Source organism: Paraferrimonas sp. SM1919 (assembly GCF_010993985.1).
Lineage (GTDB): Bacteria > Pseudomonadota > Gammaproteobacteria > Enterobacterales > Shewanellaceae > SM1919.
This window is the reverse complement of record NZ_WINH01000003.1, coordinates 1-204,485: the sequence shown is the minus strand read 5'-3', so window position 1 is coordinate 204,485 and position 204,485 is coordinate 1. Positions and strand designations below refer to the sequence as shown.

Genomic DNA, 204,485 nt, shown 5'->3' with positions numbered 1-204,485 from the left:
CAAGTAAACGCTCTAACAAGCGCAGGCACATGGACAAAATTTCCGCTGCGCTCCAATTTTTCCTGTGCTGCGAGCGTTATACGCATTTGATAGGTCGAGAGTATTAAACATATGGAAGTTTTAGAGAGTATATTTTGCTTGATTCGTGATACATGGATTCCATTGATATTATCAATATTTCTTGCATATATCGCATTTCAACAAATGGCTACCAACCGAAATAAATTGAGGCTAGATCTTTATACTAAAAGATTCGAGGTTTATCTCTCGGTTCTAAAATTCTATCAAGAATTGATTGAAAACGGTTCAAGTAAAGAAACTCATTTAGACTTTATAGCTAAAAAAGAGTCCGCAAAATTTCTCTTTTCCAAAGTGTAGTGACAAAGTTAATTTGGCCACCTGATTAGAGGTGTTAGTAAATACCTCATAGTAAGACATCTGGATCAATGTTGTATTAGAAGGCAGTCTTATTTCCAAGTAGCGCTGAGTAATACTTTTATGAAATATCACCTTTAGCTGCCACCAAGAAGAAGCCAGCAACACAGTTGCTGGCTTTAATTTCAACATTACCTTCAATGTTTATTCAGTAGAGTCATAGTTTTGGCCATCGTCAACCGCAGGTTTTTTCTTATTGTGACGGACACAGACTTCTACAGTACCAGAATCACTGCCTTCATAGTCTGAGGCTGTGAAGTTGATAAAGTATACTCGTCCATTACTGTTCCCCGAGCGTTCAGCTCTGAGTTGTACCGTACCATCAGCATTAATGACTGCATCAACTGGTGTATCACCATCTCCAGTGCCGTTGGTAGGCTCATCTTGGGTAACACTGTCAATAGTAATCACAGCATTGTCTTCAGGGTCGCTTACTCCAGTAATGCCTACTGTAACCATGTTGTGATTAGGTGGCCAAATACAATCTACAGTCGGTATAGCCGCAGAGGCGAGAGGTGGATCATTTTCATTTTGAACGTTAATAAGAACTTGATCATAGCCAATGCCCCCAAATGGATCTTCTACTGTGAGTTCAAGCTCTATTACTTCACCGCCTGGGCTAACAAACGGAGCAGTGAGTGACGGTGTTGCGGTATTGGCATCGACCAGCACGATACTTGGCCCACTGATTTGTGCCCAACTGTAACTGAGTGAATCGCCATCTGGATCGGAACTGGCGTTACCATTGAGCTGTAATGGGTTATTCTCGTTAACGGTTTTATCCGCGCCGGCATCAGCAACAGGTGGCGTGTTGATGTTAGTCACAGTCACCATTACAGAATCTTGATAATCACTGATTTGATAACCGGGTACTGGCGCATCCATAGGTAAACCATCATCAACCGTTAAGGTAAATACCAATGTTATTTCAGCTAGGGGATCACCGCCATCGATAATTGGGGCAGTAAAGCTTAAAGATGCACTAGTATCGTTACTAAGGCTGACAATGGGGCCAGCGGTTTGCAGCCATGAATAAGTGATTACATCACCATCACTATCGAAACTCGATGTGCCATCTAGATTCACTAGGGAGCCTTCGGATATCGAGACATCTTCTCCAGCATCTGCGACAGGAACATGGTTAATATTCACAATAGATACATTTACGGTGTCCGAAGCAGATAAAGGCTCGCTATCACTCACGGTTAAGCTAAATGATAGAGTTTCCCCGCCTAAAGCTACTTCTGGTGCAACAAAGCTGGCTTGTGCTGAGGTATCATTGCTAATAGTGACATTAGTACCTGCGGTTTGTAGCCATTGGTAGCTGAGTTGATCACCATCTGGGTCTGAACTTGCACTCCCATCTAATATGACCGTTATCCCTTCATTAACTGAGCTATCTAGGCCAGCATCTGCAACGGGCGCTGAATTTAAAGTTTCTAAGGTACAAATTGCAGAACAGCCATCACCACCGGCGATATTACCATCATCACACTGCTCGTTGCCTTGTAATAGGCCATTACCACAAACGTGCCCCTCACAGGCATCGCCTTGACCATTAAAGTTATCATCAAGTTGATCTGGATTAGCATCAAGTGGACAGTTATCAACATTGCCACAAATACCATCACCATCGCCATCATTAGCGGCGTCTAAGGGGCAAGGATCATCATTATTACAAATACCGTCAAAGTCAGCGTCGTTACAGGCTGCACCACCAAAGGTTAAATTAGGGTATTGAGCCCATGGCCACTCAATTACGGTTGAACGACTAAAATCAAGGCTATGTTGGCCTGCTTCAAAGCCTGAGGTAAAGGTTTGAAAGTGATTTACGCCAGGGTGGGGGACACCGTCTAAATTGGCAAAATTACTGTCATAGTTAGGATGGGTATAACATTGAGCGGTTGCAGGAAGGATAGATGGCTGAATCCACCCAGAGAAAGGGTTATATTGACCATCAATAATAATGCCTCCAATAGGCGAAGGCCCTTCACTAGATGAGTGGTAGGTACCAGCATAAAAGGTGGTAACCCCTCCCTGATCTAACCAACAAATTTGTACTGTGTGCGCTTGTGCTTTGGCAATAAAAAATAGGGTTAAAGCTAAAGCTGCTAAAGCTTTATTAGTAAAACTAAGCATGAGCTACTCCATATTTAATAATGTTTTAATTTGGTTTGAAATGTAGCTAACAGATTCTTCGTTAGAACCGAATTGACAATCTTGTTCAAGAACTTTAATCAAGTTTGCAACTTTTTGGGCATCTTCTTGAGTAAGATTATCTGACTGTTGTGCAAATGCAGTTTGATACTCTTGTAGACTGGTTTCACATATCGGGTTAGCTAAAGCGGGTACAAGCAACAAGGGAAGAAATAGACCCCCCAATGCTGTTATCCTTTGTGTGTGTTTCATGATTTTTCCTATATCTATTTTGTAGCTTCCTTGGACCGCAGTTGTTGGTATCGTGTATCACGATAAAGGTATGAGTCTTGTAAAGTCCATTTATCTTGTCCAAGTAAATTCCTTTGCTAGTTTTGACTATTAAATTGGTAAACAATGGCTAGATATTCCATTTAAGTGCTTTTCAGCGTAATGAAAGGTAGTCTATGAACGGGGGGATATCCCCCCCCAAATTGGGGGTAGAAAGGTATGAGATGAAATAAATTTGGTGATTTCGCTATTTTCATTTTTTGCATAAAAGATGAATTGCAACCTTTAACCGTGACACCCATTGGTAAGGCTAATCATGTCTGCCGGTGTTATAGCGCCTAATGCAAGGTTGCTCGATCTTAAGAAATTACAGCGGTGACCACTTGCCTGAGGATTTTGTTATACTGACGGTTTCTTGTCGCGTTTGTCACACTCTCGCCTCGCAACTAAATGAGCTTAAGCCATGTCTATCCAATCATTATTAGCTGATGCATTAACAAAGCGCAGCGATTTACTCTCTGCAACTCAATTACAAAAAACCAATTGTTTTAGGGTTTTCCATGGCACAGTTGAAGGGGTAAATGGTCTTAATATTGACCGTTATGGCGCTGCTTGGCTAATTCAGTCTTTTCATCACACGCTAACCGTTAAAGAGTTAGATGACATCAAAGCACAACTATTGAGCGTAGAGGCATTACCCGTGGTGTATAACGACCGCTCGAATAAAAACTCTAGAGTCCTCAATGACCTCGATAGCGAAACCCAAATTGTGGCCACTACCGAGCAAATCACCCTTGAAAATGGCATTCAATTTAGCTCTAAGCTGCGCCATGAAGGCCAAGACCCCTTGTTATTTTTAGACATGAGGGTGGGTAGAGAGTATGTGCATGCGAATAGCCATAACAAAACCGTGTTGAATTTGTTTTCTTATACCTGTGGCATTGGCACCGCGGCTGCGGTTGGAGGGGCTTCAAAGGTAACGAATGTCGATTTTTCTTCGTTTGCGCTAGCGGCGGGATTACGAAATGCGCAATTAAACGGCGTTGAATCGGTATGCGAATTTGTTCAGAGTGACGCTTTCCCGGCACTTAGGCAGCTTGCTGGTTTGAAAGTGGGCGGTCGTCGTAACCAAAAACTGCCTAAATACCCTAAATTACAGCCACAACAGTTCGATTTAGTTTTCCTTGATCCTCCGCGTTTTGCCAAAAGTCCGTTCGGCATTGTGGATTTGATTAATGACTACCAAGGCTTGTTTAAACCGGCAATGCTGACTACTAAAAGTGGCGGCACCATTGTATGTTGCAACAACGTTGCTAAAGTCGAACGTGAAGCTTGGTTTAACAGCTTGGTTCGTTGTGTTGAAAAACAAGGGCGCAAAGTCAGTAAGCATACCTGGTTAGACTGTCATGACGACTTCCCATCATTCGATGGCAATCACCCCCTAAAAATAGTCGCATTGCAAATTAATTAAGTGGGTATTTATGCTAAATGCACGGTTATTGCTGTGCAAGTATCCTCAGGAAGCTGCTGAGTGATGGCTGTCTGCTATGAATTTCTAATCCATTGAAAGTCATAGCAGCGCTTGCTTGTGGTTATTTAAAGATATCTAACCACTTTGGAAAGGTCTTTATTTGGTTTGATTTTGATTTCACAGCTTGGGGTGCCTAGGTACAGAAAACCTACGATCTCGTCATCGCCTGTAGCGCCTAACGCCTGTTTTACATTATTGTCAAAGGCTGGGGTGCCGGTGCGCCAAATGCCATTGAGGCCTTGAGCTTGGGCTGCCATTTGCATGGCCATAACGGCACAGCCGGCACTGAGATGTTGCTCGATTATCGGCACTTTTGGGTGCTCGCTAACCTTTGCAATAACGACGATGATCATCGGAGCGCGATAGGCCATAACTTTGGCTTTATCAATACTGGCTTGGGGTTCAGCTCGCTTGTGGGCGGCATCCACTAAGATATCAGTGAGTTTCGCTAAGCCTTCATCTTGAACGACAATGAATTCCCAAGGGGATAAATTGGCATGATCTGGGGCGCGACTGCCAGCCTGCAAGATAGTTTGAAGTTGTTCAGCATTTGGAGCTGGAGCGGTCAGTTTCGGGCACGATTGTCGTTGTAATAATAGTTCTAGGGCTTGCATGATTTCTCCTTAGCAATCAGCTTATGAGTTTATCATTTAACCTAATAGCGCTAAAACCTAAAATCCCAATTTTTTAAAATTTAACCGGCACTGACAAGGATTATTATGTTTACCAGTTTCAAAACATGTTGGTACAGGCTGAAGGTTGTTATGGTTAACCATGGGTTATCACAATAATCGTTTTCTATCGTTGAACTATCTGGCTAAACTTATGTCATAAAAGCATTAAAATTTTATGACTTAATCACACTACAATATTGTTTGCTAACCTGCCCAGATAAATTCAGCTAGAGTTAAGGGGGGCTTGGGTATAGTGTTAACTTATTGTAAATCTTAAATTGGGGGCCCAATGCGCATTCTAATCGTTGAAGATGATCCATTGCTATCACATCACTTAAAAGTGCAATTATCTGAATTAGGTAATATGGTACAAGTGGCACATAATGCCGAAGAGGGGCTGTATCAAGCAACCAACTACCCGATCGAGGTAGCGGTGGTGGATCTGGGGTTACCAGATGAGGATGGTTTAACGCTTATTAATAAAATCCGGGCGGCAGGAGTTAAAGCCCCAATTTTGATTTTAACGGCGCGTGTTAATTGGCAAGATAAAGTGGCAGGGTTAAATGCCGGTGCAGATGACTATCTTGTTAAACCTTTTCAGAAAGAAGAGTTGGTGGCCCGCTTAAATGCTTTAGTAAGACGCAGTGCAGGTTTTGTTAAAACGGTCATTAGTTGTGAATCATTAGAAATGGATCTCGCGGCTAAGCAGGTTAGCCTTAATGGTGAGCCAATGGAGATCACTGCCTTTGAATACCATATCCTTGAATATCTAATGCGTCACAACCAGGAAGTGGTGTCTAAGCAAAGATTGCTGGATGTACTTTATGGTGACAAAGAGGGAGATCCCAATACCATTGAGGTTATGGTTAGCCGTCTGCGTAAGAAATTATCAAACGGCGGAATTGAAAATCCAATTGCTACCATTCGTGGTCAGGGTTACAAATTCAACCTCACTTGCAGTTAAGGTTGAGGGCACAAACTTCTTTTATGCTTGCCAATAAAGCCCTAATACATAAACTGAAACCCAAGCCAAGAATGCTGGCAAGGGTTTTTGCTGTTTCGATTTCCATTATTTCTTTAGTGGGATTTGGCTTAGCTTACTTTATGATCAGTCAATATGAGCAAAAAGCTTATAATCAGCAAACGGCTGAGCTCATTGCCGATATCCCCAGTATTGTCGCGCTGTTACAGCACAATCAGTTATTGCCCAAAGATGGTAATTGGTTACAAGAGAATTTAGCCGATACAGATTATATTATTGCGACTTGCTCTAGTGATTATCAGCAAGTATGGACATCGAAGATTGCCACCCAGCGAGGATTAACGGATGCCTGTAGACGGTTTAAGAGTTTAGCCCACCAACCTCCATATTTTACTCAGCTAAATGATGGCTTAAATTATTTTATATTTTTGTTACCAGTAGAGCTACGGGACACCAGTTATCGGGTGCTGATCCTAAAAGACACTCATGTTTTAGAACAACAGTACGATGATTATGTTAAAGCAACATTAGTTCAGCTGTTGGTTATTTTAGCTATCACTATTGGCTTTTTAGCGGCAGCAGCATATTGGGGAACCAAGCCAATTGGACGAATGCAAAGGCAATTACAGTCAATAACCCATGGCAAACGAAGTCAATTGTCTCAAGATTACCCAGCTGAGCTAGAAGGGGTAACTCAAGCTCTAAACCAATTATTACAGCAATCAAGTTCGCAAACCGAGCGCTATCAAAATGCCATTAATGACTTGGCCCATAGCCTTAAAACCCGTTTAGCGGCAGTGCACGCTTTAATGAGTGATGAACAGCTTACAAGAAAAGATCTTTACGATAGGGTAATGGACCAAGTTGGACAGATGGATTTATTGGTCAAATATCAACTAAAGCGAGCGATGTTGGGGCGTCAAGGTTTACAACAAGAAACAACTTTGATTAAAGAAGTTGCCGTTCAGATCACCAATATGTTGGATAAAGTTTATCAAGAGAAGCGGGTACAGTTAAGTTTGCATATTGATGAGAACTGTACCTTTCCGGGTGATAAAGGTGATTTAATGGAGCTGATCGGTAATATGCTTGAGAATGCTTATAGGCTGAGTATTTCCCAAGTAAGGTTGACCGCTTATGTCCGTGAACAATTGTTGCATATTTTAATTGAAGATGATGGCCCAGGTGTTGACCCGGCAATGCGCTCTAAAATTCTGCAGCGTGGGGTTAGGGCGGATACTAAAACCCCAGGGCAAGGCATTGGCTTGGCAGTTTGCGCTGAAATTATTAATAGTTATGGTGGTCAACTCACTATTGATGATTCCGATCTTGAAGGGGCTAAGTTTGAAATCAAACTCCCTCTGAACTAAGCGCCGTAGGCGCGAAGTATAGGGCGCTTTGCTCCGAGAGCGCCTTCGGCTTCGAGATCGTGCTTCGCACTCCGAGGGCGTCACTTCGTGACTGCGAGGAAAAGCAGTTGTTAGTACGGAAATTTTCTTTGGTGTGAACTCTAATAAATTCAGCCTCTACGACACCCACTAAAGCGAAGCGTACTGAAGCAGCGTAGCTGCGTGCCAAAGGGCTTGGCCCGTGCTAAAGGCGAAGCCGTACTCTTACCTCGAGCTGCGTAGCAGCGTTCTCGAAGGCGCAGCCGCTCTCGATTCTCGCTTCTATAAGCTGGTGCTAAATTAAAGCCATCCTTTACGCTTAAAGAACAAGTAGGTGGCGCCAGCGCTGGCAAACATCATGGCGACAGCCATTGGATAGCCAAACATCCAATCGAGTTCTGGCATATTTTTGAAGTTCATGCCGTAAGCACTGGCAATAACGGTTGGTGGTAAGAACACCACTGCGGCAACCGAGAAGATTTTAATGATTTTGTTCTGTTGCAGACCACTAATACCGACAGCGGCTTGGAGCATGAAGTTTAGTTTGTCAAAAATAAACTGGCTGTGTGGCATCAACGAATCAATATCCGAAAGCATCTCTTTGAGGTCTTTGACATCTTCAGAATCTAGACGGCGACGGACATAACGGTTGATGTACCTTAGAGCGCGTTGGGTATCGAGCAGTGAAAGCCTGATTTTACCATTGGCATCTTCTTGTTGGGTAATGAGCTTGACTACATCATCTAACTCTTCTTGTTTGAAAACGTCTTCACTTAGTCCTTCCAGAACCGTATAAACGTCTTCAATTAAGTCACTTAAATATTCAACTTTTAGGTTAAACATTTCTAATAACAGCTCGATTGGGGTGATAACTTCAATACGACCTAAGCGCAGGTAGTTACGTAATAAACGCACCAAGCCGACATCTTCTTCACGAATGGTGATTAATAGATCATCACGCAGGTTAAAAGACACGTTAATGGCTTTGAGTTCGTGGCCGACGCGCTGCGGGAAAAGAGAGTTAATATGCACACCATCACCATCGCGATAAAAACGCGCTGATGCTTCAATTTCTTTTATGTCTTCTTCTTCGGGTGCTTCTTCCACAAAATAGCTGTTAAGCCATTGGCGCTCGTCTTCTTCTGGTTTGAAAACATCAAGCCAAAGGGTGCCTTCAGGCAAAGTATCGCTAGTGGTTAATTCTTGTTGAATTAGTCTTTGGTTATCGAATAAATAAGCTGTGATCATGCCCCCTCCACATTGACTGATGCCAATTAATCACAATGGGCTAGAGTCTACAGAAAAATAATCAGAATGATAAGTAAATAAAACGAAATATGAATGACTTACAGCTAAAAACTAACAGTTTTAAGGCATTAACCACTTAAGCGCTTTGACGGCTCATATCCGCTGGCTCTTTAAAGCCGTTGCTCGCCCCTTACGGTGGTTAAATTTTGAACTTAACTCGGTTGTTCGTATCTCGGCTGGACTTAATCAGCTCATCCGAAGCGCTAAATTGATGGGTTTTAACGCTGCGATCATATAAAACCACATTGGCACTAGCGGCTAGATTCAAGCAGCCTTCGGTTGCAATGTAGATAGCTTGGTGACATTGGTCGATAACATCCTGACCAATGGTGCCGTCTTCTGGGCCAAAAATGTAATAAGCATTTTCGGGGTGCTCAAACATATGCAAAGGGATAGCGCCTTCGATCAAATCAACGCAAATGATAGTAGCCCCCTGTGGTGCGGCCGCGATGATATCGGTGACTTGCTCAATATTAATTTTATTTTCCATGCCTTTAGTGTCAGGCTGATATTGAGCCGCTCTGTGGTAGCGCTCACCGGTATAGTAAACATTGTCAACATTGAAGCAGCCACAGGCGCGTAAAATGGTACCGACATTAGTTGGTGTTTTGGGATTAATGAGTCCTAAGGTGGCTTGTTTGCCCATGTGCTTAAACTTATGATAAAAATTTGGCGGCAATTTTAGCAGGATTATCCAGTTTTAGGTAAGATACCACTGATAAAGAATGTAAGCAGGTTATAAGAAATGTTCACAGGCATCGTGGCTGGCATGGCCAAAGTAGAAAAAATCATCAAAAAGCAAGATTTTCAAACCCATGTATTGAAAATGCAGCCGCAGTGGTTACAAGGGCTGGAGGAGGGCGCATCGGTTGCCCATAATGGTTGTTGCTTAACCGTGACCCAGATTGATGGTGACTTGGTGAGTTTTGATGTGATCAAACAAACCCTCGCCGTCACCAATTTGGCCAGTTTGCAGCCTGGAGACTGGGTTAATATTGAACGAGCAGCCCGATTTGGTGATGAAATTGGTGGCCATAGTATGTCAGGGCATATTTTCTGCCTAGGCACCGTAACCCAAGTGATTGATACTGACAACAACCGTAAGGTATGGATAGACTTACCAGAAGCGGCTCGTAAATATGCATTATTACGAGGCTACATTGGTATTGATGGTTGCAGTTTAACCATTAGCGATACCAGTGCTAGCGGCTTTTGCGTGGATTTAATTCCCGAAACCCTAACTAGAACCTTGATGGGTAAGGTACAAATAGGCAATAAGCTTAATATAGAGGTAGACCCTCAAACCCAAGCGATTGTCGATACGGTGGAACGGGTATTAGCGTCAAGGGCTCAATAATACTCGTTGTCCGAATCGATGGTTAACTCTACATTCATGTTTTGCTCATTAATGTGCATGTGGCAATGCACTGGGTTGCAGCAGGTTGGGCAGTCTTCAATGTAATCTTGATCCCCCGCGGTGGCGTCAAGGGTTAAGGTAAAAGGCTGTCCGCAAAAAGGACAGCTGACATTTTTATGGTTAACTAATAGCATGATCAGGCTCCCTGATAGCCAACTGCTGTGCGCCCCCCATCAACACTAATAGTTTGTCCACTAATATACGGTGCGTCACAGGCTAAAAAGGCAACGGTTTTCGCAATATCATTAGGGTGCCCAGCTTTGTTCAGCGGGATTTGATTAATGATGTCTTGCTGATTTATTTCGTCACCAGCCGAAGGCCACAATATCGCACCAGGCGATACCCCATTGACTCTGATCTCAGGCCCAAGCTCCACAGCTAATGACAGAGTCGCACTATGTAAAGCAGCCTTTGACATACAGTATAGTACATGGTGCTTAAGAGGTTTATGGTGATGGATATCAATCAGATTGATAATACAGCCTTGTTGTTGTTTTAATGGCTTTGCCAGTGCCTGACTAAGTAGTACAGGCGTTGTGGCGTTAACGGCCATAATCGCAGCGGCATCAGTCGCTTCTATGGTGCCAATTGGCGTTTTCGGAAATACTGAAGCGTTATTAACTAACAAGTCGATATGGCCAAAACAGTCTAAACATTGCTGTGCAAATTCAGCCACAGCGGCCGTTTGGCTCAAGTCAAAGGCAATGGTTTTGGCACTGTTTTCGCGCCATTGATTAAGCTCAGTTGCTAATTGTTGGGCTTGTTGATGTGAGTGTTGATAATGAATGATCAGATTATAACCACGCTGATGTAATTCAAGGGCGATGGCTTTGCCAATTCTTTTGGCGGCGCCGGTAATTAATGCAACAGGGGCCATTGCTGATTCCTTTGGTGAATGGGTTTAATTAATCATAACAGAATGATTTGAAATAAAATCATCAATTATTTACGTTCGTCTCAAATATCAGGCTCAAGCTGGTAGCAATAAATTTTACCATTAGGTATCATTAGCACCTTCTGTTGGACTATGCTTTTTTTGCCGTCTGTAGGGCGAAAGGTCAGTCCACAAAGTTTTATTTTATTTATAAATCTACGTGGCCTTTGGTAGAGGTCACCACTGGAGTAATTTTATATGCCAATTATTACACTTCCTGATGGCTCAACTCGTGAATTCGAACAAGCCGTTTCAGTTTTAGACGTTGCCGCTTCGATTGGTCCTGGCTTGGCCAAAGCAACCATTGCGGGCCGTGTTAACGGTGAACGTGTTGATGCATGCGATCTTATCGAACAAGATGCTTCCCTAGAAATCATTACTAACAAGGATAACGAAGACGGTCTAGAGATCGTACGTCACTCTTGTGCTCATCTTCTAGGCCATGCAATTAAGCAGCTTTTCCCAGATGTTAAAATGGCGATTGGTCCTACCATCGACAATGGTTTTTACTATGACATCGACTTAGAGCACTCTATTACTCAGGAAGATCTTGATGCGCTAGAAAAGCGTATGAAGGAACTTGCTAAAACTAAATACCAAGTGGTTAAGAAGAAAGTAAGCTGGCAACAAGCTCGTGATACTTTTGAAGCCCGTGGTGAAACATACAAGATGGAAATCTTGGATGAAAACGTCAGCCGTGACGACCGACCAGGTCTATACCACCATGAAGAATACGTAGACATGTGTCGTGGTCCACACGTACCTAACATGGGTTTTTGTCAGCACTTTACCCTACTTAACGTAGCGGGTGCCTACTGGCGTGGTAACTCAGACAATAAGATGTTACAGCGTATTTATGGAACGGCATTCCACGACAAGAAAGCCCTGAAAGCGCACTTAACACGTCTTGAAGAAGCGGCTAAGCGTGACCACCGTAAAATTGGTAAGCAACTTGACCTGTTTCATATGCAGCAAGAAGCACCAGGAATGGTGTTCTGGCATCATAATGGCTGGTCTATTTTCCGCGATTTAGAAGTATTTGTTCGTGAAAAGTTGACTGAGTACGACTACCAAGAAGTAAAAGGCCCACTGATGATGGACCGTGTACTTTGGGAGCGTTCTGGTCATTGGGATAAATACAGCGATGCGATGTTTACAACCCATTCTGAGAACCGTGACTACGCCATTAAGCCAATGAACTGCCCAGGACATGTGCAGATTTTCAATCAAGGTCTAAAATCGTACCGTGATCTGCCTTTGCGTATGGCCGAATTTGGTTCATGTCATCGTAACGAGCCTTCTGGTGCATTACATGGTATCATGCGCGTTCGTGGCTTTACTCAAGATGATGCGCATATCTTCTGTACTGAAGATCAGATACAAGAAGAAGTCAGCGGCTGTATTAAAATGGTCTATGACACATACAATACTTTCGGTTTTGAAAATATTGTGGTTAAGTTGTCAACTCGTCCAGAACAGCGTGTTGGTTCTGACGAAATTTGGGATCGTTCTGAGCAAGCTCTGATTGAGGCCCTAGAAGCCATGGAGATCAAATATGAGATCCAAGAAGGTGAAGGTGCATTCTATGGTCCTAAAATTGAGTTCACTTTGTACGATTGTTTAGATCGAGCGTGGCAGTGTGGTACAGTTCAGCTAGACTTTAACTTACCAACCCGTCTTGATGCGACTTACGTAGGTGAAAGCAACGAGCGTAAGATCCCTGTAATGATCCATCGTGCGATTTTAGGTTCATTAGAGCGCTTTATCGGTATTTTGATAGAAGAATATGCAGGCCGTTTCCCAACTTGGTTGTCGCCAGTGCAGGTAATGGTGATGAATATTACCGATAAACAAAGCGATTATGTGAACGAAGTCGTACAAAAACTAAGCAAAAGTGGTATTAGAGCTAAATCGGACTTGAGAAATGAGAAGATTGGCTTTAAAATTCGCGAGCACACTCTAAAGCGCGTCCCATATCTTCTAGTGGTCGGTGATCAAGAAATGGAAAATGGTGAAGTTGCTGTGCGTACCCGTGACGGTGTCGATTTGGGTAAATTTAAAGTTGAAGACTTTGCAAAAGTGCTCAACAAAGAAATATCGAGCCGTAGTCTAAAACTCTTGGAGGAATAAGTCATAAAAGGCAATAACAAAAGAGCCCCTAAACAGGCTGAAAATAGAATCAATGGCGACATTCGTGGTATTACTGAAGTTCGTCTTGTTGGTATTGAAGGTGAAGCACTAGGTGTGGTCCCTTTAAACCAGGCTCAGCAATTAGCCGATGAATACGGCGTAGATTTGGTAGAAATTAGTCCAAACGCTGAGCCACCAGTCTGTAAGGTGATGGACTACGGCAAATTCTTGTTCGAGAAAGCGAAAGCTCAAAAAGAACAGAAGAAGAAGCAAAAGCAGATTCAGGTTAAAGAAGTAAAATTCCGTCCTGGAACTGACGAAGGCGATTATCAGGTAAAACTGCGCAACCTGATTCGCTTCCTAGAAGGCGGTGACAAAGCGAAAGTAACGCTACGTTTCCGTGGGCGTGAAATGGCCCACCAATCTCTTGGGTTCGATTTATTAAATCGTATCAAAGACGATTTGGCTGAAATTGCATCGGTAGAAGCGTTTCCAAAAATGGAAGGCCGCCAAGCCGTAATGGTGCTTGCACCAAAGAAAAAATAGTATAGGCCCCATTAAAAAGTAGCGTGCAAGTTACCTTGTGCGCTCGCCTTGCTGTTGTCATTAACTACTTAACAATGCGGAGTTATGCATGCCTAAGTTAAAAACAAACCGTGGTGCTGCTAAGCGCTTCAAAAAAACCGCTAATGGTTTTAAGCGTAAGCAAGCTCACTTGCGTCATATTTTGACCAAGAAGTCTACCAAGCGTAAACGTCATCTACGTAACAAGTGTCTTGTTGCTAAAGTAGATGTTGCATCAGTTAGCCGTATGCTACCTTTCGCTTAATCACAGGAGATATAGAAGATGCCTAGAGTTAAGCGCGGTGTAACCGCACGTGCACGTCACAAGAAGATTCTTAAACAAGCTAAAGGTTACTACGGAGCTCGTTCACGCGTTTATCGCGTAGCTGCTCAAGCGGTAACTAAAGCTGGTCAATACGCATACCGTGACCGTCGTCAGAAGAAACGTCAATTCCGTCAACTATGGATTGCTCGTATCAATGCTGCGTCACGTCAAAACGGTTTATCTTACAGCCGTCTAATTAACGGCCTTAAGAAAGCTTCTATCGAAATCGATCGTAAGATCCTAGCTGACATTGCTGTATTCGACCAGGTAGCATTTGCTGCACTAGTTGCTAAAGCAAAAGAAGCTCAAGCTTAATCGCTGAATTCGATATGCATTATAAAAGGGAGCCCTCGGGCTCCCTTTTTGTGTTTTAGACGGGTATTGCGACTAAGGGGCAAGGTTGCTTTGCTGCTGGTAGGCTTGCCACTTTACCAGCCGTCAGGGGTAATAAACACTTCATGTTGAGATTGGGCGTCAAAGGCCATTTGGGCTTTTTCTGTTGCCATGTAGGGTTGCTGTGGAGCTAGCTGGGGCAGGGGCCAATAGTGCTTTTCAACCAAATTAAGTTGCTGTTGATGAAGCTGCTGTTGATGCAACCATATCCCTTGTTTATGGCCCTGTTGTAGCATAGGCTCAAATTCTGCTGTGCTGCCCTTTGGCCAGTAAATTGCCCCTCTGGAAAAACCATAGGCATGATCTATGCAGATCCCTTGTTTAAGCAAAACCTCTTTGGCCGTTTCGGTTTCTCTTAAGCGCAATTGTTTAGTGTGCATGTGTTGCCACTTTTTATCGAGGGAATCGTTCTTATTGGGCCCTAAGAAGCACCAGCCATTGTCACTGGTATTGCTTGGTTTTGCCAGATAGTACTTGATGGTTGCTTCTATATGTTGTACTTCATTATTAGGTAAGTAATGTACAATAAAGTCAAAAGCTCCAAGAGTTTTGCCTTGATGATGGATTTGCAAATTGTGGGCAAGTAACTGGTAATCTGGATGATAACTGAAAAAATGGAGCAATAAGTCCTCAAACACAAAGCCAAGCCTTTTATTACTAGGCTGAAACCTTGGTACATTATTTAGGCCAACATGCATAGTGTTAGCTTGGGAGCGAGGGAAATGGAATGGTTCTGGAAAGGCCATTAATTCAGGGCTAGAGCAAAGCCAGTGTAACCAAGGGCACATAGAAAGCTATGATTAAGTTATAAAAAAGCCCACTTAAAAGTGGGCTAATTCAAAATCAAAAACCGCGAGGCAGAGTACTGTTTTTGTCAGCAGATAACTTTTCTGCCCAAACTTGTTTCCAAGTTTTACCGCCATTGCTGCCAGTGGCTTTAACTGCTTTTTTGGCTTTGGGCGCAGCTTTTTTAGCTGGAGCCGCTTTTTTCGGTGTCGCGTTTGCAACGGGTGCCGCTGCTTCTGCAGCTGGAGCGTCACCGACTAAAGATTCAGCGTATTGTTGAAGATCAGCTAGACGTAAACCCTTGCCACCATCAACCTTATACCAGCCACCTTTGGCTTCAACTTCTGGAGTACGGCCAAATTTAGCTTCAAAGTTTTTAGTCACTAGTGCAATTACTTCATCTTTGTTTAGTGTCGTCATGGAAAACCTAACTGTTTATTTAGTGAATTAAATAAAGGTGTATTTATACTTTATGTTAATGAAAAAGTCCAATTTTTAACGGCTTAGACTTTCACACCCAAGAAAAAGGCTATCATTTATCAAAAGCTTTGCTGACGTATCAGGCTTAGATACAATAAAGAAAAAGATAAATGGTAAACCCACATGACAATTAAAACGACCGACTTAGTTAACTACCTAAGTAAATACTTACAAGTTGATAAATTTAAAGATTACGCACCTAATGGCCTACAGGTAGAAGGTAAGCAAACCATTAGAACGCTCGTTACTGGGGTTACTGCATGCCAAGCTTTAATAGATAAAGCCATCGAATTGGATGCTGATGCCATCCTGGTCCATCACGGTTTTTTTTGGAAAGGGGAAAACCCAGTACTGACTGGCATGAAAGCAAAACGTATCAAAGCGTTAATGCAAAACGATATCAATTTATTGGGTTATCACTTGCCTATTGATGCTCATAATGAGTTAGGTAATAACGCCTTGCTTGGTCAAAAACTTGGCTTAATTGATGTGGCGATTGATGCCAACACTCCTCAAGATTTACTTTGGACTGGAAAGTTATCTAAGCCTATGACGCCAGATGAACTTGCTCAGCATATTGAGCAAGTTCTTGATAGAGCGCCATTACATTTAGCGGCTGAGTCATCATTGATCGAAACTATTGCCTGGTGCACCGGTGGCGCTCAAGATTACATCGACGCGGCCGCGGCTCTGCAAGTTGATGCTTTTATTAGTGGTGAAGCTTCTGAACGAACCTTTCACCAAGCTGCAGAATTAGGCGTTCATTATTTTGGAGCAGGTCATCATGCTACCGAACGCTATGGAATTGAAGCTTTGGGTGCCCATCTAGCGCAAGAATTTAATCTAGATTGGCACCATGTTGATATTAATAATCCAGTTTAGAGGCACTTTTTGGGTTTAGGCAGGCCAGCGATCTTGGTGGCTTGCTTTGCAGGGCCTTTAGGGAAGAGTTTAAATAGGTAGATGGAATTGCCTTTCTCTGGCCCTAATGATTGCGCCATGGCTTTGACTAGGGCGCGAATGGCTGGGCTGGTTTTGTACTCTAAGTAAAAATCGCGCACAAAATTGACCACTTCCCAATGGGCATCGGTGAGTTCGATGCCTTCTTCTTGGGCTAATAGCGGCGCGAGTGATTCTTGCCAGTCGCTTACATTAGCGAGGTAGCCAAGTTTATCTCTTTGTATTGTATCTAATGCAGACATCTAGTGACTCCAACTGATCACTTTTTCGTGGGAAAGGGTTAATTGAACCAGTTGTTCTAGGTCAATCAATTGAACTTGCTCGCAAACCTTGGTTTGCAAGCTGCGGCTTACAATATCTTGCGCCATTGCCACCACTTTGGTTTGCTTAAATTGCGCTAGTAGCTGCGGTTGACAGGCCAGTAACACTCCAGTCTCACTCAGCACTAGGGTATCATCGGGGCCTAAAAGTTTGGCACAGGCATTGAGGGCATTGTTGTCACTTGGGGTAACGCTAAATTTATGTAATATCATTAAAATACCACCACTTGGTCGGCAGCCCTAAGGCATTGCTGCATTTGCATATTATCAACAAATTCGACATCTAGCTGAGTATCGTCAACCGTGATGCTCCTTGCATTGGCGCTTTGCTGGCAAACATAGATATCTTCAATATCGTAAAATGGTAATGCCTTTAATGAAGCTAAGTAGTCTTTTTGACCAATGCTCTCAGGGGTTTGCGCTGGCAAAATGTGGTAAACGCCATCTTCAATAAAGATAAGTGTTACTTGCTGTTCATAGCTGGCACATAACATTGCAGCTTCTAAGCCTTCACGACCTTTACTATTTGCAAAAGGGCTTGAGGTAAAGATATAGACCACCGATTTCATTAAAATTGCACCAATTTATCTGACGATTCTATAGCAGTGACTAAATCGCCTAAGCCTGCCGCTAAATAAGGTTTCGCTAAGTTATGACTAGATAAGTCGTTGGTTTCGGCATCTTCTTTAGAGACCACCCCACGACGTAGGGCTGCAGAGGCACATACAACGAGTTCAAAATTGTTATCGGTTGCCAATTGTTGCCATTGCTGGCCCATATTTAACTCATCAGTTTGATGGGTAGTTAACGCATTACCATGATCCACCCCTTGCTGATAGAAAAATACCTTAGTAATAGGGTGACCTTGCTTTAACACTGCAGTGGCAAATTGATAGGCCGAATGGCTCGATTGATTCGAGTATTGGCTTTGATTTATTAAAAGGGCGAATTTTTGCATAAAAAAATGGCTCCTGAAATTCAGCAGCCATTTTAGCATTTCTTTTTAGCTTAAGTCACTTAAGGACTTAATCATCACTGCTAAAGCCCAGCAGGTGCAGTAATGAAAGGAACAAGTTTAAGAAGTTTAAGTACAATGAAATAGTGGCACGAATGTAGTTGGTTTCTCCACCATTGACGATACGGCTAGTATCATAAAGAATTAGGCCGGTCATGATCATGGCGACGCCCGCATTGAGAGCCATAAACATTGCAGAGGATTGCACGAAGATGTTTACGATCCCCAGTACAATCGCCACAATTAGGCCAGCAAACAAAAAACCACCCATAAATGAGAAATCTTTCTTAGTGGTGACCGCGTAAGCCGATAAACTCAAGAAAATTACGGAGGTTAAACCGAGGGCCTGCATAATGAGCTCTGGGCCGTGAGCCATACCTGCATAATAGTTAAGTATCCAACCTAATGATGCGCCTTCTACGCCAGTAAAAGCAAAAATCCAAAACAGACCTGATGCACCTTCAGCTTTTCGAAGAGTGACAAACAGTAGGATTAAACCGCCAATGGATAAACCTAATCCCATCATTGGGCTGATGCCAATGCTCATAGAAATCGCTGCAGTGATAGCGGAAAACAGTAAAGTCATAGACAATAATAAATAGGTATTTTTTAACACCTTATTCATGCCTTCGACTTTGCCATAAGTAGCAGAGTATTGATTATTCATATTCATTCCTTATGAAGTAACGATTATACCGGTTAGATTGAAAACTTCCTTTAAAGTTCATTCTGTCTACAATGGACGTTTTGTTCAAGTGTATTTTTGTATAAAAATCATTATTTTTTATTTATTTTTAAACAATACGTTTAAAAACCATGCAGTTGATCAGTTTTTTTATAAGAAACACTTTACTCATTCTTAGGATGCCACTATTATTCATCCCGCTTCGGAGAGATGGCTGAGTGGTTGAAAGCACCGGTCTTGAAAACCGGCATAGGTTAATAGCCTATCTAGGGTTCAAATCCCTATCTCTCCGCCACATAAGAAAAACCCGCTACTTGTTAGCGGGTTTTTTCGTATTAAGCTCAGGTTAATAGCAGCTCTTTATCTTGAGGGTTCAAATTCCTATCACTTTGCCACATTAAAGCCCGCTCAAGTGAGCGGTTTTTTTGCTATTAACTTTGATGGTATGGCTTATTTCGTTGAATTGATAAGTTTAAAACTTAAACCGGCATTTTTTTCTAACCTTTGTAGCAGTGTGTTACCGTATAAGGCTGCTGGTGTCCAGAATCCGCCTTTTGTTTCTGGCGAGGTGTGCAGCAGACAAATAGCGGATTCAAGGATCATCCTAGAGGTGCTGCCGTAGCCGGGATCTTTATCGCCACAGACTTGAGCTTCGATAATATTTCCTGATTGGGTTTTACCGAGCAAATGCATTTCGAACATGCCTTTATGTTGTTGTTCAGCTGTGGGCCCTTGACCTGGTTTAGGAAGAAACTTTTTAAGGAGCCACCTTGTGGGAGCGACAGCCGCTAAAATCATAAACCACTTCAACCCAAAGCCCATTTTATTGGCGGCTTTTTTTGCTTTTTCACCCTTGCCCATTTTTGAGGCTTCTAAGTATTTGAAATCATCTCCGTAGGCGTTGTTAAGTAATGCGTTAGAGCGATGCACCACTTTAGTATTAGCTAAGGCCATCACAAATGGGCCAAGGTAGGCATTAAAGTCTTTGTCGTACTTGGCTTTGCTGACAGAATCTTGTTTAGCGCTAAATCCATGATTTTTTGGACAGAAACTAAAAGGGTTTAACAGTACTTTGCGAATGGATTTGTCTTTAGCGGCCTCTTTGGCAATATTAAAGGCACTGGCAATAGTACCACCACTGGCGCCACCCTTAATTTTGGCGACCACGTTTTTCACTTCTTTACAGGGTTCACCGTATTGAGACTTGGCCTGTTGCTGGACAAAGTAGGTCCCTAAATCCGAAGGGATAGAATCAAAGCCACTGCTTGGTACTATGCGGGCACCGGTCTCGACGGCTTTATCATGGTATTTATCTAGCATGGCCTTATACCAGTGGCTTTCACCGGTAAGATCGCAGTAATCTGTGCCGGTATAGGCGCAAACCTTAACTAAGGTTTCACCGTACAGGGCATAAGGGCCAACAGTTGATAAAATCACCTTGGCAGAGTTAGCCATTTGGGTAAGGGCTTGTTCATCAAAGCTGTCTGCCACCATATGATCAACATCTTGGGCTTTATGTTTCTGTTTTAGCTCAAGTAATTTAGCTTCATTTCTGGCCGCGAGGGCAAAAGTAAATTCACTCTGGTCGCGGTAGCGCTCCATTAAGTAACCGGTGATAATGTCACCTACAAAGCTGGTGGCACCGTAAATGACGATGTCGTATTTTTTATCCATTGTGATGTATTCCTAGTTATTCCACATAATGTATTCGTCGTCTTGTTCAAACCATTTCTCGCCACTTTTATCAATAGAAACAGGGGCCAATAAAATAGACTGGGCAACGGGTTCCACTGCATTGGCAAAATGTTCATCAATCAAGCTTCTTAGGCTGGCCAGTTTGTCGGTTTCTGTGGCGATTAAATTGTTTTTTTCTGTTGGGTCGACATTGAGGTTGTAGAGAAATTCCTGCCCAGATGCTGGGTTAAGCTGGAGTTTCCAGCCTGACTGTTGTACCGCACGGTAGCTGCCTGTCGACCAAAACATGGCATCATTGTTACGGGTAAAGGCCTTGTCATCTTGTGACCAAAGTGGGGCAAGATCGACACCGTCATAGTCTCTGTCACTTGGTAAATCGACGCCAGCTGCGGCTGCCAGAGTCGGCATTAAATCATAATGGATAACCGGCTCATCAATGGTGGTACCTGGGGCAATTTTACCCGGCCACCTAATCGTGTATGGCACGCGAATGCCCCCCTCAAAGAAGGTGTTCTTCCACCCGCGGTAGGGCTTATTCAGATCGTCAATGGCGACATAATCAGCACCGCCGTTATCACTGGTGAGCACCACTATAGTGTTTTCACTCAAGCCCTGTTGTTCGAGTTTGGCCATAATGTTGCCGACCGAGCGATCCAAAGAATACAGCATGGCAGCATAAACCCGTTTATGGTGTGGGGTAATATCCCCTACGGCTTGATAATCACTGCGTGTTGCTTGAATAGGATTATGCGGTCCCCAATGGGCTAAATACAAAAAGAAAGGGCGATTGCTGTTGGCTTCAATCGCACGCTCAGCTTGATTGGAAAAGTAGTCGGTTAAATAACCTTTTGGTTCAAACCAGGGGCCGTTATTCCAAACCACGGCATAATTCATGCCCGCCCATAAAAATCGGTCAATGGCTGAGCTATCAACAAACCCATTTACCGCTTCAGGATGTTCGATAGGCAGGTATAGCCCTGAACCCATCATTAGGCTCTCGTCAAAACCCTGAGCATTGGGGTTCATGGTTTGGTTGCGGCCAAGGTGCCATTTACCTATATGTAAAGTACGGTAGCCAGCTTTTTTCAAAACTTCTGCGATGGTCAGCTCTTGACCGGGTAAACCACGATTTTCGAAGTCTGGGTTGGCTTTATCAGCTTCAGGGTAATAAATAGCTTTAGGTCTATCCCGCAGGTCAGAATTAGCAATAGTGACAATCATTCGGCCCATATTTTTTGGGGTAGGGGTGACATCATAACCGGTACGGGTGGAATCTCGCCCGGTCATCATCGCTGCCCGTGCCGGAGCACAGTTTGCGTGGGCAGAATAACCATTAGTAAAGATGGCGCCCTGGGCAGCAAGTTTGTCAATGTTAGGGGTTGGGATCATGCCGCCGCCATAGGTGGACACGTCATTAATACCCATATCATCCATCACAATCATGACGATGTTAGGCTGGTCTGACTGGATCGCATCGCCACTTTGCCAGCGAATATCTTGGTTGCCAGCAATTTGTCTTTGCTGGCTTCTTTCAGTGGCAAGGTGTAATAAGATTTCGATGCGATTAAACCATACTAGGGTAGAGGCAATCACAATAAAACCAACAAATACAAAGAGTATCTTTTTCCACATAGTTATTCCCTAATAATGTTGCTTTCTATACAGTGAGAAACTTTTTAATTTGAACGGCCAATTCATGCGGTGCTTCTTCAGGTGAGAAATGTCCTACCCCTATGAGTTTGCTATGGGCTTGACCACGACAACCTGGAATATGTTTTTGCAGTACTTGAGACATTCCTCGAGTGACAGGATCATGGGTGCCAAAAACAGTCACAAAAGGTTTATCAAAGTCAGCCAGCTTTGCCCAGGCGGCTTTATTGGCGGCGGTGCCAGGGTTATCCGGGCTAATGGCAATCAATTGCGGAAAAGCTAATATTCCTGCTTGGTATTTTATGGACGGAAAGGGGGCTTTAATGGCGGCGAATTCTGCCTTAGATAACCCCTTAGAGACCATGGCCCTTTTCAGCCCTAAAGTCCAAGGGAAGCTTGGCATAAAGCGCATAATTCGTAGCCACCAAATCAACCATTTGTTGCCTTTGCCAATAGGCAGTCCGGTGTTAGTGGCAAACACTTTTTCAAAGCGTTCTGGGAAGTCTGCCACCAGTTTTAACCCTAGGGTGCCGCCCCAGTCCTGGCAGACTAAGGTGATGTCATTAAGGTCGTTGGCTATCAGCCATTTGGATAGCCATTGATGGTGGCGGGCTAGGGTATAGTAGTTACGCTTCGCCGGCTTATCAGAGCGGCCGCAGCCAACCAAATCTACCGCAATAATGCGTCGACCTGAATCTTTTAATGCGTTGATTACATGACGATAAATATAGGACCAAGTCGGATTGCCATGCATTAATAAAATGGGTTTAGCATCTTTAGGGCCAATATCAATACTGTGAATACGAATTGGGGTACCGTCATCGTCGTTAATGGTGGTGTAGCTAGGCTCGAAGTCGTAATCGGCAAGATTTTGAAAGCACTCATCGGGAGTGCGCAGTATGTTCATGACCATTATTTGAACTCCTTTCGGGGAGTCAATGACAGCAGCAGCATAATGCAAAGTATGATAAACAATGGCCAAGCGGTGGCGCCAGCAGGAGCTGTGCCCTCAACAGGGATGGGTTTATTGCTCATGCTAAATAATCGAAATAGCTGCCCCACTAAAGTAAGTAAAATAAGCAGCGGAATCATGGCGCGGTACTTAATAATGGCGATTACATGCAAGATAGCGGTAACCAGTTGCACAAAACCCCATAGGGCAAATATACCAATGACAGCATTGGCTCCATCGTGACTAAAGCTGTCTAAGGGAATAGTCGCAATTGACTGGGCCCCACCATCTGGGGCAAGGGCATGGATTAATGCGCGGCCAATAAAGACCACAGTAAGCAGACAAAACAACCAAAGTGCCAACTTATGGCCTCGGTATTGATTGTCGATGATTTTGGGAAATAATAACGCCATGTTCATGTTAGTTGGCTTCCTTATCGAACAGTGACACCATAATGCCACGCTTGCCTGATACTTGGTTGTTTAGTAGCGCTTGCCAGATGGCCTCAACCTCGGCAGTGCCTTGGTGATACTCATAATCAATTAAGCCTCTTAATTGCATAGCTAAACCTGCCCCAGCAGTGAAGATTTTTTGATTAAACGCTTTCGGGCCCCAATCACTAATGCGTTTAGCCATATGCTTAGGGGTAAAGAAAAATTCAGGCTTAGCCCCTGGTAATGCTTGGGCTTTAGCGCCACTTTGCCAATGGGTTGCCCCCACCATTTGACTGCTTTTCATATGATCGCCAAGGTGTTGATGTAATGACTTTTGTAACCGGGCATTACCCGACATATCCACATAGACGCTTGCTTGCTGGGTAATTTGTTGAATGTTGTCATAGGTAATGGTTTGGTCAATAAAACCTAGGCTCTCCACAAACTGGGTATTGTCGTTAGAGGTCAGGCCTATGACTCGGCCCTGATAGCCCATTTGCTTTAAGAAAGCCGCAAGGGCATAGCCAGTTTTGGAAGAGGCGCTGCTGATAATAATTTGCTCGGCGTTAAACCACTCATTTTGCTGCAAAAAGTCGCTAATAATAAAACCAGTAAAATAAAGCGGGAATAAAATACAGCGCTCGTTTTCAAGTTGAGCCATGATTTCAGGCTCACCTTGGCAACGGTTATATTGATTATAAAAGGGCGGTAAAGACTGCCTATGCTCGCTGGCATCCACAAAGTAATTGGCTTTGTTTTTACCAGGTGATAATACTAGGTGACTGGCCATAGGGAAGAAGCCATTAATGCGTTCGCTCACTTGAATATCTGGGTGTTTAGATTCAATCACATCCGCCATGCCCCAAACGGTGACTTTGCCCCAATCGCTATCACCGGTTGGAAAGTAGTCCCAATAACCAATCATATTGCCAGAGACGGCATAACTGACGTTGTTGGCAGTAAGGGCGAATTTATCAATGGCGACTCGTATTTGCCCATCTGTGAGCTCGCTGAGTTCAGATGTCACCACCTTAGTATTGCTAAAGTCTTGTTTATTTGTCCAAATTTCCGTTTGCTGCATGGGGTTTCCTTATAATTTTATCAGTAGCTTGCCATGGTTTTTACCGCTATAAATCATGGCTAAACCCTCTTCAAAGCTTTCTATACCCTGTAAAATGTGTTCCCTAAAAATCATTTCGCCGCTGTGTTTCGCTTTAAGTAAATAGTTAAATGCCTCAGGAATGCGGTGCATGTAATCTTTCATGGTAAAGCCTTGGATTTTAAGGCTTTGTGTGATCACTGCGATAAAGTTGTTTGGTCCTTTGGCATTGGCAAAGTCGCTATATTGGGAAATGGAGCCACACACAACAATGCGGCCTTGGTAACGCATTCGCGCAATCACTTGTTCGAGAATGTCACCGCCGACATTATCAAAATAAACATCAATGCCCTTGGGGCAGTGCTGTTTTAGGGCGCTTTTGATGTCGTCATTTTTATAATCAATCACGCCATCGAGTTTTAACGTGTCTAATAGGTATTGGCATTTTTGTGGGCCGCCCGCAATGCCAATCACTCTGGCACCGGCAAGTTTCGCCACCTGTGCCGCAATGGAACCAACCGCGCCACTGGCGGCGGATACCACCACGGTTTCCTCCGCTTTGGGCTGACCAATATCGCTCATGCCAAAATAACCGGTAAAGCCGGTCATCCCTAGGCCGCTTAAATAATCTTGGGGGCTGGCAAGGGATAAATCTACTGGACGTAAAAGGGCGTCACTGACGACACCTTGGGTTTGCACCCCCATAAAGCCCGTCACAAATTGACCGGCTTTAAATTTATCCGATTTAGATTCGAGTACCTCGGCAATACCAAAGCAGCGCATCACTTCACCGGGTTGCACTGGAGGCATATAACTACGCTTATTGGTGATCCAGCCGCGCATTCCTGGGTCAATGGATATCCAGTCAGTTCGAACTAACACCTCTCCGCTTTGCAGAGGTTTAGGGGTATCATGGGTAAGTTTAAAAACTTTATCAGTCGTACCATCGAAAAAAGCGGTAGTACGAATTTGGGTCACCATAGCAACTGTCCTTGTCATTTTGTCAGCAAGCTGTGAGTTTTTAATAAGGCTTAGCGACTGTTTAATTTAAAAATGCGCCGGGCCGGCAAACACAGCGTAAATGCAGAGCTGTGGTTGTCTGGGTATGGTATTTCGCCCCAGCTAAAAAACTTGTGTCATTTACTGTGTCATAATATTTTTTTGTGTGCAACAACTAAACAAAATTCATCTGTTATCAATGGTTCAAATCCTAGTATGAATGGTGCATAAGCAATCACGAGCTTGGGTATAATAGGTGGTTTGTAGAATGAACGGGACAAAGTGTGAATAATAAAGTCACCCGCTTAGATTGGTTTGTATTTTTAGGTTGGCCTCTGATCAATATCGGCTTCTTTTTAATGGTGCTGATATATCTAGATGTTATAGAAGTAAGGTTTGGGTCTTTCCCGACATTTGCCGGCTTAATTATTACTTTTTGCTGGTTTTTTGGTTTAGTGAGTAAGTTAATTGAGCTTAAATTTAAGTCTCAATTGCAAAATAACTTATCGTTAAACCTTGGCATAAATTTTTTGTTAGGAGTCGCGGCTGCCGAAGTGGCGGTAGGCTTTTTCCCGCCCCAGTTTGATCCTATGCCTAGATTCCAAATTTTAGGTTTTATTAACTTGCAGCTACAGGTCGCCATTTATACCATTTTTAGGCATCTGTGGCGGGCACGGGAGCGGGCATTAAACTTAGAGCTAAGCCTGAAGCAATCTGAGCTTAACCTTTTGCGGTTACAGACTAATCCACACTTCTTGTTTAACACCTTAAATTTGATTGCCGGTGAAATCCATTCGAGGCCAAATATTGCACAAAGTGTGCTGTATGACTTAAGTGATTTACTCAGAAAAGGAGTAGAAATATCCTCAAAAAATCAGATTGAATTAACGGATGAGTTACAACTCATCATGCACTATCTCGCCATCCAGAAGGTGCGCTTTGAAGAGCGTTTAAGTTATCAAATAGATGTTGATGCCTCGCTGTCGAAAGTTAGAATTCCACCCATGTTGATTGTACCTCTTGTTGAGAACGCAATTAAGCATGTGTTGAGTAAAACCCGCCAGTCTGTATTTATTAGGGTAGAAGCAACTTTAGATGACAAGCAATTAACCATTATTGTTAGTAATTCTTGGCCATTTGATGAGTCAATAGAATTTAGACCAGGTAGTGGTCATCAAAATATTCATGACACTCTGCACCTATTAATGCCAGATGCTGTTTTTCATATAGAGCAACAGAACAAAACGGTTGTTGCTCAAATCACTATACCAAAAGAAAAATAAAATGAAGCCATTGAATGTAATTGTCATTGATGATGAGGCAGCCGCTCGCAAAGCTTTAATTTATGCTCTAGAACAACAGAGTCTAGTTACTATTGTGGGAACTTTTAGCGACCCTAAACGAGGCATTGAAGCTATTTATTCCCTTAAACCTGATGTGGTGTTTTTAGACATTGAAATGCCAGAGCTTAATGGCTTTGATATAGCCAAGGCGACCGCTAATGTGGACTATTCATTAGTGTTTGTTACCGCCTACAGCGAGTATGCCCTTGATGCCTTTGATACCAAGGCCAGTGATTATTTAATGAAGCCGGTTCGACCTGAGCGTTTGGCAAGGTGTTTAGATAAAATTCGTCAGCAAGCCCCGAAAAGTAGTGATGAAAATGATGCTAAAATCAGTATTTATGACGGTAAAAACCGTCATTTAGTGAAAGTCAAAAATATCGTTTACATTGAATCACTTGGGCGATATCAAAAGGTCAATCTAACCCAGGCTGGTTTCGAGCAAATAGGGGTGAATTCAATCATTACCGAAGAAAGCTTAAATGACTTTGAATCGCAACTAGAAAGCCATGGTTTTATGCGCGTGCATAGAAGTCACTTAGTGCAACTTGATAAGATAATGCAAATATCGAAAGAGGGCAGAAACATGCTGGTGAAATTGGAGCAGGTAGAGGATTACTTACCTGTGGCCAGGGCCAAAGCGCCGATTATTAAAGAGATGTTTAGCTAGGTTTTAGTTTGAAAAGAGCCCAATTTATGGGCTCTTTTTATAGGTAGTGTTTATGGATTATTGGGCTTTAGGGCAGTTGCGAATTTTGCCATTAAGTGCTGATGCCGTTTCAGCACAATCCCATAATAGCTCCATTGCTGGGAAGGTAGCTTGCTTTAAAGTCACTGAGTATCGAACAGGATCTTGCTCAAGGTAAACGGTTCTTAGGTTGTAATTAGTTTCGGTACCGACTTGCATGGTTAATCCATCTTCAAGTACAAAACCTTTTACCATACCGCAATGATAATGTTCTGAGACCCCAAGGTTACACATTTTGAATTCAGTTGTTTGATCATTTAAATTCCACTCATGTTTCACCCACCAGCTTCCAGTACCTTCTGCCTGTTGTAATTCTTGTCCTTGTTCATTTAGGTAAACCGCATCAGGGTGTGAGCAGGCCTTGGAATTATCGGCTAAGGTGATGCATTGTTCTAAACCAATTTGAATAGGGGCAAGAATTTGTTCCCCATTCTTTTGTTGGGCGTAAACCACGACACTGCCAGTGGCGGCATCAATGTGTAAATCATTGATGGTGTCAATCATAATACCATCGGGGGTTATGGTTTGAGATACCCAGTAACCCTCATGAATAGCAATCTTAGAGCACACCCTAAGTTCGGTATCTTCAATGATTTTTGACAGCTCGTTTGAACTGGATTGCAGCTTCTGATATCCCAAAATCCCAAAGTCTGTGTCGCTGTCACAGGCAAGTTCAGGTGTTTGGGCGGCTAACAATAAATCGGCATTGATGTCTGATTTCTGCTGCTCACTGATATCCGTCAACAGGTTAACCTGTTCAACCGCATCACAAATCCAAGTGGTGGATTTTAAATGTGGATCGGACTGGGCTAAGCAATCTTGTTTGCTGTAATGGATAGGATCAGAGTCATTATCATCACAGCCGCTTAATGTAGTTACTAGGGCTAGGGAAAGTGCCGAAAGTGTTAACTTATTCATTGTTACTCCTTATTAATAATTCGGTATAAGTCTATATTTATCAATTGCTTATTTGTAATTTTAATGTGTGAGTTGGGCGCTTAAACGATTGAATGGGTAGCCAATAAAGACAGTGGATTTGAGTGAGTTCGAGCGAATAAAAAAGCCGTTATCTTTGCTTGATAACGGCATGAATAGAACATTTATTTTTTGTGTATTGAGAGTAACAACATGGTCGTAAAAATAACGACTAAGGGCAGGTTAATAATTGCCCCAGGGGCGTCCCCCATGGTGGGAATGGGCTTGAAATTAGAAATGTAGAACGCTCTAACCGAGTATTCAAAAATACCTAATATATACATCATCGGAATGAGTGATTTATAAAAGAGACTGGTTATTAAGTACAAAAAACCAATGATTAATTGTGATAAACCCCATAGGGCAAAAGTACCGACGATTGCTGCCGTCGCTTCACTGCTAAATGTATGTAATGGAATAGTAGCAATGGATTGGGCGCCACCGTCTTGTGCAAACAAGTGGTGTTGACTGCGCCAAAGGGTAACGGCGGTGATGATGTAGAAGAACCATAGTGCAACTTTATGACCTTGGTAATGGTTATTCATCGCCTTTGGCAGAACTAATTTAAAATCAAACACTTACTTTTTACTCCAAGTCATTGTTTTGCTGAAAAAGCCATGACGAGCTGTGATTTGTAATTGTTGACCATTTAACTTTAAATTTGCTTCAAGCCATTTGCCCGCTTTAATCGCGTTGATTTTGGCTGTGTAACCATTGTTGTTGGGTTTAATATCGTTGACCAATAACACTTGCTGCTGTGACTCATCCTCAGCTTGAGTAATGGTCCCACGCCATATCCCATCAGCAGATTGGCTAATTGTGACAATATTGTTTTGGTTTTCAGTTAACCATTGACCTTGTAATTTTTCATCAGCATGCACAGGCGTGAAACATGTCGTACAAACTAAACCTAATACTGTACCGATTGTAAGGGTGGTATTTTTCAACATAGTTTTACTTCTCACTATCTATTGTTTTTATTAAGGAAAGGATCCAGTTATCAATAATTTTGATGATTTGCTTGTCGGGATCGCTGATGTTATCCCAGCCTTTTTCACCTGTTCTGATATCGATGGCTGAAAATATTTGCTCGCCAGTTTGGCTGTCGCTAATCATCACTTCAATTTGCGCTTTTACAACATTGGTGTGCTCACCGGTAATGGCTTTAGAAACCGCTGATATACCTAGACCTATGGGTAAAATAGTGCTGGTGGTGGCAAGCACAGAGTTCGGACGCTCAAAATTACTGATAGCAAATTGGATAGCTAAAGTGCGCTCACCAGGCTCAGCTTGAAAGGATTTGTATTGGCTTAGTTTTAGCTGCGTTTGCTGCTCTAAATGTTTGATAAAGCGCTGTTTTGTCTCTTCATCAATATCACTGTTTTTACTTACTGTAATCGTGGGTTTGATAGTAAAGTTGTTATATCCACTAAATTTTTTTTGAAGTGCTTCCGCTGCTTGGTATTGAGAGGCTACCCATGAATATTGCCACAGGGCATCATCAGTATTTTGGGTGTAATTATGTTGATTGATGTCAGATTTAATAGGCGTACTTTGGCAACCTAGTAATGAAAATGTCAGTAAAATAATTGAATAGGCTTTCATAACTGTATCCATTGCTAATTAGGCTGCCATTACAATTTAAAAGGGCAAGGACTACCAGTTGGAAAGTTTGTTTGGTTAATTTGAGGGAATGAGAGGTAAAGGGTGAGCTTAATTTTTTATGAGCAGTTTAAATGGAGTTGGTGCCCTTAGATGATGCGGGTAAGGTTGGAAAACAGGATGGGAACGGATTGAGTTTGCCACTACAAATGGAACATTTTTAATAGTTTCAACGGAAGATACCTTTATCTTCCGTTGATCAGTAATTTAGCTTTAAGGCAGCTTAGTCCAAGTCAGGGTTCTTAAAAAGAAACCGCTTTTGATGGTGATGTTAAGTTGGTTGCCTATCAGTTGCATATCCGCATCGAAGAAGCGTTTTTTATCAAGGCCATTAAGCTTTGCCCTGTAGCCAGAAGAGAGTTGTTCAATGCCATATAAAATAAGTACTTTCTCATCTTGTTGCTCGTTATTGAGTGTCCCTAACCAACTACCAGTAGCATCTTTACTTACTTCGATAGTTGTCGATTGATCCTCCGCTAACCATTTGCCAGCCAGTTGCTCAGCAGCAGGCGCATGAGAGCTGACAAGAAAAGTAAATATAATGGCAATCAATGAGTTATAAATGAGTTTCAGCATAACTTTAATCCTATTGTGCATGCTTAAAATATTGGATGCATACCAATACGTACGATAAATGCAATTGTATCTCAATATTTGTTCTATTAATTGAAACAATGAATTCCATCACCTTAGCACTAGCTGATCCGATTAAGTCGATAAAATAAAGCCACCGCAAGGGTGGCTTTAAAGATTAGGGTTTGATGAGCTCTGTGGGTTTACTGTTATTGGGGAATAACGCGCAGTAGAGCACAGGGATAAAGATTAATGTGAGTAGGGTTGAGAATATCAAGCCTGCAATAATGGCAATGGCCATAGTTTGCCACATGCTACCGCCGCTGATCAGTAATGGCATTAATCCTAGCACGGTAGTGGCGGTAGTGAGTAGGATAGGGCGCATGCGTTGCTTAGCGGCTTCAATTACCGCGTCAACAGTATCAGATCCTTTATCCTGCTCTATTTGTACTTGTTCAAGCAGTACAATGGCGTTGTTGATTACGATTCCCGCGAGTGAGATCACGCCTAGGAAGGTCATAAAGCCGAAGAAACTGTTACCAATCACTAAGCCCCATATTACCCCAATAAACGCTACAGGAATGGTGCTTAGAATGATGACTGGTTTTCTAAACGAGTTAAACTGCGCCAGTAATAGGGCTAGAACAATGAACCCTGCCAGCGGGAAGTTTACGGCAATGGTAGCGGTGGATTTTTGCGATGATTCTATCTCGCCACCAATTTCGTAAAAGTAACCATTTGGCCAGCTTTTACTTTGCTCATCAAGCCATGGGGTGAGAGCGGCCACGCCCTCTACGGCGGTGTATTCGCCCTCTAATTGGGCCCCTACGGTTACGGTTTTAAAGCGATTTCTGTGGTAAATATTGGCGTTTTGCCATTGCACATCAATAGTGGCCAGTTGCTCCAGCGGTATCGTCTTAGATGCTCCGTAAATAGGCAGCGCCTTAAGCTTACCAATATCAAGCTGAGTTTGCTCTTTTGAGCTCAGTACAACAGGAATACTTAACACACCATCACGGTAGCTGGTCAGTTTTTTGCCTACCGATGCCGACTGAATACTAAGGGCAATATCTTGGTGACTTAAGCCAGCACGATTAAGCTTTTGTTCATCAATGACAATATTAATTTTTTTAATCTTTTCACCCCAATTATCAGTGATGTTTTTAAGACCATTGATCTGTGCCATTTGTTGTTTAATGTCTTTTGAGATAGCTAGGGTCTTTTCTGAATCTAAACCACTTATTCTGATCTCAACAGGGTTTAAAACTGACTTACCGTTTTCAATTAATCGAGGGGTCGCCACCGCATCTGGATGATTGTTATTAATGTAATTCTCAATTTTAGCCATAAGTTCAGGGTTTTCATGGTAATCAAAGGTATTGATCACCCAAAATGAATATTCAGGGCTACTGGTTCTTGGGCTGTGGGGCAGAATGTACCTTGGACCACCGCTGCCTAAGTAGGCGACCCAGTTTTTAATACCGGTATCATCTGCTTTTAGGGTGTCTAAGTAGCGCTCAATATCCGCCACAACTTCCTGATTATATTCAATGGAAGTACCGGTTGGCATTATCACTTCCATTTTAAAGAAATTACGCTCTGCTGGTGGGAAGAATATACTGGGCAATAACTTCATTCCCTGAAAACTGCCGATTAGTACCACAAAGGTAGCGCCGATAAATAGCCATTTCTTATTAATTAAGGCTGTTAATAAGTTATCAAACCATACTAACTTGTTTATTTTCTTAGCTTTAGGTTGCTTATTAACCTTAAGCAATAGCACACACAATAATGGGATCAGCGTTAGGCTAAGCACCCATGATGCCAGCAGGGTAATGGTCACTACCGTGAATAGGGAACCCGTGTATTCGCCCATGGTCGACTTAGCCAAGAAAATGGGTAAGAAGGCAGCTGAGGTGGTTAAAGATGACGTAAGTAACGGCAGTTTAAGTTCATTGGCGGTGATAATGGCAGCCTCAACCTTATCCATGCCATTTTCAAGGCGCTTGAGAATGCTTTCCGACATCACAATACCGTTATCGACCAACATACCAAGGGCAATAATTAACGCCGCCAGCGAAATTTGGTCAAGACCCACACCAATTTCAATCATAAATATGATGGTGATCAGCATACTCATAGGGATGAGTGCAGAAACAATAATACCAGTGCGCCAGCCTAAAAAGGCAAACATCACAATGGCCACTACCACAATAGCTTGCACCAGTGATGAGGTGAAATCCTCTACTTTTTGCTTCACTTCTGCTGGCGAGTCATTCACTTTTGTAATGGTTAAGCCTAATGGCAACCCTTGTTCAAATTGCGCTATGTAGGCATCGACATCTTCACCCAAACGAATATTGTTACCGCCTTCTTTCATGGCTATGGCCACGCTTAAGGCTGGATCACCGCTGAATGACACTGGCTTGTCTGCTGGGGTTTGGTAGCTGTTGACGACTTTCACAATATCGCCAAGTCGAATCGATTGGTTACTTTGCGGCAGGATAATCTGAGTGTTAGTAATTTCTTCAATATTGTTAAAATTACCAGTAGGCTCTAAGGTAATACGTTCATTACCAAATTTGATTGAGCCACCACTGATCACGATATTATGTTCAGATAAGCTATTGGCAATATAGTTTGGGGTTAAGCCGTATTTGGTTAGGGTTTGGTTGTCATAAACCAGCTTGATTTGTTCTTCTTGAATACCAAAAATATCAATCTTGGCAACATCTTCAAGCAGTAATAAACCACTGCGGATATCTTCAGCAGTTTGTTTTAGGTCACGATAACTAAAATCATTGCCACTGATAGCGATTACCGTGCCAAACACGTCTCCAAATTCATCATTGACTATGGGTTGGGATACCCCATCGGGCAAGGTGGTGGCAGCACTTTCTACTTTCCGTCTTAAGCTGTCCCAAATAGGGCGCATGACTTGGTAACTTTCTTTGACATTAACCGTAATGATAGAAACGCCGTTTTTAGACTGGCTTTTTACAAAGTCGATTTCTGCCATTTGTAAAATGGCCTTTTCTAAATGGTCGGTGACCAGCTCTTCTACCCTTTGCGGACTGGCTCCAGGGAATTGAGTGATCACTTGCGCCGCTCGAATAGTAAAACCAGGATCATAAGCTCGCGGAATCGTTTCAAAGGCTTTATAGCCTAAAAAGGCGATACACAGCATAAAAAATAAGGTGACTTTGGCATTTTTTAATACAAGTTGAGTAAGTCCTTTCATTACTGGCTCAGCCTCACTTTTTGACCGTCAAATAGCTGGCTGCTGCCTGCAACAATAACTTGCTCTCCATGGCTAAGACCTTGGGAGATGTTAATGCCCATTTTATTCACACCGTTAACGGTTACTGTTCGCTTAGTGGCCATTAAGCTGCCATCTTCATGGGCATTAATGACATAAACGTAATGCCCCTCGTTTTCACTGAGTACACTGTGGCTAGGCAGAATAATATTCTTGGTTTCCATTAACTTACGACCATTCACCTTGACAGACATCCCTGGCCAAACTCGAACATTTTTAGGCGGGATCATACTTAGGGCAATTTGATATTGCTGGCTGCCATCTTCCATCATAGTAATTTCACTGATGGTTAATGGTTGCTCTTGTTTCAGTGCTGGTAATTTGGCGGTAAAGGTCACATCTCCTCGACTGCCTCTGCTCTGGAGAATGCTTTCCGGAATATCGACAATCACCTTTAGGGGGTTGATATTTTGTAGGGTTACAATTTTGCTAGATGTACTGACTTTAGAAAAATTATCAATATAACGTTTAGATACCACGCCGGCGAAAGGAGCGTGCAGTTCAGTGTACTCTAAGTTTTGTTGGCTTTTTTCATAGGCAGCCTTGGCAGAGATATATTTAGCATTAAGGCTGTCTAATTCAGATTGGCTGATGGCGCCAGAGGTAATCAAGCTTTGAGCTCGATTATAATCGGCTTTAGCGGTTTTTAAGCTGGCCTCTTGGGCCTTTAAGTCCGTTTGCTGAGGACGGGGGTCAAGCTTAGCGATCAACTGCCCCTTAGTTACAGTTTCTCCCGCTTTAACAGGCAGTTCAATCAACTCACCTGTAATACGAAAGCTCATATCAATACTTTGGCTCGCTTCAATTTTGCCATTAAATTGTTTAGTCATGTAATCTTCTGAGCTTACTGTCATGGTTTTGACGACTTTGGGTAACTGAACTTCAGTCACTTCGATGGTATCACTGCAGGCGCTTAGCAATAGTGGTAAACAAGCATAAAAGCAAATAAGAGGATTTTTTATGGCTTTTTGTAGCATGGTAATCTCTAATGAAGTTTAAAACGTTAAATTAAATTTAGCTGCATTAGAAATAAAAGTGACATACCAATGAATGCTTGGGTTAAATTCATTGATTAATGGCGCGATGACAGTGACTTCGGCCCCAATAATGCAGGCCGAACCATGATTAGTTGCAGTGATAAACACAGTGGCCCATGTTAATGAGTTTATCTAGGATATGTTCTCCATCAGCGCGTATGCCATTGTGTTCATATTCGTTGGTGATCCAAGCTTGCGAGTTCGGAATAAGCGCTAGAGTTTCTCGGCTGAGGTCCATTTCCACAAACATATCATCGGCGTATACCGCACAGCTGAGCGGTACTTGGTTTTGCTTCAGTACCTCTAGGTTATATAAGTTGCCCCAGTCTGACTTTTTAGCCAAAATCTCGGCGGCCTGTTGCAGCGGCTGTAGATTTTTGTACTGCTCAAACATCCATGGAAATACCATTTCACCGGTAAAGTAGAATTCACGCTTCGGTTGCTGTGGATCATAGTTAAATTGTGGGTATTGCTGGCGCACCCTATGGGCTGACCAATCTGATGCAAACCCTTGACAGTAGATAGATTCATGCAAAATGGCATAAATTGGATTGGTTTGAAACGATTGCTGCATTAGCATTTCATTCAAAAATTCATACCTAAGCTGTGGCTTACCATTCACAACAATCAGGGCGCTTTCTAGCAAGTAATAAGTCGGCAAAAAAGTGTCACTGACGCCAAAGTTAATGCCAATCTGTTGAAATTGTTCAACGGTGAACCTTTGACCATTGGGCAGGTATTCTTCATTGGTGCTTAGGTGGGCGGCAATCTGCTGGCATAAGCCTTGAGCATTTGGGAATTGTTTAAAAAACGCTTGGTTTTTATCCAAAGTGCGCTTAAAGGTCGCCTGATAAACATCATCGCTATGGCGCGTTAATGAAGGCACACCACCGGTAATAAAGCTGCGTTCTAAAGAGTCTGGAAACAGTGATAAATAGCTTAAGGAACAAAAGCCGCCAAAGCTTTGCCCCAGGATTGACCACTTATCAACACCAAAGCACTGCCGAATATACTCGGCGTCCTTTACTATGCTGTCAGCCCTGAAATAACTTAAATACTGAGCCTGTTGCTCTGGGGTTAAGTGCGCCAAGGTTTGATGGTTAATGACCGAGCTATTGCCCGTGCCACGCTGATCAAGTAGTAAGACTCGATAGTCCTGTAGGGCTCGTTTTAACCAACCGTTATTGCCATTGGGTCTTGGCGATGGGAAACCTGGCCCCCCTTGGAAAAAGACTAGCCAAGGTTTGTTGTCGTTACCTGCCTGTGTCACTTCTCGGGCAAACACGCTAATGGTGTCTCCTTGGGGCTCGTCATGGTCTAGGGGCACAGTAAATGAGTGGTCGATGTGGTATAGACCATCGTGGTAAAAAGTTGTCTTTATTTTCATCTGTGGCGAGTCTTATTTTTTAATAATGCCAATGATTGTAACGGCAGTTACTGGAACTGCATAATATTAGATTAGCCGTTGTACTTGTTTAGAGCTAGGCTTGGGGGCATAATCCAAACATGTTTTGTCTGGTTTTTTTAAAATGGAAAAATACGAAGAACTTTTAGTATCAATTCGTAAAGTGATAAGAGCAATTGATTTACACTCTAAGCATTTGAATAAATCTTCCGGTTTAACTGGCCCACAGTTGTTGATTATGCAAGAAATCGGTCGGGTAAAAGGGGTAATGGCCAGTCAGATTGCGAAACAAATTAATCTCAGTGCGGCAACCGTTACTAATATTGTCGATAGGCTAGAAAGTAGAGGATTAGTTAATAGGGTACGCAGTACTGAAGATAAAAGGCGTGTCAGTCTGTTTCTGTCTGAACAAGGGCAAGCAATATTAATTGGAGCGCCACAACCTCTGCAAGATCACTTTATTCAAAATTTTTGTGCTTTAGAGGATTGGGAGCAATCTTTATTGCTTTCTTCTATGCAGCGCATAGCGACCATGATGGATGCTACTGAGTTAGATGCTGCACCAGTACTTGATCTTGAGCCGATGCAAAATAGTGCTGAAAAGCGTTAGCAATTGCATGCTTCTAGAGAATAAAAGGCCTGTATATACAGGCCTTTTTTATGTTGTTGAATTTTTAGTCTCTGATCAGGTGCAAATAATGCAGATGTTTTTGGTATTGATCAACAATATCATTGATGATGGCTTCTTCAGACCAGCCCATAATGTCATAGTCTTGACCTCCTTCACCTAAGTGCACTTCTGCACGATAATAACTGTCTAAGTTATCATCTGAATTAAACTCCGGCTGGGAGTGTTCTGATTGTCTGATCAGATACAAGAAATCTTGCTCATCGCCATGGGCAACTTTTAAAGATAACCCTTTATCGCTTGAAAGAATTTGAGCGTCGATATCGTTTGTCTGAAAGTAATTTTTTACTTTGACAAGAGCCTTATTTACTCGGCCATGGATAAAACTTTCAACATTTTTTTTATTTGGAGTTGAAAGAATATTATCAAGTCTTTGTTGCCAATTGTGTTCACTTGAGTGAATAGCTTGAGCAGAAGGATTTAATGTTAATGTATCTCGTTTGACGGAATCTAAGTTAAGGGACCTTAGGAGACCAAAGCACGCAATTAACAGAACGATGCTGAACGGTAGAGCACTGGCGATAGTCATCGTTTGTAATGCCTGCAGACCACCGGCTATCGTTAAGGTTGCAGCAACGACACCAACAGCAATGGCCCAAAAAAGTCTTTGCCATAACGGGGTTTCACTGAGGCCATTAGAGCACAACATATCAATAACCATGGCCCCTGAATCACAAGATGTCACAAAGAAAACCACGATCATTAAAATGGAAATACCTATTAAGGTTGTTGCCCAAGGTAAGGTTTCAATAAAGGCAAATAAGCCATATGCAGAGTTTTCATTGACCATCTCACCGATACTGAGCACACCATTGTCGACCATCTGGAAAATGGCGGAATTACCAAAGATGGTCATCCATAGGAGGGTAAATGCAGTAGGGACAATCAGTACACCAAGCACAAACTCACGAATAGTTCGGCCACGAGATATTCGGGCGATAAACAAGCCTACAAATGGTGCCCAGGCCAGCCACCATCCCCAATAAAAAATAGTCCAGCCACCAATCCAGCTTTTCTTTTCATAAGCGAACAAGTTGAAGGTGTTAGCCACAATGTCTGATAAGTAAGCCCCAATATTTTGCATATAGGCTTGTAATAAAAATACCGTTGGGCCTAATAAAAATATGAGCAGCAATAACATGATGGCCATCAACATATTAAGTTCAGATAAGATTTTAATGCCTTTATCTAAGCCTGTTGCCACTGAAACAGAAGCCATAGTAATAATGCCAATCATAATAAATAGCTGATTGCTTGTGCTAATTTCTATTTGTAACAGGTAATTTAAACCGGCATTGACCTGAGATGCCCCCAATCCTAAAGAGGTGGCAACCCCAAAAACAGTGCCTACTACTGCAAAAATGTCGACAAGATGTCCCGGCCAACCGTAAATTTTATCGCCAATAATGGGGTACAGTGCTGAACGCAGAGTTAATGGTAACCCTTTACGATAGCTAAAATACGCCAGAATTAACGCCACAATGGCGTAAATCGCCCACGCGTGAAAGCCCCAGTGGAAGAAGGTGATTTTCATGGCTTCTTTAATGGCCTCTAAAGAGCCAGCTTCAGCCGTTGGTGGTGATAAATAATGCATAACGGGCTCTGCTACACCAAAAAACATTAAGCCAATGCCCATTCCAGCTGCAAATAACATAGAAATCCAAGTGCTTAGTTTGTATTTCGGGCTGGCATGATCAGGGCCAAGCTTGATATCACCATATCGGGATACACTTAAATAGATCACAAAGCTCAAAATAACCGCAACGCTCAGTACATAAAACCAACTGCCATTTTCGATAATAAGACCTTGCACCTTATTAAAAATATTGGCGGCATATTCTGGTGCCGAAAGTGTCCACACTAATAAAGTAAAAATAATTAAAGTCGAAGGGTAGAAAACCTTGGGATTAATCTTTTTTGAAATTGTTGTCATCATTAAGTTTCACATCTAATTATTCGAGTTGTTCCTAGGTCTGGTTGTTAGGTTAACATAAATAACGCTGAAATGAATGATTTGAAGGGTTATTTTAATGTTGTTGCTATGTTACCATTAATTAGAATACAAACTAAGTGACGGGTTTATTTGGGATGATCACCTAATAATTTGCTTAGAGTTGTAACTATTATAATAAAGAGATAAAGGAAGATATATGTTTCAACGCAAGATCTTAACTTGTGCAGTAATGTCGGCTTTAGGACTTTCAAGCTATGCGGCTGCAGAAGAAGAGAAAAAAGATAAAAGTCTTGAAATTATCGAGGTCACTGCGACTAAACGTACCCAAAATATTCAAGATACTCCAGTTGCGGTGCAAGCAATGGGCGCAGAAACTCTAAAAGATAACAATGTTGGTAACTTTGACGATTTTGTTCGTTATATGCCAAATATTAGCTTGGGGGGACGTGGCCCTGGTCAATCAGATGTGTTTATTCGTGGTATGGCCATTCAGCCAATCACAGTAATGTTGTCAGGCGCCCAGGGCACCAACCCTAACGTGGCGCTGTACCTAGATGAACAACCTGTGACTGCACCTGGTCGTAATCTAGACGTTTATGCGACCGACCTTGAACGTATCGAGGTGCTACCTGGACCACAGGGCACATTATTTGGTGCCAGTTCGCAGGCAGGAACCATTCGCTACATCACCAAAAAGCCCGATACTTCAGGTTTTGAAGCGGGCTTTAGCACTGGTCTTGAAACTACCAAGAATGGTGAGATGAGTAATAAGGTGGAGGCTTACGTTAATATCCCACTGACTGAAGATCTTGCATTTCGTGGTGCCTTTTATAACGTCCATAAGGGTGGTTATATCGACAACGTTTACGGTGAGTTTTCAATTGATCCTAACGTTAATCCAGATGTTGCTGATAGTGTTAAAAATGCAGTGGATGAATCAACCACTTATGTCACTGCCCGCAATACCCACCTAGTGGAAAAAGATTTTAACGACAGTTTTTATAAAGGCGCTCGTTTAGGCCTTAAATACGACATCAACGATGATTGGGATCTGTTGCTGCAGCACACCACTCAAGAATTAGGCGCGGATGGTGTGTTTGATTACGATCCTGAAGTGGGCGATCTCGAGGTTCAACGCTTCTTCCCAGATAAACTGCGTGATAAGTTCAGCCAAACGGCTTGGACGGCAACCGGTATGGTTGATGAACTAGAAATTGTTTACACCGGTGCCTTTTTAGACCGCGAAGTAGAGCAGTCGATTGATTATACCGGTTATAACAACGGTGGTGGTTATATTCCTTGGTACACTTGTTCTTATGCCTCGGACGAAGTACCGCACCGTGAATGTTTAGATCCGACCAAAGGCTTTAAAGGCCAACAAGAGCAAACTCGCCAAACCCATGAGTTCCGCGTAGCGACCGATGCGTCAAAGGATTTACGCTTTATCGGCGGTATTTTCTATGACAATTTTGAAATTAGAACCCAAGATGACTATGTCTACGTATCAACGCCAGATCTTGGCTTTGTACCGAACGCGCCAATTAGTGACTCGGTAAAAGTAAACCCAGATCCGCGTATGCCTGGGGTGGCTTTCTTTAACGATATTACCCGTATTGAAGATCAAATCGCAGTCTTTGGTGAGCTAAGTTATGACATTACTGATAAGTTAACGGCGACCGCAGGTTTGCGTTGGTATCAAATTGAATCTGACTTTGCGGGCTCCTCAAACTTTGCCCAAAAGGGAGAAGATGGTGACAGTGGCCGTGATTACGATAAATCCGGTGGCCACACGACAGAACCTTTAACTATTAGTGATACCATCACTAAGTTTAATTTAAGTTATAAGGCCACTGACGATGTATTACTGTACGGTACCTATTCAGAGGGCTTTAGACCTGGTGGCTTTAACCGTGGTGGTGGCGTGCCCTCAACTAATCCGGATTATCCAGATGTAGGCTTAACCTATGACACCGATGACGTGCGTAACTATGAGTTAGGTTGGAAGAGTGTATTATTTGATAACAATGTCCGCTTCAACGGTAACTTGTACTTCATCGAGTGGACCGACATGCAGGTGTCTCGTTTTGATCCGGTTAACGTTTCCATTCTTACCTTTATTGAGAACGCGGCTGACTCTGAAATTAAAGGTTTAGAGGGTGACTTGGCTTGGACCGCAACTGATAATCTTAGTATTTTCGGTGCGTTTTCATACAATCAAACCGAGCTTACAGCATTAAAAGCCGAAGTGATTGAGATGGCCCCTGTGGGCTCAAGCTTACCGCTTACACCTAAATTCCAGACTTCATTACGTGCCCGTTATGACTGGGAAGTGGGTGATATGTTGGCCAACTGGCAGATCGCAGGGCAATACGCCGATAGCTCATTTAACTCGATTGTAGCTAGCGAACGCGAAGAACAAGAGGCCTACGCTCTATTTAACGCCTCTATTGGGGTTGAAAAGGATTCATGGTCAGCCAAGCTCTATATTGATAACATCACAGATAAACGCGCGACTTTATTTATCAATGATCAAGATGACATCAAGCGAGTCACGACCAACCGCCCAAGAACCGTGGGCATTACTTTTGGTTATAGCTTCTTCTAAGTCGACTTGTTTAAAGACAGTTAAAGCCCAGCATGCTGGGCTTTTTTACGCTTAAAAAACTAACAAAAGATAATAATGACAATAAAAAATATTCAATTATTAATACAGAAAGGCCAGTTTCAAGCGGCGTTAGATGCCGCTAATCTCATGATTGAGCAACAACCTTGTATTGATAGTTTTTACTTAGCGGCAGTCAGCAGTCGTTATTTAGATAAACATTCTGCAGCCATTGATTACATTAATCAGTTGCAGCAACTTGAGAGTGGTTATGGCCGTGCATATCAAGAATTAGGCCATCTTTATAAGGCCCAAAGCCCAGAGGTAGCCCTTGATAACTATAAATTGGCGGTTAAGTTTAATCCCTCGTTAGTTGCTAGTTGGCAAGCCATAGCGGCCATTTCAAAGCAAACTTCTGATCTGGATGCGGCACAAACCAATCTTGATTATTTGTCTCGATTACCGCGGGAATTGGTCAGTGTGATCAGCTTTACCTATGAGCACAAATTAGAAAAAGCAGAAAAGCTGTGTAAGTTTTTTCTAGCCAAGCAGCCTAGTCACCCAGAAGGCATGCGCTTACTGGCTAAAATTGCTGAAAAGCACAATATTGTGGATGATGCACAGTTACTGCTAGAAGCTTGCCTCAATATTGAGGCAAATAACCTGTGGGCGCAGTTTGATTACATTAATATTTTGCACCGTAGGCAGAAATTTGAACAGGCCCACCAACATGCCCTGCAGTTACATCAACAATTACCCAATGATGTCAGTGCCATTTTGACCTTAGCCAATCAAGAGGCCGCAGTGGGCCTTTATGAGCAGGCGATTGAGCATTATTTACAGGTGATCCAATTAGATAGCCAGCATGCCATCGCGCAGCTGATGCTTGGTCATACCTATAAGACCATTGGCGAGCAAGCTAAGGCCGTGGACAGTTATTTTGCCGCGTTAGCGGCCGACCCTTATATTTGCGATGCCTACTGGAGCTTAGCCAACTTAAAAACGTTCAAGTTTGAAAAAAGTACCATCCACACTATGTTGGCATTGCTGGATGCTCCCCTGAATGATAACGAGAAAGTGCAGTTGCACTTTGCCTTGGGCAAGGCCTTTGAGGAGTCCAAGCAATTTGAGCAGGCATTCGAGCATTACCAGTTAGGAAATCAACTAAAGTGTCAGCAAGTTCAGTATGATAAGCAGGTAATGGCCAATAATTTTAGCCTGCAACAGGACTTTTTTGATGCTGAAATGGCCGCTCAATTAAGGCAGTTGGGTCATCAGGATAATGCGCCAATTTTTATTCTAGGTTTACCAAGAACAGGCTCAACCCTTATTGAGCAAATTCTATCGAGTCATTCACAAATTGACGGCACCTTGGAGTTGCCGAATATTCTGTCTTATGTGCAAGAGCTTAATGGCCGTAAGTACCGTAATAGCCAAGCCCGCTACCCAAAAATCTTAAATGAACTGCAACCACAAGACTTTCAAGAGTTTGGCCAGCGCTTCATTGATGAGACCAAGATCCACAGGCAGGGCGGGATGTATTTTATTGATAAAATGCCTAATAACTTCCGTCATATTGGCCTCATAAAATCGATTTTACCCAATGCCAAAATCATTGATACGCGGCGCGATCCTGTCACCTGTTGCTTTAGTATCTTTAAGCAGTTGTTCGCTGAGGGGCAAGAATTCAGTTATTGCTTTGAGGATATTGTTAGTTACTACAATGGCTATTTGGCGCTGATGACACATTGGCATAAGGTTTACCCAGGGGAAATCCTTACTGTGCAGTACGAGCAAGTGGTGCAAAACCCTATTCAAAGCATTGAAGCCATATTTGATTACTTACAAATTGAGGTTGAACCAAGTTGTTTTGAGTTCTTTAAAACCTCTCGTGCCGTTAGGACCGCCAGCTCCGAGCAAGTAAGGCAGCCGATTAACCGAAAAGGCATGGAGCAGTGGCAAAACTTTGAACCGTACCTAGGTGAACTGCTGCAATTGCTTAAAAGTACATGACAGTTTTCTCTGGCTAGCCTACAATTGCCCTGATTTTTTATTGTAAGAGAGCCGTGCAATGAGCAAGCCAGATTTACCAGATAGACTTTCCGTTAACCCTCGCAGCAAGTTCCATATTGCTGAGATTTTTGAAAATCAAGTGGGTATTACCTTAAATGGCAAAGAGCGTAATGACGTAGAAGAATACTGCATCAGTGAAGGGTGGGTAAAAATTCCATCCCCTCGCGCCTTAGACCGTTATGGTCAGCCAATGCTAATTACCTTAAAAGGCACCGTTGAAGCCTTTTATAAGTAACAAAGCCAATAAAAAGCGAACCCATAGGTTCGCTTTTTAATTGCCCTTATGTTGGGATTAGTTGTTCTATGATAGCGTTCAGCATCTTTGGGTCACTGCCTGGGCCAATCGTCAGCAATTTTGCGCCGGTAATGGGCTCACCTTGGAATACTCTTAGGTAAATTTCCCCATCTGGCACCCGCTCAAAAAAGGTATAGTGCGCATCGCCATCAATTTGAGTACAGCCCTTTACCCTTAATATACTTGCAGGGATAGCGTCACAGAGTTCACGGATAGCATTAATTGAACTAATCCTTGGCAAATCAACCGATGCCGAAGCCCAATGGGCTTTATGGTGAGCAAGTTCAGTAAAGTCATTATTGCTTGGTTTGGCTTCAACTAGGTGCTCTAGGCTCATTTGAGCAAAATCCAGCAGTTCGGCGCTAGGATTGATAGTGGTAATGGCATCTATTACAGCTTGTTTACGAACAGCATCGACCTTGTCTAAGTGATTAAGCACAATAATAGAGGCGACTTGAGCTTGGTTGGCTTCCAACTCGTTGTCTTTACCACGCAATTGCCAGTTTTTAGCGTCGACCACGCAGATTTGGATTGGCGGTAAAAAGCGTGATTTTAAGCCGACACCTAAGAACCCCATCAGTTTGCAAGCATCTGAAGTGCCGTTAGCCTCAATTAGCGTGACAGCATTTTTCCGCTGCGAAGTGGAATTTACCGCCTCTCTTAATTCATTAATGCCACTGCAGCAAATGCAGCTGCCATTGAGTGGCTTTAGCCAACTGCCATCGATCACTTGTTGAAACTGAGCGGCATCAAGTTTGGCATTTTCATAATCATTTAATATCACGAAGGGCTGAAAGTTATGGTTTTGGTACTCCAAAACGAGTTTTTTTAGCAGTGTGGTTTTGCCCACGCCTAAAAAGCCCACAATTACGACAATGGCTTCCATGATGCTTCCTTAAGGGTATATAAAAATACGTTTTTTTGTATCACAATTAAGACAATGCTAAGCAGCCCATAACAGTTTATGACTGCGACTTTTGTGGATTTGAAATTGTAGCATTGCATATCTAATTCAAAAATAACGATACTAAATTAAATGAATAATAAAATACTCTTGTCTTGTTTGCTCACTGCGGCAATGTTACCTGCAGTGAATGTTGATGCTAATCCTGCCCTAAGCGGATTTGGGAATGATTCTGGCTTAAAAATTGCCACCTGGAACGTAGAGCACCTAGCCTTTCCAGCGAATAAAGGCTGCAATCCAAGAACTCCAGAGCAAATTTCTCAATTAAAAACCTATGCCCAATCATTGAACGCAGATGTAGTAGCGCTACAGGAAGTCGCTTCTGCTGAGGCTGTGGCTCAGATTTTTCCAGCTAAGGATTGGAATGTTTTTATTTCAGACAGACCAGACAGTGAAGCTTACCAATGTCGCGAAACTGGCCGCACTTCAACTCAGCAAAAAGTTGCCTATGCGGTAAAGAAACAATTAACCCATGTAAAAGTGAAATCCCTGAAAGAATTCGCTTTAGGTAATCCGGGGCTAAGGTATGCACTAGAGTTAACTCTACCCACTAAGCAGGGAACTACGACACTGCTGAATGTGCATATGAAAAGTGGCTGTTTTGTGGATGATCATACTCGTAAAGATTCCGAAGCTTGCCAAATCTTTACCCAACAAGCACCACTACTAGATGCTTGGGTAGAAAACAAAGAAAAACAAGGCCAACCCTATGCTGTGTTAGGTGACTTTAATCACCGACTATCTGCCAATTATAATCAGCTAACCCGCACATTAACCAGCAACAGTGATGGCAGTGAGTCAACTCTGGTCAATACTGTTGCAGGTAAAATTGGCTGTCACCCATATTACCCAGCTGCTATCGATCATATTTTTGTCGGCCATATGCCTAAAAGTGATTATTCATTGACAGCAAATATCCATCATTATGACAACATGCAACCAAAAGCAATGTTAAGTGACCATTGTGCCGTATCAGTCGGTATTGATGCGACTGATAATTTAACAGCAGCGGTAAAATGGCAAACCCAAAGTGCAGAATATCAATTATTAACCAGTAATATCTACCAAAGGGCTGCGGACAGCTTAAGCAAACTATCACCGAGCAATGAAAATTGGGTTGTAGTGATGGATGTGGATGAAACTGTGCTAGACAACTCACAATATCAAGTGCGCCGAGAAGGCTTGGGGCTAGGTTATAGCAGTGGCAGTTGGGATCAATGGGTGAGTGAACAGCAAGCGACTTTAGTGCCCGGCGCCAAAGCTTTTATTGAGGCGGTGATTGCTAAAGGAGGAAAGCTGGCATTAGTGACGAATAGAAAGCGTCATACTGATAAATACACTTGGAATAATTTGTTAGCCTTAGGCTTGCCTATTACTGCACAAAATACCTGCCTTGTGGGAAGAGTTAAGCAAGATAAGGCCAGCATAGACGGTAAACAGATAATTAATGATAAAGATTTACGCCGTCAACAATTGCAAAATGGAACGGCTGCATGTTTTAACCCTACTAATGGCCAACGCACTAAGTTTAGTGACGATCACTATCAAATATTAATGCAAGTAGGTGATAATATTGAAGACTTTGCTGAGGTGACCCAGCATGGCGCTAATATTCAGTTATTGCTTGAGCAGTCTGATAACCTGATTTTATTGCCTAATCCTATGTACGGTTCCTGGTAGGGCTCTATAGAACTCAGTATAAGTTTAAACCCTTGTTCAATCGTAACAGGGGTTTTTTATTGCTTGGTGATTCTCAAAAGCAGTGAGTGAACATTGCCAATATCATTTGCAGAGTTGAGCTTTATTTGTTCATTGATAGAGTATAAGGAAACAACGGGTCACACTATTTTAGATAACAGCGATGTGGGCATTGATGTGACGCCACGATAATCACGGCGCTAACGATTGATTGAGGTAAAGGTACTACACCCTTAAATAATATGATTGTGTTAATCTATGTGTAGCTTGATTAGCAAAGCCTTAACAGAGGCTAAAGCGATAAATAATAGGGTCACCCTAAATATTGAAAAGGTGTTTGTTGGTGATTGGGTCACCCATATTGAGCGGTAGTAAAACACCCTAAGTTAGCGCCCAACTGTAGTGAACCACATCACTAGCATTAGCGCTAGTGATGCCCGTTAAATGGCACAAGGGGCATTTTATTGGGTTATAAACTACGGTTTAGTTGATATTCGGCAATCAAGCCAACATTATCAATTGGCTCTGGCAAAATATCATCAGGGGTATTTATTATTCCGTCTCTTCCGTATGAGCGAATGTGGTAAGAGTTTTCATCAATTAATTGGTAATAGTAAAATTTACCTGTAGCGCTCACTTGTGCAGCATCATATAAAAATACCATTGAATTAGCAGGTTGGCTTTGTTGTAATTTTTCTAGGGTTTCAGGGTAATGGCCGTTTTGTACTTTATAAAATTCAATGGCTTGAACAGCATTCGTTAATTGGGTTTTTGTCATTGATGCTCGTAATTCGTCATAAACACCATCTTTTTGTACAAAACCGAAATATCCAAGTGAGCCATATATGATTACTGTAAAGAGTATGCCCGCAGAGCCAACATATTTCAGTTTCGAATTGTTTGCCTTAACGCCCCATAAAATGGCAATTATTCCAAATAAGACGCCAAATAATGGTATAAATGACATACCACCGATTACAAATCCTAAACAACCCGATGATTGCGATGGTTGTGAACCTGTTTGTTTATTATCGATGATTTGCTCGGTAATAAGTCTGTTAACCTCATTAAAGCGCTCAGGGTAGGCTTCTTTATTAATGTGCTCCCTAACCTCAATGAGTTCTTCCAAGGTATATTTTGAGTAATCTGTGTTGGAGTCCATGCCTAAACTTCTCCTATCGTTAATAAGACTGAATGATAATAATGTTCCATTTAGCTAATGTGACACTTTAAGCTATTGAAGTAAATGGTTTTTTAATGAAGTGAGTGCTAGTGTCTTAACCGTTTAAGCTTAAGGTTGTTAAATAAACAGGGGTCTCTGTGGTTTAACTAAGACAGTTATTTTGCAATAGCAACTTTGCTGAAAAGGCAAGTTTATTATGCTTATCGCCACGGCAGCTGTTGCATAATGAATGCATTGTCGTTAGCTACGGGTAACAGCAAGCTTTCGCTTGTGGTCACTCTAACAAACCACAAGCCCACCTAGGGTGGGCTCAAATTTCATCATAATAAGTGGCCATTACCGCGAGGCAAGCTGCCGATGCAGTGCCGATTTATAAGCTTCAATGGCAGGCAGCATAGCAGTAATGCTGGTGGCCACTAATACCACACCTAGTAAGGTGATGATATCGCTGCTGAGCACATTGGCACTGATAAACAGACCATAGCCGCTGGCAAGAGCGTCTTTTAGGCCAAATAGGGCAGCAGTTAACAGGGCGATACTGGTTAACATGGCCAATATGGTAAGCAATAGCGCTTCAAAGTAAATCAGCAGCATAATGGTTAATGGCCCTGCGCCAAGTACTCTAAATACGGCAATTTCTGCTTGGCGCTCGTTCATTGAGGCCAATAACATACTGGTTAAGCCAAACAGTGTTGTCAGTACCACCAGGGCGGCGATTAATCTTAGTAGATTTTCTACCGAGCCCACCAACTCCCACAGCTCACTCATGGCAACTCCAGGTAAAATTGCCATTAGTTGATCGGATTTATCTGTGTTGATTTCACGCTGTAAACTAAAGGTGGAAAACTTAGAGTTCAGTCCTAATAGCACCGCGGTAACACTATCAATGTGCAATTGGCTAGGTTCTGGATTAGCGACGATTTTAGCAAGCTGTGAAGGCGGCAAGTGAATGGCCTCAATGGCTGCCAGGCTGACGTGTACGGTTTTATCAACCGGGGTGCCGGTAGCGGCAAGCACGCCACTTATCACAAACGGTGAGTGTTCATGCTTAGTAAAGCTGGTGCTGCCAATGCCATGGGCGACGACGATGTTATCACCCACTTTATAGCCGAGCTTTTGGGCAACATCACTGCCCACTACGGTTTCAAATAAACCTTTAAAGGCTTGGCCTTGGCTAAAGCTTAATAAGCGGTTATCGCCATAGGCGTAGTGATCAAAGTAACTGCTGCTGGTACCTAAAACCCTAAAGCCACGGTGTGAATCTCCCAATGACAGTGGAATAGCCCATTTGACTTGTTTATGATTGGCCAGTTTTTGATAGCTTTCAAAATCAATATTATTGGTTGGGGTGCCAATTCTAAATACCGAATACAGCAGTAGGTTTAGTTGGCCGCTAGGGGCACCAACAATTAAGTCTGTACCGGCATTGGTACGGGTAAAACTTTGTTTGGCTTGAATGCGTAAATGCTCAACACTTAATAGCACTAAAAGGCTGATAGTCAGTGATAGAAAGGTAAGCAGTACCGTTTTTTTACGGCTTAACAAGCTCTGTTTGGCTACGGTCAATAACATTAGGCAGACTCCCCAATAGTTATCAGGCTGTTAATGTTGGTTTTAGTCTGGAAATATTGTTCTAGGGTTTTATCGTGACTTACAAAAATTAAAGTGGTGTTATTATTGCTGCAAATATCTAGCAGAATTTGCATAAAAGCATCTCTGGCTGAGGCATCTAGGGCAGAGGTGGGCTCATCCACTAATAGGATTTCTGGTTTATTAACCAACGCCCTTACAATCGCCACCCTTTGTTGTTGACCAATACTAAGCTCTGAAACCGGCTTGTTTAGCACTTCTGCTGTCAATTGTAATTGGCTGATCAAGCTTTTGGCGTGCTCAATAACATCAGCCTTATTATTAGCAAAGTAGGCAGCCAGTTTAATGTTTTCAAGAACCGATAAGTAAGGGATCAGGTTTAGGGTTTGGAAGACCACGCCAATATGGTTCGCCCTAAAGCCATCCCTTTGGCTATTACTCATGGCGGTGACATCTTCACCCAGTAATTTGATACTGCCTGAAGTCGGTTTCAAGACACCAGAAAGCAGGTTCAATAAGGTTGATTTACCTGAACCTGAATCTCCATGTAAAAAGATGCGTTCACCTTTGGCAACTTGCCAATGAGATAGAGAAATAGCTGGGCTGTTTTTTTGCTTATATTGATGTACAAGCTGGTCAATTTGAATGGCTGAATCCAACAACTTAATGACTCACTGTGGTTTTATTATTAATTTTGACTAATCATACCATTTCTGAATTGATATGTTATATTCTTGCTTTGAAGTATTCCTAGCAGTTGTAAATAATGAAAAAAATAATTTTAGCTAGCCTAATAGCCGTCTTCTCAGCGACCCAGTTAATGGGGTGTCAACCCAATGAACAGACGGCTGAAATTGAGCCTAAAAAATACAGTGAAATTGAGTGGATTGAATTAATGCCTAAGGACGAATTAGAGCTTATTCTTAATCCACCTGAAGAAGTGTACGCTATAGAAGATGGTTCAAGTGAAGATAACATTGATTCCCTTGAAGCGTTGGCTAAAGGTGATGATCCTGTTAGTCAGTATTATGCCGCACTGAGTTCAGCCACAGTGATAGAAGCCTTTGATAATGTGGCTATTAAGTTGCCAGGTTTTATCGTGCCTTTGGCATATAATAAAGATAAAAAAATTACTGAATTCTTTATTGTGCCTTACTTTGGTGCCTGTTTACACATGCCGCCACCGCCACCAAATCAAATGATTTACGCTAAGATTGAAGAGGGCATTGAATTGCAAGGGACGACTTACGATCCGTTCTGGTTTGAAGGTACTGTGGCAATTGAATTGACAGAAAGGGAAATGGGTACTGCGGCCTATGAACTAAAAGTCGATACCATTAAGCCTTATATGGAAATAGAGGAAGAGTCGTGAAAAAAACATTAGCAGCTGCATTGGCACTGGTGGGTTTATTGGCATCTAATGTGCTTAATGCTTGTGAATATCATAATGGCCCAAGTTTTGGGGCCTTTGGGGCAGGACACCGCTTTATTCAGCCCGCCCATGATTTTAGGGCAGTACCAGAGTTTACCATGACCCATAAACAGCTGTTAACGGTAAATAAAGGCGAAAACCAGAGTGTTGTTATTAATTACAACATCCCACATTTTTATAAGGGCATGAACCTGCAAATTAAAGCTGCTGAACAAGTATTGCTGCATGCCGATTCTGAGGTGACCCTTGAAGGCCGCAAGGGCCAGTATATCCTAAGCTTTCAAGCCCAAGAATCCGGCAAGCACGATATTGAAATTGAAGCGGTTGGCACTAAAGATGGCCAACCCTACTCACTGGTTCAATTGATTCAACTAACGGTAATATAAAGCCGAAGGCTTTATATTAGAGGGCGCCTTCGGCTTCGAGGGCACTTCGTTGCGAGAACGCTTCGCTTCGAGAATGCCTTCGGCTCGAGGGTTCACCGATAACTTAATACTGAGATTTTCGGTAATCCGTTATCTGTAGCCACAAAGTGCCTTTCTCGAAGGTACAGCCGTTCTCGCTTCTCGCGACTAAAACTCTATTTCTGTCTTATTCTTCGATAGCTTTTTCGCACCTTGGCTACTATTGGTGATCCATTGGGCGCTCATGTGATGCAAACTTGGTAAGGCCTTAAATAGCTCGATTGAAAGGCTTTTGGGTGCATCCTTGCATTTAAACTGGTAACTAAAGCTTGCATCTAGGTGACCATGGCTTTCATCATGACCGTGGCCGTGGTCGTGACCATATTTTACTTTGGCTATTTGAAAGTCATCAGATAACGACTCTTTAACGCTTACCAGCTTACATTCGCCATTAAATTCAAGTACCTTTGCAGGGGTGCGGGCCAGCTCAATAAACTGAGTAACTTTTGCCGCCTGTGCTTTATTTTCAGGTAAGTGCTCAAAACCGACGGCATTGATAGCCGGTAGGGTAAACTGCACATCCCAAAGCGAGCCTTGATTCATTATTAATACTTCGCCTTCATCATGTACGTGTTTGGCGGCAGCATGTAATTGGCTTGATAGAATTAAGCCAGTGGCTAGTAAAAGGTTATTTAACTTCATATTTTTACTCGCTACAATTTTCACAAAGGCCAGTGAGTTCCAGCTGTGGGCTTTTTAAGGTGTATCCAGCCTTAGCTATATTATCTTTTAGGGCATCATTAATTGATTGCTCGATATGAATTTCTTTGACTTTATCGCAGCTTTCACAAATTAAAAACTGTGGCGCACCGTGTTGGTGATCGCAACTAATATGGGCGCAGGCAACGTATTTATTGGCTACCTCAAGTTTGTGGACCAATTGCTGTTCTTTTAAAAAGTCTAAAATACGATAAATCGACATTGCAGAAAAACTAAGGTCTAGTTTTGCTTTACAAAAGTCGATTAACTCATAGGCTGAACAGGCTTTTTCTGTCATCAGTAAGGCGTTTAAAACTGCTTCACGCTTAGGAGTGAGTTTAACCTGCTCTTTGGCGTGCTCTAAAGTATGACTGTGTGCTGACAAAGGACTTCCTTGGACATCAAATCTAATTAGCTAGATCATATAACAAAAGCATAAGTGTTACGAGGTAACATTTTTTGTTTGCTAATGTCCAATACTTTATACACTAGCTGATCCGATGATGCTTTCTAAATTTATCAATACCCCACCCAAGCAAGAGCAAAATGATTAGGGGTATATACCAGTTACTCTTTACCCATTGTTTCATGGAATTAATAATCACCTGCTTTAACGCATAATCCCCAGGGGCAAGGGTTAGAATGCCCATTTCATTAGAGTAGCTTTTGTATTCATTAAGCAAATTTTGCAATATTACAGGGTGGCTATTAGCCAGGTTGTTTAGTTCGGCGGCATCATTTTCAATATCGTACAAAGACCACTGTTCATTGCCTAAGGGCTTTTTAACCTGTACCAGTTTCCATTTTCCTTGGTACAGCGCCGCATTACCACTAACCTCAAAAGCAAAACTATCCTGCTGCCACACATCGGTAACTTCACCGGTTAACACCGGCACCAGTGAGCGTCCATAAAAGGCCTCATCTTGGTATTCGGCACCCGCCTGTTGTAATAGGGTAGGGACAATATCTGCCACATGGGCGCGGCCATGTTGAATGCCTAATGGCTTAATGCCGGGGCCAGCTATGATCAGAGGTACCCGCAATCCTCCTTCTGCGGCATTAAATTTATAAAGGCTAAGGGGCCCTGTGCTAACATCTGCCCACTCTGGGCCAATTGCGCCCATAGAGTTCATTTGCCCTAAGCTCTCATAGTCGGTATTCCAACCAGCCGTGGCCATCCAAGTGCGATCAAGGTACTTTCTAGCATGGTTCGAGTGACCCATTGAGTTAAATTCAGCACCGTTATCTGAGGTGACAACCACTATGGTGTTATCAAGTTGACCAAGGGATTCAATATGGCTAAGTAAACGGCCAATATGATGGTCGGCGGCATCTAACATGCCCGCATTTAACTGCATCATTCGTGACCAGAACTTTTTATCTTGCTCTGACAGTTCATCCCACTTGCGATGTAACTCAGGTACGGCGGCAAGTTGGGTATTAGCGGGCACCAGTCCTAAATCAATGGCGGTTTGTAAGCGTTCGAGACGTTTTTTATCCCAACCGGCATCAAACACGCCATTGTATTTGTCTATGTATTCAACGGGAGCCTGAATCGGAATATGAATGGCTTGCAGGGGCAGGTAGGCAAAAAACGGCTTGTTAGGATCGGCATTATCCAAATAGCCAATCATTTTATTGACCAAGTCCCGTGATGAATAAAAGTCTTCAGGTAAATGCACACGCTTGCCATCTTCAAACCATTTCACCTCTTTATAGATAGAAAGATAAGGCTTTTCTTGGTAGTTGCTGGCACCAGTAGCATCAAGGACAAAGGATTTATCAAAACCGAAACGGTGGGGCAGGTTTTTACCCACACGACCAATGCCCCATTTACCAGAGACAAAGGTCTGATATCCCACGGCTTTTAAGCGAGTGGCGAGGGTTTGCTGGGAATCTTGCCACTGCATTGAATAGGCGGGCATATCGGCCATTTCAGGCTTTAGTGCTTCCACCAGAGTAGACATACCAACGGCGTGGCTGTCTTGCCCGGTCATTAACATAGCGCGACTTGGGCCGCACAGGGCAGCAGTATAAAAACGACTAAACTGTACACCTTGCTGGGCAATGCTATCAATATTAGGGGTTTGGGCATCACTGCCGTAACTACCAAGCCCCATAAACCCGACATCATCTAATAACACCAAAAGGATATTAGGTTGCTTGCCAGTCTCAGTTTTAGCCTCAGTTTTAGGCGAGTTGACCTCGGCGCTGGCAAACAAAGGCAAGAATAATACTAATAGCAAAGTCCATTTCATGATTTACTCCTTCACTTATAGGCTTTGGCCATCATCAAGGGCAATAGTTTGCCCGGTTAAGAACTCTTGATCTTGGCACAGGTAAACAATGGCTTGGTCAAGATCTGAGGGTTTACCTACGCGCTTTCTTGGCATAAAGGCAGCCACTTGTTGACCAGCAGGGCTATCAAAATACTCCGCATTTAATTCAGTTTTAATATAACCAGGGGCGAGGGTATTCACACAAATGCCTTGGTTAACCCATTCCCTAGCAAACTGTTGACTTAGGCGGGCAATAGCCGATTTGGTGGTGCCATAAACCGTATGACCCGGCATGGTTTTACGATCTGAAATAGAGCCTACATTAACAATGCGGCCTTTCATTTTCGAACCAATCCAGCGGCGCGCCATTTCGGTTGATAAAAAGTAAGGGGCTTTTAGGTTTAAATCGACCACAAAATCAAAATCTTCTACTGTCATATCAGTGGCGCGTTTACTGACTGAGCTGCCGGCGTTATTGACCAAGCAATTAATTGGCCCTGCTAGGGATTCTGCTTCATCAATCTTGCTACCAAAACTAGTAAAGTCGGTGACATCTAATGCTAATGGGAAGGCTTTGCCTCCTGCGGCGGTGATTTCTTCACATAAACTGATCAGTTTTTCTTTACGGCGAGCCGCAGCCACTACGGTAAAGCCATCTTTGGCCAAAGCTCGACAAAACTGTGCCCCTAAACCCGATGATGCTCCTGTCACTAATACGGTTTTTAGCTCAGACATTGAACCTTCCTTCTTTGTATTTTTATTCCTATTTAGCCTTAAGTTACCCCTGCAAAATCTAAATGACAACAGTTATTGTCATTTGCCGTGTCAAAACTTATTGATTTGCTTTTTTCAATAAAATAGCATGGTTGGTGACAATTGTTTCGGGGGATAAGTGAGCGTGGCAGTTTTGCAATATGCGGAACCTAACAGTTAGCCTGTTGCCACACCTTAAGATTCTTTGTTAGGTGAGTTACATCATTATATTGAGACACTTAGTGGTCTTTTGAGTTAAAGGATTAATATGGATTACCTCAATCAGCAGGACTTACAGTTTTTATTATTTGATTGGCTAGAGGCCGATAAGTTAAGCAAACGCAGCAACTTTAGTGATCACGATATCGACACTATGCGCAGCGTATTGGATTTAGCTGCGCAGATGGCAAGGGAAACTTTTGCCCAAAACTTTAAGGTATCGGATGAGGTTGAGCCGCAATTGGTTGATGGCAAGGTAGTCTTGCCTGAACAAACCAAACAGGACTTAGATGCCTACCGCGATGCCGGCTTTTTTGCCGCGGGTTTTGAAGAGCAATACGGCGGTATGGGTTTGCCTTTTACTGTGGCTTTGGCGGCCCAGGCTAACTTTTTTGCGGCCAACTGTGCCACTACGGCATACCCTATGCTAACGAATGGCAATGCCAGGCTAATTATCAATTTTGGTAACCAAAAACAAATTGAGACTTGGGCATTGCCTGAAGTGGAAGGTCGCTACTTTGGTACCATGTGTTTAAGTGAGCCCGCTGCTGGCTCGTCCCTTGGAGACATTCGTACTAAGGCCCAGCACACGGGCAGTGATGAATACGGCGAACGTTATTTATTGCGTGGCAATAAAATGTGGATCTCCGGTGGTGACCATGAACTCAGCGACAATATTGTGCACTTGGTACTGGCCAAAGTGGCCGATGAAAATGGTGATATTACCCCTGGGGTAAAGGGCATTTCTATTTTTGTGGTGCCTAAAATACTGCCCGATGGTCGCCATAACGATGTCGCGGTTGCTGGTTTAAACCATAAAATGGGTTACCGGGGTACGTCGAACTGTTTGCTGAACTTTGGTGAAGGTAACGGTGCGATTGGCTGGCGTATTGGCGATTTAGGCCAAGGCTTAGCCATTATGTTCCAAATGATGAATGAGGCTCGAATAGGCGTAGGCATGGGGGCAAGTTGTATGGCTTACCGCGGCTATGTGCAATCAAGCCAATATGCCAAAGAGCGCCCCCAGGGTCGAAGTCTAACCAATCGTGACCCAGCATCACCACAAATCCCAATCATTGAACATGTTGATGTTAAACGCATGCTATTACAGCAAAAGGCTTACGCTGAAGGGGCGATGGCGTTATCCTTGTTCAGTGCCTATTTGGCCGATAACAGCCATTCACACCCAAACAAAGAAACCCGTCAAGCGGATCTAGAATTGTTAGAGCTGTTAACTCCTGTGGCCAAAAGCTGGCCTTCTGAATTTGGTTTAATCGCCAATGACATAGCCATTCAGGTACACGGCGGTTATGGCTACACCCGCGAATACGATGTCGAACAACTGTATCGTGATAATCGTCTAAACCCTATCCATGAGGGTACCTTTGGCATTCAAGCGGCCGATTTGGTGGGCCGTAAACTGTCTCAAAACCAAGGCGCTGGCTATAAGCAGTTATTAATGCGTATTAGTGAAACCACAGAAATAGCATTAACCGATCCGCGCTTGCAGGGTGAAATTGAGCATTTAACCAGCGCCGTAAATGCTATGCAGCAGGCGGTAAACGCTTTGGCGGCCATGGGGTCAAACCCAGCGGCTCTAGACAACGCTGGCGCATTTTTATCGGCCTTTGGCCATGTGGTGGTGGGATGGTTATGGGTGTCACAAACTCTCAATGCCAATGATGACAGTGATTTTAGCAAGGCCAAATTTGCAGCCTGTCGATACTTTTTAAGGGTGGAATTGCCCAAGGCCATCACCCAATTTGAACTGGTGCAAAGGCTTGAGTCCTGCGTTGCAGATGTCGATTCAAGTTTACTGTAAGGGAAAAAATATGGACGCGGATTACAAGTTATACGGTTGGCAAATATCTTTGTTTACCGGCAAAGTCAGAGCCTATTTAAACTACAAAGGGCTTAACTATGTACAAAAGCCAATGAGTCTGTTTGATATCAAGCGCTTTGAAAAAAAACATAATTTTGCTGCAATGCCGGTTATCGAAACAAAACAAGGGCAAACCCTGACGGATACCAGCTTAATTATTGAAGAGTTAGAGCGCCGCCATCCCAAGCATTCATTGAGTTTGGATTGCCCATTGCAACAGACGGTTTCTAATCTTTTAGAGGTTTGGTTTGATGAGATTGGGCATGTGATCGCGCTGCACACTCGCTGGAACTTTCCGGAAAATTACCCAAGTTTCCGTAAAGAAGGCGGTGACAGCCTATTACCCTATGCCCCGCGCTTTATTAAAAATTTGGTCGTAGACAAAGTTGCTGCAGCGCGCATGAGGGCGGCCATGGTACGAATGGGGGCGGTGGGTGAACAAATACCGCTGTTGGAGCGTTGGATAAATCAACTGTTAGATTTGCTAGAGGCGCATTTTAGCGCGCATGATTATTTATTAGGTGGCCAGCCTAGCGTAGCTGATTACTCGTTAATTGGGCTTTGTTATGCCCACTTGTATTTGGATAGGTGGCCGAGGCGTGAGCTGATTGACCCAAGGCCAAACCTTAAGGCTTATATTGAGCGTGTTCATAGTGGTCAAAAGCAAGTGAACCCGCCATTGAGCCAAGGGCAAATCCCTAACACTCTACTGCCGCTTTTGAACATGTTTCAAAGTGAATTTGTACCGCTGTTAGAGAGCATGCAGCAATCGGTGCAGGGCTACATTGCTAAGGAAGGAAAGCAAGCTGGAGATACTATTCCACGCCTGTTAGAAGAAATCACCTTCCCAATGTTAGATGGCCATTATAAGCGCTTGGTATTTACTTATACCTTTTGGATGCTGCAGCGCAGTCAAAAGCAGTTTCGAACACTTGATGCAATAGCCCAGCAACACATTAATGAGTGGTTTATGGCCCATAAGCTAACGCCAATATTAGAAATTAGCAGCGGCCCAGCCGTAACGCACAATGGCCTGACAGTGAAGTTAGCGGGTTAAAAGTTAACAGGTTAAAGGAATAATCATGAAAGCATTGGTTTGTGAACAGTATGGCACCGTTGAAACTCTAAAGCTGCAAAGCCAAACTCTGGCTGAACTTCAGGCCGGTGAAGTACTTTTAGACATAAAAGCAGCGGGGTTAAACTTTCCCGATGCACTAACTATTGCTGGTTTGTATCAAGTTAAGCCACCCTTGCCATTTATCCCAGGTATTGAATGTGCTGGGGTGGTGGCCAAGGTGGGTGAGGGAGTCAGCAATGTAAAAGTGGGTGATAGGGTAATTGCGGTGACTCAACTCGGCGCCTTTGCCGAGCAGGTCATTTGTAAAGCCAATATCTTGCTGCCAATGGCCGACAACATGAGTTTTGAACAAGCTGCTGGCTTTTGCATTACCTATGCCACTTCCTATTATGCGCTCAAACAAAGGGCAAAGCTGCAAGCGGGTGAAACGGTTTTAGTGTTAGGCGCAGCAGGGGGCGTTGGCGTGACGGCCATTCAAATTGCCAAGTTAATGGGCGCTAAGGTGATTGCTGCCGCTTCTACCGATGAAAAGCTCAACTTCGCTAAAGAGGTGGGCGCGGATGAATGCATTAATTATTCGACAGAGAATCTAAAAGAGCGCATTAAAGCACTAACCTGCGGTAAAGGCGTTGATGTGGTGTACGATCCCGTTGGTGGCGACTATAGCGAGCAAGCGTACCGCGCTATCGCTTGGTATGGCCGTTATTTAGTCATTGGTTTTGCCGCCGGTGATATTCCTAAACTATCGTTAAACCTGCCGTTATTAAAGGCTGGGGATATTTTAGGGGTATATTGGGGCGGTTGGGCCATGCGCGACCCTAAAGGCTCCAATCAAAACTTTATTGAGTTACTTGCTTTAGTGGCACAAGGTAAGCTAAAGCCGTTAACGAACCAAGTGTTTGATTTTAAGGATTATGAACAAGCCTTTAATTGCTTAACAAAGCGTCAAGCTAAGGGTAAGGTGATCCTTAAAATGTAACAAGAGTTTGTTGTCCTTCGAAGATTACTGTAGCTGTGTTTAAAGCTGCACCAGAATGCAGTGATTGAACAAAATTGTGTAGTCTCATGACGCTTTTACATCCAAAGGAGGATTAATACTCCTTTGGATGGTTAAATCGATTAACTAATTAGCAATACTGTCAGCGGTTTCAACATTACTTCCAGCATCGTAGTTAGCACCATTTAGGTTGACATGATCAACAGTAATGGTAAATGTACCAGAACCTTTGATTGAACCACTGGTAAAGCTTACTTGACCTGATGCATCAGTGGTTGCCGTGTCGCTGCCACTAACTGAACCGCTCCAAGTAATATCAACATTAGCCCCTTCAACCCCTTGGCTGCTTTGGTCAACAATGGTGATCACGGCCGTTGCACGAGGTTTTTTTCCAGAGATACTCATATCGATGCTAGCAACCGATATGACAGGGGCAACAGCTGGCTCTTGCACGGTAATTACAACCGCACTCGATACAGTGGTGTTACCATCATTGTCCGTCGCCTCTGCTGTAAAGCTATAACTGCCTTCTACCGAGCTGCTCCAGTTAACACTGTATGGCGCAGAAGTATCGGTGCCAATTAAATTGCTACCTTCAAAGAACTCTACCATAGTAACGCTGCCATCATTGTCTGACGCAGTAGCACTAATAGCAATTTGCTGTGAAGGTTCAATAGTTTGACTATTGGTGGTCATTGCAACCGAAGGTGCGCCAGTCTCTACTTGATAATCCACTTTCCACAATCGGCGGGTATTAATAAATAGGTCAGTATCACCGTCGTAGCGCTTAGCGGCATAAGGTTCATTTCCATCAGCAAGCATCAATACATCGGTAAAGTTATAGCCGTTGTCAGTAGAAGAGTGGATCCATGGATCTTTACTGTCACGGGAATACATATTCACCCAGTTGCCTACCGAGGTGATTGGTGGGCGCTCATGGTTACGTACTTCAGTAATATCGGTTGAAGTGACCCAACTTGTGCCGTTCCACACTGCTACGCTCATGCTGTAATTAGGTGAGTTCTGGCTGTAATTGGTGTTTTTAGGGTAAGCAACTACTGGGTTGCCTAATGAATTTACGGTAACCTGTGGGGTTTGTAATTCATTGGTGGTATCGCCCCAAGGTTGCTCCCACGGATAGAAGTGATCAGCACTAGCGGTTTCTACATCAATAGGCAAACTTACCTGAGTGCCATCAGCTTTATAAAACTGGTTAGCTGATACGTCATATTTTACATAAGTACCACGTTGGAAAGTATTATCACCTGAGTGAAGCTGTGACCAAGCCGTCGCAATATGAACATTACCGTTGTTATCAGCATACAGGTTGCTCATATAAGCATTTTTATCCAGTGAAGCTTGGATCAGCTGGGCAGACCATGTATTGCTGGCATCATCCCATACGTACATGTCTTGCTTTTCATTTTGTTGGCTTTCACGAACTAATTCGCCATCAAGAAATAGTGCAGTTCTCCGGGCCACAAATACCACATCACCTTCAGAAGTGCTTACCGCAGCAGGGTAGGTGTAGCGTTTCTCGTTAATACCCGCATCGTTATACCAAGGCACAGTACTGCTTTGATCGGTAAAGCTGGTAAAATCCCCCGGCGTATCAGAGCGGTAGTACTTCATCTTGTGGTTATGCATGCCCACCCAAGCATGGATGTAACCATCGCCATCTACGGCAATAGCGGATTGGTTATGACTGCTATCATCTGGGGCTATGGTGTCAAAGAGATCACCAGAGCAATTCGAACTGCTCGAAGCCATATGGTAATGACAAATGCGAGCCTTATATGTATCTCCATCGGTAAATAATACATAAACGTCATCGCCGACAACGTCAAAGGATGGTTGTCCCGCATAAGATGCAGTATAAGTAAAAAGTTCTGTTGGGGTTTGTGCTTGTACGACTAAACTCAAGAAACAAACCATGCCTATTGTTGTTTTTTTCATGGTTGTCAATTCCTAGTATATGAATTACCGTCCTGGTATGTCTTTGTTCCTATCCATAGCGAACAGAACTAGTATGCAATATAATCCATCAAAATCACCAATAATGGTTATTTTGTTTCTGATGTGAACTTGGTTGGATCATCAGGTATTTAGAATTTAACCGTTACAAAAGATTGCCCAAAGCATATGGCCAAGGAAATTTAATGTTTAATATTTAACAGAACAGCATTAAAGGTGTTGGAATTTCGGTGTCTATTTTTTAGCGATGGATAACGTTTAAATGTTCCCTAACACTACCTTCCACTAATACGCTATTGCTAAATCTACAGCTATTATAAACATGGAGACATGTAGGGGACATTAGGGCGGTTGGACCAGCGCTTGAACAGAATATTTTGTAAGGGTAACGAGCAAGATTATTAATGCATATGACGGTGGTGCAATGTTAACTAATGCCGATGACATTTACTGGGGTAAGTTATTGTTTGAAAGCTTAAGCGTATTGAAGACGAATTTATCTCCTGAAAAAGTATACTGGCAGTGGAAATAGGATAGCCAAGTGCCAACTTGGCTATCCTTTAACTTAGAAGCCTCTCACATCGAGGAAGTCTTCATCGTGGGGATAGCCACTGGTATTGTTCCAGCTATCAGTGCTTTCGGCGGCATTGAGCAATGCCGCACGCACATTATGAAAAGCACTGGCATCTAGCGCTTGTGGATTTGTGGCCATATAAAGGGCCGCTGCACCTGCACCGTGGGGAGATGCCATAGAAGTACCGCTTTTAGTGCTAGTCCCGCCACCGTAATTTAACGACAATACGCTACCACCAGGCGCTGCAATGGCAACAGGGGCTGAGTTGTTGCTGGTCCAGCTGGCGCTATTATTGCCCCAGTTAGAAAAGCCATTCCAGTCGTCACCTTCGCGGGCGGAGCTGACACTGATCACTGAATCTTCAAACCCAGCAGGGGTGTAGTTTTGCGCGTCGGCACTGCTGTTACCTGCAGCCACTACAATTACTACTCCTGCATTTTTAGCGTTGCAGTAAGCTTCATGGTAAGAATCGGTACCACTAAACCCTGAATCGGTACAAGTACCGGTTACCGAGCCTGAGCCGCCAATACTTAAATTGGCAACTGCTGGTTCGCCACGGGTTTGCACTTCGTTAACCATCCAATCTAGCCCGGCGATGGTGCCAGAAGACGCACAAGAACCCGCCTTAGTACAAATCTTAATTGGGTGTATGGTTACCTGTGACGCCACCCCGACAACATCAATGTCGTTATCCAGCGCGGCAATGGTGCCTGCCACATGGGTACCATGGCCGTGATCATCATCCCAAGCTTCTAGGCAGCTGCCACCTTTACAGGTTTGTGGCGCAAAACCGTTGCCTAGGTTAGCGGCAATATCTGGATGGTCGATATCCACACCAGTATCTAATACATAGACATGCATGCCGGCGCCTTCATTGCTGGTGACATCGGCACCAACACGGGCAATGCCCCAAGGAATGGATTGTGGTTGAGGGGAACCGCCACCCGGTCTAGCTTGGGTTTTGGGCAGCTGATAAACCACATCAATAGCAACATGATCCACTAAAGGGTGGTTTTGTAAAGATTGCATACGGGCCTGAGGGATAGTGGCAGAAAAACCAAATAAAGCACTGCCATAGGTATGAGTTGGTTCAATACCTAGACTACGAGCCAGTTGTGCGGCTTGGCTTTTATTCGCAGCATGGCTTTGTGAAGCATGTTCTGTATTGAGTTTAATGATGACATCAACAGAGCCATTGGCGGCCAGCGTTGGTGAGGAGATTGCAGCTGCTAAAATTGAACTAGCTGCAATGTGTATTAGATTGAATTTCATTTCAAATCCTTATGTTGTAATTATAGTTAAGGACTCTACTTCCACGATATTATTGCAGTTGACAACAGACTTCCGAGTCGCTCATTGCTCAAGTTGAAATAAACTTGATAGATTAAATGTAGTTATAGGGTAATATTTTGCCAGATTTTTTGAGTTTAAATATTATCAAAGTAATTTTTATCGTGGTTTTATATAAAAAAAGCCTGTAAATACAGGCTTTGCAAAGTTTCATTAAACTAAATTTGTCGGCTGGTAAACTACCAACTCACGACCAAGCTTGGAGGGTTAGCCGATTCAGCACTGCTGATATTGGTTAGCGTACCGGTATTTTGGTCATTATAAAGCTTAATACCAATATAAGTGCTTCCCAGTTCAGCTTGTACAGCAGAGGTGATATCAATATTGATTACGCCGATTTCGCTGATGCTGTAGTTGGTGATTGGGCTAGCGGCATTAGGGGCATTATTCCAAGTTAAGTCGCTTTCATCCCATGAATGGGAATTTAGGATAGCCACAGCTATTGGGTTAATTGCAGTTGTAGATTCAACATTTAATATTAACGTCGCTTGGGTAATGTTTGCAGGTAGGCTAGCAATATCGAACTTTAAAAACGCTTGCCTTGTCCAATCCAAATCAGGATCGCCTTTGATGACTAACGCTGATGTGTTGTAGTTATTGTCGGCATAGATGCCATCGCGGACAAAGGCATCTTCAATTGCACTAATCGATACATTGTTAGAGGAAACATTGTCAGTGCCAGCGTTGTTTGCTGAAATGATGATGTCATCGATAAAAACATCATCACTATTACCACTGGCATCACAAATAAAGCGGATGCGAAGGTTGTTGGGTAAATGGTAATCAGCACCAGAAATGGTGACTGATTCGCTAAAGAACTGATCATTGTCAAAGTCGATACTATAAGCCCAAGTCCCAATACGCTGCCAACTAGAACCATCATAAAACTCTAAGAAAAAGTCTTCATTAGAGTTATCCATGCTCTTTGCATAGTAAGCAAAGTCAATTTTAACTTCGCTATAACTGCTTACATCGATACTGTTGGTCAGGGTTACCGTAGAGTTTGCGCCAGAGTTATCCTGAATATTGACTGCATTGTTGCCGCTGTAGGCAAAGTTCCCACCTTTATAAAGGCTAACATCACTACCTCCGTCAGTGTATAATCCCAGCCCAGATTCAAAGTCTTCCCGTGCCAATATTATCCAATCGGATGTAGGCGGCGGGTTATCATCGACAACACTGATATTAACGGTTGTAGAACGTGTGGTGAGTCCTTGGTTATCTGTCGCTACCGCAGTGATGAGGTGATTGCCAAGTGGGGCATTGTTCCAACTCGTTTCATAAGGAGCGGTTAAGTCGGTACCAATCAAGGTGTCATTAGCAAAGAATTGCACTTGAGTAATGTAGCCATCTTCATCATTAGCCTCAGCCATTAATGAAATTTCTACATTGAAAGGGTAGCTCATGGCGCTAGCCGGCTCGGCAATCATGACTGTGGGGGCTTGATTGCTGTCTACCTGATAATCAACTTTGAATAAGTGACGGGTACTGATAAATAAGTCAGTATCACTATCATGGGGTAAAGCGGCATAGGGTTCAGAACTTGAGCTTAGTACTTGGGGATTGCCCCAGCTGAATCCATGATCAGATGAGGAAAGAACGTAAGCATCATTAAAGTCTCTTGAATAGGTATTGACCCAATTACCTACTCGAGAAATGGGGGGGCGCTCGTGGTTACGTACTTCAGTAATATTACTAACCGTTTGCCAAGCATTTCCATCCCAGCTAGCGATATTAAGCCCATATTGAGGGTTGTCTTTACTGTAATTATTGTTGTTTTTAGGGTAAGCCACGATTGGCTGACCTTGGATATTGGTGGTTAGCAGGGGAGTTTGAATTTCATTGATGTCATCTCCCCAAGGTTGTTCCCATGGATAGAAATGATCCGCATTTGAGGTTTCCACATCAATAGGTAGAGACACTTGGGTACCATCTGCTTTATAGTACTTGTCCGTACTGATGTTATAGCGAACATAGGTGCCTCGTTGGAAAGTGTTATCGCCACTGTGTCTTTGTGACCAAGCCGTTGCGATATGAAGGTTTCCTTGTTTATCTGCATGCAGGGTGCTCATGTAGGCATTTTTATCAAGACTTCCTTTAAGGTAAACCGCTGTCCAAGTTTGTGTCTCATTATTCCAATGATAGAGATCTTGCTTTTCATTACGTTGGCTTTCTCGGACATTACTGCCATCTAAAAACAACGCAGTTCGACGAGCAATAAAGAATACATCTCCGTTTGAGGCATGCACAGCATGGGGGTAGGTGTAGCGTTTCTCATCTACGCCAGTATGGTCATACCAAGGCATGCTAGAGCTTCTTTCTGTAAAACTGGTATAAGAGTGAGGTGAGTTGGAACGATAATACTTCATTTTGTGATTGTGCATTCCGACCCAAGCATGGATATAACCATTACCATCTACTGCAATTGCAGATTGATTATGACTGTTGTCATCTGGAGCAAGAGTATCAAAAAGGTCATTCGAACATTGACCTATCGCTGTCTGCATATGGTAGTGGCAGATCCTAGCTTTAAGACTGTCGCCATCGGTATAAAGAATATAGATATCGTCACCAACTACATCAAATGAAGGTTGACCTGCTGTGGAACTGGTGTATTGAAATAAATGGCTGGGGGTCTGGGCGTATGTGTGAGTCATCAAAGTGAGCCAACAGACAATGCTTAAAAATACTTTTTTCACGTTTTTCCTTAGGTGGCTTAATTGTGTAATTTTTTCAAGAAGAGTTAGCAGCAGTTAGTATTCTGAATACGCCAATTAGGCGGCTTACAAGGAGTGACCTAAAAACGACCCTATTATCTTCTAAAAATCCTGCTTACACAGATAAAAGAACATCTTATTTAATAATAAATTAACACCAGAGGTAAAGGGGACACTCGAGGTTTATCAAGTTTATCAGTTGGTTATACAGCTCTTGTTAAGGCTGGGTTGCGTTTCAGTTGGCTTAAGGGGGCGAATGCTTGTAATTATGCCTTAGCCAAAAAAACGAATGCTGTGAGATTTTGATTGGTGAGCACTTAATTCGAAGGGGAGAGTAATGGCTGTGGGCTTAATGTTGCAGGTCAGTACATCAACACCGGGAACTATTTAGTTCGATATCTGATAAATAGAAATAGCCAGCGGCAACTTATTTTGCCGCTTTGATATTCAGGTGATTTTTAATGCAGTGCTTGTACGTCAATGGATTTTAGTTGTTCAAAGCGGCTGCCTAACATGTCTTTTTCCATCGTTATTTTGTTCAGCTTTTTTTGTAATTTAAGCTGCTTTTTTAATAACTTACTTTCTTTTTTAGCAAGTTTTTTGGATTTTTTAGAGACGCCGTTTGTCTCTACGTTATCAGTTTTAGCGGAACCCTCAACAGCAACAATCGAATTTTCTTGAATGATCTGACTGACAAATGCTTTGCCTTTGCAAAGGTTTGATTTGGTATTGGCTACCCTTGCGCAGGTTTGGCAAATAAACTCGGGTTGGGCAACTAGCTGCGTTAACTCATCCATGTTGGCAGCGATTTGTTGACGGCTTAATTTACAAAATCGCATGTATATGTTCACTCAAATCTAATTAATAATAATTCTCACTTACATATAGCTTGAGGTGGACAACAAATCAATTATAAAAATACATAAACGTGTCAAGTGTCTCATTTTTATACAACATTAACCATTGTCAGTTACATTTGAGAATGTTTTTGTACTATTGTTATTAGCAACAACGCTTTAAAGATGTTTGAAATTTATCGGTGAGGATCCATGAATAAACAAGGCTTAAGTTTTTGGTATTTTTCGGCGTTTACGTTTGGCGGTATGCAAATGATTGCGTTACCGCTATTAATCCCAGGTTACATTACCGAAGTGACAGGCTCAATCAGTGAAAGTGGTGCAGCCTTAGCCATGGTAGGGATCACAGGATTAGCCGCACCTTTGTTTGGCAGTGTGATTGATAAGTTTCGTCTGCACGCCCATGCCCAGGTGTTTGCGATGCTGGCTTATGCAGCTTCCATGTTGATTTTGGCTAATACCAGCTCATTACCCCTTATATTTTTGGCAACGGCATTATTAGGCAGTGCCTCTATTATGCTGCTTACCGTTAATCCAACGTTTATTGTGGCGACAGGGCTTGATCAACAGCAGCAGGGCTTACGCTTGACCCGCATGAATCAATCTATCTTCGTTGGTGCCATTGTTACTTCCTTAATTTTGGCGCAAACCATCAAAATGGATTACCAAAGCTCGTTTTATGCGATGGCAATAATGGCCTTAGTGGCCCTAGCCATTATTTTACTGGATAACTTTAAAACGGCGAAAAGCATTCAAGTAGAAGCACCAACAGCAGAGTCTGATGAACAAAGCCAAACCCCAGCTAAATTTAGCCTCACTTTTGTCTGCTTTTTAGCTGCCGTGTTTTTAGCTATGGTGGGCAGCGCTAACCAGGTGGCTCAAGGCCCTGCGTTGTTTGAGTCAGTATTTGGCATTGATAAATCCATGACTACTTGGGTACTGACCATTACTTCTTTTGTATCGCTAGTGACTCTAAATGTAGCGGGTAAATGGTTACAAAAAGCGGGTGAGGGCAGCGTTTGGTTATTCGGTTTAGCGGGTTATACCTTAGTAGGCTTTATTCTATTTACTCTTGCTCAACTTGATGGCGTTGCCGTGTTTATTCCATTAGTGCTGCATCTTTTATTTATGCAATGCTTGTCTATGGTGGATATGGTTAAACCAGCCATTGTGGTTAAAGCAACCTCAATGAACCCTGCGACCACTCAGGGCTTCTTATTATTCGCCATTGCCGGGGGGTATGCCTTTGGTACCTTCAGTGGTGGCCTAGTGGGTGAGTTTGTATCACTGAGCAGCATGTTTGCCTATGTCGGCCTCACCAGTGGTGCGGCGCTAATCCTAGCTATCATTACCTTGCTAAGATTGAAAAAGTAACGGTTCATTATTTTGATAATTAGGGCGGATTGATATTCGCCCTTTTTTTTTGCCTAAAGCCCCTTACAATCATCAAGAGTAACGCAATGACATAGGTAAAACCATGCAATACATTGAATTTATTGAGGGTGAGATAGTATTTAAGCAAGCATCATCACAACCACTGGAAGTGGGACAAATTAGAGTTAAGGTGGGTGCCTTTGGCATTAACCGCGCCGACTTACTACAGCGAAAGGGCCATTACCCGCCGCCGGCTGGCGCCAGCCATGTTCCTGGATTAGAGGCCATGGGGGAAGTGATTGAAGTGAATAATGCTGCTGCTCTAAAAGTGGGTGATAGGGTAATGGTGTTACTGGCCAGTGATGGTTATTCATCAGAGATTATTTGCGATCATCGTTTGGCATTGAAAGTCCCTGAATCTCTATCAAATATCGAGGCCGCAGGCTTTTGTGAAGTGTTTACCACTGCTTACCAAGCCCTATTTGAAATTGGCAAGTTAACTGCGGGCATGAAAGTGCTTATCCATGCTGGAGCCAGTGGTGTCGGCAGTGCCGCCATTCAATTAGCCAAGCACTCTGGCTGTGAAGTATTTACCACTGTGGGTAGTGAAGATAAGGCTGCATACTGCCAAAAGTTAGCGGCAGATAAGTGCATTAACTATAAAGAACAAGACTATAAAACCGAGCTAAAAGGAGTGGCTATTGATGTGGTGGTGGATCCTATCGGTGGTGAGTATATAGATAAAAACCTATCGGTTATGGCTAAAGGTGGCGTCATTATTCAATTAGCTATGATGGGGGGACGCATGGCCACTATCGATCAGGCCAAGCTATTAGGTAAACGCATTACCTGGCAAGCCAGCACCCTAAGGGATAGAAGCATAGAGTATAAGCAGCAGTTACTTAGCGGCCTGTGGCAAGGTTTTGGTGAGCGAATTGCGAGTAAGCAAATTATTGTGCCGGTATACCAAAGCGAATCATGGCAACAGCTAGAAAAACTGCATTCTATAATGGCAAATAATCAGAATCTGGGTAAGCTTATAGCTGTAGTTGAGTAATCAAAATTTAACTGCGTGTTGCAAATTTAAACAAAGATACTGATAAACCAATGTTTATTTACTTATTAATGATTAAAAAAATACCTTAGTCACTAGAAAAAGTGTGTCAGCTTGAGTAGAATTTGCGCCTTATAACTAGATTAACCGTTGGCTGTGATTTTGCAGCCCATGCACTGGAATTAAAGATGCAAGAGCAGTTAAATGAAATCGTTCGCGAGGGCGTTAGTGCCATCGACAACGCTGCAGATCTAAAACAATTAGACGAAATCCGTGTTAATTACCTGGGTAAAAAAGGTAAATTAACTGACATGATGAAGCAAATGGGCAAGCTCAGCGCTGAAGAGCGCCCTGCCTTTGGCCAGATGGTGAACGCAGCCAAGCAAGAGGTGCAAAAATCTCTTAACGCTCGTATTGAATCATTAAAATCGGAAGCTTTAAATGCGCAACTTGCTGCAGAGCAAATTGATGTGACGCTACCGGGGCGCAAGCTGCCGATGGGCGGTGTCCACCCAGTAACCCGAACCATTGAGCGTATTGAAGAGTTTTTCGGTGAGTTAGGTTTCGTGACCAAACAAGGTCCAGAAGTTGAAGACGATTTCCATAACTTTGACGCCCTTAACATTCCTGAGCACCACCCAGCGCGTGCTGATCACGATACCTTCTACTTTAACCCTAAGGTTATGCTGCGTACCCAAACTTCTGGTGTACAAATTCGTACCATGGAAGTAGAGCAGCCACCACTGCGCATTATCTCTCCGGGCCGTGTATACCGTAACGATTACGACCAAACTCACACGCCAATGTTCCACCAAGTGGAAGGCCTAATGGTTGATAAAAACGTTAACTTTACTGAGCTTAAAGGTGTGTTACACGACTTCCTACGTAACTTCTTTGAAGAAGATTTAGAAGTCCGTTTCCGTCCATCATACTTCCCATTCACTGAGCCTTCAGCAGAAGTAGACGTGAAGGGTAAGAACGGTTGGTTAGAAGTACTAGGCTGTGGCATGGTGCATCCAAATGTATTGCGTTCAGTGGGTATCGATCCAGAAGTGTATTCAGGCTTTGCCTTTGGTATGGGCGTAGAGCGTTTAACTATGCTGCGTTACGGCGTAAATGACTTACGTGCCTTCTTCGAAAACGATTTACGTTTCCTTAAGCAATTCAACTAAGCGGAGTAGTATTAAATGAAATTTTCTGAATCTTGGTTACGCGAATGGGTTAACCCTGAGATCAGCCGCGATGAGTTGTCTGAACAAATTACAATGGCGGGTCTAGAAGTAGACGAGCTAGCACCAGTGGCTGCCGATTTTACCGGCGTAATGGTAGGTGAAGTGGTGGAGTGTGGTCAGCACCCTGACGCTGACAAACTGCGTGTCACGAAAATTGACCTAGGTACAGGTGAATTAGTTGATATCGTATGTGGCGCGTCAAACTGTCGCCAAGGCCTAAAGGTAGCGGTTGCGACTGTGGGTGCGGTATTACCTGGTGATTTTAAAATTAAGAAAGCCAAACTGCGTGGTCAACCAAGCCACGGTATGTTGTGTTCTTTCTCTGAGTTAGGTATTGATGTTGAGTCTGACGGTATTATCGAGCTACCACTTGATGCCCCTGTTGGTACCGATGTACGTGAATATTTAGACCTAAATGACGTAAGTATTGACGTTGATCTAACCGCCAACCGTGCAGACTGTTTAGGTATGGTGGGTATGGCTCGTGAAGTGGGCGTACTTAACCGTATGGACGTGACAGCACCAGTGATTGAAGCTGTTGCAGCAACCATTACTGATGCACCTACTATCGTACTTGACGCGCCAAAGGCTTGTCCTAAGTACCTAGGGCGTATCATTAAAAACGTTAATGTTAAAGCTGAAACACCACTATGGATGCAAGAAAAACTGCGTCGTAGCGGCATTCGCTCCATCGATCCTATTGTTGATGTGACTAACTTTGTTCTACTGGAGCAAGGTCAGCCTATGCACGCATTCAACGCCGATAAAGTAGACGGCGCCATTCATGCCCGTTTCGCTACTAAAGGCGAAAAACTAACGTTATTAGATGGTAACGAAGTTGAGCTAAGTGAAGATACCCTGGTTATCGCCGATGACAACAAAGCATTGGCAATGGCAGGTATTTTCGGTGGCGAACAATCAGGTGTTACCACTGATACCACTGACATTATCCTTGAGTGTGCGTTCTTTAATCGTTTAGCCATTATGGGTAAAGCCCGTAGCTACGGTTTACACACTGATTCATCACACCGCTACGAGCGTGGTGTGGATCCTAAGCTACAAGAGCGTGCCATTGAGCGTGCAACAAAACTGATTGTTGAAATTTGTGGCGGTGAAGTAGGTCCAGTAGTTAAAGCTGAAGAGTCAAGCGAGCTTCCAGTAGCTAACACCATTGAGCTGCGTCGTAGCAAACTAGATAAAATCATCGGCTACCACATTGAGGATGCCGACGTAACTGAGATCCTTGAGCGTTTAGGCTTTGAAGTATCGTTGGCTAATGATGTGTGGACTGCGGTTGCCCCAAGCTACCGCTTCGATATGGCTATTGAAGAAGACCTAATCGAAGAAGTGGCTCGCATTTTCGGTTACAACAACATTCCGAACACCGCACCTAAGGCATCTCTGAATATGCCTGTGCATGATGAGGCTACTTTATCTTTAACCAAAGTACGACGCACATTAGTCGCGCGAGGTTTCCAAGAAGCCATCACTTACAGCTTTGTTGAGCCTAAGCTGCAATCAAACCTGCACCCAGGCGTTGAGCCAATGATCCTGCCACATCCAATTTCAGCGGATATGTCAGCGATGCGCTTATCACTGTGGACGGGGCTGCTTAATGCCGTTAGCCACAACCAAAGCCGTCAGCAAGGTCGTGTTCGTTTATTTGAAACCGGCTTACGCTTTGTACCAGATGCAGAGGCTCCTCAGGGTGTTAACCAAGAGCCAATGATTGCGGCAGTGATTGCCGGTAACCAAAACGAAGAACATTGGGACGAGTCAGTTCGCAGCGTTGATTTCTTCGACTTAAAAGGTGACCTTGAAGCACTGTTTGAATTAACCGCAGATAGCTTATCGTTTGAACTTGAAAAAGCGACCGTTGATGGTCTGCACCCAGGTCAAACGGCAAATATTTTGCGAAATGGCGAAAAAATCGGGGTGATTGGTACACTGCATCCAACACTTGAAAAAACTTTTGGTGTTAATGGCCGAACAATTTTGTTTGAAATCAAGCAAGAAGCTTTACTTCAGGCTAAACTACCAGCAGCGAAAGCGATTTCTAAGTTCCCGGCAAACCGCCGTGACATAGCAATTGTAGTGGAAGATAGCGTAAATGCACAAAATGTGCTAAAAACTATTAGAAAAGTTGGCGGAAATCAGTTAGTTGGATTAAACTTGTTCGATGTATATCGTGGTAAAGGTGTGGACGAGGGCTATAAGAGTCTGGCGATTGCATTAACGCTGCAAGAAACCACCCACACATTAGAAGAGAAAGAAATTGCACAAACTGTTGATGCAGTAGTTTCTCAACTTGAACAAGAGTTTAACGCATCCTTGAGGGATTAATATATGGCACTTACCAAGGCTGAAATGGCTGAACACCTAGTTGAAGAGTATGGCATTAACAAGCGTGACGCAAAAGAGATAGTGGAAAGCTTTTTTGAAGAAGTAAGAGCCGCACTAGCAAACGGTGAACAAGTAAAACTTTCTGGTTTTGGTAATTTTGATCTGCGTGATAAGTCAGAACGTCCAGGTCGAAACCCTAAAACTGGTCAAGATATTCCAATTTCAGCCAGACGTGTGGTGACTTTCAGGCCCGGACAAAAGCTCAAAGTTCGTGTAGAAAAAACCAACCTCAAAAAGTAAGTGAAAATTATTAAATAAAAGCCACCTTCTGGTGGCTTTTTGTGTATTTAAACTTTCATTTAATGACAAATATTATTGATTACAGTACATTAGCGACCTACAAAATTATTCTCTGGAGTTGTTGTGGCTAGAGCCCCTAAATGGTTTGATACAAGTTTTAACATTCATCTATTGCACCCCAAAAATTGGGGAACTTGGCTTGTTATTGGATTAATCGCAATTTTGGCCTATGTACCGGTTAGGTTCAGAGATGGCTTGGCTAGTGCATTAACTCCACTGGTGGTTAAGATTGCCCAAAGACCATTGAAGGTGGCTAAAACCAATCTCAGTTTATGTTTTCCTGATAAATCAACCGCTGAAATCGATGATTTACTCAACCAAAATATCACTATGTTCCTCATTTCTGTTTTTGGTCTTGGAGAATTGTTATTTCGAAGCAAAAAACGCTTAAAAAAGAGAAATATCGTTTTAGGTCAAGGGCATATTGATAAGGTTAGGGCCGCGGGCAAGCCCATCATTTTTATTATGCCTCATGTTTGGGCGTTAGAATATGTTGGCTTGAGACTTAACAGTGATTTACCTATGGTGAGCATGGCTAAAGCGCATAAGAATGAACTATTTAATTGGTTTAATAACCGGATGCGCTCACGATTGGGGGGCCGCATCTATATGCGTGAGGCGGGTATTCGAGCGCTGTTATCGGAATTAAAACAAGATAATAGTTTCTTTTATTTACCAGATGAAGATTTAGGCCCAGAGAATTCAGAATTCACCCCATTCTTTGCTACTGAAAAAGCAACCTTACCAGTGGTATCACGCCTGGCTAAGATGGGCAATGCTGCAATTATCCCGATCCATGTTGGTTATGACCGTACTCGATGTAGACACGTTATCGAAGTCCAACAGCCCGTGCAAATGGCGGCAGATATTAGTAAGTACGAGGAAGCTTTAACCCTTAATAAAATGGTTGAAAATGTCATTTTGGCTCATCCCGAGCAATATATGTGGTTTTTAAAGATTTTCCGTTCCCAAAAGGAAGGTAAACCTAGCGTTTATCAATAACCAAAGCTGTATTATGTCGCAATCAAACAGCACTGTTAAAATTGCAGTGATTGGTGCAGGTGTTGCAGGAAGCAGTGCCGCTTTATACCTTGCTGAGCAAGGACTTAATGTCACCTTAATCGAGCAGGGAAACGCATTGGTAAACGGACCTCCGGTATGTCATTTGCACGCCGGTGGTAGTCTTTACCGTGAAATTTCTGATGAGCAATGTTTAAGTTTACTTGAGCAATCGCTATACACTTTTGCTAGCTTTCCCCAAGCGGTAAAGATCAGACCTACCGTGATCACTGTACCCAATACCGACCCTGGTGAACCAGAGGAGTTATTACCTCGATTAGCACTGTTAACTGAACATTACCGCCAGCTGGTTGCCAAACAACCTGAACTTGAATTATTAGGCAAGGTAGAAGATTATTGTCAACTCTTTAGCAAAGAAGATTTGTTAAGCCTAAAAGGTACGCAGTTAAACTCAGTACCGCAATCGAATAATGATTGGTTGGTGGCCTTTGCAAATAATGTTGATTTGGAATCGATCAAGTACCCTGTGGTATTGGTACAAGAATATGGCGTCAGTGTTTTTAGGGTTGCCGCCAGTTGTGAAATGGCAGCGGCTCAGTTACCTAATTTGCAGGTGCGACTCAATACTAGGGTGACAGAAATTAGCCAAAGTAATCAAGGTTGGCATTTACAGCTAACCAATAGCCGCAGCGATAACCTTTATTTTGATTATGTTGTGAATGCTTGTGGTTTTAGATCTGGTGAGATCGACGATAAGTTAGGGATCCAAAGGCAACGTTTTGTTGAATTTAAAGCGGCTTATATTACTAAATGGCAAAACAATGAGCATTGGCCAGAAGTGGTATTTCACGGTGAGCGTGGCACTATTAATGGTATGGCTCAGCTTACTCCATACGCGGATGGTTATTTTCAACTGCATGGTATGACTGCACAAGTCACTTTATTTGATGATGGCCTAGTTAATAGTGGCAGCAGCACGGCGCAACCCCAATTAGCACAACGCTATATTGATAAAATTAAGCAAGGTTGGCCGGAGCAGGTGGTAGTTGAGCGTACCCAACAGGCAATTGCGCATATGAGTCGTTATGTGCCGGCATTTCATCATGCACAAAAGGGGGGGAAACCATTATTTGGCGCCCAGCAGATCCCTGGCAATGATCCTAGTTTGCGTTCTTCATTAGCATCGTTTACGGAGCATAATTATGCACGCTCAGAAATCGTTAAGCTGTCCTCGGCATTACCCGCTGCAAAAGCTATTTATCAGGATTTATTTGATAAAGGCTTAGTTAAAAACGCTAATGTTGCATCAGTACTAAAATCTAATAAAGCTTTTAGTACTGAACAAATTATTCAAAGAGCAGCGGAAATCGCCATTCAGCGCGGTTATCCTGAAGCCTTAGCGAAGTAATTAAAATTGTTTTAGAACGGTTAGTTTTGAGGTTTAGGGCGGTAAATTTGCAGGCAATTGGCAGGCTAATGACGAGTCCATTTGCCTGTCCTATGTTAAATCAGGCTCGGCTTTTTAGGTTTCAAACTTTTAAGCCCGTGTTCGGATCACCCTAGCCTTAAGTAAAACTTACATATAAATTGGAATAAAACTATGTCCTTACCCCCATGTCCTGAATGCCATTCAGAATACGTTTATCAAGATCAAGCCAACCTAGTTTGTCCAGAATGTGGCAATGAATGGAACCCAAATGATACCAGCGATGATCGTTTATTTGTTAAAGATGTTAACGGTCATATTCTCAGTCAAGGTGATAAGGTGACCTTTATTAAAGATCTGAAAGTAAAGGGCAGTTCAAAGGTATTAAAGATTGGTGCCAAGGCGACGATCCGCAGCATCAATGATGGCAAAGACCATCAACTCGACTGCAAACTCGATGGTGGTGGGGAAATGATGGTGACCGCTAAGTATGTTAAAAAGCAATGAATAATCAAATTACTAAAGTTAATTTAGTCCCGCCTATATGCTCGATTTAGCCATTGAATAGTCCTGTTCAATGGCCTACATAACAATGTGGGCTTTCGGTATAGTTTTGATGGGAATAGGTTAAGCCATCATCAATACAACTGCCCAAGTAATCGATTTTTAAATCGATATTGGGCTTTGTTGCTAGTGGCCTTAATCATGAATGCAGCAAGGGGTTTAATTACTTTACCGCTAGTGTCATCGTTAGTTTCGAGCTTGTCCGAAAATGGCTTGATACCAAGGATATTTGGGTTTAGGGGTATCCTTGCTAATTGGCAATTGAAAGCTTTGCTCTAAGCCCGTAGCGATGGTTACAGGTTTGGCCAATGGTGCTAAATCAAAGGGGTGTAAATACTGTTGTAATTGTTGCTGCTCAACGACGTTAAGCGCCTGATAAGCCAACTGTAATTGCTGCAGTGCCCACACTCTATAGGTATCGGTTACCGTGCCCTTAAGATTAAAGCTATGGCCCTGATAATTAAAACGCTTGTGCTTGTTGGCAAAGGCATCAGCGTTTTGATGTAAATAGGGCAGGTAGTCATTAAATATTCGCCCGAGTAGTGGTCCCATCTGTTCTTTAGCAGGCCATTGGTATTGGTTATCCGCCTGGTCATGCCCCGGCTGTGACCACATTCTGGCCAACCAAAGGTGGGTATTAGGTGCTTGGCGTCGCACTACTTCGCCAGAGATGGGATCATTAGCAAAGTGACGAAACATCGAAGCAAAATAACCAAAATCTGCCAAACAAGGTTTATCGCCAAACAGATAATGATTGTTTGTTAAGAGGCTTTCTAGGGTTTCTAACTCAAGGTATAGCATGTGCTTAATGGCAGTTTCGTTATGCTTGTCCATGCCATCACCCCATAACCAGTGGTAGCGCTGGCGGTGGCCAAAATACCAGCCACCTAGCACTGCTAAACTCGGATGAAACATTTGCGAGAATATTCGGCGGCCTAAGCAAACACGACTGGCTTTAGGTTGCCAGCGCCACCACATGGCTGGGCGCCATAACCATTCATCGGCGTAGTCTTCAATCAGTTTGGCTAAAAATGCTAACGCTGCTGAACTTGGAATAATACTTAGGCTAGGATGTTGTTGCTCAAGGTATTCAATGATCAAGCTAGAATCAGTTAACCACTGCCCATTACCGCAATCTATCGCAGGCATTTTGGCAAAGCCAGTATGCTTGGCGAGTGTTCTTAGGGTAAGGGCATTGCAGTCTACTTTAGTATGGTTAATGCCTTTGTAATTAAGGTAAGCCTCTACTTTGCCGGAAAAATAAGAAATGTCTGATTTAAAGAGGGTATATGCCACATGTTGTCCATAACCTGGAGTGTATAAAACTAGCTTAGTTTGTGGCACGTTTTGTGTCAATAGATTATTTAAACTGACTTAAAATGCCTTTACTCATGGTTTGCATACATTCATATGCCTGCTGTTGGCTTAGCTTACGGTCGTATCTTAAGCTCATATAGGTATCTATCGAGGTCGCCTGCATTAAGCCCTCAAAGGCGGCTTTGTTTTTTTCAAGATCGAAAGGCAGGTGAGTACTGTATACCTTTTCTTCAACATTAAACCAATGTTGTAACCGTTGTTGCAGAAATTCGGAATTATGTTTGTAGTTACGCATGGCTAAGCGATAAGGGATGGTTTTTTCAAAAATAGACATCTTGCGCTCAAGCACACTATCGAGAGATTGTTGCCAAGGCAATTGAGGCAAGGGCTCAAACACTTCATCAGCAAAGATTTCTTCAATTTTAGTATTCAGCTCTCGATAGAGTAATTCTATTTCATTGAAACGTCTAAATACGGTACGTAAAGCGACACCAGAATGGGTGGCAATTTGTTCAGCACTTGGGTTGATATTACCAGCACCAATCAGCTCAAAGAAAGCTTGAACAATTTTTTGGCGTGAGGCATTAGAGCGTTGTTTACGACCATCGGTTACAGCTGGGGCCACGGGCTTACCTGTTGTTCTATCCATAAATTGAGTCGCTATTTTGCCAAATTGAAAAGATGACTACAAATGAAAACCGTTAATGACAAAGGCGCGCAGTGCGCGCCATTGTGGTTCGATTTTAATATTTTGATTAAAAACGCTTCTTAATAGTAACGCCATAAGTGGCAGGTTCTGCGTAAAAGTTATACAACTTACCTGGTTGCAGTGGTCCAGGGAAACTGGCTTGGCTGAAATACTTTTTATTGCCGATGTTTTTAGCCCAAAAATTAACATCAAGATCAACGGATTCTATGTTGAAATTCAAGCGTGCATTCCAAAGACCGACAGAGCCACGGTAACTCAGTGGATCATTACTACCATCGGTATAGAGATCACCTTGGAGGCTATATTCTAATACCGCATAGCTGTAAATACTGTCAGAAATGGGCAAGATTTGTTTGGCAGCAACCAATAGTTGATCTTCCGGTTGGCCTATTGGGCGGCCATCCTTGCGATTACAATAGCTGTTGGGCATCCATGGGATTTCACTTTCTTGACCGGGATCTTGTATGCCGAAGTGCCATGGTGTGGCATTCCAACAAGGGCCTTTTTCAAAGCTGGCATAGGTGGCTTTGGTGTGGGCGTACATCACATTGAAGTTGGTTAGTTCTGTAGCTAACCAGGTGCCTTCAAACTCAAATCCAGATGTATCGTAATCACCTGCATTCATTAGGTTAAAACTGTCACCAATAAAGGCATTGGCTTGGAAGTCCTTAACCTTGGTGATGTGGGCGGCGATATTGGTACGAATATTTTGCTCTGGGAAGTCTTTTTTCAAGCCAATTTCCCATGCTTGGGATTTCTCAGCTTTGAACTTAGGATCTAAGCCTTCTGCCAAGCGGTCGGTATTCATACCACCAGATTTATAACCGGTGCCAAAAGAACCATACACTAAGGTGGTTCTATTAGGTTGATAACTTAATTTTATGGTACCCGTTAGCTGGTTATCATCGATTTTATCCGCTAAGTCCGAGCGCAGTCGGGTCACTGGACTGGTGATTTGCGCACCCCAGTTATCTTGTTGGAATGGCGCTAAAGCCGCAGTTATTTGTGGTAATGCTGGTGAACCTAACAGTGATGGATCCGCTAAAATTGCCCCTAAGCTACCCGCGGCAGCCAGCATGTTAGGAATTAACTCCTGTGCGGTACGCATATCATCAGGGTGTGCTGCGCCCGTTGGTAAATCTTCCGTAAACACGTTGACCATGTCTTTGGTTTCTTTGGTCCAACGTAAACCAGCAGTTAGTGTTGTGGTATCACTTAGGGCAACATCGAATTGGCCAAAAATAGCAAAACTTTTTTGCTCCTGTGCTGAATTGGCGTTATAGCTGGTTTCAGATAACCCGGCGATCCCGGCGGGAGCAATAGTGCCGCCTGAAATCATGCTTAGCATATCAATACCATCAAACACACCTAACAGCTGTTGCTTTTGCGCGGCAATCCATTCAGGGGTAGCTTGTGGGTTCATCTGCATTAATACAGGGTCTAACTGATTAACAGCATTTGGCAGAATAAAGTTCATAAAGAACGGGTTAAAGTCTTCCCCAATAATGGTGGCAGAATCTACCGTTTGATCATTCTGGAAGTAATAAAGACCGGTGATGGCATTAAATTTTTCTGAGGTGTAATCAAATCTTAACTCTTGGGAGAAAGACTTCTGTAGGGCGTGATTATCTCGGTTTGATATATCAAGGTCGATATAAGAACTATTCGAGTAGTCAAAGGATTCATATTGACGACCGGCAGTAATCGAAGTCATCTTCCAACTTGAGTTTATGTCCCATTGCAGCTCGGCGGATATGCCTTTGTCTGTCATTTTAGCAATAGGAGCAAGTGCCAGAGCAACGACACGCTGGTCGTACTGGCTATCTGGGATAATGGTGGCGTTAAATGGTGGCATGGCAAATATGGTATCAGTGCCGGCTTCAGTTGGTGAGCCTTCTTTATAAAAGTTACTGACCATAGGACCTGCGGCACAACAGACTTCATCTATTTCGCCGTAATCGGCAATTACCCGCAATGAAAGAGTATCGGTCGGGGTATACAGCATTTGTGCTTTCAAACCATAGCGATTGCGATCGTTATAGATATTCTCACCAAAGTTCACATCGGATACGGTGCCATCTCGGTTACTTTTGAAACCTGTAACTCTAAATGCCAGTACATCTTCAACGATCGATAGGTTGGTTGCACCCGAAAAATTCTTCAGATTAAAGTTACCTAGGCCAACCTCTATAAAACCATTGGCTTGATGATCGGGTGCCACAGAACGGATACTGATTGCACCTGAAGGGGTGTTTTTACCAAATAGGGTACCTTGAGGACCACGCAGAACCTCTACCGCCTCGACATCCACAAAATTATTGATTAATGCGGATTGCCTAGGTCTATAGACACCATCAATATATAACCCTACCGAGGATTCAGTGCCCCAGTTTTGGGAAGATGTCCCTACCCCACGAAGGGAAAAATTTGAATGGGCTGCTGTTTGCGATTGTTGAACATTTAATGCAGGGACATAAGCCTTCAAATCAATGATATCTTTAATGGCTTGCTCGGCTAGGGCATCTCCAGAAACTGCCGTAACAGCAACGGGGACCTCCTGCAGGTTTTGCGCACGCTTTTGTGATGTGACGGTAATAACTTCAAGTTCGATATCTTTTAAATCGGCTTGTTCATCGGCGAAAGTGGCGCTGGAGATAAGTAAAGGAATGACGACTGCTAACTGTTTTTTACTAAACTTCTTCCCTGAATTGACTGTGCTCATGATTGGCCTCGTTGTTCAATTATTTGGTACTGCTTAGGATTTCTTTATAGTTATTTCTATCTAGTAGTAACTAATGGCACTTATAGTGTCAATAAAATAATTGAACAAAATTAAACCATTACATTGATAAATTGACTTTATATCGACTAAATTCCGTACCGTTGGGCGTTATGGGTTAATAACCGGTCTGGTATGACCAGTTGATGTGCTAGAAGGTACTTTGCAGAATTTGGTTTCTTAGCCACTTGTTAGCGGGATCTTTATCTAATTTACTGTCCCAGTACATATGGATATCGGCTGAGGTAAGCTCGAACGGCAGCGACAACAATTTTAAATCAAAACTGTTTTGCAGGGTGAGGGCAATATCTTCTGGTAAGGTGAGTAATAAATCGGAATCCTGCAACACACAACAAGCGGCAAAGTGGTGTTGACAGCGCATCGCGATGTGTCTGCTAAACCCCAGTTTAGAAAGTTCAAAGTCTTCATAGCCGATGCCGGTACGTCTTGAGGAGACCAGAATATGTTCCTTCTGTAAGTAATATTCCAATGTCAGATCTTTGCTTGGGGCAAACTTTTCGGCCACGGCGACAGTCATTTTTTGCGGTTGAATTTTGCTATGGCTAATACTACTGGGTAACGAGAAGAGCGGATCAATGGCAATATCGATCTCACCATTACCCAGTTGTTCTGACAGTTTAGTGCGTTCTAGTCGAGAGCTGGTTATGGTCATTTTGGGGGCACTGTGCCTGAGTCTTTTTACCAGTTTGGGTAGCAAAAACGGTTCCACCGAACTGTGCATGGCGATATTGATATTTTTATCTGAGTCAATCGGGGAAAACAGTTTTGTTTTGGTTAGCGTCAATTCTAGAGTACGAGTTGCTTGTTCGATGTCTTGGTAAATATTGCGTGCCAATGGGCTTGGTAGCATTTGATTTCCCTGTCTATGGAACAGCGGATCGTCAAAGTGCTGCCTAAGTTTAGCCAAACCATGGCTAATGGCAGGTTGCGATAAGTAAAGCGCCTTGGCCGCTTTAGATACACTGCCATGCTGATAAATACTTCTAAAAATAATAAATAAATTTAAATCAACTTTAGCCATGGTTACTGCTCTTATTACCTAATCAGTTAAATTACTACAAAGACCGGTTAGATCATCGGTATCGAAGGATAACTGAGCTTTAGCCATTGCCATTTCTGTTTGTGTGATTAATGCCTGCAGTTGTTGTTGATCCCATTGCCTGTGTTGTTGCTGGTAGTTTGGGTTGGCTTGGTTTTGTTCCATGCGCAGTTGTATTTTGCTAGCAGAGCAAGCCGCTTCTCGCGCGAGTAAGCCATAGTTACTGGGCTTAAATCGGGCAATGCCACCCATAATCGGTGAGATAAAACTAGGGAACAATCCGGCACTAGCTAAGCGTCGTACAGGCGAATGGGCAATCACATAGCCACCATCAGGGGCGACCGAGGTGACCGATATCGACTCTTCCACACTTCGACTGTAACCCCGTAACTTTCCAGTATCCTTGTCTAATAAGCCAAACCCATTGGCAATCATAAGATCGCTGTTACCAATACTGCGTTTGGCACCAATGCCAACGGCAATACCATTAGCCGTAATGGTTGGGGTAAGGGAGTTAATGTTATCGTGACTGCTGTAAGCATCTAAGGTGGCAGTCCATGCCATTTCGCCTTTGTCCCCCTTATCAAATAGCTTGAAAATATTATGCTTGGTGACGGCGTATAGCTCGTTATTATCGGCTGAAACAGCAATGGAGGCGGCAATTTGCTCACCAACATTTTTACGCCACAATTCATTTAAATCACGGTCTAGCACAATCACATGGCCATTATCATCTGAGAGGTATAAACGCTGGCCATCATTAGACACGGTTGGAGTAGAACCAGTGCCACCGGAAAAGTCATAGCGAGCACTGATCACAAGCTCAAGTTTGTCATTGTTAATAATATCTAAGGCATACACGGCACCATTACTGGAGATGCCATCAAGCTTACCGTCAGTTTCATCGGGGGCGGTAGCCGCGACAAACATACGGCCGGTATTGCTATCAACCGCATAAAAGTTAGCGACTTCAGAGCCGGCACCAAAAATAACATTGAGTAAGAACGTAAAAAAGCCATCGCCTTCGGGGGGCTTGCCAAATACCTTTGCCGCTGCCTGGTTGCCCCTATCAATAATAAAAGGCTTTGGTAAACCTTTGGCGCTTTTGGGGCCTTGGGTACCAGGTAGGCTAATTGGTGAATCTAGTAAGGGTTCACCATTGGCTCGGTTTAGTAAGGTGATTTGGCCATCACCAGTTACCAGAGTTAATGCATCAAATTGAGCCACATAATTGACGCCCCAATGATGCGGGGCGATATCTCGGTCAGTGTTAAAGCCAGTGGGCTTATGCCACAGTATTGTACCGTCTGGCGCAACCGCCCATGCCCAATGAAACGTCGCATGGTAAATGGTTTGCTTATGGGGATATTCAGGCGTGTTGAGTACTAATGGTGCACCGGCACCGCGAATATCGCCTTTAGTTGGTAAGCTCCATATGCGCTTGCCGGTATCACCATCTAGGGCGATTAGACTGACATCTTCACTGGGAAACAGCGGGCTAAAGTAGATATTGCCATTGTCATCCATGGTTGGCCCTTCAGGGACATATAAATGCGCCTCAGCCGTCCAAGCTAGTTCTTGTTCGGGGGCGGTAGCGATCCACAGTTGGTCACTATTATTGAGATCCCCATGCATGGTTCTAAAGGCAACTTTATTTAAGTTTTGGGCAGTTGAATTAGGGACATTGGGGATACCATTAGGCTGCCAGTGACTGCCTTTATCCGTTGGTATATTCCTAAGCACTGGGTCTTTTAAAAACACATAGGCACTGATACCACTGACGATCAGTATGAATAATAAAAACTTAATAAACTTGCCCATGGTTATCCCTAACGTAATGTTTTTCATAATTAAACTGCCTATAAATTATTCTTTCGTCAAGCATAAAGGGTTAATGATTATTCGTAAGATGAATACTGGGTCATAAAGATAATTAATTGGATTAATGCGAAACTAAGCGCCATGATGGTTTTATAGTTAAAAAAGTTAACACATAAATGCAGATATATTTAATACGACACGGGCAAGCCAGTTTTGCTTCTGCTGACTACGACAGGTTGTCAGATTTGGGCTGTCAGCAAATGCAAATATTAGGAGAGCGCCTTAAAGGGGCGTTAACCCCTGATGCTTGCTTTAGTGGTGATATGCTGAGGCATGCGCAAAGTTTTGAACATTTTTTTGAAGGTCATGGTAGCCGTTTAGGTTGTGCTATTCATACCGGATTTAATGAATTTGATCACCAGCAGGTGCTGCACAGACACAATCCTGAATTTGTTAATGGACAAGCGCTTGCGGCATTTGCGGCGAAGCAAAAACAACCCAAACGGATACTCGCTAAAGAATTTGCGTTAGCCATGCAACGCTGGCAGAGCGGGGATTATGATGATTACACTGAGAGTTACCAAGCTTTTACTGAGCGCACTTGGCAAGGTATGCATGACATTACTAAAGCTGAGCATCAAAGTGTCTTAGTGTTTACCTCAGGTGGAGTGATATCCAGTTTATGTCAGCAACTTTTTGGCGCGGATAATGCGACGATGATTAATTTAAATCAAAAAGTGGTGAATTCATCGATTACAAAAATAAGCTTCTCTAATCAACGATTTAAGCTTGATTATTTTAATAACTATGCCCATATCGAGGGGCAAAAACATTTGTGCACCCTGGTGTGACGGAACGAACGAGGAGCAGAAGATGGACTTTCAATATTCTGAAAAAGTGCAAGATTTACTTGATAAGCTCAACGCCTTCATGGATGAGCATATCTACCCTAATGAACATAAGATGCATCAAGCTTTGCGGGACGAACCTTGGTCAACACCAGAGCTTATGGAGCAGTTAAAACAAAAAGCCAAGGACCAAGGGTTGTGGAATTTGTTTTTGCCTAAAGTTTATGGGGATTTTAGTCCGGGTTTAACTAACTTGGAATACGCACCATTGGCTGAAGTAATGGGCAAAGTGATCTGGGCGCCAGAGGTGTTTAACTGCGGCGCTCCTGATACTGGCAATATGGAAGTACTGGCCAAATATGGCAGTGATAAACAACAGCAAGATTGGTTACAGCCGTTAATGGCTGGGCGCATTCGTAGTGCCTTTGCGATGACTGAGCCGGCAGTTGCCTCCAGTGATGCCACTAACATTGAAACTGAGATCAAAGCCGATGGCGATGACTATGTCATCAATGGTCATAAATTTTACATTAGCGGTGCCATGCGTAAACAATGTGAAATTATGATTGTCATGGGGAAAACGGATGCGACTAATGAGAACCGATATCTTCAACAATCCATGATCTTGGTGCCAATGAACACCCCAGGGGTAAAGGTTATCAGACCGATGCAGGTGATGGGCTATGACGATGCGCCAGAGGGGCATGCTGAAATCATTTTCGATAATGTACGAGTACCCAAAGAGAACATTATCGCGGGTGAGGGCCGTGGCTTTGAGATTGCCCAAGGGCGCTTAGGCCCAGGTCGAATCCACCACTGTATGCGCAGTGTCGGTGCGGCTCAACGTGCTCTAGAATTAATGTGTCAGCGGGTTAATCAGCGGGTTGCTTTTGGTCGTGAACTTATTAAGCAGCAATCTATTCGTGAAGATATTGCTAAATCCGTGTGTGAAATTGAACAGGCCAGATTACTGACCTTAAAAGCCGCACAAAAAATGGATGAGGAAGGCAATAAAGCTGCTAAGGACTTAATTGCCATGATTAAAATTATCGCCCCTAATATGGCCCTAACGGTTATTGATAGGGCGATGCAATGCCATGGTGCTGTGGGATTATCTCAGGATACGCCGCTGGCGCATATGTGGGCGGGGCAGCGCAGTTTACGCTTTGCCGATGGTCCAGATCAGGTCCATATGATGCAGCTCGGCCGTGATTACGCCAAAAAATTTGCCAATAATCAATAACTATAAGGGCTAACGAATGTACCAAGTAAATGGATTTGATGAGCAGTTGTTAGAGCAGTATTTAACAGAACATATTGAGGGCTTTAGTGGGCCAATAACCCTAGAAAAATTTAAAGGCGGTCAATCTAACCCTACCTATAAAGTGACGACCCCTAATGCAACCTATGTGCTTAGGAAGCAGCCTGCGGGTAAGTTGTTAAAGTCCGCCCATGCGGTTGACCGTGAATATAAGGTCATGGCTGCTTTGGCTAAAACAGACGTTCCAGTACCCAAAATGCACCATTTATGCGAAGACACCTCGATTATTGGGACAATATTTGTGGTGATGGAGTATTTAGAGGGGCAAATTCACTGGAACGCGGCATTAGAAAAAGTGTCGTCAAATGCCCTCCGTAGCAAAATGTATCAGCAAATGAACCAAGTAATGGCGAATTTGCATAATGTTGACATAGATAGTGTTGGTTTAGCTGATTATGGCCCTAAGGGGGGGTATTTTGAGCGTCAATACAGTCGCTGGACGAAGCAATATAAGGCATCAGAATTAGAGCCTATTGCGGCTATGGATAAGCTCATTGCTTGGCTTGGGGAAAATCTGCCCGAGGATGACGGTCAAGTGTGTTTAGTCCATGGGGATTTTCGTTTAGACAATATGATGTTTAACGAAGACGGTGAGATCATTGGCCTGTTAGATTGGGAGCTGTCGACACTGGGGCACCCTTATGCGGATCTTGCTTATCAATGCATGCAGCTGCGTATGCCACAAAATACTGGTGTAATGGATGGTTTAGCTGGTATGAATAGGGCGGCACTAGGGATCCCAACTGAAGCAGAATATGTACAAAGCTACTGCGATAAACGTGGTATCGATGGCATTGATAATTGGGTCTTTTATTTAGCCTTTAGCTTTTTCCGTTTAGCTGCGATTGCTCAAGGGGTTGCCAAACGCGCAGCAATGGGCAATGCCTCAAGTGAGCAAGCAAATAAAGTAGCAGGTTTTGTGTACCCTTTGGCCAAACAAGCCTTGGGGATCATCGAGTCACAACAACAGACAACATGTTAAGGACAATATTATGACTAAGTTATGGGTCGAAAAAAGCTATCCAAAGGATGTACCTGCTACTGTGGATATTCAAAAATACCTTTCAATTAATGAGATTTTTGATAAATATTCAGCGCAATGGGCTGATATTGATGCTTTTATTAGCTTGCATACCAGAATGACTTACCGCCAATTAGCTCAACATGTGCAAGCATTTTCGAACTATTTAAGAGTGGATTTAGGCCTTAAAAAAGGCGATAAATTTGCCATTATGATGCCCAACTGTCTGCAATATCCGATTGCAATTTTTGCTGCATTACAAGCTGGACTAGTGGTGGTGAATGTGAATCCACTTTACACCCCGCGCGAGCTCGAACACCAAATGAACGATTCTGGTGCCAAAGGGATTCTGATCATTGAAAACTTTGCCTCAACCCTAGAAAAGGTTATCGATAAAACCAGTGTTAAACATGTCATTACCACTCAGTTAGCCGATAGAGTGCCTGGCTTTAAAGGTGCCTTGATTAACTTTATGGTAAAGCATGTTAAAAAGATGGTGCCAAAATTTAACCTTAATGTGGATGCTACTTTTAATCAAGCGCTTAAACTTGGCGCCAAACATGAGTTTCAACAGGTTGAGGTGATCCCGAGTGATTTAGCTTTTCTGCAGTACACCGGCGGCACCACCGGGGTCGCAAAGGGGGCAATGCTGTCCCATCGTAATATTGTGGCAAATTTACAACAGATGAAAGCCAGTATCTTACCAGCGATAGATGAAGGCAATGAAATCTTGGTGACGGCACTACCCCTTTACCATATTTTTGCTTTGACATGTAATTGTCTGGCGTTTATGACCTTTGGTGGTACGAATCTATTAATTAGTAACCCCAGAGATTTCTCTACCTTTGCTAAAACGATCGCCAAATATCCTTTTACTGCCTTCACTGGAGTGAATACTTTATACAATGGCTTAATGAATGCCCCAGAATTCAAGGATATTGATTTTTCACACCTGAAATTTAGTGTCGCAGGAGGGATGGCGACTCAAGAAGCGGTGGCTAATCGGTGGCAAGAGCTTACCGGTTCGGCCATTTTAGAAGGCTTTGGCTTAACCGAATGTTCTCCCTGCGCCAGTAGTTGTCCCTATAATCAACGCCAATTTAATGGCAGTGTTGGCTTACCTTTACCTAGTACCGATATGAAGGTGGTGGACGAAGAGGGCAATGAGCAACCGATTGGACAACCCGGTGAAATCTGGCTAAAAGGGCCACAAGTGATGGAAGGTTATTATAACCGCCCAGAAGCTACCGCCGAGGTAATTAAGGATGGCTGGCTAGCCACTGGTGACATTGGTGTCATGGATGAAAACGGTTACTTCTCGATTGTGGACCGTAAAAAAGACATGATCATTGTTTCAGGCTTTAACGTCTTTCCCAATGAAATTGAAGAGGTATTAGTCTCTCATCCAGACGTCATTGAGGCGGCGGCAATTGGTGTCCCCTGTGCCCAAACCGGTGAGAAAATAAAAATTTACTTAGCCACCTACTCAGGTCGTCTCAATGAACAAGAGATGATGGATTTTTGTAGGACCAACCTTACCAATTATAAAGTCCCAAGAGAATTCGAATTAATGGATGAACTGCCGAAATCAAATGTTGGTAAAATTTTAAGAAAGGATTTGCGTGAAGCTACTCCTCAAGTTGCATAAGGAATAACAATGAAAACCTCCCATAAAGTTATGTTTATTGTGCCTATTATTTTAGGCACGCTATTGGCGTTGCTGCCAACCATATTAACCAGCTTAGGCTTGCACCCTGAGTACACGGGGAGAACCGACTATCAGCTGCCTCAAAAAAAGGCGTTAGTACTATCAACCAGTCATGGCATTTTAGGGCCAGAGGGCTCTACCGAGGGGAAAGCGACGGGGTTATTTGCCAGTGAATTGACCCATGCCTATTATGCCTTTAGCGATGCGGGTATGGCGGTTGATGTCGCTTCGGTTAAAGGTGGCAGTATTCCTATAGACCCTCAATCTCTTGAGTTTCCGGTAGTATCTAAGCAAGACAAACGTATGCTTGAAGACAGTATTTTAATGGCCAAAGTTAAAAACTCTATTGCTGTAAAGGATGTAGAGGTAAGCCAATATGATGTGGTGTTTGTCGCGGGGGGCTGGGGCGCGGCTTACGATTTAGCCCAATCTGAAGATGTCGCCGCGTTAATTAGTAATGCTTATTATTCTGAGCGCGCGCCAATCATCGGCAGCGTCTGCCATGGGGCTTTGGCATTGGTCAATGCATTAGACGAAAATGGCAATAAGCTCATTGCTGGTCGTACCATTACCGGTGTTACCGATAAACAAATTAAAGAGTTAGATATTACCGTTACACCAATGCACCCAGAAACTGAACTACGCAAAGCAGGGGCAAAGTTTGTTGCCCAAACTAAGTTTGTAGACTTTTTGGCAACCTATGTGGCAGTAGATGAGGAGCAAAGATTTGTTAGCGGACAAAATCAAAACTCTGGATTAGAAGCTTCTTATAAGATATTGGAATTACTTGAAAAAAGATAAAGGACTAACTTTATGCCTGAGTATAAAGCACCGCTTAGAGATATTAAGTTTGTGATGCAAGAGCTTTATGATTGTCACAACTTATATGCAAAATTGGGTTATGAAGACGCTACTGCAGATATGTTTGATGCCATCCTTAGTGAAGCTGCCAAATTTGTTTCTGAAGAAATTGCGCCTCTTAATATATCAGGTGATCAAGAAGGGTGTCACTTTGAAAATGGGATTGTTACGACACCTAAAGGCTTTAAACAAGCCTATCAAAAATACGTAGAAGGTGGCTGGCCGACTTTAGCACAAAATATTGATTATGGCGGGCAGGGCTTGCCCCATTCGATTCACACCATAGTGAATGAAATGCTAAGCAGTGCCAATCATAGTTTTGCTATGTATCCAGGACTGTCCCATGGCTGTATGGCCACTCTGGAAAAACATGGCTCAGAGCAGCAAAAGCAAATGTTCTTGCCAAAATTAGTTTCTGGTCAATGGACAGGTACTATGTGCTTAACAGAGCCCCATGCAGGAACGGATTTAGGCTTATTACGTTGTAAAGCTGAGCTTAATGATGATGGCAGTTATCGCTTAAACGGCACCAAAATTTTTATTTCTGCTGGGGACCATGATCTGTCTGACAATATCGTTCATATTGTAATTGCCCGTATTCCTGGCTCTCCTGCTGGGACTAAGGGGATTTCACTGTTTGCGGTGCCTAAGTTTAATGTCACTGATGAAGGTGAAAAGTCCGATAGAAATGGCGTCAGTGTCGGCTCTATTGAACACAAGATGGGCATTAAAGCTTCTGCCACTTGTGTAATCAATTTTGATAATGCCAAAGGCTACTTAATTGGCGAGGTCAACCGTGGCTTAAACATGATGTTCACTTTTATGAACTCAGCTCGCTTGGCGGTAGGTGGTGAGGGGCTAGCGGCATCGGAAGCCGCTTTCCAAGGGGCGTTAGCTTATGCAAAAGAACGCTTACAGATGCGCAGTGTTTCAGGAGTAAAAAATCCTGATGGAGTTGCGGATCCCATTATTGTTCATCCAGATGTTCGACGAATGCTGTTAACCCAAAAAGTATTTGCTGAGGGTGGACGTGCCATGATTTACGATTTAGCCCTTACCATAGATAAGTCTCATCGAGGCAGTGATCTTGAAAAAGCAGCGGCAGAAGCGAAACTCGCGTTGTTAACTCCTGTAGCTAAAGCTTTTGCTACTGAGACCGCAATGGAGGCAACCAGTCATGGTGTCCAAGTATTCGGTGGTCATGGTTACATCAGTGAGTGGGGGATGGAGCAGTTGATGCGAGACACCAAGATCTCATGTTTGTATGAAGGCACTACAGGTATTCAGGCAATTGATTTGTTAGCTCGAAAAGTACTAGGCTCGCAAGGAAAATTGTTAGCAGCGAGCATTTCAGAGATCACCAGCTTTTTAGTCGAAGCTTCTGAATATCAACAGTTTAGTGCATTATCTGGGATATTGGGAGAATACTGTACACGCCTGCAAAGCATGACCAAACAAATCTCTGTTAAGGCCCAAGACAATGCCGATGAGGTGGGGGCGGCATCGGTCGATTATTTAATGTTTTTGGGTTATGTGCTTTATGGTTATTACTGGTTAAAGATGATGCTAAAAGCCCAACAATCTTTACAGTCTTCCGCAACGGAGCAGGATTTTTACCAATCTAAACTCATTGCAGGCCAGTTTTATTTTGATCGTATTCTTCCAAGGGCGCTATCCCACGCCCTGTGTATTGAAAATGGTGGTCACTCTATGATGGCTCTAGAAAGTGAACATTTTGCATTTTAACGAATGATTACAATGTGCGCCGCAGCGGTCGGCGCAGTTGATGTTTATTGGTATGTTGTCGATTTTGCTGTTGAGTGGCCACACTCAAGGCTAGGCTTGCAGTCTTTAAGTTGTCACTGAGTTTTAAGCTGTCATCGTTCATTTGCTTGATTAAGTTTGTTGCAGGTTTGACAGTGCTGTAATAAAACCCCAATAGGGCTGCTAAAACCAAGGAAACGACTAAAACTAAACAAATCACACTATAAATAAGTAGCTTATCGAGCAGTTGATGGCTTTTAGTGACCACTGGAGCAGTCGTTTGCTCAACAATTTGTGGTAGGCCAGTCATGGTTGTTGCCATGTCAGCAACGCTGCTATTAAGTTGTTTTAAACTCAAAGACAAAAATTGTCTGTCTGCTTCAGATAATTGCGGCGATTGTGCTAACTGCTCTATTGCTCTGGTGAGTTCATTGATCGCGTTTATATGGTCGTCACTTACCTTGGCTAACCCTTCAATTTCAACACTCAATTTAAAATCAATATTGGGCACTTCGGATCCTTGTGCAAAGCTACTAATGATTAACGATACACACAATAAAAGACAGTGAGTAAATAAGGTCTGCATATTTTTCCCCATGCGGTTGAGTCTCTTTCAGTTTATCTTAACGTGCTGAAATTGCTTATAGGTGCGATTGCAATTGCTTTCTTATCTATGGCTTTTTTGATAGTCTACGCGCCTTTGACTACTGTGGCCCTAGCTAGACTGGCTTTTCGAGACTACAGTTAAGCTTTACTAATAAAAGGACATTCCCTTGGAACTGACCCAATTTGCCCAATTACCCTTGCATGATGAACTGATCCATACCCTTGATACTTTGGGCTATGAGAGCATGACGCCGATTCAAGCCCAGTCTTTACCGCATGTACTTGAGGGTAAAGATGTCATTGCTCAGGCGAAAACGGGTTCGGGTAAGACAGCGGCGTTTGGTTTAGGTCTTTTAAACAAGCTTAATGTTCGCCGTTTTCGCATTCAGTCTTTAGTATTATGCCCAACCCGTGAGTTGGCCGATCAGGTGGCCAAAGAATTAAGAAAGCTGGCCCGTGGTATTCACAATATTAAAATTCTTACCCTGTGTGGTGGTGTCCCAATGGGGCCACAGATTGGCTCGTTAGAACACGGCGCTCATATTATTGTGGGGACCCCAGGTCGAATTGAAGATCATTTAAGTCGTGGCACTTTAGATTTAACTAATGTGGAAACTCTGGTACTTGATGAAGCCGACCGCATGCTAGAGATGGGTTTTAATGAAGCGGTAGACAATATTATTTATAACATTCGTCGTAAGCCGCAAACCTTACTATTCAGCGCTACTTTTCCTGAAGGCATCGCTCAAATTGCTAATGATTACATGGCTCGCCCTGAGCATATTAAAGTTGCAGGCAGTACTAACAACAACTTGATTAAGCAGCATTTCTTCGCTGTTTCTGGTAACGATGAGAGACCACAAGGGGTGATGGCAATTCTACAGCAATATCAGCCAGAGCAATCGGTGGTGTTCTGTAATACTAAAGCTGAAGTTAAAGAGTTGACCGATCTTCTTATTAATAAAGACTTCAGCGCATTACCTTTACATGGCGATCTAGATCAGCGTGGCCGTGATCAAACCTTAGTTCGTTTTGCTAATGGCAGTGCTAGGGTGCTGGTGGCGACCGATGTGGCGGCCCGTGGTTTAGACATTAGTGACTTAGATATGGTGATCAACTATCACCTCGCCAGAGACACGGAAGTGCATGTGCACCGTGTTGGTCGAACGGGGCGTGCGGGTAAAGAGGGTATGGCCTGTAGCTTATACAATGAGAGTCGCGAGCACCGTAAATTTCTGTTACTTGAAGAGTACCTAGAACGCGAAATTACCGTAGAACCTCTGCCACAACTGAACCCTCACTTTGGTTTACAAGCCAAAATGGTCACCCTAGAAATCGATGGCGGTAAAAAACACAAAGTAAGACCGGGGGATATTGTTGGCGCGTTAACCGCAGGTAAGGGCATCACCGGTGATGATTTAGGTAAAATTGCCTTGTTTGATATGCGTGCGTTTGTTGCGGTTAAAGCTAATCTGGAATCACTGGCACTAAAACGTTTAGAAAAAGGTAAAATTAAAGGCAAAACTTTTAAAGCCAGAGTGGTTACGGGGATGCCTAAGCAGGCCAAAGCTCGCTACCGCCAAAAACGTTAAACCAAAACATTAAAGCCCCGCATTTAGCGGGGCTTTGTTTATCAGCAAACTATTTATTCAAACGCAATATGACAGCTTGGTAAGTTATTCTTCTCAAAATAACTTTGATGATAGTCTTCTGCCTCATAGAAAGTAGAAGCCGCAGTGATCTCGGTAACAATGGTTTTGCTGGCAAATCTTGGATTATTGGCTTGTTGATATGCCTTAGACGCCTCGGCAATACGCTGTTGTTCTTCATTATGGAAGAATATCGCACTGCGATACTGTGTGCCTTCATCGATACCTTGTTTATTTAGGGTGGTAGGGTCGTGGTTTTTCCAAAAAGCCAATACTAATTGTTCATAGCTAATTTGGCTTTCATCAAAGGTGACTTCAACCACTTCTGCATGGCCTGTGTTGCCTTGTTTTACCTCAGGATAACTGGGATTGTCTAACTCTCCGCCCATATAGCCACATACGGCGTCTTGTACTCCGGTTAATTCCTTAAAGAATACTTCTACACCCCAAAAACAGCCTGCACCGAATGTCGCTTTCATATCAATCTCTCTTATAATTTTTAGATGTTTAGACGTCTATATGTCCATTATCTACAGTTGGATGACTTTCTCAAGTAAAATATTTAAGTTAAAGTACCCCTTAATTGTTAAGCAGGATGCCAAAACCCTAATGATGTATTTAACGGAATTTTTACAGTACACACTTTCCCAGCCAGAGCAAGACTTTAAGCCACAATCCCATGCAGTAGGCCATTGCACTATAGAACATTTGTTGCCAGGCGTGCTTTGCATGACACCAAAGCAAGCGGATATTAACAGCGAAGCTTTATTATTAAGTGCTGGCGTACACGGCAATGAAACTGCGCCTATTGAAATGTTGGATAGGATTATTGCTCAAATAGCCCAAGGCATAATAAACGTTTCTGTCCCAGTGATGTTCCAATTCGGGAATTTAACTGGCATCAGGGCAGGGGTTCGGGAAGTCAAAGACAATATGAACCGATTGTTTAGTGGTGCCCACACTAACTACACAGGTGATGAGGCTGACAGGGCGATGCAACTTGAACAGGTGAGTCTAGATTTTTTTAAACAATACCAAGACTGTAAACTCCATTTAGATTTACACTGCGCCATCCGAGACTCCACCCTGAGCCGCTTTGCCATCTATCCTTATCAAGCAGATGGCCAATACCAGCTACAGGCCTTTAATGTGTTGAAGGGATTAGGCTTAGATGGCGTATTGCTGCATAATTGCCCAACGACCACTTACAGTTATTTTTCCCAAGAATCATGCAAAGCCATGGCATTTACCGTGGAGTTGGGAAAAGCAAAACCCTTTGGAACGAATAACCGACAAGACTTTGCTGGGGCAGAGGCTTTTATTAAAAAGCTGATCAGTAATGGATTGACCAAAGTGATTAATCAACAACAATGTCAGTCTGATGATTTACAGGTATATAAGATTAACCGTGAAATCAATAAACAGTCAGATCAATGCCAACTCAACTTTGCCAATGATGTTTGTAATTTCACCGAATTTAACCAAGGTGAGCTACTATCAATTGATACGGTTAATACCTACGCCCAGCAGGGAGAAGCCATTATTTTCCCGAATGCTAAGGTCGCAGTAGGACAGCGAATCATGTTACTTGGTCTTAAGTACTCCGGTACGCCATTGCAGCAGTTTTGGCAGTCTTTAGCGCGTTAGTTGCAAAATATGAGACAGCTGACACTTAAATTTAAACCTAATTCAATGATATAATCACAAAATTGTTATGTTAACTATTGCGAGATCTTATGAGCCAGAGCAGTACCCCTATTAAACTTGAAGGCACGTGTTTCCCATTTCCAGCGCAACCAGCGCCATTGAATGCCCAAGAAAAGGCTGACTATATTGCTCGTATTAAGCAGTTGCTTAAGCAAGAGGATGCGGTACTTGTTGCCCATTACTACACCGATCCTGAAATTCAAGCATTAGCCGAAGAAACAGGTGGTTGTGTTTCTGACTCTTTAGAGATGGCACGTTTTGGTGCTGAACACCCCGCAAAGACATTGATTATTGCGGGTGTTAAATTTATGGGTGAAACAGCCAAGATCTTAAGCCCTGAAAAGCGTATTTTAATGCCAACTCTAGAAGCGACCTGTTCATTAGACTTAGGTTGTCCAATTGATGAGTTTTCGGACTTCTGTGATCAGCACCCAGATCATACAGTAGTGGTTTACGCTAACACCTCAGCGGCGGTTAAAGCTCGTGCTGATTGGGTTGTGACATCATCTATTGCCCTTGAAATTGTGGATCACCTAGACGGGGAAGATAAGAAAATTATCTGGGGTCCAGACCGTCACTTAGGTTCTTACATTTCTAAGCAAACTGGTGCAGATATGCTGTTATGGCAGGGCGAGTGTATTGTTCATGATGAGTTCAGCGCTAAGGCACTGATGGACATGAAAGCCCTACACCCAGATGCTGCGGTTTTAGTCCACCCTGAATCACCAGCATCAGTGGTTGAAATGGCCGATGCTGTAGGGTCTACTTCACAGTTGATTAAGGCGAGCCAAGAGTTGCCGAATGAAAAATTCATTGTGGCTACCGATCGCGGTATCTTCTACAAGATGCAGCAACTTGCTCCGAATAAGACTTTCATTGAAGCGCCAACAGGCGGCAATGGTGCAACCTGTAAGAGTTGTGCTCATTGTCCTTGGATGGCGATGAATGGCTTGCAAGCGATTGAAGCTGCATTATCTAGTGAAGATAAAACTGAGCATGAAATTTTTGTCGATGAAGCATTGGCTGAGCAAGCACTTATACCATTAAACCGCATGTTAGATTTTTCAAAAAATCTTAATATGAAGGTAAAAGGTAACGCTTAATTTTATAGCAAAGATATTTCAAAGCCCGCATCATGCGGGCTTTTTTGATGCCATTGCTGAGAGTTTATTGGGTGATTACTGGGCGGTTGGTTTAAAAGTTGATCATTCAATTGTTTTTTACAAAAAAGTGGTTTACAAGCACAGCATAAAACCCTATTATCCAAGCCGCTTCGGAGAGATGGCTGAGTGGTTGAAAGCACCGGTCTTGAAAACCGGCATAGGTTAATAGCCTATCTAGGGTTCAAATCCCTATCTCTCCGCCATATAAAACGCAAAAAGCCTGCTCATCGAGCAGGCTTTTTGCGTTTTAAGTGCACTTCGTTTCTAGGGCGCTACTTCTCAGCTACGAGAACGCCACTTCGTGGCTCGAGAGCGGACTGCGTCCTGCGAGTCCGTCACTTCGTGACTTCGAGAAAAAGCTTGATTACTGAATACGGAAAACAGAATACTGAAAGAGCGTAATCCGTAATCCGTAATCCGTAATCCGTAATCCGTAATCCGTAATCCGTAATCCGTAATCCGTAATCCGTAATCCGTAATCCGTAATCCGTAATCCGTAATCCTCGAGCTACGCAGTAGCGTTCTCAAAGGCGAAGCCGCTCTCGGCTCTCGTTTCTTATCGGCTGTAGTGAGCTTGCTCAAGTCCTTCTAAAGGCTCAACCTTAAACAGCTTAATCGCATAAATGGCTGCAATAGCAGGACAAACTAGATTGAAAAAGGCATAGGGTAGGTAGTCTAATGTGGCAACACCTAGGGTGGCGGCCATAAAGGCACCACAGGTATTCCAAGGTACAAGTGGGCTGGTCATAGTGGCAGAATCTTCAATAGCACGACTTAGATTGACCGGCGCTAGGTTACGATTTTGATACTCCATCTTTAATAGTCGCCCTGGTAAAACTATGGCAATGTATTGATCACCGGTGATCATATTTGCGCCAATACAAGTTGCTAAAGTAGTAATTATTAAGCTAGTGGTACTGTGCACAAAACTTAACAGACTTTGCAAAATTCTTTCTAGGGCGCCAATAACCTCCATGGCGCCACCAAAGATCATGGCACTTATTACCAACCAGATAGTGGTTACCATTGAGCTCATTCCACCGCGAGAGAGTAAGGCATCTATTGCCATGTCACCAGTATTTGCAATATTGCCTGAGAACAAGGCGATCCATAGGCCTTTTATCATCTGTAACGGGGTTGATAACTCTACAGAGCTGGCGAGTTGGATGACATGATGCGGTTGGAAAATTAAAGCAATCACCCCCCCAAAAAGCGCACCAATGATTATAGATATAAAGGCAGGTACTTTCTTATATGCTAAATATAATACTAAAGCCAATGGACTCAGTAAGATAAAAGAGGGCGAGTAATTGTTCTCAAGTGTGGTTAAAGCACTATTTATTTCATTGCTTATCTGGGCAGATGACTCTGCAGATGTGATTAAGAAAAATCCAACTAAAGCAATTAATAAAGAGGGGAGAGCTGTCCATAACATATGTTTAATATGTGCAAATAATTCACTGCCAGCAACGGCAGGCGCTAAATTGGTGGTATCCGATAATGGCGACATTTTATCGCCAAAATAGGCGCCACTTATAATCGCACCGGCGGTGATCTCGACTGATAACCCAAGGGTTTGAGCAATACCAATGAGGGCTATACCAATGGTTCCTGCAACGGTCCATGAACTGCCAATACTCAGGGCAATGACGGCACTCAAAATACAGCAAGCAGGGTAAAAGTAATCTGGAGATAAAATATTAAGACCGTAATAGATCATGGTAGGAACAGTGCCACTTAAAATCCAGGTTCCTATTAATGCACCTACGGCAAATAATATCATCATAGCCCCCATCGCCAGACCAACACTTTGGATAATGGCATGTTCAATAGTATCCCAATCAAGTTTTATATAAAATCCAATAAAAATGGCGACACAGGCACTTATGATCAACGCTATTTGATTGGCGCCTTGGGAGCTATTATCACCAAATAGGTATAGAGAAGCACTAAGCAGGGTGATGAGTATGAATAATGGGACTAGAGCTAAAGTTAGAGTAATTGGTTTGGCTTGCATTACGACATCCATGTTTTATTTTAACTATGCAGGTATTACCCTAGATATACAAATAAAAATGCCCAGCTAGGCTGGGCATTGATCAATTATCGCTAATAAAGTATTAATCGTCGTCTTCAATAATTTGACGTTTGGGCATTTTCTTTATCGGAGTAAACCCAACATCAATACCTTCGGTAAAGGTTTTTTTACGCTTAGCTTTCGGGCGAGCTGTGCTTGTATTACCTTTAACTGCTGGTTGTGTTGCTTTAGACTTGCTTAGGGATTTTGTAAACTCTTTTTTGGGAGCGAGCCCTTTGAATTTAGCGGGTAGCTCAGCAATGCTATCAAAACTTAAGCCTTTACCTAGAAACTTCTCAACTGCTTGGAAGTTATGCCAATCTTTAGGGCCAATGAGCGAAAAAGCTTGGCCTTTAGAACCCGCTCGGCCAGTACGGCCAATACGATGGATGTACTCTTCAGGATGTTTTGGCATATCAAAGTTGATGACATGAGACACTTGTGTGATATCCAGTCCACGGGATGCCAGATCTGTCGTCACTAGGATTTTTTGCTGGCCACGACTAAAACCATCCATGATGGTATTACGTTGTGACTGTAATAGTTTGCCACTGAGCGCAATGGCTGATACACCTTTATCGTTAAAATACTGAGCAAGGGTGTCAGTATCTTCACGGGTAGCACAGAAAATAATCGCCTGATTAATATCTGCATCAGCAATTAACTTGTCCAGTAATTGTTTTTTATGATCTAGGTTGTCAGCAAAGTAGCAACTTTGGCTAATATCACCATGATCATCAATGGCAGCGCCAATAGCCACACGCTCAGGATCTTTTAACAACTGCACGCTAAAACTTGATAGATCGCTGTGGTCTAAGGTTGCTGAAAACATCATGGTTTGACGTTTACGGTGGTCGGCGGCCTTACTAATTTGAGCTAACTGCTTTTCAAAGCCTAAATCCAGCATACGGTCAGCTTCATCTAAAATGAGCATCTCAAGGCCATTTAAGTAGAAATGACGTTTATCCAGATGATCAGCGACTCTGCCGGGAGTGGCAATAATGATTTGCGGATCTTTACTTAATGCTTTGGCTTGGTCGTTAAAGTTCTCTCCACCAACAATGAGAACAGCTTTGAGATTGGTGGTTGATAATAACAGTTTCAATTCACCATAAACTTGCTTTGCCAGTTCTCGTGTCGGGGTTAAAATTAATGCGCGAGCATCTTGACGGCTTAATGCTTTGTTGCGCATCAAACGGTGCATCATTGGTAATAAATAGGCAAGAGTTTTGCCAGATCCAGTTTTAGAAGAGGCCAGCAGATCTTTACCGACCATGCCAATAGGGATGGCTTTGTGCTGAATTTCGGTGACTTGATTAAAACCTTTATGTTCTAGGTTGGCTAACAGGCGTTTATCTAAGCCAAGTTCATTAAATTGCAAGGTGAACTCCAAAGTTCTTATAGATTAAGGCTATTATAAGTGTTTTAAGAGGGATAAAGCAGAAAAAATTAATAATTATGTTTAGCACCCAAATAAAAAAGGCTGAGCAATTGCTCAGCCTCAATTTAGTTTGACTACAAATTAATGAATAATAGCAACTTCGTGTGAAGCGCCTGTTTCATCGATACGCAGCAGTAGTGCATAGTTACCACCTTCAAGGGTGATATTGTTTATACGATATAATGGCTCAATATTACCATTATCTTGCTCTTTCCCAACGATAACTTTGTATTGGTCGGTGGTTAAAGCAATGGTACGGATATCACGGTAATCTGCGCTTGTGATGATGGTATCTGTTGACTCTAAAGTCTCATTAGGACCAATAAAGTAAACATTTAACCCTTGATTGGCTTCATTGTCATCTAAGTTGATGAAGGTCACTTCATGGAAACCAGATAATTCACGGTTATCTTGTGAGAAGTTGATTAGTTCAACTTCTTGTGCAGTATTAGCGTATGCAGCAATGGTTTTTGAATCACCTTGGTTGAGTGTTACCAAACCATTGGTAAGTTCATTGCTAAGGGAGTCTGTTGCGGTAACTGAGTAATCACCATAAGCCACATCAACGAATGCAGAGGCTTGATCTTTAGTCAGTAATCCAGAATCTGTGGCTAAACCATTATCTATTGCAGTAAAGTTGATGGATTCAGCAACAGCAAGACCGTTAAAGAAACGCAGTTGTGCCTGAGCATTAATATCTTGGTAAGATAAAATGGTGCTACCAGAAGTTAAAATATTGATTTGTAACTTGTTCGCATCATTAACATAGTTGTCTGAGTTAGCAATGGTGGCGAAGTAACTGCGCTGAGTGCTTAGTGAAATTTCAGTACTTTGGAATACCACTTCTCCCGCTGCGTTCTTTAGACAGATAATATAGTCATCAGCCTCAATTTCTGAACCATCTGTACTCAGTTGCTTATCTGTAACATCAAGATAGTTTAACTCTTTAGTTAAAATGGCTTGGTCACAGCCATTGGCACTGTCTGCTAGATTCAGCGTTAATGCCTCTGCACCATAAGCAAAGTGGGCTAAGTGAAGCTGAATATTATTGGTATTACTATAATCATCAGAATTATAGCTGTATGGGTAGTGGACAAAATCAGGGTTGCTGATGTCGCCTGCAGTAACATATAGGTTACGCTGGCTGTCATTAATGCTGATAGATGTATTTTCAGGGGTAATGGTCACATCATTACCATTTTCATCTAACGTTTTAATTTCCAGTGCATAAGTATCAACAGGTGGGGCGATGCTTGCCGTTTTATTACCATAGGTAATTGGATTGTGGATCTGGCTCTCATCAAAATAAGGTACGATTACAGTAGAGTTTACTGAAGCGTTGTAAAATTCGATAAAACCACTAGCGGTTGATTCTTCATCGTCAGAACCACATCCTGTTAGCGCTAACGCAATTGATGAATAAAGGGCTAATTTAGCAACTTTTTTCATTGTTATCTCCAATTTAGAATTATTATTTCCTGGTTACAGCTTGAATGGAGAATGGGTGGGTGTCTTCATGACAAAACCCCTCTACATTGAATCGAGCGGACAACCTAAATGATCAATTTCTGCAGCATAGTAACACCTGATTTGGTATACGCAAACCCTATACTGACCTTGAAAATTCTTTTTTTTATCAAGTATTACTAATACTAGCTTTGGCTCTGGTAATAAGTACATACCCCTATCAGAGTTAACTTCACCATAAAAGTTCCTGTTGTTAACGAAATTATTTTTCAATGTGCTTTTTAAGCTGTTCAATTTCTGTATTTTTACCGTCGCGCCACTGTTGCCACCTTCTTCGTGTTGCAATTTGGTTAACTAACATGCCCAACATAAAACTTAAAACGCATAAACCGATAATGGCTACTATATTCATCATTCGAAAGTCCTAATTACAGATGTACAACACAAGATTCTAAGTAGCAATAGCCTATTTGCCTAGGAATTTTGCTAGCTAGTTAATTTTAAAACAGTAAATTTTAACAAATTGTCCTATGGCTAAGGAACGATGATAAAAATGGCTCTGCAATCATTTTGAAATTGTTGTAATTAACAGCAAAGAACAAAAAAATAAACATTAAGCAGTTGAATTGTGTGTACTAACACTTAAGAGACTGTATAATTACGCCGCCCAAATGGGGGGAAGACCCATGGCTTTGTTGGAGAAATTTATGTCTGAAAAGGCTCTAATCGTTACCATTGATGGACCGAGTGGCGCGGGAAAAGGAACCATTTCCCAAATGTTAGCTGAGAAATTAGGCTGGCATTTATTAGATAGCGGTGCCTTGTATAGAGTATTAGCTTTAGCTGCTATCCATCACAATATCGACCCCACTGATGAAGAGGCACTCGCTGCCATTGCTGCGCACTTAGACGTGCAATTTCTTACCTCTGAAAACACCGATGTTAAGGTGATTCTTGAAGGTGAAGATGTATCTCTTACTATTCGTTCGCAAGAAGTGTCTAACGCTGCATCAAAAGTTGCCGCATTTCCGCGTGTTAGGGAAGCGCTTTTGCGCCGCCAAAGAGCGTTTAGAAAAGACCCTGGCGTGGTAGCCGATGGGCGAGATATGGGCACGGTGGTTTTTACCGATGCACAAGTTAAAATTTTTCTTACTGCGTCCGCTGAAAAACGTGCGCAACGTCGTTATAAGCAGTTGCTTGAAAAAGGCTTCGATGTTAGTATTGACCGCCTTTTGGCTGAGATCAAAGAGCGCGATGATCGTGATATGAATCGCACTGTGGCACCACTGGTTGCTGCAGATGACGCTTTAATCATTGACTCGAGCGAGCTAACTATTGATCAAGTGCTCGCTAAAGCACTAAGCCATATTGCTGCAAAAATTAATCTTGATATAGAGTAATACTCTGTATTTATTTCCGTTTTAAGGATGAATCGGAATTTTTAACTAGCCTCCACGCATAGGATATAACGTGGTTGTATATTGAAGTATTAAAGACATGACTGAATCTTTTGCTGAACTGTTTGAACTATCTCTACAGGAATTCGACGCTACCCCTGGCTCAATCGTTAAGGGTGAAGTAATTAAAATCGAAAACGGTAACGTTATCGTTGACGCTGGCCTTAAGTCAGAGTCAGTAATTTCTGCTGATCAGTTCAAAAATGCACAAGGCGAGCTAGAAGTAGCTGTTGGCGATTTCGTTGACGTTGCCCTAGACGCTGTTGAAGATGGTTTCGGTGAAACTCAGCTTTCTCGTGAGAAAGCGAAGCGTCACGAAGCTTGGATCCGTCTTGAAAAAGCATACGAAGAAGCTGAAACTGTTAATGGTATCATTAACGGTAAAGTTAAAGGCGGTTTCACTGTTGACCTAGATGGCATCCGTGCATTCCTACCTGGTTCACTAGTAGACGTACGTCCAGTTCGTGACACTCTGCACCTAGAAGGTAAAGAGTTAGAATTCAAAGTAATCAAGCTAGACCAAAAGCGTAACAACGTTGTTGTTTCTCGTCGTGCTGTTATCGAATCAGAAAGCAGCCAAGAGCGTGAAGAGCTACTTGAGAACCTACAAGAAGGTCAAGAAGTTAAAGGTATCGTTAAGAACCTTACCGACTACGGTGCATTCGTTGATCTTGGCGGTGTTGACGGTCTTCTACACATTACCGATATGGCTTGGAAGCGCGTTAAGCACCCAAGTGAAATCGTTAATGTTGGTGACGAAATCAACGTTAAAGTACTTAAGTACGACCGTGACCGTACTCGCGTATCACTAGGTCTTAAGCAACTAGGCGAAGATCCATGGTTAGCAATCTCTGCTCGTTACCCAGAAGGCGCTAAGCTAACTGGTCGTGTAACTAACCTAACTGACTACGGCTGTTTCGTTGAAATCGAAGAAGGCGTTGAAGGTCTAGTACACGTTTCTGAAATGGATTGGACTAACAAGAACATCCACCCATCTAAGGTTGTTAACCTAGGTGATTCTGTGGAAGTTATGGTTCTTGAAATTGACGAAGAGCGTCGTCGTATTTCTCTAGGTCTGAAGCAATGTAAAGCGAATCCATGGGATGAGTTTGCAACTAACTTCAACAAAGGTGACAAGGTTTCTGGTAAGATCAAGTCTATCACTGACTTCGGTATCTTCATTGGCCTAGACGGCGGCATCGATGGTCTAGTTCATCTTTCTGACATTTCTTGGAATGCACAAGGCGAAGAAGCTGTTCGTGAATTCAAGAAAGGCGACGAAATTGAAGCTGTTGTTCTTTCAGTAGACCCAGAGCGTGAGCGTATTTCTCTAGGCGTTAAGCAAATTGAAGAAGATCCGTTCAACTCTTACCTAGCTGATAAGAAAAAAGGTGCTATTGTTAATGGTACAGTAGCAGCAGTTGATGCTAAAGGCGCAACTATCACTCTTGCAGACAGCGTTGAAGGTTACCTACGTGTAGCAGATATCGCTCGTGAGCGTATCGAAGACGCGTCTACTGTACTAACAGTTGGTCAAGAACTAGAAGCTAAGTTCATGGGCGTGGATCGCAAGAACCGCGTAATCAGCCTATCTATCCGTGCGAAAGATGAAGCTGATGAAAAAGAAGCAATGGCTTCTCTGAACCAGCAAGAAGATGCTCAAATGAGCAGCGCAATGGCTGAAGCCTTTAAAGCGGCTCGCAGCGGCGAATAATATCGCTTAGATGTAAAGGGGACTTGTTCCCCTTTTAAGTGACCAATCATACTCTAACAGGAGATTGAGATGACGAAGTCAGAACTGATTGAAATGCTTTGTGAAAAGCATCCGCAAATGTCGACTAAAGAAGTTGAAGTATCTGTTAAAGGGCTACTAGAGCATATGACTCAGACCCTAGAAAATGGTGACCGGATCGAGATCCGTGGTTTTGGTAGTTTTTCACTGCATTATCGCGCTCCAAGAATCGGACGTAACCCAAAGACAGGTGATTCGGTTGAATTAGATGGCAAGTCAGTTCCACATTTCAAGCCTGGCAAAGAGCTTCGTGATAGGGTGAATGCCTCGGTTGCTTAAAGTCGTATAAAAAGCCTCCTAAACGGAGGCTTTTTTATAAGAAATGAAATAAATCTCTAGGATAGGCTAGAATCTTCCTTCGTTTTCTCGGATAATTCTTTTATTAAATAGGGAGAGTTAGTCTTGAAAACCATCGTCATTAGTATTCTAGTATTGAGTTTATTTATCCTTGCCCTAGCGTTCGGCTCTCAAAATCAGCAATTAATAGAAATTAATTATTTTGTTGCTACGGATGAGTTCAATCTCAGTAGCTTGCTGGCCCTTACTTTTTTAGGTGGGTTTATTTGTAGTTGGGTGATTGCCTTCCTGATAGTGATCCGTCTGAAGTTGAAGCTTAAATTTGTCACTAACAAACTTGAAAAACTTCACGCCGCAGAAATAAGCGAACAAGCTTAATGTTTGAACTTGTCTTCCTATTATTGCCTATAGCAGTCGCCTATGGTTGGTTCATGGGAAGACGATCTGTTTCTATTGCCGAGCAAAACCAGCAAAAAAAGCGTTCGAAAAACTATTTCAATGGCTTAAATTACCTGTTAACTCAAGAAGCAGATAAAGCGGTTGATTTGTTTATTAACTTACTAGAAGTTGATGACGATACGATAGATACGCATATGTCACTAGCGGCGTTATTCCGCCATAAAGGCGAAGTCGAAAGAGCCATTAGAATTCATCAAAATATTATGACCCGGCCTCAGCTCTCAATAGTACAACGTGATTTTGCCCTGCTAGAGCTAGGACGAGATTATGTTGCCGCTGGATTTTATGATAGAGCAGAGCAAACCTTGGTAAGTTTAATAGAACAAGATGAGCATACACTCGAAGCAGAAAAAGAGCTTTTAGCGGTTTATCAGGTTACTAAAGAGTGGCAAAAAGCCATCAATATTATACTCGGAATGTCAAAGCAAGAAGCCCAGGAGTTTACAGAACTGTTGGCGCATTTTTATTGTGAGCAGGCAGACCAAGAGCAAACGGTAAAAACAAAAGTTAAACGGTATCAACAAGCTTTGGTTAGACACCCAGAATGTTCAAGAGCTATCCTGGCCCTTGCTGAACATTATTTCTCAACCAACGACTTAGTTACAGCAATCACTTATAGTGAGCGATTGCTGAGTGTCGACCCAAGTATTTTTAATCAACTGCTCAACATCATTAGTCGCAGTAACATAGACAATCAAAGCTTAATTAAATTATTAGAGAATGCAGTAAGCAACAAAGCTGGCGTCAGTGCAGTTTTATTATTAGTAGAACAGTATTTAAAATTAAATAAACAGCATTTAGCTGAAGAGCTTATCCTACGACAATTGAAGAAGCATCCAACTTTAAAAGGGTTTAAAAAACTAATGGACCTTTTTATTGATAAAGTTGAAGAGGGTAAAACCAAACATAGTTTGGAATTACTCAGTCAATTGGTTGAGCAACAGATAAACAGTCACCCTAAGTTCAGTTGTAGAAACTGTGGCTTCGAGGTTCATAGCTTATACTGGCATTGTCCATCATGTCATAGCTGGTCCACGATAAAGCCGGTCACCGGACTTAATGGTGAATAATGGAGTACATCATGATAAACAAAATTTTAGTGGCCCTAGATTTTGCTAACAAACAGCAAGCTCTAGATTTAGTAGCAAAATTAGATCCAGACTTATGCCGACTTAAAGTCGGTAAAGAGATGTTTACCTTATATGGCCCTGAATTTGTGAAACAGTTACATGGCTTGGGTTTTGAGGTTTTTCTCGATTTGAAATTTCATGATATTCCCAATACGGTTGCTAAAGCAGTAGCAGCCGCAGCGGAACTCGGTGTGTGGATGGTTAACGTACATGCCAGTGGTGGCCCTAAGATGATGCAAGCAGCCAAAGATGCGTTATTGCCATATGGTGAACAGGCGCCTTTACTTATCGCTGTGACAGTTTTGACCAGTATGGACCAAGCGCAACTCCTTGCCTTAGGGATTAATAAAACCCCTCTAGAGCAGGTAAAGTTTTTAGCATCTCTAGCTAAAGAAAGTGGTTTAGATGGCGTGGTGTGTTCCGCTCAGGAAGCTAGCGAACTGAAACAATTACTGGGTGCTGATTTCCAATTAGTGACTCCTGGGATCCGTCCTGTCGGGGCTGATGTCGGTGACCAAAGTCGTGTAATGACTCCAGCTAAAGCGATTGCTGCGGGCAGTGATCATTTAGTTATTGGACGCCCGATTACCCAAGCTGATGATCCATTAGCATCATTACAATCTATCAGCCAATCAATTAATTAAGAGCAGTATTATGTCTTTGCAAGATCAATTAGTTAAAGCCGGGTTGGTGAATAAACAGCAAGCCAAACAGGCCAGAGCTGCCAAACGCAAAAAACGCAAACAAGGCGGCACCGATGACAATAAAATATTATCACAGCAGGTATTAGAGCAACGTCAACAGCAAGCTGAAAAAGATAAGCAGCTAAATCTGGAAAAATATGAAAATGAGCTGCAATTAGGGCGTATTCGAGCGCTTCGTACAGAACTCCCGAAAGCTGCGATAAAGCTGGACGAAAACGCTGAGTTGGAATATAACTACACTTTTGCAGGAAAAGTGTTAAAGCTTTATGTTAATGAAGAACAAAGACAAGGACTGGCTAACGGTGCACTTGGCATTGCTCGTGTTGACGATAAAAGTTATGTTTTACCAAACAAATTAGTCGAGCGCGTACAAAAGATTAACCCACAATGGGTCGCTTATATTTATGATGGTGATGAGCAGGTCTCCGCTGTAGAAGATGACCCATATGCAGATTACCAAATCCCCGATGATTTAATGTGGTAGTTTGATTTAAAGTTTAATTAAGTTATTGATTATTAATGTCCTAACAAGCATTTGTTATCTTTGTACTCGTGTTTAAGGGTAAATCGCTTACACTTTAATTATTGTTGTTAGGCTATAGCTGGTAGTTATTATAAATTTATGGTTCTTAGTGCTCAGAAATTAGAAATTAAAACGCTTGCTGGTTTCCCATTAGAAGGGGACCAGATGCAATGGATCCAAGATGCTAAGCAAATGCATCAGACTCTGCTGTCACAAATCAAACATGCAAAATATCGTATTTATTTAGTTTGTCTCTATTTACAGGATGACGAAGCTGGTCGTGAAGTTTTTCAAGCACTTATTGCAGCCAAGAAAAGCAATCCAGATTTAGATATTAAACTGTTTGTTGATTATCACCGAGCCCAACGGGGCTTAATCGGTGAAGGTGAGGCCAGGGGTAACAATGTGATGTACCGCGAAGCGCTTGCTGCTGCTGGGGTACAATTTGGGGTTTATGGTGTCCCCGTAAAAAGTCGTGAAGTGATGGGCGTTTTACACCTTAAGGGTTTCGTATTTGACGACACTGTACTTTATTCTGGTGCCAGTATTAATAATGTTTATATGCATTATTTTGACAAATATCGCATCGATCGTTACTACTTGATCCATAATTTAAGTTTAGCTGATAGTTTTAGCCAGTTTATAAATCAACACTTACTACAAGATAAGAATTTACAAAATCTTTGTAGTGAATCGAAAAAGCCCAAGAAGATAATCAATCACTTTATTCGCCACTATAAGAAACAGCTCAGTGCCGCTCAATATGACAACGGCACTAAAACCAGTGGCTTACGAGTTACACCACTTTCAGGTCTAGGTCTTAGAGCCAACAAGCTTAATAAAGTAACGTTACAATTAGTTCGTGGGATTGAAGATCACGCGTTTATTTGTACCCCTTATTTCAATCCTCCTTTGGCATTAATGCGAGCGATTGGTGCAAAGTTACGCCAGGGCAAAAAAATAGATATTGTTGTAGGTGATAAAACCGCCAATGATTTTTATATCCCACCAAGTGAAGAATTCAATATCATTGGTGCTTTGCCTTACCTTTATGAACAATCTTTAAGACGTTTTGTTAAACGTTTTCAATGGGCGATAGATGCTCAATTATTAAGGGTTCATCTTTGGCATGATGCTAATAACAGCTATCATTTGAAGGGAATAAGTGCTGACAATAATAAACACTTAATTACCGGTTCTAACTTAAATCCTAGAGCATGGTCGTTAGATGTTGAGAATGGTTTGATGATCAATGATCCCCAACAATTATGGTCTCAGCAATTTAGCAATGAACAACAACAGATTCTTGCAAATACCAAAATGGTTAATCATTACCGTCAACTTGATAAAATCGACACTTATCCAAAAGACGCGCAAAAGGTGGTTAATCGCATTCGCCGTTTTAGAGCTGAGTTTTTACTTAAGCGTATTTTATAGAACACAAAAAGCCAGCTTGATGCTGGCTTTTTACTCTTGGTACTCATAGACTTATTATAAGTTAACTGTATAAGGATAGATAAATGGTCGAAGAAACCATCTTTAGTAAAATTATCCGTCGTGAAATTCCTGCAGATATCCTCTATCAGGATGAATTAGTTACGGCCTTTCGCGATATCAGCCCACAAGCGCCAACCCATATCTTAATTATACCCAATCATTTGATTGCCACGGCTAACGATGTCAAGCAGTCAGACGAAGCTGCCCTTGGTCGAATGATGATCGTTGCCGCAAGGTTGGCTAAAGAAGAAGGCATTGATGAAGATGGCTATCGCCTCATTATGAATTGTAATAAACATGGTGGACAGGAAGTTTATCACATTCACATGCATTTAGTTGGTGGTAAGCCATTAGGTCCAATGTTGAGCAAATAGTATGAATTTCGAGCCCCAAAACGCGTTTACCAAAGTAGCAACATTTTTTGTTGAGCAGTTAAATCACTGTCAGGCCCTTGGTGTTCAATGTGATGGGGCTAATGCTAACCATGTCAAACTCAGTTTGCCCTATCAGCAAAAGTTGGTGGGGAACCCTGATACTGGCCACCTCCATGGTGGGGTGTTGACCAGTCTTATTGATAGTGCTTGTGGTGCCGCGGTGTTAGTGGCTCAATATCATCACAAAGGCATTTGGGCAATAGCGCCAACTATGGATCTCAGAATTGATTATATGACCGCTGCTAAGCCAGGTTCAAAGGTATATGTGATTGCCCAATGTTATCGGATAACGGATGATGTTGCTTTTACGCGAGCAGTGGCCTATCAGGATAATATTGATCGTCCAGTGGCCCATGTCACTGCAAGTTTTATGTTAGTTCAAGCTGGTTTTTTGGTGGATTCTTTTGCGCAAACAGTTCAGGAGCATTTTGATGGAATTTAATTTAGCTCTCAATCAAGCGGTTGCAAATAGAGAATTTGATAAAATTATTGAATTAGTTCCTTATGCTCAATTTTTAGGGATGAAAGCCGTAAATCTGGGGGACGAACAAGTCTTTGTATTGCCCAATAATGAGCAGCATATGGGCAATCCATTATTACCTGCGATCCATGGTGGGGCAATTGCAGGATTTTTAGAAATGTCCTCAATTTTGCAATTGCTATTAACCACCAACAGCCAATCTATCCCCAAAATTATTAATTTTTCGATCGATTATTTACGCCCTGGGTATGCCCGGGATACTTTTGCTTATTGCAGTTTAACCAAGCAAGGGCGCAATGTTGCCAATGTCAGTTGTATTGCATGGCAGGGTAACCGTAAACAGCCTATTGCCACTTCGCGAGCTCACTTTTTGATGGAGTAGATAATGAAAAAATTATTTTTCGTTTTTATGATAATTACTGCGAGTGCATGCAGTAACTTAAATACCACCAGTGGCATCAGTATTAACGGTGATGGAGGTTTACAGATAAACAATAACAGTTTATCCCAAGATCTTGAGGTCTCTGGGCCAACAAGCTTTAGGGTTAATAACCTATTACAAGCGGTGGTAACGGTCACTTCAAAAAAACGTAATGATCAGCAATTGCAATACCAATTTCAATTCTTTGACACTAACGGCATAGAAATAGAAGCCGCTAGTTCAGTGTGGCAATCATTAAATTTAAATGGTAAGCAAAGCCGACAATTGCAAGGGCTAGCCGCTAATGACCAAGGGGTAACTTTTAGATTTAATATCAGGCCTGTTTATTCCCAAAATTAACTATTGTTCCTGAAAACTATTCATACATGTTTTCAATAGGGGATATATCTGTATAATTCTCCATTGCCAAGGGGCGCCCTTAATTGGGCTGAGAAGCACCCTTTGAACCTGAACCGGATAATGCCGGCGTAGGAATGGCTCAAAATATAAATGGATTTTGTTGTTGTCTCTGCGCAGGCCTATATTTATTTTTAAATAGAGGTCTTTATGAACCCACGTTTAACGTCGGTAGTTGCTCTACTACTGCCTTCTTGCTTTGCATTTGCCGAGCAAAATAATTCAATCGAACACATAGAAGTAAGGTCATCACTTCGTGCTGTTAGTTTAAATCAGATTCCAACCAGTGTGTCATTAGTTGATGCCCAAGCTTTACAGAATGAGCAGGCGAGTCATCTACAAGATGTATTGAATAATCTTGCTAATATAAACTTTGCTAATGGTAGCTCTCGGCCCCGTTATTTTCAAATACGTGGGGTAGGGGAAACCGATAATTATCAAGGAGCCCCTAACAGTTCAGTGGGCTTTATTATTGACGATATTGATTTATCTGGCCTAGGAATGACTTCTGATTTATACGATTTACAACAGCTAGAAGTCCTTCGTGGCCCCCAAGGTACTCGATTTGGGGCAAATGCCTTAGCAGGATTATTCTATCTAAAAAGTAAAGATCCCACTGCTTCTCCGGAACACGGCCTTCAAGTTAAGCTAGGTAACGATAATCTGCGTACTTTTTCTGGCTATAGTTCTGCTGCGGTGACTGATAATTTGCTTTATCGTGTGGCTCTAACTAAACACGATCAGAATGGCTTTATGAAAAACACCTACCTAAATCGTGAAGATACCAATAAGCGCGATGAACTGACATTAAGGGGGAAATTAAGCTATATCTTAAGCGATGATACGCAAATGGATTTAGCAGTGATCCATGGTCGTTTTGATAATGGTTATGATGTTTGGACCTTGGATAATAACGGCCGTGAAACCCGCACCGATCAACCTGGCTTTGATAATCAATTTACTACTGGTGCTTCGTTTAAGGTGACTTCTGAATTATCTGAAGCGATGACTTTTACCTCTATTACCAGTGGCTCTGATAGCGATCATCGCCATGCCTATGATGGCGACTGGAGCAACCCGGATGATTGGGCAGCAAAGCCTTGTCCAGTGTATGATGATAGCTGGACTGAAGTGGTCGGCACTGGCCCTTGTCAATATGATTATTGGTGGGATAAACAAGCAAATCGTAAGGTATTATCCCAAGAGTTTCGTTTAAATTCTAGCGAGGCAGGTAAGATATTTAATGGTTCATCTGATTGGGTAGTTGGGGTATATGCCAAAAACCTAGCGGAGCACAACGATCTTGATTCAACCTATAATGGCTGGCCAGATCAAGTCTTGCAAAGTGAGTATGAGTCAACCAGCTATTCTGTATTTGGCCAGTTAGACTCAAATCTTTCAAATGGATATGAGCTATCTTTAGGTTTACGATTAGAGCGCAGAAACGCCGATTATAAAGACTCTAATAATGAAGCTTTTAACCCATCTGAGAATATGTGGGGTGGCCACCTGTCATTATCTAAAGCCCTTGATCAGTATCATAATGCTTATATTAGGATTGCTAAAGGTTACAAAGCTGGTGGCTTTAATATGGGCTTGCCTGCAGAACTGACCGATAAAAAACAATTTAAAGCAGAAGATCTTTATAACTATGAATTTGGTCTGAAATCCAATTGGTTAGAGGGTGATGCTTATACTCAGTTTACTTTGTTTTATATGGATAGACAGAACCAACAGGTTCAAGCTTCCCAGCAAGATCCTGCTAACCCACAGAGATTTATTTTGTATACCTCTAATGCGGCGAGTTCGACCAACTATGGCCTAGAGTTAGAAGCGAATTATCAAATTACCGATTCTTTAAGCACTTATGGCTCACTAGGGCTACTAAAAGCGACCTATGACGACTATAAATATAAAGATAAATATGGTGCCCTCGTCGATCTCAGTGGTCGTACTTTAGCTCATGCACCAGAAACCAGTTATGCCCTAGGGGCTAATTACCGCAATGATAACGGCATATTTATCAATGTTAATCTAAATGGTAAATCTGAGTTTTATTACTCGGATTCCCATGATTCAAAATCAAGTCCATATACGGTTATCAATGCACAAGTAGGTTATGAGCAAGGTAGCTGGGCGGTTTATCTATGGACTAAGAATGCTTTAGATGAGCGTTATGGCACCCGAGGATTCTACTTTGGTAATGACCCATCTGACGGTTGGACTGCACATCAGTACATTCGTTATGGTGATCCACGCCAAGTGGGTGTTACCTTTAATTATAACTTTATGTAATAGAGTTAACAGGGCGCTCAATTAAGCGCCTTTTTCAAATGAATGAAGAGAAAGCTATGATTTTAACTGCTGAAATTTCAATGTATCCATTGGCGGATGACTATTTAACACCAATTCGCTGGTTTATTAGTGAGCTAGAAAAGGCGCCCAACATTAAACGTCGCACTACAGCAACGTCTACTACCATTCAAGGAGAATATGACGAAGTAATGCAGGTACTTAATTGCTGTATGAAACAGTCCCATGAAAAGTTTGGCCAAGCATCATTTGTGGTCAAGTTTTTAAAAGGTGAACTGGATATGGATTATCAGGACGAATTCTGTGGTTGATTGGTTAATCCTGATAGCAACGGATATTTCTAAACAATCGTGGCCAGAGTTAGCCGCGGTAACAGCTGCTGTTGCTTATTTAATTTTTGCTATCAAACAAAGTCTTTGGTGCTGGCCAATGGCGGCTATTTCTACCAGTATTTATACCCTCATCTTTTGGGATGTTGCCTTATTAATGGAATCTTTGCTGAATGTTTTTTATTTAGCAATGGCATTCTATGGATTTTGGCAATGGCGATATGGCGGCAACCAAAAAACGGGGGTTAGTTTAAAAGTTTGGCCTTGGCACAAGCATGTGGTCGCCGTAAGTTGTTTAGCTTTGCTTACGGTAGCGGTAGGTTATGTTATGCAAACCAATACCCATGCAAGTTTCGCCTACCTGGACAGCTTTACTACTGTATTTGCAGTTTTTAGTACATGGCTTATCGCTATTAAATTGGTGGAGAACTGGCTGTATTGGGTATTGATTAATCTTTTGAGTGCCTATCTGTTCAGCCAAAAAGGATTGTATTTAACTACGTTACTGCACAGTTTTTATGTGGTGATGTCTCTATACAGTTATTGGTTATGGAACAAAGAGTATCAGACACAATGTCACTAAGTCCTGTTTCATTATTAAATGTTTGCCTAAAACGTGCGAAATTACCTGAATTAAACAACTATAAACCTTTAAATAGCGGTATTTCCCAACAATCTTATTGGGTCAACACTGCCAAGGGGCAATATGTGATTAAGTGCTTCATTAAAGCATCATGGCCTTGGTTAGATTGGTCACAAGAGTGGCAAATATTTGATAAGTTGGCTTCAGCCGGTGTTGCTCCAAAACTCATATATATGGATAACCACTTTGCTATCACAGCCTATGTAAATCATACTAAACCCAGTTATCAACAACTGGTACATCCTTTACAAAAGCTTCACTCATTAACCGCTTGTAGAGTATTAAACATAACAGCTCAAACCCAAGCTTACCTTAAGCATATTGCCTCTTCATTTAAGTGGGCTAATGCTTCGTTAATAAATGATTTAGCATATATTATTAGCAAGTTTGAAAGTGAGCCTCATGTTTATGGCTTATGTCATTTAGATCTTCATTTGGATAATGCTTTAGCAACAGAAAACGGCTGCCTATTAATTGATTTTGAGTATGCAGCAATGGCTCCGATCATATTAGATCTGGTAAAGATTAAACGCAGTTGGCAATTAGAAGGGGCAGAATTTGAAGAATTATTAGAACAATTTCAATTTCGTCCATCATTAGAACAGTTACGGGTGGCAGAAAAAATTAGTATTTATTTAGATTGGCTTTGGTATGCTATGGAACACCAAACATATTCTAATGAAATTCAACAATTGCAATTGGACTTAAAGACCCTCTGATGACAACAGAAGCAGATAAAGGAAAGCATGAATTAGAAATTTTTCATAAATTTATCTTAGGATTGCAACAAACCACCGCGACAAATATTGTTAAATGCTTACCTCCACAACCGGATATCTTTTGTTACTTCAATCGTGCCCCCACTTTTTTTGAATTAGCGCGAGTCTACAATATTGAGCAAGTTCATGATTCTCTTCAACAAGCTCAACATAAAAATATTGAAGATGCCAGTATGAGAGTGCTCAGGGCAAAATTGTCTAAGAAGTATCAAGCGGTTCATCCAATTCATCTGCTACTCTATGATGATATAGGTCTAGCAGTTTCGTGCAGTGAGATGCTAAAGAACATAGCTGGGTACTTATCTTTGGCGGAAAACATTCCATTTACAAAGGTTTGGTATATGTCTGGTGATGGCAGTCATGCCGTCACTTTTTAGTCACATCAGTATTTTAAATCAACAGTTTGTTATTTTTTTGAACGGTTGCGCTGTTGGTGGCGATTGATGGCTTTACAAACTCCATAGTAGTCTTTATTATTCATCTCGCTTCGGAGAGATGGCTGAGTGGTTGAAAGCACCGGTCTTGAAAACCGGCATAGGTTAATAGCCTATCTAGGGTTCAAATCCCTATCTCTCCGCCACTTTTAAAGCCCGCTCAACTGAGCGGGCTTTTTCGTATTAACCTGAGGTTAATAGCGCCCTTTATCTTGAGGGTTAAAATCCCTATCTCTGGGCCACATAAGAAAAACCCGCTACTTGTTAGCGGGTTTTTTGGTATTGACCTCAGGTTAATAGCAGCTCTTTATCTTGAGGGTTCAAATTCCTATCTCTGGGCCACTATCAACAAAGGCCAGCTTTTATAGCCGGCCTTTTTTATTAACCTCAGGTTAATAGCGCCCTTTAACTTGAGGGTTGAAATCCTCGTTTTTTTACTGCTATAAGAAAGCCCAGCTTTTATGAGTCAATCCCATTAGTTTGCTTTTAAACTTAACTTGAAGTTGATTACGCTATTGATATTGCGGTAACAATTGCTTTTTATCTGAAAGGAAAAAGTAAACATTTTGATGCTTAATAACAGTATTAATTAGGTCGCTTAGTATCGGCGGATTTTCAATTTACTTAACTAGAATTTTTGTAAATTTGTTTGATAGCAACTTAGCGTAAATTGTTTTAATCTATAGATTATTTCATTTACATTATCAGATTAAAAAAAATAAACTTAGACATTCTATATGTAAGCGGTTACATTTTTTTCAATTTAAAATAAATTGAGGTTGCTATGGATAAGCTCACAATTAAAAATAAAATTACTCTTGCAGCGGTATTAGCACTCGTGGTGTCTTGTGGTCTCATGGCTTGGTTGAGTTTTGATCAGGTTTCATCGGAAAGAGAGAAAGCCACAGCAGCTCAACTTGACGCCATAAGCTTCACTTATAATAAATATGTTTCCGATTGGTTTAAGGCCAAAGGCGAAGCATTAGGTTCAATGCCCGAGCAAATTGGGCAACAGCAGTTGGTGGCTCATTTACAACAAATAAGAGATGCTGCAGGTTTTGATAATGTGTTCTTAGCTTATCCAGATGGCAGTCAAGTCAATGCTAATGGGGTTGTTTTACCTGAAGGCAACAATGATCCAAGAAAGTGGGATTGGTATAAAAAAGCCCTTACTGATCATGCTAAAGTGTTTGTATTAAATCCAACAGTGGCGGCAGCCACTGGCAAGAATGTTGTGTCTTTGGGGACGGTTATTTCTGTTGGTGGTCAACAATTGGTGATTGGTGCTGATGTTGAAATTGCCGATATCGTCAGTCAATTAAATGAAATAAACCTACCAGGCCAAGGTAAAATGGCCATTGTAACTAATGAAAAGACCATCTTTGCCCATCCTGACTCATCTTTTTTAAATCAACCTATAGATATGATTGCAAGTGGTTTATTTGAAAATAATCAATTTAAACTCGGTTCAAAATCAGTAATTGAGCATGCGAATCAAAATGGTCAATGGTATTACTATTCAAGGGCGATCCCTAATACCCGTCTAGCCACTTTAATCATGTTAGATAAGGAGGTTATTGATGAGCCTTTATGGCAGTTATTTTGGCAACAAATGTTGATGACACTAGCGGTAATTGCTACCACCAGTGTGCTTTTTGCACAGCTTAGTAAATATTTATTGAGACCTTTAGATTACGTATCCCAAGCGTTGATGGATATTTCTGAAGGTGAAGCAGACCTTAATGCTCGAATAGAAGTGCGTTCGAATGATGAAGCGGGTGTATTAGCAGATAGTTTTAATAAATTTATCTCCAGCTTGAAAATATTAGTTGAGCAAATAAACTCGGATGCTGGCAAACTTCATCAACATACCCAACAAGGATTGGCTCAAGCTCAATCGGTTGGTAATGGCGCACAAACAGGCCAGGCTGAAGTTGAAGATATTTCTACATCAGTCTTACAACTTTCAAGTGCAACTGAAGAAATTGCCCAGCATTGTATGCATGCAGCTAATCAGGCTGAGGTAGTGAATAAGCAGGTCAGTGATGGTCGAGAGCAAATAAATGTTAACGTGAGTTCGGTGTCTAAAATTTCTAGTGAACTTCAGCAAGCAGAGCTCACCTTTAAACAGTTAACAGAACATGCTGCTGCTATTACTGATATATTAACCACTATTGAAGGTATTGCAGAGCAAACTAATCTTTTAGCACTTAATGCGGCTATCGAGGCTGCTAGAGCGGGTGAGCATGGTCGAGGTTTTGCGGTTGTTGCTGATGAGGTACGTAACCTTTCAGATAAAACACAAGCTTCAACCTTGCAAGTTCAGCAGACTATTTCATTATTACAGCAGTCTACCAAAAATGCTTCTGAGCAAATGATGAGCTCATCTTCAGAAATTATTAAAGCTCAGAGTAGCGCGGATAAAGCCCTTGCGATGTTCCAGCAAATAGAAGCCTCGGTAAGCCAAATTCAGGATATGGCAAATCAAATTGCCACAGGAACTGAACAGCAAAGCTGTGCGACCCATGAGTTATCTAATAATATGCAAAATTTGAAACAAATAACCTCTAGTTTGCATGAGCAGTCACAGCAATCTTCTGCTACTGCGGACTTGCAACTATCATTAAGCGAATCCCTTAATAGATGTGTTGCAAGATTTTCTATCTAATGATTGTTTAATAAGCTTTAAGCCGATAAATTGAGATTATCGGCTTTCTTGTAATTGGTGGCATCGATGGACAAACAGTTACCCCTCACTGATTTTATTGAGTATTCAGAGCAACAAATGCTGCAACGGGCACAAAGTTTTTTGGAGCAGGCAAAAAGACGTCACTCGATACGTAAATTTGATAGCAGATCCGTTTCTAAAAGTATCATTGAGACTTGTATCTTAACTGCTGGTAGAGCACCTAGTGGCGCGAATCATCAGCCATGGCATTTCGTGGCGATATCTTCAGAGCAAGTAAAGAAGCAAATTAGACAGCAGGCAGAGAAAATAGAGCAAGGTTTTTATAATGGTCGAGCAGGCCAGCAATGGCTCGATGATTTAAAGCCATTAGGTACTGATGCTCGCAAACCCTATTTAGAAGAGGCGCCTTGGCTGATTGCTGTGTTCTCCCAGAAACGGCAAAAGCAACAAGGAAAAGCTGATAAAAACAATTATTATGTTCACGAGTCTGTCGGCTTAGCAACCGGTCTGTTAATACAAGCTTTACATAATGCAGGTTTGGCAACGCTAACCCATACACCAAAACCCATGAGCTTTTTACTCGATATCTGTAAAAGAGATAAAGATAATGAGCGACCTTATATGTTAATTGTCACTGGTTACCCAGCTAAGGGAGCGACCATCCCCTCTTACGCTATCAATAAAAAAGAGTTAACAGAGTTAGCAAGCTTTATTTAAATGTTAGTTTAATGATGTATTAGAAATTTTGTCTACAGTTGCGATTGATCAAATAAAGCCGTTCAATTGCGTGAGCATCTGGCATGGCTTTGTTAAGTTATTAATTAATTACTCAACAAAGGAACGCCTATGTCAGCTTATCTAGTGATTGATGCTTTAGTGACTGATCCATACCAATTTAAGGGCTATCTAGAGGTTGTGCCTAAGTTAGTAGAAAAGTTTGGTGGTAAATATATCGTGATCGATCCTGAACCGCTAACCTTAGAGGGGCCAGAGACGCATAAGTCATGTGTGATCTCAATTTGGCCTAATACAACCAAGGCTAAAGAGTTTTGGTATTCCCAGGAATATCAGCAAGCGATTGAGTTGAGAAAAGGCTGTGGCAAGTTCACGGTTAAATTAGTCAACAGCCTTATTACTTGATAATACTAATAGTTTGCTAACTTATTGATAAAGTTAGTCGGTATAGCAACCGCTTGACGTTTTTCGAAATCGAAACTGACACAACCTGATTCGCCTAACGCAATCAGGTTAGAGTCTTTATAAATAGCTTGGAAAATTCTAAAGCTACGATTGGAGATCTCTTCAATATCGCTATAAATTTCAAGCTCATCAAAGGCAAAAGATTCATGTAAATAATTCATTTGCAGATCAGCCATAACATAACCTGTCTTACCATCCCCCAAGTCATTATCACTCACATCTAGAGCTTTGAACATTTGAGCTTTTGCTTCGTGTAATAGGGTAACCATGGTGTCATGGCCTAGGTGATTAGCATAATTAAGATCGGTAATGCGGACGTGGGTTTTAAAATAAAAGCGATATTTTGCTAAAGGTTGTAATTTACTGCGTTTCATTTGAAATAATTGTGATTAAAACTGCTCCCTTTTTAACTTCTCCTGAGTCGTTTTACAAGTATTTATGACTCTTTTGAAGCTTTTTTCTTTAAAATCAATTGCTTTTATTGTTGTAAATTTGGGGCATGAGTCATCTAAATGGTGGACTACCAACGTAATGTATAAAAACTATGAGGAAGAATATGACTATTACATTATGGTGTTTATTTATCGCTGCGTTGTTACATGTATTTTCTAAAACGCCACTGTTTTTAGCTATGGCAAAGCAGCGTGGGGGCTACAACAATTCCTTGCCAAGGGAGCAACAAAAGCAGCTAGATGATTACGGAAAAAGAGCGGCAGCTGCCCACTATAACCAATTAGAGAGTTTTCCTATTTTTGCTGCTGGAGCATTAGTCTGCACGTCGCTGGGTCTTGAAAGTTATTTCATTAGTGCGTTGTCGTGTACTTACATCATAAGCCGCATACTCTACCTTTACCTGTACGTTAAGGATCTTGCTAGCTTGCGGACATTGGTGTGGTTATGTGGCTTCACAAGTTCTTTAGTATTAATCGCCTCTCCATTATGGAATAGCTAGATTGGGACGATGAAAATATGGCTTTATGGGATAGATAAAGCCATCTATTTTTATGATTTAGGCGATACCCACATCTCAATTATAGCGTTGAATACACGTTCACCATTAGTATCGAAAACGTCCACATTAACAGGATAAGCACTTGATTCTACAAGATCCATTGCTTTTAGAGGGGTGGCGATGGCCTTTAAATCAGTTTTAGCCTTTTTTAAATACTTAACGGTCATTCCTTTGGGGATCCATCTATGGCTTTTAAAGGGAACAGCGGCTTCGGTCATTAAGCCGCCGGCAGCTTCAGCCATATTGCACATGGCGATAGCATGAACGGTATTGAGGTGATTTGTAACTTTCCATCTTTTTTTTAAGGTGAGTTCACATCTATTGGGCTCGAGTATTTGATAACGCGGCTTGATCGAGAGAAAGTAGGGGGCTTTAAGTGCCAGCATCGTTGAAAAAAGCCATTTTCCAGCCGGTTTGTGTTCTAGGGTTTTCCATATTTTATAGGTATTCATTCCGTTACTGCCTTTATTGTTATCTGGTCATACCAGATTATGCCCAATAAATAGAATAACTTGCAATAAAAAAGCCGCTAATTATAGCGGCTATTTGATCATAGACTGAGAATTATGGCTCTATATTTAGGGGCTGCTTATTTTTGATGGTTACTTTATGTGCGATTTAACGGGTAAGATCCCAAAGTACTCGAATTGAAGCATAGTTATTCTTTGTCAAATGGGAGTAACGCTTCTAGGATGTCTTTTAACACATCCTACGGACAGCGTATTGCTGCAGAAACAAACAATAAAGGTAAACAGAGCCTTCTATTTATCGCCAGAAAAGAGAGTGATATCGGCTGCTAGGGTAGTTTGACAGTTTTTAAGTTTACACTTAACAGTGATCACCCTCGACTCTATTGGAAGCTGGCTTCTAGAGTAGCTGTTAATAGGTTAAGTCAGTGCCGCTTGTTCTACGCTATATTGCTCAGGTTATATTGCGAAACAAAGCTGCTAGTTAATATTGTTACTGCAAATGGGTTGTCTTTTTAATGAATTGTCCTTATTCATCTTCAAAGCTTTCTTTTTGGTGGTAGGTTTTATCACTGTCATAGCTGTGTTTGCCTGCTTTACAGTCGCTGCCATTTTCACACTCAATACTACCGAGCACTAAGCGATTATTTAAATTTCGTTTAACACGTTGTCCATTTGAATTTATGTAATATTCATCTGCACTGTCTACGCTCACGGCATTGGACTTAGGTTTTGCTAGGATAAACCCATTATCAGTATTTTCTAAAGCTTGAGCACTGACGCCTGTACTGTCATTTAATAGATCTTGTTCGCTTATTCCTTTCGGTAAAGGCTCAACTTTTAGGGGATCTTTAGCAACGAAGATGCTTTTTTTGGGTTGTGGCTCTGTTGCCTGGGCAAAAGTAGATATCATTGCAAAAACACCTAGCCATAAAACGGGTTTAATCATTGCTCTCTCCTTGGGTTGTATTGTTCCTTTGTATCATCTTGCTAAACATGAGTAAAGTAATAGCTAATGGGGCCTATACTGTATTTTGTTTAGGTGATTATTAAAGAATAATGGTTACAAGCCACAGCCATTATAGCCTATTCATTTCTGTGTAGAATCAGAGTATCGGAGCTAGATTGCGCTTCCATTGCCATTTAGGACCGTTTGTGGCTCTTCATTCTTGTTCGCTTGGTCTGCTGCTTTTCAATAAAGTGTACAGTGCCATCGTTGTCAACAGCTAAGCCTAACAGCCATTGAAGTGATCCCCTTTAAAGAAGGGTATCACATCATTTTAGCAGTTAATAAAAAGCCCTACTGAGTGAATAGTAGGGCTTAAGTAAAAGATTTTGAGCATTGAGAATGCTGCATACAACTTCAGCAGGCACTTGCTTGCATTGGTACGACTTTACCTTTAGGGTCAACGAAAACGAAGCATATTAAAGGTTAAAAGCCGTACTCAGTACTCAAATTAGCCTGATGCGTTGTCGCAGGTGAAGCCGTTGTCGTTGCACACTTCGTTAGTGCTTATGATCTAGATCCACACCTTGCCAATCGCTGTCAGATTCGAACAGCAAAGATTGAATCTTACCTTTGCCTTCAATATTGACCAGGTTAACTTGGCTAGGCCATAGTTCCTGCAGCGCACCATGGCTGATGTTCAATTGTTTAATGGCTTTAACCGGCACTTGTTGATAGATCCAAAGGTATTTGCCTTCTATTTCTACCCCCACATACTCTAATTTAAGTGGTGTTTCGCCATCACTTAAACCAAAGTTCTGTTGCACATATTGGGCAAACTGCTGACGAGTTTGTTGTTTCGCGATAATATCAGCATCACGATTAAACAAGTCTTTCACAGCATGTTCGGCATCATGTAAAAAGAACTTATGCATCACTTCAATATAACCAGAACGTTCATTAAACAGCACAGTAGTAATCGCGGTTTTTTGCTGGTGGCTAAAGGCCGAAGCTGCCGCGGCTAATAGTAGTGCCATAACTACAATACGTAGGATAATGCCTTTTATGGTTAAAGCTTGTCTCACAATTATTCAGCCTTAGTTTCTTCTTTTTCTTCGTCTTTTTTCAGCTCAGTAGTCATATCATGCATAATGTCGCGACGCATATTGGTTGGCGTGCGCTTATATTTGTATGACTCTAAACGTGAAGGAATGATGCGACGTGGATAGAAGTTGTTTTCAATGTTTACATCGGCAGTATGACGGCTAGGATCAATCGCCACGCTCACTAGCTCTTTATCTTTATCAAAGACAAACAGCTTAGAGACTTGCTTGTGATTACGACGCCAGATCTCTGCTGGAATGTTTAGTTCTTCTACGCTGCCATCTGCGAAGGTCATTTCCACTAGAATTGGCATTACCAAACCACCTAGGTTGGAAAAGTCCATGACATAGTAGTTTTTGTCCTCAGCAATAGCACGCTCTAGTACTTTGCGCTCATAAGGCTTAAGGCCTTTTAGGAAGCTTTGGTACTTATTACGCTCTTTATTGGTTACGGTGAACTCGTCATTCTCGTCATAGAAATCACGAACATCAGGGTTCATTTCTACCCAAGTTTTTATGCCTTGTTCGGCGTTTTTCTTTACAGAGAGAACCGTTGGTTTGGCTTCATCGAATTGACGTTGGCGTGCATAATCGATATCTGGGTTATGGGTATCTAGACGCAATTTATAAATTTTATCTAGGCTAATATCCACATGATCGGTAGTGTAGAACCAACCACGCCAAAACCAATCTAAATCAACCCCTGAGGCTTCTTCCATGGTACGGAAAAAGTCTGATGGCGTAGGGCGTTTGAACTTCCAACGTAATGAATATTCACGGAAGGCATAATCAAACAATTCACGGCCTAAAATCACTTCACGCAGAATGTTCAGTGCAACTGCAGGTTTAGTGTAAGCATTTGGGCCTAGACGTAAAACGCTGTCAGATTGGGTCATAATCGGTACTTGAACATCAGATTTCATGTACTCAACAATATCACGGGACTCTAAACTCCATGGGAAGTTGGCATCCCATTCACGCTCAGCGATACCTTCAAGGAAAGAGTTAATGCCCTCATCCATCCAAGTCCATTGGCGCTCGTCAGAATTAACGATCATCGGGAAGTAGATATGGCCCACTTCATGGATAACTACCCCAATTAAGAAGTCTTTCTCACCCATAGAATATGTTCTTGAACCATCGTCTTGCAGCTTAGTACGGGGGCCATTAAAGGTGATCATCGGGTATTCCATACCACCGACTGGACCATTTACCGATTGTGCAACCGGGTATGGGTAGTTAAAGGCGTAACGGTTATACACTTCCATGGTGTGGATGACGGCATCAGTTGAGTAAAGCTTCCAAAGGTCGCCCCCTTCTTTAGGGAAGAATGACATCGCCATTACTAGTGGCATCTCTTTATCAGCTTGCTTAAAACCTTTAGCATCCCACATAAACTTACGGCTTGAAGCCCAAGCAAAATCACGCACGTTTTCCGCTTCAAAGTGCCAAGTCTTTTCACCAGTCGGATTTGAAGACTCATTAGCTAAGGCTTCTTCTGCAGTGACGACAAACACTGGTCGTTTGGCGGTTTCTGCTTTGGCTAAACGTTGCTGCTGAGTTTTATTAAGCACCTTGCTGGCATTTTCAAGGGTGCCAGTAGCTGAAACGATGTGATCGTTAGGAACAGTAATTTTTACGTTGTAGTCACCAAATTCAAGGGTGAACTCACCACTACCAAGGAAGGCTTTGTTAGTCCATGCCTCATAGTCGGTGTAAGCATGCAAGCGAGGGAACCACTGTGCCAATTGGAATATTTGGTTGCCACCCTCACGTTTGTCATCAGGGAAGTGCTCATAACCTGAGCGACCACCAGTCGCTTTTTGTTCAACAATATTAAAAGCAAAGTCCATAGTTAAAGCGACTTTATCACCTGAGCGCAGTGGTTTGGGTAAATCCACTCGCATATTGGTTCCAACTAACGTTACTTTAGCTGCGGAGCCTTCGACTTTAACATTGCTAATTTGGTAGCCTAACTCATTATCAGCCATGAATTGCTGCTTACGGAGGCTTCCTAGAGTTAATTTTGCAGGTTTATCATGACCAGAAACACTGAGTGCTTTGCCACCTGAAAAAGTTTCAGTTAGGCGGGCAATCGAGTCTACTTTGTAGATATTTTGATCCAACTGAAACCATAAGTATTTCAGCGTATCAGGAGAGTTGTTCTGGTATGTGATGGATTGACTGGCTTCAATTCGTTTTGTCGTTTCAAGTAGACGAACATCAATGTCATAATCGACTTGTTGTTGCCAATATTTATGGCCGGGTTCACCGGCGGCATTACGATAGCTATTGGGAGTAGGTAGAGCTTCGTCTAATTGACGAAATTTGTCTTCAAAGCTTCCTTTTGATTGCACAATTGGGCTAGCATGCGCCCCCAGTGCTAAAGGTAAACTCAAAGACAGTAAAGCTAGTATGCTTAACTGCTTGGTCTTCATTATTATTTTCTCTTGTTAGAATTCTGCTTACTTCAGCAGCTGCAGTATACAGGACAGTGATCAAGGTCACAATTTCAACCCGATAAAACCAAATCGCATGGCGAATAATTAACCAAGAACATAATGCAAAAACAAGTAAAAAAACTGCTCCAAAAACACTCCAAGTTGACTCATTCTGAGAACATGAAAGTAGTGAGTCATAGTCAACGCCCACTAGGGGAGTGGGTTGTACAAACGTTGATGATTGAAGGGATAGACGTCCCATTCAAGTACAAACGGACGAAAAAATATCAATCACTACAGGGCGCAAGAGTTAATTTAACTTATTACCCTGCAATTGAAGTGGTGGCCGGATTTGAAATTGAAATCATGAAGGTCGTAAGAATAAAAAGAGCTTAATAAAGCCAGTTATAGTTTCTTGAGCTGCTAAAATATTATTAACCAAATTTAATGACTCGTATCATGAAAAAATCACAGACTAAACCACAGCTACATCCTAATAATCCCCATCAAGGACGTTACGACTTTATTTCACTCTCTAATGCCAATCCGGATTTAAAAAAGTATTTAATTGATACCCCAAGGGGGGACCAATCCATTGATTTTGCCAACCCTGATGCAGTGGTTGCCCTCAATAAAGCTATCTTGGCACAACACTATCACGTTGAATTTTGGGATTTACCTGCGGGCTATTTATGCCCCCCGATCCCAGGTCGTGCCGATCATTTACATCATGCCAGTGAGTTATTAAAAGATGAATCTGCAACCATCGCCTTGGGCAGTGCTGTTAAGGTGTTAGATATTGGCACAGGGGCAAATGGTATCTATGCCATTATTGGTTCACAGCAATTTGGTTGGTCTATGGTGGGTTCAGAAATTGATAAAACCGCCATCAAGGCGGTTACTGCCATAGTGAAATCTAACCGAAAATTATCAAACCTAGTAGAAATTAGACAGCAAAATCATCCGGATAGCATCTTTAAAGGGATTGTTAAAGATAATGAGTATTTTGATTTAACGGTTTGTAACCCACCTTTTCATACCTCTGCTGAGCAAGCAAATGCTGGCAGTCAACGCAAATGGCAAAATCTTAAAAAACAGCAAGCGTCTCAAAAGCCCCATTTAAACTTCGGTGGCAAGAGTAATGAACTTTGGTGTGATGGCGGAGAGCTACAGTTTGTCTCCAATATGATCAACGAGTCTCGTCAGGTTAAACAGCAAGTACTTTGGTTTACCAGTTTAATTTCTAAAGGAGAGAATCTAAGTCAACTTAAGGGCAAACTAAAGAGAGCCAAAGCTGTCCGAGTTAAAACCTTAACCATGGCTCAAGGTAATAAGATTTCTCGTTTGTTATGTTGGAGTTATTATACCCAAGAGCAACAAAATGCCTGGTATTCGAGTTAGGGTTAACACCATAGGGGTACAAACTGAGTGCGCTAAACAATTGCCGTATATTTTTTTATATTAAGAACTAACTTTATGATATATTAGTAATTATTGGTTACCCCTTGGGGGGTAGGGTGAGTACTCTGTAAAGACTAAGTAATGAATAAAATACTGAAAAACGCTTTTAAAAAAGAAATAATTTATGCAAATGATTTTTACAAAATTGGTTGTTACGAATTAGCATTCACTTATATTGAGCGTGCCCACATTCTTGGCCAGTCTTATGTGATACCTCATTTCATCACCCATTGGTGGATGTTCAAAATTGGACTCAAAACTAAAAATGCTAAAGAGGTTCTAGGTCAAATCCCAAGAATGATCGCGGCATTCTTGGTGAGTAAAATTTGGGTGCCAATAGGTAATACTGGAGGAGTAAATGTCAGCCCTTTTAAACCTATGCCAGTGCCACAAGATCTAAAAAAAATATTTGAAAAGGCTGGTAAAAAAATAGACTAGCGACAATAAAGCCCTAATCACTTTCAGGGCTTTATTGTTAACAGACCTTAAAGAAAGAAACGGATCCCCATACCCACACCGTCTTTATCTATGGATTGAGCTTGAGACTCAATTTCAGCATTTATGCCCTTAAAGCTAGAGAAGTCTTTCTTCACTTCAAAATAAAGGGTGGTTTTTGATTTTTGATCCCAGATGTAATGCACCCCTGCAGCCATAAACTGCCTTTTAAATTCCTGCTGATAAAAGCGCTTATATTCATCCCCCGCTTCTAAGCGGTTGTAGCTTGCAAGTACCCGTATTTTATTATCAAAGGTGTAACTTATGAGTGATTCCAACCCCATGGCATCATCAATAATTCGCCCTGCATTATCAACATCATGGTATTGCTGTTTATGTAAATTAGCAGAGAAGTATAGTCCAGGATTGTACCAATTATTACCGTAGTTGATACTACCGCCAACGATGTAGCCTCGATCCTCATAAATCCCAGGGTTCAAGGTGGCGGTAAAATTGCCACCATTGGCACCGAGCACCAATTTTAAGTTTTCTGTTGCTTGGTATTTAAGTGACGCCCCATAGGTACCTTCAAACTTAATTTGAGTTACCGCATTGGGATCGTTGGCATCTACTTCAGCAAGTTGAACATCCACAGTTTTAGCACTGTTGCTTTTTAACTGAGTCTGGAAACTCAAGCTGAAATCATAAAAACTCGGCAACCGATAAATCACCGCATTATCGGCACGGCCTGAACCATTTAAGCCACCATCACTTTTGAATGTATAGGTACCAGCTGAGCTACCATCCCAAACGTGGATAATATTGGTGCCACCTACCACGTCGTACCAAACACTCCATTGTTTACCAATGCTCAATTCCCCATAGTCATTATGTTTAATACCAGCAAAGCCTAAACGGTTGCTTAAAAAGTTATTACTTTTTACTAACCAGCGGCTTTCAGATGAATACACTAGGGATGAAGAACCGACAGGATTTACGCCCCATTCAAATTTGGCAAAGCTTTGCCAGCCTTTTCCCATTTGCCTAACGGCAGCAAAATTAATCCTTGATGCGCCATTTACTACCTGACTTTCACCATCAAAATTGACGATGCGAGCATCCAGCCATCCACCTATATCAAATTGATTAGTTTGGTCTTTATACAGATTAACGGCAGAGACAGGTAAAGCTAAGGCAGACAAAACTGCTGTTGTTAATAAGGACTTGGTATGTTTCATAACGGTACCTTTGTAACAATAAGGTTGTAAAATTGTGTGTTGCAAGTGATTAAATGCTAGCTTATAAATAGAAAACAAGCCAAAGTAATTGTTATTAGTAGCTTTTAGAGATTGGCGTAACTAGGGCCTAAGGGAATATTATGCAAATAACAAAAAATACCGTGGTTGAGTTCTTTTACACATTAAAAGATGAGCAAGGTGAAATATTAGAATCCAACTTTGAATCCGATCCCATTGTCTATTTGCATGGTCATGACAACATGATGCTGGGCTTAGAAAAAGCCCTAGACGCTAAAGAAGCGGGCAGTGAGTTTACCGTCACACCAGATCCTAAAGATACCTACGGCGAGGTGATCACAGGCGATGCTGCCCAGATGCGGGTATCGGTGAAGCATTTGCAGGGCGCTAAAGTTTGGAAAGCAGGCATGTCAGCGTTAATTCAAACCGAGCAAGGGCCAAGGCAAGTAACGGTCGTTAAAGTGGGTAAATTTATGGCCACGATTGATATTAACCATCCATTAGCCGGCAAAGAATTGTCTTTTGATTTAAAGGTGGCTAGTGTACGCGAAGCTAGCGAAGAAGAAATTGCCCATGGCCATGTACACGGACCAGGTGGCGTCGAGCATTAATAGCAAAACAAAGTTGCCATTATTGGGCGTTTATTTTGCTACTACGCATGTTATAGTTCGCACAAAAGCGTACAACACAAGTTGCAATTATGATCATTACTTACTCGAAGGGCAAGCTGGTCCTAAGCCCTTTTGAAATTCAAGCCATTCTGGACAATGGCATTAGACTCAGCGCCATGGTTGATGATGTGAGTGTCCATCAAGATGCGCTGGTGGTTGCTGCTAATGCAGGCTCGGTTAGTTGGAGCATTAAACTGGATGAGCCTGAACAAATACTACAGGTACAACAATACCTGTAAGTTAGCGGAGCAACTGCTGTACGGCCTGCTGAACATGAGTAAAGCCGGTATTTGCGTATCGACCAAACCCTGCCAGCTTGTTTATTTTAAGCTGGCTAAATCTAGGGGTTGCTAAGCCAATTACAAACTTGATCGCCGCCATGTGCGTTAAATTTTGCTTATGCTCGATCATCAATTTACTCAATTGTTGTAGATCCTTTTGCAACAGTTGATTGTCTATTGCCAGTTGCGGTGTTTTTATGAGTCGAGCAGGGCCGCTATTGCACACACTACAGTGTCCGCATTGTATCGGAGCATCGGCATCACCAAAATAACGACTTAGGTTATAACTTAAACAGGAATCAAGCTCGAAAAAGCGCATCATTTGTGCTAAACGGTCCAATTGGGATTGTTGATTAGATTGGCAATACTCTGATAATTGTTGGGCATAGTTTTTGAGGGTATCAGGGTTTAATGATGAGTTGACCTGATAGCTCTCGGTCATCTTTTTGGTTTCTAACTCAATCAAATTATGCTCATGCAGATACTCTAGGGCGTTTAATACCCGAGCACGATCAGTATTGTGTTGCTGACATAAACTCTCGACATCTAAATCGCTCCAAATCTTTTTGGTATTAGCAAAATTAAAAATCGTTTCTAAAAACTGGCGACGGTTAGGATCAAATCGATTAAGTAACTTTGATTTTTCGACCAAGAATTTATAACGGGTTTCGGCAAAGTAACTGAATTTAGCTTCAATCAAGCCCATTAACTCAAGTTGCACCAGCAAGGTTTTAAGGGGCAGCTGTTTAATATCCGTCATTTTTGATAAGGCTAAAATTTGGGTTTGCCACTGGCCATACTCTTGCTCTGAAATAATGTTGGCGAGCAAAGCTTCTATAGCACCTAGCTCTGGGGTGTCGCCAACGATAAAGTTTTCCATCGTAGTTAAGCCAGAATCTTGGCCCAGTAAGACACAACGGCTTGGCTGTCCATCACGGCCGGCACGGCCAATTTCTTGGGCATAGTTTTCTATGGATTTAGGTAAGTCATAATGGATAACATTACGAATATTGGATTTATCCACCCCCATGCCAAAGGCAATAGTGGCCACAATAATGTCTTTGTGACCCTGCATAAATTGATCTTGAATATGCTCCCGCACTTCGGTGGTCAAACCCGCATGGTAAGGGGTAGCATTAATGCCCATAGCTTGCAGCCCAGCCGCCACTTCATTAGCGGTTTGCTGCAGGGTTACATAGACAATACTTGGGCCTGGGTTTTGTTTAAGCAGTTGTTCGGTATGCACCATCCTTTGTTCGCTGGCGCAGGGCTGTACTTCAATCGTGAGGTTAGGGCGATACACCGGGGTTTGTACACAATGCTGTTTTTGTATGGCAAACTTATCAGCCATGTCTTTCTTTACTTTATTGGTGGCGGTAGCCGTCAGCAGCAGCACTAAAGGAATGTTAAGTTGGGCACGGTAATCGGGCAATTTAAGGTAATCAGGTCTAAAGTTATGACCCCATTCGGAAATACAATGGGCCTCATCCACCACCATCATAGAAATTGGCACATTGGCAATCATCTTCCTAAAGCGTTCGTTCTTAAAACGCTCAACCGAGACCATCAATACTTTAATAGCACCGCTTTTTATGGCTTCAATGGTTTGCTGTTGGCTTTCCCTGTCTTGGCTGGAATCTATGCTTGCCGCAGCAATATTGTTAGCGTGTAAAAAGGCCAGCTGATCTTTAATCAGTGCTAACAAGGGCGAAACCACTAGGGTCAGGTGCGGCAATTGGGTCGCGGTATATTGGTAACACAATGATTTGCCTGAGCCGGTGGCAAATAATGCCAAGGATGAATGGCCTGCCAGTAATTGTTCAATGACTTGTTGTTGGCCGGGGCGAAAACGGTCAAAGCCGAAATGTTGTTTTAACGAGTGTTCAATATTCATTGCGGGTGCATCCATTGCTATTGGCGATCAATTAAGTATGAATCAATGAGAAAAATAAGTGGTAGATCCTTTACACCCAAGCCTCACCGTTATAAAGCTGGTGGGGCTTAAACTGGGTTTTGTAATTCATTTTACTGCAGGGCTCTATGTAGTAACCCAAATACATAAAAGGTAAAGACATTTTTTGACACTGTTTAATGGCCTGCAGCACACTTAATTTACCTATCGAGTAGCTTTCATATTCAGGTTCAAAAAAACTGTATACCGCAGATAGCCCAAGGGCGAGTTGGTCAAACACGCCGACACCAATAAGCTTTTTGCCATGGTAAATAGCCAAATAACGAACCGCTAACCATTGGCAGGGTAAGAAGCCCATAAACTGTTCTTTTGATGGCGGATACATGTCACCATCTTGGTGGCGAGCTGTGATGTATTTTTCATACAGTGGGTAAAAATCATCCTGCACCTCATCATGCCATGTAAATTCAAAGGCTTTGGCCTTGGCTAAAATACGTTTTTGACTTTTACTCGCATTAAACTCATGACAACTAACCTTTAATGACTGACATTGATTGCAACCAATACAATGGGGGCGATATACATGGTCACCACTGCGGCGAAAGCCAATTTCAATCAGTTGCTGGTAGAGCTTGGCATTAAGGGGTTGCTCATCAAAAGGGGCAATGATCCTTTGCAATCTATCTTCTAAATAACTGCAGGGGGATTGGCCGCTGATACCAAATGTAAGTTGATTTAATTCCATAAATGCTCAATCGCAGTTAACATTGCTGCTAATTACGCCAGTTAAGGTGGCCGCACACTGTATTGTATCTGGTTATCATGCTATAACTCTGTCCATAATAACAATACCTGGTGAAATAAATGCAGACTTATAAAAAAATAAGCTTATCCATCACGGCAGCAGCGTTGTTAAGCGCTTGCCAAGGGACTTCATACCCTGTGGCGAATATCGCTGCTCCAAGTGTTAAACCCGCAACCCTTAAAGCGGCTCCAGTGGCACCGATTGCCGATCAAACTTTGACCATGAAGCAAATTATGGCTAACCCTGATTGGATGGGGCTATCGGCCTATAACTGGCAATGGCAATCGGATTCTAAGGGGATTGTTTACCAAACTAAAGGTTTGTTAGACGCTAATCCAAAGTATTTTTCACAAGCAATCACCAGTGACAGGGCTCAAGAAATCAGCTTCGCGCAACAGCATACCTTGTTAAAACGTGCAGCAACCAATAACCCAGCAAATACCCAACAAGCCTATCTATATAAAGGCAATGTTTTTGTTAAAGATTTAACGACGGGCAATATTGAGCAAGTTACCCAAGACGCTCAAAGCTATCGCTACTTATTCTGGGGTAAAAATAACACCCTAAGCTTTGCTACAAGCACGGCCATTTTCAGCGCAGATCTAACCACCAATAAAATTACCCAAATTGCTGAGTTTAAGTTTGCTGCCAAACCAAAATCAAACAAACACCAGGACAGCTATTTAGCTAAGCAACAGCGTCGTCTGATTAACTTTGTGGCTCTAAGCCAAGACAACAAGCAGGCGCAGGAGCAATACAACCAAGACTTAGCCAAGGCCAATAGCAGCATAACTGCGGACCCTATTTACTTAGGTAAAGATCAGCGCGTTGTTGATATGGCACTGGCCCCCTCAGGGCGTTATGTGTTTATGGCGCTGGCGGATACTTCAAGCCCAAGTCGCTCAAAGCACGATGTGATGCCTGATTATATTGGTAATGACGGCTATGTAGACGTTGAAAACGTACGTCGTCGCGTTGCTGAAGACGAGCCAAAATCACAACGGTTTGTGCTGGTGGATTTATACAAGCAAACCACCAAAGACATCGCCCTCGATGGCCTTCAAGGTTTTGATGAAGACGTATTAGCCTCAGTTAGGGCTGAAAACGCAAAAACCAAAGGGGACAGCTACACTGAAGTTGCTCAGGATCGGCAAATCACCCTAATGTTAGATTGGGGCTGGCGTCAAAGTGCCATCAACTGGCATCCGACCCAAGATAAGTTATTGGTTATGCTAGAGGCGCTGGATAACAAGGACCGCTGGATTGCTAAAGTCGACCTAGAGCAGGCAAGCTTTAGCACGGAGCATCGCTTGCATGATGAAGCGTGGATTAACTACACCCACAACGAATTTAACTGGATTAATGGCACCGACAATTATTACTACTTGTCTGAGCAAGACGGTTATTCGCACATTTATCTAAAGACGGACGCAGGCCACCAACAATTAACCGATGGTGATTATGTTGTCTCTAACGTACAACAGTCCAACGACGGCAAAAGCCTCTACTATCGTGCTAACAAACAGCATCCAGGTATTTACAATGTGTACAAGGTAGATATCGCCACTGCTAGCTCTCAACCTTTGACCAACATTCAAGGTCAAGTGGATTACAAACTGTCACCGGATAACCAAAAACTTCTGCTTGAGGTTTCTAAGCGTACGCAAATGCCAGAGCTGTATGTGCAGCAGTTAGCGTCGAACAAGTTAACTAAGCTAACCAATACCAGTTCAGAGCGTTTTAAGGCATATCCTTGGCAACAGGGCGAAGTGGTAGCAATACCATCATCCCATCAGGACAAGCCGGTTTATGCTCGTATCTATAAACCAGCAAATTTTGACGCCACTAAGCAATACCCAGCGGTGATTTTCACCCATGGTGCCGGTTACCTGCAAAATGCCCACTTTGGTTGGTCAGGATACTTCCGTGAGTTTATGTTCCATAACTTATTGACCCAAAAAGGCTATGTGGTGATGGACATTGATTACCGAGGTTCTAAAGGTTACGGCCGTGACTGGCGTACTGCCCAGTATCGACAAATGGGTACCCCTGAAGTGCAAGACATGGCTGACGGTGTTAAGTATATGGCGGATAATTACAGCGTAGACTCGTCACGCGTGGGGACCTATGGTGGCTCATACGGTGGCTTCTTAACCTTTATGTCGTTATTTACTCAGCCGGATTTATTCCAAGCAGGTGCTGCACTGCGTCCAGTGACCGATTGGGCCCATTACAATGCGCCATACACCTCAAACATTCTAAACCGTCCAGATGTTGACCCAATCGCCTATGAACGTTCAAGCCCAATCGAAATGGCAGAAGGTTTAAATAAGCCACTGTTAATTATGACGGGTGTGTTAGACGATAACGTATTCTTCCAAGATTCAGTTCGTCTAGTACAGCGTTTAATCGAGCTTGAAAAAGATAACTTTGAAACGGCCATTTATCCGGTAGAACCCCATGGCTTTGTACAGCCTTCAAGTTGGCGTGATGAATACAGCCGAATTTTAAAGCTGTTTGAACAAAATCTGAAAAAAGACTAACTTTGAATAAAAAGCTCAACCAATAGGTTTAATGCCACTCGTTTAAGAACGAGTGGCATTTTCTCTTTGTCTGTTTGGGTATTTAGTCGCCTTCTTGAGAACCGCACGAGGATAAGCTTTCCGCTTCCTCTTCTTGGGTAAAATTAACCGCTTACCGTTATCACGCATGGTTTTTAAATGTCGAGGTATTGCGCCTGGGCTTTGGGTATCGCTCCACCTAAATTCATCTTGAATCATAAACAGTGCGTTAATAAAACTTATTCTAAGTGGCTCAACTTTATGCTGTTTTGCGATTGCTGCCATTTCTAATCGTACTAGATTATAGGATATTAATATCCCCCACAGTTCTTGCTCTACCCCTTCATATTTCAGGCTTCTAAGTGTCGGCTTATTTCCAAGTTGATACTGCTTTAATTCTCCATATCCTCGTTCAATTTCCCATCTCTGCCAGTAAACATCGACTAACTCAGCCAGCTTATAAGTGTCTGGGCAAGTGCAAGAAGTGATAAAGCCTCGGATTTCACCTTTAGGGTTGGGAATAAGAACTAATCTCGCCTCCCAGTATTCACTTAAATAGGGTGCTGCTTTTCTAGCTTGAGGAGAGACTGGCATTTTAACCAAGTGGTCATATTCTCCATAGGACTCAATAATTTCATAGCGCTGTTTCGCTTTTATTGGTGTTAACCAATGTGTATCCGCACCTGCACCACGCCAGCTTTCAAATAGTTCAGCTGACATAAACCCTCTATCAAAAAGGGTTAATGAATCCTCGGGAGCAGAGCCTACAAGCTGGCCTGCGTAGGATATTTCACTGTTGGTTACAGGTCCAAAGGCGGCGTCTGAGATCATATGAGTACGAGTGGACATTAAAGTAACGGCTAGGACAGAGGGAAAACTCGCCGTCTTTTGAGCGTAGCCAAATATCTTATTACTTTCAGTATCTTGTGTTTTAAAGTAAGTCCCATCAACACTTAAGACTTTAAGTCCGCATACGGTATCAAAGTCACAGGTATTATCCCAATGAGCAGCTGTATGCTTGAATAAATACTTCATAGGCTCAGAGCCAAGATTTTCTTTTCCCTTGATGATGCTGCTTGTTGCAAGAGGAGATAACTCTCCCTTTGAATCAGGAAAGGCGAGGTCCAATTGGTCACAGACGCCTTGAATAGAGCGGTCTCGAATGAGACCGATACCAAGAATCAACCATACTGCCTGCTCTGCGGGAAATCGCCTTTTTCTTAATGATGCTTTTCCAGTTTCCTTAACCGCTTCTTTGACCCACTCTATTGGAATATGTTTAGAGAAAACATCGAAGGTTTGGTTTTGGCAATATTCAGCAGTAACTTGAAGTTCTTTGGAAAATTCAGACATAAAAAAATCGGCTCTAACTATTGTTAGAGCCGATTATGAAGGCTGCAAAAGATCGGTCAATTAAATTAAGCGATCGGCATTAAACCAATAGGTTGAGCTTTTTTGATGGTTGTGACTTTAAGGATGAGTATGAACAAAGCAATATTAGGCTGGGAATTGGCTGGAACCGTTTGGATATTATTGCTCGGCAGTATACTCCATAGCGCCTTGGCTAAGTTTGACTACTGGCTGCCTTTAACCTTTGTCGCTCCAGTTAATGAAAGTATTTGGGAGCATTTTAAAATAGTGCTATGGCCAGCAGTGCTTTTTGGCTGGTTACAGTCCAGATTTATTCAACCTAAACAATGGTTAGCCATAAAAAGCTGCTCCATATTAATCATGCCATTGACCATATCCCTGATGTTTTATGGCTATACTTGGTTTACTTTAGAAAACTATCTCATAGTTGATATAAGTTTGTTTGTAGTGAGTGTCATATTAAGCCAAAGTATTAATTACTGTTTATTTACAGGTTTAATAAAGTGGCATGGGTTCATGAAACTTGCTCCATACGGTCTGATAATTTTACTAATTTTAACCCTTATTTTTAGTCATTATCCGCCACACATAGGTATATTTGAGCACAGTAACAGTGGCCATTATGGCCCGTGGTATGGCAATTAGTGGTGTTTATTAAAGGCACTATGGAGATATTATGGCCAGATTAAAGGGCAAAATTGCAGTCGTAACAGGGGCCGCCAAAGGTATAGGCGAAGCCATTAGCACGCTTTTTGTTAAGCAAGGTGCCAGTGTTATTTTGACCGATATCGACGATGAAAAAGGTAGCCAATTAGCACAAAAACTGGGTAAGTTTGCCAGTTATCAGCACCTTGATGTTAGTTCTCCAAGCCAATGGCAATTGCTAAAGCAATCGGTACTAGAAACCTATGGCTATCTTGATATTTTGGTCAATAATGCCGGAATTATTGGTTTTGATGAGACTCCAGGTTCTCAAGATCCAGAGCACTTTGAATATGAAAGTTGGTGTAAAATTCACGAAGTTAATATCGGAGGGGTGGCGTTAGGTTGTAAAGTTGCTATTGAGTTGATGAAAGCCAGTAAAGCCGCCAGTATTATTAACTTGTCATCTAGGTCCGGCATAGTAGGTATCCCAAGCGCTGCCGCCTATGCATCAAGTAAAGCAGCAATCCGCAATCATACTAAGACAGTTGCGCTTTATTGTGCCCAGCAAGGGTATCGAATTCGCTGTAACTCTATTCATCCGGGTGCTATTTTGACACCTTTGTGGGAATCTATGCTTGATAAAGACAACCGTGAAAAATCTATAAAAACCATTGCTAAAGGGATCCCCTTAGGGCATATGGGAGAACCTGATGATGTGGCCTATGGTGCGCTGTATTTAGCCAGTGAGGAGTCTAAATATTTAACGGGTATTGAGTTAAACATTGATGGTGGCATATTAGCTGGCAGCACAGCAGCTCCAACATCCAAAGATTAGTTCGTTTTAGCAACAAATGATATGAAATTTATACAGTTAGACTAAATTGTTGAAAATAACACTTGCGCTATCGTCAATCCGATGTAGAATTCAACTCGTTCTCAAGGCATCAGCCTAAGACCAAGGCGCTATGGCAGAATGGCTATGCTGCGGATTGCAAATCCGTCGATCTCGGTTCGACTCCGGGTGGCGCCTCCACAATTTAAGAATTAGTGTGCCCGGGTGGTGAAATTGGTAGACACAAGGGATTTAAAATCCCTCGCGGGTTTCCGCGTGCCGGTTCAAGTCCGGCCCTGGGCACCATCATTCAAAACAACAAAGCCCGTTACGAAAGTAACGGGCTTTGTTGTTTTCAGAGCACTGCTACGCAGTTTCGAGGACGCTTCGCTACGAGATCGGACTACGTCCTTCGAGAGCGCCTTAGGCTTCGAGGGGTTGGCACGCTTCTACGAAGCTTTAGTACGGAACTCCGCTCCTTTGGTACGGAAGTTTCCTTTAGTCAGTACTCAATAAGATTAATTTCTAATGGAAATAGACTAAAGCGAAGCGTACTAAAGCCACGAAGTGGCGTACTAAATACTCGAGCTACGCAGTAGCGTCCTCGAAGGCGAAGCCGCTCTCGGATCTCGTTACTTCAACCTAGCATCCCCATTCAAAAACCTCTATATTGCTTATTTCTTGTCTTAAAAGGGAATAATCATGGCGTTTAATGTCTATCTTTCCGGTGAAATTCATAGCGATTGGCGACAACAAATAATTGAGGGCAGTAAAGCTGCGGGGCTGGATATTAACTTTAGCTCGGCGGTCACTCACCATGAAAGCAGTGATGCCGCAGGTGATGTGCTTGCACTGGCTAATGATGGCTTTTGGCGTGATCACCAAAGTGCTAAAATTAATGCTATTCGCACCTCCAGTGCCATTAAAAATGCGGATATGGCAGTGATCCGTTTTGGTAATCAGTATAAGCAGTGGAATGCGGCATTTGATGCCGGTTTTTGTGCTGCATTGAATGTACCGTATATTACTTTGCACGATGAAGCATTAATTCACCCACTTAAAGAGGTCGACGGTGCTGCTCAAGGTTGGGCACAAACCCCGGCACAACTCGTCGAACTGTTAACTTATTTGTTAAAAAAATAACGACTTGGTTTAGTTTGCAGCATGATATGTAAACTTGCAAAAAGCTCATCATTATTATTAAGGGCTAACTCTTTAATGAATAGGGGCTTAGTGGTATAAATAGCAAGTTTAATTTTATTAAAGGATTTATCCATGTTGTTTGCTAATGTCGACCAAGCACCAGCTGATCCCATTCTTGGCTTAACCGATGCTTTTAAAGCCGATCCTCGCCCAAATAAAGTGAATTTAGGTGTTGGTATTTATAAAGATGAGCAAGGTAATACCCCAGTATTAGCGACCGTTAAAAAAGCGGAAGCCGTGCTTTTAGAAAAAGAGAAAACCAAAAGCTACCTAGCGATTGAAGGGGTGGCCGATTACGCTGAAGAAGTGAAAAAGCTACTTTTAGGTAGTGATAGTGCGATTATTAGCGAGGGTCGCATTAACACGGCTCAAGCGCCGGGTGGTACAGGCTCTTTACGTGTCGCTGCTGAATTTTTGAAGTCTATTGGCGACCGCACCGTATGGTTAAGTAATCCAACCTGGGCGAACCACGGCAATATTTTTAATGCTGCGGGCTTAACGACAGCACAGTACGACTACTACGATGCTGCCAGTCACGGTTTAAACTTTGATGGCATGTTAGCGTCACTGCAACAAGCACAGGCCGGTGACATTGTGTTACTGCACGGCTGTTGTCATAACCCAACTGGCATTGATTTAAATCTTGAGCAATGGCAGCAAGTGGCCAAGCTTTGTGTTGAGAAAGATCTTTTACCTTTGTTTGATTTCGCCTACCAAGGGTTTGCTAAGGGCGTAGAAGAAGATGCAGCGGGTTTACGTGAGGTTGCGTCCATCGTGCCTGAAATTATTATCTGTAACTCGTTCTCTAAAAACTTTGGCCTATACAATGAGCGTGTTGGCGCCATTAGTATTGTTGCTCAAGATGCCGAACAATCTGCTAAAGCTTTTAGTCAAATCAAAAAGCAGATCCGTAGCATCTACTCAAACCCACCAGCGCACGGCGCTAAAGTCGTGGCTGAAATTCTAGCGGATGCCAGCTTACGCGCAGAGTGGGAGCAGGAAGTGGCGGACATGCGTGTACGCATTCACAAAATGCGCTCACTGTTTGTTGAGCAATTAGCTGCAGCAGGGGTACAGCAAGACTTTGGCTTTATTATCGAACAAAACGGTATGTTTAGCTTTTCTGGTCTATCAAAAGAGCAGGTAGAAGCGCTAAAGCAAGAGCATGCAATTTACATTGTAGGTTCGGGCCGCATTAGCGTGGCAGGTATGACACAAACCAATATGCCATTGTTAATTGCAGGTATTAAAGCGGTACTTTAATTAGCTGCATTTACTAAGCATAAAAAACCGCCTTTACGGCGGTTTTTTTGTTATTAAATTCAGGGAAATTAAGCTAACGCAGATAATCCCAGTTCAAAGCTCGCAATAATGGCCACTGAGTAAATCAAGATACTGGTGAACGATAGCGCTAAAAACTTACGGCTTTTAAAGCCAAACAGTTTTGCGGTAATGGCCATGGTCCAAACCCCAATAATTGGCGTGGCAGCTAATACAAAGCTTGAACCGTAGCGTTGGAAGTAGTGTTTCGCCTTATGATCTTTAAGCTTGTCAATTTTTAGTTGAAACCAGTTAAAGGTCACTAGCTTTTTATAAGCAGCAATAAGCAGTAATGCGGCACTAAAATTACCGAATACGCACCAAAAAATAATTGAGTAATAATCTAAACCTGTGGCAATGGCCGCGGGTACGGATACAAATACTTCGCCTAAAGGAAAGAAACTTAGCAACCAGGCGCTTGATGCTTTTAATAAATAGCTGTTCATTTCAAATACTGCTGTGAAAAAAGATACGCTAATTCTAACTGGATATACGATAATAAAAAGTTAGTACCTATCTGTAAAACAGATACTATAGCAAAAAGAGATACACTGATGACTTGGACAATCGAACAATTGAATACCTTTATTGCGGTAACCGAGACGGGATCCTTCTCGGCTGCAGCAAGAAAAATAGGCAAAGCCCAATCTCGGGTTTCTACAAGTATGAGTGACTTAGAGATAGATTTGAATCTTGAACTGTTTGATAGGCGTGGCCGTTATCCGGTATTGACCCACCAGGGGCAGCAGTTGCTTTACTACGCTAAACAGGTGCTCGATAGTAAAAATAAATTAGATGCGGCCGTTACCAGTATTTTAATGGGAGAAGAAAGAGAATTTACCCTAGCGGTAGATGAGGCGATTCCGCTTAGGGTGCTGGAGAAGCAGTTAATCGATCTAGATGAAAAGTTCCCGCAGCTAACCCTAAGTTTGACCCATGGTACCCAACAGGAAATTATCGACTTTGTAGAGGCAGGAGAAGCCGATCTTGCCATGGTGTTGCAGTGGGGCCAGCCAGATCATAAATTTTCCTCTCAGGCCATTGGCTTTAGTACCATGGTGATTGCGGTTAACGCCGAACATCCATTAGCTAAACTGGCTAATTTTGAGCTTAATGATCTTACCCAATATCGCCAGTTTGTAGTGGGCGACAGGCGTAAAGAAAGTTACTTCCCACCGGTGTCGCCCAGTTATTGGTACGTGGACAGTTATTTTTATGCGCTGACTATGGTGATCAAAAGTGATGGCTGGGCATTAGTACCCGATTATTTGTTTGATGATCCTGTGTTTAACCGTCAAATGAAGCAGTTAAGTGCACAGTGCTTAGGGGGGAAACCACAGATGACCTTGTCAGTGATTGAAAAGCGCATTCGAGCTGATGGACCAGTAAGGCGCTGGCTGCTAGAGAATCTAGGCAAAGCCTTTAACCACTAGGTTGGTTAGTTTGTTAGAGCCAGTAATTGTTACCTAGCTGCAGTTCAAGTTGCCTTATCACTTGTTTGAATTGACGAATAGTTTGTTTAATGGCGGTTTTAATCGTTTGCTGATCAACGGTAACAACAGTGGCATCGTCAGTTATGGTGATGAAGCCTTCAGTTTCTGGCTCAGCAAAGCTTTCTGTTAATATGATCAAATCGCCTTTTCTCTGTGCTAAAAACTGCCAGCTTTGGTCGGTGTCAAAATAGCGTTCGTCACTACTGGTTAGCCAATCAAAAAAAGGCTGCATATCACTAAAGTTATTGTACCAAGGGAATTCGATAATTTGCTGGTTAGCGGGATCTTCTATGTTTAGTGCCAGCGCATAGTATCGTGAAGCTTTAGATTCTGATAACCCTTGCTCTGCTGTGATTGTATTGAGTCGAGCAAAGTAACCAGCCAGTGAACTTAGGTTATTGTCAATTTCATGCAGCCAAGCAATATCGTTCGAGTTATCTACAAAGGCTGGGATTAATAGGCTTTGTGTATGCTTTTTGCTTAATTGCACTTCATCATAAAGCACGAATCCTATCTTTAACTTTATCAATTGTGTTACTCACTTTTAAAATGACTGGGGCAAGGCTTGTGGTAAGGCTCAACATGACTGGCAGTAAGGGGTGGGTGACCCATATCCATGTTATTGCCTGGATCTGGTGCAGAAATTGTTCCTGTCACAATCACTGGGTTGTAATAACCTTTCATTTTCTACTTAAGCTCAAAATTATGGTCATTATTTCCCCACATCCAGAACCTTTGATGATCACAGTTAACAAACACCAAAGTTTGAAAGCCATAGAACCAAAAGCCTTTGAGGGTTACCTCTTCGGTTTGGGCTCGGCTTGTTAGCATAAAAAATAGAGTAAGCCAGTAAGTCGTTTCTTTAGTATTTGTTTCATAATAATGGCAATTTTTATGGTGTTATTCAGTTGTCATTCAGAAACATCGCTTGTATGTTATAGAGTTCTGATAACAAAGGGAAATTATCTAGGGGAAAAAATGAAATTAGCCAAATTTATCCTGTTATTACTGGCACCTATGCTTAGTTTTGCTTCAGACAATAACATTGTTTATGAATGCATTAATAGTAAAGCATTACGTGTTATTGAAGTAAATTATATGACTAACAATACTCTACCTTGCGCAGTGGTTTACTCGAAAGCGGATGGCCGTGAAGTTTTGTGGAGTGCTAAGAATACCGAAGGCTACTGTGAACAAAAGGCTGCTACCTTTGTTAAAAAACAGCAAAGTTGGGGATGGGATTGTCATTTGGCTGGTGAGCAACAGTTGGTTGAACAAGGCAAAGCAGAAAATGGAACGGTTATTGAAGTTGCTGCAGAACCTGAACTAGGCGCTAAGCAGTAAAGGTAATAAAGGCTGGTCTGTTTTTATAACAGGTCAGCCTTTTTTTGTCGGCATTGTTTAATAAAAATTATGCAGATTCAAGCATCGGCAATGAATGTTTCATTATTTCTAAACATTGATCGGCATGACTGGTGACTAAGAAGTGGCTGGCACCCTCAATAATATCAAGCTGACTGATTGGCAGTTGTTGACGCAGATGCTTAACAATGGCTTTAGCAACCTGATTAGAGCCACTGCCGCAGACTAACTGAGTTGGGGTCATTAAGCGATTAAGATCGTTTTGGCAATACTGTGAGTTGCTGCAAATCTGCCAGTGGCGAAGGTTGTTGTTGACACCTTTGTTCATGATTTCTTTAACAAAGTCTGGCAACGGTGCATAGCTGTTGGTCCCTCCCCAAAAGTCAATCACATCGCCACAGACATCAGGTTTATCATTGGCAGCAGCGTGTTTATATTCTTTAACAAAGTGTTCAACATGATTGTGCATTAGCTGGTCATCAACGGCATTAAATACCCAAGTACAGACGGGCTCAAACAGCGTCATTTGAGTGATTGTTACCGTGCCTTTTAAGGCTAAAGCTAAGGCAACGACACCACCGTAAGAATGGCCCACTAGCTGAATAGGGCCGGTTGTTTTAGCTGCAATAATCTGTTCTATAAGCCTAAGTTCAGTTTCAACGGTCGGCTTATCAAAATCTGTAGGATCGGCTAATCCGCCATGACCTGGCAGTTTGATACAAATGCAATGATGGGATTGAGAAAGTTGAGCCACCATTCTTTTCCAGGTGGAGGTGGTAGCAAAAGAGCCGTGAATAAAAACAATAGTAGGGCCAGTACCATACTCTTCAAAGGCTTCAGTAATATCCATATAACCATCCTTTTGGCTTACTTTTAAAGCTGGAAATCCAAACATTATTTTTAATGGACAGCTAGCATAAAGGATCCCAAAGCGTCTGGCTACTGATAACTTTGGCATATTCGTTATCTATAATAGCGATCAACGTTGTCTCCATTTTGGCTGTTGTGCTAACCTTCTGTTTCGCTGTACAAAAATGTCAGTGCCTAAATTTTCAGCAGCAGTTGTGGTTGATGATAGTTAATTATTGGCTGTCACAGAGACAATAACTTGGCGATGAACATTGTTTGCATTAAGCCTAATCTGAGCGCCAATCTTAAGTTGAGCAATTGTTTGTGGTTGCCAATGAGTACGCTGTACCTTTCTAATTGAAACTGAGCTGAGCAAGTGCTTAAACAAACTGTCGCTGCCCCAAATAACAACTACAATTAAAAGAGGTTGTTGTATTAGGTGTTAGCTATGTTTAGATGTGTTGTCACAGTTTCTATTTTTATATTATTAATGGCCTGTTCGAGCGATAAGCAAGCGCCCAGCATACCGCCTCCACCAGTACCACAAAACCAAGTTTCTTTTTATATAACTGATGCACCAGTGGATGACGCTTTTGCGGTAGTGGTTACCTATGCGGGTATTAGTCTCAAAGCAGAAAATGATGCAGAAACTTATTACCCGATTCTGGATAATAGTGGTAATGAAATCACTGCCAAGATAAACCTTTTAAACTATCAAAATGGTGATAGGTATTTATTCTTAAGTAATCTTGAAATCCCTGCAGGTGACTATAAATCTTTAATTATTCACACCTTTGGATGCGAAACCGCAGCTGGCGGTAGTACAGATTTTTGCTATGTCGAAAATAGTGAAGGAATTCACCCGCTGGGCACCCCGAGTAATAAACTAAAGTTAGGTCCTATCATCATTGAAGCAACGGGGATCCAAGAGTTTACTATTGAGTTTAATCTTCGTTATTCGTTAGTCGAGCGCCAACAGGGCTTCGCCTACAATCTTAAGCCACACGGTGTTATGGTATTGGATAATCGTAGCCTTGGTCATATACAAGGCAGTGTTGATAGCAGTCTAGTAACGGCAGCACAGAATTGCAGTGAAGCGGCCAGCTTTGTTTATTTGTATGAACCACTGCAGCCAGAACAAACTCTGGCAGACTCTTTTGATCCCGCTGTTGATATCGATGCGCCATTGACTGCTCTGGCGCCATTGACTTCGGTGCCAGTCGTTCAAAATTCTGATAACAGTTACGGGTACAAAATTGCTAATGTTGATGCAGGTAATTACACCATTGCTTTTAGCTGTAATGCGGCTAATGATGACCCGGAACTGTATAATGGGTTTGTGATCCCAACCCCAGCTCAACAGCAACATAATTTGACCGTCAGTTTTTCTGAAACTCGAGTACAAAACTTCAGTGCAACCGTTTTACCTCAGTAACAAAGGTTTAACGAGTTCTAGGGGTTATGGACAGCTTGGGTTCCAATGACGATCAATTTGTTTCTTAAAATGGGTAGCATAGTCAGTAATGATGTCATCGACCCCAATGTTGATATAGTGCTGAAATTGTTCAGCACTGTTTACTGTCCAAACATAAACTTTAATCTGCTTGTGTTGCAGTTGTTGTACAAACTCTGCTGATATGTTTTTATCAGCTTTGATGCTTAAGCCATTAATAGGTGTTGTTGTGCTTGTTTTCAAAAGATGATGTTCATTATTAGCACTCAGCCAAGAAAAACGATTATCCATCCGACCAAGATAAAAATATTGGCTATGGGGCGATAGTCTATGGATCTTGTTTAATAACGCTATATCTCCACTTTGAAAAATAAAATTTTTCGCAGGAAGCTTACTTTTTTTTATATCATCAATTAAATGATGGTATTGCTGATGCCAATCAGATTTTAAATCTAACAGGTATCGATTTTTAATATTACTTGAGCTCAACACCTCAGAAAACTTTGGTAAATAATGAGGTTCCATTAATTCAGCAAGACCAGAATAATTCATTTTATCAATTGGTCGATTATTAAAACTGTCATCATGGTACAAATAAACGATCTTATCATTGGATATTCTAACGTCCAGTTCTACTGTCCCAATATTCATTTTACTCGCTTGAATGACCGCATCTAAGCTATTTTCATGCAATCCACATACATTCGCTCGGTGTGAAATAATTTCTGTTGCGTTTAACAAACAACTACTGAACATGACAACGTAAATGAATTTAGGCATATAAGTCTAATGAGATATTGTATTTGGTAGGTGATCTTAATTTAGTTAACAATAGCCACCACTTCAAGCCGGTCATAGTCTTCTTGTAATGATATTTTTTGTTATAAATCGTTGTTTTAACTATGCTTAATAAGTAATAACGAAAGGGTAATAATGTGCAAGAAAACGACTTGGTAGTAGATGTTGTGATCATTGGCGGCGGAGCCTTAGGTGCAGCAACCGCATTACGGGCTCAGACACAAGGATTAAGGGTTTGTGTCTTAGAGCAAGGTCAAGTGGGGGAGCAAACCTCAGCCAATTCAAGTAAATTGATTCATGGTGGGCTGAGGTATTTAGAATCTTTGCAATTTGGATTAGTTAAAGAGTGTTTACGAGCCAGAAAGCGATTTATTGCGGATTACCCGCAATTAGTTACAATGAATAAATTTTATATTCCAGTATATAAATACTCTAAAAGACCAGCGTGGCTAGTTAAGATAGGCTTATATTTGTATCAGTGGTTAGCCAATGATAGTCATTACGGTGGTTTTAAAACGCTTAATGAACAGCAATGGTCAGAAATTGGGGCAATTAACCAGCAACAATTAGTGAGCGTATTTCAATATTGGGATGCACAAACCGATGACAAACAATTAACCCAGCAGTTGCTCAATGATGCAGTAGCCAAAGGCACAAAGTTATTTACTCAGACACGCTTCGATGGCCTTACAGAGGCTGTTGAAGGTGAAAGTTTAGTTAAGGTTGTCGCTGTTGATTGCCAAACCAAGACTCGTCAACACATTCGTTGTAGTTATGTTGTAAATTGCAGTGGCCCCTGGGTTAATCAAGTGCTGAGCAAAATCAATGAACCCAGCGTCAGTGTGGAATTCGTTCAGGGATCGCATTTACAACTTGATTGTCAAATTAGTGATGGGATCGTGTATTTGGAATCTGTCCTAGATAACAGGGTGTTATTTATTATTCCTTGGAAGGGACAAACCTTACTCGGTACAACTGAGATATCTCTGGGCGATAACTATCATAATCATGCTATCACAGTGGCAGAGCAAAATTATCTAATCGACAATTTATTACATTATTATCCCCAACTTGGTTCTAGGCAAGAAATCCTTAAACGGATTACCAGAACCTATTCAGGGGTAAGGGTTTTACCTAAAATAGATGCCCAATCCGTTTTTAGTCGAAGTCGTGATACGTTAATGGTTCGCGCTACAGCTTATCCTAATTTTATCAGTGTGTTTGGGGGGAAATTAACCACCGTTTTAATTGAAGCTGAAAAGCTGGTTGCAATGATCAATCAACAAAATTAAAACTTCGTTAATAGAACTTCTAAAGCCCTAGGCTCAGGTGGACGCCTGTAGTCATTGATATCGTTATCATCTTAATATTAAGGAGAAGTATGATGAAACTAGTCGCCAGCTTGGTATTATTTTGGGTGCCATTGGCAGCCATGGCCAACCCTAATAATGTTATTTTCGAATGTACTCATGGTAAGGCTAAAAGAACGATAGAAATTGCTTATGAGACAGATGCCGCGGTTCCATGTGCAGTTAATTATACAAAATCTGAAGGTACAAAAACGCTTTGGAGTGCTCAAAATAACGAAGGCTATTGTGAGGCGAAAGCTGAAGCTTTTGTGGATAAACAAAGCAGTTGGGGTTGGGACTGTAAGCAGTTAGACAATCAACAAGTTTCACCAAACTAACGCAAAAAAAACTACGTTAAAAAAGCTGCCTGAGCAGCTTTTTTAGTTTAACGCCTTGTGGAACAAGGGCTCTTTGCAGGCAGAGCAACTGATTAATCTTCTGCTATCTGCCACCCCTTGATAGCCTAAATTTAACAATTTTTCGTGGCCACAGTGCCCACATACCGGACCTGTGGGGGTATTAGCTAAGGGAAATTTCTTGAGATAACTTTGCAGGGTATCAGGATGGCTATTATGCCAAGTATTTTTCCTAGGCAGATAGAGTAAAAAATAAAAGTTTAATGCTAATACAATTATTAGGAGTAGCTCAGCCATGACGATATATTGATTTGATCATTATTTCTAATAAAGCGGCTATTTTGAAAAAGAACTGAATACATATCAGAGGCCTTTTAATTTGGCTTGGCAAATGTCCACCCTTTGCGAGTAAAGACAGGTGACTCAAAACGAGATTGTACTGAATTTTGTTTTCACTTTTAGCGAAAAGTTGATAGCTAATTGTCATAACTACAGCGCTGGATAAATCCTCGCATATTAATTCGCTGTAAATTTCTATAGTGACTTTGTTGGTGCCAGCAAATGACATGGTTTGATTAAAGCTTCAAGTTTTTGCCGCAGCCCATCGTTACTTGCTCTGGCTAACGTTAGCTAAGCCTGAACCCAAAAAATATGGACTAAAGTCCCTGTTACTGGCCTAAATCCCTCAGCCCAAAGCCATCATTATGCTATTTATCGAATTTTTATCGGCTAAGTGGTTGTCAATGCTGCCCATTGCAATACTTGAATGTTAGACCTAATCTAAATATTGATAGCTGCCTTGCAGTAAGCCTCATCTGCTCATTATGATTGGTGATGTAATAGGTAGCAAGCCCGTCAAAAGTGTTGCATGGATTATGTTTGTGTAACATTTGACTCAATGTGGGTTTTGTTACTCAGTTAATGGTGAATACTAATAGACAAAGCTAGGTGGATAATGTTCAGTCAGTATAATCATAAAGACCTAAAAGATTCCGTCAATTCCATCGGCACACCGCTGGTTATTTTTGAGCATGATCAAAACAGTGTATTTAAGCTTGTCAGTTGTAATGACTTATTTTCTGAGGTCGTTGGTGATGAGGTCAATTCTATTGTTGCGAAAAGCTTACAAGACATTTTTCCACGGTATTTAGCAAATCAGGTATTAACAGGTCTTAATAAGTCCTTGATAAACCAGAGTTCAACCGAATTGGAAGTGACCATTAATCGTTTAGGTAAAAACCGCTGGTGGAAATGCCTAATCACGCCGCTAATAAAGCATAATGACAGTAATCCAAGGTTAATGGCTACCTTAATTGAAATCACTGAGAAAAAGTTACTATCAAAGGAGTTAAAAAAAGCCGACTCAAGGGTTAAGGCCATTGTAACTAGTGCTTATGACGGCATTATATCCATAGATACCAATGAGAAAATATTATTAGCTAATGAAGCTGCTAGTGAGATTTTTGGGAGTAATGATTTAATTGGTCAGCATATAAGCAGTCTCATACCTGCTAAATATAGAGAGAAACATTCTGGCTATGTGCAGAGCTTTAGGGGCTCTGATGTGCCGTCAAGGCCGATGCATTTAAGGGCTGCAGTGATGGGGGTTAAAGCTAATGGTGAGCAAGTTCCACTAGAGATCACCATTGCGAAAATTAATGTTGAAGGTGAAACCGAAATGACCGCAGTGATCAGGGATATCACTGAAAAAAATGCTTTAATACATGAGCTTAATCATATTTCAATGACGGATGAGCTAACCGGATTACACAATCGAAGATATCTAGAACCACTATTGGCACAGGAGTTTGAGCGGGCGAAACATTACCATAACAAACTCAGTTTGCTATTTATTGATATTGACAGTTTCACTGAATTTAATAATAACTACGGCCATATAGTCGGTGATGAAATACTGAAAAAGGTGGCAACCACAATCAAAAATGATCTAACAGAAATAGACACCGCATGTCGTTGGGGCGGTGAGGAGTTTGTTATTCTTTTGCCAGAAGTCGATATCAATGAAGCAATGGCGATTGCTGAAAAAATCAGATTATCAGTGGCAAAGACTGAAGTTGATTATGAGGGTATAGGCCTAAGGGTGACGATCAGTATCGGCGTAAGTACATTATCAACCATTCATCAAACGCCAGCGCAGTTAGTTTCGCAAGCGGATAGCGCCATGCTTGATGCTAAACAACTTGGTCGTAATAAGGTGGTTACCCATGCAGATTTAAAGGGCCTGTTCTGAAGCTAGATGGAGTAAAGGTTAATTTTTAAAATCATAAATACAGCTATAAACCTGACAATCGCCCAGAATCTGAGCAGTTGTCAGTTAATTGCTATTTGTGTCCTACCAAACTAAGTTAAAATAAGTCTCTTTTTTATGATATAGCCTATATATATGAATCTCTCCAAGTTTAGCGATTTCGAACTGTCCTCATCAACTCTTTCACAACTAAATGAACTTGGATTTGATAAAGCTACAGCAATTCAAACAAGTACCTTGGCAGCCTCATTAGCGGGGCAAGATGTGGTGGCAACCGCAAAAACCGGATCAGGTAAAACATTAGCTTTTGCATTGCCGTTAATTGAAAATTTGAGCACTAGTATAAAACCAAAAGGTAAGGGCAATCTGGTGCGGGCACTCGTATTAGCGCCTACTCGTGAATTAGCCGAACAGATCAGTCAAAATTTTACGTTATATAGCAAGGGCGCGTCCCAGCCTTTAAAAGTTGTTACTGTTATTGGCGGAATGTCCATTAATCCGCAAATGCTTAAACTCCGTGGTGGCGCGGATGTGGTGGTGGCGACACCTGGTCGTTTACTTGATTTAGTGGAGAAGAATGCAGTTAATTTAACTCAAGTGCGTCAATTGGTGCTCGATGAAGCGGATCGTATCTTTAGTCTTGGCTTTAAAGAGGAGCTTAACGCTATTTTTAAACTCCTGCCAAGCAAACGCCAAACACTCATGTTCTCCGCAACCTTCCCGCTGGAATTACAGCAGACGGCTAAAAAACATTTGTATAAGCCATTAACATTGGTGCAAGAAAGCGAAACGGTAGAGGCGATTGAGCAACGAGTTATTACGGTCAATAAAGAAAATAAAACCGCTTTACTCGAGCATTTATGTAAACAACATGATTGGTCTCAAGTGTTGATTTTTGTTAATGCAAAAAATACTTGTAAAAATTTAGCCAACAAATTGGAAAAGCGCGGCATCAAGGCTGAAGTGTTCCATGGGGATAAGGCACAAGTCAGTCGTTCTAACATTATCCGTCGCTTTAAAGATAAACAGCTGCAAGTGCTGATAGCGACAGATTTGGCAGCCCGTGGTTTGGATGTTGAAGGCCTACCTGTGGTGATTAATTATGAATTACCTAGAAGCCCAGCAGATTATATGCATCGTATAGGTCGAAGTGGTCGAGCCGGTAAACAAGGGGTAGCGATTTCCTTAATCAGTCATGAAGAGTTTCATCACTTTAAAATTATTGAAAAGAAAAATAAACTTAGGCTGACTCGAGAGCAAGTCGTCGGTTTTGAAGCGGATGACAATCCCGAGTTAGTTGAAGCGGGTAAACCTAAGGTCAATATTCCCGCGCCGGGGCAAGGTAAGAAATACAAAAACAAAGCCGCCAAAGCAAATTCTCATATCTGGAATAAAACGCCAAAATAAGCCGAGGCCACAGTTAAAAATGTGGCCTTTTTTAAAGGTTGACAATGAGTTGTTCAGCCTTTGTGCAAATTAACTTATAGCAATTAAGTTTTACTGTTATTTTTACTAGGATTGTTGTAGAACACAACAGTGATGTAACAACAATAAAACAAAGAGTAGGGATAATGAGCGATAACATCGTAATTGTTGCGGCGAAACGTACGCCAATGGGGTCTATGTCTGGTAGCTTAAGTGCTGTGTCATCTCCAGAATTAGGGGCTAATGCCATCGCCGCCTGTATTGAATCTTCAGGAATTGATAAAAGCTTGATTGAGGAAGTACTGATGGGCTGTGTGCTTCCAGCTGGATTAAAACAGGCTCCAGCCCGTCAAGCGACTTTGGGGGCGGGCTTAGATGAAGGCGTGACAGCAACGACAATCAATAAAGTTTGTGGTTCAGGTATGAAAACGGTCATGATGGCACATGACTTAATTAAAGCCGATTCGATACAAGTCGCCGTTGCTGGTGGTATGGAGAGTATGACTCGTGCGCCGTACCTATTAGATAACGCCCGTGCGGGAATGCGCATGGGACATGGTAAAGTTCTTGATCATATGTTTCTTGATGGTTTAGAAGATGCATACACGGGGGCGGCAATGGGAAGTTTTGCGCAAGCAACCGCCGATGAGCATGGCATCACTCGCGAGCAGATGGATGAATTTGCTTTGAGCTCTCTAGCTAAAGCCAATGCTGCAATATTAGCTGGAAGTTTCAATGCCGAGATTTCACCGGTAACGATTAAAGGCCGCAAAGGGGAAACGGTGGTGACCACAGATGAAGCGCCATCAAAAGCTCGCCCTGAAAAGATACCGGCGCTGCGTCCTGCTTTTAGCAAAGAAGGGACAATTACTGCTGCCAATGCTTCCAGTATTTCTGATGGCGCCGCAGCGTTAATCTTGATGAAAGAGTCAACAGCTAAAGCTCAGGGACTTGAGGTTCTTGCAACTATTAAAGGTCATGCAAGTCATGCCCAAGCGCCTAAGGATTTCACCATTGCGCCAGTTGGTGCCATGAATAAACTACTGGACAAAGTGGGATGGTCTGCACAGGATGTTGACCTGTTTGAAATTAACGAAGCTTTTGCTATGGTGACTATGCTTGCTATTAAACAGCTTGGATTAGACAGCAACAAAGTTAATGTTAATGGCGGTGCTTGTGCTTTAGGTCATCCAATTGGATGCTCAGGTGCTCGGTTAATTGTGACCCTGATCCACGCCTTGAAGTCGAAGGGATTATCTAAAGGGGTGGCTTCCCTTTGTATTGGTGGCGGTGAAGCCGTTGCCCTTGCATTAGAAGTATAAATTATTAGCAGGCAGTCTTTTGACTGCCTTTTTTATAGGAATAGGTTATGTCAGAGTCATGCTTAATTACTTATCAGGTGATTAAAACCCACAGTCAGCATCATATTGGCGTGGCAAGTTTGAATAATACCACGCGCTTGAATGCTCTTAATTATCAGATGGTATGTGACCTAAAAAATAAACTTTTAGCCTGGCAAAACGATCCTAAGATAGTCATGGTAGTGATCAACTCAACTATTGAAAAAGCCCTGTGTGCAGGTGGCGATATCAGAGCTATCTACCAAGCAAAGGTCAATGGTGAAGAGGTGGCAACAGCAGCTTACCAATACTTTAGTGCCGAGTATCAAATGGATTATTTAATTCATAAGTTCCAAAAGCCCATTTTGGTTTGGGGCGCTGGTATTGTCTTCGGTGGAGGCATGGGGGTGCTGCAAGGGGCCAGTCATCGAGTGGTCACGCCCTCTAGCAAGCTTGCTATGCCTGAACTCAGTATTGGTTTGTTTCCGGATGTTGGCGCCACTTATTTCCTTAATAAATTACCTGGTAAGACAGGGTTGTTATTAAGTATGACGGGTTACCTTGCTAACGCTGCAGACGCCATCTATCTTGGCTTAGCAGATGCTTATTTAGGGGATGAACAATTTGAACCGTTATTGGATATGTTGGCCAATAGGGCTTGGCAAGCTGAGTCCCTAAAGGATCATGACATATTGGATAACGCCCTCAAAACGATGCAAAATGTGAGGGGAAAAATGGTTGCCGCTAGCCTTATTGCTGAACATCAGTCAGAAATCGATACTTTGTTTGCTGGTCAATTCAAGCAAGTAATGTCCAAGTTAAGAAAGTTACCACCATGGCTCGCTGATTATCAGGAAAATGTCGACAACGCCTCATTAATCTCGATGGCAATAGCCCATTACCAGCAAAATTTTGCCAAAGCCACCCTCGAACAATGTTTGAATTGGGAATTGAAAGTGGCGACCCATTGTGCACAATATGGTGATTTTATGGAAGGAGTGAGGGCATTACTTGTGGATAAGGATAGAACCCCTAATTGGCGCTATAAGCAATTGGATGAAATAAATACGACCACCCTTAGCCAATTTGTATAATTTTATGAAAGGAAATAACTATGGAAATAAAAGATAGTGTCATTGTGATCACTGGTGGTGCTAAGGGCATAGGTTATGCCATGGCTGAGGTTTTAGCTAATGAAGGGGCTAATATTGCATTGATCGATAGTAATCAACAGGTGCTTGAAAAAGCCGCTGCCGATTTAGCTCTTATCAATGATAAATGCCAAGGTTACTGCGTAGATATTACTGACGAAGAGTTGATCAGTGATACTTTTAATTACATTTTAGAAGACTTCGGTAAAGTTAATGTGGTGATCAATAACGCTGGTATCTTGCGTGATGGTATGCTCGTTAAGGTAAAAGACGGTCAGTTTATTGATCAAATGTCGTTAGAGCAATTTCAGTCTGTGATCAATGTTAATTTAACGGGTACCTTTCTGTGTGGTCGCGAAGGTGCTAAAGCTATGATTGCGAGTGGGCAACAGGGATTGATCATTAATATTTCATCGATTGCCCGTGGTGGTAATATTGGTCAAACAAACTACAGCGCCGCAAAGGCCGGAGTATCCGCGCTAGCGGTAACTTGGTCGAAAGAATTAGCACGTTTTAATATTCGTTCAGCGGCCATCGCACCTGGAGTCGTGGCTTCGGATATGACGGCCTCCATGAAGCCAGAAGCGCTTGCTAGATTAGAAAAAGCCGCACCAGTTGCCCGCCTTGGTGATCCACAAGAAATTGCTCAAGCGGCTAAGTTTATTATTGAAAACGACTTTTATAATGGCCGTACATTAGAGCTTGATGGTGGGCTCACTTTATAGAAAACTTTAACGGAATGATATCATTTGTCTACCCCATTGCTGCAGGGGTAGGCTAGCCATCCCTATAAACATTTGGCCGACGCGACTAGTCTCACGGCTGTCGGCGATAGCGTTATCTTTAACCATGTCAGAGCCTTTAATATCACCCCTTTGGGTAAACTTAGTTGTCAATGTCAACCAATGACATATTTAGCAACAATTTAAAATGTAATTAGTTGTAAACACTATTTTATTTCAATGTTTAACTGCTTAGTATAATGCTGGAAATATAACTTAGAATACGGAATCAAGATGAAAAGACCATTAAAACCAATAGCGATGGCCATTTCGCTAGGGGTGCTGACGGCTTGTAGCAGTTCATCATACATTGATCAGGCTCAGGTAAAGCCGCAGTTACCTGCTAACTGGCAGGTTAGTCCTTCTTCTTTAGCCACTAACGAAGACTGGTTAGCCGTTATCGCTAATGAGCAATTATTACAACTGTTAAGCCAAGCTCTTAATACTAACCAATCACTGATTCAGTTGGCCCTTGAAGTTGAAGTACAAAGGCAAGCGGTTACCGTCACAGGCGCAAATTTCTGGCCAAGCTTATCGAGTTCTCTAGATACCGGCGTTATTGGCAACAATAATGACTCATCAAATTCAAGTACGATTGGCCTAAACCTAAATTATGAGCTCGATATTTGGGGAAAATTATCTGACGCTGATAGACGTACCAAGTTAACCCTATTTGCCGTTGAAGCGAATTATGAGCAAGCCAAAGATCAGCTAATCGCCGATGTGGCTAAGGCTTATTATAAGGTGGCCACTTCCGCGCAGCTGCTTGATTTGTTTGAGCGCCGCACTGAAAACGCTAAGGTTAATTTTGATATTATTGAATCTGGCTACTTACAGGGATTAAATTCAGCCCTTGATGTGTATTTGACTCAAAATGAATACCACAGTGAAAAATCCAACTTAGCCAGCCAACGCAGCCAATATAAAGAAGACATTCGCGCCCTTGAGCGTCTGCTAGGGGACTATCCTAAAGGTGCCTTAAAAGTTCAGGCTGAACTGCCACTGTTACCCCAAGGCATTAGCGCAGGTGTACCGTCTGAACTGGTTAAGAATAAGCCTTCCTTACAAGCCGCCTGGTATCAATTATTGGCTCAAGATGCCAACGTCGCCTACACCCAAAAACAGCGTTACCCAAGTTTAAGTCTAAGGGGCAGCATAGGTTCATCTAATGCTGAGTTTGGCGAGTTATTTAACGGTGATAACGCCGCTTGGTCGGTGTTTGGTGGTTTAACCGCACCTATTTTTAACGCTGGTAGATTAAAAGCCCAGACAGAGCAACAAAAACTCAAGCTAAAACAGCAAGAGCAGCAATATTTAGATACTTTGTTTAGCGCGTTTGAGCAGGTAGAGAATACCCTAGATTTAGATGCGAGCTTGCAAATTCAATATCAAGCTACCTTAAAGGCTCAGGATAATGCCACGCAAGCCGAAACCCTGTCGTTCGAGCAATACCAAAGTGGCTTGGTGAGTTACACCACGGTACTGGATGCTCAAACCCGCTCTTTTGTGGCTCAAACCTCTGTTATCAATTTAAAAAATCAGATCATTAATAATCGCATTGCCCTTCATCTAGCTCTAGGTGGCTCTCTGCAAAGTGCCGTTTCACAGGAACAAACCAATGCTCAATAAAAAATATCTTATTCCTGCCACTATCGCGGTGGCTGCTGCCGCTACCATTTTTGTTATTCAATCTAATCCGCCAGAGTCAAAACGCGGTGGGCCACGCGCCAGTGCCAATATCGTAGTTGAAACCAAAACCTTACAGCCTGAACCCTATCAGGTACAGGTAAACAGTTTTGGTGTGGTGAAACCAAGAACCCAAAGCTCATTAGTGTCTCAAGCTTCAGGTCAAATTCTATCGATTAGTCAAAACTTTAGGGAAGGGGGCTTCTTCAAAAAAGGTGAAGTGCTAGTAAGACTGGATGACAGGGATTACCAAGCCGAGGTAAAAATTGCTAAAGCTGGTTTACTGCAGGCTGAGCAACAGTTACTTGAAGAAGAAGCCAGAGCTTCACAAGCGGCAACCGATTGGCAACGTTTAAGCAATGGCCGCCAAGCCAGTGCTTTGGTTTTACGTAAACCACAACTTGCTGCGGCCCAAGCGCAATTATTATCAGCCCAAGCTAAACTAGAAAAAGCGGAGCTGGCATTAGAGCGCACTCAAGTGGTGGCACCGTTTGATGGCCGAATTTTAGATAAAAAAGCCGATGTGGGTCAGGTGATCTCCAATAATGGCCAACTTGCGACTATCTATGCCACTGATTATGTGGAAATTCGTTTGCCAATTAACAACAAGGACTTACAGTTAGTGGAACTGCCAGAGCAGGGTAAACAGCGGGTGGCTGAGGTTAACTTTGCCTCTGATTTAATTGGTGAACAAGCTTGGCAAGGCCAATTAGTTCGCACCGAAGGTGCCATTGATGACAGTTCAAAGCAGTTGTATGTGGTGGCACAAATTGATCAGCCTTTTGTTTATAGCAATGGCCAAATGCCATTGAAAATTGGCCAATACTTAACGGCTAACATTCAAGGCAAAAACTTTGATAGCGCATTAGTGATCCCAACCTCGGCCATTTACCAAGGGACTTATGTTTATGTGGTGAAAAAGGGTAAGTTGCTGCGTAAGGATGTGCAAACCCTTTGGCAAAATACCAATGATGCCATTATCAGTCATGGTCTTGAAGCGGGTGAAGATTTGGTGCTAACCCCGCTGGGGCAGGTGAGCTCAGGTACACCGGTATCTATCGCTGGTGAACCTAAAAAGCCTAACAAAGAGCGTAATGCTAGGGAGCAGCAATCATGATTGCTTGGTTCACTAAAAACCATGTGGCCGCCAACCTATTGATGCTGTTTTTGCTGGTATTAGGTTTGGGGTCTTTAAGTACCCGTATTCCCCTAGAAGTGTTCCCATCGGTTGATCCCGAACAGATCTCGGTTAATATTTCATTACGTGGTGCAACCCCGGAAGACGTGGAAAAGGGCGTCACCATTCGTGTGGAAGAGGCGGTTCAAGATCTTGAAGGTATTAAAAAGATTACCTCTACCTCATCCGAAGCGGCCTCGCGTGTGTCTATTGAAGTAGAGAGCGGTTATGATCCCCGTGAAATGCTGGCCGACATAAAAAGCCGTGTGGATGCCATTAATACTTTCCCCGTAGACGCTGAAAAACCTGTGGTGGCCCTTGCCCAACGAAAGCGGGAAGTGATTGCCGTTACAGTTACTGGTAAGTATTCAGAGAAAGAAACCTTAGAGTTTGCAGAAGTGGTTCGCGACGAATTACTACGTATCGATGGTGTCACCCAATTGGATTTAAGCGGCGTTCGTAATTACGAGATTGCCCTAGAGTTGTCCCAGGATAAATTGCGACAATATGGATTAACCTTGTCAGAAGTATCCCGCGCCATTAATGCCTCTAGTACTGATGTTTCCGCAGGTAACCTGAAAACCCAAGGGGGCGATATTTTACTTCGCTCTAAGGGGCAGGCGTACTATAAGGATGAGTTTGCTAATATCGCCATTAAAACCGCCACTGACGGCACCATTATCCGCTTAGGTGATGTCGCCAATGTCCAAGATGGTTTTGAAGAAACCCCAATACGTACCCGTTTTAATGGTCAGCAAGCCGCTTTTATTGATGTGTATCGTATTGGGCAGCAGAGCGCAATTGAAGTTGCCGATAAGGTCAAAGCTTATATTGATGCTAGGCAGGCAAGTTTACCAGAGGGCTATGGCCTAAGTTATTGGGATGATGATTCGCAAATTGTTAAAAACCGTATCTCAACCCTAGCAGGCAGTGCGCTGCAGGGCGGTATCTTAGTATTATTACTGTTAACCCTGTTCCTGAGGCCATCCATTGCATTCTGGGTATTTATTGGTATTCCCGTTTCCTTTATGGGTGCCTTTTTGTTTATGCCGTTTTTCAACGTGTCATTAAACGTGATGAGCTTATTTGGCTTTATTTTGGTACTGGGGATTGTGGTCGATGATGCCATTGTTACCGGTGAGAATATTTATAGCCATCTTAAAACTGCCCCATCTGGTGAACAAGCGGCGATTATGGGTACTAAAGAAGTAGCGGCACCAGTAACCTTTGGTATTTTAACCACTGTGACTGCTTTCTTACCTATGCTGATGATTGAAGGTACCCGTGGCCAGATTTTTGCCCAAATTGCCATCGTGGTGATCCCTGTGTTGTTGTTTTCTTTAATTGAGTCAAAGTTTGTGTTGCCAGCGCACTTAAAGAACATCAAACTGCGCCATGAAAAGCAAAAACAGAACCGTTTTGAGCGTTTTCAGCAAAACTTTGCCGATGGCTTTGAGCGGGCCATTATTAAGTTTTATCAACCTTTTTTGCGAGTGGCACTGAAAAACAAAACGGCCACAATTACTCTGTTTGTGAGTGTGTTTTTGATTATTGGAGCGATGATCAGCTCGGGTTGGACTAAGTTTACCTTTTTCCCACGTATTCCAAGTGAAACCGTGCGCTTAAACCTAAGCATGCCAGCGGGGACACCGTTTGAGGTGACCAATAATCATGTGATTAACATTGCCGCTAAAGCCGAGGCTTTGCAAGCTAAGTACATTGATGATAATACCGGTGAAAGTATCATCATGAATATTTTGGCAACCACTGGTGGCCGTGGTGGTATATCCAATGCCGGTGGTGTTCGCTTTGAAATAGTGCCTCCTGAAAAGCGTGAATCGGATATCACTTCAGCGCAATTGCTGGGTGAATGGCGACGTATGGTAGGTGATATTCCAGGTGCTGAATCTGTGACATACCGTGCTGAGATTGGCCGCAGTGGCGACCCTATCGACGTACAACTCAGTGCCAATTCTTTAGCAACCCTAAGCGAAGTGGCGGATCAGGTGAAAACCCACCTAGCGGGTTATCCAACCGTGTTTGATATTTCGGATAGTTTATCGAATGGTAAAGAGGAATTATTGATAGAGCTAACCGAGCAGGGCAAGGCGCTGGGCTTAACCCGCCAAGATGTGTCTAATCAGGTCCGTAGTTTTTACTTTGGCTCACAGGTACAGCGTATACAGCGTGGCCGCGATGATGTCCGAGTAATGGTACGTTTACCCCTTAATGAGCGTCGTTCATTGGCGGATCTTGAGAAGGTACTGATTGCTACAGGTAATGGTGCGCAGGTGCCCCTAGGCCATGTGGCAACGCTAACATCTGGTAAAAGCCCTTCAAGCATTCGTCGAATTGACCGTTACCGTGTGGTTAACGTGACGGCAGACGTTGATAAGGCTGCCGCCAATATGACGGTACTACAACAGGACTTAAAAGTGTTCCTAGATGATTTAGTCGCCCAGTATCCTGGCGTGCGCCACTCATTAGAAGGGGAGGCCCGTGAACAGGCTGAGAGCTTTGGTTCACTTCAATGGGGTTTAGTGTTTGTATTCTTTATGATTTACTCACTATTAGCGATCCCATTTAAGTCTTACATTCAGCCATTAATCGTGATGAGTGTGATCCCATTTGGTTTAATTGGTGCCGTTATTGGTCACTGGATCATGGGTTCTAACCTGACTATTTTCAGTATTCTTGGAATGCTGGCCCTAATTGGTGTAGTAGTGAATGATTCGCTGGTATTAGTGGATTACATTAATAAGAAGCGGTCTGAAGGCATGGCCTTAGCAGAAGCGGTATTAACTGCCGGGGCAAGACGTTTCCGCCCAGTATTGTTAACCAGTTTAACTACGTTTATTGGTTTAATGCCGTTATTGTTTGAACAGTCGACTCAGGCGCAGTTCTTAATTCCTATGGCCATTTCTCTGGGCTTCGGTATTATTTTTGCCACCTTTATTACTTTGATACTCGTTCCTGTTAACTACTTAATTGTGGAACGAATTAAGGGCAATAAAGTCAGTAGCGAGTCTTTTGATAGGGTCCTTGCTTAAGTTTCAACAAAGCATATAAAGCCGCGCTTATGGATATACTGAGCGCGGCTTTTTTAAAGCTCATTTATTTCTTCCACTCGACGTGACTAAGGTGTCCTGTGAGTACTTAGTTAACACTGCATAAGCTTTATGATTGCCGTAAAACGCGGCAAAATTGGATAGGCTTTGGCCGTTACAGCTGATATTTTTTACCGCGAGATAATAAGCTTTGGCGGTTGGGCGACGTGGTGCGAGCTTTTTAATTTGGGATTTAAGATCAGACGCTGAACCATTAGCCGCAGCCAAACAAATCTGAGTCTCCAATGTGCTATCAGTCCCTTTGAAAGTAACGTCTGCATTGGCGATATTGGTTAAACCTAAAGTGCAAATGGTGATAAGTGTTAAAGTTTTCATTACGTTCTCCTATTGGTGTTTCTAATAAGATGGAGTAAAAACAGCAAAAGGTTGTAATTGAACAATGAAGGTCGGTAACAAGAAATGTTATAAATCAGCCTGAGAATAAATTTTTATTTATTTTTCAGCACTTTAATTTTTATTGGAAAAATATCTAGGCAATCTATTTTACAATTTGTAATAGTCTAGCGGGATAAAATTGTTGTTTAAATAAAGGGGAGCATGGCTCCCCTTTATCGTTTTACCAGCTAAGTTGTAACTCAGGCGAGTGTTGGCTCTCTTGGGAGTTGATTTCAACTAAGGCACCATCAAGGTCGATGTTATACAGGCGAATACTGATATATTTTTCGCCGATATTATCATTAATGGCATCGGTTAGGTCTATTTTCACTTTACCCTTAGCATCAATAATTACCGTTTCAATATCATGTAAAGTGCTAGGCGCCGTATTCCAAGTTACATCAGACTCATCCCAGTCATTGGAAGACATTACCCCTGCGGTAACTAGGGTAGCTTTAGTGGCCTTTTTAACGATAAAGCTTAACTGAGCCTGTTTTACCGCTTGTTTAACCTTAGAAAGCTTAAATTTCAGTAAAGTTTCTCTGTTATAGCCGCTATCTTCATCTCCCTTAATCGCTAGCGTATCCGTATTGAAGTTGTCCTCTTGGTGCTCACCGTCGCGAACATAAGCATCTTCAATAGGGGTTAAGTTCAGCTTTTTGCGGTTATTAACTTTAATTCTTACCTTATTTGAGTGAGCTTGTTCTCCTTGCTCATCGAACGCGACTGCAGAGAATAACCAGCGACCTTCACGGACGTCCTGCCAAGGCATTTGATAAGGGGCTTGTTCATCAATACCGATAGATTTACCGTCAACAAAAAACTCAACCGCAGTGACTTCGCCATCATTATCATTCGCGTCTGCATGGATCATGATCTGGTTCTGTGCTTCAAATTGCTGACCGTTAATTGGGTAAGTGATTTGTACACTAGGTTTGTGATTACCATCTTGCTGGTATTCAACTTTAAATAAGCGGTTATTATTAATATATAAATCAGTGCTTTGGTTAATATTCTTAGCAACATAAGGTTCACCACCGTCTTTTAAGTCAGTAACCAGGCTAAAGCTATCACCCTTATCCGTTGAGGTGTGGATGTAAGCATTATTTTTGTCTCTAGAATAAATGTTTAACCATTGGCTGACTCGTGTGATAGGAGGGCGCTCATGATTACGTAAATCACTTATCCCAGTTTGAGTCGTCCAATCTGAGCCATTAAATTTAGCGACATTAAGCACGTATTTAGGATCCTTTTTAGAGTAATCCACTGCTGTGTTATATGGATAGCTGATCACAGGCTGGCCATCGCTATTTAGGGTCACCTGTGGGGTTTGGATTTCACTTATTTTGTCACCCCATGGCATTTCACCTGAGTAGAACAAGTCTGCTTGATGGGTGTCCACATCAACCGGGATATCGACTTGAGTACCGTCTGCTTTGTAAAACTTATTATCTTGGTTGCTGTAACGAAGATAAGTGCCACGTTGGAAGGTGTTATCACCATCATGAATTTGCGACCAAGCCGTCACAATGTGCAGATTATTGTTATCGTCGGCGTAAAGGTTACTCATATAAGCATTACGGCCTTCTTGCGCCTTAATTAGCTTTAGGCTCCAGCTATCGGTGGCGTTATCAAAAATATATAAGTCTTGTTTTTCATCATGCTGGGATTCACGCAGTATACCGTCATCCATAAACAGGCCGGTTCTGCGGGCAACAAAAAATACGTCACCGCGACTATTTGAGACCGCAGCAGGGTAGGTATAACGTTTTTCCTGTAAACCTTCGTCATCATAGCCTGGCAAGGTGTGGCTGAGCTCTTCAAAACCTTGATAGTTATTCGGTTCTACTGAACGGTAATAACGCATCTTGTGATTATGCATACCAATCCAAGCATGGATATAACCATCACCATCGACTGCGATGGCCGATTGATTATGCCCCACATCATGGGGAGCTAAGGTTTTGAATAGATCGCCTGAGCAGTCATTATCATCGGTACGCAAATTGTAATGACAAATTCGACCCTTATGGCTTTTACCGTGGGTGAAAAGAATATAGGCGTTATCCCCCCGAACATCGAAAGACGGTTGGCCTGCCGATGAGTCAGTATATTTGAATAGTTCGGTTACTGTAGCGGCTTGCAGGGATTGCGTGAATAAAAAAACAGCGGCGGTAAGACTTCTTTTTAACATGGAATTTAGATAAATACAGAAAATGAGCGATACACCATAATGCTAGAAACTGAACCTAAACTGATAATGGGTGACTGGTAGTGTTAAGTGTGATTAAGATCGCTATAGATAGGCGTAAGCGCTTAAATTAACAGCAATTAGTTAAGCGTTAATGAGTGAATAAAAGCAAAGGCTTTTGCCAAGATTGATGCTATGTTAGCCTATTAATATTACTGTTATTGATAGATGATCCCATGAAATTTAGCCCTCTGGTTGATGAGTTAATCAGCTCCCTTAAAGTCTTGCCGGGTGTCGGCCCTAAATCTGCCCAACGTATGGCGTTTCAATTGCTTGAGCGTCAGCGTAGTGGTGGCATGAAATTAGCCACAGCCTTGGCTGAGGCTATGCGTGATGTCGCCCATTGCGACACTTGCCGTACTTTTACTGAAGAGCAAACCTGCCATATTTGTGCCAACCCAAAACGAGCTCAAAATGGTTTAGTCTGCGTGGTTGAATCCCCTGCGGATATGTTGGCGATTGAATCTGCTGGTCAATACGATGGCCGTTACTTTGTGTTGCTAGGCAAACTGTCACCACTAGACGGCATTGGCCCGGATGAACTTGGTTTAGATGCGCTAGCCAGATTATGTGAATCAGACGATGTTGAAGAGTTGATTTTAGCGACCAACCCAACCGTAGAAGGTGAGGCCACCGCCCATTATATTGCAGAGCTGGCTAAGTCCTATGATGTCACCGTGAGTCGCATTGCCCACGGCGTACCAGTAGGCGGTGAATTAGAGTACGTTGATGGTACGACTTTGGCTTTGTCATTCAGTGGCCGTCAAACCTTGTAAAGGTTGGTTTTTAAACAAATACGATAAAATTTTAATTTACTCCCTTGAAAACTCAAAAAGCAGTCTTATGTATGTGATAGTAAAAGACACATCTTGTTAGACACATTAAGGGAGTGAGACATGTCTCAGCCAGAAGTACATGGTTTTCAAACTGAAGTGAAGCAACTGCTTCAACTAATGATCCATTCTTTATATTCAAACAAAGAAATTTTCCTGCGTGAATTAGTTTCTAATGCCGCCGATGCAGCAGATAAGCTTCGTTACAAAGCGTTGTCTGATAACACACTTTTTGAAGGTGACGGTAATTTGCGTGTGCGCATTAGTGCAGACAAAGAAGCGGGTACGGTGACCATTAGCGATAACGGTATTGGTATGAGCCGTGATGATGTGATTAATCATCTTGGTACCATTGCTAAGTCGGGTACGGCTGAGTTCTTCAAGAACTTAAGTGGTGATCAGGCTAAAGATTCGCAGTTAATCGGCCAATTTGGTGTGGGCTTTTACTCGGCCTTTATTGTTGCTGATAAAGTGACCGTTCGTACCCGCGCTGCTGGTCTAGCAGCCGACCAAGCGGTGCTATGGGAGTCTGAAGGGGAAGGCAGCTTCACCCTTGATAACATTGAAAAAGCCGACCGTGGTACTGAAATTACTTTGCACTTGCGTGAAGATGAGCAAGAGTTTGCCGATACTTTCCGTTTGCGCTCTATTGTGACTAAGTACTCTGATCATATCAGTGTACCGGTTGAGTTTTTTGAAGAAGGTACCCCAGAAAAGACCGAAGAAGACGGTACGGTTATTCCAGCAACCGATGGTCAATGGTCTGCGGTTAACCAAGCCAAGGCATTATGGACGCGCTCGAAAACAGAAGTCACTGACGAAGAGTATAAAGAGTTTTATAAGCATATTAGCCATGATTTCAGCGATCCCCTTAAATGGAGCCACAACCGCGTAGAGGGTAACCTTGAGTACACTTCGTTACTATACCTACCAACCAAAGCGCCGTGGGATTTATTTAACCGTGAATTTAAGCATGGTTTAAAGCTTTATGTACAGCGTGTGTTTATTATGGACGATGCGCAAGCGTTCCTACCAAACTACCTACGATTTGTAAAAGGGCTATTAGACTCAAGTGACTTACCACTGAACGTATCTCGCGAAATTCTACAAGATACTAAGGTCACTCAAAAAATGCGTCAGGGCATTACTAAGCGCGCCCTAAGCATGCTTTCTGGCCTTGCGAGCAATGAGCCTGAAAAATACTTAGAGTTCTGGAAAGAGTTCGGTCAAGTATTAAAAGAAGGCCCAGCCGAGGACATGGCCAACAAAGACAAAGTGGCCAAACTGTTGCGCTTTGCTTCGACCCATAACGACAACAGCGATGAAAATGTATCCTTAGAGGACTACATTGCTCGTATGGTTGAAGGCCAAGATAAGATTTACTACATCTGCGCGGACAGCTTCTCTGCCGCTAAAAACAGTCCATACCTAGAAGTGCTGAAAAAGAAAGGTGTGGAAGTACTGTTGATGTCTGAGCGCATTGATGAGTGGATGATGGGATACCTAACCGAGTTTGAGGGTAAGCAGCTGGTGGCTGTTAATCGCGGAGATTTAGATTTAGGTGAACTTGAAGACAAACAAGAAAAAGAGCAACAGCAGAAACTTGAAGCAGAATCTGAGGCTCTTATTAAACGTCTAAAAGACAGTTTAGGAGATAAAGTAAAAGATGTACGTATCACGACTCGTCTGACGGATTCGCCAGCGTGTTTAGTTGCAGCCGATGATGAAATGTCGTCGCAAATGATCAAACTTATGCAGGCGGCGGGTCAACAGGTACCAGAAATGAAAGGTGTCTTTGAAATTAACCCAGAGCATCCTATAGTGATTAAGCTTGATGCTGAACAAGACCTAGAGCGTTTTAACAATTGGGCACAACTGCTGTTATCGCAAGCGCAACTATCTGAACGCGGCTCTTTAGAAGATCCTTCAACTTTTATTAGTCAGCTTAATAAACTATGGTTAGAATTAGCGAATTAATTAAAGTATAAACTTTAGTAACCTCAGGGCAGGGCTCTCCCTGCCTTTTTTGATAGCTATAATTTACTGCTATTAGTCTAAGGAATTACAAAACAATGACAAACATGGTGAGCGTTACCGTAGAGAATATCCAACAGGTAGTTGATACCTCTATGCAGCAACCTTTAGTGTTCTGTTTTACTTCGAGCCAAGCGCCAGAATCTATGCAGATGTTAGGGCAGCTGCAAACCATTAATAGCCGTATGGGCAACTTTACTTTGGCCCATGTAGACTGTGATGCTCAACCGCAAATTGTGCAGTATTTCCGCATTCAAGGCGTACCTACGGTTATTATCTTAAAAGAGGGCCAACCCGTTGATGCTTTTAGCGGCATGAAATCCGATAGCGAGCTCGAACAAGCACTCAAGCCCCACTTGCCAAGTGAAGTTGACATGCTATTTGAGCAAGGTGTGGTGTTATTAAGTGAAGGCAAAGCCAGTGAGGCAGTAAAGGTGTTACACCAAGCATACACCTTGGAGCCTTCGGCCATTGTGGCCAAAGCCTATGCCCATGCACTGTTGGATAATAAGCAAAATGCTGATGCAGGCGAGATCATTGCCAGCATTCGTTTAGAAGACCAAGATGGCGAATACGACACCTTAAAGTCTAAATACCAACTCGCCTTAGAAGCGGCCGATAGCCCTGAAATTCGACAATTATTCGCCACAGTGGAAGCCGAACCTGAAAATATGACGGCGCTGGTGGAATTAGCCGTGGCCCTGCATGGTGCTGGTCGTAATGAAGAGGCGCTAGAGCATTTACTTTGTGTCCTTAAAAAAGACTTAGCGGCAGGCAATGGCGAGGTTCGTAAATCACTCATGGATATTTTATCGGCGTTAGGACAGGGCGATCCTCTAGCAGCAAAATATCGTCGTGGGTTATATAGCCTTTTATACTAAATTTTCTAAATTTTGAAGCATAACCCTAGTGAATTACAGCATATCGCTTTAAAAAAACGTGCGGTTATGCGAAGATCCAATTACAAAATTTTATTCAATGCGAATGAGGAACAGTTAATGCGCATTATTCTTTTAGGTGCTCCAGGCGCCGGTAAAGGTACTCAAGCTCAATTCATTATGGAGCAATACGGCATTCCACAAATCTCTACTGGTGACATGCTACGTGCTGCGATTAAAGCGGGTACTGAACTAGGTCTTGAAGCGAAAAAAGTGATGGACGCTGGTCAACTGGTTTCTGATGAGCTAATCATCGGTCTAGTAAAAGAGCGTATTGCTCAAGATGACTGTGCCAAAGGTTTCCTATTAGACGGTTTCCCACGCACGATTCCACAAGCTGACGCTATGAAAGAGAATGGCATCGATGTTGATCACGTAATCGAAATCGACGTGCCAGACGAAAACATCGTAGAGCGTATGGGCGGCCGTCGCGTACACCCAGGTTCTGGTCGTGTTTACCACGTGGTTTACAACCCACCAAAAGAAGAAGGTAAAGATGACGTGACTGGTGAAGATCTAGTGATCCGCCCAGACGACGAAGAAACTACCGTTCGTAAGCGTCTAGGTATTTACCATGAGCAAACTAAACCACTAGTAGATTACTACACGGCTGAAGCGGCAAACGGTGCAACCCAGTACCACAAGCTAGACGGCACTAAATTAGTGGCTGACGTTAGCACTGAAGTGAAAGCACTTCTAGGCTAAACGCTAAATAAGAGCCCGCTTAATGCGGGCTTTTTTGTATCTAAAGGACTATTAGCAATGGAAATAAAGGATTATAAACAAATCAATAAAGCCGCTTGGAACGCCCGTACTGAGCTGCATTTGACCTCATCCTTTTACGATGTTGACGCCTTCCTAAAGTCTAAAAACTCCCTTAATGCCCTTGAACTTAACTTACTTGGTGAACTCACCGCTAAATCCGTATTGCACCTGCAGTGTCATTTTGGTCAAGACTCGTTATCGATGCAGCAACTTGGGGCGCAAGTGACAGGGGTAGATATTGCTGATAATGCCATTAATGCGGCTAAAGATTTAGCGATTAAACTTGGCTTAAACACGCAATTTATTTGCCAAGATATATTTAGCTACTTTGATAGCAATGATCAGCAATTTGATGTGGTGTATGCCAGTTATGGCACGATTTGTTGGTTGCCAGATATTCATCGCTGGGCCCGGGGTGTCGCGAAACAATTAAAAGCAGGTGGCCGCTTGGTGTTTGTTGAATTTCATCCGATAGTAGATTTATTGCAGGGCTACAGTTATTTCCACCAAACTAGCGGCGATCTTGAAGTTGAAGGCACTTACACCGAAAACAGCGGCGACTTTAAGGCACAAACCCAAGTGTGGAGCCACACTATCGCCGATGTGATTTCAGCCTTAGCGAGCGCAGGGTTAACCATTGATAGCCTGCTAGAGTCGCCATTAAGTCCCTATCCATGCTTTGAGGAAGTCAGCAAGAGTGATGACGATATTCATTACCAATGGCTTCATAATGGCCAGTTAGTGCCCTTGGTGTATGCCATTACCGCGACCAAACTATAATTTTAATCTTCAACCACAGCCGTTATTATGTTTACTATAAAACCTGCTCCATTAGAAGATGCCATCAAAGTGCATCAGCAGATCCCAGAATTCGACCGTGCTATCAGCCTGGTACATTTGCAGCAGCGATTGCAACGGAGGCCTTTTTTATGTTTGGTGGCTTATGTGGAAAATCAGCCAGTCGGCTATAAACTTGGCTATCAGCAAAGCGCGGACACCTTTTACAGTTGGTTAGGGGGCGTTATCCCGAGTATGCGGAAAGTGGGAGTAGCGCAAAGCTTGTTAGAGCAACAGCAAACTTGGGCGAGGGCGCAGGGCTATCGCCATCTTACTGTAAAATCTATGTTTAAATACCCTAACATGCTGAAATTACTCGAGCGAAATGGCTATAAGCAAACGGGCTTTGAAGATGCTAAGCTCAGTTTTAGTAAACCATTATAAGGAAGCGCTGTGTTAAACCGTTTTTGGGCAGGTCTTTGGATTGTCAGCTTTGTGGCCATTGGCTTGCAGCTGTTTGCCGGTAATAGCGCCGTTTTAGGCGACGTGGTAGACAGTTTATTTTCTATGGCCAAATTGTCTGCTGAAATTGCCATTGGCTTAGTGGGTATTCTTACCTTATGGATGGGGTTGATGGCGCTGGCGGAAAAATCCGGTTTAGTGCAGATCTTTGCCAAAATACTCGAGCCGATATTGGCCCCATTAATGCCAACGATACCGCGGGGTGACAAAGCCTTTGGCAGTGTCACCATGAATCTAATGGCAAATGTGTTTGGGTTAGATAACGCCGCCACTCCTTTGGGCATTAAAGCCATGCAAGACTTGCAGGTGCATAACCCCTCTGATGTGAATGCCAGTCCAGCGCAAATGCTGTTTTTAGTATTAAACAGCTCTTCGGTGACGCTTATTCCTATCACTGTCTTTTTATTTAGGGCGCAACAGGGCGCACCAAACCCTGCTGAGGTGTTTGTGCCTATTGTGCTGGCCACCTGTGCTTCAACCTTAGTGGGCTTGATTGCAGTATCAATTGTGCAAAGGATCAACCTGTTACAGTGGCGGTTGTTATTGCCGTTAGTGGGCTTTTTATCGGTACTGGCGCTAATTGTGGTGTCTTTGGCTAACCTTGCCAGCGAGCAATTACAACAGGTGTCTACCTTAACCGGTAATGGTGCAGTATTGGCATTGGTCTTTGGCTTTATTTTATTTGCCACAGTAAAAAAACTCGCCATTTATGAGGTCTTTATTGAGGGGGCTCAAGGGGGATTTAAACAGGCCATAACCTTAATTCCTTACTTGGTTGCTATGTTAATCGCAATCGGTGCATTAAGGGGCTCCGGCGCGCTGGATTATTTATTGGATGCGCTTGGGTTTGTGGTGCTGCTATTGGGCGGTGACTTACGCTTTATTGATGCCATGCCAACGGCATTAATGAAGCCCTTTAGCGGCTCAGGGGCAAGGGCGATGATGTTAGAAACGATGCACACCTATGGGGTGGATTCTTTCCAAGCCAGATTAGCTGCCCTGTTCCAAGGCAGCACAGAAACCACTTTATATGTTATTGCGGTGTATTTAGGGGCGGTAAGACTGAAAAATGCCGGTCATGCGCTCTGGTGTGGATTACTGGCCGATGTTGGTGGTATAACTGCCGCCATTGGCTTAGCTTATTGGTTTTATGGATAAGTTTTAATTAGCTCAAAAGCCGCAACTCATTTGTCTCAAAGTTAGAACTTTTTGAACAATTTTAGTTTGATGAGGCTCATTCTCGCGAGATAGGGTTAACTTTGTATGGATTAAATGTTTTGGAGGGCAAGGTAGGTATTGAATGGGAAGCCCCTTTGTTAGGAAAAATGAATGTGGCAAAAGTCCTTAAAATGAAATTGCCATTGAACGGTTAAATAGAAGCCCCGCCTAAATAGCGGGTCTTCTTGTTAATCAAAGATTAAGGCGGAAATCAGAAGGAAAAGCACAAACACTAAAACAAGGATAATCGTTAACCACGCATTAAATGTTGTAAATACATATTTATCCCAAAATGACTCAACCAATTTTGTGATTGGGGTGCCGTTTGTTGTGTGACCTACTGTAACAATTTTCATTTTACACCCCTTGATTGCTTATTAATTATTCAATTTTATAACGTTTAATCTTCTTTTTGTCAATTTCAGCTTTTTAGAGGTTGCCTTTAATAATGTTCAAGCGAGGCTGCAAGATTTTCAAAAGTGGCGCGAGGGTTACTATACAAGTTTTGTAAGCTTACAAAGTGTGCATGAAGTCGCGCAGCGATTAATGGATCAGGGTATGACTCTGGATGAAATCAAGACAGGGTTTAAAGCTTGGGTTGACCACAGGGCGGATATAGCGGCCTAAAACAAAAATCCCCGCTAATTTAGCGGGGATTCTTTGTTAAGAAGTAAGTGCTACATAAATCAAATATGCAAAATAGGCGATAAGACTTAACCACGCATTAGATATTGTAAATACATACTTATCCCAAAATGACTCAACCAGTTTTGTTATTGGGGTGCCGTTTTCTGTATGGCCTACTGTAACGATTTTCATTTTTCAGCCCTCGACTGATTATTAATTACTCGATGTTATAACATTTAATCTTGTTTTTTGTCAATTTCAGCTTTTTAGAGATTGCCTTTAATAATGTTCAAGCAAGGTTGCAAGATTTCCAAAAATGGCGCGAGGGCTTTTTTACAAACTCCGTAAACTTACAACATGTGCATGAAGTCTCGCAGCGATTAATGGATCAGGGTATGACTTTGGATGAAATCAAGACAGGGTTTAAAGCTTGGGTTGATCCCAGGGCGGATATAGCGGGGCTTTTTACTATAATGAAAGTAAGCCTAGAATTGTAAGGGTGATAATCGCTGCCGCATAGGTGTATGTCGTAAATACATACTTATCCCAAAAAGATTCCACAGCTTTTTTAATAGGTACGCCGTCTTTAGTGTAGCCTACGATAATGACCTTCATGCTTGCTCCTTGGGGTAGGTTGGTTATTGAACGATCTCGTAGCATTTAATCTTCTTTTTTCCAACTTCTTTAGCAATAAATTTTAGTGAACGGTTAGCTCAAGGCTATTATCAATAGTCATATTCGGCGCAAGTTGTCTCGGAATAAAATAAAAATGGCAGCGAGGATCGGTTGATCGTCGCTGCCATTTTTGTGTGTTTATTTGTCTTACTATTTGTCTTTCTATTTGTCTCTAGGCATCAACTTAGGTTGCCACTCTAACCAGTCCGGCTCGGGAGACTTATGCATGGGCAGTTCAGCCCCTGCACTAAGGGCAGCAGACTCGTCATTACTAAGCTCGGTTACCACGCCGATTCCCCCTGATAGTAAGGTCTCTATAGAGCCCGCATCTACCTTGGTGCCTGAGAAAATGCCAAAGTCGATTTCAATGCCAGATAAATCCCAAAACTGACTCGACTGATTCACCAGATGTTGCCACTGACTGCCAATATTAACATGGATTTCGACTTGCTGTGCGTTAGCCGCTAATTGTAATTGAGTCACTTCACCAATTTTAACACCACGGAAAAATAGCCCCGATCCAACTTTTAACGATGGCATACTTGTCCTCGTTAACACCAGATTTAGGCCATTACTAGGTTGGATGTTGGGGCTGAGTAATGTACCAATAAATTGATTCTGTTCGGCACCAGCACCCGGTAAACTGGCGATATAACTGCCACTCACTAAAGTTTCTAAGTTAGCAATTTTGGCGGCACCTAATTCCGCACTAACCTGATAAAATTGGGTGCCCTGTTTACTAAAATGTTGCGCATAAGGCTGATACAAGGCTAAGGTTGCATTCAGTTGTTGAAGGTCAGCTGACATGGTTAATTCACTGATATGGCCAATTTTTTGTCCAAGATATTTAACCGCAGCACCCTTAGTTAAGGTGGACTTGGTAGGGAACGTCACCTTAACATATTTGGCTTGGGCTCTTGCATCTTGCTCATTGACATAAAGGATGTCATTTGCAGCTAGGCTACTCTCAGGTTCGAGATGGCTGAGCACAATGCCGCCTTTGATGGCTTGTTGCAAAGGGGCAACCTTAATTTTCAAGCCTGAAACACCGGCCTCAACATCTAGCGCGGCTTGTTGCCAAAAAATTTGCTTACCATTAAGTAAATTTTGGTAATTGGGATTAATTTTAATCGTAATCGTGAAGTGGTCCTGTTCAGAATTCCAATTTGTGTTATCAACAAAACCGATTTCCATTCCTTTGTAGCTGACAATTTGCTGTGGACTGACACCGTTGAGCTCAGAGGTTTGTAGAATAACTTTGCTGTAATCGGCTAATTGCCTTTGGTAATGGGCTTGTTGTTGATCTTTATAGAGGGCAAGTTTGCCTTTAGTGTCATCATTAACTACTTGGATTTGTCCTGTTAACGCCGAACTTATTGCGCCACTGTTAACGTTTACGCCATCTAAACTCGCATCAAGCTGCATCATGGGGCGATGTACAAAGTAACTATTAGGTGTAATTAATTTGCTGAATTCTGGATAAATTTCTGCGGTGAACTCAACTGAATTAAAGTCATCAGCTAATTTTACTTGGGTAATTTCGCCAATGGTGAAGTCTTTATGGGTGATAATTGCACCCTGGGTTAACCCAAAATCTTCTGCAGCGCTAAATTGATACAGTTGGCCCAAATGGGTTTTAGGGGCCTGGGTTAATAAGGTGAAATCATGGCCAATTTGTTCGCGCTCTGAGGGTAAAAACTCAATAGCTGGCCCAGTGATCAGTCTGCTCAAGTTTTTACTGCCAGCAAGAGAAACCTCGGCACCAGCAATCCAAAATTGACTGTCTATTTTTAGAAGGGAATCATATGGTTTATAGATATCGACTAGGATCTCAACGCCTTCATCCAGCAGCGTTATTTCACTGACTTCACCGATATTAAGTTGGCGGTATATGATAGCTGCACCAGTACTTAGCCCATGGGGATGCTCGGCAGTAAATGTTAGAGTGCGGCCAACATTGGCTTGATCTTGATCCTTATAGAGTTTAAAACTGTGGCCATCTTTAATCGACTCCCCTTGACTAGGGCTGGAAAAGGCGATACCGCCGGCCAGAATACTGGCTAAAGATTCCGTTTGTAGGCTAATACCATTTAGATTTGCTTTCGCAGTAATGCCACTGACGTTCCAAAAACGGCTATTGGCGTTGACCAAGTATGCATATTGTTCTTCAATAAAGGCCGAAATAGTCACCTGATTTTGTTTGGTTAACTGGTAATTTAAAATGCTGCCAACAGGGATCTGTTTGAAATAAATTGGCGAACCTTCTTTTAAACTTCCTAAACTGTCGGTGTTAATAACAAAATTCAGACCATTTTCGCCCTGTTGCAATAGTGGCGCTTGCTCTTCAGCGATAAACTCTGATTGACTGCGGCCTTCGCCGGGTAATAAGCTGATATAATTACCTGAGAACAGGGCATCTAAGCCTTCAACACCAGTGATACTGGCTTTGGGGGCGACTAGCCAAAATTTACTGCCTTCTGTTAATAGATCCTTGGCTCGATAGTCAATTTCAACGGACACTTCGACGCCTTTTAAATCATCAGCAATGTCAATATAAGTGACTTTACCAACATTGAGGCCTTGATATTTAACTAAGGTTTTACCAACTTCCATACCTGCAGCACTTGGAAAAGCAATCGTAATCGTAGCGCCTCGTTGCTGATAGTTTTTGAAGCCTAGCCAGGCAACCAAAAATAGAGCCAGTACAGGAAGAATCCATACTGGAGAAAGCATTTTTTGTTTTCTAATGGTAGCGTCTTCAGCGGTCATGTTGTTGTTCCAGTTGATCCCATAATAGTCGTGTGTCTAATGCTTTTGCAGCTAACTGCGTGAATAGAATAACTGCAGCAAATGCAGTCGCGGCAGGGGCCGGTTTAGCATCCAGCAGTTGTCCCATATTCACCAATGCTACTACGATAGAGATAACAAATAAATCGAGCATAGACCATCGACCTATCCATTCAATTACTCTGTATGAAAAATGAAGTTTTTGTTTACTGAGGGGCATGTTTAACGAAATCGTCAGCAAAATCACAAACAAGCCGATAATTTTAAGCCAAGGTACTAAAATGCTGGCGGTAAAAACAATGATAGCAATAGCGATCAATTCATTATCAACCAACGACATTATTCCTGAAAAAATGGTGTCGTAGGTTATTACTCCTTGTTTAGTGAGTTGGCTAATTGGATAAAGATTAGCGGGGAACAACAGGATAAACGCGGTTAAAAGGTATGCCCAACTTTTTAAAATAGAGTTCGGTTTACGGCTAAATAAAGGCTCTTTACATCTGCGACAGTGAGTCCATTGGGCGACGTTAGTCAAATGGCAATTATTACACATCATTAAGTTATGCTTCACAGTCGACTCGCTTCTCAAATTCTTGCCACATTGCTTCTGTTGAATATTCCCTTTGCATATAGAGTACAAATATAAACAACAAACCGAAACTTAAGGTGCCGTATCCAAAATGAACATCGGCAAAATCAGATAGCTTAAATACGGAAACGAGAAAGCTAATCAAATAAATTTCTAACATTGTTAATTGGGTGAGTAGTTTATGCCATTTAAACAGTCGTCTTAAAAAATCTGCTTGGTTACAGCGGATGCTATCTTGTTTTAATATTTGGACTTGAATAATGACGCTAACAATCAACAACAAAGGCGCCACAACAGCCGAACAGATAACGGCTATCGCTACTAACCAAAAACCCTGATGCCAAACTTCGAGGGCGGCACCGGTAATTGTGGTTAATCTAATACTGCCAAAAAAGTGTATTTCTAAAATAGGCAGTAAATTGGCAGGGAAGAAAATAAATAACGCTGCCCATGCTAGACTGCCAAGACCGCTTAGTGAACTAATAGGGTAATGTAACACAGAGGAATGGCATCTAGGACAAATGGCCCTTTGTTTGGGTTTTAATGTCGGCCAATTAAGTACTTTGTCACAATGGCGACAGAGTAATAATTTTTCCCTAGTAGGTGATTTCAATGTGTTCTCTGTAGTACTAATAATTTATAATTTGATATTATAGCTTGAAAATAAATGCTATTTGCTAACAAAATCATAATGGTAAGAGCAGTGTTTGGCTGTTTTTTGACAATTTTACCCCTTTCGGGGCAATTGTCATACTCTGTTTTGGTGCATTGCAGTACTAATCAATAACAATTAAGAAAATCCATGACAAATATTCAAGAACAATACCGTATTATTGCTTTACAGGCTGAAGCACTTTTAGAGTCTGAATCTAATCAAATTGCTCAACTGGCCAATTTATCGGCTTTATTAAATGAACATTTAGCAGACATCAATTGGGTGGGCTTTTATTTAAATATTGATCAGCAGTTGGTTCTGGGGCCATTTCAAGGCAAAGTGGCTTGTACACGCATTCCTTTTGGTCGTGGAGTATGCGGTGTTGCTGCCAGTACTGGCCAGATCCAAAGGGTTGCTGACGTGCATCAATTCGAAGGTCATATTGCCTGCGATAGCGCTTCAAATTCAGAGATGGTTTTACCTATAATCCTTGATAATAAAGTGTTTGGGGTTTTAGATATTGATAGTCCAAGCCTTAACCGCTTTACGGAAGAGGATGAAAAAGGCTTAAAAAACGTGGTAGAAATCTTAAAAAAGGTCTTAACTGAGTAAAATACCAGCAAAAGTGCACGCTTTAGTGGCACAATTTTTTTGTAGCTAGGTATAATGCCTGTCTCTCTACAATCCTGAGGGGATTATGAAAGAGCTAGTATATATTCAAGACTTCTTAGTGTCAGCCGATGAAGTAGGCGACTGGGAAGGAGATGAACAACTTGTAGCAGATAACTTAAATCGTATATATCATTGTATATATTCTTTGGCCGATGAAGACATCGCCATTGAAAAGTTAGAGCAAACCTTATTGGCGGTCTGGGGCTTTTGGCAATATAACTCAGACCTAGTTAGTTTAGAAGATGAAGAGATCGAAGTTTTTGCTGCCTGGTTGCTAAGCCAGCAACAGCAAGAAGATGATGAACTCTAAACATGGAATTAATGATGGAATCAACCGAAAAGTTGACCGATGTAAATCAGGTTATCACATATTTAACTCAACAATTTCCTAACTGTTTTATTGCAGAAGGTGAAACTAAGCCACTTAAAATTGGTCTATTCCAAGAGTTGGCAGAGCGTTTAGCAGACGACCCTAAAGTCAGCAAGACTCAATTGCGTCAAGCTATTCGCCGTTATACCTCAAGTTGGCGTTACCTTCGTGGTGTTAAAGCAGGTGTTCAACGTGTTGATTTAGATGGTAATCCATGTGGTGAGATTGATGCTGAACACGTTGAGCACGCTCAAACAAGCTTAAAAGAAGGTCAGGATAAAGCCAAAGCCAAGCGTGATGAGCAACGTGCTAAGCAAAATAAAGAGCGTAAAGCTAAGGCGACACCTAAACGTGCACCTCGTTCAGATAAAGCCAAGCCTGCAGCTAAGAATGCACCAGCTAAACCTGTTGTAGTGCCAAAAGCCCTTTCAGAACTTTCAACTAATCAAAGAGTGAAAGTGAAGCTAGGACAAGCTGCAGTTCCAGGTCATGTGGTTGATTTTGTTAAGGATGAAGTGAATGTTCAACTTGACACAGGCCTTACAGTAAAAGTAAAACTGGATCATATCCAGCTTTAAACCCCATTAAGGATCAGGGAGTAGGTTTATGAAGAAAACTTTGGCGTTAGCGCTAGCACTTTTAATTAGCAGTTCCTTAACTTGGGCAATTGAACCAAAGTTAAGTATTGATGAACTACCAGTGTTGACTCAGGAAGAGCAGCACGCTACCTCAGCTTCGCGTATAACGGTAAAGTTTCGCCGCTCCCACTATCATAGATTTAGCTTTGACGACAGCTTTTCAGAGCAAGTTAAAGATAGATTTATTAAACAATTGGACTTTAATAAGACGATTTTAACGGCATCAGATATTGCACGCTTAGAACCTTATAAATACCAATTCGATGACATGCTGCGATCAGGCAAGCTGCAACCGGCTTATGATTTTTATAATTATGTCGCCCAGAAGCGCTATCAACGATTGGCTTATGCGTTAAAATTACTCGAGCAGCCGATGAATTTTGACCTCAAAGGTGATGTTTATCAGTTTGATCGTGAAAATAGCGAGTATGCCAAAACGGAAGCAGAGCTTGACGAGCTATGGCGTCAAAGAATCAAAAATGAAGCCCTAAACTTAACTTTAACCGGCAAAAGCTGGGAAGAAGTTAAAGAGCTGTTAGGCAAGCGCTATAATAATGCCATTAAGCGCCTCACTCAGACAAATTCAGAAGATGTGTTCCAATCCCTTATGAACGCATTCGCTCGTACCATTGAACCCCACACTAGTTATCTATCTCCACGCAACGCTGAGCGGTTTAAGCAACAAATGAGCCTTTCTCTAGAAGGTATTGGTGCTTCTCTGTTTATGCGTGATGATTATACAGTTATTCGTTCGTTAGTACCTGGTGGTCCAGCTGAAAAAAGTGATCAGCTTGCACCAGATGACCGCATAATCGGTATTAAGCAAGAAGACGAAAAAGAGTTTACAGACGTCATTGGCTGGCGCTTAGATGATGTTGTCGATTTGATTAAAGGGCCTAAAGGTACAGTAGTTACCCTTGAGATTTTACCTAAGAAAGGCGGTGCCAAGGCGCAATCTTTTGAGTTGGCAATTGTACGAGACAAAATTCGTCTTGTTGATAGTGCCGCCAAAGGTAAGATCATCCAACCTAAAGCTGGGATTTATAAAGATCTAAAAGTTGGTGTGATTGAAATACCAAGTTTTTATCATAAATTGTCTGAAGATATTGCTAAAGAGTTAGCTAATTTTGAAGGCCAAGACATTGCCGGTGTAGTACTTGATCTAAGAAGCAACGGTGGTGGCGACTTAAGAGAAGCCATTAACGTCACTGGACTATTTATTGATCAGGGGCCGGTGGTACAAGTCAGAGACAGTAACGAACGGATTTTACAACACAGAGATAATAGTGGCTCTTCCGCTTATGATGGCCCATTAACCGTGTTGGTTGACCGTTACAGTGCTTCGGCATCAGAGATCCTTGCAGCAGCACTGCAGGATTATGGCAGGGCTTTGATTGTCGGAGAAGACACCTTTGGCAAAGGTACAGTGCAAAGGCATATGAATTTAACGGTACAAACTGATCAGTGGTTCAAGAGTTTCGTTAAACCTATTGGTTCGGTGCAATATACCATGGCCAAATTTTATCGAATTAATGGTGGCTCAACCCAACTCAAAGGTGTCACACCGGATATTAAACTACCATCGCCTTTTGAGCCTGGTGAATTTGGTGAAGCGGATGAAGACAATCCATTGCCATGGGATAAAATACCGGAATCACGCTTTAGTCGGGTTGATGATGTCAATTTGCAGTTAATTGAAAGCTTGTTGCCGAACCACCAAACGCGTATGCAACAGAGTAAAGAAATCGGTTATATCTTGGATGACATTGCCCGTTACAAGGAAAATAAAGCTGAAAAAGCAGTCAGTTTAGAACTCAGTATCCGTCAACAAGAGCAACAACAAGACGATGCATTGGCACTTAAGCGTTTGAATGAACGCCTGCAAGCAAAGGGCCTTGATCCTGTTAAAGATTTAGAAAGTGCCCCTGAAGATTTTGAAGCCGACGATGCCTATTTAGATGAGGCGATCAATTTGACGATTGAAATGGCCAATTCACAGCTTTATGCAAAAAAGTAACAAATAAATAATATCAAAAAGGCCAGTTATCTGGCCTTTTTTCATTTTAAAAGGATGAAGACGTATGTCTCAAGAAAAGCATTTAAAAGATTATACTTCGCCAAACTTTACCATTACTGACATCGAGTTAAACTTTAACTTGCACCCTAATAAAACACAGGTAACTGCTAAGTCAAAAATAAAGCGCTTGAATGAGTATGCTACTACCGTTGAGCTTGATGGTAGCGCTTTAAAATTACTGAGTATTACTTTAGACGGAAATATTATTGAGCCCAGCTTAGATGATCATTCGTTACGTTTTAGCTGTGATCAAGATGAAGCTGAATTAGTTATTGAAACTGAGATTGATCCCCTAGCAAATACCTTACTAGAGGGGCTGTACATGAGTGATGGCAGCTACTGTACCCAGTGTGAAGCCGAAGGTTTTAGACGCATTACTTATTTTATGGACCGCCCAGATGTACTGGCTAAGTACACTGTCCGCGTAGAGGCACCTAAAGCTGGGTTCCCATACCTATTAAGTAACGGTAACTTAATCGAACAAGGTGAGCTTGATAACGACCGTCACTTTGCCTGCTGGCAAGATCCTTTCCCAAAACCGAGCTACCTATTTGCATTGGTTGCCGGTGACTATGACTTACTTGAAGATAAGTTTGTTACCCGTAGCGGCCGTGAAGTTAAATTACAAGTTTTTGTTGATAAGGGTAATTTACATAAAGCTGCGCACGCTATGGTGTCGCTGCAAAAATCGATGAAGTGGGATGAAGAGCGTTTCGACTTAGAGTACGATCTCGACATTTACATGATTGTTGCGGTGGACTTTTTTAACATGGGCGCTATGGAAAATAAGGGCCTAAACATCTTTAACACTAAATATGTGTTAGCGGATAAAGCCTCAGCCACCGATGATGACTTTGATGGGATTGAATCGGTTATCGGCCACGAATACTTCCATAACTGGACCGGTAACCGTGTGACTTGTCGTGACTGGTTCCAACTCAGCTTAAAAGAGGGCTTAACGGTATTTAGGGATCAGGAATTTAGCTCTGACTTAAATTCACGGGCCGTACAACGTATTAATGCCGTTAAGGTCATGCGCAGTGCTCAGTTTGCTGAAGATGCAGGCCCTATGGCGCACCCAATTCGCCCGCAATCAGTGCTAGAAATGAATAACTTCTACACGGTAACGGTTTACAACAAAGGCGCAGAGGTGATCCGTATGATCCATACCCTAATTGGCGAGCAAGCTTTCCAAGCGGGTATGAAACTGTACTTCGAACGTTTTGATGGTCAGGCGGTAACCTGTGATGATTTTGTCGATGCTATGGCCGATGCCAGTGGCCGTGACTTCAGCCAATTTAGACGTTGGTATAACCAAGCGGGTACGCCAGTGGTTGACGTTGAACAAAGTTTTGATGCGACTACAGGTCAATACCAATTACACTTTAGCCAATCGACCCCAGCCACCGCGGATAAATCGGCTAAAGAACCAATGCTTATTCCAGTTAGTTTTGAGCTGTTATCTGAAACGGGTGAATCCGTAGAGTCTGGCTTATTAGAGCTAACAGAAGTTAAGCAAAGCTTTAGCTTTGATGGCCTTAAAGCACAGCCAGTTGCTAGCTTATTTAATGAGTTTAGTGCACCAGTAAAAGTTAACTTTGAGCAGACACTTGCTGAAAAACAAACCCTATTAGCCCATAGTGCCAATGAGTTTAGCCGTTGGGATGCCGCACAATCGCTGATGACTACGGCTATTTTAAGCAATCTAGGCGAAGTTAAAGTGCTAGATCAAGGCTTAGTTAGCGCCCTTGAGCAGGTATTAACATCAGAGCTAGACGACCATTTCAAAGCGGAAGTATTAACGCTGCCAGCGCTGTCTATTTTAAGTGAAGCCATGGATGTGGTTGATGTGGATGCCTTGGTTAGCACCCGTAAATGGCTCAAGAACGAGTTAGCTCAGCAATTGCAATCTGCTTGGTTAGCCAATTACCAAGGTTTACTGTCAGTAGATGGCATTGGCGCCCGGGCCCTGAAAAACCTATGTTTAGATTACCTGAGTTTCTGTTATGAGGGCGCAGCGGATCTGATCACTGCCCAGTATCAGTCTTCCCAGTTAATGACCGATACCCTAGCAGCACTGCAAGCCTCAACTAATTTAGAGGCTAAGTTCTACCAAGCCTTGTTAGCGGACTTTGGTGAAAAATGGCAGGATGTACCATTGGTTATGGATAAATGGTTTGCTCTGCAGGCGAATCTAGGTACTGGCGCGGTGATTGAGCTCATTGGTCAGCTTCGTAACCATAGCGCCTTTAGTATTGATAACCCGAACCGCGTACGCAGCCTAATTGGCAGTTTTGCTATGCAAAACATGGCGCAGTTCCACCGTATAGATGGGGCAGGGTATAAGCTATTAACCGATACCATTATCGAGCTAAACACTATTAACCCACAGGTGGCGGCGCGAATTATTACCCCGCTTACCCAGTTCAAACGTTTTGATGCTAAGCGCCAGCAGATGATGGTGTCACAATTAGAGCGTATTGCGGAATTGCCTGAACTTGCTAAAGACTTACAAGAGAAAGTGTCTAAGGCCCTTGAACAATAGTGATAGCAACAATAATGATGCAGTAATTCGGCAATAATGAACGGCTTTTATTGCTTCTGTATAAAAGCTGTTCAAACGGTTGTCTTGGCTAGGTTTTTTTGTTGACTCAAAAACGTTTATCAGTAAAATAGCCAGCGTCTTCAAGGGAAACCTTACTGACCCTGCCCGGGTGGTGAAATTGGTAGACACAAGGGATTTAAAATCCCTCGCGGGTTTCCGCGTGCCGGTTCAAGTCCGGCCCTGGGCACCATACAAAAACAAAAAAGCCTGCTCTTTGAGCAGGCTTTTTTGTATGCGCGAAGCGCATATTCGAGCACGCTTCTTCGAAGCTTTAGCACGTAACTTCGTTCCTTTGGTACGGCTTCGCCTTTAGTAGAATAACGTCGATGGTCAAACGGAGAAAGTCGAACGCAAATGGGCTTTCGACATTGTACATTCGACTTTCTTCATTTTTTATTCCAGCGTCCCGTAGGCTTTAGCCGTGCAGATTAAAGCCAAGCAATGGCGTACTAGACTCGAGCTACCAAGTAGTGTTCTCGCAGGTGAAGCCGCTCTCGTAACTCGATTCTGTTATCCGTTATCCGTTATCTCTTCACCCGTAAGAAGCGAATAACGCTTGCCATTTTTGAGGTAGGGCTCGAATTTGGGCATCACTTTTAAAAACGCTTCACTTTGTTTGAATTGTTCAAGCCAGGTTTGCAGTGGTTTAAGGTCTAAGCCATCAAACCAGGCTCTGTCGACATGGGCGAACTGGCGAATAAATGGCGCAATAGCAAAGTCAGCCAATGACGCTTTTGTACCCTGTAAATAGGGGCCATTAGTTAGTTTTGAGTTCAGTAACAGGGCGAACTCTAGGGCGTCTTGACGATGTTGTTGTTCGGTTTTATCAAGGTTACGTTGCGGGTACTTGTAGCCATCAAGGGACTTTTTAAAAGGGCCATCGTTAATGCTGATTAACTCTAGAGAAGCCTCCAGATTATCTAATAGATTTGATTGTGCCTGTTCTAAGGCGTAAATCATGATCTCTAAAGACTCACTATTGACTTGGCCATCGCTAAACTGCAGGGTAGGGACGGTTCCAACAGGATTGAGCTCAAGCATATGCTCGGGCTTGGCTTTAAGTTCGATTTCCCTTAGTTCAACATCTATTCCAGCTAGGTACAAGCCAAGGCGGGCACGCATGGCATAGGGGCAGCGACGGAACGAATACAGTAAGGGCAGGGTTGGTTGAGTCATATGTTTATTTTCTTATACAAAAAAGCCAGTAAATCTATTTTACTGGCTTTCAATTAAAAACAAAGCAAGTGAAGGGCGTGTTGACCTTTCATGTTTACTTTATGTGCGAATTAAAGGGCAAGATAGCAAGGCACTCGAATTGAAGCATAGTTGTTCTATGTAAAATGAGAGTAACGCAGATAGCTTGACCTTTAAACGCATCCTGCGGACAGCGTTTGTTAGCCATTTCTAATACGTTGGCGCTCATCGGTGTGGAACAACCACACGTCAATCGCGCCGCCTTATTCTTTTAATTAAACAGCAAAGGCCAACACGCCCTAGCTTAAGCTTTCTTCGCCTTCAGGCATTTCAACATGATGTTCTTCTAAACTCATTAACAAGCCCCAAACTACAAGCGTGGCAAAACTTAAGAAAACGCCAATATTTAACTGCCCCTGTAGTGGTATCCAGCTCATCACCAAAGTGGCCATACCGGCTAACAGGTTCTGTACACCGCCCAATAATGCGCCGGCAACGCCTGCATGCTTTGGAAAGGGTTGCAGTGCAAGGGATGTTAGGGTTGGAAATAATGCTCCGGCACCGGCAAAGAACAACACCGACCCAAGCACTACCGTGGCAACAATGTTATGACCGAATAAACTTGGTACCAATATAATTAATGCCCCTAGGCCTAAGGAGAATACCCCAAGCTGTAATACTTTCTTTTGTGAGGTTAACTTAGCCGCGTAATACGCCCCTAATAGATAACCAGGAATAGGCAAGACAAATAGCACCGAAATCATTAACGGGCTTAAACCAAAGGTATTACCGTATAAGATACCTGCCACAGCCTCAAATGCTGCCACACCACTTAGGGTTGCCACTAGTGAAACCATAAAGATCACAAACACTTTGTTTGATAATACATGCTTGTAGCTTTGCAACACTGGCTGAAAGTTACGCCGTTCTTTGGTTAAAGGCTCTGGGAAAGTCAATGCAAGTACGCCAATGACTATGATTGATAGTATGCTCAGTACTAGATAAATATCTTGCCAGCTTGAGTAACCAACAATGTAGCCACCTATGATTGGTGCAACTAATGGTGAAAATAAAATTGCCATAGACACGATAGAGTTCATCTCTAGCAGCTTTTTACCGTTATATAAATCCCTAGGGATTGAGCGGGCTAGGGCGCCAGCAGCAGCGGTACCGGCACCTTGAATAAATGAACCTAGGTAAAGCTGTTCAATGCTGTTGGCATAGTAGGCTACTTGAGCACCAATAAAAAATAAAACTAATCCAGATAGTAATGGAATTTTTCGACCTAAACGGTCAGACAAGGGGCCGTAGATAAATTGAAATAGCCCATAGGGAATAAGATACCAGGCCATGATCCCTTGCATCGCCTCAGGATCGCTGTTTAAGCTTGAAGATATTTCCGTTAATGCTGGTACGAACATGGTTTGTGCCATTTGGCCAATCCCAACCATAAGGATCATTTGTAAAACAAAAATAGTATTAGAATGCTTTGTCATTTCTTGTAGTACATCACAAATAAGTGGCGCAATGATACTTGCAACACTGTATTGTGCAAAGTGAAATATGCACTGCAATTGAGAATATTTTCTTAGAATTAGGATTAGCTTTACTAATAGTAAAATAGCAAAACAAAAAAGGCAGCCTAAGCTGCCTTGAAATCAATCAGTCAATGCTGGATCAAGCGACTTTAATTACTTTTAGTGTATTGGTACCACCAATGGTTTCCATCACATCACCTTTAGTCATGATAACCAAATCACCAGATTGTAGGTAACCCAAATCTCTTAATGTATCAGAAGCCACTTTAGCAACTTCTTCTGCGGCGATGGTAGTAGTATCAAATTCAACCGGTTGTACACCACGGTAAATGGCCATTTTATTAAGGCTTGAAGTATGGCGTGACATTGCATAGATAGGTAAACCTGAAGAAATACGCGACATCAGTAATGGGGTATGACCGGATTCCGTTAGCGCGATAATCGCTTTCACGTTTTCTAGGTGGTTAGCCGCATACATAGCAGAGAATGCAATGGTTTCTTCTGGATTGCTGAAAGTATTTTCTAAGCGGTGCTTTGACGTTTGTGTGCTAGGGTGTCGTTCTGCACCTAAACAAACATTAGCCATTGCTGTCACGGTTTCAAATGGGAAGTCACCAGCCGCAGTTTCTGCAGAAAGCATTACCGCATCAGTGCCATCAAGTACGGCGTTAGCAACGTCCATGACTTCTGCACGAGTAGGCATAGGTGAAGTGATCATTGATTCCATCATTTGGGTAGCAGTGATCACTGGGCGATCAAGTTGACGACAACGAGCGATAAGTTTCTTTTGAACGCCTACTAGCTCAGGATCGCCAATTTCAACCCCAAGATCACCACGGGCAACCATAACAACATCTGAAGCCAATACAATATCGTCTAGGGCTTCATCAGAGTTTACTGTTTCAGCGCGCTCAACTTTAGAAACAATTTGTGCTTCAAGGCCAGCTTCTTTGGCTAGACGGCGGGCGTAATGAAGGTCTTCCCCTGAACGTGGGAAAGATACCGCTAGGAAATCAACGCCGATTTTAGCTGCAGTAACAATATCAGCTTTATCTTTGTCAGTCAGTGCGGCAGCTGACAGGCCACCACCTTTGAGGTTAATGCCTTTATTGTTACTTAATGGCCCAGCAACGGTGACCTTAGTGAATACTTTGACGCCTTCAATGCCAGTGACTTGTAGCTGCACTCGACCATCGTCAAGCATTAGGATGTCGCCAACCTTAACGTCTTTTGGTAGCTCTTTATAATCAAGACCTACTTGGTTAACGTCACCTTCACCTTTAGCTAAGTCGGCATCTAGGGTAAATGCAGCACCAAGCTCTAATTGAACTTTTTGATTATCTTTGAAAGTCGATACACGGATTTTAGGCCCTTGTAGATCGCCAAGTATACCGACGTGGACACCTAATTCTTTGGCGATTTTTCTAACCTGCTCAGCACGGGCGATGTGATCTTCTGCGGAACCGTGTGAAAAATTCATACGAACAACATTCGCTCCTGCTTGAATAATCTTTTTAAGATTATCATCACGGTCGGTTGCTGGTCCAAGGGTGGTTACGATTTTAGTTCTGCGGAACATGCTCAACTCCATCACTGTATCTGTGTGAATCTTTAAATTGACCTAATTCTAACAGATACCGATACAAAAAATGTAGTAAAATTACGAAATAATGATTTAAAACTGGATAAAGTAAAACTTTATAGGATTTATTTTCTGCCCAACCAATAAAGGCAGATCAAAATCTTGATCTGCCTTATATCCTAGAACAAAAAATTGCTTTAAAGCTCTTTATTTACTCTCGATTCCTTTAAAACTTCTTTGACACGCTTTAAAGAATCACGGAAACGAGGACCACGGCGTAGGGTAAAGCCCGTTGCTAACACATCGATCACTACCAGTTGGGCTAGGCGTGACGCCATTGGCAGATAAAGGTCTGTATCTTCAGGTACTTCCATTGTTACAGGCAAGGTACATTCAACTGAAAGTGGCGAGTGGCGGGCGGTAATACCAATGACTTGGGCGCCGTTTTCCCTGGCCATACGGGCCATGTCTATCATAGATTTAGTGCGGCCAGTGTGGGAAATCAGTACCACGACGTCGCCTTCATTAGAGTTAATGCAGCTTATACGTTGCATTAATACATCATCAAAGCAAGACACAGGAACGTTAAAGCGGAAGAACTTGTTCTGAGCGTCATGGGCTACCGCTGCAGAAGCGCCAAGGCCAAAGAAACTGATCGTACGGGCTTGGGTTAGCATATCGACCGCTCTGTTGATAGCATTGGTATCAAGGGATTGGCGGGCACTGTCTAAAGCAGCCATGGTAGACTCAAATATTTTAGAGGTATAGGAGTCGGAATCATCATCCTCCTCAACATGTCTACTTACATACGGTGTACCGTTAGCTAAGCTTTGTGCTAAGTGTAACTTGAAATCCGGAAAGCCTTTGGTATCAAGGCGTCGACAAAAACGATTGACGGTGGGCTCACTTACATCAGCAAGTTTAGCTAGGGCGGCGATACTTGAATGAATCGCAGTTTGAGGCGATGTCAGGATTACCTCTGCAACTTTCCTTTCCGACTTACTAAACAAAGATAAGTTATTATGTATTTTTTCTAGTGTGTTCATTAATACTACCAGTTTTTATACTTATAAGGAGGTAACTTCAACTCTAGTGTGCAACAATAGAGGCTATACGCTCATTCATGATCTATGTCATATACTCTATAATAAAGAGCTTAAATTATTTGAAATATTCACTACTGTACTTTCAGTAATGTAAATTTACCAGAAAATTTTATTGGTTTTTGATCAAATTAATTCATTTTAATTGAAAATAAGCCAGTGCATTTCGCAATTTTTGTTGTTATATTACAACAAAAGGCATTTGTGTCCCGCTAAAAAAGAAATATTGGAGAATATAATCCATGGGTACTCAAAATAATTCCTCTAATGCATGTGATTTTGTGTTATTTGGCACTCAAGGGGATTTAGCAACAAGGAAGCTGATACCAGCCCTATACCAACTTGATAAAGCAGAGCTGCTCGCTGAAGAAACGAAAATAGTCGGCGTATCTAGACATGCTTTATCTCTAGAAGAATATAAACAAGTCGTTGCCGATTCTTTACAGACTTTTGTTAAAAGTGATGAGCTTTGCCAAACAACGACTCAAAGATTTATTGATCGCTGTTTGTTTACCGAATTAGATTTTGCCAAGACTGAGGATTACGTTAACTTTAAAAAAGTACTTAACCCGAATAACGTCATGGTTAACTACTTTGCCACGCCACCATCTATCTTTGGCAGTATTTGTGAGGGATTAGATAAAGCAGGGCTGATTTTAGAAGATACTCGTGTCGTCTTAGAGAAACCGATTGGTCACGATTTAGAGTCATCTAAAGTCATTAACGACCAAGTTGCTCAGTATTTCAAAGAAGAACAAATCTACCGTATTGACCACTACCTTGGTAAAGAAACCGTCCAAAACTTAATTGCACTACGCTTTGCAAATTCACTTTTCTCTTCCAAGTGGGATAACCGTACCATTGACCATGTACAAATTTCGGTAGCCGAAGAAGTCGGTATTGAAGGTCGCTGGGGTTATTTTGACCAAGCCGGTCAAATGCGCGATATGATCCAAAACCATTTACTGCAAATTCTCACATTAGTGGCCATGGATCCTCCGGTGAATCTTAATTCTGATTCTATCCGTGATGAAAAAGTAAAAGTTCTTAAATCTTTAAGACGTATTGACCAAACCAATGTGCAGGACAACACAGTACGTGGTCAATATACCTCTGGTTACTTAAAGGGCGTGCAAGTCCCAGGTTATCTAGAAGAAGAGGGTGCAAATACCTTATCGAATACCGAAAGCTTTGTTGCGATAAAGGTGGATATTGATAACTGGCGTTGGGCTGGGGTACCTTTTTATCTGCGCTCAGGCAAGCGTATGCCTGCGAAAAGTTCTGAGATTGTGGTTTACTTTAAAAACCCACCACATAATTTATATAAAGAAAGCTACCAAAAGCTTCCTGCCAATAAGTTGACTATTCGCCTCCAGCCCCATGAAGGTGTCGATATTCAAATGCTTAATAAAGTCCCTGGTTTATCCGAAGCAACTCGCCTACAAACCACTAAACTTGACTTAAGCTTTTCTGATACTTTCAAAGAGCAACGTATTGCAGATGCTTATGAGCGTTTGATTTTAGAAACCATGTTGGGTAATCAGTCCTTGTTTGTGCGTCGTGACGAAGTCGAAGAAGCGTGGAAATGGGTTGATGGCATTATGCAAGCATGGGAGCAATCAGGGGAGCAGCCTAAAGGTTATCCTGCGGGTTCATGGGGGCCAGTATCTTCGGTGGCTCTGATCACTAAAGATGGTCGTTCTTGGGATGAATAAAATGATTGATGTTTCTGTATTTAAAGAATTTAACCAACCTAGCGAGCTTGAAGCGGCGTTAAGTCAAAAAATAGCTTCGCAATTACAAGCCGCGGTTGATACCAATGGCAGTGCCAGTTTGTTGGTTTCAGGGGGCAATACCCCTAAGGCTTTATTCCAAGCCCTAAGTAATATTGCCATTGATTGGCAAGACGTGTTCGTCACCTTAGTCGATGAGCGCTGGGTGCCGAATACCGATGCTGCCAGCAACGAAAAAACCGTTCGTGAAAACCTACTGCAAAATAAGGCTGCCACGGCCAAGTTCCGGCCGTTGGTAAATATGTTTGAAACCCCAGAGCAGGGCTTACAAATGGTCACCGAATCTTTGTCTAACCTACCACAACCTTTCGATGTGGTCGTGCTAGGTATGGGTAACGATGGTCACACTGCTTCTTGGTTCCCATGTTGTGAGCAAGTGGATGAGTGTTTTGATACAGATGCCTTATTACTGGCAACCCACCCAACCACGGCGCCAAATGCTCGTATTACCTTTAGTGCTAGTGCCATTTTAAAGGCTAAGCAAATTTACCTGCATATTGTCGGTCAAGAAAAACTTGATGTATATAATCAAGCTATTAGTGATAAGGATATTAAAACCATGCCAATTCGTGCAGTGCTCAACCAAAAAGCAGCACCTGTGGATGTATATTGGTCTGCGTAAGGAAGTAAAATGATGAACCCAATTATTGAAAAAGTCACACAGCGTATTATTGAACGCTCTAAAGAAACCCGTGCCAAGTATTTAGCTGCGATGAAGCATGCCGCAGATCAGGGTGTACCTCGGGGTACATTAAGCTGTGGTAACTTAGCTCATGGTTGGGCTGCTTGTAACAAAGACGATAAAGCCTCTTTAAACTCTCTGACCAAAGCCAACATTGGTATTATTACTGCCTATAACGATATGTTGTCAGCGCATCAACCATACCAAAGCTACCCAGACCAAATTAAAGCTGCAGTAAATACCGTAGGTTCAGTGGCCCAGGTTGCTGGCGGTGTTCCAGCCATGTGTGACGGTGTCACCCAAGGGCAACCTGGTATGGAGTTAAGCCTGTTAAGTCGTGAAGTGATTGCGATGTCGACCGCAGTGGGCTTATCTCATAATATGTTTGATGGCACGCTAATCTTAGGTATTTGCGACAAGATTGTTCCTGGGCAATTAATGGGCGCGCTAAGTTTTGGTCATTTGCCAACCATGTTTATTCCTGCTGGCCCAATGCCTTCGGGGATCCCTAACAAAGAAAAAGCCCGCGTACGTCAAAAGTTTGCCCAAGGCCTAGTGGGTCGTGAAGAGCTGCTTGCGGCTGAATCTGCCAGTTACCACAGTGCCGGTACCTGTACTTTTTATGGTACCGCCAACTCGAACCAGTTAGTGATTGAGCTAATGGGTTTACAGCTACCGGGTTCTTCATTTGTGCCGCCAGAGGGTGGTCTACGTACCGCGCTGACTGATTTTGCATCTAAGCAAGTTTGTCGTTTAACTAAGCAAGGCGGTAATTATGTACCACTAGCTGAAGTAGTAGACGAGAAAGCGATTGTAAATGGTATTGTGGGTCTATTAGCTACGGGTGGTTCAACTAACCTCACCATGCACATTGTGGCCTTTGCCCGTGCTGCCGGTATCATTGTTGATTGGAATGACTTCTCAGAACTGTCAGCGGCAGTACCTTTAGTTGCCCGTGTTTACCCGAACGGCCAAGCAGACATTAACCATTTCCACGCTGCCGGTGGTATGGCTTACCTAACTAAGACGTTATTAGAAGGTGGCTACCTGCATAATGACGTTAAGACCTGTGTGGGTGAAGGTCTAGACAAATACACCATGGAACCGAAAGTGATTGATGGTGAACTGCAATGGGTTGAAGGTCCACAACATTCCTTAGATGAAGAAGTATTACGTCCAGTAAGGAATCCATTCCAAGAAAACGGTGGTTTAGCGCTGATGGAAGGTAACCTAGGTCGAGGTGTTTCTAAAGTATCTGCGGTAGCTATTGAGCACCGTCATGTTAAAGCTGAAGCGGTTGTGATTGATGATCAGTCAGAGCTACAAGGCTTATTTGATGCAGGCACCCTCAACAAAGATTGTATTGTAGTGGTTCGTGGTCAAGGCCCGAAAGCCAACGGTATGCCAGAATTACATCGTTTAACTCCAATCCTAGGCTCTCTGCAGGACAAAGGCTACCACGTTGCCCTGGTAACCGATGGCCGTATGTCTGGCGCGTCAGGTAAGGTGCCTTCGGCCATTCATATTAGCCCAGAAGCCATTGATGGTGGCTTAATTGGTAAAGTGCAAAACGGTGACATTGTTGAGCTAAACGCTAATACAGGTGAGTTAACCCTACACGTAAGTGTAGAAGAGCTGGCTAAGCGTGAACGTTATGTTCAGAAAGATCTCAATAATCAGTGGGGCATGGGCCGCGAGCTATTTGCGGGCCTGCGTAGTCAGTTCACTGCGCCAGAATTAGGTGCTCGCGCGACTAAAACTAGCGACGAATTACATTAATAATAAGGAAATAGAAGATGTCTAATAACTGGAAAGTCGCGACTAAGGATGTATTCTCGCGCTCAAAAGTGGTACCAGTAATGGTGATTAACCACATTGATGAAGCGGTACCTTTAGCAAAAGCCTTGGTTGCCGGTGGTATTAGTGTATTAGAAATTACGCTGCGTACTGAGTGTGCCATCGAAGCGATTGCGAAAATCGCTAAAGAGGTACCAGAAGCACTTGTTGGTGCCGGCACGGTAATGAACCGTGCGCAATTACAACAAGTGATTGATGCAGGTGCGCAGTTCGCCATTAGTCCGGGCGCGAGTGTTGACTTGCTGAAAGCTGGCCAAGACGCCGAAATCGCACTGATCCCAGGGGTCGCGACCATTTCTGAAGTAATGACTGCGGTCGAGTTGGGTTACACTCATCTTAAGTTCTTCCCAGCAGAAGTCAACGGCGGTGTGAAAGCCCTTAAAGCATGGGCGGGTCCTCTACAAGGTGTGACTTTCTGCCCAACCGGTGGTATTAGCTTAAGCAACTACAAAGACTACTTAGCACTACCTAGTGTGGCATGTGTGGGTGGCAGTTGGATTGCCCCTACCGATGCCGTAGCGGCCGGTGATTGGGACAAAATTACCCAGCTGTGCCAAGAAGCACTGGCGTAATTGATTTAAGTCGTTAAAATTCAAGCCCTAGCAATGATGCTGGGGCTTTTTTGTTATTAATCCTTTTGGCTACGTTAGGTTTAGACCAACATGCAAACTAATCAATTCCGCTTAGACAGATTTATTGCCAAACAATGCCAAATTAAAAAGGCAGCGGTAAGGCTAATGGTGGCGCAAAAGCGGATCACGGTTAATGACTTACCCCCCCAAGGCGTAGACCAAATTATCTGTCAGTTTGATAAAGTGTGCCTGGATGGAAAATGTTTTGCATATACCAAAGCTAAATATTTTTTGCTGCATAAACCTGTTGGTGTAGTCAGTGCCACTAAGGATGACGCCCATAAAACGGTATTAGATTTATTAAGCACTGATGACGCCAGTGATCTGCATATTGTCGGCCGCTTAGATTTAAACACCTCCGGCTTGGTGCTACTGACCAACGATGGCCGCTTTTCAAAGGCGTTAATGCACCCAGATGCTAAGGTCGATAAAGTTTACTTAGTGACACTGGCGAATGAGTTAACCGATGAATATGCCTCAGCTTTTGCCAAAGGCATGGAATTTAGCTATGAGGGCATTACTACAATGCCAGCGCAACTTGAAATAGTGTCACAAAAACGAGCCTTAGTGACTCTGCAAGAGGGTAAGTATCACCAAATTAAGCGTATGTTTGGCCGTTTTCGCAATCCAGTCTTGGCTTTACATCGGCAAAGTGTTGGTTCATTTACTTTAACCGATGTTGCGGTGGGGCAATACCGAGCATTAACTCAAGCCGAAGTGGAGCAAGTACTTAGCAAAACCCAATAAAAAATTACCCAGCAGAACCGTGGCAATTCGCTGTAATAAATGTAAAACCTTACTGTACCGATATCATAAGGGTGGTAAGGGCGCTTTAGTGAAATGTTTTGTCGAGCGCATAAGCGAAGATCATACCGAGCAAGAGGGTGTTTGCCCAAGTTGTGAAACCCAGTTTGCAAGGCGTACCTTAGTACGAGGTACGCCTGCGTTTAAAATTATCGGTAATAAAGCGGTAATGGGTAAATAATTTTACGTCGAATGTCTAAGCGTTATTTACATACCGCTCTAACCTTGGGTTCATCACGTAAAACCACAAAGGTGGGATTAAAGCAAACACCACCAAAGTCGCATAACCGAAAGGCAATTGTGGTGCTTGTGGGTGATCCTTTAACTCGTAAAAAGGTTTATTGGCATGGACATGGTGATCACTGTGTCTAGGTAATTGGAATAATACGTAATTGGTTAGCCAGTTGCTGCAATTCCAGCAATGGTGATACTGCACTGCCTCATAGGATTTTTGATTGCGCTTGTTACGCCTTAAACCATAGTGTTCAATATAATTTACTACCTCTAACATAAATATCGCAAACACGGATTGCACAATAAAGTAAGCTAAACCAAGCCAACCGGCATACACAAAGCTCAGCAACAAACAAAGACCAAACAAACCCTGCCATAGGTAATATTCTTGCCCACCAAATTGCAGTTTGTTTTTGAACTTGGCTTGCAGTTTAAAGGCTTTCAATTGATTAAGTACCATGGCCTTTATAAAAAACGGCAACAGCATGTCGCCTTTGGCAGCAGAGGAAGGATCGTTATCAGTCGCTAAGTCTTTATGGTGACCAAACACATGCTCAATTTTGAAACCACCATAGCCGCAAAGGGACAGCATGACCCCTGCGGTGGTTTGGCACCAGCTCTGACGCCTATGCAGCAGCTCATGGGCGGCATTAATGCCAAAACTGCCATTTACTACCCCAATACTGATGGTCAACAATAGCGCTGGCATATAAAGTTGTTGTTGATAAAGGGCGTAGACTTGTATTAATCCCCATCCGATAAGTATTACCAGTAATGGCAGTACTAGAGCAGGCAATAACAGTAATAACGGGTGTTTACTGAGGTATTCATTATTGATTTTCAAACCTTTGGTCAGTTCATCAATAATTGGCAAGACAATAAATAAAACAATTAAGCCTTGGCCTGTAGCAAGGTAAATATTATCAAAAGAGTAATAAGCCCAAATTGGACTTATTACTAATAGTAACGGCAAGATTGCCATAAATCCGTAAAATAACCATTTTACTGCTTTCATGGCACACTCCTTTCGTTTGTTCGGGTTACACTTAGATCTTGTTCAGTTTATCCAAGGTTTTGGTTTCAAAATCTGTCGCATCATGACGTTCAGGCAACTGCTCAGCAGGTTCACCCCAACTTTTATTGACCATTTTACCGCGCTGCACAGCAGGGCGGTTGCGAATCAACTGCGCCCAACGGTTCACATGCTGGTAGCTGGCGGTATCTAAGAATTCAGCGGCTTCATACACTTCGTTGGCAACCAAAGCGCCGTACCAAGGCCAAATGGCCATGTCAGCAATAGTATACTCATTACCACAAATGTAGGTATTTTCAGCCAGTTGTTTATCCAATAAGTCTAGCTGACGTTTGACCTCCATGGTGTAGCGCTCGATAGGGTATTCAAACTTTTCAGGCGCATAAGCGTAAAAGTGACCGAAACCACCACCTAGTAGCGGCCCTGTTCCCACTTGCCAGAATAACCAAGATAGGCAGTTAGCTTTATCGGTAGGGTGGGTTGGAATAAATTTATTAAACTTTTCTGCCAAGTACAGCAAAATCGCACCAGACTCGAACACGCGGGTAATAGGTGTGGTAGAAACATCCACCATGGCAGGAATTTTAGAGTTAGGGTTAATATCTACAAAACCTGAAGAGAACTGCTGACCTTCCATAATATTAATAATAAAGGCATCGTACTCGGCTTCACTGATACCCAGGGCGAGTAACTCTTCTAATAAAATGGTGACCTTAACGCCATTAGGCGTAGCCAGAGAATAAAGCTGAATGGGGTGCTTACCTTGGGGTAAGGCTTTTTCATGGGTGGCACCAGCAATAGGGCGGTTAATATTAGCAAACTTACCGCCATTTCCTTGCTTCCAAGTCCAAACCTTCTCTGGTTGATAATCGCTCATTTAATGCTTCCTTATGGTGATTTGTTTAACTATATCGACCTAATAGAACAACTTAAGTCAGATTAGAGACAAAGTAAATAATAGGGTGGAGCAATGGCTAGATTTTTAACGATAGGGGCAGCAAACGTTAGCGGCGGCTGAACAACAACTTAGCTTCTGGATAAGTTTGGCTATACTAGGGGCAAATCAACAAACATTCGGATCTTATCCTAGCGCCAACAAAAAATTTAAATTCGAATTAAGCAATAGTTGTGTATTTAGCAAACAGAAGTGGATTGCTTAACTCGAACTCATTAAAGCAATAGCCAATCAAAACAGCAAAGACAGTCATTAGCCTTAAGCAAAACTTGAGCTTTGGCGCTCGCTAACTTGTGACGATTTTAAACTTTAAACTGCGACATATTTTCAGCTAATTTATTGGCATTTGATTTTAAAGCGTTACTGGTACTTGTGATTTCAATGAATGCGCTACTTGATTCATCCGCCAGTTCAAACAATGCATGCACATTAGAGTTTAATTGTTGGGTAACCGTGGTTTGTTGCTTAGCACCAATGGCTACCTGAGCGTTCATATCATTTATGGACTCGATCGAATGACTCATATTTTGCACTGCTTGTTTGGCTTTGTTTGCTTCGAGCATGGTTTGCTTTGACGTTTGCTCGCTTGCTTGCATCGCCAAATAGGCTTGGTTTGAACTATTTTGCAGCTTACTGATCAGTAGGTTTATTTCTTCTGTACTTGCGCGAGTCTTGCTGGCTAATGTTCTTACTTCATCTGCAACCACAGAAAAGCCTTTGCCATACTCACCTGCACGGGCCGCTTCAATGGCGGCATTTAATGCTAACAGGTTAGTTTGTTCTGCAACACCTTGAATGACCTCTAACACCTTCTCAATCGCATCGGTTTCGTGTTTAAAGTCCTGGGCAGCTTGAGCGGTAGCGGTAATTTTATTGGAAAGTTCAACCAGCTTTGCTATCGCTAAATCGATACTTTGTAGGGTTTCATTGCCGGATAAACTGGCGTTAACAGTTTCCTTGGCTGCCAACTGAGCTGAAGCGGCAATCTCCTCAGCACTAGCGAGTAATTCATTAATCGCAGTGGCCAACAGTTCAGATTTTTGCTTTTGGTTGGCAATTCTATTTTGATTAGTTAGCGCATTCTCATCGAGATCTTGACTGGCGCTTTTAATTTGAGCAGCCTGTATGTTTACATCAATAACTAATTGCTTAATTTTGTTTGAAAAGTCATTAAATGCGGTAGAACATTTACCAATCTCATCGCGGTTAATAACGGGAAGTTGCTTAGTCAGATCGCCATTACCCCTTGCGATATCTTGTAACTTAGTGTGCATTTTATCAAGTGGTGACAACGCTTGATGCACAGCCCAAGTGGCCAAACAGCTTAACAATATCGTGAGTAAGCCTGTTAACCAGCTATTACTGACAATGATTTCGGTTACGGTGTTGTCAACTAAGTTATGTTGTTGAGCGATAATCGCATCGATATCATCTATGAAAAAACTTGCACCAATAAACCACTGGGTATTTGGGATAGGTTTGACATAGGTTAATTTGGGAAACTTGGCTTCCCCAAAGCCGGGCTTTCTGCCTGAATATTGTAAAAATCCGCCGCCAGCTTTTGCTTGTTCAATTTGATTGTTGATGTTGGTGTTAATACTGCCGTCTGCATTTTTTAACAAATACTTGTTGGTCACTTTTTGATTTTTACCATTGGCTATGCCGTAGCCGTCAAGGCTATTAATAAAAAAATAACCCTCATCTGAAAATTTTAGTTGATTGATCTTACTGATCATGGCTTGTTGTTTATTATTGTCTTGGGCTTGGATTGGAGAAAGAGATGATAAGGCTGTGATGACAATGGATTGTAATTCATGCTTTTTTTGATTCAAAGAGTTGGCTTTGATTTGTTCAAGTTGCTGTTGTTTAAGGTGGGTTAACTCTGAGTGAGTTTGCAAAAATAAGCTGATAGCCATTATTAGCATAGTGAAAATACAAATTAGTAGTAACTTAACTTTTAACTGTAAATCTTTGATACCCATAACAATGCCTATTATTATTGTATTATTAGTGACTTAAGCTACAAAAGTGACATCCAATCTACAATAAAATATATTGTAAATTATTGTAAATATTTGCTTTGTTGTGTCTTTTGCTGTGGGGTCATGGTTTAGACCAACATGCATGGTAATGATAAGGGTTTCTAATATTTATTGCTGAAAACAGAAATCCAAACGTCCTCAAGAAGAGGGTGCTTTAGACTTATTTATACGCGCCAGCGTCGTAATGTAACTGGTAGCGGTGGCTGTAAATCTCTATGATGTGACCGAATGGGTATTCCATGTAAAACATCGGATAAGGTTTTTCACCTAGGAAGTCGTCAGGTGGTGATTGCATTCGTTGCTAAAGCCCAACTGAATGTTAACGAGTTTGAGCAGGCCACCAATAAAAACCATGATACTTATCGTAAACATAAACCTCTAACGAAAAGGTATTCAGGCTTTTTGAAACGGTCAACTGGTTAAAGCATTTGAAATAGAACGTTTTTTGCCGAATAATCGTTAACTCATTGAAGGTTAATTAGGGGCAACGGACCCTATTTAAGGTATTGTAAAGGGAATTTCATGATTACACGTAGGCAATTTACACTGGGGTTAACTGCGCTCGCATTCACTGGTTTAACGGGCTGTAGCTTCGCCGGTAGCAGTGTTCGCATCAACAAACTCAGCCGAGGCTATGGCGATTTAGTGGTCGATCCTAATGGCCTATTAGATTTACCTAGCGGCTTTAGCTATAAAGTGATCTCACAATTTGGCCAGTTGATGTCTGATGGCTTACATGTGCCTGATAACGCAGATGGCATGGGCTGTATTCAATTAGATGCCGATCGCGTGGCCCTTATTCGCAACCACGAACTCAGCCCCAAACACTTAAAAAAACAGCCATCATCCATTCAAAAGCTAACTGACGATAAAGCCTACGACACTAACGCTGAGGGGAAAGCGCTACCTGGCGGAACTACTACATTGGTGTACAACATCAAAACCGGCCAATTAGAAAAGGAATATTTAAGCCTGATCGGTACGATTCGTAATTGTGCTGGCGGGGTAACCCCTTGGGGAACTTGGTTAACCTGTGAAGAAACCAATACCCGCGCGGGGGAAGGGTTAAGTAAAGACCATGGCTATATATTTGAAGTCCCCGCCAATTCAGATGGCCTGGTGGCTGCTAAACCACTCACAGCCATGGGGCGTTTTCAACATGAAGCTGCTGCGGTGGATCCCCGTACAGGTATTGTTTACCTAACAGAGGATTGGAGCGACAGTTTATTTTACCGCTTTATTCCCAACGAATATGGCAAATTGCACAAGGGCGGTCGTTTGCAAGCTCTAGTGGTGTTAAACCAACCACAATTTGATACCAGAAATTGGGATTCAGAGGCAATGCCACTATCGCAATGGTTTGCAACCACTTGGATTGATATTGAAAATCCTGAAAGCCCAGAAGATGACTTACGCAAACAAGGCTACAGCAAAGGTGCAGCCTTATTCGCCCGTGGTGAAGGCATTCATTGGGGCGATAACGAACTGTATTTTTGTTGTACTAATGGTGGTGGCATTAAGCATGGCCAAATTATGCGTTATCAGCCATCCGAGTATGAGGGCAGTAGCGAAGAAGAACAAAGCCCAGGCCGAATCCAATTATTTGTCGAATCCTTAGATAAAGCGGATTTTAACTTTGGCGACAATATCACAGTGACACCCCAAGGCCACTTATTGGTGTGTGAAGACCAGTACACAGACAGCGTCAATAATTACCTAAGGGGCGTCGCGCCAGATGGCAGTTTGTACCCATTTGCTCGTTTAACGGCACAAACCGAACCCGCTGGAGCCTGTTTCTCTCCGGATGGCAGCACTTTATTTGTGAATGTTTATAAGGGTTCAAAGACGCTTGCCATTACTGGGCCATGGGGAAGTGTTACTAAGGGCTAGGTTATGGGTTGCGGAATACGAGAGCGAGCTACCCCCTTCGAGTGGGTAGTGATTAGCTATAAGGGCAGCGAAAATAGCACTCTCAAACCCACCAATACGTGTTCATTTATACAGGTATAACTGTTTTGGGGATTAAAGGGTGACAAACAGAGCCAAAATTGGCTTTTTGAAGGCTCGATAATCTTCCAAAATTTAACTAAGTTATTGATTAAATGAAAAGTAGCCCTGGGATGTAGGGAAACCCTACATCCACGGTCTCGTTTTTGCCGAGCGGGATTTTCAGTTTTTCTAATCTTTTCCGAAAATTTGTACTTTATTTCAACAGTTTAAAATGACATATTATTTGTAAGTTAAATTTTGTGCGGAAGTTTATCGAGCTTCCGCTTAATAAGCTGTTAGGTTACTAAATGAGCTTCTCGCAACTGATTACACTCGTATTTGCATTAATTATTGTTGAGCAATTACACGCAACAGAAAGCAATACTGTATTCGGTAGCGTCGAGTGCTCTCAATATAATAAAAATAAAAATGAACCCAATTTGCAATATGGTTATAAAAATTGGTGGGCTGGCTACTTAACAGGATCTGGTGTTATTTTTAAACAAGGTAAGTCACCTGACAAAATGCCAGAAGGTCAAAATTTTATTTTGAGTATCGGTTCATATTGTAACACTAACCCAAGCAGCAATTTAAAAAATGCTATAGATAAGTACATAGCAGAACAAGTCAAAGCTGGGCATGCAACGTTACCTAACAATCAATTGCAGCCGACGCCAAACAACGGCTCGGCTGATTAGGGCGTTAGCCACACAATCATATTAAGGAGGTTTTATGCGACTCAAGGAAATAAAGATAAAAAACTTTAGAGGCTATAAAGAGGAGACCTCCGTATCATTTGAGGATGGATTAACGGGTATCACCGGAAGAAATGACGCAGGAAAATCCACGATTCTTGAGGCACTCGAGATTTTCTTTAATAACAAGTCTGTGAAAATAGATAGTGATGATAAAAATGTAGAGTCTGATGATTCTGAAATAAAAATATCATGTATTTTTGATGAATTATCTGAAGAAGTTGTTGTTGATGAGAATTATCCTACAAGCTTTAAAAATGAATACCTACTAAATAGCAATGGTGATATCGAAATATCGAAGGTATACAAGGTACAAAAAACAGTCTCAGCACCTTCCATTTTAATTCGCTGCATGCACCCTTCTCTCGAAAGCGCTAATGATCTACACAGCTTAAAACTAGCGGAATTAAAGGCGCGAGGTAAAGAGTTAGGTGTCGATGGAGAGGTAGAGGATAAGCGAGTTTCAAGTTTATGGCGCTCTGCTATCTGGAATAAATTTGATAACTTACAACTGACGGACTTCTATTTGGATGTCAGTGCGCTGGAAAAAGAATCAAAGAATATATATAAGAAAATTGAGGCAGAAATGCCTACTTTTGCCTTGTTCAAGGCTGATAGAGAGAGTAACGATTCTGATCCTGAGGCAAAAAACCCAATTCAGGTTGCGGTAGATCAAGCAAAAAAATCACTTCAGAAAGAAATAGATGAGCTGCAAGAAAAAATCGAACAGTCTGTTTTGGAAGTCGCAGAGCGTACGAAAGAAAAATTACGGGAAATGGATCCGGCGCTGGCTTCGGAATTACACCCAAGGTTCAAGGATAAGCCAAAGTGGACTTTCAATTTCACGTTAGATGGTGAGGGAGGAGTTCCGATAAATAAGCGTGGTAGCGGTGTTAGAAGGCTTATTTTGCTTAACTTTTTTAGAGCTGAAGCGGAAAAGGTTCGGGTGGAAAAAAGCTCTCCTAAGGTTATATACGCTATTGAAGAGCCTGAAACATCACAACACCCAAGCTATCAAATCATGCTTATTGAGGCGCTAATCGCCTTGTCATGCAGACCTGACTGCCAAATATTATTAACAACGCATGTCCCAGCGTTGGCTGGACTTCTGCCTATAGAGTCTATTCGCTTTATCGAGAAAGACGAAAATAACACTCCTAATATAACCAGCGGGTCAGATGAAGTCCTTGAAAAGGTAGCAATCAGTCTAGGGGTACTTCCTGAAAGTGAAATTGCATCATCACGGGGTGTTCTCCTAGTAGAAGGTCATAGCGACGTGACATTTGTTAACCATTCCGCTGAGCAATTAAAGATTAATGGTGATATTGAAAACACCCTGTCTGAACTGGGGATAGCTTGCATTCCTATAGGTGGCTGTGGAAATCTAAAGCATTGGGTGTCCAAGAAGCTTATTGATCAACTGGGTTTGGAGTGGGGAATATTGATGGATTCTGATCTAGGGGATCCAATTCAAAATCCAAGAAATATGGAGAAGATTTCTGAACTGAAGGCGCAAGGAAAAATTGCGCTCCTTACCAGGAAAAGAGAGCCTGAGAACTATCTAGATCCTGCCCTTTTTCAAGCTTCTCATGGTGTCAACATTGAGTACACAGATACCTGTGATGCGAAAAAGAAAATCGCAACAGCATTAACCGTTAGAAAAGATGATGTATTGGAAAGATTCTGGCCAAGGATGACAGCTGCACAAATTAAAGAAAGATCAAAATATTGTGGTGACGACGGTGTAGACAGATATGAGATCGAAGAAATTATTCAAACTGTTTCACAGCTGGCAAATGGCTAATCGGGTAGCCGAGGGTATCTAACCCTCAGCCCCCACACCACCCTGCATGCGGCTCCGCACAGGGCGGTTCATTTAGGACACCTAACTAGACTTTCTGGTTAGGATAATGAACTGCGATCCATCCTGCTCTTAGTGAGTATAAGCCTGCTTTCTTAAGATAGTCATTACTCAACGCTTGCTGTATTCCAGGGGTTTTAGAGCTGCGCCATGGGCCTTTGCTTGTAATACCACAGGCAACGGCTGCTTGGATCCTGACGCCACGCTTAAGTAAATTCTGTACCTTAGTCCGCGGTTTCCTCCACTGACGCCAGTAGCACATACGCACTCGGCGACGGATCCAATGGTCTAGGTCTACACATCCTTGATAAGCATTGGCGATGCCAAAGTAGTTGATCCAGCCTTGCATATATTGCCGCAGTTTATGCAGTTGATACCCCATGCTAACGCCCCAATTTCGGTTGGTCAGCCGTCTTACCTTCTGCTTAAATGTATGCAGCGTATTTGCATGCCATTGGATCTTTCCTCGCTTAAAGGTAAACCCTAGGAACTTGCTTTGAGCTACCTTAACCACTTGGCTTTTCTGTTCATTAACGACCAGTTTTAGCCTAGTGGCAAGATAATGAGTGATACTCTTAAGTACCCGTTCACCTGCTCGTTTAGATTTTACCAAGATGATAAAGTCGTCTGCGTAGCGGGCGAATTGGTGCCCTCGGCTTTCTAGCTCTTTATCCAGATTATCTAACATAATATTTGATAATAATGGTGAGAGTGGACCGCCTTGAGGTACCCCCTCAAGGCTTGCCTCAAATTGGTCATTGATCATCACACCTGCACGTAAGTATTTACCGATAAGTGCCAAAAGGCGCTTATCCTGTACCTTATTCTTTAGTTGGGTCATCAAGAGATCATGATTAACTCGGTCAAAGAACTTAGACAGATCAACGTCGACAGCAATTTTGTGTTTCTGTTTGATGATGTTACTAACTTGCAGTACCGCTTGTTTGGCATTCCTATTCGGCCTAAAACCAAAGCTATTAGCCGAGAAGAATGGGTCAAATAGTGGGGTGAGGATTTGCGCAATCGCTTGCTGTATGACACGGTCAATAACATTTGGGATCCCCAGTTTGCGTTTACCGCCATCGGGTTTATCAATCTCCACGCGCCTGACCGATGAAGGTTGGTATTGCCCTAACTCAAGTTGAGTTTTACATCGCTGCCAGCCTTCTTGTTGCATCCAGAGCGGGAAGGCTTCGATGGTCATACCATCGATGCCCGCCGCGCCTTTATTGGCTTTAACTTGACGCCATGCGCGATGTAGATTCTCTGGTTCGAGCAGCTGTTGGAATAGATCACTGTTGAAGGTTGGTTGCCTATCTGTACGCTGCTGATAGTAGTCGTCTGGCGACGTAGTGGGTATCGACAAGTATGACAAGACTCCTCCTTCCTCTAAATGTTCGGGCCTTCACCATGTCCTATCCATTACGATGGGCGTTGGGCTACTATGCCGTCTGCTGACTTCTGCTTAATCACAAGATGGGTTACCCCATCATGCGCTATCGGTTTTCATCTGGTTCGCTCTTTTCAGTCGATGACACTGAAAAGCCAAGGCACTTGTATACCAGAGCCTTACTGGTTAGTTACCGATCGCCTGTTAAGCAGATCTCCCCAGATAAGAACATGAACTTTCTTTGCACTGCTGCATCATTTACGGTGGCCATTAGATCACGTGGTTTCGTTGTCTTGTGCCAACTCACCTCTAGCCTACGCCTCATATGATGTTCTTGTTCATCAGCTCGCAAATTTGCTAGGGGCTTCCTCCAGACCTATCCTCACGGATAAGCCCTTGCCATTCGCTAGTAGTTAGCATTTAATAACAGTATGTTAATTAATGGTGATCTTCCCACAGAGGACTTTCACCTCATTAGTTCATGCCCATGCTGGGCGTACACAAGTTGCTGCACGCGGATAAATTACTCGCTGCGCTCCTAATTTACCGGTGAGCAAAGCGTTAGAGCAACCCATGAGAAAATACTTCGTCTTTGCTATCAGTATTATTATCTTAGGGTGTACAACCATTCCTGA

184 protein-coding genes, 6 tRNA genes, 1 pseudogene and 1 riboswitch are annotated in these 204,485 nt (G+C 42.4%); of the genes and pseudogenes, 109 read left to right on the top strand and 82 right to left on the bottom strand.

Annotated features, from left to right (window positions below; genetic code table 11):
• Nucleotides 1-579: 579 nt before the first annotated feature.
• Nucleotides 580-2,574 carry a PKD domain-containing protein gene (locus GFB48_RS03155; protein ID WP_163931030.1) on the bottom strand — a complete coding sequence of 665 codons (1,995 nt, stop codon included), beginning with the start codon at nt 2,572-2,574 and terminating at the stop codon, nt 580-582.
• Nucleotides 2,575-2,577: 3 nt separating this feature from the next.
• A complete protein-coding gene (locus GFB48_RS03150; protein ID WP_163931028.1) occupies nt 2,578-2,844 on the bottom strand; it encodes a hypothetical protein in 267 nt (88 codons plus the stop codon).
• 481 nt (nt 2,845-3,325) lie between these two features.
• Between GFB48_RS03150 and GFB48_RS03145 the strand changes: the two genes are divergently transcribed.
• Nucleotides 3,326-4,333, top strand: a complete 1,008-nt coding sequence (locus tag GFB48_RS03145) for a class I SAM-dependent rRNA methyltransferase (RefSeq protein WP_163931026.1) — start codon at nt 3,326-3,328, stop codon at nt 4,331-4,333.
• Nucleotides 4,334-4,458: 125 nt separating this feature from the next.
• On the opposite strand, the gene GFB48_RS03140 is transcribed toward GFB48_RS03145, so the two are convergent.
• Nucleotides 4,459-5,007 (bottom strand): NAD(P)H nitroreductase, encoded by a 549-nt coding sequence (locus GFB48_RS03140; RefSeq protein WP_163931024.1) that lies wholly within the window; start codon nt 5,005-5,007, stop codon nt 4,459-4,461.
• A gap of 349 nt (nt 5,008-5,356) precedes the next feature.
• Here GFB48_RS03140 and GFB48_RS03135 point away from each other — a divergent pair, with 349 nt between their 5' ends.
• Together GFB48_RS03135 and GFB48_RS03130 are read left to right on the top strand one after the other, a co-directional pair.
• On the top strand, nt 5,357-6,031 hold the full coding sequence (locus GFB48_RS03135; protein WP_163931022.1) for a response regulator: 675 nt from the start codon (nt 5,357-5,359) through the stop codon (nt 6,029-6,031).
• A gap of 23 nt (nt 6,032-6,054) precedes the next feature.
• Entirely contained in the window at nt 6,055-7,419 is a 1,365-nt protein-coding gene (locus GFB48_RS03130; RefSeq protein ID WP_163931020.1) for an ATP-binding protein, read from the top strand.
• 318 nt (nt 7,420-7,737) lie between these two features.
• On the opposite strand, the gene corA is transcribed toward GFB48_RS03130, so the two are convergent.
• Together corA and GFB48_RS03120 are read right to left on the bottom strand one after the other, a co-directional pair.
• Nucleotides 7,738-8,685 (bottom strand): magnesium/cobalt transporter CorA, encoded by a 948-nt coding sequence (gene corA, locus GFB48_RS03125; protein WP_163931018.1) that lies wholly within the window; start codon nt 8,683-8,685, stop codon nt 7,738-7,740.
• Between the two features lie 199 nt (nt 8,686-8,884).
• Entirely contained in the window at nt 8,885-9,391 is a 507-nt protein-coding gene (locus tag GFB48_RS03120) for an RNA methyltransferase (RefSeq protein ID WP_163931016.1), read from the bottom strand.
• A 99-nt stretch (nt 9,392-9,490) separates the two neighbouring features.
• Here GFB48_RS03120 and GFB48_RS03115 point away from each other — a divergent pair, with 99 nt between their 5' ends.
• Nucleotides 9,491-10,102: a riboflavin synthase subunit alpha gene (locus tag GFB48_RS03115; RefSeq protein ID WP_163931014.1), complete on the top strand. Its 612-nt coding sequence runs from the start codon at nt 9,491-9,493 to the stop codon at nt 10,100-10,102.
• Here GFB48_RS03115 and GFB48_RS03110 read toward each other — a convergent pair.
• Entirely contained in the window at nt 10,096-10,296 is a 201-nt protein-coding gene (locus GFB48_RS03110; RefSeq protein WP_163931012.1) for a CPXCG motif-containing cysteine-rich protein, read from the bottom strand. The genes GFB48_RS03115 and GFB48_RS03110 overlap by 7 nt on opposite strands.
• A gap of 2 nt (nt 10,297-10,298) precedes the next feature.
• A complete protein-coding gene (locus GFB48_RS03105) occupies nt 10,299-11,039 on the bottom strand; it encodes a pteridine reductase (RefSeq protein ID WP_163931010.1) in 741 nt (246 codons plus the stop codon).
• A gap of 255 nt (nt 11,040-11,294) precedes the next feature.
• On the opposite strand from GFB48_RS03105, the gene thrS reads away from it, so the two are divergent.
• From thrS to rplT, 4 genes are all read left to right on the top strand, one after another.
• Nucleotides 11,295-13,226, top strand: a complete 1,932-nt coding sequence (gene thrS / locus GFB48_RS03100; RefSeq protein ID WP_163931009.1) for a threonine--tRNA ligase — start codon at nt 11,295-11,297, stop codon at nt 13,224-13,226.
• Between the two features lie 3 nt (nt 13,227-13,229).
• Nucleotides 13,230-13,772: a translation initiation factor IF-3 gene (gene infC, locus GFB48_RS03095; RefSeq protein ID WP_163931049.1), complete on the top strand. Its 543-nt coding sequence runs from the start codon at nt 13,230-13,232 to the stop codon at nt 13,770-13,772.
• An 88-nt stretch (nt 13,773-13,860) separates the two neighbouring features.
• A complete protein-coding gene (rpmI, locus tag GFB48_RS03090; RefSeq protein ID WP_163931007.1) occupies nt 13,861-14,055 on the top strand; it encodes a 50S ribosomal protein L35 in 195 nt (64 codons plus the stop codon).
• 18 nt (nt 14,056-14,073) lie between these two features.
• Nucleotides 14,074-14,430 (top strand): 50S ribosomal protein L20, encoded by a 357-nt coding sequence (rplT, locus tag GFB48_RS03085; RefSeq protein WP_163931005.1) that lies wholly within the window; start codon nt 14,074-14,076, stop codon nt 14,428-14,430.
• Between the two features lie 113 nt (nt 14,431-14,543).
• Here the strand turns inward: rplT and GFB48_RS03080 are convergent, their stop codons facing one another.
• The gene (locus GFB48_RS03080; RefSeq protein ID WP_256377980.1) at nt 14,544-15,296 is read right to left on the bottom strand and encodes a DUF1853 family protein; all 753 of its coding nucleotides are present in this window, start codon (nt 15,294-15,296) and stop codon (nt 14,544-14,546) included.
• 55 nt (nt 15,297-15,351) lie between these two features.
• Complete coding sequence (locus GFB48_RS03075; protein WP_163931001.1) at nt 15,352-15,714, bottom strand: hypothetical protein; 363 nt, start codon at nt 15,712-15,714, stop codon at nt 15,352-15,354.
• A 189-nt stretch (nt 15,715-15,903) separates the two neighbouring features.
• On the opposite strand from GFB48_RS03075, the gene GFB48_RS03070 reads away from it, so the two are divergent.
• Complete coding sequence (locus tag GFB48_RS03070; protein WP_240464819.1) at nt 15,904-16,656, top strand: Nif3-like dinuclear metal center hexameric protein; 753 nt, start codon at nt 15,904-15,906, stop codon at nt 16,654-16,656.
• Here the strand turns inward: GFB48_RS03070 and GFB48_RS03065 are convergent.
• The 5 genes from GFB48_RS03065 to GFB48_RS03045 form a co-directional block, all read right to left on the bottom strand.
• Nucleotides 16,653-16,976 (bottom strand): TusE/DsrC/DsvC family sulfur relay protein, encoded by a 324-nt coding sequence (locus GFB48_RS03065; protein WP_163930997.1) that lies wholly within the window; start codon nt 16,974-16,976, stop codon nt 16,653-16,655. The two genes, GFB48_RS03070 and GFB48_RS03065, sit on opposite strands and share 4 nt — an antisense overlap.
• Nucleotides 16,977-17,267: a sulfurtransferase complex subunit TusB gene (gene tusB / locus GFB48_RS03060; protein WP_163930995.1), complete on the bottom strand. Its 291-nt coding sequence runs from the start codon at nt 17,265-17,267 to the stop codon at nt 16,977-16,979.
• Complete coding sequence (gene tusC / locus GFB48_RS03055; RefSeq protein WP_163930993.1) at nt 17,267-17,623, bottom strand: sulfurtransferase complex subunit TusC; 357 nt, start codon at nt 17,621-17,623, stop codon at nt 17,267-17,269. Before tusC ends, tusB begins: the two co-directional genes overlap by 1 nt.
• Nucleotides 17,623-18,012 (bottom strand): sulfurtransferase complex subunit TusD, encoded by a 390-nt coding sequence (tusD, locus tag GFB48_RS03050; protein ID WP_163930991.1) that lies wholly within the window; start codon nt 18,010-18,012, stop codon nt 17,623-17,625. Before tusD ends, tusC begins: the two co-directional genes overlap by 1 nt.
• Nucleotides 18,013-18,079: 67 nt before the next feature.
• A complete protein-coding gene (locus GFB48_RS03045; RefSeq protein ID WP_240464818.1) occupies nt 18,080-18,736 on the bottom strand; it encodes a Bax inhibitor-1 family protein in 657 nt (218 codons plus the stop codon).
• A gap of 222 nt (nt 18,737-18,958) precedes the next feature.
• Here GFB48_RS03045 and GFB48_RS03040 point away from each other — a divergent pair.
• Nucleotides 18,959-19,049: transfer RNA gene (locus GFB48_RS03040), tRNA-Ser, on the top strand.
• Nucleotides 19,050-19,204: 155 nt separating this feature from the next.
• Here GFB48_RS03040 and GFB48_RS03035 read toward each other — a convergent pair.
• Genes GFB48_RS03035 through GFB48_RS03010 form a run of 6 tightly spaced genes read right to left on the bottom strand, consistent with a single transcriptional unit; the run spans nt 19,205 to nt 25,565 of the window.
• The gene (locus GFB48_RS03035; RefSeq protein WP_163930987.1) at nt 19,205-20,428 is read right to left on the bottom strand and encodes a trans-acting enoyl reductase family protein; all 1,224 of its coding nucleotides are present in this window, start codon (nt 20,426-20,428) and stop codon (nt 19,205-19,207) included.
• Nucleotides 20,429-20,440: 12 nt separating this feature from the next.
• Complete coding sequence (locus GFB48_RS03030) at nt 20,441-22,081, bottom strand: sulfatase-like hydrolase/transferase (protein ID WP_163930985.1); 1,641 nt, start codon at nt 22,079-22,081, stop codon at nt 20,441-20,443.
• Between the two features lie 25 nt (nt 22,082-22,106).
• Complete coding sequence (locus GFB48_RS03025) at nt 22,107-23,012, bottom strand: haloalkane dehalogenase (RefSeq protein WP_205597667.1); 906 nt, start codon at nt 23,010-23,012, stop codon at nt 22,107-22,109.
• A complete protein-coding gene (locus tag GFB48_RS03020) occupies nt 23,012-23,470 on the bottom strand; it encodes a hypothetical protein (RefSeq protein ID WP_163930983.1) in 459 nt (152 codons plus the stop codon). The genes GFB48_RS03025 and GFB48_RS03020 overlap by 1 nt, the downstream gene beginning before the upstream one ends.
• 1 nt (nt 23,471) lies before the next feature.
• Entirely contained in the window at nt 23,472-24,566 is a 1,095-nt protein-coding gene (locus GFB48_RS03015) for a DUF2855 family protein (protein ID WP_163930981.1), read from the bottom strand.
• 9 nt (nt 24,567-24,575) lie between these two features.
• Nucleotides 24,576-25,565, bottom strand: coding sequence for an NADP-dependent oxidoreductase (locus GFB48_RS03010; protein ID WP_163930980.1), 990 nt, complete (start codon nt 25,563-25,565; stop codon nt 24,576-24,578).
• A gap of 302 nt (nt 25,566-25,867) precedes the next feature.
• On the opposite strand from GFB48_RS03010, the gene GFB48_RS03005 reads away from it, so the two are divergent.
• Both GFB48_RS03005 and GFB48_RS03000 read left to right on the top strand, forming a co-directional pair.
• Nucleotides 25,868-26,866 carry a sensor histidine kinase gene (locus GFB48_RS03005; protein WP_163930977.1) on the top strand — a complete coding sequence of 333 codons (999 nt, stop codon included), beginning with the start codon at nt 25,868-25,870 and terminating at the stop codon, nt 26,864-26,866.
• A gap of 1 nt (nt 26,867) precedes the next feature.
• Nucleotides 26,868-27,596, top strand: a complete 729-nt coding sequence (locus GFB48_RS03000) for a LytTR family DNA-binding domain-containing protein (RefSeq protein ID WP_163930976.1) — start codon at nt 26,868-26,870, stop codon at nt 27,594-27,596.
• A gap of 57 nt (nt 27,597-27,653) precedes the next feature.
• On the opposite strand, the gene GFB48_RS02995 is transcribed toward GFB48_RS03000, so the two are convergent.
• The 8 genes from GFB48_RS02995 to GFB48_RS02960 form a co-directional block, all read right to left on the bottom strand.
• Nucleotides 27,654-28,592, bottom strand: a complete 939-nt coding sequence (locus GFB48_RS02995; protein WP_163930974.1) for a hypothetical protein — start codon at nt 28,590-28,592, stop codon at nt 27,654-27,656.
• Between the two features lie 182 nt (nt 28,593-28,774).
• The gene (locus GFB48_RS02990; RefSeq protein WP_205597666.1) at nt 28,775-29,227 is read right to left on the bottom strand and encodes a hypothetical protein; all 453 of its coding nucleotides are present in this window, start codon (nt 29,225-29,227) and stop codon (nt 28,775-28,777) included.
• On the bottom strand, nt 29,228-29,599 hold the full coding sequence (locus GFB48_RS02985; RefSeq protein ID WP_163930972.1) for a hypothetical protein: 372 nt from the start codon (nt 29,597-29,599) through the stop codon (nt 29,228-29,230).
• A gap of 4 nt (nt 29,600-29,603) precedes the next feature.
• A complete protein-coding gene (locus tag GFB48_RS02980) occupies nt 29,604-30,254 on the bottom strand; it encodes a DUF3313 family protein (protein ID WP_163930970.1) in 651 nt (216 codons plus the stop codon).
• A 270-nt stretch (nt 30,255-30,524) separates the two neighbouring features.
• Complete coding sequence (locus tag GFB48_RS02975; protein WP_163930968.1) at nt 30,525-30,887, bottom strand: hypothetical protein; 363 nt, start codon at nt 30,885-30,887, stop codon at nt 30,525-30,527.
• Nucleotides 30,888-31,062: 175 nt separating this feature from the next.
• Nucleotides 31,063-34,125 carry an efflux RND transporter permease subunit gene (locus GFB48_RS02970; RefSeq protein WP_163930966.1) on the bottom strand — a complete coding sequence of 1,021 codons (3,063 nt, stop codon included), beginning with the start codon at nt 34,123-34,125 and terminating at the stop codon, nt 31,063-31,065.
• Nucleotides 34,125-35,180, bottom strand: coding sequence for an efflux RND transporter periplasmic adaptor subunit (locus tag GFB48_RS02965; RefSeq protein WP_163930965.1), 1,056 nt, complete (start codon nt 35,178-35,180; stop codon nt 34,125-34,127). The genes GFB48_RS02970 and GFB48_RS02965 overlap by 1 nt, the downstream gene beginning before the upstream one ends.
• A gap of 148 nt (nt 35,181-35,328) precedes the next feature.
• Complete coding sequence (locus tag GFB48_RS02960; RefSeq protein WP_163930963.1) at nt 35,329-36,627, bottom strand: alpha/beta fold hydrolase; 1,299 nt, start codon at nt 36,625-36,627, stop codon at nt 35,329-35,331.
• Nucleotides 36,628-36,769: 142 nt separating this feature from the next.
• Between GFB48_RS02960 and GFB48_RS02955 the strand changes: the two genes are divergently transcribed.
• Nucleotides 36,770-37,255 (top strand): MarR family winged helix-turn-helix transcriptional regulator, encoded by a 486-nt coding sequence (locus GFB48_RS02955; protein WP_163930961.1) that lies wholly within the window; start codon nt 36,770-36,772, stop codon nt 37,253-37,255.
• 64 nt (nt 37,256-37,319) lie between these two features.
• On the opposite strand, the gene GFB48_RS02950 is transcribed toward GFB48_RS02955, so the two are convergent.
• Nucleotides 37,320-39,269: a choline BCCT transporter BetT gene (locus tag GFB48_RS02950; RefSeq protein WP_205597665.1), complete on the bottom strand. Its 1,950-nt coding sequence runs from the start codon at nt 39,267-39,269 to the stop codon at nt 37,320-37,322.
• Nucleotides 39,270-39,483: 214 nt separating this feature from the next.
• On the opposite strand from GFB48_RS02950, the gene GFB48_RS02945 reads away from it, so the two are divergent.
• The 3 genes from GFB48_RS02945 (at nt 39,484) to GFB48_RS02935 (ending at nt 44,197) form a co-directional block, all read left to right on the top strand.
• Nucleotides 39,484-41,892 carry a TonB-dependent receptor gene (locus GFB48_RS02945; RefSeq protein ID WP_163930959.1) on the top strand — a complete coding sequence of 803 codons (2,409 nt, stop codon included), beginning with the start codon at nt 39,484-39,486 and terminating at the stop codon, nt 41,890-41,892.
• Between the two features lie 75 nt (nt 41,893-41,967).
• Nucleotides 41,968-43,902, top strand: coding sequence for a tetratricopeptide repeat-containing sulfotransferase family protein (locus tag GFB48_RS02940; RefSeq protein WP_163930958.1), 1,935 nt, complete (start codon nt 41,968-41,970; stop codon nt 43,900-43,902).
• A gap of 58 nt (nt 43,903-43,960) precedes the next feature.
• The gene (locus GFB48_RS02935; protein WP_163930956.1) at nt 43,961-44,197 is read left to right on the top strand and encodes a DUF3297 family protein; all 237 of its coding nucleotides are present in this window, start codon (nt 43,961-43,963) and stop codon (nt 44,195-44,197) included.
• 46 nt (nt 44,198-44,243) lie between these two features.
• Here GFB48_RS02935 and GFB48_RS02930 read toward each other — a convergent pair whose 3' ends face one another.
• A complete protein-coding gene (locus tag GFB48_RS02930) occupies nt 44,244-45,143 on the bottom strand; it encodes a GTP-binding protein (RefSeq protein ID WP_163930954.1) in 900 nt (299 codons plus the stop codon).
• Nucleotides 45,144-45,293: 150 nt separating this feature from the next.
• Here GFB48_RS02930 and GFB48_RS02925 point away from each other — a divergent pair, with 150 nt between their 5' ends.
• The gene (locus tag GFB48_RS02925; protein ID WP_163930953.1) at nt 45,294-46,901 is read left to right on the top strand and encodes an HAD family acid phosphatase; all 1,608 of its coding nucleotides are present in this window, start codon (nt 45,294-45,296) and stop codon (nt 46,899-46,901) included.
• Nucleotides 46,902-47,388: 487 nt separating this feature from the next.
• On the opposite strand, the gene GFB48_RS02920 is transcribed toward GFB48_RS02925, so the two are convergent.
• From GFB48_RS02920 to GFB48_RS02910, 3 genes are all read right to left on the bottom strand, one after another.
• Complete coding sequence (locus GFB48_RS02920; RefSeq protein ID WP_163930951.1) at nt 47,389-48,081, bottom strand: type II secretion system protein GspG; 693 nt, start codon at nt 48,079-48,081, stop codon at nt 47,389-47,391.
• Nucleotides 48,082-48,438: 357 nt separating this feature from the next.
• Complete coding sequence (locus GFB48_RS02915; RefSeq protein WP_163930949.1) at nt 48,439-49,674, bottom strand: ABC transporter permease; 1,236 nt, start codon at nt 49,672-49,674, stop codon at nt 48,439-48,441.
• Nucleotides 49,674-50,351: an ABC transporter ATP-binding protein gene (locus tag GFB48_RS02910; protein WP_240464817.1), complete on the bottom strand. Its 678-nt coding sequence runs from the start codon at nt 50,349-50,351 to the stop codon at nt 49,674-49,676. Before GFB48_RS02910 ends, GFB48_RS02915 begins: the two co-directional genes overlap by 1 nt.
• 107 nt (nt 50,352-50,458) lie before the next feature.
• Between GFB48_RS02910 and GFB48_RS02905 the strand changes: the two genes are divergently transcribed.
• Both GFB48_RS02905 and GFB48_RS02900 read left to right on the top strand, forming a co-directional pair.
• Nucleotides 50,459-51,064 (top strand): DUF3299 domain-containing protein, encoded by a 606-nt coding sequence (locus GFB48_RS02905; protein WP_163930947.1) that lies wholly within the window; start codon nt 50,459-50,461, stop codon nt 51,062-51,064.
• On the top strand, nt 51,061-51,510 hold the full coding sequence (locus GFB48_RS02900) for a hypothetical protein (protein ID WP_163930945.1): 450 nt from the start codon (nt 51,061-51,063) through the stop codon (nt 51,508-51,510). The genes GFB48_RS02905 and GFB48_RS02900 overlap by 4 nt, the downstream gene beginning before the upstream one ends.
• A 186-nt stretch (nt 51,511-51,696) precedes the next feature.
• Here the strand turns inward: GFB48_RS02900 and GFB48_RS02895 are convergent, their stop codons facing one another.
• The 4 genes from GFB48_RS02895 to GFB48_RS02880 all read right to left on the bottom strand — a co-directional run bounded on the left by GFB48_RS02895 (nt 51,697) and on the right by GFB48_RS02880 (nt 55,301).
• Nucleotides 51,697-52,230 (bottom strand): DUF2796 domain-containing protein, encoded by a 534-nt coding sequence (locus tag GFB48_RS02895; RefSeq protein WP_163930943.1) that lies wholly within the window; start codon nt 52,228-52,230, stop codon nt 51,697-51,699.
• A gap of 4 nt (nt 52,231-52,234) precedes the next feature.
• Nucleotides 52,235-52,672, bottom strand: a complete 438-nt coding sequence (locus tag GFB48_RS02890; protein ID WP_163930941.1) for a Fur family transcriptional regulator — start codon at nt 52,670-52,672, stop codon at nt 52,235-52,237.
• 103 nt (nt 52,673-52,775) lie between these two features.
• On the bottom strand, nt 52,776-54,545 hold the full coding sequence (locus GFB48_RS02885) for an arylsulfatase (protein WP_163930939.1): 1,770 nt from the start codon (nt 54,543-54,545) through the stop codon (nt 52,776-52,778).
• A gap of 15 nt (nt 54,546-54,560) precedes the next feature.
• The gene (locus GFB48_RS02880; RefSeq protein WP_163930938.1) at nt 54,561-55,301 is read right to left on the bottom strand and encodes an SDR family NAD(P)-dependent oxidoreductase; all 741 of its coding nucleotides are present in this window, start codon (nt 55,299-55,301) and stop codon (nt 54,561-54,563) included.
• Between the two features lie 286 nt (nt 55,302-55,587).
• Between GFB48_RS02880 and GFB48_RS02875 the strand changes: the two genes are divergently transcribed.
• From GFB48_RS02875 to GFB48_RS02865, 3 genes are read left to right on the top strand one after another with little or no spacing between them, the layout of a single operon-like run.
• Nucleotides 55,588-57,360, top strand: a complete 1,773-nt coding sequence (locus tag GFB48_RS02875) for an acyl-CoA dehydrogenase (protein WP_163930936.1) — start codon at nt 55,588-55,590, stop codon at nt 57,358-57,360.
• Between the two features lie 10 nt (nt 57,361-57,370).
• Nucleotides 57,371-58,477: a glutathione S-transferase family protein gene (locus GFB48_RS02870; protein WP_163930934.1), complete on the top strand. Its 1,107-nt coding sequence runs from the start codon at nt 57,371-57,373 to the stop codon at nt 58,475-58,477.
• Between the two features lie 25 nt (nt 58,478-58,502).
• Nucleotides 58,503-59,477, top strand: a complete 975-nt coding sequence (locus tag GFB48_RS02865; protein WP_163930932.1) for an NADPH:quinone oxidoreductase family protein — start codon at nt 58,503-58,505, stop codon at nt 59,475-59,477.
• Between the two features lie 144 nt (nt 59,478-59,621).
• On the opposite strand, the gene GFB48_RS02860 is transcribed toward GFB48_RS02865, so the two are convergent.
• From GFB48_RS02860 to GFB48_RS02845, 4 genes are all read right to left on the bottom strand, one after another.
• Entirely contained in the window at nt 59,622-61,451 is a 1,830-nt protein-coding gene (locus GFB48_RS02860; protein ID WP_163930930.1) for a BNR-4 repeat-containing protein, read from the bottom strand.
• A 583-nt stretch (nt 61,452-62,034) separates the two neighbouring features.
• Nucleotides 62,035-63,315 (bottom strand): S8 family serine peptidase, encoded by a 1,281-nt coding sequence (locus GFB48_RS02855; protein ID WP_163930929.1) that lies wholly within the window; start codon nt 63,313-63,315, stop codon nt 62,035-62,037.
• A gap of 257 nt (nt 63,316-63,572) precedes the next feature.
• Nucleotides 63,573-66,092: a BNR-4 repeat-containing protein gene (locus tag GFB48_RS02850; protein ID WP_163930927.1), complete on the bottom strand. Its 2,520-nt coding sequence runs from the start codon at nt 66,090-66,092 to the stop codon at nt 63,573-63,575.
• Between the two features lie 476 nt (nt 66,093-66,568).
• Complete coding sequence (locus tag GFB48_RS02845; protein WP_163930925.1) at nt 66,569-66,949, bottom strand: hypothetical protein; 381 nt, start codon at nt 66,947-66,949, stop codon at nt 66,569-66,571.
• Nucleotides 66,950-67,159: 210 nt separating this feature from the next.
• On the opposite strand from GFB48_RS02845, the gene GFB48_RS02840 reads away from it, so the two are divergent.
• From GFB48_RS02840 to GFB48_RS02805, 8 genes are all read left to right on the top strand, one after another.
• Nucleotides 67,160-68,341: an MFS transporter gene (locus GFB48_RS02840; RefSeq protein ID WP_163930924.1), complete on the top strand. Its 1,182-nt coding sequence runs from the start codon at nt 67,160-67,162 to the stop codon at nt 68,339-68,341.
• A 103-nt stretch (nt 68,342-68,444) separates the two neighbouring features.
• Nucleotides 68,445-69,398 carry an NAD(P)H-quinone oxidoreductase gene (locus GFB48_RS02835; protein ID WP_163930921.1) on the top strand — a complete coding sequence of 318 codons (954 nt, stop codon included), beginning with the start codon at nt 68,445-68,447 and terminating at the stop codon, nt 69,396-69,398.
• A gap of 185 nt (nt 69,399-69,583) precedes the next feature.
• Nucleotides 69,584-70,567 carry a phenylalanine--tRNA ligase subunit alpha gene (pheS, locus tag GFB48_RS02830; RefSeq protein WP_163930919.1) on the top strand — a complete coding sequence of 328 codons (984 nt, stop codon included), beginning with the start codon at nt 69,584-69,586 and terminating at the stop codon, nt 70,565-70,567.
• A gap of 15 nt (nt 70,568-70,582) precedes the next feature.
• Entirely contained in the window at nt 70,583-72,970 is a 2,388-nt protein-coding gene (gene pheT, locus GFB48_RS02825; protein ID WP_163930917.1) for a phenylalanine--tRNA ligase subunit beta, read from the top strand.
• Nucleotides 72,971-72,973: 3 nt separating this feature from the next.
• Nucleotides 72,974-73,270: an integration host factor subunit alpha gene (locus GFB48_RS02820; RefSeq protein WP_163930915.1), complete on the top strand. Its 297-nt coding sequence runs from the start codon at nt 72,974-72,976 to the stop codon at nt 73,268-73,270.
• A 123-nt stretch (nt 73,271-73,393) separates the two neighbouring features.
• Nucleotides 73,394-74,332 carry a lauroyl-Kdo(2)-lipid IV(A) myristoyltransferase gene (gene lpxM / locus GFB48_RS02815; RefSeq protein ID WP_163930913.1) on the top strand — a complete coding sequence of 313 codons (939 nt, stop codon included), beginning with the start codon at nt 73,394-73,396 and terminating at the stop codon, nt 74,330-74,332.
• 13 nt (nt 74,333-74,345) lie between these two features.
• The gene (locus tag GFB48_RS02810) at nt 74,346-75,758 is read left to right on the top strand and encodes an FAD-dependent oxidoreductase (protein ID WP_163930911.1); all 1,413 of its coding nucleotides are present in this window, start codon (nt 74,346-74,348) and stop codon (nt 75,756-75,758) included.
• Between the two features lie 192 nt (nt 75,759-75,950).
• Entirely contained in the window at nt 75,951-76,283 is a 333-nt protein-coding gene (locus tag GFB48_RS02805; RefSeq protein WP_163930909.1) for a zinc ribbon domain-containing protein YjdM, read from the top strand.
• A gap of 243 nt (nt 76,284-76,526) precedes the next feature.
• On the opposite strand, the gene GFB48_RS02800 is transcribed toward GFB48_RS02805, so the two are convergent.
• From GFB48_RS02800 to GFB48_RS02780, 5 genes are all read right to left on the bottom strand, one after another.
• Entirely contained in the window at nt 76,527-77,636 is a 1,110-nt protein-coding gene (locus tag GFB48_RS02800; protein WP_163930907.1) for a glutathione S-transferase family protein, read from the bottom strand.
• A 64-nt stretch (nt 77,637-77,700) separates the two neighbouring features.
• Nucleotides 77,701-78,306 (bottom strand): TetR/AcrR family transcriptional regulator, encoded by a 606-nt coding sequence (locus tag GFB48_RS02795; protein ID WP_163930905.1) that lies wholly within the window; start codon nt 78,304-78,306, stop codon nt 77,701-77,703.
• 106 nt (nt 78,307-78,412) lie between these two features.
• Nucleotides 78,413-81,088: a TonB-dependent receptor gene (locus tag GFB48_RS02790; protein ID WP_163930903.1), complete on the bottom strand. Its 2,676-nt coding sequence runs from the start codon at nt 81,086-81,088 to the stop codon at nt 78,413-78,415.
• A gap of 208 nt (nt 81,089-81,296) precedes the next feature.
• On the bottom strand, nt 81,297-82,187 hold the full coding sequence (locus tag GFB48_RS02785; protein ID WP_163930901.1) for a LysR family transcriptional regulator: 891 nt from the start codon (nt 82,185-82,187) through the stop codon (nt 81,297-81,299).
• Nucleotides 82,188-82,205: 18 nt separating this feature from the next.
• The gene (locus tag GFB48_RS02780) at nt 82,206-84,053 is read right to left on the bottom strand and encodes a PQQ-binding-like beta-propeller repeat protein (RefSeq protein WP_163930899.1); all 1,848 of its coding nucleotides are present in this window, start codon (nt 84,051-84,053) and stop codon (nt 82,206-82,208) included.
• Between the two features lie 149 nt (nt 84,054-84,202).
• Here GFB48_RS02780 and GFB48_RS02775 point away from each other — a divergent pair, with 149 nt between their 5' ends.
• Genes GFB48_RS02775 through GFB48_RS02750 form a run of 6 tightly spaced genes read left to right on the top strand, consistent with a single transcriptional unit; the run spans nt 84,203 to nt 91,531 of the window.
• Nucleotides 84,203-84,877, top strand: a complete 675-nt coding sequence (locus GFB48_RS02775) for a histidine phosphatase family protein (RefSeq protein WP_163930897.1) — start codon at nt 84,203-84,205, stop codon at nt 84,875-84,877.
• Nucleotides 84,878-84,899: 22 nt separating this feature from the next.
• Nucleotides 84,900-86,117, top strand: coding sequence for an acyl-CoA dehydrogenase family protein (locus GFB48_RS02770; protein ID WP_163930895.1), 1,218 nt, complete (start codon nt 84,900-84,902; stop codon nt 86,115-86,117).
• A gap of 16 nt (nt 86,118-86,133) precedes the next feature.
• Nucleotides 86,134-87,177, top strand: a complete 1,044-nt coding sequence (locus tag GFB48_RS02765) for a phosphotransferase family protein (protein ID WP_163930893.1) — start codon at nt 86,134-86,136, stop codon at nt 87,175-87,177.
• Between the two features lie 10 nt (nt 87,178-87,187).
• The gene (locus GFB48_RS02760; protein ID WP_163930891.1) at nt 87,188-88,864 is read left to right on the top strand and encodes an AMP-binding protein; all 1,677 of its coding nucleotides are present in this window, start codon (nt 87,188-87,190) and stop codon (nt 88,862-88,864) included.
• A 9-nt stretch (nt 88,865-88,873) separates the two neighbouring features.
• Nucleotides 88,874-89,725 (top strand): type 1 glutamine amidotransferase domain-containing protein, encoded by an 852-nt coding sequence (locus tag GFB48_RS02755; protein ID WP_163930889.1) that lies wholly within the window; start codon nt 88,874-88,876, stop codon nt 89,723-89,725.
• A gap of 12 nt (nt 89,726-89,737) precedes the next feature.
• The gene (locus tag GFB48_RS02750) at nt 89,738-91,531 is read left to right on the top strand and encodes an acyl-CoA dehydrogenase C-terminal domain-containing protein (RefSeq protein ID WP_163930888.1); all 1,794 of its coding nucleotides are present in this window, start codon (nt 89,738-89,740) and stop codon (nt 91,529-91,531) included.
• Between the two features lie 7 nt (nt 91,532-91,538).
• Here the strand turns inward: GFB48_RS02750 and GFB48_RS02745 are convergent, their stop codons facing one another.
• Nucleotides 91,539-92,135 carry a hypothetical protein gene (locus GFB48_RS02745; RefSeq protein ID WP_163930885.1) on the bottom strand — a complete coding sequence of 199 codons (597 nt, stop codon included), beginning with the start codon at nt 92,133-92,135 and terminating at the stop codon, nt 91,539-91,541.
• 187 nt (nt 92,136-92,322) lie between these two features.
• Between GFB48_RS02745 and dbpA the strand changes: the two genes are divergently transcribed.
• Nucleotides 92,323-93,747, top strand: coding sequence for an ATP-dependent RNA helicase DbpA (gene dbpA, locus GFB48_RS02740; protein ID WP_163930883.1), 1,425 nt, complete (start codon nt 92,323-92,325; stop codon nt 93,745-93,747).
• A gap of 53 nt (nt 93,748-93,800) precedes the next feature.
• Here the strand turns inward: dbpA and msrA are convergent, their stop codons facing one another.
• On the bottom strand, nt 93,801-94,283 hold the full coding sequence (msrA, locus tag GFB48_RS02735; protein WP_163930881.1) for a peptide-methionine (S)-S-oxide reductase MsrA: 483 nt from the start codon (nt 94,281-94,283) through the stop codon (nt 93,801-93,803).
• A gap of 40 nt (nt 94,284-94,323) precedes the next feature.
• Between msrA and GFB48_RS02730 the strand changes: the two genes are divergently transcribed.
• From GFB48_RS02730 to GFB48_RS02720, 3 genes are all read left to right on the top strand, one after another.
• Complete coding sequence (locus GFB48_RS02730) at nt 94,324-95,451, top strand: succinylglutamate desuccinylase (protein WP_163930879.1); 1,128 nt, start codon at nt 94,324-94,326, stop codon at nt 95,449-95,451.
• Between the two features lie 89 nt (nt 95,452-95,540).
• Nucleotides 95,541-96,614, top strand: coding sequence for a quinolinate synthase NadA (gene nadA, locus GFB48_RS02725; protein WP_163930877.1), 1,074 nt, complete (start codon nt 95,541-95,543; stop codon nt 96,612-96,614).
• Between the two features lie 172 nt (nt 96,615-96,786).
• Nucleotides 96,787-96,877 (top strand) — tRNA-Ser (locus GFB48_RS02720).
• Between the two features lie 353 nt (nt 96,878-97,230).
• Here GFB48_RS02720 and nhaC read toward each other — a convergent pair.
• The 4 genes from nhaC to GFB48_RS02700 form a co-directional block, all read right to left on the bottom strand.
• Nucleotides 97,231-98,691, bottom strand: coding sequence for a Na+/H+ antiporter NhaC (nhaC, locus tag GFB48_RS02715; RefSeq protein WP_240464816.1), 1,461 nt, complete (start codon nt 98,689-98,691; stop codon nt 97,231-97,233).
• A 103-nt stretch (nt 98,692-98,794) separates the two neighbouring features.
• Nucleotides 98,795-100,132: a DEAD/DEAH box helicase gene (locus GFB48_RS02710; RefSeq protein WP_163930873.1), complete on the bottom strand. Its 1,338-nt coding sequence runs from the start codon at nt 100,130-100,132 to the stop codon at nt 98,795-98,797.
• A 141-nt stretch (nt 100,133-100,273) separates the two neighbouring features.
• Nucleotides 100,274-101,641 carry a hypothetical protein gene (locus tag GFB48_RS02705; protein WP_163930872.1) on the bottom strand — a complete coding sequence of 456 codons (1,368 nt, stop codon included), beginning with the start codon at nt 101,639-101,641 and terminating at the stop codon, nt 100,274-100,276.
• A 280-nt stretch (nt 101,642-101,921) separates the two neighbouring features.
• Complete coding sequence (locus tag GFB48_RS02700; protein WP_163930870.1) at nt 101,922-102,074, bottom strand: hypothetical protein; 153 nt, start codon at nt 102,072-102,074, stop codon at nt 101,922-101,924.
• 292 nt (nt 102,075-102,366) lie between these two features.
• Between GFB48_RS02700 and cmk the strand changes: the two genes are divergently transcribed.
• From cmk to GFB48_RS02595, 21 genes are all read left to right on the top strand, one after another.
• On the top strand, nt 102,367-103,059 hold the full coding sequence (cmk, locus tag GFB48_RS02695) for a (d)CMP kinase (RefSeq protein ID WP_163930868.1): 693 nt from the start codon (nt 102,367-102,369) through the stop codon (nt 103,057-103,059).
• A 97-nt stretch (nt 103,060-103,156) separates the two neighbouring features.
• A complete protein-coding gene (gene rpsA, locus GFB48_RS02690; protein ID WP_163930866.1) occupies nt 103,157-104,830 on the top strand; it encodes a 30S ribosomal protein S1 in 1,674 nt (557 codons plus the stop codon).
• Nucleotides 104,831-104,899: 69 nt separating this feature from the next.
• Nucleotides 104,900-105,187 carry an integration host factor subunit beta gene (gene ihfB / locus GFB48_RS02685; protein WP_163930864.1) on the top strand — a complete coding sequence of 96 codons (288 nt, stop codon included), beginning with the start codon at nt 104,900-104,902 and terminating at the stop codon, nt 105,185-105,187.
• A gap of 123 nt (nt 105,188-105,310) precedes the next feature.
• Complete coding sequence (locus GFB48_RS02680) at nt 105,311-105,583, top strand: LapA family protein (protein WP_163930863.1); 273 nt, start codon at nt 105,311-105,313, stop codon at nt 105,581-105,583.
• Complete coding sequence (gene lapB / locus GFB48_RS02675) at nt 105,583-106,734, top strand: lipopolysaccharide assembly protein LapB (RefSeq protein WP_163930861.1); 1,152 nt, start codon at nt 105,583-105,585, stop codon at nt 106,732-106,734. The genes GFB48_RS02680 and lapB overlap by 1 nt, the downstream gene beginning before the upstream one ends.
• An 11-nt stretch (nt 106,735-106,745) precedes the next feature.
• Entirely contained in the window at nt 106,746-107,438 is a 693-nt protein-coding gene (pyrF, locus tag GFB48_RS02670) for an orotidine-5'-phosphate decarboxylase (protein WP_163930859.1), read from the top strand.
• 10 nt (nt 107,439-107,448) lie between these two features.
• Nucleotides 107,449-107,982 carry a DUF2058 family protein gene (locus GFB48_RS02665; protein ID WP_163930857.1) on the top strand — a complete coding sequence of 178 codons (534 nt, stop codon included), beginning with the start codon at nt 107,449-107,451 and terminating at the stop codon, nt 107,980-107,982.
• Nucleotides 107,983-108,120: 138 nt separating this feature from the next.
• A complete protein-coding gene (pssA, locus tag GFB48_RS02660; RefSeq protein WP_163930856.1) occupies nt 108,121-109,458 on the top strand; it encodes a CDP-diacylglycerol--serine O-phosphatidyltransferase in 1,338 nt (445 codons plus the stop codon).
• 83 nt (nt 109,459-109,541) lie between these two features.
• The gene (gene hinT / locus GFB48_RS02655; protein WP_163930854.1) at nt 109,542-109,892 is read left to right on the top strand and encodes a purine nucleoside phosphoramidase; all 351 of its coding nucleotides are present in this window, start codon (nt 109,542-109,544) and stop codon (nt 109,890-109,892) included.
• Nucleotide 109,893: 1 nt separating this feature from the next.
• On the top strand, nt 109,894-110,394 hold the full coding sequence (locus GFB48_RS02650) for a PaaI family thioesterase (protein WP_163930852.1): 501 nt from the start codon (nt 109,894-109,896) through the stop codon (nt 110,392-110,394).
• Nucleotides 110,384-110,815, top strand: coding sequence for a PaaI family thioesterase (locus GFB48_RS02645; protein WP_163930850.1), 432 nt, complete (start codon nt 110,384-110,386; stop codon nt 110,813-110,815). Before GFB48_RS02650 ends, GFB48_RS02645 begins: the two co-directional genes overlap by 11 nt.
• A 3-nt stretch (nt 110,816-110,818) precedes the next feature.
• Entirely contained in the window at nt 110,819-111,214 is a 396-nt protein-coding gene (locus tag GFB48_RS02640; RefSeq protein WP_163930848.1) for a DUF1425 domain-containing protein, read from the top strand.
• Between the two features lie 59 nt (nt 111,215-111,273).
• Nucleotides 111,274-111,366, top strand: a riboswitch (TPP riboswitch).
• Between the two features lie 55 nt (nt 111,367-111,421).
• Nucleotides 111,422-113,566 carry a TonB-dependent receptor gene (locus GFB48_RS02635; protein ID WP_163930846.1) on the top strand — a complete coding sequence of 715 codons (2,145 nt, stop codon included), beginning with the start codon at nt 111,422-111,424 and terminating at the stop codon, nt 113,564-113,566.
• Between the two features lie 56 nt (nt 113,567-113,622).
• Nucleotides 113,623-113,895 (top strand): YkoF family thiamine/hydroxymethylpyrimidine-binding protein, encoded by a 273-nt coding sequence (locus GFB48_RS02630; RefSeq protein WP_163930844.1) that lies wholly within the window; start codon nt 113,623-113,625, stop codon nt 113,893-113,895.
• The gene (gene pnuC, locus GFB48_RS02625; RefSeq protein ID WP_240464814.1) at nt 113,888-114,496 is read left to right on the top strand and encodes a nicotinamide riboside transporter PnuC; all 609 of its coding nucleotides are present in this window, start codon (nt 113,888-113,890) and stop codon (nt 114,494-114,496) included. The genes GFB48_RS02630 and pnuC overlap by 8 nt, the downstream gene beginning before the upstream one ends.
• Nucleotides 114,487-115,275 (top strand): phosphotransferase, encoded by a 789-nt coding sequence (locus GFB48_RS02620; protein WP_163930842.1) that lies wholly within the window; start codon nt 114,487-114,489, stop codon nt 115,273-115,275. The genes pnuC and GFB48_RS02620 overlap by 10 nt, the downstream gene beginning before the upstream one ends.
• Nucleotides 115,275-115,712 carry a hypothetical protein gene (locus GFB48_RS02615; protein ID WP_163930841.1) on the top strand — a complete coding sequence of 146 codons (438 nt, stop codon included), beginning with the start codon at nt 115,275-115,277 and terminating at the stop codon, nt 115,710-115,712. The genes GFB48_RS02620 and GFB48_RS02615 overlap by 1 nt, the downstream gene beginning before the upstream one ends.
• A 112-nt stretch (nt 115,713-115,824) precedes the next feature.
• Nucleotides 115,825-115,915 (top strand) — tRNA-Ser (locus GFB48_RS02610).
• Nucleotides 115,916-116,553: 638 nt separating this feature from the next.
• Entirely contained in the window at nt 116,554-118,437 is a 1,884-nt protein-coding gene (locus GFB48_RS02605; RefSeq protein WP_163930839.1) for a methyl-accepting chemotaxis protein, read from the top strand.
• A gap of 66 nt (nt 118,438-118,503) precedes the next feature.
• Entirely contained in the window at nt 118,504-119,175 is a 672-nt protein-coding gene (locus GFB48_RS02600; protein WP_163930837.1) for a nitroreductase family protein, read from the top strand.
• Nucleotides 119,176-119,304: 129 nt separating this feature from the next.
• Nucleotides 119,305-119,598 (top strand): DUF1330 domain-containing protein, encoded by a 294-nt coding sequence (locus GFB48_RS02595; RefSeq protein WP_163930836.1) that lies wholly within the window; start codon nt 119,305-119,307, stop codon nt 119,596-119,598.
• Between the two features lie 5 nt (nt 119,599-119,603).
• Here the strand turns inward: GFB48_RS02595 and GFB48_RS02590 are convergent, their stop codons facing one another.
• Nucleotides 119,604-120,032 (bottom strand): thioesterase family protein, encoded by a 429-nt coding sequence (locus tag GFB48_RS02590; RefSeq protein ID WP_163930834.1) that lies wholly within the window; start codon nt 120,030-120,032, stop codon nt 119,604-119,606.
• Between the two features lie 182 nt (nt 120,033-120,214).
• On the opposite strand from GFB48_RS02590, the gene GFB48_RS02585 reads away from it, so the two are divergent.
• The gene (locus tag GFB48_RS02585) at nt 120,215-120,610 is read left to right on the top strand and encodes an MAPEG family protein (protein WP_163930832.1); all 396 of its coding nucleotides are present in this window, start codon (nt 120,215-120,217) and stop codon (nt 120,608-120,610) included.
• A gap of 50 nt (nt 120,611-120,660) precedes the next feature.
• Here the strand turns inward: GFB48_RS02585 and GFB48_RS02580 are convergent, their stop codons facing one another.
• The 4 genes from GFB48_RS02580 to GFB48_RS02565 form a co-directional block, all read right to left on the bottom strand.
• Entirely contained in the window at nt 120,661-121,122 is a 462-nt protein-coding gene (locus tag GFB48_RS02580; protein WP_163930830.1) for a hotdog fold domain-containing protein, read from the bottom strand.
• A 544-nt stretch (nt 121,123-121,666) separates the two neighbouring features.
• Nucleotides 121,667-122,086 (bottom strand): hypothetical protein, encoded by a 420-nt coding sequence (locus tag GFB48_RS02575; protein ID WP_163930828.1) that lies wholly within the window; start codon nt 122,084-122,086, stop codon nt 121,667-121,669.
• Between the two features lie 557 nt (nt 122,087-122,643).
• The gene (locus tag GFB48_RS02570; RefSeq protein ID WP_368669038.1) at nt 122,644-123,168 is read right to left on the bottom strand and encodes a DUF6702 family protein; all 525 of its coding nucleotides are present in this window, start codon (nt 123,166-123,168) and stop codon (nt 122,644-122,646) included.
• A gap of 2 nt (nt 123,169-123,170) precedes the next feature.
• The gene (locus tag GFB48_RS02565; RefSeq protein ID WP_163930826.1) at nt 123,171-125,624 is read right to left on the bottom strand and encodes a M1 family metallopeptidase; all 2,454 of its coding nucleotides are present in this window, start codon (nt 125,622-125,624) and stop codon (nt 123,171-123,173) included.
• 123 nt (nt 125,625-125,747) lie between these two features.
• On the opposite strand from GFB48_RS02565, the gene GFB48_RS02560 reads away from it, so the two are divergent.
• The 3 genes from GFB48_RS02560 (at nt 125,748) to GFB48_RS02550 (ending at nt 127,526) form a co-directional block, all read left to right on the top strand.
• Entirely contained in the window at nt 125,748-126,023 is a 276-nt protein-coding gene (locus GFB48_RS02560; protein ID WP_163930824.1) for a hypothetical protein, read from the top strand.
• A gap of 63 nt (nt 126,024-126,086) precedes the next feature.
• Nucleotides 126,087-127,028: a 23S rRNA (adenine(1618)-N(6))-methyltransferase RlmF gene (gene rlmF, locus GFB48_RS02555; protein ID WP_163930822.1), complete on the top strand. Its 942-nt coding sequence runs from the start codon at nt 126,087-126,089 to the stop codon at nt 127,026-127,028.
• Nucleotides 127,029-127,169: 141 nt separating this feature from the next.
• Nucleotides 127,170-127,526, top strand: coding sequence for a DUF3703 domain-containing protein (locus GFB48_RS02550; RefSeq protein WP_163930820.1), 357 nt, complete (start codon nt 127,170-127,172; stop codon nt 127,524-127,526).
• A 47-nt stretch (nt 127,527-127,573) separates the two neighbouring features.
• Here GFB48_RS02550 and GFB48_RS02545 read toward each other — a convergent pair whose 3' ends face one another.
• Entirely contained in the window at nt 127,574-128,761 is a 1,188-nt protein-coding gene (locus GFB48_RS02545; RefSeq protein WP_163930818.1) for a porin, read from the bottom strand.
• Between the two features lie 140 nt (nt 128,762-128,901).
• Here GFB48_RS02545 and GFB48_RS02540 point away from each other — a divergent pair, with 140 nt between their 5' ends.
• Complete coding sequence (locus GFB48_RS02540; protein WP_163930816.1) at nt 128,902-129,390, top strand: peptidylprolyl isomerase; 489 nt, start codon at nt 128,902-128,904, stop codon at nt 129,388-129,390.
• An 89-nt stretch (nt 129,391-129,479) separates the two neighbouring features.
• Nucleotides 129,480-129,689, top strand: a complete 210-nt coding sequence (locus GFB48_RS02535) for a DUF3389 family protein (RefSeq protein WP_163930814.1) — start codon at nt 129,480-129,482, stop codon at nt 129,687-129,689.
• A gap of 1 nt (nt 129,690) precedes the next feature.
• Here the strand turns inward: GFB48_RS02535 and GFB48_RS02530 are convergent, their stop codons facing one another.
• Both GFB48_RS02530 and GFB48_RS02525 read right to left on the bottom strand, forming a co-directional pair.
• On the bottom strand, nt 129,691-131,625 hold the full coding sequence (locus tag GFB48_RS02530) for an ATP-dependent DNA helicase RecQ (protein ID WP_163930812.1): 1,935 nt from the start codon (nt 131,623-131,625) through the stop codon (nt 129,691-129,693).
• Between the two features lie 70 nt (nt 131,626-131,695).
• A complete protein-coding gene (locus GFB48_RS02525; RefSeq protein ID WP_163930810.1) occupies nt 131,696-132,388 on the bottom strand; it encodes an arginyltransferase in 693 nt (230 codons plus the stop codon).
• A gap of 119 nt (nt 132,389-132,507) precedes the next feature.
• On the opposite strand from GFB48_RS02525, the gene GFB48_RS02520 reads away from it, so the two are divergent.
• Nucleotides 132,508-134,991 carry a prolyl oligopeptidase family serine peptidase gene (locus tag GFB48_RS02520; RefSeq protein ID WP_163930808.1) on the top strand — a complete coding sequence of 828 codons (2,484 nt, stop codon included), beginning with the start codon at nt 132,508-132,510 and terminating at the stop codon, nt 134,989-134,991.
• A 42-nt stretch (nt 134,992-135,033) separates the two neighbouring features.
• On the opposite strand, the gene GFB48_RS02515 is transcribed toward GFB48_RS02520, so the two are convergent.
• The gene (locus tag GFB48_RS02515; protein WP_163930806.1) at nt 135,034-136,362 is read right to left on the bottom strand and encodes an IS4 family transposase; all 1,329 of its coding nucleotides are present in this window, start codon (nt 136,360-136,362) and stop codon (nt 135,034-135,036) included.
• A gap of 129 nt (nt 136,363-136,491) precedes the next feature.
• Between GFB48_RS02515 and GFB48_RS02510 the strand changes: the two genes are divergently transcribed.
• From GFB48_RS02510 to GFB48_RS02485, 6 genes are all read left to right on the top strand, one after another.
• The gene (locus tag GFB48_RS02510) at nt 136,492-137,025 is read left to right on the top strand and encodes a DUF6512 family protein (RefSeq protein ID WP_163930804.1); all 534 of its coding nucleotides are present in this window, start codon (nt 136,492-136,494) and stop codon (nt 137,023-137,025) included.
• 31 nt (nt 137,026-137,056) lie between these two features.
• A complete protein-coding gene (locus tag GFB48_RS02505; RefSeq protein ID WP_163930802.1) occupies nt 137,057-137,860 on the top strand; it encodes an SDR family oxidoreductase in 804 nt (267 codons plus the stop codon).
• A gap of 124 nt (nt 137,861-137,984) precedes the next feature.
• A tRNA-Cys gene (locus tag GFB48_RS02500) sits at nt 137,985-138,058 on the top strand.
• An 18-nt stretch (nt 138,059-138,076) separates the two neighbouring features.
• Nucleotides 138,077-138,163 (top strand) — tRNA-Leu (locus GFB48_RS02495).
• Between the two features lie 396 nt (nt 138,164-138,559).
• Nucleotides 138,560-139,000: a YtoQ family protein gene (locus tag GFB48_RS02490; RefSeq protein WP_163930800.1), complete on the top strand. Its 441-nt coding sequence runs from the start codon at nt 138,560-138,562 to the stop codon at nt 138,998-139,000.
• 132 nt (nt 139,001-139,132) lie between these two features.
• On the top strand, nt 139,133-140,323 hold the full coding sequence (locus GFB48_RS02485; protein WP_163930798.1) for an amino acid aminotransferase: 1,191 nt from the start codon (nt 139,133-139,135) through the stop codon (nt 140,321-140,323).
• 68 nt (nt 140,324-140,391) lie between these two features.
• On the opposite strand, the gene GFB48_RS02480 is transcribed toward GFB48_RS02485, so the two are convergent.
• Complete coding sequence (locus GFB48_RS02480) at nt 140,392-140,826, bottom strand: small multi-drug export protein (RefSeq protein ID WP_163930796.1); 435 nt, start codon at nt 140,824-140,826, stop codon at nt 140,392-140,394.
• Nucleotides 140,827-140,934: 108 nt separating this feature from the next.
• Between GFB48_RS02480 and GFB48_RS02475 the strand changes: the two genes are divergently transcribed.
• The gene (locus tag GFB48_RS02475) at nt 140,935-141,813 is read left to right on the top strand and encodes a LysR family transcriptional regulator (RefSeq protein WP_163930795.1); all 879 of its coding nucleotides are present in this window, start codon (nt 140,935-140,937) and stop codon (nt 141,811-141,813) included.
• Between the two features lie 13 nt (nt 141,814-141,826).
• Here the strand turns inward: GFB48_RS02475 and GFB48_RS02470 are convergent, their stop codons facing one another.
• Entirely contained in the window at nt 141,827-142,402 is a 576-nt protein-coding gene (locus tag GFB48_RS02470) for a hypothetical protein (RefSeq protein WP_163930793.1), read from the bottom strand.
• A gap of 5 nt (nt 142,403-142,407) precedes the next feature.
• Nucleotides 142,408-142,557, bottom strand: a complete 150-nt coding sequence (locus GFB48_RS02465) for a hypothetical protein (RefSeq protein WP_163930791.1) — start codon at nt 142,555-142,557, stop codon at nt 142,408-142,410.
• Between the two features lie 294 nt (nt 142,558-142,851).
• Between GFB48_RS02465 and GFB48_RS02460 the strand changes: the two genes are divergently transcribed.
• Nucleotides 142,852-143,217: a hypothetical protein gene (locus tag GFB48_RS02460; protein ID WP_205597664.1), complete on the top strand. Its 366-nt coding sequence runs from the start codon at nt 142,852-142,854 to the stop codon at nt 143,215-143,217.
• Nucleotides 143,218-143,284: 67 nt separating this feature from the next.
• On the opposite strand, the gene GFB48_RS02455 is transcribed toward GFB48_RS02460, so the two are convergent.
• Nucleotides 143,285-144,085, bottom strand: a complete 801-nt coding sequence (locus GFB48_RS02455; RefSeq protein WP_163930790.1) for an alpha/beta fold hydrolase — start codon at nt 144,083-144,085, stop codon at nt 143,285-143,287.
• Nucleotides 144,086-144,532: 447 nt separating this feature from the next.
• Between GFB48_RS02455 and GFB48_RS02450 the strand changes: the two genes are divergently transcribed.
• The gene (locus GFB48_RS02450) at nt 144,533-145,519 is read left to right on the top strand and encodes a DUF4382 domain-containing protein (RefSeq protein ID WP_163930788.1); all 987 of its coding nucleotides are present in this window, start codon (nt 144,533-144,535) and stop codon (nt 145,517-145,519) included.
• Between the two features lie 24 nt (nt 145,520-145,543).
• On the opposite strand, the gene GFB48_RS02445 is transcribed toward GFB48_RS02450, so the two are convergent.
• Nucleotides 145,544-146,278: a glycerophosphodiester phosphodiesterase gene (locus GFB48_RS02445; protein WP_163930786.1), complete on the bottom strand. Its 735-nt coding sequence runs from the start codon at nt 146,276-146,278 to the stop codon at nt 145,544-145,546.
• Between the two features lie 194 nt (nt 146,279-146,472).
• On the opposite strand from GFB48_RS02445, the gene GFB48_RS02440 reads away from it, so the two are divergent.
• From GFB48_RS02440 to GFB48_RS02390, 10 genes are all read left to right on the top strand, one after another.
• Nucleotides 146,473-147,627: an FAD-dependent oxidoreductase gene (locus GFB48_RS02440; RefSeq protein WP_163930784.1), complete on the top strand. Its 1,155-nt coding sequence runs from the start codon at nt 146,473-146,475 to the stop codon at nt 147,625-147,627.
• Between the two features lie 89 nt (nt 147,628-147,716).
• Entirely contained in the window at nt 147,717-148,022 is a 306-nt protein-coding gene (locus GFB48_RS02435) for a hypothetical protein (RefSeq protein WP_163930783.1), read from the top strand.
• 973 nt (nt 148,023-148,995) lie between these two features.
• Entirely contained in the window at nt 148,996-150,291 is a 1,296-nt protein-coding gene (locus GFB48_RS02430) for a sensor domain-containing diguanylate cyclase (RefSeq protein ID WP_163930781.1), read from the top strand.
• 153 nt (nt 150,292-150,444) lie between these two features.
• A complete protein-coding gene (locus GFB48_RS02425; RefSeq protein WP_163930780.1) occupies nt 150,445-151,716 on the top strand; it encodes a DEAD/DEAH box helicase in 1,272 nt (423 codons plus the stop codon).
• A gap of 164 nt (nt 151,717-151,880) precedes the next feature.
• Nucleotides 151,881-153,056, top strand: coding sequence for an acetyl-CoA C-acyltransferase (locus tag GFB48_RS02420; protein WP_163930779.1), 1,176 nt, complete (start codon nt 151,881-151,883; stop codon nt 153,054-153,056).
• 47 nt (nt 153,057-153,103) lie between these two features.
• The gene (locus GFB48_RS02415; protein ID WP_163930777.1) at nt 153,104-154,168 is read left to right on the top strand and encodes an enoyl-CoA hydratase/isomerase family protein; all 1,065 of its coding nucleotides are present in this window, start codon (nt 153,104-153,106) and stop codon (nt 154,166-154,168) included.
• 20 nt (nt 154,169-154,188) lie between these two features.
• The gene (locus tag GFB48_RS02410; RefSeq protein WP_163930776.1) at nt 154,189-154,950 is read left to right on the top strand and encodes an SDR family oxidoreductase; all 762 of its coding nucleotides are present in this window, start codon (nt 154,189-154,191) and stop codon (nt 154,948-154,950) included.
• Between the two features lie 291 nt (nt 154,951-155,241).
• Nucleotides 155,242-156,636, top strand: a complete 1,395-nt coding sequence (locus tag GFB48_RS02400) for a TolC family protein (protein ID WP_163930772.1) — start codon at nt 155,242-155,244, stop codon at nt 156,634-156,636.
• Complete coding sequence (locus GFB48_RS02395; protein ID WP_163930770.1) at nt 156,626-157,810, top strand: efflux RND transporter periplasmic adaptor subunit; 1,185 nt, start codon at nt 156,626-156,628, stop codon at nt 157,808-157,810. The genes GFB48_RS02400 and GFB48_RS02395 overlap by 11 nt, the downstream gene beginning before the upstream one ends.
• The gene (locus GFB48_RS02390) at nt 157,807-160,920 is read left to right on the top strand and encodes an efflux RND transporter permease subunit (RefSeq protein ID WP_163930769.1); all 3,114 of its coding nucleotides are present in this window, start codon (nt 157,807-157,809) and stop codon (nt 160,918-160,920) included. The genes GFB48_RS02395 and GFB48_RS02390 overlap by 4 nt, the downstream gene beginning before the upstream one ends.
• A 60-nt stretch (nt 160,921-160,980) precedes the next feature.
• Here GFB48_RS02390 and GFB48_RS02385 read toward each other — a convergent pair whose 3' ends face one another.
• Entirely contained in the window at nt 160,981-161,313 is a 333-nt protein-coding gene (locus tag GFB48_RS02385) for a DUF3718 domain-containing protein (RefSeq protein WP_163930767.1), read from the bottom strand.
• Nucleotides 161,314-161,554: 241 nt separating this feature from the next.
• Nucleotides 161,555-163,567, bottom strand: a complete 2,013-nt coding sequence (locus GFB48_RS02380; RefSeq protein WP_163930765.1) for a BNR-4 repeat-containing protein — start codon at nt 163,565-163,567, stop codon at nt 161,555-161,557.
• 233 nt (nt 163,568-163,800) lie between these two features.
• Between GFB48_RS02380 and recR the strand changes: the two genes are divergently transcribed.
• The 7 genes from recR to GFB48_RS02345 all read left to right on the top strand — a co-directional run bounded on the left by recR (nt 163,801) and on the right by GFB48_RS02345 (nt 170,651).
• Nucleotides 163,801-164,400: a recombination mediator RecR gene (gene recR / locus GFB48_RS02375; RefSeq protein ID WP_163930763.1), complete on the top strand. Its 600-nt coding sequence runs from the start codon at nt 163,801-163,803 to the stop codon at nt 164,398-164,400.
• A gap of 120 nt (nt 164,401-164,520) precedes the next feature.
• A complete protein-coding gene (gene htpG, locus GFB48_RS02370; protein WP_163930761.1) occupies nt 164,521-166,434 on the top strand; it encodes a molecular chaperone HtpG in 1,914 nt (637 codons plus the stop codon).
• Between the two features lie 95 nt (nt 166,435-166,529).
• On the top strand, nt 166,530-167,372 hold the full coding sequence (locus tag GFB48_RS02365; protein WP_163930759.1) for a tetratricopeptide repeat protein: 843 nt from the start codon (nt 166,530-166,532) through the stop codon (nt 167,370-167,372).
• Between the two features lie 117 nt (nt 167,373-167,489).
• On the top strand, nt 167,490-168,134 hold the full coding sequence (adk, locus tag GFB48_RS02360) for an adenylate kinase (RefSeq protein ID WP_163930758.1): 645 nt from the start codon (nt 167,490-167,492) through the stop codon (nt 168,132-168,134).
• A gap of 57 nt (nt 168,135-168,191) precedes the next feature.
• A complete protein-coding gene (locus GFB48_RS02355) occupies nt 168,192-168,974 on the top strand; it encodes a bifunctional 2-polyprenyl-6-hydroxyphenol methylase/3-demethylubiquinol 3-O-methyltransferase UbiG (RefSeq protein ID WP_163930756.1) in 783 nt (260 codons plus the stop codon).
• A gap of 27 nt (nt 168,975-169,001) precedes the next feature.
• On the top strand, nt 169,002-169,415 hold the full coding sequence (locus tag GFB48_RS02350) for a GNAT family N-acetyltransferase (protein WP_163930754.1): 414 nt from the start codon (nt 169,002-169,004) through the stop codon (nt 169,413-169,415).
• 9 nt (nt 169,416-169,424) lie between these two features.
• Nucleotides 169,425-170,651, top strand: a complete 1,227-nt coding sequence (locus GFB48_RS02345; RefSeq protein WP_163930752.1) for a nucleoside recognition domain-containing protein — start codon at nt 169,425-169,427, stop codon at nt 170,649-170,651.
• A 248-nt stretch (nt 170,652-170,899) separates the two neighbouring features.
• Here GFB48_RS02345 and GFB48_RS02340 read toward each other — a convergent pair whose 3' ends face one another.
• The 5 genes from GFB48_RS02340 to GFB48_RS02320 form a co-directional block, all read right to left on the bottom strand.
• The gene (locus GFB48_RS02340; protein WP_163930750.1) at nt 170,900-171,067 is read right to left on the bottom strand and encodes a hypothetical protein; all 168 of its coding nucleotides are present in this window, start codon (nt 171,065-171,067) and stop codon (nt 170,900-170,902) included.
• Nucleotides 171,068-171,806: 739 nt separating this feature from the next.
• Nucleotides 171,807-171,953 (bottom strand): hypothetical protein, encoded by a 147-nt coding sequence (locus GFB48_RS02335; protein WP_163930748.1) that lies wholly within the window; start codon nt 171,951-171,953, stop codon nt 171,807-171,809.
• A 222-nt stretch (nt 171,954-172,175) separates the two neighbouring features.
• Nucleotides 172,176-174,782 carry an MlaD family protein gene (locus tag GFB48_RS02330; RefSeq protein ID WP_163930747.1) on the bottom strand — a complete coding sequence of 869 codons (2,607 nt, stop codon included), beginning with the start codon at nt 174,780-174,782 and terminating at the stop codon, nt 172,176-172,178.
• Nucleotides 174,772-175,356, bottom strand: a complete 585-nt coding sequence (locus tag GFB48_RS02325) for a paraquat-inducible protein A (RefSeq protein WP_163931035.1) — start codon at nt 175,354-175,356, stop codon at nt 174,772-174,774. The genes GFB48_RS02330 and GFB48_RS02325 overlap by 11 nt, the downstream gene beginning before the upstream one ends.
• Before the next feature lie 4 nt (nt 175,357-175,360).
• Nucleotides 175,361-176,002 carry a paraquat-inducible protein A gene (locus tag GFB48_RS02320; protein WP_163930745.1) on the bottom strand — a complete coding sequence of 214 codons (642 nt, stop codon included), beginning with the start codon at nt 176,000-176,002 and terminating at the stop codon, nt 175,361-175,363.
• Nucleotides 176,003-176,191: 189 nt separating this feature from the next.
• On the opposite strand from GFB48_RS02320, the gene GFB48_RS02315 reads away from it, so the two are divergent.
• The 6 genes from GFB48_RS02315 to GFB48_RS02290 all read left to right on the top strand — a co-directional run bounded on the left by GFB48_RS02315 (nt 176,192) and on the right by GFB48_RS02290 (nt 182,596).
• Nucleotides 176,192-176,656, top strand: a complete 465-nt coding sequence (locus GFB48_RS02315; RefSeq protein WP_163930743.1) for a GAF domain-containing protein — start codon at nt 176,192-176,194, stop codon at nt 176,654-176,656.
• Nucleotides 176,657-176,741: 85 nt separating this feature from the next.
• Nucleotides 176,742-177,026 carry a hypothetical protein gene (locus tag GFB48_RS02310; RefSeq protein ID WP_163930742.1) on the top strand — a complete coding sequence of 95 codons (285 nt, stop codon included), beginning with the start codon at nt 176,742-176,744 and terminating at the stop codon, nt 177,024-177,026.
• A gap of 14 nt (nt 177,027-177,040) precedes the next feature.
• Complete coding sequence (gene proQ, locus GFB48_RS02305) at nt 177,041-177,664, top strand: RNA chaperone ProQ (protein ID WP_163931033.1); 624 nt, start codon at nt 177,041-177,043, stop codon at nt 177,662-177,664.
• Between the two features lie 28 nt (nt 177,665-177,692).
• Entirely contained in the window at nt 177,693-179,741 is a 2,049-nt protein-coding gene (prc, locus tag GFB48_RS02300; protein WP_163930740.1) for a carboxy terminal-processing peptidase, read from the top strand.
• 64 nt (nt 179,742-179,805) lie between these two features.
• Nucleotides 179,806-182,346 carry an aminopeptidase N gene (gene pepN / locus GFB48_RS02295; RefSeq protein ID WP_163930738.1) on the top strand — a complete coding sequence of 847 codons (2,541 nt, stop codon included), beginning with the start codon at nt 179,806-179,808 and terminating at the stop codon, nt 182,344-182,346.
• A gap of 163 nt (nt 182,347-182,509) precedes the next feature.
• Nucleotides 182,510-182,596: transfer RNA gene (locus GFB48_RS02290), tRNA-Leu, on the top strand.
• Nucleotides 182,597-182,916: 320 nt separating this feature from the next.
• On the opposite strand, the gene GFB48_RS02285 is transcribed toward GFB48_RS02290, so the two are convergent.
• From GFB48_RS02285 to GFB48_RS02270, 4 genes are all read right to left on the bottom strand, one after another.
• On the bottom strand, nt 182,917-183,582 hold the full coding sequence (locus GFB48_RS02285; RefSeq protein ID WP_163930736.1) for a glutathione S-transferase: 666 nt from the start codon (nt 183,580-183,582) through the stop codon (nt 182,917-182,919).
• A gap of 317 nt (nt 183,583-183,899) precedes the next feature.
• Nucleotides 183,900-185,096 (bottom strand): MFS transporter, encoded by a 1,197-nt coding sequence (locus tag GFB48_RS02280; RefSeq protein WP_205597663.1) that lies wholly within the window; start codon nt 185,094-185,096, stop codon nt 183,900-183,902.
• Nucleotides 185,097-185,277: 181 nt separating this feature from the next.
• On the bottom strand, nt 185,278-186,717 hold the full coding sequence (gene pyk / locus GFB48_RS02275; protein WP_163930732.1) for a pyruvate kinase: 1,440 nt from the start codon (nt 186,715-186,717) through the stop codon (nt 185,278-185,280).
• 200 nt (nt 186,718-186,917) lie between these two features.
• Nucleotides 186,918-187,766 (bottom strand): MurR/RpiR family transcriptional regulator, encoded by an 849-nt coding sequence (locus GFB48_RS02270; protein WP_163930730.1) that lies wholly within the window; start codon nt 187,764-187,766, stop codon nt 186,918-186,920.
• Nucleotides 187,767-188,065: 299 nt separating this feature from the next.
• Between GFB48_RS02270 and zwf the strand changes: the two genes are divergently transcribed.
• From zwf to GFB48_RS02240, 6 genes are all read left to right on the top strand, one after another.
• Nucleotides 188,066-189,538, top strand: coding sequence for a glucose-6-phosphate dehydrogenase (zwf, locus tag GFB48_RS02265; RefSeq protein WP_163930728.1), 1,473 nt, complete (start codon nt 188,066-188,068; stop codon nt 189,536-189,538).
• A 1-nt stretch (nt 189,539) separates the two neighbouring features.
• Entirely contained in the window at nt 189,540-190,238 is a 699-nt protein-coding gene (gene pgl / locus GFB48_RS02260; RefSeq protein WP_163930727.1) for a 6-phosphogluconolactonase, read from the top strand.
• A 12-nt stretch (nt 190,239-190,250) separates the two neighbouring features.
• A complete protein-coding gene (gene edd / locus GFB48_RS02255) occupies nt 190,251-192,077 on the top strand; it encodes a phosphogluconate dehydratase (RefSeq protein WP_163931031.1) in 1,827 nt (608 codons plus the stop codon).
• A gap of 17 nt (nt 192,078-192,094) precedes the next feature.
• The gene (locus GFB48_RS02250) at nt 192,095-192,727 is read left to right on the top strand and encodes a bifunctional 4-hydroxy-2-oxoglutarate aldolase/2-dehydro-3-deoxy-phosphogluconate aldolase (RefSeq protein ID WP_163930725.1); all 633 of its coding nucleotides are present in this window, start codon (nt 192,095-192,097) and stop codon (nt 192,725-192,727) included.
• Nucleotides 192,728-192,817: 90 nt separating this feature from the next.
• Entirely contained in the window at nt 192,818-193,534 is a 717-nt protein-coding gene (locus tag GFB48_RS02245; RefSeq protein WP_163930723.1) for a pseudouridine synthase, read from the top strand.
• Nucleotides 193,535-193,553: 19 nt separating this feature from the next.
• Nucleotides 193,554-193,772: a hypothetical protein gene (locus GFB48_RS02240; protein ID WP_163930721.1), complete on the top strand. Its 219-nt coding sequence runs from the start codon at nt 193,554-193,556 to the stop codon at nt 193,770-193,772.
• A gap of 15 nt (nt 193,773-193,787) precedes the next feature.
• Here GFB48_RS02240 and GFB48_RS02235 read toward each other — a convergent pair whose 3' ends face one another.
• From GFB48_RS02235 to GFB48_RS17660, 4 genes and pseudogenes are all read right to left on the bottom strand, one after another.
• On the bottom strand, nt 193,788-194,840 hold the full coding sequence (locus GFB48_RS02235) for an alkane 1-monooxygenase (RefSeq protein WP_163930719.1): 1,053 nt from the start codon (nt 194,838-194,840) through the stop codon (nt 193,788-193,790).
• A 31-nt stretch (nt 194,841-194,871) separates the two neighbouring features.
• Entirely contained in the window at nt 194,872-195,735 is an 864-nt protein-coding gene (gene yghU, locus GFB48_RS02230) for a glutathione-dependent disulfide-bond oxidoreductase (protein ID WP_163930717.1), read from the bottom strand.
• A 380-nt stretch (nt 195,736-196,115) separates the two neighbouring features.
• Complete coding sequence (locus GFB48_RS02225; protein ID WP_163930716.1) at nt 196,116-197,795, bottom strand: methyl-accepting chemotaxis protein; 1,680 nt, start codon at nt 197,793-197,795, stop codon at nt 196,116-196,118.
• A 220-nt stretch (nt 197,796-198,015) separates the two neighbouring features.
• Nucleotides 198,016-198,156: pseudogene (locus GFB48_RS17660) on the bottom strand (glyoxalase); the annotation flags it as partial.
• Nucleotides 198,157-198,377: 221 nt separating this feature from the next.
• On the opposite strand from GFB48_RS17660, the gene GFB48_RS02215 reads away from it, so the two are divergent.
• The 3 genes from GFB48_RS02215 to GFB48_RS02205 all read left to right on the top strand — a co-directional run bounded on the left by GFB48_RS02215 (nt 198,378) and on the right by GFB48_RS02205 (nt 202,403).
• Nucleotides 198,378-199,745 (top strand): alkaline phosphatase PhoX, encoded by a 1,368-nt coding sequence (locus GFB48_RS02215; RefSeq protein WP_163930712.1) that lies wholly within the window; start codon nt 198,378-198,380, stop codon nt 199,743-199,745.
• A gap of 407 nt (nt 199,746-200,152) precedes the next feature.
• Nucleotides 200,153-200,542, top strand: coding sequence for a hypothetical protein (locus tag GFB48_RS02210; RefSeq protein ID WP_163930710.1), 390 nt, complete (start codon nt 200,153-200,155; stop codon nt 200,540-200,542).
• A 34-nt stretch (nt 200,543-200,576) separates the two neighbouring features.
• On the top strand, nt 200,577-202,403 hold the full coding sequence (locus tag GFB48_RS02205; protein ID WP_163930708.1) for an AAA family ATPase: 1,827 nt from the start codon (nt 200,577-200,579) through the stop codon (nt 202,401-202,403).
• A gap of 85 nt (nt 202,404-202,488) precedes the next feature.
• On the opposite strand, the gene ltrA is transcribed toward GFB48_RS02205, so the two are convergent.
• Nucleotides 202,489-203,835: a group II intron reverse transcriptase/maturase gene (ltrA, locus tag GFB48_RS02200; RefSeq protein WP_163930706.1), complete on the bottom strand. Its 1,347-nt coding sequence runs from the start codon at nt 203,833-203,835 to the stop codon at nt 202,489-202,491.
• Nucleotides 203,836-204,485: the final 650 nt, after the last annotated feature.

Excerpts from the sequence above, each read along its gene's own strand:
- GFB48_RS03155 (WP_163931030.1), bottom strand. The coding sequence starts at position 2,574 with ATGCTTAGTTTTACTAATAAAGCTTTAGCAGCTTTAGCTTTAACCCTA.
- GFB48_RS03150 (WP_163931028.1), bottom strand. The coding sequence starts at position 2,844 with ATGAAACACACACAAAGGATAACAGCATTGGGGGGTCTATTTCTTCCC.
- GFB48_RS03145 (WP_163931026.1), top strand. The coding sequence starts at position 3,326 with ATGTCTATCCAATCATTATTAGCTGATGCATTAACAAAGCGCAGCGAT.
- GFB48_RS03140 (WP_163931024.1), bottom strand. The coding sequence starts at position 5,007 with ATGCAAGCCCTAGAACTATTATTACAACGACAATCGTGCCCGAAACTG.
- GFB48_RS03135 (WP_163931022.1), top strand. The coding sequence starts at position 5,357 with ATGCGCATTCTAATCGTTGAAGATGATCCATTGCTATCACATCACTTA.
- GFB48_RS03130 (WP_163931020.1), top strand. The coding sequence starts at position 6,055 with ATGCTTGCCAATAAAGCCCTAATACATAAACTGAAACCCAAGCCAAGA.
- corA (WP_163931018.1), bottom strand. The coding sequence starts at position 8,685 with ATGATCACAGCTTATTTATTCGATAACCAAAGACTAATTCAACAAGAA.
- GFB48_RS03120 (WP_163931016.1), bottom strand. The coding sequence starts at position 9,391 with ATGGGCAAACAAGCCACCTTAGGACTCATTAATCCCAAAACACCAACT.
- GFB48_RS03115 (WP_163931014.1), top strand. The coding sequence starts at position 9,491 with ATGTTCACAGGCATCGTGGCTGGCATGGCCAAAGTAGAAAAAATCATC.
- GFB48_RS03110 (WP_163931012.1), bottom strand. The coding sequence starts at position 10,296 with ATGCTATTAGTTAACCATAAAAATGTCAGCTGTCCTTTTTGCGGACAG.
- GFB48_RS03105 (WP_163931010.1), bottom strand. The coding sequence starts at position 11,039 with ATGGCCCCTGTTGCATTAATTACCGGCGCCGCCAAAAGAATTGGCAAA.
- thrS (WP_163931009.1), top strand. The coding sequence starts at position 11,295 with ATGCCAATTATTACACTTCCTGATGGCTCAACTCGTGAATTCGAACAA.
- rpmI (WP_163931007.1), top strand. The coding sequence starts at position 13,861 with ATGCCTAAGTTAAAAACAAACCGTGGTGCTGCTAAGCGCTTCAAAAAA.
- rplT (WP_163931005.1), top strand. The coding sequence starts at position 14,074 with ATGCCTAGAGTTAAGCGCGGTGTAACCGCACGTGCACGTCACAAGAAG.
- GFB48_RS03080 (WP_256377980.1), bottom strand. The coding sequence starts at position 15,296 with ATGTGCCCTTGGTTACACTGGCTTTGCTCTAGCCCTGAATTAATGGCC.
- GFB48_RS03075 (WP_163931001.1), bottom strand. The coding sequence starts at position 15,714 with ATGACGACACTAAACAAAGATGAAGTAATTGCACTAGTGACTAAAAAC.
- GFB48_RS03065 (WP_163930997.1), bottom strand. The coding sequence starts at position 16,976 with ATGTCTGCATTAGATACAATACAAAGAGATAAACTTGGCTACCTCGCT.
- tusB (WP_163930995.1), bottom strand. The coding sequence starts at position 17,267 with ATGATATTACATAAATTTAGCGTTACCCCAAGTGACAACAATGCCCTC.
- tusC (WP_163930993.1), bottom strand. The coding sequence starts at position 17,623 with ATGAAATCGGTGGTCTATATCTTTACCTCAAGCCCTTTTGCAAATAGT.
- tusD (WP_163930991.1), bottom strand. The coding sequence starts at position 18,012 with ATGCAAAAATTCGCCCTTTTAATAAATCAAAGCCAATACTCGAATCAA.
- GFB48_RS03045 (WP_240464818.1), bottom strand. The coding sequence starts at position 18,736 with ATGAATAATCAATACTCTGCTACTTATGGCAAAGTCGAAGGCATGAAT.
- GFB48_RS03035 (WP_163930987.1), bottom strand. The coding sequence starts at position 20,428 with ATGGATAAAAAATACGACATCGTCATTTACGGTGCCACCAGCTTTGTA.
- GFB48_RS03030 (WP_163930985.1), bottom strand. The coding sequence starts at position 22,081 with ATGTGGAAAAAGATACTCTTTGTATTTGTTGGTTTTATTGTGATTGCC.
- GFB48_RS03025 (WP_205597667.1), bottom strand. The coding sequence starts at position 23,012 with ATGGTCATGAACATACTGCGCACTCCCGATGAGTGCTTTCAAAATCTT.
- GFB48_RS03020 (WP_163930983.1), bottom strand. The coding sequence starts at position 23,470 with ATGAACATGGCGTTATTATTTCCCAAAATCATCGACAATCAATACCGA.
- GFB48_RS03015 (WP_163930981.1), bottom strand. The coding sequence starts at position 24,566 with ATGCAGCAAACGGAAATTTGGACAAATAAACAAGACTTTAGCAATACT.
- GFB48_RS03010 (WP_163930980.1), bottom strand. The coding sequence starts at position 25,565 with ATGGTGACCCAAATTCGTACTACCGCTTTTTTCGATGGTACGACTGAT.
- GFB48_RS03000 (WP_163930976.1), top strand. The coding sequence starts at position 26,868 with ATGAAGCCATTGAATGTAATTGTCATTGATGATGAGGCAGCCGCTCGC.
- GFB48_RS02995 (WP_163930974.1), bottom strand. The coding sequence starts at position 28,592 with ATGAATAAGTTAACACTTTCGGCACTTTCCCTAGCCCTAGTAACTACA.
- GFB48_RS02985 (WP_163930972.1), bottom strand. The coding sequence starts at position 29,599 with ATGTTGAAAAATACCACCCTTACAATCGGTACAGTATTAGGTTTAGTT.
- GFB48_RS02980 (WP_163930970.1), bottom strand. The coding sequence starts at position 30,254 with ATGAAAGCCTATTCAATTATTTTACTGACATTTTCATTACTAGGTTGC.
- GFB48_RS02975 (WP_163930968.1), bottom strand. The coding sequence starts at position 30,887 with ATGCTGAAACTCATTTATAACTCATTGATTGCCATTATATTTACTTTT.
- GFB48_RS02970 (WP_163930966.1), bottom strand. The coding sequence starts at position 34,125 with ATGAAAGGACTTACTCAACTTGTATTAAAAAATGCCAAAGTCACCTTA.
- GFB48_RS02965 (WP_163930965.1), bottom strand. The coding sequence starts at position 35,180 with ATGCTACAAAAAGCCATAAAAAATCCTCTTATTTGCTTTTATGCTTGT.
- GFB48_RS02960 (WP_163930963.1), bottom strand. The coding sequence starts at position 36,627 with ATGAAAATAAAGACAACTTTTTACCACGATGGTCTATACCACATCGAC.
- GFB48_RS02955 (WP_163930961.1), top strand. The coding sequence starts at position 36,770 with ATGGAAAAATACGAAGAACTTTTAGTATCAATTCGTAAAGTGATAAGA.
- GFB48_RS02950 (WP_205597665.1), bottom strand. The coding sequence starts at position 39,269 with ATGATGACAACAATTTCAAAAAAGATTAATCCCAAGGTTTTCTACCCT.
- GFB48_RS02945 (WP_163930959.1), top strand. The coding sequence starts at position 39,484 with ATGTTTCAACGCAAGATCTTAACTTGTGCAGTAATGTCGGCTTTAGGA.
- GFB48_RS02940 (WP_163930958.1), top strand. The coding sequence starts at position 41,968 with ATGACAATAAAAAATATTCAATTATTAATACAGAAAGGCCAGTTTCAA.
- GFB48_RS02935 (WP_163930956.1), top strand. The coding sequence starts at position 43,961 with ATGAGCAAGCCAGATTTACCAGATAGACTTTCCGTTAACCCTCGCAGC.
- GFB48_RS02930 (WP_163930954.1), bottom strand. The coding sequence starts at position 45,143 with ATGGAAGCCATTGTCGTAATTGTGGGCTTTTTAGGCGTGGGCAAAACC.
- GFB48_RS02925 (WP_163930953.1), top strand. The coding sequence starts at position 45,294 with ATGAATAATAAAATACTCTTGTCTTGTTTGCTCACTGCGGCAATGTTA.
- GFB48_RS02920 (WP_163930951.1), bottom strand. The coding sequence starts at position 48,081 with ATGGACTCCAACACAGATTACTCAAAATATACCTTGGAAGAACTCATT.
- GFB48_RS02915 (WP_163930949.1), bottom strand. The coding sequence starts at position 49,674 with ATGTTATTGACCGTAGCCAAACAGAGCTTGTTAAGCCGTAAAAAAACG.
- GFB48_RS02905 (WP_163930947.1), top strand. The coding sequence starts at position 50,459 with ATGAAAAAAATAATTTTAGCTAGCCTAATAGCCGTCTTCTCAGCGACC.
- GFB48_RS02895 (WP_163930943.1), bottom strand. The coding sequence starts at position 52,230 with ATGAAGTTAAATAACCTTTTACTAGCCACTGGCTTAATTCTATCAAGC.
- GFB48_RS02885 (WP_163930939.1), bottom strand. The coding sequence starts at position 54,545 with ATGAAATGGACTTTGCTATTAGTATTATTCTTGCCTTTGTTTGCCAGC.
- GFB48_RS02880 (WP_163930938.1), bottom strand. The coding sequence starts at position 55,301 with ATGTCTGAGCTAAAAACCGTATTAGTGACAGGAGCATCATCGGGTTTA.
- GFB48_RS02875 (WP_163930936.1), top strand. The coding sequence starts at position 55,588 with ATGGATTACCTCAATCAGCAGGACTTACAGTTTTTATTATTTGATTGG.
- GFB48_RS02870 (WP_163930934.1), top strand. The coding sequence starts at position 57,371 with ATGGACGCGGATTACAAGTTATACGGTTGGCAAATATCTTTGTTTACC.
- GFB48_RS02865 (WP_163930932.1), top strand. The coding sequence starts at position 58,503 with ATGAAAGCATTGGTTTGTGAACAGTATGGCACCGTTGAAACTCTAAAG.
- GFB48_RS02860 (WP_163930930.1), bottom strand. The coding sequence starts at position 61,451 with ATGAAAAAAACAACAATAGGCATGGTTTGTTTCTTGAGTTTAGTCGTA.
- GFB48_RS02855 (WP_163930929.1), bottom strand. The coding sequence starts at position 63,315 with ATGAAATTCAATCTAATACACATTGCAGCTAGTTCAATTTTAGCAGCT.
- GFB48_RS02845 (WP_163930925.1), bottom strand. The coding sequence starts at position 66,949 with ATGCGATTTTGTAAATTAAGCCGTCAACAAATCGCTGCCAACATGGAT.
- GFB48_RS02840 (WP_163930924.1), top strand. The coding sequence starts at position 67,160 with ATGAATAAACAAGGCTTAAGTTTTTGGTATTTTTCGGCGTTTACGTTT.
- GFB48_RS02835 (WP_163930921.1), top strand. The coding sequence starts at position 68,445 with ATGCAATACATTGAATTTATTGAGGGTGAGATAGTATTTAAGCAAGCA.
- pheS (WP_163930919.1), top strand. The coding sequence starts at position 69,584 with ATGCAAGAGCAGTTAAATGAAATCGTTCGCGAGGGCGTTAGTGCCATC.
- pheT (WP_163930917.1), top strand. The coding sequence starts at position 70,583 with ATGAAATTTTCTGAATCTTGGTTACGCGAATGGGTTAACCCTGAGATC.
- GFB48_RS02820 (WP_163930915.1), top strand. The coding sequence starts at position 72,974 with ATGGCACTTACCAAGGCTGAAATGGCTGAACACCTAGTTGAAGAGTAT.
- GFB48_RS02810 (WP_163930911.1), top strand. The coding sequence starts at position 74,346 with ATGTCGCAATCAAACAGCACTGTTAAAATTGCAGTGATTGGTGCAGGT.
- GFB48_RS02805 (WP_163930909.1), top strand. The coding sequence starts at position 75,951 with ATGTCCTTACCCCCATGTCCTGAATGCCATTCAGAATACGTTTATCAA.
- GFB48_RS02795 (WP_163930905.1), bottom strand. The coding sequence starts at position 78,306 with ATGGATAGAACAACAGGTAAGCCCGTGGCCCCAGCTGTAACCGATGGT.
- GFB48_RS02790 (WP_163930903.1), bottom strand. The coding sequence starts at position 81,088 with ATGAGCACAGTCAATTCAGGGAAGAAGTTTAGTAAAAAACAGTTAGCA.
- GFB48_RS02785 (WP_163930901.1), bottom strand. The coding sequence starts at position 82,187 with ATGGCTAAAGTTGATTTAAATTTATTTATTATTTTTAGAAGTATTTAT.
- GFB48_RS02780 (WP_163930899.1), bottom strand. The coding sequence starts at position 84,053 with ATGAAAAACATTACGTTAGGGATAACCATGGGCAAGTTTATTAAGTTT.
- GFB48_RS02775 (WP_163930897.1), top strand. The coding sequence starts at position 84,203 with ATGCAGATATATTTAATACGACACGGGCAAGCCAGTTTTGCTTCTGCT.
- GFB48_RS02770 (WP_163930895.1), top strand. The coding sequence starts at position 84,900 with ATGGACTTTCAATATTCTGAAAAAGTGCAAGATTTACTTGATAAGCTC.
- GFB48_RS02765 (WP_163930893.1), top strand. The coding sequence starts at position 86,134 with ATGTACCAAGTAAATGGATTTGATGAGCAGTTGTTAGAGCAGTATTTA.
- GFB48_RS02760 (WP_163930891.1), top strand. The coding sequence starts at position 87,188 with ATGACTAAGTTATGGGTCGAAAAAAGCTATCCAAAGGATGTACCTGCT.
- GFB48_RS02755 (WP_163930889.1), top strand. The coding sequence starts at position 88,874 with ATGAAAACCTCCCATAAAGTTATGTTTATTGTGCCTATTATTTTAGGC.
- GFB48_RS02750 (WP_163930888.1), top strand. The coding sequence starts at position 89,738 with ATGCCTGAGTATAAAGCACCGCTTAGAGATATTAAGTTTGTGATGCAA.
- GFB48_RS02745 (WP_163930885.1), bottom strand. The coding sequence starts at position 92,135 with ATGCAGACCTTATTTACTCACTGTCTTTTATTGTGTGTATCGTTAATC.
- msrA (WP_163930881.1), bottom strand. The coding sequence starts at position 94,283 with ATGAAAGCGACATTCGGTGCAGGCTGTTTTTGGGGTGTAGAAGTATTC.
- GFB48_RS02730 (WP_163930879.1), top strand. The coding sequence starts at position 94,324 with ATGTCCATTATCTACAGTTGGATGACTTTCTCAAGTAAAATATTTAAG.
- nadA (WP_163930877.1), top strand. The coding sequence starts at position 95,541 with ATGAGCCAGAGCAGTACCCCTATTAAACTTGAAGGCACGTGTTTCCCA.
- nhaC (WP_240464816.1), bottom strand. The coding sequence starts at position 98,691 with ATGCAAGCCAAACCAATTACTCTAACTTTAGCTCTAGTCCCATTATTC.
- GFB48_RS02705 (WP_163930872.1), bottom strand. The coding sequence starts at position 101,641 with ATGAAAAAAGTTGCTAAATTAGCCCTTTATTCATCAATTGCGTTAGCG.
- GFB48_RS02700 (WP_163930870.1), bottom strand. The coding sequence starts at position 102,074 with ATGATGAATATAGTAGCCATTATCGGTTTATGCGTTTTAAGTTTTATG.
- cmk (WP_163930868.1), top strand. The coding sequence starts at position 102,367 with ATGTCTGAAAAGGCTCTAATCGTTACCATTGATGGACCGAGTGGCGCG.
- rpsA (WP_163930866.1), top strand. The coding sequence starts at position 103,157 with ATGACTGAATCTTTTGCTGAACTGTTTGAACTATCTCTACAGGAATTC.
- ihfB (WP_163930864.1), top strand. The coding sequence starts at position 104,900 with ATGACGAAGTCAGAACTGATTGAAATGCTTTGTGAAAAGCATCCGCAA.
- lapB (WP_163930861.1), top strand. The coding sequence starts at position 105,583 with ATGTTTGAACTTGTCTTCCTATTATTGCCTATAGCAGTCGCCTATGGT.
- pyrF (WP_163930859.1), top strand. The coding sequence starts at position 106,746 with ATGATAAACAAAATTTTAGTGGCCCTAGATTTTGCTAACAAACAGCAA.
- GFB48_RS02665 (WP_163930857.1), top strand. The coding sequence starts at position 107,449 with ATGTCTTTGCAAGATCAATTAGTTAAAGCCGGGTTGGTGAATAAACAG.
- pssA (WP_163930856.1), top strand. The coding sequence starts at position 108,121 with ATGGTTCTTAGTGCTCAGAAATTAGAAATTAAAACGCTTGCTGGTTTC.
- hinT (WP_163930854.1), top strand. The coding sequence starts at position 109,542 with ATGGTCGAAGAAACCATCTTTAGTAAAATTATCCGTCGTGAAATTCCT.
- GFB48_RS02650 (WP_163930852.1), top strand. The coding sequence starts at position 109,894 with ATGAATTTCGAGCCCCAAAACGCGTTTACCAAAGTAGCAACATTTTTT.
- GFB48_RS02645 (WP_163930850.1), top strand. The coding sequence starts at position 110,384 with ATGGAATTTAATTTAGCTCTCAATCAAGCGGTTGCAAATAGAGAATTT.
- GFB48_RS02640 (WP_163930848.1), top strand. The coding sequence starts at position 110,819 with ATGAAAAAATTATTTTTCGTTTTTATGATAATTACTGCGAGTGCATGC.
- GFB48_RS02635 (WP_163930846.1), top strand. The coding sequence starts at position 111,422 with ATGAACCCACGTTTAACGTCGGTAGTTGCTCTACTACTGCCTTCTTGC.
- GFB48_RS02630 (WP_163930844.1), top strand. The coding sequence starts at position 113,623 with ATGATTTTAACTGCTGAAATTTCAATGTATCCATTGGCGGATGACTAT.
- GFB48_RS02620 (WP_163930842.1), top strand. The coding sequence starts at position 114,487 with ATGTCACTAAGTCCTGTTTCATTATTAAATGTTTGCCTAAAACGTGCG.
- GFB48_RS02615 (WP_163930841.1), top strand. The coding sequence starts at position 115,275 with ATGACAACAGAAGCAGATAAAGGAAAGCATGAATTAGAAATTTTTCAT.
- GFB48_RS02605 (WP_163930839.1), top strand. The coding sequence starts at position 116,554 with ATGGATAAGCTCACAATTAAAAATAAAATTACTCTTGCAGCGGTATTA.
- GFB48_RS02600 (WP_163930837.1), top strand. The coding sequence starts at position 118,504 with ATGGACAAACAGTTACCCCTCACTGATTTTATTGAGTATTCAGAGCAA.
- GFB48_RS02595 (WP_163930836.1), top strand. The coding sequence starts at position 119,305 with ATGTCAGCTTATCTAGTGATTGATGCTTTAGTGACTGATCCATACCAA.
- GFB48_RS02590 (WP_163930834.1), bottom strand. The coding sequence starts at position 120,032 with ATGAAACGCAGTAAATTACAACCTTTAGCAAAATATCGCTTTTATTTT.
- GFB48_RS02585 (WP_163930832.1), top strand. The coding sequence starts at position 120,215 with ATGACTATTACATTATGGTGTTTATTTATCGCTGCGTTGTTACATGTA.
- GFB48_RS02580 (WP_163930830.1), bottom strand. The coding sequence starts at position 121,122 with ATGAATACCTATAAAATATGGAAAACCCTAGAACACAAACCGGCTGGA.
- GFB48_RS02575 (WP_163930828.1), bottom strand. The coding sequence starts at position 122,086 with ATGATTAAACCCGTTTTATGGCTAGGTGTTTTTGCAATGATATCTACT.
- GFB48_RS02565 (WP_163930826.1), bottom strand. The coding sequence starts at position 125,624 with ATGAAGACCAAGCAGTTAAGCATACTAGCTTTACTGTCTTTGAGTTTA.
- GFB48_RS02560 (WP_163930824.1), top strand. The coding sequence starts at position 125,748 with ATGCAAAAACAAGTAAAAAAACTGCTCCAAAAACACTCCAAGTTGACT.
- rlmF (WP_163930822.1), top strand. The coding sequence starts at position 126,087 with ATGAAAAAATCACAGACTAAACCACAGCTACATCCTAATAATCCCCAT.
- GFB48_RS02550 (WP_163930820.1), top strand. The coding sequence starts at position 127,170 with ATGAATAAAATACTGAAAAACGCTTTTAAAAAAGAAATAATTTATGCA.
- GFB48_RS02545 (WP_163930818.1), bottom strand. The coding sequence starts at position 128,761 with ATGAAACATACCAAGTCCTTATTAACAACAGCAGTTTTGTCTGCCTTA.
- GFB48_RS02540 (WP_163930816.1), top strand. The coding sequence starts at position 128,902 with ATGCAAATAACAAAAAATACCGTGGTTGAGTTCTTTTACACATTAAAA.
- GFB48_RS02535 (WP_163930814.1), top strand. The coding sequence starts at position 129,480 with ATGATCATTACTTACTCGAAGGGCAAGCTGGTCCTAAGCCCTTTTGAA.
- GFB48_RS02530 (WP_163930812.1), bottom strand. The coding sequence starts at position 131,625 with ATGAATATTGAACACTCGTTAAAACAACATTTCGGCTTTGACCGTTTT.
- GFB48_RS02525 (WP_163930810.1), bottom strand. The coding sequence starts at position 132,388 with ATGGAATTAAATCAACTTACATTTGGTATCAGCGGCCAATCCCCCTGC.
- GFB48_RS02520 (WP_163930808.1), top strand. The coding sequence starts at position 132,508 with ATGCAGACTTATAAAAAAATAAGCTTATCCATCACGGCAGCAGCGTTG.
- GFB48_RS02515 (WP_163930806.1), bottom strand. The coding sequence starts at position 136,362 with ATGTCTGAATTTTCCAAAGAACTTCAAGTTACTGCTGAATATTGCCAA.
- GFB48_RS02510 (WP_163930804.1), top strand. The coding sequence starts at position 136,492 with ATGAACAAAGCAATATTAGGCTGGGAATTGGCTGGAACCGTTTGGATA.
- GFB48_RS02505 (WP_163930802.1), top strand. The coding sequence starts at position 137,057 with ATGGCCAGATTAAAGGGCAAAATTGCAGTCGTAACAGGGGCCGCCAAA.
- GFB48_RS02490 (WP_163930800.1), top strand. The coding sequence starts at position 138,560 with ATGGCGTTTAATGTCTATCTTTCCGGTGAAATTCATAGCGATTGGCGA.
- GFB48_RS02485 (WP_163930798.1), top strand. The coding sequence starts at position 139,133 with ATGTTGTTTGCTAATGTCGACCAAGCACCAGCTGATCCCATTCTTGGC.
- GFB48_RS02480 (WP_163930796.1), bottom strand. The coding sequence starts at position 140,826 with ATGAACAGCTATTTATTAAAAGCATCAAGCGCCTGGTTGCTAAGTTTC.
- GFB48_RS02475 (WP_163930795.1), top strand. The coding sequence starts at position 140,935 with ATGACTTGGACAATCGAACAATTGAATACCTTTATTGCGGTAACCGAG.
- GFB48_RS02465 (WP_163930791.1), bottom strand. The coding sequence starts at position 142,557 with ATGAAAGGTTATTACAACCCAGTGATTGTGACAGGAACAATTTCTGCA.
- GFB48_RS02460 (WP_205597664.1), top strand. The coding sequence starts at position 142,852 with ATGAAATTAGCCAAATTTATCCTGTTATTACTGGCACCTATGCTTAGT.
- GFB48_RS02455 (WP_163930790.1), bottom strand. The coding sequence starts at position 144,085 with ATGGATATTACTGAAGCCTTTGAAGAGTATGGTACTGGCCCTACTATT.
- GFB48_RS02450 (WP_163930788.1), top strand. The coding sequence starts at position 144,533 with ATGTTTAGATGTGTTGTCACAGTTTCTATTTTTATATTATTAATGGCC.
- GFB48_RS02435 (WP_163930783.1), top strand. The coding sequence starts at position 147,717 with ATGATGAAACTAGTCGCCAGCTTGGTATTATTTTGGGTGCCATTGGCA.
- GFB48_RS02430 (WP_163930781.1), top strand. The coding sequence starts at position 148,996 with ATGTTCAGTCAGTATAATCATAAAGACCTAAAAGATTCCGTCAATTCC.
- GFB48_RS02425 (WP_163930780.1), top strand. The coding sequence starts at position 150,445 with ATGAATCTCTCCAAGTTTAGCGATTTCGAACTGTCCTCATCAACTCTT.
- GFB48_RS02420 (WP_163930779.1), top strand. The coding sequence starts at position 151,881 with ATGAGCGATAACATCGTAATTGTTGCGGCGAAACGTACGCCAATGGGG.
- GFB48_RS02415 (WP_163930777.1), top strand. The coding sequence starts at position 153,104 with ATGTCAGAGTCATGCTTAATTACTTATCAGGTGATTAAAACCCACAGT.
- GFB48_RS02410 (WP_163930776.1), top strand. The coding sequence starts at position 154,189 with ATGGAAATAAAAGATAGTGTCATTGTGATCACTGGTGGTGCTAAGGGC.
- GFB48_RS02400 (WP_163930772.1), top strand. The coding sequence starts at position 155,242 with ATGAAAAGACCATTAAAACCAATAGCGATGGCCATTTCGCTAGGGGTG.
- GFB48_RS02395 (WP_163930770.1), top strand. The coding sequence starts at position 156,626 with ATGCTCAATAAAAAATATCTTATTCCTGCCACTATCGCGGTGGCTGCT.
- GFB48_RS02390 (WP_163930769.1), top strand. The coding sequence starts at position 157,807 with ATGATTGCTTGGTTCACTAAAAACCATGTGGCCGCCAACCTATTGATG.
- GFB48_RS02385 (WP_163930767.1), bottom strand. The coding sequence starts at position 161,313 with ATGAAAACTTTAACACTTATCACCATTTGCACTTTAGGTTTAACCAAT.
- GFB48_RS02380 (WP_163930765.1), bottom strand. The coding sequence starts at position 163,567 with ATGTTAAAAAGAAGTCTTACCGCCGCTGTTTTTTTATTCACGCAATCC.
- recR (WP_163930763.1), top strand. The coding sequence starts at position 163,801 with ATGAAATTTAGCCCTCTGGTTGATGAGTTAATCAGCTCCCTTAAAGTC.
- htpG (WP_163930761.1), top strand. The coding sequence starts at position 164,521 with ATGTCTCAGCCAGAAGTACATGGTTTTCAAACTGAAGTGAAGCAACTG.
- GFB48_RS02365 (WP_163930759.1), top strand. The coding sequence starts at position 166,530 with ATGACAAACATGGTGAGCGTTACCGTAGAGAATATCCAACAGGTAGTT.
- adk (WP_163930758.1), top strand. The coding sequence starts at position 167,490 with ATGCGCATTATTCTTTTAGGTGCTCCAGGCGCCGGTAAAGGTACTCAA.
- GFB48_RS02355 (WP_163930756.1), top strand. The coding sequence starts at position 168,192 with ATGGAAATAAAGGATTATAAACAAATCAATAAAGCCGCTTGGAACGCC.
- GFB48_RS02350 (WP_163930754.1), top strand. The coding sequence starts at position 169,002 with ATGTTTACTATAAAACCTGCTCCATTAGAAGATGCCATCAAAGTGCAT.
- GFB48_RS02340 (WP_163930750.1), bottom strand. The coding sequence starts at position 171,067 with ATGAAAATTGTTACAGTAGGTCACACAACAAACGGCACCCCAATCACA.
- GFB48_RS02335 (WP_163930748.1), bottom strand. The coding sequence starts at position 171,953 with ATGAAGGTCATTATCGTAGGCTACACTAAAGACGGCGTACCTATTAAA.
- GFB48_RS02330 (WP_163930747.1), bottom strand. The coding sequence starts at position 174,782 with ATGACCGCTGAAGACGCTACCATTAGAAAACAAAAAATGCTTTCTCCA.
- GFB48_RS02325 (WP_163931035.1), bottom strand. The coding sequence starts at position 175,356 with ATGATGTGTAATAATTGCCATTTGACTAACGTCGCCCAATGGACTCAC.
- GFB48_RS02315 (WP_163930743.1), top strand. The coding sequence starts at position 176,192 with ATGACAAATATTCAAGAACAATACCGTATTATTGCTTTACAGGCTGAA.
- GFB48_RS02310 (WP_163930742.1), top strand. The coding sequence starts at position 176,742 with ATGAAAGAGCTAGTATATATTCAAGACTTCTTAGTGTCAGCCGATGAA.
- proQ (WP_163931033.1), top strand. The coding sequence starts at position 177,041 with ATGGAATCAACCGAAAAGTTGACCGATGTAAATCAGGTTATCACATAT.
- prc (WP_163930740.1), top strand. The coding sequence starts at position 177,693 with ATGAAGAAAACTTTGGCGTTAGCGCTAGCACTTTTAATTAGCAGTTCC.
- pepN (WP_163930738.1), top strand. The coding sequence starts at position 179,806 with ATGTCTCAAGAAAAGCATTTAAAAGATTATACTTCGCCAAACTTTACC.
- GFB48_RS02285 (WP_163930736.1), bottom strand. The coding sequence starts at position 183,582 with ATGACTCAACCAACCCTGCCCTTACTGTATTCGTTCCGTCGCTGCCCC.
- GFB48_RS02280 (WP_205597663.1), bottom strand. The coding sequence starts at position 185,096 with ATGACAAAGCATTCTAATACTATTTTTGTTTTACAAATGATCCTTATG.
- pyk (WP_163930732.1), bottom strand. The coding sequence starts at position 186,717 with ATGTTCCGCAGAACTAAAATCGTAACCACCCTTGGACCAGCAACCGAC.
- GFB48_RS02270 (WP_163930730.1), bottom strand. The coding sequence starts at position 187,766 with ATGAACACACTAGAAAAAATACATAATAACTTATCTTTGTTTAGTAAG.
- zwf (WP_163930728.1), top strand. The coding sequence starts at position 188,066 with ATGGGTACTCAAAATAATTCCTCTAATGCATGTGATTTTGTGTTATTT.
- pgl (WP_163930727.1), top strand. The coding sequence starts at position 189,540 with ATGATTGATGTTTCTGTATTTAAAGAATTTAACCAACCTAGCGAGCTT.
- edd (WP_163931031.1), top strand. The coding sequence starts at position 190,251 with ATGAACCCAATTATTGAAAAAGTCACACAGCGTATTATTGAACGCTCT.
- GFB48_RS02250 (WP_163930725.1), top strand. The coding sequence starts at position 192,095 with ATGTCTAATAACTGGAAAGTCGCGACTAAGGATGTATTCTCGCGCTCA.
- GFB48_RS02245 (WP_163930723.1), top strand. The coding sequence starts at position 192,818 with ATGCAAACTAATCAATTCCGCTTAGACAGATTTATTGCCAAACAATGC.
- GFB48_RS02235 (WP_163930719.1), bottom strand. The coding sequence starts at position 194,840 with ATGAAAGCAGTAAAATGGTTATTTTACGGATTTATGGCAATCTTGCCG.
- yghU (WP_163930717.1), bottom strand. The coding sequence starts at position 195,735 with ATGAGCGATTATCAACCAGAGAAGGTTTGGACTTGGAAGCAAGGAAAT.
- GFB48_RS02225 (WP_163930716.1), bottom strand. The coding sequence starts at position 197,795 with ATGGGTATCAAAGATTTACAGTTAAAAGTTAAGTTACTACTAATTTGT.
- GFB48_RS02215 (WP_163930712.1), top strand. The coding sequence starts at position 198,378 with ATGATTACACGTAGGCAATTTACACTGGGGTTAACTGCGCTCGCATTC.
- GFB48_RS02210 (WP_163930710.1), top strand. The coding sequence starts at position 200,153 with ATGAGCTTCTCGCAACTGATTACACTCGTATTTGCATTAATTATTGTT.
- GFB48_RS02205 (WP_163930708.1), top strand. The coding sequence starts at position 200,577 with ATGCGACTCAAGGAAATAAAGATAAAAAACTTTAGAGGCTATAAAGAG.